Source organism: Paludifilum halophilum, from assembly GCF_002245355.1.
Classification (GTDB): domain Bacteria; phylum Bacillota; class Bacilli; order Thermoactinomycetales; family DSM-45169; genus Paludifilum; species Paludifilum halophilum.
Genome location: NZ_NOWF01000007.1, coordinates 57,672 through 270,619, shown reverse-complemented (window position 1 = coordinate 270,619; position 212,948 = coordinate 57,672). Strand labels below are relative to the sequence as shown.

Here is a 212,948-nt window from a genome sequence, read left to right as displayed (position 1 = left end):
GCGATAGTAGGGTGGATAGGGTGGATAGGGGGGATAGTATGGCGGGGAATAGTAGTAGGGAGCTTGCTGTGATGCACCAGCGTCCTCCATTCCTCCCGGAAATCCGGAGAAGGAAGTTTCGTAGAACGGGTCGTGGCCGAAGCCGTATGGATAGTCGTAAGGGTATCCCCATTCTCCGGAGGGGAAGGGAGTTTCCCATTCTTCTCGCTGTTTCGGATTTGCGGTATTGGATGTCCGAGATTGGTATGATTCCTCCCGGTTGAAGTTCTCCTTTTTTCCCATCGGATACCTCCTTTACAGAGAAAATCATATATCTTTTTTATTTTTATCATGATATGTGGAAGCTGTGTTTTTTTGTTTGTCCCCAGCAAACTCGGCTTGGACTGATTTTTCTCGAGGGGAGTTCGGTGGAAACGGAGCGGTGACTCTTGTATTCTATGGATGAATCCGTTTTCTTGGGATGGGAGGCGGGTGTACGGAAAGTGGGTAAACCGGGTTTCGTAAAGGGGGCATACGAAATGATCGTTCGGGAACGGGACTTCGGATATCTCTTAATCAAGCAACACGATCACGGTTGGGTCTCCGGGGAATTTGCCGCTCACTGGCGGGAAAAATTCCACCCCTGGTCCCGCACGGAGTTGGCGATCCGTTACCATGATGCAGGGTGGGACGTTCTGGACAAAAACATCCGGTGGAACCCGAACACCGGACGGCCGTTTTCCTTTGTCGACTATCCCTTGGAAGAAAAATTGCCCGCTTATCGACAGGGTATCGATCGGGTAGAGGCTAAGGACACTTTTGCCGCTTGTCTATGCAGTATGCATTATGCTTCTTTCTTCCGTGACGCCCGGGAAGAGGAATCAATCCGGTTTTTAAAGAGGGAAGAACGCCGCCGGAAGCGTTTGCGGTCCACCTTTTCCGAAAGGGATCGAGAGTGTTTGGCCGATGGCTTGCGGCTTCTCAAATTGTGCGATGACCTCTCCCTGTTCGTCTGCCTCAATGAACCGGGACGAAACGATCATCCCTGGTACCGCAATGGTTTCCGTTACGGGGAGCAGACGCTGTTTCCGGTTTGGCGGGAAAGAAACCGGCTGGGGATCCACCCCAATCCTTTTGACGGGGACTTTGAGGTGGAGATTCCTTATCTCCTGATCGATTCGGACGGTGAAGAAATGGAAAGGGATCGATACCGCATCCGCATCTCTGGAAGTGATTGAACAGGGCTAGGGAGTGCCCTGGAAGCATGGTGAAAAAGTCCCCTTTTCGGGAGGGTAGACGCCCACCCCGACCCACTAAGGACGTGTAAAATCACAAGGCTTCCGGGAGAAAAAGGGAGGAAGATGGATGAAAGTGACCGGATTTAATCATGTGACGATCCGTGTATCCTGTCTGAGCGAGTCTCTCCGCTTTTACCGGGATGTACTGGGGATGGAACTGGTTCACCGGGGACGAACGGATGCTTATCTGGAGTGGGGAACGGCGTGGGTCTGTCTAGTGGAGAAAAAAGAGTCCACTCCGGCTCAAGAAATGTCATTGGGGGTGGACCACGTCGCTTTTTCCATCGGCCGGGAGGATTTCGATGAAGCGGTCCGGCGACTTCAGGCTTTTAAAGTGCAGGTGATAAGGGGACCGGAGGAGCGAGGGGGCGGCCGGGTGTTGAATTTTCTCGATCCGGACCATACTCAGCTGGAGCTGTATACCGGATCGTTGCAGGAACGGATGAAGGTGTGGGTGTAAACCCTGCAAAGGGTGCTCCAAGTGAGATATGTTCCACTGGAAGGGGGAAGGATTAATGCGGATAGCCGTTACAGGGGGGAGCGGGTTGATTGGAACGGCGATCCGATCCGAACTGGAAAAACAGGGACATCAGGTGACGAACTTGACCCGGAAAGGCTCCGATCGGGGAGAAGAGGAAAAGGTCCTTCTATGGGAGCCGGAGCGGGGAGAGATTGATGCCGGCGGCCTGGAAGGGATGGATGCCGTGATCCATCTGGCCGGGGAAAACATTTCCGCTCGGCGTTGGACGTCGAAGCAGAAAGAAAGAATCCGGGAATCCCGGATCCGGGGCACGACTCTTCTTTGCGAGACCCTGGCCCGCTTGAGACAAAAGCCGAAGGTGCTTCTTTCCGCCTCTGCCTTCGGGTATTACGGAAACCGGGACTCTTCGGAAACTCTGGATGAATCCGCCGCTCCGGGGGAGGGGTTTCTGGCCCGAGTAACGGAGGAGTGGGAGCGTTCCACCCGAGCGGCGGAAGAAGCGGGCATTCGTACAGTCCATATGCGCTTCGGGATGGTTCTCAGTCGGGAGGGGGGAGCTCTTGCCAAAATGCTTCCCATGTTCAAGCTGGGCGGGGGAGGCCGGATTGGTGACGGAAATCAGATGATGAGCTGGATTTCTCTAGAGGAGATTCCCAGGATCGTCTCTTTTCTGTTGCAGCGGGAGGAGCTGTCCGGTCCGGTTAATATCGTGACCCCTCATCCGGTCAGCAATGCCGTATTTACCCGTACCTTGGGACAAGTACTGCGCCGACCGGCGGTGATTCCTCTGCCGGCTTTTGCCGCCCGTCTCTTTCTCGGTGAGATGGCGGAAGAGCTCCTATTAAGCGGGAGCCGTACCCTTCCCTGCCGGTTGATGGAGGCGGGATACACATTTTCATATCCCGAACTGCCATCCGCTTTAAGGGGAATTTTGGGTGAAACGGAGGAGAAGTAAAATTTTTAAGGGGGTATAGGGTGGATGCCCGAGACTTAAACAAGCGTCCGAACCGACGGGGACGCTTGTTTTTACGAATGATTCGATGGATAAGGAGATCCGGGTATGCCGGGGACCGGTCCTGCCGAGATCACCGCAGACGGAAAAAAAGAGAAAAACAGACTGAAAAAGTGGCTGTCAACTGGTAAAATATTATGTTAATCAGTGTTCTAATGAAAAACAAGAAATCTTTCCTCGGTTCACAGGCAGGGGCGACGGAAATGGACATGATTTTCCGACCAGGGAGGGAAACTTGATGATTCGACTGAAACCTTTAACCCCCCGGGATTTTCCCGTCTTGATCCGGTGGACCGAAACTCCTGAATGTTTGATGCAATGGGCGGGTCCCGGCTTCTCTTATCCCCTGACGGAGGCTCAATTGGCGGAACATCTGAAGGGGGCGGAGGGGGAAAACCCTCTGCGCCGCTGTTATAAAGCCATCGATTCTGATACCGGGGCGATGGTGGGCCATATCGAGTTGGACCGGATCGACCGGAGGCAGCGTTCCGCTGTCATTGCCCGGGTGTTGGTCGATCCTGAAAGGCGGGGAGAAGGGATCGGCACCGCCATGCTCCGGGCGGCGGTCCGGACCGGGTTTGCGGAATGGGGGATGCACCGGTTGGAGCTCCGTGTGTTTGATTTTAACCATTCCGCCATCACCTGTTACGAAAAAATCGGGTTCCGGGTGGAAGGAACGCTGCGTCATGCCCGCAGGGTGAAGGACGAGTACTGGAACCTCTGCATCATGGGATTGCTGGAGCACGAATGGAGGGAAGCAGGAGATGGTCTTTCAGAAAGGTCAGCTGTTGGTGCGGGAGGTTCGTACGGCGGATGCCGACCACCTGGTTCGATGGCTGTCCGATGAGCGCGTGCTGTTTTTTTACGAAGGAAGAGACCAACCCCATGATCTGGAACTAGTACAAGAGCGTTATCTGGCAGAACAGGACGATGGAATCACTCGATGCATTGTCGAATGGGAAGGAGAACCCATCGGATTGATCCGATTTTATCCTTTGGCAGAGGATGGGTTCCATATCCGCGGTTATCCGTCGGATCTTTCCGTATGGGAGACGGATCATTTTATCGGTGAGCCCGGGTACTGGAACCGGGGCATCGGTACCGAACTGATCCGGGGGATCGTGGAATACCTGACGGAATCCAAAGGAGCGGAAATAGTCGCTGCGGTTCCGCAGGTTCGAAACACCCGTGCCATCCGCTGTTATGAAAAATGCGGCTTTCGCCGGGTGAAGATGCTTCCTCGCCATCAAAAGCATGAGGGGGTGATGCAAAACTGTTGGTTGATGGAATACCGCCATTTGGATTAAGAAAATACATAATGGGGGAAATAGATTCCTGAAGTCGAAATGTGTAAAAATAAAAGAGGACTCGATCATCGGTAAACATGGAGCGTACATGTTTGATTCCACTTACAGGAGAGGGGAGTGATCCCTGTTGATTCAACCGGAAACGTTTAATGTCAAACGTGTGATTAAGGACAACCATTTTCAACGCTTTGACATCTCGGGATCCGAGCCGTTACAGACGGTGCTCCGCCGCAAGCGGATGAAGCCCAAAGACGAAGTTCTGGTGGTAGAACGGGGGGGCGAGAGGCTGGCTTTTTCTCTGTACCAGATGACTTATCACCACGTGGCCCAGGGGGAACTGGCTGGACAACCCTTTATTCTGGCCTTTTGCGCGATTTGTCACGGTGCGACCAGCATGGTTCCCGTTTTGGAGGACGGAGCCGTCCATCATTTTTCATGTATCGGGATTTATAATGGAATGGCCTTGTTGGCGGATGATGAGACCGGCTCCTACTGGGACCATATCTCCGGAGAGTGTCTTCACGGTCCGTTAAAAGGGGAGGTCATGCAGCTTTTTCCGGTGGAACACATGACGGTGGAACAGGCCTTGAAACAATGGCCGGATTTGCATGTCGCCCTGTCCCAGCAACCTCTCTACCGTCGCCTCTTTTTGGAACCGTTGATGAATTTCTTCGGCCGATTCGGCTTGTTTCCCCCTTACTTTTATCTCAGCATGGGGAAGAAAGATACCCGTCTTCCGGATATGACCAGCGGACTCGGGATTTATACGAAAAAGACCCAGCGGTTTTATCCGATCAATGTCCTGCAGGACGCAGGAGGAGAGATTCAGGATACGGTGGATGGACAGTCTGTCACGATTTCCATCGATATCGAGGGGTACCCGAAAGCGGTGTTTGACCAATCCGGAAATCCTCCGATGCAATTATATTGTCGTTGGTACGGTTTTGCCTACACCTTTCCAGGCTGTGAACTTTACGAAGGGCACGAAGGAAAGGAACGGAAAGCCAATTGATCCCTCCAATGGATCTACCGAAATAGGTTGAAGACCCGATGGATGCAAGAAAGGGTTGATCACTTTATGGTAACTGATTTCGACGCCTCACGGGCGCTGTTGCACCGGGAAAAACTATTTGAGCCCTTTACCGTTGAATCCACTCTTCCGCTGAGAGAGGCCCTTTCCCAAAATCTTATTGCGGAAAAGGATGAACTGTTGGTGGTGGAACGGGGCGGACAGCGATTGGCTTTCTCCGAGTTCCAGATGATCTATCATCATATCGCTCAGGGGGAATTGGCCAGAGAGCCGTATCTGGTTGTATACTGAGTGATCTGTCACAGCGGAACCAGTATGGTTCCGGTCGTGGACGCCCGTATGTACCATTTCGCAGCCCGAGGTTTGTACAACGGCCTGGTGTTGCTGGGGGACGATGAAACCGGTTCTTACTGGGATCACATCACTGGCGAATGCGTGTACGGTTCTTCCCGGGGAAAGAGGATGGAGGTTCGTCCTGTCCTGCATACGAATGTCAAGGAGGCGCTAAAGAAGTGGCCGGATCTGTCCATCGCCCTTTCCTCCTTCGATAATGAATGGCATCGGCAGGCAGAAGAGATGGCCGAAAGCAAGCGGACGGCTCAGTTGCCTCCAGAATTCCCGGGTACCATGGGCGAAGAGGATGACCGGCTTCCCCGTATGACCAGCGGTGTGGGTGTCGTCGGAAATGGGGCGTGTCGTTTTTACCCTGTCGAAACCCTCCGTCAATCCGGGGGAGTGATTCGGGACGAGCTGGAAGGAAAGATGATAACGATCCGTTTGACGGAGGAAGGGTTTCCAATGGTGGAATCGGAGCAGGTGGAAACACCTCTGCACCTGTTTACTCGTTGGTACGGCTTTTCCTACACCTATCCGCAGTGTGAGGTGTACAGGAAGATAGAGGATTAAAGAGGACGGATCGGATGATTACCGGCACAGCGGTGTTCAAAGGAGAGGAGTGTATCCGGAGGTGGATACACTCCTCTTACAATGAGACGGAAAAGAAAGGGGAAGCGGTGTGCACCCTCGAAAACCGAAGCATTCCTTATTGCTCTTTGCACCGGATGTGGATGTGAAGCTTTCCGAAGAAATTATTCATTGGATTTATCAAGGAGTAAAGGTCTATCTGTTTACGATGGATTCCCTAGAGACACAGGAGGAGAATGATCACTGGAAACAATTCCGGGATCAAGGTATTTTTCGTTGGCGGGAAGTTCCCTTTCATATCGACTTTGCAGATCGCTTCAAGCAGTTTGTGGACGGTAATGTGACACCCCCTGTACTATATCATATCTCTGTGAACAGACTGATTTTAACAGGGAGCAATACGAGGTGGAACACAGCGATCCCGACACCCATCTGTTGGTGACGGCAGGGGCAGGGACGGGCAAAACGACGGTCCTGATCGATTGTCTCCTCTATCTTTGTCACTGTGATCCCGATTTTACTTTTGATTCCACGGTGATGATCACTTTTACTAACATGGCGGCTTTGGAGATGCGCAAGCGCTTAGCAAAGCGGCTAATGACCTATTACGAAGTGACCCGGAATCCCCGTTATTTGACCTGGTTGGATGAGTCGCAGGATCTTTTTCTCTCTACCATCCATGCTTTTGCCAAAACTCTCTTGGAGAAAGCGGGAACGGCAGCTGGGATACCGGGGGAAATCCGATTGCACAGCTACCGCAAACAAAAAATGGTTGCAAAGGATCTTAAGCTAAAAACGGCCTCCCTGACTTGGCTGAAACACTCCATCCTTCTTCAGAAGGAAGAAGGCCATCTGACTCCGGCGGGGGCCTCCTATCTCCTCCATGCATTGTTGGTTCACCATTGTTCGGATCGAGCCTGGAAGCGGTTGATTCCCTTTCAGTTGTTCTACACCCTGGCCTATGGGCGGGGAGATATTACGGTCAGCTGGATCGAGGGATGGAATGAACATGACGGACCGTCTTCCGGCTGGAATTGTTCGCCCTGCTGTACGGAGATAAAGGAAAGGGACAGGACTGGAAGGTCGCGGAGTGGATTCCCGCCTGGGAGGAACCGGAGGATAGAGGTAGGAGGGAGACCGACCTCCGGTACGAGTCCTTTTGCGAGCAGATTCCGGTGTGTATTGGACCGATCTGGATGTATGTCCCCGCATTTTTCTGACCGCTTTTCTGGAGCATTTGCCGGTCTATGCCCGGGATTTTCACCAGCAGATCGTTTGCCACCCTCGGATCGCTGTTTACCCAGCAGGCGGACGGGGAGGAGGGGGTTTGGCAGTACTTCGTTCCGCTGTTTCCCCAATGGACTTCCACCCTCAAAGACAACCTGGTCCGTACCCACAGGGTCGGAGATTTGCGGGAGTACCGGTCTTATCAGAATCTGGTTTATCCTCAGGCGATGGAAACCCTTCAACGCCTCCGCAGCTTCACGCAGCGTCGCAAATTCCGGGATGCTCACCGGAAAGAGCGTTTGCGGGAGAAGGAGTGGTTGAAGGAATGGATTCTTCGTCTTTCGGAGGAGACCGTGGAGGCGAAACCCGGTTCCTACTGCATGATGTGCCCGTACCAAATGCATTGTACGGAAGGAGTGTTTCCCGTTGACGACTAGCGGCGTTCTTCCTGAAAATGCACGTTCCTTTTTCCTTCGTTCGGCCAAGGCTTGGCAAAATGACTTCCGACGCGGCAGGTCTACTGCCGAATATGGACCTTTCCACAGAACAGAGAGCGGTGATCCAACAGGAAGAAGATCAACTCTTGATCAACGGTTCCGCAGGTAGCGGTAAAAGCGTCACTCTGATTTACAAACTGCTTAAGGTGATGGAGCGGGAACGAAAGCGGTGCCGGATCTTGTACGTGACCTTTAATCAAACGTTCTTGGACGATACCTGTAAACGGATGGGAGAGTCGGACAAGTTTCTGGAACTCAAAGAGCATCACGATCTCCATCTATACCCCTTTCACCAGACAGCGGTGGCTTTGTTGAAGGAGATGGGGCTGAGGGGGATTCGTCCCTTTCATATGTCTCTTCAGGCGATTCAGAGGCACCAGGACAAAATCAAGTCCCGAATTCGGGTCGTGTGGGAAGAGTTTGTCGCCAGTGAGACATACCGGAGACTCCCTGAAAACGAGAAACTGTACAAGACTCATACCATTGCCTTTTTGTACGATGAATTCATGTGGATCAAGGCCAACGGGTACGGGGAGCGTGAGTGGTACCTGGAAGTGGAGCGGACGGGGCGCAGCCAGACGCCCCGTCTCACCAAAGCCCAGCGGAAAACGGTGTTCACTCTGTTTGAACGTTATAGTGAAATGATGCAGTCGCGCTATCAACAAGATGGCTACGACATGGAAGACTACGCCCCCCCTCTTCTATTGGGTTATATGGACCAGATTCCGGATTCCCTCTGCTATGACTACGTCTTTGTTGATGAAGCCCAAGACCTGCAACCGATGCAAATTGCGGTCCTGGCCCGCCTGCGGAAGAAGAGTATTGTCCTGACCGGGGACCCGAAACAGCGGATCTATCGCTCCACTCCCCATTCCTATACTTCCCTGGGACTGAATGTACAGGGTCGTAGGAACCGGACATTGCGGCGAAACTATCGTTCCACCAAGCAGATCATGGCCTTGGCCAACGCGATTCAGTTCGATGACACGGAAAACGACCGCGAAGACAACCAGCACTACATCAACGAAGGGCCGAAGCCGGAAATCCGTTACTTCCCCAAGGGAAAAGCCCTGGTAACCTGGCTTGTCGGCGAGATCCAGCGGATCCACCGAGAGGATCCGAATTCCACCGTCGCCGTCCCTTGCCCCTCAAATATCCGGTCGAGCGCTACTTTTCACTGGCGACTACCAGTGAATACTATAAAAAGTTTGATTATTCTGTCTCTCGCAAGCCCGTCTTCTTTACCGACCGTGGCCAGTATCAAGGGGTTGGAGTTCGATTACGATTGACTGGAAGCATTATCCCCTTCGCTCCCGGTTCAAAGACCTGGACGAACGCTCCAACAATCGCGATTCTGAAGCCTACCTCAAGGACGAGGAAAAGATCCGCAACGATGAAAAGAAGTGACTCTACGTCGCGATCACTCGCGCCAAAAAAGAGGTCCGCCTCCTCTACACCGCACCCAAACCCACTTTCATCTCTCCATTTATCCGGGAATTTGGGGTGGAGGATTATGAAGCAGTAGGGTTTGATAAGGGGAAGTATGCGAAGTAAACGGACCCTTGAAATCTCGAAACAAGGATGATTTACGAATAAAAAGAGTCCAGCCGTTTACTTTTTCAATATGAAAATCTATGATAAATATACAATCTGTCTGCTGTGAAGAGAGCGGATTCCTTTTTGTTTGGATCATCCTTTCTTACATATACACCGGGAGGAACGCACCATGACTAAACTGACCCAGGCGCAACTGGAGTCCCACTTGTGGGAGTCTGCCAATATCCTGCGGGGGAGCATTGATTCATCCGATTATAAGAACTATATCTTCGGTATGCTCTTTTTGAAACGGCTGAACGATGTATTCGTGGAAACGGCGAAGCAGATTGAAATCGAGGAAGGGGAGGACTACGGCTGGTACGACCGGGATGAACATCGTTTTTTCGTTCCGGATCGCGCTCGTTGGTCCCACATTCAATCCCAAAGCCAAGATCTCGGGGATTCAATCAATACAGCCTTTGAAGCTCTGGAAGAGGAGAACTCTTCTCTACAGGGAGTCCTTGCGTCAATCGATTTCAACGACAAGGAAAAACTTCCGGATCAATTGATTCTGCAATTGGTCAAGCACTTCTCAGATATCGATCTATCCAACGGCAACTTGTCCGAGCCTGATATGCTGGGCCGGGCTTACGAATACCTGATCAAACAGTTCGCTGACGACTCCGGGAAAAAGGGGGGCGAATTCTACACCCCTAGCAAGGTGGTCGAACTGATCGTCAAGCTGATTAAGCCGGAGGAGGGGATGCGCGTCTGCGACCCCACCGCCGGTTCCGGGGGCATGCTGATCCAATCCGTCGACTATATCAAAGCCCGGGGGGGCGACCCCCGAAACATAACCCTTCACGGCCAGGAGAAAAACCTGAACACCTGGGCCATCTGCAAAATGAACCTCCTCCTTCACGAACTGATCGACCACGACATCAAAAAGGGGGACACCATCCGGGATCCGAAGCTGTTACAGGACGGGGAGCTGATCCTCTACGACCGGGTCATCGCCAATCCCCCCTTCAGTCTGAAGAACTGGGGCCGGGAAGAGGCGGAGGCGGACGCCCACGGCCGGTTCCGTTTCGGTCTGCCGCCCAAGGACAAGGGAGACCTCGCCTTCGTTCAGCATATGGTATCCACCCTCAACCACGAAGGCAAAGCCGGTGTCGTCATGCCCCACGGGATTTTGTTCCGGGGCGGTGCAGAGGGGAAGATCCGCCGCGGATTGCTGGAAGAGGACCTGATCGAAGCCGTCATCGGGCTTCCCGCCAACCTTTTCTACGGTACCACCATACCCGCCAGCATCCTGATCCTGAACCAGAACAAACCCGCCGAACGCAAAGGCAAAGTCTTCTTCCTCCACGGAGCCGACGACTACCAAGAAGGTAAAAATCAGAACTTCCTGCGGGATCAGGATATCGAAAAGATTGTAAGCTCCTATGACAAGTGGGAGGACGTGGCGTGTGGTGGGTCTAGCCGAAATCGAGGAAAACGACTGGAACCTGAACATCCCCCGTTATGTGGACACAACGGAGGAAGAGGAACCCATTGACGTGGAAGCCGCCCTGGCCCAACTGCGCCAGCTGGAAAAAGAACGGATGGAAGCGGAAACGGTGATGAACGGGTATTTGAAGGAGTTGGGGTATGGTGAGTGAGTGGAAGGAAATTAAATTAAAAGACATTTGTCATATTATCGGGGGAGGGACACCATCTAAACGCAATCCCGAATATTGGGATGGTTATATTCCATGGGTTACACCTACTGACGTTACAAAGAATAAATTACGGGAATTAGAGTTTACTAGCAGCTATATAACACAAGTAGGTTTGGCTGAAAGCTCTGCTAAGTTAATTCCGCCAGGTTCAATCTTAATGACAACACGAGCTACCATTGGAGAATGTGTGATAAATAAGGTTACGATGGCAACAAATCAAGGTTTTACTAACTTCATTTGTAAAGAGAAGGTTTTTAACAAATACCTTTATTACACATTAATTGCTCATAAACCCCAATTTGATAAATTAGGTTCGGGTAGTACTTTCAAAGAGGTGAGCAAACAAATAATTAAGTCATATCCAGTTTTGCTTCCCCCTCTCCCTGAACAACGCAAAATCGCCGCCATTCTCTCCTCCGTTGACGAGGCGATCGAGAAGACGGAGGCGATTATCACCCAGACGGAAACGGTGAAAAAAGGGCTAATGCAAAAACTCCTCACTCGCGGTATCGGTCACACCCGCTTCAAGAAAACGGAGATCGGAGAGATTCCGGAGGAGTGGGAGATCAAAAACATCCAGCAGGTTAGTTCTTTTGTATCAAGAGGGAAAGGCCCCAAGTATGTTGAACACTCCAGTTTTAAAGTGATTAATCAAAAGTGTATTCAGTGGAATTCCATAGAATTAAACGAAGCTAAATATGTAGATGAACAAACAAAAGCTACTTGGAAAGAGGAGCTCTTTGTCAAAAAAAATGATGTCTTATTAAATTCTACTGGTACAGGAACCATAGGCCGAACAAACATTATGAACTCAACTTCAGGGGACTTGGTGGTGGACTCTCATGTAACCATTGTTAGAACAAGAGAAGAAATATTAAATCCCCACTTTCTGAAGTATTATTTGGAGACTCAGAGGACGCAACAGCGGCTTGAGGTTCTTTGTTACACTGGGTCAACCAATCAAATAGAGCTTTCAAAAACACAACTTTTGCAGTTTCCCATTCCGATTCCTTCCCTGTATGAACAAAGTAGAATAGCAGAAGTTCTTAGTTCAGTGGAAGCAAAAATCCAAGAGGAAGAACAGCATCTCACCCAACTTCAAACCCTCAAAAAAGGCCTAATGCAGGTCCTTCTTACCGGAAAAGTCCGGGTGAAGGTGGACGAACCGGAGGAGGTGGCAGTGCCGTGATGCAGACGCGGGATTGGACGGAGAAGACTGAGGTGGAGAATCGGTTGATTACCCAGCTGAAGGGGTTGGGATACCGGCATGTGAAGGGATCTGATTTGAACCGAGGGACACAGCGGGAAGTGGTCCTGGAAGACGGTCTGAGCGCCGCATTGCAAAGGCTCAACCCCTGGATCGATGACAATAGTTTGCGGAAGGTGTTGCGTCAAGTTACCCATATCGAGGCGGCCAGCCTGATGGAGGCTAACCTCCAGTTTCACGAAATGCTGGTAAGCTACCTTTCCGTCCAGCAGGATATCGGACGGGGGAAGAAGAGCCAGACAGTGAAACTGATCGATTTTGATCGGCCGGAGACAAACGAGTTCCTCGTCGTCGACCAGTTTCGGGTGGTGGATGAAGGGGGGACGGTGAAGCCGGACCTGACGATCTTCGTTAACGGGCTGCCCCTGGTGGTGATCGAGTGCAAGGCCTCCACCACCTCCACCCCTGTCAGGGAGGCGGTAAAGCAGCTGCGCCGCTACCAAAGGGAATCGGAGCGCCTCTTTCATTACAACCAAATCCTGATCGCCACCTGCGATCAGGCGGCTCGGGCGGGGACGGTGGGAGCACAGGGTCGGCATTACTCGGAGTGGAAGGACCCCTGGCCCCTTACCTTACCGGAGTTGGGGGTCGAACCCACTCCCCAGGAGGTTCTTACCGCCGGCATGCTGCGGAAGGAAAACCTCCTCGACCTGGTGCGCAACTTCATCGTGTTTGAGGCGGAAAGCGGCCGGAGGGTGAAGAAGCTGGCCCGCTACCAGCAGTTCCGGGCGGTGAACAAGGCATTGGAGCGGATCCGTACGGCTCGGGATCCCCGGGAGCGGGGCGGGGTGGTGTGGCACACCCAGGGTTCCGGCAAGTCTCTGACGATGGTTTATCTCTCTGTCAAGCTGCGGCGGGAGCCATCTTTGCACAATCCTTCCATCGTCGTTGTCACCGACCGGACCGACCTGGACGACCAGATCAGCCGAACCTTTCTCCGTTGTGGATTTCCCAACCCGGTTCAGGCGGATAGTGTCGCCGATCTGCGCCAGCGACTCACCGGTGCAACGGCGGGAGTGACGGTGATGACGACGGTCCAAAAGTTTCAGGAGCGGGAGAAGGAGGCTCTGACCGAAGCGGAGAACCTGTTCGTCCTGGTGGATGAATCTCACCGAACCCAGTACAAGGAGCTGGCTCTCAATATGCGAACAGCGCTTCCCAACGCCTGCTACCTGGGCTTCACCGGAACCCCGATCGATAAAGAAGACAAGAGCACCGTCCGCACCTTCGGCCCCTACCTTGACACCTATACGATCCAACAGGCGGTGGATGACGGGGCGACGGTGCCGATCTTCTACCAGGGGAGGATGCCCCAACTTCAGGTGATGGGAAATAACCTCGATAAACTATTCGACCGTTATTTCCGGGACTATCCCGAAGAAGAGCGGGAGCGGATCAGAAAGCAGTATGCCAAAGAAGAGGTGATCACGGCAGCGCCTCAGCGAGTGCGGGAAGTGGCGATGGATATCCTGGAACATTACGAGGAGCATATCCGCCCCAACGGGTTCAAAGCCCAGATCGTTGCCATCAGCCGGGAGGCCGCTGTCCGGTATAAACAGACATTGGATGAATTGAACGGACCCGAGTCCGCGGTCATCTTTTCCGCAGGTCATAACGATGATGAATTTTTGAAACCCTACCACCTTTCTAAAGAGGAAGAGAGGCGGGTGATCGAGCGGTTTAAAAAGCCGTTGGAGGAGGATTCCCTAGCCTTTCTGATCGTCTGTGACAAGCTCCTCACCGGCTTTGACGCTCCCATCGAGCAGGTGATGTATTTGGACAAACCGATCCGGGAGCATAATCTTCTACAAGCGATCGCTCGGGTGAATCGGCGGTATGAGTACAAGCACTATGGACTTATCATCGATTACTTTGGAGTGTCGGGTTTCCTTCACGAAGCTTTAAGCATCTTCCGGGAGGAGGATGTCAAGGGAGCGATGCACTCTGTCGACAGCGAGCTGCCGCGCCTGCAGACCCGCCATCGAGCGGCGATGCGTTTTTTTGATGGTGTCGATGCTTCGAATTTGAACGCCTGTGTCAAGGTACTGGAATCAGAGGACATACGCTTGGAGTTCGACCTCGCCTTCCAGCGGTTTTCTCGCAGTATGGACATGGTGATGCCGGATCCCAAGGCCCGCCCTTATGTGGAGGACCTGAAGTTTCTGGGTAAGGTACGCCAGGCGGCTAAGACCCGCTATCGCGATCCGGGTCTGGATCTCTCCGACTGTGGGGAGAAGGTGAAACGACTGATCACCGATCACCTTCAGACACTCAACATCGAGGTGCTCCATGATCCCGTCGATATACTGTCCAGCAAGTTCGAGGAACGGCTGGAGCGGGCCGGTTCCGACGAGGCAAAGGCTTCGGAGATGGAACATGCCATCCGCCATGAGATCCGGGTGAAGATGGACGAAAATCCTGTATACTACACCTCCCTCAAGGAAAAGCTGGAGAATCTTATCGCCGCCCGCCGGGAGCTGCGCATGGATGACAAAGAGCTGGTTCTCGAAATGCAGCGCGTGATCGACGGTATGCGAGGCCAAGCCCGGGAAGCGGAGCGAAAAGGATTCACCCGGCAACAGTATCCCTTCTATCAGTTGCTGGTAAAGGTCTTGGGGGAAGAGGGATGGGGGGAAGAGCGGATTCGGGAGATGACCGGCGATCTGACAGCAATCATCCAGGAACATGTCGTCCCCGAGTGGACCGAAAAAGTGGACGCCCAGCGGGAGATGCGCCGCGAGATCAAACATTATCTCCGGGATGCGGATTACCGGGACCACCTGGACGAACTGGCTCTAAAACTGATGGACTTGGCCCGAATTCACTATCGCCAATGATCAGGACGAAGATTACATAGCAAAGGTGGATCCAATGAACAGGCGACCGAAGACGATTCAGATTTTTCTTCCTGAGGGATCTCCTAGTAGTATCAAGATCGCCTCCATTACCAGCCGCATGATTCAAGCGATCTTTATTCCCCGTTCCCAGTTGCAGAAGGCGGGGAAACGGGAGGAAGTGAAGCAAGTCGGCATCTACTTCCTGTTCGGGAAATCGGAGGACCGTTCCAAACCCCAGGTTTATGTGGGAGAGGCGGAGAACTGTTACGACCGGTTGCTCCAGCACCACAAGAAGAAGGATTTCTGGAACGCGGCTGTCGCTGTAACCACTAAGGCGAAGCAGTTTACCAAAACAGACGTTAAGTTTCTGGAGTCTCATGCCTACCGGCAGTTGGAGGAGAAAAAGCGCTATGAAGTCATCAATCACACCGTACCGACCCAGCCTTATGTATCCGAGCCGGACATGGCGGATTTGTACGACCATTTCGACACAATTAAAGTGCTTCTCTCCACTCTCGGGTATCCTGTTTTTGAAGACTTGAAGAAACCGAAAGAACGAGAGATCTTCTATTGCGAGCGAGCGGGGTTTGTCGGGAAAGGGCAATACACCAGTGAAGGTTTTGTAGTCTTAAGTGGAACCCAGATGCCGAAGGACACGGTAAAGAGTGTGGAGGGAACCAGGATTCCCAAAGTCCGCCAACGATTGGTGGAAGGTGCTATCGTAAGGGATAAGGGGGATCACTACTTATTTACGGAGAACCATCTTTTCTCCTCGCCTAGTGCGGCGGCTTCCGTTGTCCTGGGCCGCTCAGCCAACGGCTGGATGGAGTGGAAGGACAAACAAGAACGTACCTTGCATGAATTAAAGCGGCAATAGATCGACCAGGCCATGATCTGACTCACGGCGGTGTATAAACCAAACACCGCCTTCTTTCTTTTTGGACGGACCATATCGATTTGTTTTTCTAGCATCTGAATCTAAAGGTTCAATTCAGGTCCATGCACCCTTAACCAGTCTTTTCGCTTTTCGTAGTCGGGTAAAATGGACCGAAGGGTTTCCCAAAACACCTTGGAGTGATTGGGATGCTTCAGGTGCGTTAACTCATGAACCAACACGTAGTCCACGATGTGAATCGGAGCCAGGATCAATTTCCAATTGATCAGAATGGTTCCGTTTTTAGTACAGCTCCCCCAGCGGGCCTGTTGCTCTTTAATGGTTAGACGGGAAGGAGTAACACCTAATTTAGTGGTGTAGAGGCGGAGGCGCTGCTTGATCTTTTTTTCTGCATGGGACCGATACCATTGCACAAAGAGTGCTCGTAAATGGGATCGCTGTTTTGCATAGGAGAAAGAACCCGGAACTTCAGCTGTAAACCGTCCTTGTCGGAAAACGAGGGACGGTTTTGTAATGTCATTTTTTCGGTGTACTTTTAGCCGATACTTCCGTCCGAGATAGGGAAACTTCTCACCGCTAACGAATTCCTTTTCACGGTGAGGGGTTTGAATTTCGTCAAGCTCGCATTGTTTATGTAAAATCCAAGCGGCTTTTTTTTGCAGGATCGCATCGATCTGTGACGGGGAAGTACCCTGTGGAGCGACCACCTGGACCCCTTTTTGCCACTCAACGATGATGGAGACATCCTTTTTACCGGGTTTGTGTTGGAGTGTATATCGGATCGTCGAAGTTCCGTATTGAAGGGTAGGCATGGGACGGCTCCTTTCACGCATGTTCTCCGTCCATTATAGCATTTGAGGAAGAGAGGTTCGCAGGAACTTTCGTTAAGTTGATCGTGCCCGGATTTAAGGCTCCTAAGGCTAGGGCGTGTCTGATAATTAACGATACTGGGTGCGGAAGCCGATTTCCGATTCCGTGCCGGGTTGCCCTCCCGCAGATGCAAAACGGTCCGCGACCTTTTCTACGGAACCGAACCAGCGGCCAAAGGAAAGGCATAGTGGCCGCTATACGGGAAAACTCCGCTAGGTTGTCGGGCAAAGGCCGCTACGCTGGAAATCGGCGTCCTAGTGCTCCATCTGGTAACCAAGTTGGGAGGGTGGTAGGCCGTATTTTGCAAGAGATCGGAGACGGCCTACCAGCCCGACCACCCCCAGCAAGGGATCAAACAGATCAAAGTTGCCTGAAGGGGTACTAGCTAATCCTATTTGTATATCTTTTGTAAAGGAATTTTCCGCTTCTACGATCCACGCACGCATGTAGTAACGGAGATGAGCGGACAGATGGGAGAAATGTTCTCATCTTGAAATACAATCTGCGGGATCCCATAAAAAAACATACTTAGGATTATCCAAAGGAAGTTCCCACACGCCGTCAAGATTTCTTCGGAAGGTCTCACCTACGTATCTTGCAAATTTGTCTAGTTTTGCCCTGTCCGATTTAATCTCAGGAATGGTTTTGTAGTTGGATATAATCCATTCTTCTATCATCTTTTCGATTTGTTTTATCCCTTCCATTCTGTCTCCTTGCTGGATTTCCGTGATCTATGGAATCTTCAACTTCATCCGGAATGCATCTTTCTTTGTTTGATTTGTTACGAAGCTTTCCTAATTTTCATCCAAATCAAGGTTAATCAACAGGCCTGGTATTTTATGTTTCACTCGAACGCTTTTCCTTGTTTTTTAGAATCTTCAACATGTAATCTCCTTTTTTCCTGTCTACAGCAGCCAGTACCACAGATAAAGGACAATCGGGGCTTACTTTTTCAAATTTTATTTGAGGGAGACCATAAAAAACGTATTCAGGGTGATCGAGCTCAATTTCCCATTTTCCACCTAGACGTTTCCTAAATGTCTCCCCAACATATCGGGAAAGAAAATCTAACATTTGTTTGTTTTTCTGTAAGCTTTCCACAGTTGAATAATGACGAAGTATCCATTCTTCCAAGCGCAATAGGGAATCAGCAGAGAAGTCCAAACGTAAATTTTGAGGTAACTTGTCCATAAAGTCTTCCAGAACATCATCCATCTCCATTAACCAGAACTGGAAATTGTCAAATTCCTTTTCCTTGTTTAGCTTTTCCATCATTCTATTTACCGCCTTTCTCAATGAACGTGTATTCAATACCTGCTTCTTCCAACGCATTAATAAGTGGTTTACTGGCGGTAGCGTCTTCGAAAACCCATGTTATTTCCCAGCCTTCTTCAACAAGTACTTGATCTCTTTCAATTTCCCATTTTAACTCATTAGTGTAGGAAAAATAACCAGATCGGGGAGAATCTGATGTTCGTGTTTTATGCTCTATTCCTCTTCTGGTTCTTACATCAGCAATATCAAGTACTCTTGTATGGCCGTTTACATCTATAGGGACTTCACGTTTACCCCAGCCTATTCTTTTATGATAAGTATCCATTGCTTCCTTTGATTTATTTGCCCGATGTACATTGTTGTCATAGTTCTTACTCCAATGTTCGTAGCTTTGCTTCCCACCTCTTTCTTTATATTCCTCCCACCTTTGTGCTTTATGTTCAGGTGTTCCTGGTTTAAATTTGGGCTTTGCTGTACTACCACCGCTCTTCCCAGAGGCCTTCCTATACCCATCCCCCGCCTCATCCGCACCCCTGATCCACGGCATCGCAAGGGTGCCATCACCGCCGACTTCAATGTTCCAACCCAATTGCTTCATCGCATGAGCCAGGGGTGGAACAGCCTTGTCAAGGAATAATCCTCCGCCGAAGGTTAGAGCCCCAATCACTCCGCCGCCGATCAAGGCTTTCTTCCAATTGAACGTTCCTTCCTTCATCCAATCGAAGGAAAACAGATCGGCGAAGGCTCCGCTTCCACCACCTAAGCTTCGCGGCAACCATTTGCTTAAAAACGGGCCGGCATATCTTCCGACCAAAGAGCCGAAACCTTTGTAGACGGCACCGCCGACACCCAAACTGATCATACCCGCCAGTCCGCCATAGAACATCGATGAGCCGACATCGTGGCCGGAAAGCCCTGAAAGGACTCCATTCACGCTGCTGCCGCCAAGGATGCTGAATCCCAAGGGTCTCGCTCCAGGAACAGGTACAAATAAGAGTCCAACTCCAAGCACATTTAACAGGGTCGCTCCCGGGTTGTCTACGATCCATTGATTGAGATCAAATCCGGTCAACTTTCTCAATTTCCCGGAAATCGACCCGAGAGGGGAGCCATCCAAAAACCACTTGATTTGGTCCTTCAAACTTCCTTCCTTGAAATCGTCCCATTCCGCTTGGAGTCCGTCGGACAGTTCATCTTTCACCCTTTGAAACCTGTCAGATAGAGTATCGTATCCGGCTTTGGCTCCCTCCATCGCCTTGTCCCAAGTATCAGACAGGTCGTCCCCAAGCTTCTCAAAAAAACCTTTCTCCTTTTTGGGATCACTCTGTGAATCCGGGTCCTTCGATGACGTTTCGGATTCGGAGTCTGCCCCGGTGGGTGAACCACAGCCTTTGAAGTCGTCGTTTCCAACTTTTTGGTTGATACAGTCGATATGAGCCTGGATGCCCGCGACAAAAAGCTTTTCCATCGCCGTGGTATACAACATCGCCGCCAGCAAAGCCCCTACAGCCATCATGATGACATACTCAACCGTAGGAGATCCGGAACGATCGCATAAAACCTTTTTCAACCGGGTGAATAGATTCAATGACTGCTCTATCTCCCTTTCGAAATAATTGGTAACCCGATTGTACCTAATTTGTAGGAAGATAGGGAATAATATAAAAGCATTATATTCCAATGAAACACCCAAGTGGGTACCTCACTCATCATCGGCGGTCTTTCAACCCTGAATATGATCCAAAAGGGTATCATTTGGACATCTTCACCGTTCTGAACTGATCCATTATCATAATGATGGATCTTCATCACGACCCGCAGTATTTTGTAGACAAGTACTTTTCCCGCGTATGTAATTATTACGGTTTGCGCTTCCTCCATCGAGCACCGGATCATGCGACTGATTTCCTGCAACTGATCATTGTACAGATCCGTCGGAGGACCGAACCGTTTAGCGGCCACTTTGCTTTTCCTCATGAATGCTGGTTCGGTCTGTAGAAAAGGTCGCGGACCGTTTCACATCTGCGGGAGGGCAACCCGGCGTGGAGTTGGAAATCGGCTCCCGCACCCAGTTATCCTTACTTATCAGACAGGCCCTAGTTGCCTTAAATGCTGGTGTAGACCTGGAGCGTTTTAGGAGTTAAGGTGTGATGGATGGCCGGATCATCGATGAAACGATGAATTCACTCTTTGGCTCGATCGAAAATGGTGGGAGATCGACTCAAACAGATGCCCTCCCCTTAGTTTGGCAGGAATTTTTTGATGATTGGTTTAAATAGGTTACAACCTTTTTACCAGGAGGTTGTATACGGATGAGAAATGGATGGGTCTCGATCCTGTGTGCTTTTCTATTCGGGTTTTCCGGATTCGGTTTTTTTCAACAGCGGATGTCGATGCCGCCGACGGTACCGAATCCGCCTATGCCGCTGGGGAAGTCGTGGTACAGTTTCAACCGGGAGTGAAAATGTCCCAAAAAGCGATGTTGCACCAAGAGCAAAACGCCCGGGTTCTCTCTCGGAACCCGCAACTCGGGTTTGAGGTGGTTCGAGTCACGGATCGATCCGTTTCCGAGGCGGTTCGTCAATATCGTCAACATCCCATGGTGGAAAATGTCGAACCCAACGATCGGTTCCACGCGGAGGGGACTCCGAATGACTCTCTCTTTTCCGATCAGTGGAATCTGGAACGGGTGAAGGCTCCCTCCGCCTGGAATGTGACCCGGGGACAGGGAACCCGGATCGCCATTGTGGATACCGGTGTGGAATTGAATCATCCGGATTTGGCGGGGAAAATCGCACCGGGATACGATTTTGTGGAGGATGACACGACTCCGGAGGACGGGAACGGACACGGAACTCATATGGCGGGCATCGCCGCCGCTGTCACCGATAATGGGATCGGGATCGCTTCCATGGCTCCCGACGCCGAGCTCATCCCCGTCCGGGTGTTGGATGACAACGGGAGCGGTACGCTGTCCGATGTGGCCAGCGGCATCACCTACGCCGCTGATCAAGGGGCTGATGTGATCAATCTGAGCCTCGGTTCCTCTCAATCCTCCTCCATACTGGAAGATGCCGTGAACTACGCCTGGAACCGGGAATCTGTGATTGTAGCCGCCGCCGGTGGGAGCGGATCGACCACTCCGCAGTACCCCGCTTCCTACACCAACGCGATTGCCGTTGCCGCCACGGACCGTAATGACCGTGTTCCCAACTTTTCCACCCGGGGGGATTGGGTGGATGCCGGCGCACCCGGAGTCGATATTCCATCCACCTACATCGGCGGAGGGTATCAGTCCCTCAGCGGCTCCTCCACCTCGGCGGCTCATGTGTCCGGGCTGGCCGCATTGCTGGCTTCCCAAGGGCGAAACCCTTCCAACATTCTCACCGCTGTCGAAGAGACGGGGGACCCCATCCCCGATCAAACCTTCAAGCGGATCAACGCGTACCGGGCGGTGATGCATGAGGGGGGACAGCTCGGAAGAAAGATGCTGAACGTCCACTCAAATCGGTAACAACGCGTCCACTGCTACGACATTCCATGCCGCCATAAAAAAACCCCGCCGGAATACATTCCGGCGGGGTTTTATCCGTTTCTGTCACTCGGCGCGGTTTACGCTGATGGCATGATCGTGGACATCGACGGTGATTGCTCCGATGCTTTCTTCTTCCAGCATCAAGTCGGCGATGCCGTCTTCCACCTGCTCTTCGATCACCCGGCGCAGAGGGCGGGCACCGAAAGCGGGGTCATAGCCGAGTTCAACCAGCTTGACTTTGGCGGCGTCGGTGACAGTGAGGGTCATCCCTTGTTCTTCGACAGCGTCATGAACGTCAGCCAGCATCAGGTCGACGATCTTGAGCAGGCTTTCTTGCGTCAGAGAACGGAAGGGGATGATCCCGTCGACGCGGTTCAGGAATTCAGGGCGGAAGTAGTCGGAGAGGGAGTCGACCACGTCCGGAGTCCGTTCTTCCGCTTGGTCGTTTCCGAAGCCGATCGCGGCTTTTTGGACACCGACACCCGCGTTACTGGTCATGATCAGGACGGTGTCCTTGAAGCTGACGGTCCGCCCTTGACTGTCGGTAAGACGTCCGTCCTCCATGATCTGCAGGAACAGGTGCTGCACATCGGGGTGCGCTTTCTCGATCTCGTCCAACAGGATGATACTGTAGGGTTTGCGGCGTACGCGTTCCGTCAGCTGACCGGCATCCTCATGGCCGACGTATCCCGGCGGGGAACCGATCAGTTTGGAAACGGTGTGTTTTTCCATGAATTCACTCATATCGAAGCGAATCATGGCTTCTTCATCTCCAAACATTTCTCGGGCCAGGGTTTTGGCCAGCTCCGTCTTCCCGACGCCGGTGGGGCCGACGAAGAGGAAGGAGCCGATCGGACGGGTACCCTTGCGCAAACCGGCACGGTTGCGGCGGATCGCCTTGGCTACTTTGCGGACGCCCTCGTCCTGTCCGATCACCTGGGCGTTCAAGCGGTCCGCCAGGTTCTTCATTTTCTCTTGTTCATCCTTTTGCAGCTTACGGACCGGAATCCCGGTCTTGTTCTCAACGAGTTGTTGGATCATTTCCACGTCGACGACAGCCTGGTTTTGTTCTTCGTCTTGCTCCAGCCGCTGTTCCAGTTTCTGCTCTTCATCCCGGAGACGGGCCGCGCGTTCGTAGTCTTCCTCGCGTGTCGCTTTCTCCTTCTCATCGGCGATCGCTTCCAGTCGGTTGCGGAGATTGGTTTCACCGCTCGTCTCACTGATCAGGTTGACTTTGGAACCGGCTTCGTCCATCAGGTCGATAGCTTTGTCCGGCAAGAAGCGGTCCTGGATATAACGATGGGAGAGAGTGACACAGGCGCGCAGTGCATCATCCGTGAAGGTTACCCGGTGGTAGTCTTCATAGTTTTTCTTCAATCCTTTCAGGATGCCAACCGCTTCCTCCACAGCGGGCTCATTCACCATAATCGGCTGGAAGCGGCGCTCCAGGGCGGCATCCTTTTCGATCCGGCGGTATTCCTTTAGGGTCGTTGCACCGATGACTTGGATTTCGCCGCGGGCCAGGGCCGGTTTCAGAATGTTGCCGGCGTCGGAGGATCCTTCCGCAGATCCGGCTCCCACCAATTGGTGAACTTCATCGATGAACAGGATCACATTTTTCCTTTCTTGCAATTCGGCGATCAGTTGCTTCATCCGTTCTTCAAACTGACCGCGGATTCCGGTATTGGCGACGAGAGAGGAGATATCCAGCAGGTAAACCTGCTTATTCTTCAGTTTGTGCGGAACCTCCCCTTCCGCGATCTTCAGCGCCAGCCCCTCCGCAATAGCCGTTTTCCCGACACCGGGTTCCCCGATCAGGACGGGATTGTTCTTATTGCGGCGGTTCAGGGTTTCAATCACCCGTTCCACTTCGCCGTCACGACCGATTACCGGGTCGACCAGGCCGGCATTGGCGGCGTGGGTGACGTTTTTCCCGAGTTGATCCAGAAGCCCCCCGCCGCGGGCACCGTCTTGATCCGTCTTTTGGAACCCTTGTTGCGGGTGGGATTGGCTTTGATCGAAGCCCATCTGCGGTCCCATCAAAGAATGGAACAGGTCATCCGAGGGGCCGCCGAAGCCTGCGGGAAACTTCATCTCATTTTGGATTCGGTGGTAACAATCCCGGCACAGGTGCAAGTGACGCTTCTGACCGTTCACTTGCAGGCGGAGTTGGATTTCAGCCGGGTTTTGTTTGCATTGGTCACAACGCATGAAACGTTCCCTCCTTATCTTTGTTGTTTTTTTATGACTGATCATTTTCGCAGGATCATGGTATTGATTGCGTTTGACTTTTGACTTTGACTTTCTTTGATCTTACATGTTCTATTATACTCTGACCTTATTTGACTTTCAAGGGGGGCAAAAAAGCAGGAGAATCGTCGATCTTCTTGGTAAACAACAGGAAGAAGGTGAACCTGGTCTTCCATCCCCATGGAGTGTCGAACCCGGCCCTTCCGAAAAGGCTTTTTTCTAGGAGGGAAAAACGTTGAATGAATACGTCGGTACATGCTCCCGTTGCGGTGTTTCCATCTACTGTTCAAACGGCTTTCTGGAAGGGGTGATTCAGGAGGACGGAACGCTTCTCTGTCTGGAGTGCCGGGAGGATGGCGGGGAATGAAAAATTCCCCCCCCTCCCCCTTGCGAACTCCGTCGTTTCCACTTACTATTAGGAATAAACCATCATTAATCAAACTTTTGGCCTATTTTTATCATTCGGATTGTAATCGTTTACAAGGGGGGATGGCCGTGAGTACGCCCGTGTGGTTGACCCTTGGGGCGCTGGGGCTGTTTTATTTGGGTTATCGTTTTTATTCAAAATTTTTGGCCGAAAAGGTGTTTCGACTGGATCCTGACTTCCAGACACCGGCTCATCAGTTTCGGGATGGAGTGGACTATCTGCCGACGAATAAGTTTGTATTGTGGGGACATCATTTTAGTTCCGTGGCTGGTGCCGCTCCGATCGTCGGACCGGCGATTGCGGTGATCTGGGGGTGGGGACCGGCTTTGTTGTGGGTGGTTCTGGGGACCCTCTTTTTTGCCGGGATACACGATTTCGGGACATTGTGGGCTTCAGTACGAAACAAAGGGAAATCAGTGGGTGTGATCACCAACCGTGTGATCGGCTCCCGGGCCAAAGGTCTCTTTCTGTTGATCATCTTTTTCCTGCTTCTGTTGGTGAATGCGGTGTTCGCTGTTGTCATCGCCAACTTGTTCACCCAGTTTCCGGCGAGTGTGCTGCCGTACTGGTTGCAGATTCCTTTGGCGATGACCATCGGGTACCTGGTTTACAAACGGGGATTCCCTCTCTTCTGGCCTTCAATCGTCGGTTTGCTGTTATTATTCGCTTTTATTTTTCTCGGTGCGTCGGCACCGGTGAACCTGCCGGAAACCATCGCCGGGATGCCGATGACAGGGTGGTGGGTGATCGTCATGCTATTATACGGGGCGATCGCCTCCCGCCTCCCGGTATGGCTGCTTCTGCAACCGCGGGATTATATTAATTCCCATATGCTCTTTTTGGGGCTGGGCGTGTTGTACCTCGGTTTATTCATCACCCAACCGGAATTTAACGCCCCCTTTTTGAATGATCAGGTGCCGGAGGGGACACCGCCTTTGGTACCGCTTCTGTTTGTCACCATCGCCTGTGGGGCGATCTCCGGGTTTCACGGGCTGGTCAGCTCGGGAACGTCCTCCAAGCAGTTGGATAAGGAGACAGATGCCCGCTTTGTCGGGTATTTCGGGGCGATGGGGGAAGGGCTGCTCGCTTTGATCGCCATTATGGCCACTGCGGCCGGTTTCGCCGGCATCAACCAATGGCAGGAACATTACGGCGCTTGGGAAACGGCGAGCTCCGGCGGAACGGCGGCCTTTGTCACCGGTGCCGGCCAGTTGATCAGCGGGTTGGGGATTTCCTCGGCGATCGGGACGACTTTCATCTCGATCATGATCGTCGCCTTTGCCGCTACTACATTGGATACCTCGATGCGCCTGCAACGGTTTATTCTGTCGGAGATCGGGGAGCAGTACCATCTCGCACCGCTTAAGAACCGCAACACCGGGACAGTGGTTGCCTTTCTTTCCTGTGTGGTCCTGGCTTTTCTGGCGGACCCATCCAACCCCGGGCAGGGTGGAATGGTTTTGTGGCCGCTCTTCGGGACGACCAACCAATTGACCGCCGGTCTTTCCCTGATTATATTAACCCTGCTTTTGTGGAAATGGGGACGTCAGTATCTGGTTGCCCTGGTGCCGCTGATCTTTGTCGTGGGTATGACCGCCTGGAGCATGGTGATCAGTATCATGGACTATATCGAGCAGGGAAAAACACTGCTGGTTGTCGTCGGGGTCATGATATTGGCCCTGAACGGGTGGCTGGTCCTGGAGGGATTGCTGGCAGCCAACCGACAGCGTTCCAAAACCCTGGGACAAAACCCTCCCGCGTAAGGAGAGGATTGGATTGGAATTGACGGCGGAAAAGATGAAGCACTTGTGGGAACAGATCCGGGAATTTTATGACGGGATGTATTTTGCTCCTTACCGACGGACGATGTTAAAAGAAATACAAAACGAAGAGGATGTATTCAAACTCCTCGCTTTCTCCGAAATGCTGGGAATTCCCAATCCGGTCTCCTATTACACCCTGGAGATGATGCCGTTGATGCTGGAGGAATTTCATGAATGGCATCAGCGCATGGGCATGGAGAAATCCCCTTTGGATGGATTTCGATGCTGTTGAAGCGATTGGTAAACGGGAAGAATCAATCGTCGAAACAAAGGGGTAAGGAGCGGGTCGCCTTTTTCGGGGGGAAAGGCGGGGTTGGAAAGACGACTTGTTCCGCCTCCTATGCCGCCGCTCTGGCACAAGAAGGATGGCGCACCCTTCTGGTTTCCACCGATCCGGCCCACTCCGTCGGGGATCTCCTGGAGGTACGGGCCGGTGCCCGGGCGGTCAAGGCGGCGGACGGTCTCTGGATACGGGAGATCGACCCGGAAGAATCTTCCCGACGCTATATGGAAGAGGTGAAGGGGAATCTGCAAGGGATGGCCGCCCCCGGGATGTGGAGGGAAGTGGAACGGCAGATGGATTTTGCCGCCGCTTCCCCGGGAGCGGACGAGGCGGCGCTTTTTGAGGAGATGGTCTCCATCCTGCTGTCGGCGGAATCCGAGTACGACCGGATCGTTTTCGATACAGCGCCGACGGGCCATACCCTTCGCCTGATGTCCCTTCCGGAACTGATGGGGGTTTGGGTGGATGGGATGCTGACCCGGAGAAAAAAGACCCGCGAGCTTCACCGGATGCTGCAAAATGTGTCTGAAGTGGAGGAAGAACCGCAAGACCGGGTTTATCAAATTCTGGAACGGAGGAAGAATCGGTTTGCTACCGCCAGGGAACGGTTATTGGATCCTGAAGTCACTTCCTTTTACTTTGTTCTCAACCCGGAGCGGCTTTCGATTTTGGAATCCGCCAAAGCGATGGATCTTCTGAACAAATACGGAGTTTCCGTCGGCGGTTTGATCATTAACCGGGTGTTGCCGAAAGAGGCGGACGGCTCTTTTCTCGCCCGTCGTCGGGAACAAGAACAGGGTTATCTGAAGGAGATTGAAGAGCGTTTCCGGGAGCTTCCCCAAACCCGAATCCCGATGAAGCCGGAGGATATCCGGGGACTAGAGGGGATCAGGGATCTTGCCGCCCGATTGCAAATGGAATCTTTCGGTTCTCTGTAACCGGACGCCCCCTCGGGGCGTATTTTTTTCATCCTGACACGGCCATTCTTTCCTGATACCATCGGAGCAAAACCGTAAAGGGGAGACTCGTCGAAATGATCATCCGGGATGCGCATATCACCGATCTGCGGGTGATGCGGCGGATTTATAACCATGTTGTTGTCACCTCTGCAGCTACCTTCGATCTGGAGCCGCAAACGGAGGCGCAGAGGAGAGAATGGTTTTCGCAATTTAATGAGCGCTTTCCCTTAATTGTCGCTGAAGAAAGAGGAGAAGTTGTCGGTTATTGCGGATTGACCCCCTATCGTTCGAAGCCCGCTTATACCCGAACGGCGGAATTAACCATCTATGTGGACGAAAATGCCCAAGGAAAGGGGGTCGGCCGGTCCTTGATGGAAGAAATCCTTCGTCGGGCCCGCCGACTCGACTATCATGTCATTGTTGCCGGGATCACCGGGGAGAATGATGGAAGTGTCCGCTTTCATCAAGCCTTTGGTTTCCGGTTGGTGGGGTGTTTCCGGGAGGTCGGTTGGAAGTTTGGCCGGTGGCAGGATGTCTGTTTTTATCAATTGATTTTGAATGAGCGTTCCCCGGACGGCTCCGATGGGGCATATTTCCATCCAGGAGAGGGAGACTAAGGAATATCTGGTCAATCACCAAAAGTAGCTGGGCGCCGATTTCCAGCGTAGCGACCTTTGCGCTCAGGGGAGCACAAGCCTCGCCTCGTTTGCTCCGGAGAAAAGGCCGCGGACACCGTTCTGCATCTGTGGGAGGGCAAACCGGCACGGAGTCGGAAATCGGCCCCGCACCTAGTTATCGTTAATGATCAGACACGGAGACCGCTGAACGGAGGGATCGGATTGGCTCGGATCGTGTCGGTAGGGACTGCTGTTCCGGACTATACACTGCCCCAGGAGGAGGCACGGGATTTCGCCCGAAATCTATTCAAGGATTCATGGACCGACATTGAGCGTTACTTGACCATCTTTGAAAATGCATCGATCCGGACACGTCGGTTGAGCCGCCCCAGGGCGTGGTTTGAGGATGAACGCACCTTTTCCGAACGAAACCGGGCCTACACGGAAGAGGCCTGCCGTCTTGGAGAGAAGGCGATTCGCCGTTGCCTGGATCCGGTGGGAATTTCACCGGAGGAGGTGGATCACCTCTTTTTCATCTCCACATCCGGCCTGGCCACACCCAGCATCGACGCCAGGATGGTCAATCGGCTGGGGATGAACCCCCATGTGAAGCGAACTCCCATCTGGGGGTTGGGTTGTGCCGGAGGGGCGGCGGGGCTGTCCCGAGCCTATGAATACGCCCGGGCTTTCCCGAAAAGCCGGGTGGTTTTATTGGCGGTGGAACTGTGCAGTCTCACTTTCCGCCGAAACGATCGGACCAAAAGTAATCTGGTGGCCACCTCCCTGTTCGCCGACGGCGCGGCATCGGTATTGGTGGTGGGGGAAAAAGCCTCCGTTCCCGCCGAAGTGAACCGATGTCCAAAAGTATTGGATGCGATGAGCACAACTTGGCCGGATTCTTTGGATGTGATGGGGTGGGAAGTGGCTGACGACGGATTGAAGGTGGTTTTTTCCCGGGATATTCCTCATATCGTGCGCGAAAAAGTGATGCCGGCGGTGGAGTGTTTCTTGAATCGTTCCTCCCTTACCTTGAATCAGGTGGAACGCTATATCGCCCACCCCGGAGGGAAAAAGGTGCTTACGGCTTATGAGAAGGCCATGGGTCTGCAGGCGAACGAACTGATTCATTCCCATTCTATTTTGGGGGAGTATGGAAACATGTCTTCAGTCACTGTACTGTTTGTTTTGGAACGGGAGTTGAAGGAAAAGCACAAACAAGGGACTTATGGTCTGTTGACAGCGTTGGGGCCGGGATTTAGTTCGGAATTGATGCTGATGCAGTGGTGAGTCGGAGAAGAAAGGGGGAGCTCTGTGAATCTCTGGTTTTTCATCGTGTTAGTGGGGGTTGGAATCCAGCGGATATGGGAAATGGCACGGGCCCGCCGACATGCCCGCTGGATTGTGGCCCAAGGGGGGTATGAAGCGGGACGGGAACATTACCCGCTGTTGGTAGGAGTGCATCTCTTCTTTTTTGTCAGCCTCATCCTGGAAGTCGCGGTGATGGGCAGTCGCTCCCCCGCCTGGTGGGGAATTCCTTTATTCCTGTTTTTGTCGGCTCAAGGATTGCGGATCGGATGCATCCATTCCCTCGGTCCATACTGGAATACGCGGATTATGATCGCTCCCGGTCACCCGACAGTGGTCAAGGGTCCCTACCGCTATTTGCGTCACCCCAACTATGTTGTGGTTGTGGCGGAGCTCTTCTCCCTCCCTCTCATCTTCGGGGCGTATATGACAGCGACGGTGGTCTCCGCTGTCAATCTGTGGGTTTTGCTCCGGATACGGATCCCTGCAGAGGAAAAGGCTTTGGCAGAAGCGACCGGTTACCGGAGAGCCATGGGATCGCGGAACCGGTGGTTTCCCCGGAGGGAACAGGAAACCGATCCGACATGAGTCGGTCCGGCTCTCCTTTCTTGAGGAGCGGGAGTTCATGATAGGGGGCACAACCCAACAACAGCCGGAGCTTTTAAAAGCTCCGGCTGTTTGCAAAGAGTCTCGCTTATTTTTCCTTGAACTCAGGGTTGCGGTGTTGATTTTGTTTGTTGAATTTCTGTTTCTTTGCTTTGTTCTTTTTCGGTGGAAGCTCTTTCGTATTGGCCAAGTCATGCGTGAGAGTGGTTACAATGGATCCCATCCGCCCGAGGTTGTCCTTGTTGATTTTGTCCAGGGTGTCCTGGTCGGTATGATAGTTCGGATCCGGCCCATAGTTCAGGAACGCGACCGGAATGCCGTCCTCGGCGAAGGGAGCGTGGTCGCTCCGGGTTGAGGTGCCGCGGTTGTACTCATACCCTTTGCTTTGGACGTAATCCTCCGCCATGTCTGTCACAAAGGATTCGGTGCTGGTTTCGCCGGTGAGGACACCGATGGTATCACCGACACCGACCATATCCATGTTGATCATGGCAGCGGTCTTCGCCCGTTCCTCGTCACTCAGGTTGTCCACATAGTGATGGGAACCGACCAAGCCCACTTCTTCGGCCCCGAAGAAGATGACTTTGACGTCGTGGCGCAACTTTTCTTGGGACAAGGCCTTGCTCACTTCCAGCAGGGTGGCGGTGCCGGAGGCGTTGTCGTTGGCGGCGGGGGTGTCCACCCCGTCATAATGGGCACCGACGACGATGGTTTTCGCTTTTTTGGAACTGCCTTTATTCGCTTCGATGGTGCCAATCACATTTTGCGAATAGCTGGGACTCATTTCCACGTCAGCTTTCATCGTCACTTCAACCGTCTGTCCCTTGTCCAACAGGGACTTGAGCTCTTCCCCCTGCTCTTGGTTCAGGGAGACTGCGGGGATGTCCGTGGGCTCTCCCAGCGTTCCGCTGAGTTCACCCTCCACGTTGTTAAAGATGATGACACCTTCGGCTCCCGCTTGGGCCGCATTTTGAGTCTTGTCGTAGAAGGTGTACTCTCCGCGTTGGATCAGAGCGATTTTGCCTTCAACATCCACGTCCCGGAAGTCGTCTTCCGCTCCGAGACCGGCGTAAACCACCTCGCCCGTCAAACCTTCATCCGGGGTGGCGGGGGTAAAGTTGAAGTTGGCGGATTTCAAGGTTTTCGCCTCGGGTTTGTTCACCGTGACCTCTGAGCCCTTGTCCATATAGGCGATAATGGGGAAGTATTGCCGTTCCACCTTCACTCCGTATTGCTTCAGTTTTTCCGCGATATAATCGGCGGCTTTGTGTTCCCCTTCAAAGCCGGTCACCCGGGCGTTGTCTTTATTGGCCAGCTTGGCGATATGCCCGTAAATACGCTCCTGGGAGATCCTGTCGACCGCGCTTTGATGTTTGTCCGGCGCGGCGGCGTAGGCGGAAGATGTAAAGATCAGAACAGCGGCAAGGGTGATCGCTGTGACCGCCCAACGAAGGTTTCGCTTCATGTCTCAGCCTCCTATTCTACAGATGAGTCTTTTCTCTTTCTATCAACTAGATTATTGGAAATTTCACACGTTTGTCAATAGGGGGAGGGTTCAGCGCAGTTCGGGGTGTTTAACTACCATAGGCAATACTTATACAGACGAAAATGTCCCTAAATCCGAAGTATATAAGTATACAGTAATTGGACATAAAAAACTTCCTGATAAAAAGGTGAAAGAAAACAAAACGCTTTTAAAAGAAGAAGGCATTAAAGTAACAGCCAGTAACCAAAAAGATCTTTTATATGAGAAAAAAGAACTTGGAATGATCATTCGGAAAAGCGAAGTAGAATACAGTAAAGAAACAATTGATAGGAGCGACTTTAGTTATCCAAATGGTTAGGGTTTTCTTCTAAGGTACACTACCTTCATCCCTTTGGATCGTGCCCCCAATCCTTGGTGTGAAGAAGTAGGTTACTGTAAGTACGATAAGTTTGAAGGTGATACTGATGAGAGGGGATTCGACATGTGGTCGAATAAGTTTAGAACTCGTGCCGATTCTTATGTAACGTGGGATTGGGACATCAATGCTCCCAACCCTGTTGTGCTTAATCCTCAAACTGGTATCACTATAGGTTATAAGGACGGTGTCGAGGTAGCTAGAGATCAAGCCCCCGCAGAGGAAGATATGGAGCTCCAGAACATCGAATATGGCTCTGATTGGGTCAGACATACCATGAAACTAGCCTCTCGAAATCCATTAGTTCCTTCACCGGATATTGATGCATGGTACAATGCGAAGATCTATAACTCCTCTTATAGCGCTGAATTTCATGGAGTTCATGATAAAGCTCCTTCGCATGAACTTTACATGATGGACTATCCGGGTGATTTCGGAGTCGACATTCATACACATGAGCATGAAGGGTTCGAATATTTGTGGCCTTGGCAACCGGACGAAGAGTTCCATATTTCTTTCTAAAACAAAAGAGACACTCACTAAATTTTTAGTGAGTGTCTCTTTTGTGTTGAACAATGGTATTTACAATCGAGTAAATAAGGGCCCAAGTTCCTCCGTAAATCATGAAGAAGTAATCAAAAGGCCCAATGGGATCAAACGTTTCTTCCGGAGTCATTACGAGTTTAAGTACAAAAGGAAATACAATCCCCCCAAGTACGTGTATGAGTAAAGACAACAGCCACTTGATTCTAAAGAAAACTTTTTTTGTCATGTAATCAGCAATTAGTGAGATCATCGTTCCATATGTACAAATAAAAATAACCGATAACTTCAAAAAGATATTAAGTGATGGTTCTTTATTATTCAAAGAATACATTATCAAATAAAATACAATAAAAATACCTGATACATATAAACTAATCTTTAATTTGTTATACAATTTATTCATCACAGTGTCTTCCTTCTCTTTTTGAACTCATAACTATAAAGATTTCTTTCATCATTTACTTCTCCCACAATCATGGGAACCCTGCCATCGGTGGGGTTTTTTTGAGTCAGCCACTTTATCTACTGCCTTATGTAATAAAAATTGGAGGTGCTTTTATGAATAGGAAGTGGATATTCTTTTCTTTTTTAGTATCCTTGATGGTAGTAATGGGGTATATTATATTTGACTGATGAAAATACAATGGTCAGGATGTTGCTTATTTTTCCGTTCCAAAAGGTGTTAGAGAGAATGCACGAATTCAAATCCCTGAAACTGAAAAGGATGTGAATTATCAAGTATTCGTTTTCCCTAGTCCTTATAAGATTTCGCAAAATGATTTTAAAAGTTATAATGTTGATGGAAGCATACGTACGGTTGTAGAACCAGAATAAAACGGTTTATTTTTTTATTGAAGACCCAATAATAAGAATAATGAATATAAAAACGATAAAAATGACCGCACCGAAAAAAATGGATGGTAAATCCATATAACATTCACCCCGAGTATTAGAGTCATCTGCATGAGATACATATTATACCAAGTGAAAACGGACGTCGCAAATGACGAAGGTCACCCTGCCATTGGCGGGGTTTTTTGGATCAGCCGCTTTCCCGGCTTCGTATTCCGTATTCATCTCAAATCCGGTTATCGTTACTGTTGAATTGGGATATCCGGGGATGATTCCTTCAAAAATTGCGGATAGGAAGTTGACACGAAGCCGATCAGGTCATAAGATAAGATGAAAGTTGCCCTTAGGCAAAAAAGATATCTAAGGTGAAAATTTGAGAGAGAGGGAAAGTAAAATGGTTAGGGGAAAAGTTGTCCCGTTTTCGGATATGCCGGAGGGGGTTTCTGCGCGGATTGTCCGGCTGGACGTCGAGGGAACGATGCGTCGTCGCCTGTTGGATCTGGGATTTATACCCGGTGCGGTGATCGAAGTGCTGCGGAAAAGCCCTCTCGGGGATCCCACCGCTTTTCGCGTGAGCCATACGACGATTGCTCTCAGGCGGGAAGAAAGCAGCAAGATTTTTGGAGAAGTGATCGGGGGGTGATGACGGTGGAATCTTATCGCATCGCATTAGCGGGAAATCCGAATACCGGAAAAAGCACATTATTCAATCTCTTGACCGGGCTTCGCCAGCATACCGGCAATTGGCCGGGTAAAACCGTGCTGCGCGCCGAGGGAAGCTTTACATATCGGAGCCGGAATTTCCAGGTAATCGATTTGCCGGGAACTTATTCTCTCTATTCCAATTCCGCCGACGAAGAGACGGCGAGGGACTATATTATTTTCGAAAAGCCGGATGTGACCGTCGTTGTTCTCGATGCCACCGCCTTGGAACGAAATTTGAATCTGGCCCTTCAGGTGATGGAAATGACGGATCGGGTGATCGTCTGTGTCAATCTGATCGACGAAGCGAAACGGAAGGGAATCGTTGTTGACGACCGTAAAATGGCGGCCAGGCTGGGCGTGCCGGTGGTAAAGATATCGGCGAGGAATCAAGAGGGAGTGGATGCTCTGCTGGATACGGTTTTCCGGATGGTCACCGGGGAAATGAAAGCCCGTCCGGTTCAAGTTCGATATTCGGCGGCGACGGAAAATAAAATCAGCCGATTGGTTCCCCGAATCCAATCGTTGATCGGACCGGATGTTCCGGCTCGCTGGATCGCTTTGCGGATGTTGGACGGGGACCGGAGCCTGTTGGATTCCTTGAAGGCGCATTGGATGAGCCGGGGAAAGGGGGATGGAGAGGTTGAGCACGACATCAGCCGGAGCGTTTGACCGATTGATGCAGGAGGCGGAAGCCCTCGCCTCCGAGGACAGCAGGGATGAAATCGTTGGTACGTTTTACCGGACGACTCGGTCGATCTGTGAGGAATCTGTCACTTATCAAACCCAAGCCGGGCGGTCGGAAAAACTGGACGCTGTTCTTACCTCACCGGTCTGGGGATTTCCGATGATGCTGGCCATGCTGGGAGTGGTCATCTACATGACCATCGCGGGGGCCAACATCCCATCCGACATGCTGGCCTCTCTGTTCGGGGCGGGGGAAGAGGTCCTGACCCTCGCGTTTCAAGCCGTTGGCGCTCCGGATTGGTTGTATGGAGTGTTGGTTCTCGGATTATACCGGGGAACTTCCTGGGTCGTCAGCGTCATGTTGCCGCCGATGTTGATCTTCTTTCCCGTCTTCGCCCTATTGGAGAATTTCGGCTACCTTCCAAGGGTCGCTTTTAACATGGACCGTTTGTTCAAGCGCTCCGGGGGACACGGGAAGCAGTCGCTGACGATGGCGATGGGCTTCGGCTGTAATGCCGCCGCCATTGTGTCCACGCGCATTATCGAATCCCCGCGGGAACGGATGTTGGCCATCCTGACCAATAATTTCGTTCCCTGTAACGGACGTTGGCCGATGTTGATCATGTTGTCTTCTCTGTTTATGGCGGCGGGGTTTGCCGGGGGATGGCAAACCCTGGCGACGGCCGCTGTCGTTATGGGGATGGTATTGATCGGGATCGCGGTGACACTGATCGTCTCTTGGACCTTGTCCAGGACGGCATTGCGGGGAGTGCCTACGCATTATACCCTGGAGCTTCCTCCTTACCGGCGGCCGAAGGTTTGGAATACCATCGTGAGGGCGACGATGGATAAATCCGTCTTCGTTTTGAAACGGGCGGTCAAAGTGGCGGCACCGGCGGGTGTGCTCACTTGGATCCTGGCCAATATCCATTGGGGCGGGTCGAGTGTGTTGGAGCATATCATCGGTTTTCTGGACCCTTTCGCTTATACTCTGGGGCTGGATGGAACCATCCTGATGGCATTTATCCTCGGCTTGCCCGCCAATGAAATTGTACTGCCCATTTTACTGATGGGCTATCTGTCCACCGGAGCGATGACCGAGGTGAATGATCTCGCTTCCTTAAAGCAGGTTTTCATCGATCACGGCTGGACGTGGTTGACAGCCTTGAATGTGATGTTGTTTTCATTGCTTCATTATCCTTGCGGGACGACACTGTACACGATCTATAAAGAGACCCGGAGTCCCAAATGGACGTTCTTCGCCGCCGTAATCCCCACATTGATCGCTGTCGGGGTTACCTTTACTGTCGCTCAGATGGTTCGCGGCTTCGGATGGGTATGATGGTTGATTCAGTCACGGGGGATCGACGGAACGCAAATGGGCGCCTGTTACAGACAGGCGCCCATTTCGTTCGGACGAAGGGATCAAGCCTTTTATCTTCGCTGTGCATACCGGGCCAGGGCGGGGTGGTGCCGTTTGAGTTCGTCCAGGAGTTGTCGGAAGGTTTCGCGGATATCCCATTGGGCCTCAGGGGAAGTGCGCAGGTTGATCAGGTGGTACAATTCCCACAGGCTGGCAGTGGCGGTCACCTGGCGGTGGTGTGCGTTAGTCACGCAGTAGGGAGCCGCGGAAGGGCAGGATGTCCGCATCCGGTCAAAGGCAGTGTCCGCCTGTTCCATCCACTCGGCGAAGATCTCCGACAGGCCCGCTTCCCGTATATGGGGAGGGATGGTATAGCCCCGTTCCACCGTCGGCTGACCATAGCTGAAATGGGTCCCCCGATTGTGGCGGAGCAGTTGGTGCCAGTTGGCTTCGGAAATACACATTTCCATATGGTATGTAAGATGGCGGAACAGATCCAGCGGATGATCGAAAAGCTGCAGGTGTTGCAGAGCGGCATCCATCCGCCGTTCCTTCTCCGCGATACTCAGGCGGCGGATGGCCGCAGTCGCTTGTTCATAGGCGGCCTGATATTCTTCGATGAAAAGATGGATACACAGCTGGTCCAGCGCTTCTTCGTAATCGGGCATATCGATGAAACGGGCAGAGGGACCGGCAGAGGCGGTTCCCCGCTGTCCGGCCTCCGGCTGCGGCAGGTCCGGTGCTTCCAACCCCGATCGTGTCTGTTGAATATATCGGCTGGGTTGAACGTGTCTGAGCAGGGTGGGGATCACGGTGCCGATTTCCCGTTCCATCTCTCGGGCGAGGTTTCGGGATTCCGCGTGGCGGCTGGACAAAAGGTGAACCAAGGTGTCCCGGAGCGCCCGTCCGTTTCCGGTGAGACCGAGGCTGGTGTGAGTCGCCAGGGTCAAGGCATAGCGGGCGTCCTCAAAGGCGATTTTCTCCACTCGGGTTGCAAAACGCCTGTCAGTCTCCCCTTCCTGAAGCGGAAGAGTTTCCGACAGGTAAGGGATCAAGCCTTTCAGCAGGGCTTCATAAGTATCGTAGGCCCGGTTCTGCAACCGGAGGTAGGCTTGCTTCGCCTCCGGATGATCTTGCAGCTGCGGCGGGATGTAGAAATCTCCCCGGGTCGGCCGCTGGTAGCGTTGACTGTATTCCGTAAAGGAGTTGAAAGGGTTGGCCAACTCCAGCTCCGCCGAGGCGAGGCGGCTGATTTTTTCCACCCCGAGGTGGGCAACGGCGTGTTCCGCCACACTGCTGTGTCCGTAACCGACCACCCATTTTTCGTGAAAGCGGGAGGCTTTCTCCGAATAAACCGTCGCCATTCCGCCGGCGGAATCCCCGACGGCCAATTCATCGTCCCGGAGAAGCTTGGCCAGGTTTTCCCGAAAACTGGCGGGACTGCGGCTAACATAAGCGAAAATGACAGCGATGACCTCTTCCGGCAAGTTGAAGATCGCATAGACGTTTTTGTCCAGATTGGATACATAGCGAGACAAGTCGATGCCCCGGTTTTTCGAATCGTTCATTTTGATTCCTCCAAGCCTACGGGTTCAAGGAAAACTTCGGTGGGGTTCTGCGGATCCATAGAAATCGTCCGGTTTCAGGAGTGCCCCCAGACCACGTTCTCTTTCATAAAATCCATTGTAACGACTGTGAACCATACAGACCACCCTGTATTGGCTGGAACTTTCCGGCCCGTCCGTTTTTTTGCTGTGTTAGGTCTTGTATCAGGAATCAGGACATATTTTAAAGTGTACTGGATATGGATGGGAATCATCTTCAATATCATTCATCGCTCCTTTTCTGTTTCCTTCTTTTTAGAAGCCTTGTGATTTATCACATCTTTGGTGGGTCGGGGTGGGGGTCCACACTCCGTTTCGTTGTTCTGACGAGCCAAAGGCACTCCGTGTGGAACCCCACCCTCCCGAACAGGGGACTTTTTCACCATGCTTTTCGTGCAAAGTCACAAAGCGACGAGGTGAAGGGAATGCTCAGAAGGAACCGACTTCGCGGTCCGCGGAAAAAAAGCTACTGGATCATCCTCCTCGTCACGGCCATTATATCGGGAATGGTTTATATGCTTGACTATCAAGCGGAAACCGTGCTGTTGAAACTGGCAAAGGCCAAGGTGAAAAATATTTCTCAAGAAGCAGTAAGCACGGCGATTGGTGAAACGAAAACGACGTTGGGGTCCGATTTGGATCAACTGATGACCCTTAAAAAAGTGCAGGATGGAACGACGGAATACGTTGATGTGGATCCGGGTGTCCAGGCAAAGCTTTATGAGACGGCGAGTCAAAAAATTGAGAGTGAACTGCGGAAATTGGAACAGCAGGATAACGGCATTCCACTGGGGGCCGTCTTTCAAAGCAGTTTGCTTTCCGATGTCGGACCGAATGTGCCTTTGCAAATTTGGCCGAAGGGTTCCACTAAGATTGAAATCGTACAATCCATGGAAGAAAAGGGTATTAACATGGTCGCAGTCACCCTTTATTTACATGTCACCAATGAGATGGAGATTTTAATTCCCGCCAATCACAGTGACGAAATTAAACTGGATTATAAGTACCCCATTGACTCCACAACCCTCAAAGGGGATGTTCCCGATAACTATTACTACTACAACAATCAAGGAAAAGGAAAAGACGGAACGATGGAGGGACCCATCCCGGTGGTTCCGGCACCCGAATCCAAGCAAAATCCGTAAACCGGCATCGGGAGGTGTAAAGGATAGAAAGGGAGGAACATAAAACATCCATTGGATTTAAAAGGAATTTAAAGGGAATGAACAAAGGTGAGTCCGACCGGCAAAGAATGCTTTTATAGCAAGGGTTCAAGACCGATGACGTTCACTCTCGGCGGACATCATACGGAAGATTTAATCGATTAACCCTATTCCCACTACAATAAAGGCAAAGGAATTCTAGGATTTTTGACGAATATAACAATTCATAGAGAATTCATTGTATTATTGAACCAGGAATTTATTCTTGAATGATTAAGTATCGAGGTGTCCTCATGGCTGAAACATTGCTTGAATTATCCCGATTCAAAATGCATTTTCATACGGACAAAGGAGTTGTAAAAGCGGTAGACGGCGTCGACATCACCGTCGACGAGGGAGAGATTGTCGGTTTGGTCGGCGAATCCGGGTGCGGTAAAAGCGTCACTTCCCTGTCTGTGATGGGGCTGGTTCCCCAGCCTCCGGGAAAGGTGGAGGGAGGCTCGATCAAGCTTTCCGGCAGAGATCTTACCCGGCTGAAGCGCAAAGAATGGCAACGGGTTCGGGGAAACGAGGTGGCGATGATCTTTCAGGAGCCCATGACTTCCCTCAACCCGGTCTTTACTCTCGGTAATCAGATGGTGGAGGCGATTCGGCAACATAAGGAGATCAACAAAAAGGAAGCCCGGCAGTTGGCCAGAGAGACGCTGCAGGAGGTAGGGATCTCCCGGGACGGTATTTTGGATGAGTACCCCCATCAATTGTCCGGGGGGATGCGGCAACGGGTGATGATTGCCATGGCCATGGTGTGCCGCCCTAAGCTGCTGATCGCTGATGAGCCGACGACTGCCCTGGATGTAACGATTCAGGCCCAGATCCTGGACCTGATGCGTCGGTTGAACCGGGAAACCAATACGGCGATCCTGATGATCACTCACGATCTGGGAGTCGTAGCGGAGATGTGTGATCGGATTATCGTGATGTATGCCGGCCAGGTGGTGGAGGAGACCGATGCCCGACGCCTGTTCAGGAATCCGCAGCATCCTTATACCATCGGTTTGCTGAAGTCGATTCCTCAATTGGATCGAAGGCTGGAACGCTTGTACTCCATTCCGGGCAATGTGCCCAATCCCCGACAGATGCCTTCGGGGTGCCGGTTTGTTCCGCGTTGCGAACATGCGCTTGATATCTGTCGGGAGAAAGAGCCTCCGCTTTTTTCCCTGGAGGACGGACATACCAGTCGGTGCTGGCTGAATGCGGAAGAGAAGGAGGAAGCGGATCGTGACACAACCGGAAACACTGCTCCAAGTTCGTAATTTGAAAAAATACTTCCCGATCCGCGGAGGCATTTTCGGTAAAAAGGTGGGTGATATCAAGGCGGTAGATAACGTCTCCTTTACAGTGAACAAAGGGGAGACTCTGGGTATCGTCGGGGAGAGTGGATGCGGGAAGTCGACGACCGGCCGGTCGATCCTCCGATTGGAGGAACCGACAGCGGGAGAGGTGGAATTTGAAGATTCTCTCCTGAACGAGCTCAACGGGGAAGAGATGCGCCGGATGCGACGGAAGTTGCAGATGGTGTTTCAGGACCCCTTCGCTTCCCTCAACCCTCGGAAGACTGCCGGGGCGATCATCGAGGAGCCTTTGACTGTCCACGGCATTGGGGAGGCGCGAGAGCGGAAGGAGAAGGTGAAGGAACTGTTGCAGGTGGTGGGGTTGGACGCTTACCATGCGGAACGTTATCCCCATCAGTTCAGTGGAGGACAGCGTCAGCGGATCGGAATCGCCCGGGCGCTTGCGGTTCGCCCCAAACTGGTGGTGGCGGATGAACCGGTGTCCGCCTTGGATGTTTCTGTTCAATCGCAAGTGCTTAATTTATTGGAAGATTTGCAAGAAAAGTTTGGATTGACTTATCTTTTTATCGCTCACGATTTGAGTGTGGTGCGTCATATCAGTGACCGGGTCGGGGTGATGTATTTAGGGCGGATGGTGGAGTTGGCCGAACGGGACACTCTCTACGACAACCCCCTTCACCCTTATACCCAGGCGCTTCTGTCCGCTGTTCCCGTTCCCAATCCCGATGCTGAACGGGAGCGGATCATCCTGACCGGAGATGTGCCCAGCCCCAGCGATCCGCCGGCGGGTTGCGCTTTTCACACCCGCTGTCCCTACGTGATGGATATCTGCCGCGAAAAACGGCCGGAATTTCAAGATCAGGGAGATGGGCACTTTGTCGCTTGTCATTTGATGGACGAATAATCCTTTCGAAAGGGGGTGTTATTCGGCGACAGTCGGCCATCTTTTTGCAAGGCGGAGAATGGGGGTCCGATTCACTCAAAGCTTAAGGGGGTCACACGCATGATCTGGAGGAAATCATCGATTCTCACACTGGCATTGCTATTTATCTTTTCAACCGTCCTGGCCGCCTGCGGTGGCGGTACAGGAGCCGACAGCGGCGGAAAAACCCTGATCTGGGGACGCGGTTCCGACTCCAAACTGTTGGACCCGGCCCAGGTGACCGACGGGGAGTCGATGAAGGTGACGAAAAATATTTTCGACACCTTGGTCGACTATAAAGAGGAAAATACCGAGGTGGAGCCGGCCCTGGCCGAGAGCTGGGAAACCTCCGAAGACGGGAAGACCTGGACGTTCCACCTGCGGAAAGGGGTTAAATTCCACGACGGCACCGACTTTAACGCCGATGCTGTGGTGTTCAACTTTGAGCGGTGGATGGATAAGGATCATCCGCAGCACAAGGGTGGTGACTTCCCCTACTATGGTTATATGTTCGGCGGCTATAAGGGGGATGAAGGTCACATCATCGAGAGCGTTGAAGCGGTGGACGAACACACCGTGGAATTCAAGCTGAAGGAGCCTCAGGGTCCCTTCCTGGCCAACCTGGGTATGTCCGCCTTTGCCATCGCTTCTCCCAAGGCGGTGAAGAAAGATCCGGAAGGGTTCGCCAAAAATCCGGTGGGTACCGGCCCCTTCAAGTTTGTCAGCTGGAAGAAGAACAATTCGATCACTCTGGAGAAGAACGAGGATTATTGGGAAAAAGGCAAACCCAAGCTGGATAAAGTGATCTTTAAATCGATGCCGGACAACACTGCCCGGTTTACGGCACTTCAATCCGGAGACATCGATGTGATGGACGGTATGAACCCCTCCGACGCGAAAACCGCTGAGAATGAGGACAAGTTGAAGCTGTACAAACGGGTAGGGATGAACGTCGGGTATTTGGCCTTCAATGTGGATAAAAAAGGGCCGTGGCAAAAGAAGAAAGTGCGTCAGGCCCTGAACCACGCGGTTAACAAGAAAGCCATCATTAAGAGTGTTTACGCCGGATTGGCGGAGCCGGCGGTCAACCCGATGCCTTCCTCGGTGTGGGGGTATAACGAGAAGGTAGAAGATTACGAGTACGATCTGGACAAAGCGAAGGAACTGCTGGAGGAAGCCGGTTACGAAGACGGTTTCAAAGTGGAGATGTACGCGATGTCCGATCCCCGCCCCTACATGCCGGACGGCCGGAAAGTGGCTGAATACCTGCAGGCGGATTGGAAAAAGATCGGTGTCCAGGTGGATATCGTGACCTACGACTGGCAGACCTACCTGGATAAGACCGGGAAAGGCGAGCACGAGATGGCGCTGTTTGGCTGGAACGGAGACAACGGCGATCCGGACAACTTCCTGTATGTGCTGTTGGATAAGGATAACACCCGGACGCCGGACGCCGGAAACATTTCCTTCTACAAGAGTGACGAACTGCACGATGTTCTGATCGAAGCCCAGCGCAGTACAGATAAAAAAGAGCGCACCGAACTCTACCAAGAGGCGCAGGAGATCATCAAAGAAGACGCACCCTGGATTCCCCTGGTGCACGCGACCCCGGGTCTCGCCACCCAGTCCTATGTCAAAGGGAACCTGTTTGAGCATCCGATTAACTGGTATGACTTGGATGACGTGGATATCCAGAAGTAACCGCGAAAACAGGAGGGGGAGCGTTGCTGTGCGGCAATGCTTCCCCTTTTTCAGATTGGATCAACCGGGCAGGGGAGCATAGGAGAAACTGCCGTTTTCCAGAGAAAGGTTGGTGAAATCGTGTTTGCTTATACCGTACGAAGGCTGCTCATGCTCATCCCGGTGTTGATCGGTATGTCGATCATCACGTTTTCCATTGTTCACGCGATTCCGGGGGATCCGGCGCGTGCGATTCTGGGGGATAAAGCGACACCGGAGGCTGTCGAAAAAATCCGGACCCATCTGGGCCTGGATCAGCCGCTTTATATCCAGTATTTCGAGTATGTAAAGGGACTGTTGCAGGGGGATTTGGGTGAATCTCTGATCACCCAGAGGCCTATCGCCGAGGAGATCGGCCCTTATTTGGCCGGAACGATGGAGCTGGCTTTGTTGGCGATGGGGATCGCCATCTTTTTCGGGATGAACCTGGGCATCTTATCCGCATGGCGGCACAATTCAGCCGTCGATTACACCGCGATGGTGATCGCCCTGATCGGGGTATCCATGCCGGTTTTTTGGCTGGGGTTGATGGAGCAGTGGGTGTTTGCTCAGGAGTTGGGTTGGCTTCCATCCAACGGACGGATCGATCCCCGGCTGGGATTTGAGCCGATCACTCATTTTTACTTACTCGATTCTCTGATCAAGGGCGATTTTTACGCCTTTAACGATGCTTTCAATCATATGATTTTGCCGGCTGTCGCTTTGGGTACGATTCCGATGGCGATCATCGCCCGGATGACCCGTTCCAGCATGTTGGAAGTGATGCGTTCCGACTATGTCCGCACCGCTCGGGCCAAGGGGGTCAGCGAGTTTTTGGTCATTTATAAGCACACGCTGAAAAATGCATTTATACCCATTTTGACGGTGTTCGGTCTTCAGATGGGCCTGCTTTTGGGCGGAGCGGTATTGACGGAGACGATTTTCAGTTGGCCGGGTGTGGGACAGTATTTGGTGGACGCTATTAACAATCGGGATTATCCGGTGATTCAGTCCGGTATTCTCATCATCGCCACCCTGTTTGTTCTGATCAATCTGATCGTGGATCTTCTCTACGCCGCCGTTGATCCGCGCATTCAATACGGGAAGGAGTGAATTCGATGTCAGCCCAACCGACACCTTCACCGGTGACGACGCAGGACCCGAAGACGGAGGGGGAAGAGCGGGAAGCTCTAAACAGTTCCCTGCGTGACGCTTGGCGCTCGCTGTTTCGTCATCGTTCCGCCGTGATCGGTGGAGGAATCGTCCTTTTCTTTATCCTGCTCGCCTTAATCGCTCCTCTGCTGGTTCCCTACGGTTTTAATCAAGTAGATGCCGACGCTCGTCTGCAGGCACCTTCGGCGGCGCACTGGTTCGGTACTGATGATCTGGGACGGGATATATTCACCCGAATTGTTTATGGAGCCCGTATCTCCCTGTGGGTCGGATTTTTTGCCATCCTGGGCTCCATCATCGTCGGATCCCTTCTCGGGCTGATCGCCGGATACTACGGCGGTTGGAAAGATATTATCATCTCTCGCGTGTTTGACACCCTTTTGGCTTTTCCCAGTTTGCTGTTGGGGATTGCGATTGTTTCCATGCTGGGACCCAGTTTGGAAAACGCGATGTATGCCATCGCCATTATCAATATTCCCAATTTCGGCCGCCTGATGCGGTCCCGGGTACTCAGTGTCAAGCAGGAGGATTTCGTGTTGGCCGCCCGGGCCGTCGGGATGAAAGATTGGCGGATCCTGCTCAAACATGTCATGCCGAACTCTTGGACGCCGATTATGGTTCAGGGAACACTGGGCTTTGCCACAGCCGTCTTGGAGGCCGCCGCTTTCGGTTTCCTCGGTTTGGGGGCTCAGCCTCCCGAACCGGAATGGGGAAAGATGCTTTCCGACTCCCGGCAGTTTATCCAGTCCGCGCCCTGGACCATGATCTTTCCGGGAATGGCCATTATGTTTACCGTCCTCGGCTTCAACCTTCTCGGCGACGGTCTTCGGGATATCTTGGATCCCCGTATGAAGCAATAATGAGAACTCCGCCGACCTTCGGTGGCAAAGATAGAACAACCAAGCCGTGCGCATAACCGCCGGCTTGGTTGTTCTTTTGGTGTCTCTATAGGATGTCAACGGCTTTATAGGATGCTGACGGTATCAATTCCATTCAAATCAAAGTTGACACCTGTAGCGTACAGGCGTCAACGGGTTGTTTGACCGGGTCCGCCCGGGTGCTTTCGCCGTTTTGCCGTTTTCAACGGGCCATCGGGTTTGTCAGATCGATTCCCCATACGGCGGGGAGCAGGAAGTAGACGGCGACGGTAATGATGAGGACAGCGAAGAGGTTGAGCCAGAAGCCGGTGGTAGCCATTTGACCGATTTGGATGGAGCCGGAACCGAAAACTACGGCATTGGGAGGTGTCGCCACGGGCAGCATGAAGGCGCAGGAAGCGGCGAGACCCGCGGCTACCATGAATCCGTAGGGATGGACGTTTAAAGCGGCGGCGAAGGAAGCCATAATCGGAAACATCATCGTGGCGGTCGCTGTGTTGGAGGTGATTTCGGTGAGGAAGATCACCAGTGCCGTGACGATCGCTACGATGAACAGGAAATTCATACCGGATAAGAGTGTCAGCTGTTCACCGATCCACTGGTCCAGCCCTGAGCTTGTAATCCCTTCGGCGATGGCCAGTCCGCCGCCGAACAGGAGAAGGATTCCCCAGGGAAGCTGCTTGGCCGTGTTCCAATCCAGGAGAAAGCGGTCGGGATGGTTTCGGGCCGGGATTAGAAACAGGGTGACGGCGGCGCTGAGGGCGATCACCGTGTCATCGATTCCGGGGATGAACTTCTTTAACACCCAATCCCGGGTGATCCATGCGGCGGCGGTGAGGGTGAACACCGCAAAAACAGCCCGTTCTTCGGGACGGGTGGCCCCTAAGGATTTTATTTCCTCCTGAATGATCTTCTTACCTCCAGGTAAGTTTTTAAAGGGCATCGGGTAAGCGACTTGAACCAGATAATACCAGGCCGCCCCCAGGAAGATGACCACCAAAGGAATACCGAAAAGCATCCAAGTGGCGAAGGAGATTTCCACGTCGAACAGTCTTTTCACCTGAGCGGCGAATATGGCATTGGGCGGAGTACCGATCAATGTTCCCAACCCGCCGATAGAAGCGGAGTAGGCGATTCCCAACATCATGGCTGTACCGAAGGGGAACTGTCCCGGGCGGGTGTCGACGGAAGGATTCTCCTTCAGAGATTCCGCCGCATGGCGGATGACGGCCATTCCGATGGGGACCATCATCATGGAGGTGGCTGTGTTGGAGATCCACATCGATAAAAACCCGGTGGCTGTCATCGATCCGAGGATCAGCCGCTGTGGCTGGGTACCGACGAAAGACATGATGGACAAGGCGATCCGTTTGTGAAGATTCCATTTTTCCATGGCCAGTGCGATCATAAATCCGCCCATGAAAAGGAAAATATTGGGGTCCCCATAGGCGGCGGTGGTTTCACCGCTTCCCAGTGCACCGGTTAGAGGAAAGAGGATCACAGGCAGTAACGATGTTGCAGGAATCGGGATCGCTTCTGTGATCCACCAGGTAGAAATCCACAATATGCAAGCGAGTACGGCTTGAGCCGATTCCGACAACCCTTCCGGAGAAATCCCGAAGAGGGTGATCACAAAAAGGAGAGGTCCCAAGATCAGTCCGACCGTTTGCCTTCGGGAAGCGGGGGGAGTCCCTCGTCCGGAAGCCGGGGCGGTGTTGGAGGAAGAATCTTGCCGGGATGGGGAAGCGTTCATACCCGCCGTGAAACGAAACAGGTTTTTGGTTTGTTCACTCCATGTCCACATCTGATTCCAAACCTGTTGCAGGTTATACATCTGTCAACCGCCCTCCTTATCCATTGTTAAGCGCTTTCATTATGATAGCTTTATGACAAAAACGTTGCAAGGGGGGAGAATCCGAACGGCCGATTCCTCTGTGAAAAACCAAAAATACGATCGACTTTCTCACAAGGGGCAGGAGGGCGGCTTGATCCGCATCGGCAGGTGATCCAAGCGGGACCCAGTTGCCCGAAAGGGAGACCGGATAGGATCGAGGCGGGGTTTCAGAGAATCGACCCTCTGGGGTAAAATAAGAGAAAAAGAAAGATTGGGAAAAAAGGGAGGATGAATTTTTTGCGAGAGAACCGTCTGGAGGATTTGGGTTACGGGATTCGGCTGATCGATGGTTATGATTTGAATGTACCGGATCGAACCGGAATCTATGTCCTGGAAGAGGAAGAGTTGACCCTGGTGGAGACTTCAACGAGCCAATCCGTATCCTATATACTCAAGGGATTGGAAGAGCTGGGCCGAAGTCCGGAGGAGATCCGGAACATTATCGTTACCCATATCCATCTGGATCATGCCGGAGGTGTGGGGCTGTTGTTAAAGCATTGTCCCCGGGCCCGTGTCATTGTGCATCCCAGAGGAGCGCGTCATCTGGCTGACCCGTCCCGGTTGATCCGGGGAGCGCGGGCGGTATACGGTTCATCCTTTGACGACTTATTCGATCCTGTTCTGCCCGTGCCGGAGGACCGCATTCTGGTCAAGGGAGAGGGCGAAACCCTGGCGATCGGTTCCGAACGAACCTTGACTTTCATGGACACTCCCGGCCATGCGGCCCATCATCTCAGCATTTTTGATCCTGTCAGCAACGGGGTGTTTACAGGGGATACCGTAGGCATTCGATACCCCCAGGTTGAAAAATGGGGGTTGAACCTCTATCTTCCTTCCACTTCTCCCAATCAATTCGATCCGGAGTTGATGCGCTCCTCGATCGAACGCTTGCGGTCCACAGGTGCGGAACGGATCTATTTCGGCCATTTCGGGATGGCTGTCGGGGCAAAGGAAGTGTACAATCGAGTCCTTCAAGAGCTTTCCCGTTTTCTCCGGGACGGTGAGGAGGCGATAGAAGGCGGAGAAGGAGCCAAGGGGATCGAATGGCGTCTGAAAGAGCGCTATCATCAATATCTTTCGGATCATGGCATACCCGGGGATCATCCGGTGTTTGAGACGCTCGATTTGGACTGTCGTGTCAGCGCGATGGGTATCGAGCATTACCTTACGAAACAACGAATGAATTCATGATTAGAAGCGTTGTGACAAAGCCCTGTTTGGGAGTTCCACACGGAGTGCCTTACAGGAAACGGAGTGTTGAACCCCACCCCGATCCCGAACGGGTCCATCGTTGCCCTTTTTGTGGCTATGAACAGGATCGGGATGTCAATGCGGCCATCAACATTCTGCAACTCGCAAGACAAAAAGCCTCTTCAAACTCAATCAGGCCAGGAACTGGCCTTCGTGGAGAGTGCGGCAGGAGTCGGCTCGATGAAACGAGAAGCTCGCCCTTTCAATGGCGAGAGGTTCACGGAAAAGGGGTTGCAGTCAGCTCTTCTCCCGATCTATGTTACCATGAAAACGGGAAAGGAGGTCATTCCGGTGGACGTGGTCGTTTATTCCAAGCTTCATTGCCTGGAATGCAACCTGGTTAAAAGATTCCTAAAGGATCATGAGATCCCTTTTGAGGTGAGGGATTGTTCCACCCATCCCGAATACTTGGAGCAAGTGCAGGAGATGGGTTTTTTGGGGGTTCCGGTGACGGTGGTTGGCGGTCAGCCGATTCAGGGGTTGCAACCGGCGAAGATCTTGCAGTTGCTGGGGAAGGAAGAAGGATAACTCGATATGGTGACATTCACCTGCAAGCGCGGCTGACGGCGTTGAAGGGCCGCGCTTGTTGGTATTTTCGTTCTCCTTTATCCATTTAATGGATTTATATCCTGTATCTTTTCTTAAAAAAATTGTTCGCAGAGCATGGACATTCGCTCTTCTTTGGGTTAGAATTTCATGAAAATAAGCTGTTTAGGAGCTGGTAAACCTTATTTACATTAAAAATTCAACCAATTCATACAAAAGAGGGGGGGTTATCATGAACACATCCGCCGTGGTGATGTTATTAATCGGGGCCGTTGGCCTGTGGGGCGGGTTTGCTTATTTTCTTTGGCATGCTTATAAATGCGGCCAACAGAAACAAAACGTCTGATTTTTTGTCGCTTCCGGCCTTGGAAGTGGGATCCAATCGTTATCACCCGCTTTTTTCAGAATAAAAAAAGAAATACGTTTGCCTTATTCATGCAATGGCCGTTCACAGTCAGGAGGTAGCAAATATCATGAAATCATCAAAGGAACAATGGGGATCGCGAGCGGGCTTTATTGTAGCCGCTGTCGGTTCCGCCGTCGGTCTGGGCAATATTTGGCGGTATCCCTATGTGGCTTATGAAAACGGAGGCGGGGCATTTCTGCTTCCCTATTTTATCGCCTTGTTAACGGCGGGGATTCCGATTTTGCTTTTGGAGTATGCCTTGGGGCATAAATATCGGGGGTCGGCCCCCTTATCTTACCGGCGCATGTCGAAAAAATGGGAATGGGTTGGCTGGTGGCAGGCGATTGTCTCTTTTGTGATCGTCAGCTACTACATGGTGATTATCGCCTGGTCTCTCAGTTATACCTACTTTTCCCTGGGAGCCCAATGGGGCGGGAATACCGAAGCTTTCTTCTATGAGTCCTACCTGGGAACCAGCGATCGCTTTTGGAATTTCGGGGGTCTACAATGGAAAGTTCTTCTCCCGTTGGCCTTGGTGTGGATTTTTGTCTACGCGATTTTGCGACGGGGGGCCAAAAAAGGGATTGAAGCGATCAGCAAAGTATTACTGCCGATTTTGGTCGTTATCATGATTCTGATTACCATTCGCGGGGTGACACTGCCTGGAGCCACAGAAGGGCTCAATGTCCTTTTGACACCGGATTTCGGTGCCCTCGCCGATCCCGAGGTATGGATCGCCGCTTACGGTCAAGTCTTCTTCTCCTTAAGTATCGGGTTTGCCATTATGATCACTTATTCCAGCTATTTGGCACCCCGGTCCGATTTGGCTAATGGCAGCCTGATCGCCGGTTTGGGCAATGCCGGGTTTGAGTTTATGGCTTCATTGGGTATCTTTGGTGCTCTGGGCTTCCTGGCGGTAAAGCAGGGAGTCGGGGTGGATGAAGTGGTGGCGAGCGGGATCGGTCTCGCTTTCATCGTCCTCCCCCAAATATTCAATGAATTTCCGGGGTTCAACTCTTTGTTCGGTGCTCTCTTCTTTGGCACGTTGATGTTTGCCGGAATCACATCAGCCATCTCTCTATTGGAGACGGGCATCGCCAGTCTTCGAGACAAACTGGGACTTTCCCGGGTCCGGTCCGTCAACTGGGTTTGTGGGGTTGCCGCCTCACTCAGCCTTCTTTACGCGACCAAGGGCGGGATTTACTATTTGGATACCATTGATCATTTTATCAATGCTTACGGTCTGCTGCTCGCCGGTTTGGCGGAAGTGTTGCTGGTCGGCTGGTTCGTCAAACGGCTGTCTGATTTGCAGTCCCATATTAACGGGGTATCGGATATCCGGATCGGCTCCTGGTGGAGCTTTTCTCTCCGGGTGATCACCCCCATCGCTCTGATTTCCATGACTGTGCTGAACGTTAGGGAAGAGCTGGCGGCTCCTTATGAGGATTATCCGCTGACCGGTCTCATTGTGATGGGATGGGGCCTCACATTGGTTCTTCTTACTGCCGGCTTCATTTTGCAAAACGTGTCGTGGCACAGCAGGGAGGAGAGTATGACAGTTAAGAAAACCGGTTAAAGACTTTTTCCCGCCGGGTTTGTGCCCGGCGGGGAACAGTTTTTACTATTTACGGATATTTTGCACTAAAGGGTTAATTCCGAAAACGTCGAATATACCTAAAGAACATGATTCATCCCATTTTTCTCAAGGGGGTAACTGAAAATCATGGCACAAGTGAGAGAGCAGTGGGCGACAAGAGCCGGTTTTGTTTTGGCCGCCGCCGGTTCCGCTGTCGGTCTGGGGAATATTTGGAGATATCCCTATGTGGCCTACGAAAACGGTGGCGGAGCTTTTCTCATCCCGTATTTTTTTGCTCTGCTGACAGCGGGTGTTCCCATTTTGTTGCTGGAGTATTCGATGGGGCATCGTTACCGGGGTTCCGGGCCTCTATCCTACCGTCGGATGTCTCAGAAGTGGGAATGGCTGGGATGGTGGCAAGCCATGTTGGCCTTTCTCATCTCCACCTACTACATCGTGATTTTGGCTTGGGCTTTCAGCTATACTTATTTTTCGATCGGAACACAGTGGGGAGAAAATACGGAAGGATTTTTCAATCATCAGTATCTGGGTGTGACCGATACATTCTGGAATTTCGGAGGTCTTCAATGGAAAGTGGTCCTCCCCCTAGCGATATTGTGGGGGTTCATCTACTTGGTGATGCGTCGCGGAGCGCACGGCGGCATCGAGCGGTTGAACCGGATTCTGATCCCTGTGTTGATCGTGATGATCATTCTGATTACGATTCGTGGTCTCACATTGGAGGGAGCGGTTGATGGACTCAATGTGTTGTTGACTCCGGATTTCAGCGCTCTTGCCGACTATCAGGTGTGGATCGCCGCTTACGGGCAGGTGTTCTTCTCCCTCAGTATCGGCTTTGCCACGATGATGACCTATGCCAGTTATCTGCCTAAAAATTCGGACCTGTCGAACAGCGGTCTGATCGCTGCCTTGGGGAATTCCGGTTTTGAGTTTATGGTCGCCTTGGGGATCTTCGGGGCTTTGGGTTATCTGGCCGCCCAGTCCGGGACAGGTGTCAACGAAGTGGTGGCCGGCGGCATCGGTTTGGCCTTCGTTGTTTTTCCCGAGATTATCAACCAGTTCCCCGGGTTGAACTCGTTGTTCGGTTTCCTCTTTTTCGGGTCACTCGTCTTTTCGGGTCTCACTTCGATCGTATCCCTGTTGGAACCCGGGATCGCCGCCATCCGGGATAAATTCGATATCAGCCGGAAGTTTGCCGTTAACGCTGTCATCGGAGGCTCCGCTTTGGTCAGTTTGCTTTACGCAACCAAGGGCGGGATCAACTATCTCGACCTGATCGACCATTTCGTCAATACCTATGGATTGTTGATCGGTGCTGTGGCCATGACCCTGTTTGTGGGTTGGTTTGCCAATCGGCTCAACACCCTGCAAAACCACATCAACCAAGTTTCCGATGTCCGGATTGGAGGATGGTGGGTAGCCTCCCTCAAAGTGATTACTCCCGTTGCACTGGCGGCGATGTTGGCTGCCAACATAATCACGGACTATCAAGTTCCCTACGGCGGTTTTCCGTACAGCGGTCTGATTCTCATGGGCTGGTGCGTCCTGTTGGCTCTCCTGATTTTCGCGATTATTTTACAGAACAAAAGGTGGAAAGCCAACGAAGAGTTGGTGGATCCTCATAAGGAGGGGGCATAAAACATGGGTACCAGTGCTTGGGTCATGTTCTTGGTCGGTGCTGTCGGCCTGTGGGGCGGTTTTGCGTATTTTCTCTGGCATGCCGGTAAGAGAAGCCGAAACAACTTATAATAAGGCTTTAGCTACGATAACCGTTAAAATGGCACCGAAGATGACAAAAAGAATGTGAAATCGAAAAAATGCCATTCCTGCCGCTGCGATTCCCCCGATCAATCCGATCGAGGGTTCTTCTTTTACAACGGACAAAATTCCCGGGAAAATCAAGGCCCCCAAAGCTGCATAGGGGATGTTATTCAGCCAATCATGAACCCATTCGGGCGGTCTGAATCGATCCACAATCCAGACAGGTAACCAGCGGGGAACCAGTGTCACCAACGACATACCCAGTATGATCCAAAGAAGAGGGCCGGTCATTTCTTTTTCCTCCTAACGATCGGGACTCCTATCCCCCCGCCCATTATAGTGGCTAAAACAATGGCCCAACCGCTGCTGAGAAACATGTCAAACCAAGTATTCAATCCCATGCTGATCAAGGCGATCAGACCCCACTTCCAGGATTCCCGGACAGCCGGGACGAGCAATCCGATAAACATCGCGTAAAGAGAGATGGACATGCTTGCACTGATACTCGGGGGAATCATGTTTGACAAAAGTCCACCTATTAGGGTTCCAGACACCCAAGCTGCATAAGAGGTCAGGATGAGCCCTGCGGCAAATAAAGGGTTGGCTTTTTCTTTCTGTAGGGAAGTGACGGCAAAAGTTTCATCGGTAATTCCGGAAGACAAGGCTATTTTCCAAGGGGTCGGAGCTTTTCTTAAGATGTTCATAAGAGACAAACCCATGACAAAATGTCGGGAGTTCAGGACGAATGTAGCAAGGATTATTTCCAACCCCCCCGCTCCTGCCCCTAACATATTAACCGCCATGAATTGACTGGCCCCTGCAAATACCAGACTGGACATTAACACGGAATGGATCAGGGGAATGCCGGTTTGCTGAGCAATGACTCCAAAAGTAATGGCAATCGGCAGATAGCCCGCCATAATAGGTACAGCTGCCGAAATTCCTTGTTGAAACGCTGTTTTTTTCGCTTGCGGGTTTTCGTGAGTTTTCAACTCCATGAGCGGTGCCTCACTTTCTGAAAAGCGAATCGATGAGTTTCCGCATCCACTTGATCATCAGGGCTTTCAGCCCGGTAATGGAATTTCGATTGAATGTTTATCATTGGTGTTCAAACGGGGTGGGGAAGTGAGGGTTTATGGTAGCGTTCAATACCTCTCGGGCTTGTTCTATGTTTGTTGTTCATTTTCCTGAATCAATCATATGACTGATCCATTCAGATGACAGGGAATTGATCAAACCCTGCGAATCCTCTCATGGTATAATAAAATTTATCTTTGATTAATTATAATACACTAACCAACTTAAAAACACCAGATCTTTTTGATTAAAGATGGGAGGAAAAGAAAAGGTGAACATGGAGAACCCTTGGGAAGAAAAAAATGTGGGAAAACGTGTGGGTGCAAAACTGCGCCAAATCCGTGTCAATAGAGGTTTAAGCATGGAGGCATTAGCCAAACAGATTGGGGTCAGCAAGTTAACTTTGGTGAAGATTGAACGGGGGGAGGCCAACCCTACACTATCTGTGATCTGGAAAATTGCAAATGGGTTATCCATTCCGGTAACGGCTTTATTATCCGTGGAAACCGATGTTTCCATCGTTCGGAGCAAGGAAGGGATTAATCTGACGAGTTCAGATGACAGGTTTGTCGTTGAGCCTTTATTTACCTTCGGCTCTTTTGAGCTCTATCGGGGATATATACAGCCTCAGGGGGAGTATTTCTCAGAGGCCCATCCTCCGGGCGTGGTGGAATTTGTGACCGTCATGGCTGGAAAGTTGGCGGTTGAAGTGGATGGAGATATTCACCATCTGGATGAGCATGATTCCATTCGTTTTAACGGGGATCGTCCTCATAAGTACATGAATCCATCCTCTTCATTAACCACTTTACACTTTGTCATTTCATACAGTAATCCGGGAACGAACCATTCATTATTCTTCCAATGATAAGAAATACGGTGCCGTTCGATGGGATCCAAAAATAACCCTCGGGCGGGTAGCTTGCCTGTCTCATGAATCATCCCCGGCCTCTCAGCAAACAGCCGGGGATTGATTATGTTGAATTCATCTCCTTTTTTTCTCTTTCTTCTTTGCATCCCGCTGTTTTTTGGCAGTGGCTCGTTCCCAGGCTTTTAAATAGGGGTAAGGATCGAAAGAGAAGGTGTTTTTTCCGTTAAACTTATACATCCCGTAATGGAGATGCGGGGGGAACTTGCCGGAGGTGCCGGGGGGACCGTATCCCGAGGACCCGACATATCCGATGATTTCTCCGGGTGCCACGACATCCCCCTTTTTCACATCTTTATTAAAGCGACTGAGATGAGCGAAATAATGATAGTTGTTTTTCAGGTCCCGAATCCCGATTCGCCAGCCGCCGAAACGGTTCCATCCCCGCAGTTCCACGTATCCGTAACAGGTGCTGAGCACCGGGGTGCCGTAATCGGCAAAAACATCCGTACCTTCGTGGATGCGTAGACCGCCGTAGCCTCTCCGATCACCCCATGTGTTATGGTAAGTGTAGTTGTAGCGGAGGGGCATCAGAAAATGATTTCCGTCCAATTGTGTTGTGCCGTAATGTTTGTAGACTTCGGCGATATGGGTAATGATGTCGATAGGAGTCGGGTGTTGGTAGTAATTCCATAAGCCTTCCCGGAGATCGTCCCAGGTATGGCCATAACGGGACAGAAAACGGGTAACGGTATAAAGCACATCCAGTTCATTATTCGGGTCCGCCTTTCCGTCGCGGTTGCCGTCCCGGCCGATCCCGCCGAAAAAGAGAATCGATTCCGGTATCGTGTCTTCCGGATCCGGATTGGTCACGCCTGTCCAGAGACGGGAAGGAACCGTGATTGCGATCAAACCTTTTTTTTCTTTCAAGTCCGGTCGGCTTCGTTGGACATTCCGTTCATATTGATCCATCGCCGCGAGAAGATACCAGGGAATTCCCGTCAATGTTTCCATTTTTTCCAGAAGGAACTGACGCCGGGCCTCCGGTGGACTTGTATCGGATGTTTTTCCGTGTGCCGCGGCCGGGCCGACCAGGGTGATCGACAGAAAAGTGAATATGAGGACCGTACTGATCGTTCGTTTACCCATCGTTTCAACCCACCATTATTCTTGATCGGTTTTAGTGTGGTTGAATCACTGGGGAATTAGATTAGAATTTTATGGAATTGGAGTGGGAGAGCTGACCTGTCGATTCCGAGATCCGGTATTCTTTGTTCGCGTTGACCAGAAGAAGTACAAAGGCAGAAGGAATAGGAGATAGGCGAAGGGCATGTACTGGACGACCGGGACCCCGATGGCGGCGGCGCAGAGAAGTGCATTCAGATTCCAGGGAATCCAGCCCGCCATTACCATGCCGGTGTCTGAGATGGAGCGAACCAGTTGGGATGAAGTCATCCCCATTTCAGTGTAAGAGCGGCGCATCAGCTTACCCGGCATCATCAGGCACAGAGTTTGGTTGCAGGTGAGCAAGGCAATCGCCACGCTGAACAGACCGGTCCGTCTCATGAGTTGTTCCGGCGTTGAGGCGCTATGGGTGATGGATTGACTCACCCGGTCCAGGATGCAGGCGGATTGCATGGTCCCGTAAAGAGCACCTGCCGACATGATCACCCCCAATGCCTGGATCATCGGCCAGATCCCCCCGACCGGGTGCCGGTACCGCTCGGCACCGGTCCATGCGGTTTGCAACAAAGTGGTCAGCGGGATGTCGTAGAGAAAGAGCCCGATCCCCGCGCCGAGGATGGCACCTTGTGCCAGATTGATCAGTACGGGGATGCGAAACAGGGCGCAAATCAATACGGAGAGCGGGGGCAACCAGAGCCATGGGCTGAAAAACGGGTAAGGAGCGAGGAGTTGTCTCCGCACCTGAGCTAAATCATCCGCTCGAAAGGGGACGTCGCCGTAAATAATCCCCAGCCCGGCATAAAGGAACAAACACAAGAGAAAAACGGGAAAAAGGCTTTTTATGATGACTTTCCAGCCCCGGTAAAACGGAGCACCGGCCATGGTTGCTGTCAAATGAGCGGAGCCGGACAAAGGGGAAGTGCGGTCTCCGACAAAGGCGCCGGAAACCAGCGCACCCGCGACGGGCCCTACCGGCATCTGAAAAGCGTGGGTCAGCCCGATTACAGCGATACCCATGGTACTCATGGCGCCGACGGATGTTCCCAGCAACATCGAGACTCCCAAGGAAAGTAAAAAAGCGAATAAGATCAAAAAAGGGGGTGTGATCAGAGAAACACCGTGATAAACCATGGCATCGATGACGCCGCTGACGGACCAAACCGGAATCAAGGTTCCGATCAGCAGAAAGATTCCGATTAAGTAGCGTGTTTCTCGGATCCCCGTTAAGGCGGACCGGAAGATTTCCTTCGGATCGGTTCCGTTGGAACGGGCGATCCAGCCGCTATAAACGGCACCCGCCAGTAAAGGAACATATAAAGGAAAAGCATGAAAAAAGATAGAGACAAAAAGCAGGGATAAAGTCAGAATGAATAACGAGATGACGGACCGAGGAAGTGAGATTTCATTATTTCCCTCTTTTCCCGGGATTTAAGACTTATTATATCCCTTGTCAAGCCGGATTTACAATCGGTGAATCGATCGGGAAGATCCGAGTTTTCCGATCGATGATTAGAAACAAAAGCGTATCCCCCAATGGTTTGTGGTAATATAGTCAGTAGCAGGACGGTTGCTTGTGAACGGTTTTCCCCCGAAACCTCGCCGATTGATGCGAAGCACACAGACTTCGCTTCTCTTGTTAAAATCAAATCATGGAGGAAACTCGGGGAATCCCTTCATCCATGAAGCGGAGACAGTATTAAGGAGGGTCCAATTTTGTCTACATATCAACGGAAACCGGAATGGTTGAAAATCGATTTGAAAGTGAACGAAAACTACCGCGAACTGAAAAAAATGATGCGGGGAAAAACCCTCCACACCGTGTGTGAAGAGGCGAAATGCCCCAATATATATGAGTGTTGGGCTACCCACCGCACCGCCACCTTTATGATTCTCGGGGATATCTGTACCCGTGCCTGCCGGTTTTGTGCGGTGAAAACCGGACTGCCGACAGAGTTGGATTGGCAAGAGCCGGAACGCGTGGCAGAAGCGGTGGAGCAGATGAAATTGAAACATGCGGTCATCACTTCCGTCGCCCGTGATGATCTGAAGGATGGAGGCGCCGCCGTTTTTGCGGAGACGATCAAAGCGGTGCGCAAGCGCAATCCCTTGACCAGTGTGGAAGTGTTGATTCCGGACTTTCAAGGAAACTGGGAGGCGCTGAAAACGGTGATGGATCAGCGTCCGGATATTCTGAACCACAATATGGAGACGGTTCGAAGAAGGTCGGATCGAGTCCGTTCCAAAGCGAAATACCCCCGGTCTCTGGAACTGTTGCAAAAGGCGAAGGAGATGCAACCGGATATTCCCACCAAATCCAGCATTATGATCGGCGTCGGCGAGGAGTGGGATGAAATTCTGGAGACCATGGATGACTTGCGCAGTATCGAGTGCAACATTATGACCATTGGGCAATACCTGCAACCGACGAAAAAACACTTAAAACTGGAGAAGTACTATACTCCGGACGAATTCGCCCAACTGAAGGAAGAAGGTTTGAAGCGCGGGTTTGACCACGTCGAATCGGGACCGCTGGTGCGCAGCTCTTACCACGCCCATGAACAGGTTCAAGCCGCCAACAAAAATGCCGCGGCCGCCCAGTAATCCCTCTTCTACAGATCTTGCAAAAAACAGCCTCGGCACTCGCCGGAGGCTGTTTTTTGAATCAGCGTCCTGTATCATTGGATTCTTGTCTCCTGCGTTCTTCATCGATAAAGGGTTGGTCAAATTTGGGGGAGTGACTGTCTCCCAGCTGCTGCAACAGCTGTTCCCTGTCGCGCTGATTGAGCCCTTCTCCCCGAACCCGATCACCGATGCGGGTTAATTTTTGACGGAGCTTAGGATCTTTGGTCACATGGATCTGATAATACCGCGGGGTTAAGCTGAGAGCCGTGCGCCGGGCTTCATAAACGGTTTTATCACTTACCTCTTTTTTATCCCCCTTGACGCCGACAAACACCTGATCATCGGTTACCACCACCGCCGCGTCATCCACTTGGGGCAGCTGGGTAGTCAGATGAGCGATTTGCCGGGCCAGGGCCTCCCGGTCGATATAGACATCGGGGCCCGGAACGCCTCCGCCGTCTGTTGCATTGTAATATTGGTTTCCTTTTTGTCTCTGCCGGCTATAGCCGATCGGTTGGTACTCTTTGCCCTGAAGGCGTCGATGGCCCCTCGGGTTTCCGAGAAACTCCCGCACGGCTCCCTGCTCTTTCCGGTAAAGAGATTCATCATAGCTGTCCTGCGGCCGGTCCAGCCTTCCCATGGAATTACAGGAGACGGTGGCGATCAGGAGAAAGGCGGCCAAACACAGTGCCACTCGCTTCATGGTCAGTCTCCACCTCCTTCGTGTTAGGATGCCCCTGGAAAGAGGGATTACGCATCATAAAAAACACTTCTTTCCCGCAAAAATGTAGGATTTTTTAACAGAGATCTCGAAGTGAAGCTCAAGGATCAGATGTGTTAACATAGATTTAACAAATGGATTGTCGGGGTTGAGTGCGAATGGATTTTGTCGAGATACAAGGCCAACGTTACGAATTGGTCAAAAACCATAAAAACGGCTGGAATCCGGAGGTCTTTGAAAAGCGGTACAGCGAGGTGCTGAAGAAATACGATTATATCGTCGGAGACTGGGGTTACGGCCAACTCCGTCTAAAAGGTTTTTTCTCCGATCGTCACCCTAAAGCTACCCGGGAGACGCGGATGACTCATTTCGAGGAATATCTTCACGAATACTGCAATTTCGGGTGTGCTTACTTTGTACTGAAACGGGTGAAATCCCCCGGGACTCCCTCCTCCAAAAAGAACCGTTCCCGGGAACGGCGCCAGCCTAAGCAAAAGGAAGAATGAAAAGAGCCGGGTCCCTCTGAAGGACCCGGCTCTTTTTCATAAAAAAAGGAGCCCTCGCCGAACATCCGGGTGGCTCCTTTCATCATGCCGGTTTAGTCTGTTTCTTCGCTCCGGTTGGGATCGTCATGGGTGGGATGGCTGCCAGGAATCCGCCGGGGGAGTCCTTGGTGAAACTCCCGCATTTCATAAGTAAACTGAGGAGCGGCGTGCTGGGAGGCTTTCCAAGGGGATTCCTTGCCCAATACATCTTCATTCGTCGCCGCTCCGTAGGGACCTTCCGGAAACTCCTCGGCAACCACTTCGTTCCGCAGTGATTCCACCGTTTTTACATCATTGTAACGGGTCTTGCGACGCTGAATCAAAATGAACCACCTCATCCGATAACCTGTGACGGATAGGTGTTCCCTATACAGCGGACGGTTTTTACAAAAGGGTTTCGAGAAATGTCTTCAGTTCTGCCGCCTCATCCTCGTTAATCTGGTAGATGTGTTCTAAATACCCGGGTTCCTCCAGGTCGTCCTCTCCGATGAGAGCGAATCGGTTGGATTGAATGTTAAAGACCAACAGCTTTCCGTAAAAGCGCTCTGTCGTAGTGATTCCCAGGTCGAAACGGTTGGTTTCCCCGACAAAACTGACAAAGCGGGTTTTTGTTTCTTCCACGTCATCGTAGAGGAACATAAGGTCTTCGTGAGACATACCGCAGATAACTCCTTTAATGGATTGTCCATCCCATTATACAGTGAACCTCCCGCCATTGAAATGGAAAGGTGGTTGATTGAAAAAGGGCGGATTCCCTAAAAGATCCCTAAAAATCGGGTCCGCTTCTGCCTTCGGGGGATATAGGGACTGGGCTCTTCTGCGGCCGAAGCCAAACGGTGAGAGAAAGTGGCATTCCGCAGCTCCACCTTGAGTTGGTCCTGCTTTTTTCCGATTTCATCCATCATCTTTTGCACAGAAGCGGCGGGCAGGGTATTTTGACTGGTGGCGGCCATTCTTTTCTCCATTTCCTCCATCATGTCAAACATCGTAAAGACATGGTCCTCCAGCTGATCCAGCCGTGTAAAGACCGTCTCCAGCATTTCCCCGATTTCATCCAGGCTTCCCACCACGCGGTGCATCGGATATTCCCTGCCGAAAGGAACAACCGGGGCCTCCTCTTCAACAGGAGGGCGCTCAGACAAACGTTCAATCTCCCATCTTCCCTCCTTCACCAGGTCCTGGCGGATTTGGCGCATTGATTTTCCCGTTTCTTGAAGCCGTTGTTGGATATCCTTCAACCGGAGGAAACCATCCTCCGTCAGCATATAATGTCCGCGGTCGTTCACTTCCGGAGAGATGTATTCTTCAAAAGAATCGATCCATTTTCGGACGGTTCGTGCGTGAACGTGAAGGCGTTGGGCGGCCTCCCGCGTGGAAATACGGGCTTGTTTAGACATGACAATACCTCCCCGAATTTGTTATTTATCACATTTTTCGGGAGGTCCGCGCGGAATCCTTCCCGAGCGACAAAGGATGTCACCCGATGACAAACAAAGTGCTCCCTTGACGGAAAATCTTTTTATACGATGTTATGTTTCAAAAAAAACGACCCCTTTCGGGGGTCGCTTATTCGGTCCTTCAATAAACCGCCCTATTCAGGTTTTTCTTTTGCGGCTCTTTTTTTTGAAAAAGCCACTGAACTTTGGGTTGGAGCAATGGATGGGTGATCCTTTGTACAAATCGGGATGAGAGGAAAATCGTCAACCCGATGGCTGCCAGCGTGGCAGAAATGTAGAGAAAAGGACCGGGCATCTTGTCATCCAGGTCGAGGGCATCATAGGTTTTGATGAAGAAACCGTGCAAAAGGTAAACATAGAGAGACCGGCTTCCCCATTCGCTGAAGAAGGTTTTGGATCTCGGAACAATGCTCAGGAAGAAGATGATCATCACAGCCGCAAGAGCGATCAGCGCGATTCGATAGATTCCCGCGTACCATTCCGGGTGACCCACATCCTCGTAGGGAAAGACGAAATACATCCATCGGCGCAGATCGAGGTTCAGGGAGGAGTGAAATTCCAGATAATACATCAGCCCGACTGATGAGAGGATTCCGATCCAGGAAAGGGTGCGGATTCCCTTGGTGAAAAGTTTTTCGATATGATGTTTTTGTAAGTAGAAGCCCGCCAGGAAAAAAGGAAAAAACGCGACGGTTCTCGAAAAGCTCAGGTATTTGTCGGCGTCGTCGATATACCCGATCAGAATGGCGAGAAGGAAGGCGGTCGCCAGCGGGTACTTCAGATTGATAAAATAAGGAAGAATCAAACGCCACAAGAACAGACTGAACAGGAACCACATAATCCAGTACGGTTCCAGAATGGAGATGTCTACCGCATCGGTTTGATAGGCGAAATGATCAAACAATGAATACAGAATTTCAAAGATGAAATAAGGAATCAGGATGGTGGCGATTACTTTTCGAGTTTGCCCTTCTTTCCAGTAATTTTTGGCGAAGTAACCGGAAATCAGGATGAACAGGGGCATGTGAAAGGAATAGATCGCCAGATAGACCGCTTTAATGACCGGACTCTCATCGATGAGCGGACGGTAGGCGTGTCCGAGAACGACGAGGGCGATTAAAAGGAATTTCACATTGTCAAAAAAATAGTCCCGTTGCTTTTCAACCTCTGTTTTCGGTGCCTTTTGTTCGGTACTCATAATCCGGTACCCCCTTCCGGCGGAATCCTTGAAGCGGAAAAAAGTGTTTTCTCCCCTCGGCGGGGAAAAAACCGCTTTTTATTCTGCAAATACTGTCCCAAAGAACCAACGTAATCAATCCCGTGATTGTTTCACGGCGTCTGGAAATGAGAGGGGGATTATTCTATATATATTTTTTATTTATTATAGATTTATATTTATATACTGAGAGAAGGATATGTTCCGCTTCGACCGCATATGGATGAATTTTTGATAGAAAACGTGTTTTATTCAAATGAATTTTAAAACTGTGTATTTAAAAAAAGAATTTATGGGATTTCCTCTGTGTTATGATTAACGAAATTATTTTAAAGGAGAAGTTGAAATAAACCTGAAGATCCGTCCAGCGAAATTGGAAGAAATGGAAGAGGTGAGAAGGGTTGTCCTTTTCCATAAAAAAGACCGGCCCCTTTCCCGGAGACCGGTTTCGTTTCCTTTTTAAGAGTAGGGAAACTGGGTGCGGTAGTTGCTGAATTTTTGGGCCGCTTGCGCTGTAAACTGCGGATTGGCGGGGTCCGTTTTATACCAGCCCTTTTGCTGCATCAGAGTGAAAAGATCCCGCTGGCATTGGTGCAGTTCGGTTAGAAAATTCATCTGAGTCTGGTACAGCTGTTGTGAGCTTGCTTCGTTCACCGCTACATTATAAGCGGTCGTTAAATATTTTTCCGTGGCCAACATGTCGTTGATGCGGTCCCGGTCGTTCATCTCCGGTCCTTTGACCTGAGGCAGGCCGGATTGGGTTTGCTGGTCTTGTTGGCCGGTTGGCTGTTGTTCCATGTCGCTGGTCCTCCTTTATTGGGTCATGGTGGTTCCGGTGCCGCCGGTGACTCCGGCAGCGGTGTTGAGTTGGTTCAGGAGTTGTTCATAATGGTTCTGGTGGATACGGCCGATTTCATCGATTTTCTGCTTGATTTGGGGATCCTGGCACTCTTGGGCATAATGGTGGCATTTCTTGAATGCTAAAAGCTCCCAGGAAAGCTCGTCTTTGATATAGTTCAGGTCCTTGGTCGTCAATTGCATTCGGCTTCTTCCTTTCTCGGTGGTCTGTCTTTTTCATTGTGTGGATTGCGTTGAAAAATATGCGAAAGGTACACAGTGAACAGGAACGGATATGGTAAGGTATAAGGAGGAGAGCGAAGGAGGTCGTCCGTATGATTTATGACGTGGATACAGAACGGATCGAGATTCAACTCGATTATTTGGAACAGTGTATTCGGGTGATGCAGGAGACATTGGAAGATCTGACACAAAAACCGGGTCTGGTTTCTTTCTTCGCGGCTTCCCGGGCGGTACATATCGCTGTGGAGTGTGTGATCGATGTGGGGAGTGTGATGATTGACGGGTTTATCATGCGGGATCCCGGGGGTTACCTCGATATCATCGATATATTGGAAGACGAACAAGTGGTTCCTTCCGACGGAACCGGGCGGCTCAAGGAGTGGGTCCGACTCAGAGACCGTTTGGTTCGCCGGTATCACGAGGTGGATCATGAGGAATTGGCGAGCCATCTGAAGGATATCGGTGTTTTCACCGCTTATACCGACTGGGTGAGGGATTACTTGACCCGGGAACTGGGTCCGGCTTACCCGAAACGGAAAGAGGGGTCGCGGTGAATTTCACTTCGCTGAGTGTGGAGGAATTCATCGACCGGATGGGACTGCGAAAGATACCCAGCCCCGCAGCGGGAAGTAGTCTGGCGGTCTCCTTCTCTATGGCTTGTTCTCTTCTGGAGATGACGCTGTCAGAGTTGGCCGATGAGCGACGTCGGGATTTGGACCGCGATCCTTTGCAGGATCTTCATCGGGTCCGGCAATGGCGGCAAGAAGGGATATCCTTGATTGATAAGGATATCCGAGCCGTAGAGGCGATGATCCATGGAAAGGGAGAAGGAGGGGACGAAGAGTGGTTGGTCCCGGTCCAGCGCCTCTACCAACTGGGGGAAGAGATGATGGACTTGATCCAGTCGTACCTCAGAATTCCCGGTCCGAAAATCAGCGATACATGGGTCGCTTTTCTCCAACTGCGGACGGTATTCGCCGGTTCCTATCACATTGTTTGTTTTAATGAATCCTTCTTCGGTTGGCCGCCTCGGCTGGGTCGGGATTGGGAAGAAAAGCTGCGCCGCTGGGACTGCCAGGTCGCGGAAGCCCTGAGGGAAGTGCAGTCCCGGGGGGAATGACCCGGACAGCGAACGGCACGCCCCGGTGTCGTTCTTTTTCTGTGATACAATGGAATTTGTGCGGCAACAAAGGATGTAGGAGGAAAAGGGCATGGCTTCCTGGTATGAAGAAAGCTTCGGAGAGGATTACTTATTGGTTTATCGGCACCGTGACCGTGTTCATGCGGATCGCGAGATGAATGCCGTCGCCCGTTGGCTCGATTTGCAACCGGGTGAAGAAGTGCTGGATTTGTGTTGCGGTACCGGACGCCATTCGATTCCTTTGCAAAAGATGGGGTTCCGGGTGACCGGGATCGACTTATCCGACGTTTTATTGAAGAGGGCCGAAGAAATGTCCCGCGGGATGGACATCCGTTATCTCCGGGGGGATATGCGGTCTCTTCCCTTCGATCCAAACGCCTTCGACGCCGTGGTGAATCTGTTCACTTCCTTCGGTTATTTTGCGGAAGACGAAGACAACCGGAAAGTCCTGTCGGAGCTGGCCCGGGTTCTAAAGCCGGGAGGCCGCTTTTTAGTGGACTTTTTGAATCGGGAGTCCGTCGAGCGAAGTCTGGTTCCGGAGAGTGAACGGGAGGTCGATGGAACACGGATTCGGGAGAAACGCTGGATTGACGGAGAATTCGTCCGTAAGACGATTCTCGTGACGGATGAACGGGGGGAACGCCGCTATCAGGAACGGGTGAAAATGTATGATCGCGAACGGATGGAGGCGATGATGGACTCGGTCGGACTGGCGGTGGATCAAGTCAAGGGGGATTTTGAAGGCCATCGTTATTCCAGAGCGGAGAGTCCCCGGATGATCTTTGTGGGGAGGATTCCCCAATGACTCGATATCGAGGATATTTAATCGATCTGGACGGAACTTTATACCGGGGACGGGAAGTCATTCCCTCCGGATTGGAGTTTGTTCGGCGTTTAGAGGAATTAGGGATTCCCTATCTTTTTTTCACCAATAATTCCTCTCGCCGTCCGGACCAGGTGGCGGAAAAATTAAGGACCTTCGGCTATGCCGCTGAGGGATCGCAGGTAGTTACCTCTGCCGTCGCGACAGCTCAACATCTGAAGCGGGACCCGGAAGTATCCTCGGTCTACGCGATCGGGGAAAACGGGCTGATCACTGCTTTACACGAAGCCGGCTTGGACTGGAGAGAAGATCGGCCTGATGCGGTTATTGTAGGGATCGACCGCGGTTTTCACTATGAGAAGATGAAGACGGCTTGTCTGGCGATTCGTGCCGGAGCCCGCTTTTTCGGTACCAATGGCGACCTCGTTCTGCCCACAGAAGAGGGGTTGACCCCGGGAAACGGTTCCCTGTGTACGGGAATCGCTTCCGCAACCGGTGTGGATCCCGTTTTTATCGGTAAACCGGAACCTCCCATTTTGGAATTTGCCCTGCAGCGGCTCGGTACGTCCCGATCGGAGACCCTGATCGTAGGGGACAACCTGTCGACGGATATCCTGGCCGGCGTCAAGGGCGGGGTGGATTCGTTGTTGGTGTTCAGCGGAGTTACCACCCCGGAAGAGAGTCGCCGTTCAAGCATACAGGCGACACATACGGTTGATGATCTGAAGGATTGGGATTTCATCTAGAGGAGGCTTTTGATGAACCGCTGGGACGATGTGATTGAAGTTTCTCTGCCACTTCCGTTTCCTTTAAAGATCATTAAAGCGTACTTAATCAAAGGTTCGAAGGGATATACAGTCGTGGACACCGGTCTCCATGTACAAGACGATCTGGATGAATGGGACCGTGTTTCGGTGGAAACCGGCTTTTCCTGGGACGAAGTGGAGAAAATCGTTCTTACCCATTATCACCCCGATCACTTCGGCTTAGGGGGAACGCTTCAGCGACGGACCGGGTCTCCGGTCTATATTTCCCGCACGGATTTTGAACAAGCCCGGCTGTTTTTCCGTTCAGACAGCGATCAACCCGATGTGATGGCCCGCTTTTATTCCGAACACGGTCTACCGGCGGAATGGGTAGAAAAGATTCCCGGGCATCTGCGAGGGTTTACGAAGTGGGTCGAACCTTTTCCTGATCCGACCTGGATTGCGGCGGGAGAGACGATCCGCCTGGGGAACCGGGAGTATCGGATTCTGCACACTCCCGGTCATGCCGACGGTCATCTCAGTTTTTACGATCCGGAACGGCAATGGCTGATCGGAGGAGATTTCCTTCTACCCCGAATCACCCCGAATATCAGTTTATGGCCGGGTTGTGACCCGGATCCCCTCAGCTCCTATCTGAATACATTGGAGCGAATGAAAGATCTGCCGGTGAAAAAAGTGTTCCCATCCCACGGTCCGGTTTTTCAAACCTACCGCGAGCGGATCGAACAGCTGCAGCATCATCACCAGGAGCGTCTTGACCGGATGCGCGACTGGGTGGAGGAGGAAAACGGGACCACCGCAGTGGATGTCTGTTTTCGTATCTTCGGCGAGAATCTGTCCGTTCACAATTTGCGGTTTGCTTTATCCGAGACCCTGGCCCACCTGGAATATATGTACCGGCGGGGGGAGATCGCCAAAGAAAAACGCGCCGGTAATTGGATTTATCTCGGAAGATGAGAATCGCCCAACGGCAAAAACCCGGGTTTCGATGACCCGGGTTTTTGCCCGAAGGATCTTTTTGAGAAGGTTGAATCAGGAACCCGTTTCCGTTGTTTGACCAGCTCCTCTTTCCTGTTCCATCTTTCGATTGTGGCTGAGGCGGGAGGCTGCAGAGGCGGCAACGGCCCCCACCAAATCATCGAGGAAGGTGTGGATCTTTCCGCTCGATTTGTTGTCCAACCGGCTGAGAATACCGGGTTTGACCCGATCGATGTATCCATAATTGGTCATGCCGATACTTCCGTAGACATTGAGGATGGAAGTGGCTAGAATTTCGTCAATCCCGTAAAGGCTTTCATCCCGTAGAATCATGTCCAGCAGCGGATCGTCCATTTTCTTTTCCTCTGCCAGACGATCCAACTGGATACCGGTCAGAATGGCGTTTTGCACTTCCCGTTTGGTTAGGACATGATCGACGTGGTTGCGGCATTCTTCCGGGGTGAGGTCGGGATAGAAGTCCCGTTGAAGGTAGAGAACCAGTGCGGCCACTTCGTCCAAGTCGACTCCCCGATCCTGCATCCAGGCCAGGGTGGTAGCGTGAATGGCATCTTCCGTAATCTGTGTCGTGTTTGATGACATGATGGATTCCTCCTGGACAAAACATGGGTTTATTGTTGGCCGATCAACGGGGGAATATGAGTATGGGGTCCGCAAAAACGATCAAGAGGAGGTTTGTGATGTATTCCGATCAAGGACGTGTTGCCCTGGTGACGGGAAGCTCCGGAGGTCTGGGACGGATGACGGCGATCTTGCTCGCTGAAGCGGGATGGAATTTGGCGATCCATTACCGGAATCATCAAAATAAAGCCTTGCAACTCAAGAATCAATTGGAAGGAAAGGGGCAGGGCGCCGAAGTATTTGGCGGAGAGTTGAAAGACCGGGAGCAGGTGGGCCGGTTGGTCAGAGAAGTTGTGGCCCGGTGGGGACGCCTGGATGCCTTGGTTCACGCTGTCGGTCCATTTTTTCGGGAGCGGCGGCGATTTGCGGATTACAACGTGGATCAGATCGAGGAAATGGTGGACGGGAACCTGAAAAGCGCTCTGTTTGCCGTACATGCGGCATTACCCGCGATGCGGAGACAGAAGAGCGGACGAATCGTTTTGTTCGGTTTTGGCCGTGCGATGGAGTCTCCCGCCTGGCCGGACCGGTCCGCCTATGCCTCAGCCAAAACAGGGCTGGTCTCTTTGACCAAGACTTTGGCGGTAGAGGAAGCCCCCTACGGGATCACCGCGAACATGGTTTGTCCCGGGGATATGGTGGGAGAAAACAAAGAAAAGCGGATTCACCAAGTCCAGAATCAAAGGGATGAAGAAACCCCCCGCGGCCGTCCGGGTTGCGGTGAAGATGTGGCCCGGGTTATCCGTTTCCTTTGTGAACCCGCCTCGGATTTTGTCACGGGGAATATCATCAATGTGACGGGGGGACTGGATGTGATCCATCCCTTTTCCAAGGCGGATCCCGGAGCACCTTGACCTTTTCATCCTTATACATAGAGAAACCGGGCGGATGTAGATCTGTCTGGTTTTTTCTTTTATAAAAAACGGAATATATTTTAATATCGTAAGTATTATTTTTGGATTTTTAATTACTATGATCCCATTCAAAAGCTTTTTGATGATTATTTTCTATAGTACGATTATGATATTCCGGGAAAAGAAAAGAAGATACATCGGAAATTGGCGAATTTTTATAAAGAAAAATATCATTTACAAAATATATATAAAATTTATGATAAGCATACAAAATGTATGGTATAATAGTTCAGAATTTTAGATTTGATTAAAAGGGGAGTCTCTATGGAGCTGTATCAGCTTGAATATTTTCAGGCGGTCGCTAAACAGAAACATTTCACCAAAGCCGCCGAGTTTCTCCATTTGTCTCAGCCCACCTTGAGTCGGCAGATCAAACTGTTGGAAGAGGAATTGGATACAGAGCTTTTTTACCGCAACGGAAAGCAATTAACTTTGACAAAATCCGGCGAGTACCTCCTTCAACGTACGGAGAAAGTACTGGGTGATGTCAACCGTTTGAAAATGGATTTGAAACATAAAGTTGATGGAAGGAAGATGCTCAGTATCGGAACGATTCCCACGGTGAGTCGTTTCTACTTGCCGAACATTATTCCTCAGGTACAGTCGCAGAATCAATCGGTGAAGTATCAGTTATCGGTGGACTGGACCTCGCAAGAGGTTCTGGAAAATTTGGATCAGGGAAAATTCGAGCTCTGCATCGCCCAACCGGTCAAGAAAAAGGGTTATGAAAGAGTCTCCCTGTTTTTCGATCCCTTTGTATTGCTTGTTCCCAATAATGATCAATGGAGATCCGTCAACAAAATCTCACTGACGGATTTACAAAAAGAGTCCTTCATTTTGACCACATACCCCTGCAGTATCCGTGACACGATCATTCATACCTGCTTGGAAAAAGGGTTTAAACCTTCAATCGTAACGGAAACGGATCATATTTGCGCAGTGAAGGGATTGGTCGCGGCAGAAGTGGGCATTAGTTTTATGCCGTTGCTGACACTGAAGGAAACGAGACTTCCGAAGAATATTAAGTATATCCTCATCGATGAGCCCATTGGCCGGGAGATCTCACTGATGTGGTTGAAGAACAAAAAAATGTCCGAATGGGCCAACCGATTTATCGGCCACTTTAAACTCCATTCCAACGATCAGGCTCAGTAGGGGTTGTTGCGTCGGCGGTTGACCCCCACTTCCTTGTACCCATATCGTTCTGGTTACTTAGTGATGGTTAGGCGTATTCAGCATATACATAGAATAAGTGGATGTTGACCGAAGTGAGGGATCAACCGATGGACGATTGGGAAATGGAAATGAAGCGATGGACAGGGGAGCCGCACCTATCCGGGGTTTTATACCATCATTACGGTATTCGGTTGCAAGAGGTCCAGCCGGTAGGTGGGCTTCTTTGTCTGAATACGGAAAAAGGAAGATACGGGCTGAAACGAGTTCGCCCCGGGGATACCCTTCGTTGGCAGCTGATTCAGGAATTGGCTCGACATATTTCAGAGGCGGGAGATCACCGGATTCCGATTCCTGTGCCCACCCGAAGGGGTCAGCTGACCTTTGCCGGGATGAAAAATCGCTATGTGCTCCTTCCCTGGATGGATGGCCGGATTCGTGACTGGAACCGGGAGAAGTGCTGGCCGGGCGTTGCCCGGGCCTTGGCACGTCTTCATACCGCATCCCGGGGGTTTTCTCCCTCTCGGGTAGTCGCCGGGGCTTATACGCATACGGGGAAATGGGAGAAAATCTGGAAGGGATTGGCGCGTCAAGTCCGTGTCTTGAAAGTGTCTGCGGATATGAGCGGGGAGATTACCCCGGTGGATCGTTACTGGCTGAAACACTGCTCATACACGGAGGGGATGCTGGAGACCGCCATTCGTTACTTGGAAAAGGTGGGGGGAGACCGGTCGGTCCAAGAGACTCGCATCGGGGGTGAAATCTGTCATTGTAACCTGCACCGCCGGAATGTGTTATGGGATGGCCGGGGAGGCATTCACTTTATCGATTGGAATCGAGCGGTTCTCGATGTCAGAAGCCGGGATCTGGCCCGTCTGATCTTGTATGCCTACGGACGGACAGGGAGTGGGGAGGCAGTGCATTCCATCCTCCATGCCTATCAGGAAGAAGTCCCTTTGAAAGAGGAAGATTACGGGCTGATTTACGCCCAGCTCCTGTTTCCCCAACGCCTGATCCGATCTTTGCAACGGATTTACCAGGAACGGACGATTCCTGCGGATCAGGCGTTGGGGCATTTGGTGGCGACGGTGGACCTTGAGGAAAAAAAGAGAGGACTTCTTCGGGAGTTTCCGGGTCAGATTCAGAGGGAATTCCAGGTGAAGATTCCGGGAGTGGATTGGTTGCAACGGGATCGATGACGCCCGAACACCCGCCGAGGGATTTATCGGGCAGGACTAGAAGCGTTGTGATTTAGTGCGCTCTTAGTGGGGGTCGGGGTTGGGTTCCACACTCCGTTTCGTTGTTCTGACGAGCCAAAGGCACTCCGTGTGGAACCCAACCCTCCCTGAACAGGACTTTTTCACCGGACTCCCAGGGCGTAATCCATACCGCTGCGTGGCGCTCCGGCTGATTGGGAAAGGGTCATCTGACGGAACCGACCCGCTGAGGGTCGGATTTTTGATGGGCAGAGAGAATTGCTAATCGATCGGTTTTAAGATAGGATCGAACCGAAACCGTTGGACCGGATCGGGGGAGAGGGTCATGACCGGAGATCTTCGGGAAAGGGAACGTTTTACTTTAAAAACCATTGCCGAAACGTTAAATCAATCCAGCGAGTTGAAACCGATGTTGCAGTCGGTGCTGGAGAAACTGTTAGAGGTGACCGGTCTCGCCACGGGATGGATATATCTGGTGAAGGAGAAGCCGCACTATTTCCCCGTCGCCCTCCACCACCTGCCCCCGGCCTTGTCCCGGGAGAATCAAAAGCCGATGTGCGAGGGCGGATGTTGGTGTTTGGAACGGTTTTGGGACGGTCGGTTGAAGCAGGCCGTTAATATCATCGAATGTAAGCGGTTGGAGGATGCCGTTCAATACAATTGGGGAGATACCCGGGGGATTACTCACCATGCGACAGTCCCCTTGACTGCAGGTGCGGAGCGGATCGGGCTTCTCAATGTGGCTTCGCCGGGCAAGGAGCTTTTTTCTGAAGATGAGCTGGCCTTACTCCAATCAGTGGCCTACCAGATCGGCACAGCCGTGAAAAAGACCTGGCTTTTTCAAGCCCAGCAGAAACGGGCGGAACATTATTCCAAACTGGATGAGGTTACCCGGATGATCTGGCAGGCCCGCGATGTGGAAAAGCTGCCGGAGGAAGTGATGGGCCGGATCGGATATTTTTTCGGTTGGCCGTATCTTTCCTGTTGGATCAAGTCAGGGGATCAACTGCAATTACGTTCCCTTTTTGCTGACGGTAAGCTTACCGCACCGGGCGTTTCGGCTCCCGCCGACCGGTTGGGGGAGATCAGTGCCGCTTTGTCGGATCATCGGGGAGCATTCGGTGGGCGGGTTGCGCGCCTTTTGAGACATTGGATGCCGGAATGTGCCGTTGTAGGAGCGGCCTCTCTCTATACGGAGAAAAAGAAAATCGGGGGTGTTTTGGCCTTTGGCCATACCCGGGCGGAGGATGTGGATGAAACGGATTTTCAAATCCTGAAAGCCGTCGCTTATCATCTGTCTCTGGCTGTCGAGAGCGCTCGCGTGGATGAGCGGCGACAGCAAATCCGGGTATCGGAGGAGCGGAACCGCCTCGCCCGGGATCTGCATGACTCTGTCAACCAGAAGCTTTTTTCCCTGTCGTTGACGGCCCGGGGCTTGGGGGAAGTGTTGCCGGAAGAGGAAGGGCTGATTCGGGATTCCCTTCTGGACATTCAGACGTTATCCCAGGACGCTCTGCGGGAAATGCATTCCCTGATCTGGCAGTTGCGCCCGTCGGGACTGGAGGAAGGATTGGTTACCGCTTTGAAAAACTACGGTAAAGATCTGGAACTGGACGTCTCGGAAGAGGTGAAGGGAGTCGGCAATTTGCCCCCGGGAGTGGAGGAGGCTCTGTGGCGGATCGGACAGGAGGCGTTGAACAATGTGAGCAAACATGCCCGTACAAGAAGGGTCACCATCTCCCTGGAACTGAAAGAACAAGTCGTCCGGATGGAGGTGATCGACGATGGATGCGGGTTTGCTGATCGAAAGACTAACCGACGCTCCCTCGGCATCACTGGAATGATGGAACGGGTGGAGCTCCTGGGCGGTTCACTGGAGTTGGCCAGCCGACCGGGGAAAGGGACCGCCGTTCGAGTGTTTTTTTCGATGGATGGGAGGAGGTCGGGGGATGCCGATTCGCGTTCTGTTAGTGGATGACCATCCGATGGTTGTAAAAGGATTGCGTCTGTTTTTACATACTCAGAAAGACATTGAAATCATCGGGGATGCCAGGAACGGGAAAGAAGCCTTGGCAAAAGTGGCGGAGGGGCCGCCGGACGTCGTCTTGATGGATCTGATGATGCCGGTGATGGACGGCATTGAAGCGACAAAAAAGATAAAAGCTTCTTTTCCCCAGGTTAAGGTGATTGTATTGACCAGCTTTTCCGACCGGGATCATGTATTGCCGGCGATCCGGGCCGGTGCCGAGGGGTATCAGTTGAAGGAAATCGAGGCGGATGAGTTAGTCGACACGATCCGTGCCGCTTATCGCGGAATGACCCAGTTGCACCCCCGCGCGGCCGGCCATCTTGTTTCTCATGTAACGACCACCGGAGACTCCGGAAAGGCTCCTGAACGGGATATTCAGACATTGACCCGCAGGGAGCGGGAAGTACTGGAGAAAATCACCGCCGGTAAGAGTAATAAAGAGATTGCCGCAGAGCTGTTTATTGCGGAAAAGACAGTGAAAACCCATGTGAGTGGAATCCTGAACAAACTGGATCTGCATGATCGGACGCAGGCGGCGGTCTATGCCATGAAAAAAGGTTGGTTTTCTTAGATAAAAATCTCAGATCAAATAGTGGAGTGCGGAGATGAAACGGGATGAAGAGAGAAACGGGGAATACGGCCTTCGGGTCGCTGCAATGGTTTGTATTCATGGTTTCCAATGTGGTGGCCATGCCCATTGTCATCGGTGAGATTTATCGACTTCCGGAACCGGAAGTGGCGGATTTGATGCAAAGGGCCTTTTTTATCATCGGGGTGACTTCTCTCTTGCAGGGCTGGTTTGGACACCGGCTGCCCATTGCTGACGGACCCGCCGGCATTTGGCTGGGGGTTTTCGTTATTATGGGGGATGCCGCTGTCCGACAGGGCTCCGACCTGGGAATGACCCTGCGTTCGCTGGAAAGCGGTATGCTGATGACCGGGATGCTTTTGGCTTTGCTGGGGCTCACTGGATTCCTGCGTCGGATGATAGCCTTATTTACACCCCTGGTGACGGGCGTGTATCTGCTGTTGTTGGTCTTTCAGCTGAGCGGTGTGTTCCTTCAGGGAATGCTGGGAATCCGGGGAGATCCGCCCCGCCTTGACGGGTGGACGACTCTCCTTTCCTTCGGAGTGATGTTGTTGGTGATCCTTTTGTCCGTCAAGGGGAAGGGGTGGATGAAGAATTACTCGATCCTGATCGGAATCGGTGTCGGTTGGTCGGCTTTCGGGATAATGGGGCTTTCTCCAACGCCTCCGCAGACGGACAGCTGGTTTCGTCTGCCGGAGGTGTTTGCTTGGGGTCCCCCCTTGTTGGATCCCGGCATGTTGCTGTCCGGTGTCTTGATAGCGGTGGTTTTGCTGTCCAACATCGTGGCGAGTGTAGCGGCGGTGGACCAGGTGGTGCACGGGAAAGACCGAGTGGATCGACGCTCTTTGGACCGGGGTGGACTGTTTAACGGAGTGGGAAATATGTTGGCGGCGGTTTTCTCTTCAGTGGGGATGGTCCCCCTGTCCAACTCAGCCGGGTTCATCCAGGTGATCCACCAGCGCCGGATGCGACCCTACCGGATCGCCGGCGTCATGCTGGTGGCCGTTTCCCTGGTACCGGTGTTGACCACCTTTTTAGCGGGATTGCCCAGTCCCGTCACCTACGCCGTTTTGTTGGCCTCTTTCACACAGATCGTCGGCATCGGAGTCAGGAATGTAGTGGATGGCCCTCTGGATCAGCGCCGAATGACGATCCTGGGTACTTCCCTTATGATCGGGGTGGGTCTTTTGTTTGTGCCGCCGGAAGTGTTCCGTACATTCCCTTCAGTGGTGCAATTGATCACGAGCAACGGTTTGTTGGTGGGGACGGTGGTCGCCATGCTGATGGAACGAGTCTGGGGAAAGAATCCCCACAGGTTGAACTCGGCGGGAATCGATGATGGAAGGGCTTGACTATGGGTTGTACTTTTCAATCACATCGGCAGGATGTAGATCAGCATCATCGCGAAGTGGATGGCGCTTCCCGCCATGACGAACAAATGGAAGATTTCATGAAACCCGAACCGGTTCGGCAAAAAGTCGAAGCATTTGGTGGCGTAAATGACAGCCCCGACCGTATAGGCGACTCCTCCGGCTACCATCAGGGTGATCGCTCCTGTCGGCAAGCGGTGCACCAGCTGGACGAAGGGAATGACAGCGATCCAGCCTAAGGTGACATAAAAGGCGGTGGATACATAACGGGGGGCGTGAACAAACCAGATCTTCAGAAAGGCGCCAATCCCTGCCAGCAGCCAGACAGCGGTAAGCATCGTCCATTTCCAGGAGCCGTTCAAACCGTAAAAGAAGACGGGGGTATAGGAGCCGGCGATGAACAAATAGATAGCGATGTGATCCAGCTTTTTCAGTATCAATTCCTTACGGGGTGTCGTTTTCACCCAGTGGTAAAGGGAGCTGGCTCCGTACAGCAAAATGACACTGATCCCGTAGATGGTCATCGTAATCAACTTCGACAAGTTTTCCTTCGATAACAGGATCAGAAAAACTAGTCCAACGATGGCGACAATAAACGTAACAAAATGGGTCCACGTGTTGACAGGCTCTTTGATCTTCAACATTCGGTTCACGAAAAATCTCCCCCTTATCGAGCGCATCGCGGGATGTAATGGATGGTTCCCAGTATATCAGATTCCAAGGCTGTTGGATGTGACGGATTTTAATAAGCAGCACTCCCATGGACGTTTCCGGGGAGTGTTTTTATTTTCGAAGGTTTTGGCTGTTGGCTTCCTGGGACGAAAAGCTTAGGACGGGTCCGTCTTTACGGACCGGACTATTGTAGCAGGGAAAATTCCATCCGGGAACCGAAGAGCGAACGGAATCAACCCGATAAACTGAAGGTGGACGCGGATCAAGAAAACGGATCAGCCGAACAGGAGGAAAAAGCGGATGTGGAACCAGGAGATGGAGTGGAATATTCAAGAGCACTGGAGAAGAGCGGATTGTGTGAATCGGAATGGTTGGAAATACGGAACGTGTTTTGATGGAAAACCGGGAGGATCGGATCGATCCGCCCGTACACTTGAAAAGAAGCTTTTTCGTCTCCGCGGCGGGTCCGGTGTCTGTGTGGAGAGCAGCTGTTGAGGACACATGGTCAATGACGAGGAGGTATCCACGATGAAAATAATGATCTTATGCGGCAGTCCCCGTCAATCCTCCCTTTCACGCCGCTTGTCTGCGGCGGCAGTGGAATTGGTTTCCCATAGAAAGATGGAGACGCTCGCTTTTGATGTGGGGATGGATCCTCTCCCCCTTTTTCAGGGAGGAGAAGAGAGTCTCCACCCCGGAGTGAAACGGTGGAAGAGGCTTGCTGATGAGTCGGAGGGCTTTTTCATTATCACCCCGGAATACCATAACGGGATCAGCGGGGCACTGAAAAATGCCCTGGACTTTTTGGACCGTTCTTCCTTCCGGAGAAAACCCGTCGCTATAGCCGCCGCTTCAGGAGGAGGAAAAGGCGGGGTGAATGCCTTGAACAACCTCCGTTTAATCCTGCGCGGGTTGTATGCCTGGGTGCTCCCGGAACAGATGATCGTGGACTTCGAAAGCTTCAGCGAGAATGGGGAACTGCTTCCCGCCGATTTCAGGCGGTTGCAGGAAGTCATGGAAGAGTTGGCGGTGTGGACGGAATGGAGTCAGCAGGGGACAGTCATTGGGAAAAGGTAAAAAAGGAGGGGAAATGGATGTCGGATCTTCTTTCGGCAGGCTCTCTCAAAGAGATTCGGGAGTCAGGGGTGAAAGTGGTTAAAGGGAAGAGTCACGGAATCGCAGTTTTTTATCATGAGGGAAAGGTTTATGCTGTGGATAACCGGTGCCCTCATATGGGATTCCCACTCCATCAAGGAAGAATCAGAGATTGTATTTTAACTTGTGAATGGCATCATGCCCGGTTTGATATCCAAAGTGGAGGGACTTTGGATCCGTGGGCCGATGATGTGACGACTTACCCGGTCGTAGTTGAGAACGGTCAAGTATGGGTAGACCCCGGGCACCGTGTGACACCCCGGAACCGTGTGAACGAAGGTGGCGTTGATCTCACTCCGTCACCCCGGTGCCGAGGAACAGTGGATCGCCATCGGAAGCGATTGCGGGAGGGGTTGGAACAAAACTTGAGCCTCGTCATCGCCAAAGCGGTGGTCGGTCTGATGGAGGCCGGCGAACCGGCGGAAGAGGTGGCCCGGATCGGCGTGGAGTTCGGGACGACCCATCGTCGCTCGGGATGGAGATCCGGGCTGACGATTCTGACCGCTATGCTTAATATTCTGCCGAAGTTGGATCAAAAGGGGAAGGTTTTGGCTTTGTTCCAAGGACTCGTCCATGTTGCGAGGGAAAGTGCCGGTGAGGGGACCCGTTTTATACTGGAGCCGCTCCCCGAGAAGAAAGCGGATATCCAACGCCTTTTTCGCTGGTACCGTCATGCGGTGGAAGTGCGGGATACCCAAGGAGCGGAGCGAATTTTGTTGACAGCGATCCGTTCCGGGGCAACGGAGAAACAGTTGACGGATATGATGATGGCGGCGGTGACCGGTCATTTTTATATGGATGCCGGCCATGTGCTGGATTTTCACAACAAAGCCTTTGAAATGCTGGAACGCATCGGACCAGAGCACCGGGAGCGGGTGTTGACTTCTCTGCTGCCGGATTTGGGCGATGCCGAGCGAAGTGAAGAGTTGCACAGCTGGCAGTCCCCCGTTGACTTGGTCCGGCCACTGAAACGGGCCTTCGAAGCAATGAAGGAGATTCCTGAAAAAGGGGATCCGGGAGCGGTCGATGAAGAGGAATTAATTCGCCTGTTGTTGGGGGATCGGCCGGAAGAGACGGTGCAGGGGATGTTGCGCTCGCTCCGGCGAGGGCTGTCTCCGGTCCGGTTGTCTCAACTGGTCACCCTGGCTGCGGGGGAACGGATCGCCCGGTTTCATGTGCAAAACGATTTCAGCGACTGGATCGCAGTCCTGCACACGTTTACTCATGCTCACGCGGTTCATCGCAGCCTCCGTCGATCTCCCAGTAAGGAACTGCTGCGGGGGGGTTTTCATACCGCGATGCGGATTTATCTCGATCGATTTCTCAATATTCCCGCCGCACGACGGCCCCGGGGGGAGGCGAACTCCCGACAGGCCCCGCAGGATGTCGGGCAACTGTTGGCACTGATGAACCAACAACAGCAGGTGGCGGAAGCGGCGGAGTGGGTGGTAACCTACCTGGACCGAGGCGGCGACAAGGGTGTTTTATTCAATACACTGGGTCACGCTCTCTTGCGTGAGGATGCTGAGTTTCACTCCTTTCAGATGATGGAGGCGGCATGGAAGGAGCATGATGAATGGGCAGAGGAGAACAGCGACTTGGCCGAAGAAGCCCAGCGGACGATGATCATCGCCTTGGCCCGTTACCTGGCGGCCCACGCCCCGACGGCCCGGGAACTGCCCCATGTTGCCCGCATTGCCCAGCGTCTGCATCGGGGAGAGAAGTTGTTCGAGGAAGTATGAGGAAAAAGATGTACGGATGGATATCAGCCGGGTTCAACCGCCCCCCGGCTGATTTTGGTGTCCAGGCTGGACACCGCCCTAGAGCTTTTGCATTCACCCGCTATCGGAACCGGGGTCGGAGGCCGCAGGGTGAGGCGGATTATATTCTACGATGGTGGCCGGATCCCCGGGGTGAATGAATCCGGGCTTTTCAACCATACAGACAATTCCTCTGAGTCCCATCGCCGCTTTGACAAAAGAAGAAACCATGCGTTTTTTCTCGGGGTATTGTTCCTGAATCACGTTTCCCGGCTGGGTACAGGGGAGGTTTTCCCCCTCACATACCAGACCGGCTCCAGTCGGAAAAATGATCCGGCTCCCGGAGGGAAGGCGGGTGAGGAAGGGGAACCCGCGGATAACGAGGTTCGCTCCCAGCCATTGCGGTAAAACGCGTTCAATCTGGAGGTTTGCGGCGATTTTCTCACATTCTTCGATGGAAACGACGGAAATTTGTCTTCGGTTGAAAATTTCCGTTCCGCGGGAATACATCGGTTCTCTCGCCCCGGCGGACTTCGTCAGCCCGAAATGCAAATCCCCTGGAATTCCGCCATATTTCAGCTCCGCCGAATCCATCCGGCTTGTCACAAAAGTTTTTTTCTGCTTAGCCGCATAAATACCCTCGACCACCGCTTGATGTTTCTTCCACATGATGCACCCTCCCTCTTTGTGCTGTCTCCCGAACTTTTTCACAAGGCTTCCAGGGAGCCTGCAGGCCATAGAGGAAGCCGGCATCATCAGATTGCCGGCTTCCTCTCAGCTATTGAAATGCAAACGCGCTTTTTGGGAACACACCTCCCTAAATAGGGTTTATCGACACGCCTGGCGGACGGTCTGCAAGATCATCTATTTCTCTACATATTCGTGGAGGAATGAACCATTTCCTTCGTAAAAGCGCGGATCAAAGATCCCCAAGCGTTCCTTGTCGTTGACGATCACAACGAATGGGGACCAGTCGTAAAGAGGCTTGGCCTGGGGGTTTTGTTCAAACAGAGGTGTTAAATCTGCTTTTTCGTCAGAATTTAAGGTGTATTCTGTTTGAGGTTCGGACCATACGGTGTCTCTTGAAATTTCCACACGTTCCCCCTCTTTCCCGATCACTTGAAAATGACCGGGGATATAGTCGGCGGCCAACTCCGTCTGGTCATATCGGTCTTGCGCCTGATATTCGATCCAAAAGCCCTGAGCGGATTGGAGGGCAATATAGATAAGAATGGCGGCTCCAACCCCTCGGTAGACCCGGAAGGAGGGAAGTGATGGTTTGGTTTTGGCCAGGATGAATCCGCCCAGGATGATTCCCCAGATCGTCAAATCGACAATGGGCAGGATGCCGAAAGTGATTCGTATGGATGAAAACGGTTCAAAATAGCCGGTTCCCCAAGCATTGAACAAATCGATGGTATCGTGGATAAAAACCGCAAGCATGGCGAGAAAAAAAATTCTTCGGTCCTTGACTCGGAACAGCCACCGACTGATCCAATAAAGCAGACCCGCCCACACCGGGATGAGGAATACGGAATGGGTCAATCCCCGATGCCACATCTGCTGCATGATTTGCCCCGTTTCCGTCAGGTTGGCTACCACATCGATATCCGGGATTTGGCTTCCCGCCAAAGCCGTGAAAAATAAGCTCCGTTTCATCGGTACGGAAGCATTGGTTTTGTTAACGGATCCGTACAAAGTGAGTCCGAAGAGTCCATGGGTAATGGTATCCAAACGTGTCCCCCCTCTTTCCCGATTTGCTAAACAAAAAAGGCCAACTTCAGTTTAGCATGAACATCCGGTGAAAACTGCTCTGAACGGATTGTTCGGCAAATGGACAAAATATTTTGTGGAGACGGGAGACCCGAAGGGTTCATTACGGGGGAGGGGGGATCTTCATAAAGGGAGAAAATTACGATGTTGGACAATTGACTACAACAAAGTCACCGAAAAACCGCAACCTTTGCGAGCCTACGAAAATACCGGGATTGAGGCAGAAAACATTGCGCGTGAATCCTCCAGCTGATAAGGTGACAAATTCACCGGCTCTCAAATTGAATGTGGCTCGCAGGTTGATGGGTGCACCGAGAAATACAACGGCCGGAGCGGCGATCGGCGGCAGGGGAGTGGAACGGTTTTGAACCTCAAGCCAATTGATGAATGTAAACAGCCGATTTCCGATTTTCACTTTCTTCAAGGCGCCATCAACTCCCAATCGGATATGGGATATTGAATGCGGTTTTTTTCCGGTTCGTCTCCACGGATATCATGAGGATTGTTAAAGAACGACCAAAATGGATGAAAGCTTGGGAATCGAAAAGCTCGCTCTCAAGAAATCAGGAAGGTATACTGGAGACCCTTTGATCAGGGATGAATGATGTTTTTAATGAATCAGGGAGGAGAATGAGGATGAAGATGGCCGGAAAAAAAGTGCAGGGGATTTTTATCGATCGGCCGAATCGCTTTGAGGCGATCGTGGAAATAGACGGGCAGTGGAATGGGGACTGTTCAAATCAGGTATTATAGTGCTTTTTATTAATGGATACAATGATTATTCAAAGTTTTAAAAGTAGCACCTTTTTAAAGGGTTGAACATGCTTATGTTATGTCGAAATATACAATTATATGTCTAAATTTTAAAATATACAAATTATTGGTACTATGTTGGGTTTATAAGTGGGATGGTAATTGAAATGAATTATTATCCACAAATATTGTAGAGGAGTTGTTTGCTCATGAGGAAATGGTATGTAGGAATGTTAGGGCTTGTTCTTACTTTGGGGATAATCTTCCCTTCTTACAGTTATGCTGCAGGAGTTCAGACCATGTCGGATAAAGAGATTGATAATCGCTACGAAGTAATCGATGGTGATGATTTGGTTAAAAATGAACCAAGAACCGGCAATGATTTAACACGTGAAGAGTTATTTGACAAGTACAATTTAAACAGTAACGTTGACGTCCCAAAAGGTACTGAAGTCATTAAGTTTGACAATGTTAAGAATGCAGACAAATTCTTCAACAAAATTGAGGAGGATGTCAAAAATCCTACTGTGGAAAAAAAGACCGATGACAAATTCCATGATTTGGGATATACTCGTCAAGTAAGATCTGTTTCATTTGGTTTCTCAGATATTAATCTTCACGCAGACATCTATTGGAATAGCGGGAAGACAATTACAAGCTGTAAAGCTTGGACGACACATACTGGTACAACGTTTTCTTTAGGATGGGATCAGAAATATGCGTATTGTTCACCTTCTAGCGGATCGCGTAGTACAATGGTTAAAGGTGGAGGGACTGGAAAATGGGTTGTCTTTGTTGAAGGTATAGGTACTGTGTATTCCAAAGATATAAACATTCATTACGGGTATACTGTGCCGTAAATGTAATAAGCTCCAATTAAGGAGTTGGATAAATAATGTTCAGTTTTTTTACTGGTCTGTACCAAATTTTTATGGTCGGATTTATGGCTTTACTGGTTTGGGCAATCTTCTACTGGATTAGAAGGGCTATTAACAAATAACCTTTGGGAGTAAAGTAACAAAAAAGTTCTTAACAGTAATCCAGCTAAGGGATGGCCCTAGAGTCAGTTCTATGCAATCTTCAAGTCAGTCTCGCCTTTTTGGTTGATGGTGGTGTTGGAGCTTTCATCATACCAAAATTGCGGGCTTATTTTTATTTCACTTCCGAAATATCAATAACCTCTATATCGATAGATCAAAAAAATTGGGCATACACCTACATATTTCAGTCTTTTGATTTATCTTAAATGCTAATAAAATGGGGCTTGTAAATGATAGGGAGGAGAATGGGGATGAAGATGGCCGGAAAAAAGGTGCAGGGGATTTTTATCGATCGGCCGAATCGCTTTGAGGCGATCGTGGAAATAGACGGGCAGCGGGAGGTTGTCCATGTTCCCAATACGGGACGGATGCACGAGATGCTTCTTCCCGGTACCGAGGTGGTGGTGGAACAATCGGACAATCCCCGGCGAAAGACCCAGTATAGCCTTAAGTTCGTCCGCAAGAAAGGGCACTGGATCTGTATCCACTCGGCCCTGGCCAACCGGGTGTTTGAAGAGGCCGTTCAGTCGGGTGTGTTGGATGGGGTGAAAGGGGAATTAAGCCGGGAAGTGGCCTACGGCGGCAGTCGGATGGACTTTCGGATCGAAGGGAATCCGCCGACGCTGGTGGAGGTGAAATGCGTCACCTATGAGAAAGAGGGACTCGCCATGTTTCCCGATGCACCGACTGTACGGGGACAACGTCACGTGGATGAGTTGATCCGGGCGGTGGAGGCCGGGTACCGGGGGATGATCGTTTTTGTGGCCTTTATGGATTTTGTTACCCGATTTACTCCCCACTGCGGAATCGATCCCATCCTGGGAGCGAAATTGAAAGAAGCGGCAGAAAAGGGGATTACTTTGCGGGCTTTTACTTGTTCCATCGATTTTGACGAGATTGCTCTGGATCGGGAAATCCCGGTTTGTTTGTAAGGTTGGAAGACACTCTTTGAGTAGGAAACAAAAGAAGACGTCCCGGGTCGCAGGCGTGACATATAGCCTGCGGCTTTTTTACGCGGCAAGAGTTGATCCATTTTTGAGAAAAGAGGTGATCTTTTTGGTCCTGGCTGATAAAATCTCGGATGGAGTCCAACGTTCATTTTCGATGAAAAAATCTGGAAACGGGGTGTTGAAATGAGACGACGGATCTGTGGATGGGTGTTGTGTTCACTGTTGAGTTTGTCGATGGTATTTGCGTCAACACCGGTATGGGCCTTTCAGCCGGAAGGGGATGAATCGGATAATGTCCGGCTGATGGCCTATAACGTGTATATGCTGTCGCAAAACCTGTATCCCAATTGGGGCCAGGTGAAGCGCGCGAAACTGATCCAAGATGCTGATTTCATAAAGGGAAACGATCTGATTATCTTTAATGAGGTTTTTGACAACGAAGCTTCCGACGTTCTGCTGAAAGGCGTTTCTGATCAATACCCCTATCAGACACCGGTATTGGGCCGCGGAAAGAGTGGATGGGACGAAACGAGGGGCAGTTACTCGGATGTCACGCCGGAGGACGGCGGAGTGGCCGTGGTCAGTCAATACCCGATCGAAGAAAAGATCCAGCATGTCTTTCAGGAAGGCTGCGGCTCTGACGGGTATGCCAACAAAGGTTTCGTCTATGTGAAAGTGAAGAAAAACGATCGCCCCCTCCACGTGGTTGGGACCCATATGCAGTCCCAGGATTCCGGCTGTGCCGACGGTGAAGCGGAGTCCATCCGCCGGTCGCAGATGGAGGAAATCCGGAATTTTATCGATCAAAAAGGGATTCCCGCCAACGAGACCGTTTTTATTGGAGGGGATCTCAATGTAATCAAGGGAACCGCGGAATACGATTCGATGCTGGAAAACCTGAACGTGAGTGAACCGCAGGATTATACCGGCCATCCTTATACATGGGATACGGAAGAGAACAGTATTGCCGGATATAACTATCTGGATTTGTCTCCGCAATACTTGGATTATATTTTTGTGGAAAAGGATCACGCCCAGCCGGAAGTTTGGAACAACCATGCCTGGAAGGTGGAATCTCCGGCGTGGATGGTGACATCCTGGGGTAAAACCTATCGGTATACGGATTACTCTGACCATTATCCGGTGACCGGCTCCGCCTCCTTCGCCGAATGAGAGACAGAAAAGGTGCCATTCCGTCCAATCAACGGATTGGCACCTTTCTTTTTTATGGAAACTTCGGCCGATTGTTGGTTTCACAGGCCACCCGGATCCCTGATTCGACCGCCCCTTGAATCCAGGTACGGGAAGTTGAAGCATGTTCTCCAGCGAAATGGACCCTTCCCTCAGGAGCAAGGATGTAGGGAAAAAGTTCTTTTTCGTGTTCCGGCTTGAACATCGCAAAAGCTCCGCCGGAATACGGATTTTGAACCCAGTTTTGGGCGGATCCAGTTACAAACTGACGCTTGATGTCTTCCCCGTGATACGTTGCCATGATGTTAAGGGCTTGGTGAACTTGATCTTCCTGAGATAGGCTGTTCCAGAGCAGAGCATCATCTTCCCACGTATAACTCGCCAAAACCACACCTTCCTGTTCGCCGAAACCATGGCTCGGGTAGTAGGTGAAGCGGGTGGGATTGTCTGTAATCGTTTTTCCCCCGTACATTCCTTCCTTTTCCCAGAACCTGTTTTTAAATTGGATACCGATCTTGGTTGCGGGTACGTAGTGAAGTTCCCGAATTGCTTTCCATTTGTTGTGGGAAAAAGAATAACGCGGTTCCACCTCCACCCATTGCAAGACGGAAAAGGGGATCGTGATAATGGCCAGGTCACCGGTGATCTTAAAGGGTTTAAGAGATTTTGTATGGACGGAATGGATTGTCACTCTATTGTCGTGTTGTACAATTTTTTTCATTTTTTGTCGAAACAGAATTTCATTTTTCAATTGCGGAAGAAAGGCTCGGGGTAAGCGGTCATTCCCTCCGGCGATTTCATAAAAGTGAACATCGGGGTTGGAGAGAATCAGATATTCCCTCAATATCTCCAGAAAAGACAGTTCCGATAATCCTTCGGTATCGGAGAGAACGTTGATCATTTCGATCGCACCGGGGGATAATCTGGCACCGACAGGGTTGTGTCTGAAAAATGTGTCCAGCGAATATTTGTCAAAGGCCTTGATCACTACCCCCCAGTTTTTCATGGGATTTTGATTGATAAATTGGACGAGCGGCTGTACCGCGGTTTGAATCAGTTGGTTCTCCGTTTTCCCTTTTTCACGAGGGGCAACGGGATAGTTCAGAATATCGGGGTTTTGTTCATAAGTCTTGCGGCGGGTTTGGATCCCATTTACATGGATGAGGTCGTTGGGAGTTCTATTGAAAAACGGGTGGATCGGCAATTGAAATTTGCGAATGTATTCCAGGACTAAATAATGGATATGGGGGATGCGCATAGCTCCAACATCGATATAATGGCCTTCGGTAAACGGAGAACGCAGGGTGTAGATACGTCCCCCCACTCGGTCCGACGCTTCCAGGATCGTGATGTGATGTCCGGCTTCCTTCAACAGGGAAGCAGCCACGAGTCCGGCCATACCCGCTCCTACAATGATCATTTTTTTGGGGATGGATGTTTTTTGAAGCCCATTTCGGATGATCGATATCATGTCATAGGGAGTTAACCGGAGAAGAGGATGAATAGACATGGATCTCTCCCTTTAAAAGGGCGGTTGATAATCCATAACATCTCGATCTTTTTGCAATATGGAAAGGTGCTTATCACACTATTCACCGGTATATGCACCTATGTACAGAACAAGCACTCCTTTTGGATTGGAGTGCTTGTTGGATCGATAAAGAATGCTCCAGAGGAAAGCGGATCACGGTTATCGCTTTTTCTCCGCTGTTTCCACGGATGCCGCTAACAGGTCGATGAGGTGGATCGCTTCGATCCGGTCTTCCAGACCGGCCCGGCGGATACCGAGTTGCATCTGCAGAAGGCAACCGGGGTTGGAGGTGACAAGAAGGTCCGCCTTTGTTTCTCCGACGTGGTTCATTTTTTGATCCAGGATGTTCATGGACATTTCCGGATGTGTGATATTGTAGATTCCGGCAGAGCCGCAACAGCGATCCGATTCAAACAGTTCGATGAAATCCAGGCCGGGAATGGAATTTAGAAGTTCCCGGGGTTCCCGGTGACAGCCCATGCCGTTGCCCAGGTGGCAGGAGTCTTGATAGGTGATCCGCCGGTTCACCTTACCGAGAGGAAGAGGGAGGCCCGAGGCGATCAATTCGCTGACATCCTTCACCCGTTCGGAGAACCAGCGGGCGTCGTCGATTTGATCGGTTTCTTCCCGCAACAAGTAGGGGTATTCCTTTAACTGGGCTCCGCATCCCCCGGCGTTGGAGGCGATCCAATCCACTTTGGCTTCCCGGAAGACGCGGATGTTGTGCCGGGCGGCCTTCTTCGACTCCCGCTCTTCTCCGGCGTGGGCCTGAAGCGCCCCGCAGCATTGCTGGGCCGGCGGGATCACCACTTCGTAACCGGCGGCGGAGAGGATCCGGGCGGTTTTTTCGTTGGTGTCGGCAAATATGACGTCCATGATACAACCCCGGAACAAACCGACCCGTCCTCTGGGTTTTCCCCGGGCGGGAAGGATGATCCCCAGTCGCTGGGTGATCCCTTTGGAGGTGGCCGGAGGAAGCACCCGGTCCATCTGGCGCAGGGGTTCCGGCAACCCTTTGGATAGTCTGGTTTGATGGAACAGCCATCGCAGGCCGGAACGCTGGTAAAAGGCCATGACAGCGCCGATGAAGCGGAGACGGCCTTGTTTCGGGAACAAGTGACGAAAGATCAAGGAGCGAAGAAAGCGAGCCCGGCGGGGCTTTGGCCCATGCTCCGCGATACCCGCTCGGGCCTGCTCCAGCAGGCGTCCAAATTTTACGTCAGCGGGACAGGCGGATTCACAGGCCCGGCATCCGAGGCACAGGTTCATCTGGTCGTCGAAGGTTTGGTCCGGCGTCATCAACCCGTCAGAGACCGCCTTCATAAGAGCGATCCGCCCCCGGGGCGAAGCAGCCTCCAGCCCCGTTTCCCGGTAGGTGGGGCAGGCCGGAAGGCAAAACCCGCACCGCATGCAGTGGGTCAGTTCGTCCTGGTCCAGGCTGAGCTTCAGTTGATTCCCTACCTTTTTCCAAGGAGAGTTTTCAGGTGACGGGTTCACGGAGCACGCCGGCTCCTGTCTCACCGCTTTCGTCATGTTTGATCCACCGCCCTTTTGCGGGGGTTTTCGGTGAAAATCTTACCGGGATTTAAAAGGCCCTGAGGGTCAAAGGCTTTCTTAATACCCCGGAGCACCTCCATCCCTGCTTTTCCCACCTGCCATTCCAGAAAGGGTGCCTTGGCCATTCCGACTCCATGCTCACCGGTGATGGTTCCTCCCAAACGGATCGCCGCTTCGAAAATCTCGTCGAAAGCTTGCTCGATCCGTTGAATCTCTTCTTTGTTCCGTGCATCCGTGAGAAAAGTGGGGTGTAGATTACCGTCTCCGGCATGGCCGAAAGTGCAAATCGTCACACGGAATTTCTCGGCAATCCGGTTGATCTCCCTGATCATCGGGGCAATGCGGGATCGGGGGACGGTGGCATCTTCCAGAATCAAGGTGGGGCGCAGCCGGGCCAGAGCCGACAGGGCATTGCGACGGGCGGCCATTAAGCGGGTCCCTTCTTCCTCTGTCCGGGCTACCTCCACATGGGCCGCCCCGGTTTTCCGACAGATATCCCGGATTCGCTCGATATCCCGGTTCACGGTAGAACGAGGGCCGTCCTGTTCCACCAAAAGGATGGCTTCCATGTCTGTCGGAAGCCCGATACGAGCGTTTTCCTCGACGACTTGGATCGTTTTCCGGTCCAAGAACTCCAGGGTACAGGGGATGATCCGGGCGGAGATGATTTCGGAGACGGTTTGGGCCGCTGTATCCAGATCGGTAAAGTGGGCCACCATCGCCTGCCGGTGTTCCGGCAGGGGGATCAGTTTAAGAATCGCTTCAGTCATGATCCCCAAGGTTCCCTCAGATCCTACCAGCAGTTTGGTCAGGTCGTAGCCGGCTACATCTTTGTACAGTTTTCCTCCGGTGCGGATGGTTTCGCCGTTGGCCAGAACGGCTTCCAAGCCGAGAACATAGTCTTTGGTTGTCCCGTATTTCAATCCCCTTAACCCACCGGAGCATTCAGCGATGTTTCCGCCCAGGGTGGAAACCTTCATACTGCTGGGATCCGGCGGGTAGAAGAGACCGGCGGATTCCACGGCATCGTGGAGTTCCTTGGTCAGAACTCCCGGTTGTACGGTGGCGGTCAGGTTTTCCTGGTCAATTTCCAGGATCTTGTTCATACGGGTCATGACCATGACCAACCCGCCCTGAACGGGGACCGTGTCGGCACTCAGATTGCTTCCTGCTCCCCGGCCGACAATGGGCAAGCGATGGCGGGAAGCAATGCGCAGAATTTTTTGTACCTCTTCCGTACTGCCGGGATAGATAATCCCGTCAGGCAGGGACTGATACATGGGAGTGGCGTCATAGGAATGGCTGATACGGGATTCCGGATCGTCGCGGAGATGGGCTTCACCGACGATTTCCGCCAGTTCCTGTTTGAGGTCGGTGGATAACACATCCGATTCCTCCTCGTGAATAATCGCGGTTCCATATTCAATTGTCCGATAAATCCCTCAAATCTTCAAATTTTGTTATCCCCACGATGACAACGGGGCTTTCTTCGCTATAACCGACCGGTTTCCTCCAAGTTCCCAGATGGGCAAGAGATTGATTTTTCAATAAAAAGCTTTTTTTCTTCTTTATACCATCTATAGTTCCTTTATATGTAATTGATAATTTTAAAAACCCTATTGATCTTACCCTATAAACCAATGTTATCCTACTAAAAGGGCCCAAATTCATTTATTGAAACTATTAACCATAATTTGTTTGAATTTTTTATAGACGGGCCTGTAGGGAGAGGGGTAAGAGATGAGCAAAGAGAGCTCGAAGCAATCCAAGTTTGTTCCTTATGTTTCCTCATCCAAATCATTGCCGGAATTGACCGTTGTCGCTCTCGTATTGGGTATTTTGTTGGCAGTGGTTTTCGGTGCCGCCAACGCTTATCTGGGATTAAAGATCGGACTGACTGTAAGCGCATCGATTCCGGCGGCCGTGATTTCGATGGGGATCCTGCGGGGCATCTTTCGCCGGGAGTCGATCCTGGAAAACAATATTGTACAGACGATGACCACGGCCGGGGAAGCGATTGGAGCCGGAGCGGTATTCACTCTTCCTGCGCTGTTTTTGTGGGATCTGGATCCGAGTCAGGCGATGATCGCTTTTATCGTACTGACCGGCGGTTTCCTGGGCGTGTTCATGATGGTGCCTCTGCGACGGCTTTTAATTGTGAACGAACACCAGAATTTGCCGTACCCGGAGGGAACGGCCTGCGCCGAGGTGCTGAAGTCCGGTGAAACCGGCGGGTCCAATGCGAAACTGGTGTTCAAAGGTTTTATCGTAGGCGGTTTAGTCAAGGCTTTGGGTGACGGTTTCATGTTGTTCAAGACAGAAATTGAAACCCAAATCGGACGCTTCAAAAATGCCGTCGTCGGTATGGATGCTTACCCGGCGCTGTTAGGGGTCGGATTTATTATCGGTCCGCGCATCGCCGGTCAGATGATCGCCGGGGGTCTTCTCGCCTGGATCGTGTTCATTCCGATGATCGGCTTCTTCGGTGCCGGTACGGAACAGGCCCTCTTTCCGGCGGACAAGCCGATCAGCCAATTGGATGCCTGGGGAATCTGGGAAGGGTATATTACCTATATCGGTGCCGGAGCTGTTGCGGTAGCGGGTCTGATCACCATGATGAAGACACTGCCTACTCTGTTTACATCCATGCGTGATACGGTCCGCAGTTTGCGGGAGAATCAAATGAGCGGGCAAACGCTGGAGCGGACGGACCGGGATCTTTCCATGAAATGGGTGGGTCTCGGTACGCTGGCCGTGATTTTGATTCTGGCCTTTACTCCGATGACCAATGTCGGAGTTGTAGGTGCTGTCGCCATCGCTGTCTTCGGGTTTCTCTTTGTGGCGGTTGCTTCCCGGATTGTCGGGATTGTGGGAAGTTCATCCTCCCCTGTGTCGGGGATGACGATTGCTACCGTGCTGATCGTTGCCTTTATCTTTAAGATGATGGGGATGTCCGGAGAGCACGGAATGATTGCCGCCCTTACGGTGGGCGCTGTCGTTTGTACCGCTCTTGCGGTGGCCGGAGATATTTCCCAGGACCTGAAGACGGGTTATCTGGTCGGAGGAACCCCGTGGAAGCAACAATTGGCCATGATGATCGGAGTCGTGGCATCCGGTCTGTTGGTCGGGTTTGTACTGGTGGTTCTTCATGAGGCCTACGGCATGGGTTCCAAAGAGTTGCCCGCCCCGAAAGCGATGCTGATGAAGATCATCATCGAAGGGATGATGGACGGGAACTTGCCCTGGGATTTGATCTTTTTGGGGGCGGCCACAGCAGTGGTCATTGAATTCCTCGGATTGAACTCCCTGGTGGTTGCCGTCGGACTGTACTTGCCGGTTCATATCAGTATGCCGATTATGATCGGCGGCCTGGTGCGCTGGTTGATTGATTTCTTCTCCAAGGAAGAAAAAATCCGCCAAGCTCGACGGGATACAGGCACGCTCTTCGCTTCGGGACTGATCGCCGGCGAATCCCTGATCGGAGTGATCATCGCGATCCTGATCGCCATGAACGTGCCGATTCCGGATTCCCCGGTGACGGAGAACGGTTTCATTTCGCTGGCGGTGTTCCTGGTCGTTACCGGGTTGCTCTGGTGGGTCGCCCAGAAAGCCAAGGTGAACCCGATCGACCAACAGAAATCCTAACCCCGTGTACGGCGGTGTTTCGATGCTAAAAAAGCGGAAGAACTCAAAGGAAAATCTGTTAACCATGAAACCGGTTCTGAAGGAAAAATACCGGTTACAACCCAGAAGTCCGAGGGATGAGTCATCCGGTTACGAATTGATTGTTCCCCGAACCGGCTGGTTGGAGCGTTTTTCGATCCGTTTTCTTCGGCAGCCGGCGTTGATCCGTGTTCGGCTGGATGACTTGGGCAGTTTTGTCCTGTCCCATTGTAACGGAGGGTTTACCGTAGAGGAAATCGCCGACCGACTGCAAGAGCGCTTCGGTGAAGAAGCGGAACCCGTCCTTCCCCGACTGGTCAAATATCTGCAAATCGTTGAAGCCAACGAATGGATTCGGATGGAGCGTCCACAAACATCCAGATAAAACGAAATCAAAGCCCTGTACGCGTCGGCGTACAGGGCTTTGATTATGAATCGATCAGCTGAAAATTACAATAATAACCATATTAACACATAAGACAGTGCCGTATCCGCCAGTCCGACGATCAGACAGACGAAGGCGACGGATTTCGCCTGACGCTTTCTTTGTCGATCCCTTTCCTCTTTTCCGGTGCCGTCCAGGGGCTCTTCAAAGCCGTATTCGCTTCGGGATCGGCCGGTGGGCTTCAACTGTTTCAATCCTCGGGCAAAAACGTTAAAAAAGCCGCCACGGATCACCGTATAGGAACCGGCGATCACCAGCAGGATGATTCCTGCTGTAAACAGGTGATTAATCCATTCTACCCATTGGCCTCGTGCCAGAGCATAGGTTGCTCCCAAACTGATCAGAATCAGGACGAAGCACCACAGGGTGCGGTTTTTTAACATCGGTAGTCGGCCTCCCTCTCAAAAAGGCAACGGATTCCCTGTCCGGCGGCGGCTGCCGCGGATCCTTGTTCAGTGTACCGAAACCGTCGCAGGGGTGCAATCTTTTGTTCGGCGGAATTTATGCCTGAGATTTTTCACGGTAAAGGAGTCCCGAAGCTCTTTTCTGCCCGCCTGAATTCATTTATAATGAACAAGGCTTCGTCGTTACCAACGAAGAGAGCCTTGCAATTGATGTCATTTTTTCACTATTCAGGTCGGGGGTGAAAAAAGAAAAATTCAAACATGATTAGGGGGCAAACGGATGAACAAGAGATTCCGTGTCGTTACGGCATTTCTGCTGTCGTTCAGTTTGGTTCTGTCAGCCTGCGGCGGCGTTCAGTCCGGCAGTGGGGAAGATTCGGGTGCCGATAAGGTCCAGAAGCTGAGTATGACGATTCCCGGAGAGCCGCCCACCATGGACTCCGCCAAAGCGACAGACGTGATGTCCTTCGATATTTTGAACAATGTGAAGGAAGGATTGTACCGGCTGGACAAGGATAACAAGCCGGAGCCCGCCATCGCCAGCGGCGTGGATATCAGCGAAGATAAGAAAACCTATATTTTTAACCTGCGTGAAGCGAAGTGGAGCGATGAGGAACCGGTCCGGGCCCAGGATTTCGAGTACGCCTGGAAACGGGCTCTCAACCCGAAGACAGCATCCGAGTATGCCAATATCCTGTTTCCGGTCAAAAACGCTGAGGCGTACAACAGCGGTGATGTTTCCGCCGACAAGGTGGGAGTTGAAGCCGTTGACGAAAAGACCCTCAAAGTGGAACTGGAGGAGCCGACTTCCTATTTTCTGAGTTTGACTTCTTTTGTCACTTATATGCCGCAGCGGAAGGACATCGTAGAGAAGCATGGGAAAAAATACGCTCAAGAAGTGGACAAAATGGTCTATAACGGTCCCTTCGACTTGTCCAAGTGGCAGCACGAGCAAGAGCTGAATCTCAAAAAGAGTGAGACCTACTGGGATCGCAACGCTGTCAAGCTGACGGATGTCACTATGAATATCGTCAAAGACTCCTCCACAGGGGTGAACCTGTACACGTCCGATCAGACTGACATTACCGAGCTCGACAGTGCCTTGGCGGATGCGTTCAAGAAAAGTGCGGAATACACGCCGGTCACTCAATCGAGAAATTACTTTCTCCAGTTCAATACGAAAAATGAATTCCTGTCCAATGAAAAAGTGCGTAAGGCGATCAGCTACGCGATCGACCGGGAAACCCTGATCAAAGAAGTGTTGAAAAACGGATCCAAGCCGGCCTATGCTCTTGTTCCGCCCACGATCTACAGCAGTGACAACAAGATTTTCCGCAAAGAAGGGACCAAAGGGCATCAATACAATCCGTCGGAAGCGAAGCGTCTGCTCAAGGAAGGGATGGACGAGCTGGAATTCACTGAAAAACCGACGCTCACCCTGCTGAGTTATGACGATCACCGGAAACAAGCCGCTGTCTACATCCAAGAGCAGTTGAAGATCAACCTGGGCATGGATGTCAAGATTGATCCTCAGCCGATGAAACAAAAGATCGATCGGGAGGACAATGGAGACTTTGTGGTCACGCTGGCGGGCTGGAAAGCGGATTACAACGACCCGATGTCGTTCCTGGAGATCTTCTCTTCCGATCACCCGATCAATGTCGGCTTCTGGGAAAACAAGAAATATGATCAGCTGATTGAGAAATCGAGGGGTAATTCGGACTATGACAAGCGGAGTGCGGACATGGTCGGGGCAGAAAAGATCGTATTGGAGGAAGCGGCATTGGCGCCGATTTATTATGCAGGGAAGGCTTACCTGCAGAAGCAGTACGTCAAAGATGTCGTCCGTCACCCGATCGGTGCTGAACTGAGCTTGAAATGGGCCTATCTGAAGGGGAAAGGGGAAAAATAAAAGAACTGTACGCTCTTCTGGAAAGGTATCCGCCCATCGGCGGATACCTTTCCATCCTTCTCCTCGCTTTTTTAAATCATTGGCGTGACGTCGTTTTATAAACCGAATGAATCATTTGAAATCAGGGATTCGGGAAGGATTTTGACGAAACAAGTCGAATGGTAGTCCATGAGGAACGGACATTTAGATTTCAACGTTTTCCTCAAGTGCACAGGTCCACACTGTCGAAGTGGGAAAGCAGGGGAGACAGTTTTGCCGCGATAGAAGCTGTCGAAGGTATATGCCCGGTTCGGGACATATACCTTCTGTGTGCTGTCTCTGTTAGTTTTGATTCTTTTGAGAAAGGGGAGTGAAATTTGTGGGGCGATATATTATCCAACGTCTAATTTACATGCTGATTACCATCTGGGTTATCATTACCGTAACCTTTTTCCTCATGCATAATCTTCCGGGATCTCCCCTGAAGAATGAGCACAAAATCCCACCCGAAATCAAGGAAGCGATTTTGAAACAGTACGGGCTGGATCAGCCAGTGCCCGTACAATATCTTCAGTACTTGGGGAACTTGATGACGGGAGATCTCGGAGCCTCTTTCCAGTATAACGGCCGCAGTGTGACGAGTTTGATCATGGAGGGATTCCCCGCCTCGTTGCAGTTGGGGATTCAAGCCATTGTGTTCGGGACGTTGTTCGGTCTTTTCCTGGGTTGTATTGCTGCGTTGAAGCAGGGAACCTGGATGGATAACGCTACGACGGTCATCGCGGTACTGGGTATTTCCGTGCCCAGCTTTGTGATGGCGGCTCTGTTATCTTATTTTGTCGGAGTAAAGTGGGGGATTTTACCTCCGGGCTTGTGGGGGTCATTCGCCCATTCCATTCTTCCTTCTTTGGCTTTGTCCTTTTTGGTGATCGCTACTATCTCCCGTTATATCCGTACGGAGCTCCTGGAAGTTCTGGGTCAGGATTATATGAAAACCGCCAAGGCGAAAGGGTTGAGCCGTTCCACAACAGTGACGCGCCATGCCCTTCGCAATGCGCTCATCCCCGCAGTCACGGTTTTGGGACCGCTCACGGTTCAGTTGATTACCGGTTCTTTGGTCGTGGAAAAAATCTTTTCGGTCCCGGGGATGGGATGGATGTTCGTCAATTCGATCAAGGTGAACGATTACACGGCTATCATGGGTGTCACCATCTTTTACGGCGCCCTGATCGTCCTCAGTATGTTTATCGTCGATCTGTTGTACGGCATGATTGATCCCCGCATTCGCCTGGCGGACGGGAAGGAGTGATCGGAAATGGCGTCATCATCAACGGAAAATCTCACCCCGGAGATGTTTGAACCCGTCGATTCCGACGTGAATGAACAAGAGGCGCTTCGGGGGACGAGGGTCAGTTTTTGGCAAGATGTCTGGTTTCGGTTCCGCAGCAACAAAGGGGCGTTAATCGGAATGCTCCTGATTTTGGCGATCGGTGTGATGGCGATCGTCGGGCCGCTCATGAACTCATATTCCTATTCCGAACAGGATTATAGCGCAACCAACCAGATATTTGCCGGCGATCATTGGTTGGGTACGGATAAGTTCGGGAGGGACTTGTGGACCCGAATTTGGTACGGTGCCGGCATCTCTCTGATCATCGCCTTTTTGGCGGCGGCGATCGATTTGATCATCGGCGTTCCGTACGGATGTATCTCCGGGTATTGCGGAGGAAAAGTGGACAACTGGATGCAGCGAATTATCGAGGTTTTATACGGCATACCCAATCTGATTATGATGATTCTCCTCCTTATATGGTTGGATCGAGGCATTTTCGCCATCGCATTGGCGATGTCGATTACAGGCTGGGTAGCGATGGCCCGTATAGTACGCGGGCAGATCCTGAAAGCGAAAAACCAGGAGTATGTTTTGGCCGCCCGCAGCCTGGGGGCCAGCCATGGCCGCCTGTTGTTGAAGCATATGTTCCCCAATGTGTTGAGTGCGGTGATTGTCACCATTATGTTTACCATTCCGACAGCGATCTTTTTTGAGGCATTTCTCGGCTTTATCGGTCTGGGGATTCGCCCTCCGCAAGCCAGCTTGGGCGTGTTGATCAACGACGGCTTTGAAATGCTCCGCCTTTTCCCTTACCAAATCTTTTACCCAGCGGCGGTTTTATCTTTGTTGATGTTCAGTTTTAACCTGGTTGGCGATGGATTGCGGGACGCGTTGGATCCGAAATTGCGCCGATGAGAGAGGAGGGATTGGTATGAGTGAAGAAAATTTGTTGGAAGTACGAGATTTACATGTTTCCTTTCACACTTACAACGGGGAGGTTCAATCGGTCCGAGGCGTTGATTTCCAGGTGAAAAAAGGGGAAACCCTGGCGATTGTGGGGGAATCAGGCTGCGGGAAAAGTGTTACCTCCCAAAGTATCATGGGTTTGATTCCTCAGCCGCCGGGAAAGATTCGATCCGGTGAAATCTTGTTTGAAGGACGGGATTTGACCCGTTTTTCTGAGAAACAGATGGAGAAGGTGCGGGGAAAAGAAATTGCCATGATCTTCCAAGATCCGATGACCTCGTTAAACCCGACGATGACGGTCGGCCGTCAGATTACGGAGGGGTTGGAGAAGCACCAGCGGCTGGGCAAGGCAGAGGCCCGACAAAAGGCTGTGGAGATGCTCCGTCTGGTGGGAATCCCCAGTCCCGAGTCGAGGATGAACCAGTACCCGCACCATTTTTCCGGGGGGATGCGTCAGCGGGCGATGATCGCCATTGCCTTGGCCTGCGCCCCCAAATTGTTGATCGCTGATGAACCGACGACGGCGTTGGATGTGACGATTCAGGCGCAAATCCTTAACCGGATGAACGATTTGAAAAAGCAGTTGGATACATCGATTATTCTCATCACGCACGATTTGGGTGTCGTTGCTGAAACAGCGGACCGGGTGGCGGTCATGTATGCCGGCAAGGTCGTGGAAACGGGGACGGTGGAAGAGATCTTCAACCGGCCCCGCCATCCCTATACCTGGGGGTTGATGGGATCGGTTCCTCGGCTGGACTTATCCAGCAGGGAAACTCTCCGTCCGATTCCGGGTACTCCGCCGGATCTGCTGCAACCGCCGCAAGGGTGTCCCTTTGCCGGACGGTGTCAATATGCGATGAAAATCTGTAAAACGCAAATGCCGGAAACCACAGAGATTTCCGGTTTCCACCGTACGGCTTGCTGGTTGGAGCATCCGATGTCGCCTGCGGTTACACCACCAAATGAATGGGTAGGAGGAGGTTCCCAATGAGTGTTGCAGAGCCGAAGGTTGAAAAAATTCTCGAATTGGATCAGGTGAAGAAGCATTTTACCATGGGTCGGGGTCAAGTGGTCCAAGCGGTGGATAACATCTCCTTTCACGTGTATCGGGGAGAGACCCTGGGATTGGTCGGAGAATCCGGTTGTGGAAAGTCCACTGTAGGGCGCACCATTATCCGTTTGTACGAGGCCACGGACGGTGAGATCAAGTTTAAAGGACAAAGCACTCGGGATCTTAAAGGGGAAAAACTGAAACAATTCAACCGGGAAATGCAAATGATTTTCCAGGATCCCTACGCCTCCCTGAATCCCCGAATGACGGTGGGGGATATCATTGCCGAAGGGCTGGATATCCACAAAATGGCCAAGGGTCAAGAGCGTCGGGAAAAGGTGATCGATCTGTTGAAAACCGTCGGCCTCAATGAGGAACACGCCGATCGTTTCCCGCATGAGTTTTCCGGCGGTCAGCGGCAGCGGATCGGAATTGCCCGCGCTCTCGCGGTCGATCCTGACTTTATTATTGCCGATGAACCGATTTCGGCCCTGGATGTGTCGATTCAGGCGCAAGTGGTCAATCTGATGAAGAAATTGCAACGCGAAAAGGGATTGACCTATCTCTTTATCGCCCATGATTTATCGATGGTGAAGTATATCAGCGATCGGATCGGTGTCATGTATTTGGGGAACCTGGTGGAGTTGGCGGAGAGTCAGGAACTTTACGACAATCCGTTGCATCCCTATACGGAAGCTCTCCTGTCCGCTGTGCCGATTCCCGATCCCGATTCGAAAGAGAGCGGGGAGCGGATTATCCTGAAGGGGGACGTACCCAGTCCGATTGATCCTCCGAGCGGGTGCCGCTTCCGTACCCGTTGTCCCAAGGCGATGGATGTTTGCGCCCAGGAGGCACCCAAGTGGCGGGAAGTTCGTCCCTTGCATTGGGTCTCCTGTCATCTGTACCAGGAGGAATCCTTAAAAAAAGAAGAGGAAAACAAGGCTGAATAATCTTACCCATTTTTTGGGTAAGCGTTATCATCCATGGGGTTCCGAGTGCCCCTTTCAGGCCACTTTGATCTTTACATGCTCACGCAAAGGATCTAAGACGGCCTACCACCCTGCCCAACTTGGGCCTTAGGATCAAAAAGCCCCCCGCTTACGGCGGGGGGCTTTTTGATGGGCCGTCCGCAGTGAAAAAGCGCAAACAAAAAAGCCGTCTGTTTCAAAAAGAAGACGGCTTTTTATGATCGAGACCGGCTTACGACTCGGTTTACATGACTTGCTCTACTTCGGTGATTCCGGGGACTTCTTCCATCAAAGCGCGCTCGATCCCGGCTTTCAGGGTGATGGTGGAGCTGGGGCAGCTTCCGCAGGCTCCGAGAAGCCGAACCCGAACAATGCCCTCTTCCACTTCGACCAGTTCCACATCTCCGCCGTCCCGTTGAATAAAGGGACGCAGTTTATCTAATACTTCCTGCACTTGCTCTTCCATGGAAAATGACTCCTTTCGTCCAAGGGTGCCCAATGACAACCTATGACTCTAAACACATTGTAGACACTTTCGATATTCAAATCAATCCGGTTATGAACCATCGCTTGGATCCAATATCGGAAAGGTTCTTATTCCCATTATATAAGATTTTCCCCGAATTGTCCCGGTACCTGCGGAAAAAGCGGTTCCGGAATTCCTCCCGCTGATTTTCCACGGGATCGCGTTCATGGTAAGATAAACATGTACAAGGAAGGGTATTATGATGGTGGAAGAGGGATAAACGGTCATGAAGCAGGTTTATGAGGATATAAAAGATTTAATCGGTACCACTCCCATCGTTCGGATCAAAGATTTTGATCTGCCGGAGGGAGTACGGATCTATGCCAAACTGGAATCCTTTAATCCCGGCGGTAGCGTGAAGGACCGGCTGGGGGTCGCTCTGATCCGAGATGCGGAAAAGAAAGGTCGTTTAAAACCCGGCGGGACGATTATCGAACCGACAGCGGGAAATACCGGGATCGGTCTGGCCTTGGCCGCTATTGGAACCGGTTACCGGGTGATCTTTGTGGTTCCGGAGCGCTTCTCGGAGGAGAAACAGGAGCTGATGCGGGCTCTGGGAGCCGAAGTGGTTCATACACCGACAGATAAGGGAATGAAAGGGGCCATTGCCGAGGCGCAAAGGCTGGAAAAGGAAATCGAGGGTTCCTTTTGTCCGCAGCAGTTTGGCAATCCGGCCAATCCGGAGGCCCACTATCAGTGGACGGGTCCGGAGATCTGGGAGCAGATGGACGGACAGGTGGACATTTTTGTGGCCGGAGCCGGTTCCGGAGGCACTTTTATGGGAGTATCCCGATATTTGAAAGAAAAGAATCCGGATGTGAAAACGGTCATCGTAGAGCCCCAGGGCTCCATTATCGGGGGCGGCGAACCGGGTCCTCATAAAGTGGAGGGAATCGGGATGGAGTTTTTGCCCGATTATATGGATTCATCTTATTTTGATGCCATTCACACGATTGGGGACGATGACGCCTTCCGGATGGTCAGGGAATTGTCCCGCCGGGAAGGATTGCTGGCGGCCAGCTCTTCGGGGGCGGCTTTTTGTGCCGCTCTGCGGGAAGCGCAGTCGGCCCGGCCCGGCACCCGAATTGTCGTAGTCTTTCCGGACAGCAGTGATCGCTATCTGAGTCAAAACATTTACCGAGAGGGGGAGTGACGCATGCGAATCGATACCAAACTGATTCACGGCGGCGTTTTCGGCGACGAGGAGACGGGAGCTGTCAGTGTACCGATTTACCAAGTTTCCACTTACCGACAAGAGGCCATCGGCAAACATAAGGGCTATGAATACTCCCGTACGGGCAATCCGACCCGGGCCGCGCTGGAGGCCTTGATTGCCGAGCTGGAAAACGGAACCGGCGGTCTGGCGTTTTCCTCCGGAATGGCCGCAATCTCCACGGTGCTCTCCTTGTACAGTCAAGGGGACCATTTGGTCGTGGGAGATGATATTTACGGAGGGACCTACCGCGTGTTGAGCCGTGTGTTTAACCGTTTGGGAATTGAGGCCACCTATGTGGACACCAGCCGGTTGGATCAAGTGAAAGAGGCGATTCGCCCTCATACGCGGGCGGTCTATATGGAAACCCCGAGCAATCCGCTTCTCAAAGTGACGGATATCGAGGGGTTGGCGGATATTTGCCGGGAAAAGAATCTGCATCTGATCGTGGACAATACGTTCCTCACCCCCTATTGGCAAAATCCGCTCGACTTGGGGGCGGACATCGTGGTGCACAGTGCGACGAAATATCTCGGAGGCCACAGCGATGTGGTTGCAGGGCTGATCGCTGTCAAAGATGAGGATCTGGGGGAGGAGTTGCATTTTCTGCAAAACTCCATCGGCGGGATTTTACCCCCTCATGATTCCTGGTTGTTGATGCGGGGGATGAAAACCCTGGGACTCCGGATGCGCCAGCATGAAGCTACGGCGGCTCGATTGGCGGAATGGCTGGCTCGCCGGGGCGACATCGCTTCCGTTTATTATCCGGGCCTGACGGATCATCCCGGCCATGAGACGGCTTCCCGGCAAGCCCGGGGATTCGGCGGCATGATCTCCTTTGATGTCGGCAGTGCCGAGCGGGCGGAGCAAGTGTTGGAACGTACCCGGTACTTTACTCTGGCGGAAAGCCTCGGAGCGGTAGAAAGCCTGATTTCGGTACCGGCCCGTATGACCCATGCCTCCATTCCCTACGAGCGCCGGGAGGAATTGGGGATTACTGAAGGATTGATCCGCGTATCCGTCGGTGTGGAAGATGTGGAAGATTTATTGGAAGACCTCGATCAAGCGCTTCGATAAAACAGAAACCAAAGGGGGAGGATGTCGGGATGAAGACTCCGGTGGAAGTCCGCGTATATGGTGCCGAAGAGCTTTGCGCCAGTTGTGTCAATCTGCCTTCCGCCCAGGAGACCGCTTCTTGGCTGGAGGCGGCTTTGTGCCGAAAATACGGCCGGCAGGTTTGCATCCGTTATATCGACATCCATCAACCCGAAGGGGAGGAGGAGGCCGCCTTTTCCCGCCGGGTGATCGATGAAGAGATGTGGTATCCCGTGGTTGAAATCGATGGGGATATTGTCGGGGAAGGAAACCCCCGGCTGAAAACGATCCAAAATAAGTTGGAGACAATGGGGCTGAAGCCAGTGACGACTGTGAATCGGTAGCCCGAAGATCAAACAGCCTCCGCACTCGGAATTCCAGTGCGGAGGCTGTTTGACGTTTATGAGTCCGAATTCTTTTTACTCTCGATTAAGTCCGCCCGAATGATATACCGTTCCGGTGCACTTCCGACCAGGTTAAACGGATAACAGGTGATCAAGGACATGTCCGGTTGGTCGTGGGCAACGATCACACTCCGATCATCCTTGTCGACAATGAACGTTTTGCGGATTTGATAGGTGTGTGTATAACCCTTCATTTTGACATAAATCTTATCGCCTTTTTTCAGTTCTCCGGCGCGGCGGAATGTGGTTTCCCGGTGACCGGCGAGGACGGAGTGTCCGCTTTCGCCCGGGAGAACGGTGCCGTAGCCGATGTATTGGCCCACCCCTTTGGACAGTTGAGGATCATCGGTTCCGTATATAATGGGGAGGGCGGCTCCGATTCGGGGAATGACCAGCTCTCCGATCTGATCCCCTTTCTCCGGTTTAAACGATAGATCGGTCCCTTTCTCCTTGGAAGGCTCCTTTTCCCGGTTATTCCAATCTTCCGCGATCGCCATCGCCAGTTCCGGGTCTTTAACGGCGATGTGGATTTGATCCCACCACTGATAAGCGTTATAAGCGACCATGGAACCGCCGATAAGGATGAGGGAAACGGCAAGGGTTCGGATCACGAAAGTTCGACCTCCTGATGGGGGTGTTCCAATTTTTTGAACATGCCTATCTTATCACGGGTTGAATCGGGTGACAACCAGTTTGATTGGGACAACCGGTTTGAATGATTCTTTCGCAGAGAAACAACCCCGCGCGGATCGTGCGCAGGGTTGTTTCGTCCTGACTTATGATTTCATGAATGTTTTGCGCAGAACGTAGAGGACGACCCCGAGTAAAGCGATACCACTGCCGATCAGTACTCCCCAGGGATAGTTGGTGGAAGTGTCCGGCATATTGGCTCCATTTTTGATTTCGTCGGAGGTTTCCCGATCCTTCTCTTTGCCGGGATCCGTATCTTTTCCGTCATCCGGTCGTTCGCCGTTGTCGGGGACGGTGATGCAGGGGGAGTCTTTGTCTAATCGGATATGATCGACGTCATAGAGATTGACGGTGCCGCCTTCTGCGGATCCTTTGTAATCGACGAGAATGTCATAGCTTCCGGGTTCGAGATCTTTTTTGGGGAAAGTGGTACTGTATTGGTCTCCGTCCACTTTTCCGGATTGATGCCGTTCCTCCGTGGAACCGACGAGGTCGATCACCCAGTTGCCGCTGGCTTCCTCTGTTCCAACCACCTCGGTGTTTACCTGAAGGCCTTTTTCGGAACAAGTGGTCTTGACATCTATATTGACGGCTTTGAGTACATAGTCGGTTTCCACACGGATTTTTTCTCCGTCAGATTTACCAAGGAATTCAACCGTGGCTACATAGCGCTGACCGGGTTTGACATTCGCTCCGATCACGGCTTCCTGGGAAGTTCCTTTCGTATCTTTCAGCACTTTTTCCTTTCCGTTCAGTTTAAATGTCCACCGACCGGACGCATTTTCGGAGTTTGGGAGGTCGGCTTTCAGCAAAACCCCCTGATGGACAAAGCCGTGACCGATATCCAGATTGTTCGTGCCGGGTTCTTCCGGTACAACAAACGTATCTGCCGTGGACAGGTGGACGGACTGACCCTTTATTTTGCCGTTGAAGGTGATATCGATCAAGTGTGCGGATCCGGGATAGTTGCGCTTCAGTTGAAACGATTCCTGTTGTTGGGGGCTCCATCCCTTGCGCGATTTTTTGACACCGTCCACCTCAAAAGTCCAGGACCCCTTGGCGTAACGTTCTTTCATGCCGGAGATAGAGGCTTTGACATAAAGGATATCGTTCTTTTGTTCGTATTCCATTTTTAATTCGTAATCGGCCGGGGCTTCTTCCTCGTTTTCTCCGTCTTCTTCATCACCGCGCTTGGGCTCCTGCTGGGGATTGTCAGGTTCCTTCTGTCCGTCTTCCGGAGGTTCCACAGGGGTTGTAACAGGTGGTTTTTTCTCAACCGGATCTTCCTTAGCAGGCTTTTCTTCGACCGGCTTTTCAGGTTCTGTAGGCCTAGCCGTTTCCTCTTCATCCGCAGGTTGTTGATCCTCCGGGATTTGGATTCCGTTGTCCGGTGTATCCGACGCCTGGACAATACCCGTGGGAATCCATGAAAACATCAGAACAAACACCAGTAGATAAGTAAACTTTTTCAAAGCTCCTTCTCCCCTCTTTCCCTATGTAGTACATTTCGCCCATGCAAGAATATTTTATCCTTTTGATTTCGTGGAATCAATAGGTATCATGGCTATTAATTTCCAATAAAGAAAAAGTGCTTCTATTGCCTTGCACCTTTTCCCGCGGGGTTTTTGGAAACGGGGATTACGAGGTATAATACAGAAAAACCGTTTTATGATTCATGGGAGAAAATCATTGAGTATGGAGTGACTTGGGATGCGACCCATGGTTGAATTTTGTATAAACCGTCTGACGCCGGACGTTGAAGAGATAAAAGAGGAATTGGAACTCGATCCGGAAGTGGATGTTCTGGAAAACAGCTGTTTGGGGAACTGTGAGGTTTGTGCGCAAATCCCCTATGCGATGGTGAATGGAGATATCGTGACCGGAGAAACGGCGGAGAAGCTGTCCGAAAACATCCGTCAAGCGATCAAGGATTATCAAAAAGAGATGGAAGACCTTTTCGATCTACTCTGAGAAGATGATTTGCGGGGCCGGTTACGGTCCTTTTTTTATGGAATCAACCCCCTTATCCATCCATACGCTTGCTCTATGGAGGTTCGATAAAAAAGAGTACAAATAAATGTTATATAAGTCCTTTGGAGTAATTTCGTAACATAATAAGATTAAGTTGATAAATTTGTGTTTCCCAGAAAGGCAAAATTGGGTATGATCAATTTAATCAAAAAAGAAAGTAGGGCGAACGAGTGTTGGGGGGAGACTCCATGATGGGACGAAAGCAACTGGAGCGCGAGATAGAGAAGGTACGTAAAAGGATGGAACAAAAGGCGGCGGAACTCGGATTGAGCCATCCTTCTGTAATCCGGATCAGCCAACGGTTGGACGAGCTGCATAACCAGTGGAATCGTTTCCACCGGATCGAGACAAAACATTTTAAAGAAGAACGCGGGGTTTATATCATTCGCCGTTATACCTCCAAAATTCGGGAAGTAGCGGTCGGACGAATCTGATCCTGTTCCCTTTTGAAAACGGGCTGGACCAAGGGATCGGTTGTATCGCTTTCGACTCCCCTGTATAATTTAAAGTAAGAAGGGCATTTCGTCCGTTCATGCCGCTTAAGGAGGGATACGCGTGATCCACTTGACTGAACAGGCTGGATACAAAGTTCAGGAAATGATGAAAGACGAGGAACAGCCCGAAAACCTGTACCTCCGTGTCGGTGTCAAAGGCGGGGGGTGCAGCGGATTCACCTATAGCATGGGTTTTGATGACAATAAGACGGAAAATGATCGCGAGCTGGCTTTTCACGGAATCCGGGTCCTTATCAATAAAGATGATGAGAAATTGATCAAGGGTCTGGAGATCGACTACAAGGAATCCTTGATGGGCGGAGGATTTACCATCCACAACCCCAATGCCATCGCCACCTGCGGCTGCGGTACTTCCTTCAAGACAGCCACAGATGCAGGTTCGCCGGAGAAGTGCTGACATTTCTCTAGACGTTGAAACACGATAAAATGTTGCAGTGATGTTTTCTGCGTCTCCCGAGGGTAACTCCCAAGGGAGGCGTTTTATGTTTTTACTTTGTAAAAAATGGGTCTTCCCCGCAGGTACTCCGTGTTGTATGATGTGGTGAGGAATTTTTACCATGAGGATCTAGCAGAGATTCTTGGCGGGGAGGAATCATGATGGGTGTACTGCTCTTTATATTTTTTATACAAATCGCCTATGTGACGGTATCGACGCTCCGCCTGATTATGATGATGAAGGGAAACGCCAAACTAGCTTCGATCATCAGCTTCGGTGAAGTGTTCATTTACATGTTGGGACTGGCGACTGTGCTGGAAAACATGGATAGCTGGTACAATCTGGTGATCTATTGTTTCGGTTTTGCCCTCGGGGTGTATACCGGATCCCTGATCGAAGAGCGGTTGGCGATGGGATATGTAACGGTACAGGTCATCACCCGGAAAGAGGACTCCGATATGCCGCAGCAGCTTCGAAACTTCGGATTCGGGGTCACTTCCTGGTTGGGTGAAGGTTTAAGCGGAGAACGCCTGGTTTTAATGGTTTTGACCAAGCGGAAAAGGCAAAAAGAACTGGTCAGCCGGGTGAAAGAGATCGACCCTCACGCTTTTGTCGTTTCCTCGGAACCGAAGACTTTTGTCGGAGGGTTTTGGCTTGGTCGCACGCAATAGGAATGAGATCAGCGCTGTCCATCGGATGGCGCTTTTTTTATATCTTTGCGAGCGAGAAAACCTCTAGCTTCAGCCTTTGTTCCTGCTGCGGGAATAGAAACAGAGACGTAAAAAATCTGAACCTGAGATATTGGATATGCCCAGAATGTGGTGTTCATTACGATCGGGACATCAACGCCGCCAAAAACATTCTGCAAGAAGGTTTAAGAGTCATCGCCGTGGGGCCCACGGTTTGAGTTTGGTTCATTTTTCCCGGTTGCGGGAGATTACCCAAGAATCCCCTGCCTTTAGGCATGGGGAGTGGTCAAAGAAGAATCTCCGCCACCATCATCAGTTGGTCATGACCGCAATTTCGACAGTACAGTGTGTGGGGACACTGGTGAGTGTCCAGATCCGGATAGCCGTCGGTCCGTTTGAGATCATCGATGGGACGGTAGGGACTGTAGTCGGCCAACAGGTCCAAAAACCGCCCTCTGTCCTCCATCATTTCCCCGCATTGTGGACAAAGCATATTCAGCCCCTCAAAACCGTTGCAAACCGGACATCCCTTTGAAGGATTTGCGGCGGTCATCGTCTGTTCTCCCATTCCGGAAGGATCAGATAAGTGACCAGCAGCAGAAAAGCCATGACGGCTCCCACTGCACCGTAATAGGCCTCATTTCCTTGTCCCCGGCTTCCGAAGTATATGAGAGAAGGGATACCGATGGTGGCCGCAGTCATTAAAATATGGTACATGGCTGTTGCATAGATACGGGATCGCATGAAGATCATCCCCCGATTGGAGAAGTTTGATCTTATTTTTTCACGTGAGGACGGAATCATGCGACGAAATAAAATCCCTCCCGAAAAGGGAGGGGTTGGTGTATTACAGGTTCATATTGGAACTGTGACCGGGTTGGAGGCGGGCTTTGGGATCGATGTACTGTTTGGCGTTGTTGACGGCGGTGGGGGCTTCCCCGAAACCGACGGCAATCAGCTTTACCTTGCCCGGGTAGGTGGCGATGTCCCCGGCGGCATAGATCCCGGGAATGTTGGTTTCCATCCGGGAATTGACGTTGATCGATCCTTTTTCGATATCCAGTCCCCACTCCTTGATCGGGCCGAGGGTGGAAACAAAACCAAAGCTGACGATCAAGGCATCCACATCCAACTCTTCTACGACTCCGGTCTTTCGGTCGCCGATGGTGACCTTCTCTATACGTTCCTCGCCGGAGAGGGACAGAATCTCCCGCGGTGTGATCACTTGTACGCTGGATTGCTTCATCTGATCGACACTGGTTTCGTGGGCGCGGAATTTGTCCCGGCGGTGGATCACCGTCACCTGCTTGGTGATGGGTTCCAACATATTGGCCCAGTCAACGGCGGAATCACCGCCGCCGGCGATCAGGACGTTTTTACCGGCAAATTGTTGCAGATCCTTTACGAAATAAAAAAGGTTTTTCCCTTCATATTTCTCCGAGCCGGGTATTTTCAGCTTGCGGGGTTCAAAAGCGCCGCAACCAGCGGTGATGATGATCGTTTTGCTGTAGTGATGTTGTTTATCGGTAATAATCTCAAAGAGACCTTCGTCATTTTTTTCGACACGGTGTACTTTCTCATCGACACAAAACTCGGGTTGAAAAAGATTGCTCTGCTCCACCAGGTTGTCAACCAGTTCCTGAGCCCGTACTTTCGGGAAACCGGCAACATCGTAAATATATTTTTCAGGGTAAAGGGCAGAGAGCTGGCCGCCGAGTTGGGGCAGGCTCTCGATCACCTTTACCGAGGACTTTCGCATCCCGGCGTAAAACGCGGCAAAAAGCCCGGTAGGTCCGCCGCCGATGATTGTGATGTCTTTAACCTCTCCATCGCGTAACGTGTCAACTGACATAAGCCGCACCTCCAAATTCAGTTCACAATCTTGTAGTCTGAGCAGGGGGCCGTGAAGATTCCCATTCTATGATTGAAAACGGACGATCGTGGAATCATGCGTTGCTGGCAAACGGTGACTCAATCATCGATGATGATACCCGAATGATAACACAGACTCGTTGATCGAGCACCGTTTTCCTTAGACAAAACTTCAACACTTATCTTCCAGGAAAACAATCGGATTTTGTGCACAAGTTCACCACCTTAAAATCCTTAAAAGTCTTTTTTATTCTGAATGAAGGATCGTTTATATATGATTTAGAAAAATTACGACAAAAATCGGTCCTTCATCCGGATGAGCAGAAAGTTTTTTGTCCTTTCCATTGTTCATTGTATAGTTAATTCTTGTCATCCCTCAAGGGGGTTTATTGGGAAAAATCCCTGTTTATAAACGGCTGAAGCATCGCTTGTGATATGCTTCACTGACAGGGTTTCGGATAAGGAAAGGGGTTGTGAGAGAGACTGTTCAACAAAGAGACCCCTTGTCAAATGATAAGGAAAATCATATCATGGTTTATAGTGTCCTATTCGGTCTTATATTGTGATTTCTTTAACATAAATAAATGGATGTGGTTTTAATGGGTCTTCCTAAAATTGTTGTTCTCGGTGCCGGTTACGGCGGCCTGATGACCGTGTCCGGCTTGCAAAAACAGTTGAATCATCAGGAAGCGGAGATTACCCTGGTCAATCAGAATCCGTATCATTATGTCACCACCAAATTGCATGAACCGGCGGCGGGGACCTTGTCTCCCGAATATGCCCGCGTCCCCATCAAGTCAGTGGTGGATACGAACAAAGTTCGTTTCGTCGAGGATCGGGTGACGGGCTTTGATCCGGACAAGAAAGAGGTTTACCTGGAAAACGCCTCCGATCCGCTCACTTACGATGATTTGGTGTTTGCACTGGGAGCCAATACGGAAACCTTCGGCGCCAAAGGGGTACTGGAAAATGCCCACCTGATCAACAACCTGAACAGTGTTCGCATGATCCGGGAGCATATGGAATACATGTTTTCCCAGTACCAAAACACCGAAGAGAAGCGGGATGATCTGATCACGATCGTGGTCGGGGGAGCCGGGTTTACCGGGATTGAATATATCGGCGAACTGGTGGATCGGATCCCCAAGCTGTGCCGTGAATTCGACATTCCCCGGGATCAAGTTCGTTTGATCAGTATTGAAGCGGCTCCGACAGCATTACCCGGTTTCGACAAGGAACTGGTGGATTACGCGGTTCAATATCTGGAAGAACGCGGCGTTGAATTCCGTCTCAGCACACCGATCGAAGAGGTTACCACCGACGGAGTGGTTTTGAAAGGCGGCGAAGAGATCAAGGCGGCAACTGTTGTCTGGACTTGTGGTGTGCGGGGGAACTCTCTGTTGGAGGAAGCCGGTCTCGAGACCATGCGAGGACGGATTAAAGTGGATGAGTACCTCCGGGCACCGGGATATGAAAATTTATATGTGATCGGGGACAACTCGCTGATTATCAATCCCGAGAACGAACGTCCCTATCCCCCGACGGCCCAGATGGCCACTCAACAGGGAGAGACTCTGGCTAAAAATCTGGTTGCCGCTCTTCGGGGCGGTTCACCGGCTCCCTTCGAGTTCAGCCTGAAAGGAACCCTGGCTTCCTTGGGACGAGGCTCCGCCATCGGGGTGGTCGGCAACAAAAAACTGTTTGGTTTTTCCGCGTCCGTCATGAAACGTCTGAACGATTGGCGTTGGTTCTACCTCCTCGGCGGACTGTCGCTGATGATGAAGAAAGCGAAGTTTTAAGTTGCAGATTTAGTATTGGTTTGGCAACTCCCGTTTTTGAGTGAACGGGGGTTGTTTTTTTACAGAAAAAAACCGCCAACCCCGTTGGCGGTTTATGCTCAAACATTAAAAATCATCCGGGTGGGGACCGGTACGGATGTTCTGGTTCAGTGCATCGATGCTTTCCATTTCTTCCGGGGTGAGAGAGAAATCGAAGACATCGGCGTTGGCTTTAATCCGTTCTTCGCGGACGGATTTGGGGATGGTTATGACACCCTGTTGCAAGTCCCAGCGGAGAACCACTTGAGCCGGTGTTTTCCCATACTTTTCACCGATCTTACGAAGGGTCTCGTGATCGAGAATTTTTCCCCGCATCAGAGGGCCCCATGCCTCCAGCTGAATATCGTTCTCTTTACAGAACCGAAGCAACTCTTTTTGAGTCAGACGGGGGTGGTATTCCACCTGGTTGACCGCCGGAGTGACTTCACTGTCCTCCATCAGGTCTTTTAGATGATGGATTTCAAAGTTACAGACCCCGATCGCCCGGACACGTCCTTCCCGGTAGAGTTGTTCCATCGCTCGCCAGGTTTCTTTATATTTTCCCGTTACCGGCCAATGGATCAGGTACAGATCGATCGTGTCCAGGCCCAGCTTGCGGCGGCTCTCTTCAAAGGCTTCCAGGGTGGAGTCAAAGCCTTGTTGATCATTCCACACCTTGGTGGTGACAAAGAGATCCTCCCGGGGAATTCCGGATTGACGGATCGCTTTTCCCACCCCTTCCTCGTTTCCATAGAACGAGGCGGTGTCGATACTCCGGTAACCGTATTTCAGCGCGGTTTGGACGGCTTCCATCACTTCGTTTCCTTCTTCGGCCTTGTAGACTCCAAGGCCGAACCAGGGCATCCGCACACCATTGTTCAATGTAGTACAGTCGGTCAGGCTGGTAACCATCCTATCATCCTCCTATTATGGATCCATACAAACTATACCCGGATTTGGAAAGAAAAAATCCGCTTCGAAAAAAAGGCGGATCAATCAGAAAACATGAAAATCAAAACCGTGCATGCGATTCATAGAGAATAAAAGCGTTGAAGCCGCTTACATGGAATGACATAAATTTCAATACCAATGATTCCCTCTTTTGTTTTTTAGAGATTTGATGTATGATGTTCTGAAAATTATCGAAATATAGAGGCATCCATGTTTGATAAAAGGAGGGCGAAAGAGATGGCCGGTTCTTCAGTATCGAAAGAGGAAACATGCAAGTATTGCGGGGGGGACGGTTATTATCAACTGCTCCTGGGTGGTTCCGAAACCTGCGGTTCTTGCAAAGGGACAGGGAAAAAGCCTCGCAAAAGATAAATAAGATCCGGCGAAAAGCCGGATCTTTGGCGTGGGTGGGCGATTACAAGGTGTTTAATGCATCGGATACTTGCTCATGACGGATACAGGTGAACATCGGAACATCCCGCTGAGTGTAGCGACTGGCTTCCGTCTCGCGAAGTTCCTGGACCAGTACGGAGAAGTCCGTGATTTCATCGGTTTCAAAGGCGACTACAAACTCCTGGTCATCGATACCGAAACTGTACGTGGTATTCAACTTGACCGAGGGATATTTGCTTCCCACTTGAATATGCTCGTCCATCATCCCTTGCCGGGCCGGGTAAGATAATTGATACCAATCCCGGGTCTTGATGAAGGGGTAGACGAACAAGTATTTTTTCATCCCCGGAATGATGTAAACCCGGGGGTTTTGGTGTTCCGGATCCATTTTATCCACATACATGCTCCGTTTGGTAAAGGAAAGATAAGAGTATGTGATCTCCATGTATTTTCCCAAACCGGTATGAAGCAGTTTATGACTCATCTCCTGAAAATCTTCCACGTTTTTGGCGATTCGCCACAACAACAAGTCGGCGTCGGACCGAATCCCCACCATGGAGTAGGAGTTGATCATCATGCCGTTTTTGCCCTGATATTCCTCGACTACGGAAGCGAACTCGCGCTTGCCTTCCTCCTGCTCTTCGCGACTTAAGCGACGCCAGGCCGGGTCGACTTTAAGGAATAAGAAATTGACAAATTGGGTCGGCAGTTTTTTACGCTGTTCACCGCCTTTATTTTCTGAGGCGGCTCCTGGACGTCCCATGGGGGATTTTCCCCCTGTTTGTGGACGCATACAGCATCCCCCTTTCTTCTCGCTCACCCTCTTCATTGTACCGAAAGGGGAAAAGCCTCGCAAACGAAGCATATCAACTTTCAGCGAAATGCCATCATTTGTGCACAGATTGTTCAATGGTTCACACCTTCTCAATTGACCGCATGACACTTTTTCTGTACACTGAATAAAGAATTCGACGGGACCACTCCTTGGAGGCGATGACGACCATGAGTCTCCCCCAGTTCATTATTTCCATCCCTTTGTTCGCTTTTTTGGCTTTTGGGATTTCATTCATCTTGAATATGATTCTGAAAACCACTTGGCTGCCGACGGTTTTGTATATCGGCTTACTGGTGTATTTCTTTATCACCAAAGGCGTGCTGAAGGGCGGCGACTATCTGATGCTCACCATCGGCCTGATCGGGATTCTCGTCGGTGGTTGGACGATCCGAACGCTGCGGGTAAAGGGATATCGAATGTTTTAAATAAACGGGACCCGGATGGACCGGGCCCCGGGAAGACGCCGTCAAACGGCGTTTTTTTGTTATCGGGGCGAGTTAGATGGCAACCGGAGCGTGGCAGAATACGATCCCCCTAGCCGAGAGAATGGGTTCATCAATACGGTTCAACCGGTTGAAACACATCCGGGTACAAAAGGTGGGCCAAATACTCGATGCCCGTCAAGATGCGTTGAGAGGGTCGGCAATACCACCCTTCCTCCAAAATATGGATCCGCTCTTCCCGAGCGAAGGGAAGCCCGTTCCAGTCCGGACGGTTGGTCAGGAGTTTCTTTTTGACCCGGTGAATCGGAACACCGGTCCATGCGACCAACGTGTAGTCCGGCTTTCGGGCGGCCACCCCGGCCCAATCCGTTTGTACGCTTTGGCCGCCCTCCTCTCCGAATACATTGATTCCTCCGACAATCCGGCTCACATCCGTCAGCCAATTTTCTTTTCCCGGGGTAAAGACCGGTTTGGGCCACCATTCCCAATACAGGCGGGGGACGGGCCGGTCCTGCGGGATCCGTTCCTGAATCGAGCGGAGGCGTTCTTCAAAATAACGGGCCCATTCTTTCCCCCGCTCTTCGACTCCCGCCATTTTTCCCACTTTGATAAAATCCGCAGGTATACCTTGAATGCGATCCGGGTATAGAACCAAATAAGGAATTCCGGCTTGTTCCAGTCCTTCGATATTTTTCTCCATACCGGGAACACTTAAAGACGCGAGGACCCAATCCGGTTGCAGGTCCCGAACCTTATCGATATCAATGTCAAGGTCGGGGCCCAGTCGGGGAAGTCGGTCAACATCCGGGGGCCAGTCCGAATAGTCATCTACACCGACGATGCAGGGGCCCAGGCCCAGAGCGAACAGGATTTCCGTGTTGCTTGGACAGATGGAGACGATACGTTGCATCGGGTTGAACCTCCTCTGTGCGGATCGGTGGAAACGTTCTCTACTATAAGAAGGGAGTTTATTTCTTTCATGGCTGTTGAATTGCAAAATGCGGTTGCAAGCTTTCACGAACGTCAAACCCACCATACCAAGGATGGACATACAGTCACGATTCGTCCGGCCGAAAGCGAACGGGACGCTTCCGAAATACGGCGGCGCCTGGCGCGTGTAGTCAAAGAGGGGGTTTACCTGGACGAAACCCCCGATTCGCTGGGGGACACCGGGAAAAAGAAGGACGAGATCAGGGAAATCCAAAAGGGCGGAGGGATGTATACCGTTGTGGAAGTGGACGGTACGATCGCCGGTGTCGCTTTGTTGCGAAGGGGATCCAAGGGAATCAGTTACCATACGGCCAAGTTCAGGACTTGGCTGATTCCCAGATATCGCGGTATGGGATTGGGAAAGAAACTGATGAATTACTCGATCGACTGGGCACGGGCGAACGGGATTGAGAAGGTCAATCTGGATGTATGGTCCAACAACGACCGCGCCATTCAATTATACAAAAAGTACGGGTTCCGTGTAGAAGGCCGTCTGCGACGACAAGCGATTTTAAAAGGAGAATATGTGGATGAGGTGTTTATGGGTCTCTTTTTAAAACCACAACCCGTAGAGAATGAGTGAGATGATGATCCCGAACAGGGCACCGGTAACAACTTCGATCGGTTGATGCCCCAGGATTTCTTTCAACTTCACCCCGGTTTCACGGGGTGATTTTTCTTTGATGTGGCGAATTTCCTCCACCATTTGAGTGAAATCCTCAGCCAACCGGTTGAGTACCTGTGCCTGCATTCCTGCCTGACGGCGTACTCCGGCGGCATCGTACATCACGATCAGAGCGAGAACGGTGGTGATTGCAAACAGGGGAGAACCCCAGCCTTCCCAGATCCCGATCGCGGTGGCCAGGGAGGTGACGGCGGCAGTGTGTCCGCTCGGCATGCCGCCGGTATTAAAGATCCAGTTCCAGTCCCATTCTTTGGTGATCGTGTAGTTCCACGGTACTTTTAGGAATTGGGCCAGAGTGATTGCGGCGAGGGAGGCCCAGAGAGGGTAGTTGTCCATGATGGAGTGTAACATGAGTCCGCTTTCGTCCTTTCGATATAAGCATCATGTAGAGACAGTTCTCTGGAAAAAATGACGGGTTTTGATCGGTAGAATTCTATTTTACAGTGTACCCATTTAAAAAGGAAGCTTTGAAATCCTCCCCTGAAAAAATGGAGGCGTCATCGAAAAACCCTCGATACCCGCCGTTGCGGGTCGAGGGTGGGTACGGTTTCGGCTTCAGCCGATGGCCGTTCAAAAAGACGAACCGGATGATGAAGGTGTTGAAGAGGGGTCCGCCAGTTTTCCGGGATTCAGGATTCCCGTTGGATCTAAGGTTTTTTTGATATGTTGCATGATACCGTAGGCCGGACCGTGTTCCATTTGTTGGTATTTCATTTTGCCCACGCCGACTCCGTGCTCACCGGTACAGGTTCCGCCGAGGTCGAGAGCGTGCTTCACGATGGCTTCATTGATGCGGTTCGCATCGCGACAGTCCTTTGGATTCTCGGGATCGATCATTAACAGGGTGTGGTAGTTTCCGTCTCCGATGTGGCCCAGAATCGCCCCGTTCAAATGGGAGGTGTCGATTTGCTCCCTGGCGAATATAACCGATTCCGTCAAGCGGGATAAGGGGACACAAACATCCGTTGACATCTTTTTCCGGACGGGGTGATTGTGGATAAAGGCATAGGCCAGGTTATGGCGGGTTTCCCACAGGCGGTTCTGGGCTTCGGTATCCGTCTCGAACCGAAGTTCTTCACACTTCTGTCCTGAGGCGATTTCCGCGGCAAAATCAGCGTCTTTTTGCAGGCCCGCCTTGTTACCGTGGAACTCCAGGAAGAGGGTGGGCTGTTCCGGATAATCGGTTTTACTAAATGCGTTGATTTGTTGGATCGAAGCGGCGTCCACCAGTTCCATCCGGGCGACCGGAATTCCTCCGAAAGAATGGCTATGGCGGTATTTACGGCGTTTTTAACGTCGGGAAAAGCCGCTCGGGCGGCCGCGATCGCTTCCGGGATTCCGTAGACGCGGAGAGTGATCTCCGTAAAAATACCTAGGGTCCCCTCCGAACCGACGAACAACCCTGTCAGGTGATAACCGGAGGAGGATTTAGCGGCGTCCCCTCCGGTGCGGATCACCGTACCGTCGGCGAGTACCACTTCGAGGCTTCGGATTTGGTCCCGTGTCACCCCGTAACGAACGGATGTCGTTCCGCTGGCATTGGTGGCCGCCATACCGCCGAAGGTGGCGTCGGCTCCTGGGTCGACGGGATAGAATAAACCGTATTTCTTCAGTTCGCGGTTTAACTGGGTTCGAGTTACTCCAGGCTGTACACGGACCAAAAAGTCGTCCGGTTGCACCGTTAACACCCGGTTCATCATTTGAAAATCCAGGGAAATCCCTCCGCGGTAGGCGATCACATGACCCTCCAGACTGGAGCCGAGACCGAAGGGAACGACGGGAATTCGATGTCGGTTGGCGAATCGGAGAACCTTGATGACATCTTCTTTGTTAACGGGAAACACGACGACGTCCGGAGGGTGGGGAGGTTGATAACCTTCGTCGCGACTGTGATTTTCCAACACGGCTTGATTGTCGGTTACTTGCTCCTCAGACAGGATGGATTGCAGTTCGGATACCAGGTTCAAATCGTATCCCTCCCGAATGGTTTCGAGCGTATTTGACCATGGATGATACGGGTGCTGGGGCCGATTCGGAATTCGCTTAATCACCATGATTCCAGGTCATGATGTATTTTCGAGAGTGTCTGACTCGCCTGTTTTCGATGCCTTCGGAAGAGGAATCGGTTTAGTGAAAAAATTTTTGACTGCGATCGGGTTTCTGGTTTTTCCACCCTCGAGTGACCCATAATCGGAACAGGGTGATCAGAAACAGGGCGATTCCCGCCAACAGCAACCACCCGCCGGTCGTTTGAAACAGAAGCGATCCGACTGTTCGGTCAGAGACCGGATGGTCTGGTTGCGAAGGGTTTAACAGGGTGAAGGTCAGACCGAATAAGACCAGAATCAAGCTTGCGGCATGGGCGACGAACAAGATAGAACCGTCTGAACGCTTAAACAGCCGTTTATCTATTTTCATCCGGCAATCACCCTTTCTCAAAGTGTTGTTCCTGACGAATAGATTCACAGGACGCAACTGATACTTCCGGGTCACACTCCGGGTTTTTATTGTCTTCTCGAAAGGTGAGACTCCTTTACTCCTTTACATATTCAGGATATGAATTCAAAAATCCTTTTTCCCATCAATGGATTGCTTTTAATAATCATATAAATAAAAATGTTTAAGAATCGGATGAGAGGGAAAAAGCCATAAGATCCGGTTCTCAGGTCGAAATTTTTATATTTTCTGATTTTAGGAGGAATGAGTTTGAACCTTTCAGATGCGGTTGCCGCAATTTCGGATTGGATATGGGGGCCGCCGATGGTGGCGCTTCTCTTGGGGGGAGGTCTTTTTTTAACCATAAGAATCCGTTTTTTTCAGTTAATGTTCTTTGGCCACGCTTTGAAACAGACAGTGGGGCGCATTTTCAAAAAAGGGAACGGAGACGGGACTCTTACTCCGTTTCAGGCGTTCACTTCCGCTTTGGCTTCAACTGCCGGGGCGACAAACGTGATCGGCGTTTCCCTGGCGATCTATCTCGGGGGTCCGGGTGCGCTTTTCTGGATGTGGATGGTGGCCGTAATCGGTATGGCCAGCAAATATGGAGAGATCTTGCTGGGGATTAAGTACCGGGAGAAAAATGAAGTCGGTGAATGGGTCGGCGGACCGATGTATTATATTCAAAAGGGCTTGGGATGGAAACCTCTGGCTCTCCTGTTTGCTTTCGGTTTGATGGTAGAGGTGATGCCCAGCTCGATGGTTCAGTCCAATTCGATTTCCAAAACCGTGGAATCGGCTTTTGGTTGGCCGACATGGCTGACGGGCCTCATGATCACACTCATGACGGCGGCGGTCGTTTTGGGCGGCGTCCGACGGATCGGGAAGGTGACGGAAAAGTTCGTCCCCTTTATGGTTCTGATTTATTTGGCGATGGCAGGCGCAATCATACTATACAATATCGAGGCGCTGCCCGGTGTCTTCGCTCTAATCTTTAAACACGCCTTTACGCCGATTTCAGCAGCGGGCGGCTTTTCCGGAGCCGGTGTAGCCGCCGCTCTTCGGTGGGGGATGGCTCGGGGCGCCTATTCCAATGAGGCGGGGATGGGGACGGCTTCTATCGCTCATGCCACGGCTCAGACCGATCATCCCGCTCGCCAGGGACTGTGGGGCATCTTCGCCGTTTTCATGGATACACTCGTGATTTGTACGGTTTCCGGGTTGGCGGTACTCACTTCGGGGACGTGGACCCGTTCGGAGAATCCGGCGGATATTGTTCCTGCCGCATTCGGTCAAATATACGGTGATTCCTTGGGGGGAGCGATGGTGGCCCTGTTTCTGCTGATCTTTGCTCTGTCCACCGTCGGCGTTTTGATCTACTATGGAGAGAAGCAGGCGGAGTATCTGTTCGGTTTGCGATTTTCCATTATCATGCGTTACATCTATATCGTATCCATCTTTATCGGGGCCATCGGGGGTCTCAAGTTTATCTGGCAATTCCTCGACATTCTATTGGCTTTAATCGTTGTTCCCAATATGATTGCCCTTTTGTTCCTGAACAAAGAGATCAAAAAAGAGACAGAAGATTATATCGAACACGTTTATAAGAAGGAAAAAAGGGCGGCCTCTTCGAAAAAAGCCGCCGGTTAACTGCGGCCCGCGTACGGGAGCACCCTCCGCGATTGAGGAGGGTGCTCTTTTTGGGAGCGGGATGTGAAACAACTTCGGAAGACTGGGATGCTGACAAGTGATTCGGGTTTGTTATGATGATCGGGTAAGGTTTTATCGATAGGTGGACGATTTTTCCGGGTACGGTTCCAAGGCGGAGATTTTCGCCTGTCCCCAAGGGGCCACTTTTACCCGGACGCGCATTGGACGTCGCTGTCCTTCCAGCGTTTTTCCGGTGTTTTCCGGTACATAGTATCGTTCCAATCCGTATTTCAGGTGGATTTGTTCTCCGAAGGACGAGGCTTTTGCCTGAAGAACGACCTCTTCTTCCGATGTTTCCGGACGGTCGGGGTAAACCCCTTTCACCCGGTATATCGTTTTTTGGGGGGAGAGCAAGACATGAACCGGCTCATTTTGGAGGGATTCTTCGTCTCCTCTCCACAGTTGCCGGGGGACGTCGCTGATTTCATAGTGCAGATGGGCATAGTCCCCGTACAGGAGATTTCGGGGATCGACCGGTTTGGTTCGGAGTTGGATTTCTTTTCCCATGGCATCGACCGCATAGTAACTGCCGGCGATTCCTCCCAACAGAAGGACTTGGGCCGTGATGAGCAAGGCAAGCCATCGGCGGCGGTTCATTTCGCTTCACCTCCTTGGGAGAGGCGATCTCTTTTTGTGCGTTGCAGATAATGGTTAAGCGCGAAAAGGAGGAGACCCCCAAGCAGGAAAAACAAAGATTTGGGCATGAAGTCCCAGGTCAGGTTTAAATAGGCGGTGAATGTGGCGATGAGAAAGAGAGTGATTCCTCCGTTGGTTCGACGGCGCGATCCGCGGGCGTATCCCGTGAGCAGGACGGCTAGGGAAAAGCCTAATAGAAGCAACAGATATAAAGAGGTATGTACCGCCTCGGGAAAGCCTTGGGTCAGGTAGAACAGCGGGAGAAACAACACCCACTCGTAAAGATCTTTCCATCTTTTGCTACGGATTCGGGCGATCAGGGAAAGAGCCCACAACAGAGCGGTCCCTCCGGTAAAGATGAGAGCCGGGGGCAACGATTCCCCTCGGATCGGCTCCAGGGAGAGAAACAGGCAAAGGGCGAAAGCGACCCCGAGAGAAACCGTTTTAATCGGCCTTTCCCACCGAGGGGATGCCCAGCTGTCTCCCAAGGCATACCAACCCAGCATGAGGGGGAAGATCCACAGAGAGGAAAGGTCTGAAGAAGATATCCACAGGATGGCCTGAAAGACGCCTCCGACCGTTGCCGTCCACGTATACCTGGAGGAGCCCTGTCTTTGGGCATATCCCCCGATCCCCAGCAAAAACAGGGCTGCCGTGACAAAACTGAATTCCCCATAGGAATGGGTACTGAATAGTTGGGATGCGGTCAGGATGACAAAGTTCAGAAAGAACAAGAAGGGGTGCCGGTAGAGAGCCAGACTGAACAAACCGGCGATTGCCCAAAGGATCCACAAGCGGGCATCATGGGCCGTCACATGATACATCTGTCCGATCAACACCATGGAACCACCGAAGGAGACGACCCCGAGAGCGGTCAAAGAGGCTCCGATATGGCGGCGGCCTCGACCGGCCTGGTATTCGCCGGCTGTGTAAAAGCCGATGAGCGTGGTGATCAGAAGGGTTAAACGTATCAAGGGGGATATTTCCTCCCAGTGGGATGCGACCCAGGAGAGAATTCCCAACCCAGTCAGAACCCCCGCAAGGATCGGCAGGGTTTGAGCGGCCCGGTTACCGGAAGGGTAACGATCCAGGATCCGTTGCAGTTGTTCCCGGGTCAGGATTCCGTCTTCCACCCAGGCTTCCCCCTCTTTTTCCAACCATCGTCGAGACATATCCGTCTTCCTCCTTTTCGGTGTACGATTGAGACGATGAAAAAGTGACAGAGATTGGAGGTGTTCCATATGACCTTTTGGACGGATCGGATCAAATTCACTCTGTATACCGCGTTTGTATCAACGTACTTGACTAATCTCTTTTTAGAATCTATCACCTTGAATCGATGGCTGGGTATTTTGGGAATCGGGTGTATCGCTGTCTCTTTTAAAGGAGCCAACCGAACGTTTCAGATCATTAGTGCAATATTCCTCGCCGCGGGGTTGTTCATGTTCCGCTTCACAGAGGTTTCATGGGAATCGGTCATAGCGGGTATCCGCTCATCGGCCCTGTTGCTCTCCCTGTTATATGTGTTGCCTTTTATCAATAACATGATTGTGATCGGACGCTATGATCAACAGTTGAACCGGTTATTGAGAGCTCGTGCCGAGCATCTGGGACAGCTTTATTATCGCAGTTCTCTCGTCAGTTATATTTTGTGCATTTTCTTGTTTTTTGCCTGTATTCCCCTGATCTACCGTGTGGTACAAAAAAATATGGCGAAGCTTTCGCCGACCCTTCGCCACAAGTTTTCCAGTCAGTCCATTTTGCGGGCTTTTGCTGTCGCTACCGTTTGGAGTCCCATCGAAGTTTTCATCGCCTTGGTTGCGGAAATGACAGACGTCGGTTACGTGTCCTTATTACCCTGGTTACTGTTGATCTCCATCGTACTGTTGCTGGCTGACTGGGCTTGGGGGTGGCAGTATAAGAGGATTCCGTTGAATACACGGTCCAATCTTTCGGTGGATCGCCGAATTATGCGGAAAATAGCCGCATTGATCCTTTCTCTGATCTTGTTTATCTTTGTTGTTTATCAGGTGCATCATCTGTTGAACCTTCGTTTTTTTACCGCTGTTACCTTGGTTGTTATTCCATATACCCTGGTTTGGTCGTTTGTGATTCAACGGTTTCGATCGTACGTAAAATATAGTTTTTTGTCCTGGAGAAAACAAGTCCCTTCTTTACAGAATTTTATGCTGTTGTTTTTATCTCTCGGCTTTTTTAATCATATACTCGGTGAAGCCCCCATTATGACCTGGGCTCAGGAGGTGTTTCTTCACTGGACCCAAACCCCGGTCTTTCTTTTCATCGGTATTCAGCTTTCTTCGCTGTTTTTAACTATGATCGGTATTCACCCTCTTGTGACAGTCAGTCTGCAAGGCATCCTGATCCAGCCGCTGTTGTCCGCGATGAATCCCGTCAGCCTGGCGATCGTGCTGATTACTTCCAACTTGGCCAATGATGCCGCTGGGACGTTTAACACCACAGTGACGATCATGAGTCAACTGACCAAGGTGAATCCGTATCGGATTACCTGGTGGAATCTGTTTTTTGCTGTCGCCTATGGAGGATTGGGAATCCTGGCAGCTCTTTTGTTGTTGTGAGGAACGGCAAATCCCTTGCCGTTCCCAAAATTTGCGTTTTGACAGAAGAAAAAAAATCGCTTAACATTTTAATGTAATCGGTTACAATATGCCTTCCATCCTTTTTTGTGTCGTAGGTTTTTTCATTACCGATCTGTAAACGATTACACACTAAAAAGTGGGGAAAGAGGAACGGATGGCGAATATCAAGGAAGTTTCCCAATTGGCAGGAGTTTCAGTGGCGACCGTCTCCCGCGTATTGAATCGAAGCGGATACGTTCATCGGGATACGGAACAAAAGGTACTGAAAGCGATTGAAACATTGAATTACAAGCCAAACCTTGTAGCCAGAAGTTTATCCAACAAGAAAACCCGTACGATCGGTCTGATGGTGCCGGATATCATGAACCCCTTTTTTCCGGAGTTGGCGCGGGCGGTGGAGGATGTGATGCAGCTCTACGGATATACGACGATCCTGTGCAATTCGGATGAGAAGGCCGAAAAAGAAAAGCAATATGTCCAAGTGTTGGAACAGAAGTATATCGAAGGTCTCATCCTGGTATCCAGTGCGCTCTCCCCGGAAGAGGTGAACCGGTTTGAGGTTCCGGTGGTGGCGATTGACCGAACCATCGCTTCGGAGAAGGTGCCGACGGTGACTGTGAACAACCGGGAAGGTGCACAGCAGGCTGTCCGATTTCTGCTTGACCGGGGATACCGTAAAATCGCGCATTTGCGGGGCCCTTCCCAACTGTTGAACGCAGAGGAGCGGTGCCGGGGTTATCTCGATATCGTGGAGAAGCTGGATTGGTTTCATCCCGGTCTGATCGTTTCCGGCGATTACGAAATGAAGCAAGGGGCGAAGGCGACTGAAGAACTGATTCAGAAGCATCCGGATGTAGACGCGATTTTTGCCGCCAACGATTTAATGGCGATCGGAGCGATACGGACCGTGCAAAAACTCGGTTTACCCATCCCGGAAAAGATGGCAGTCGTCGGTTATGACGGCATCGGAATTGGCGGGATGATTCTGCCCGAACTGACGACGATGGCTCAGCCGATTTATGATATGGGCGCTTTGGCCGCACGCATGTTGATCCGAATGATTGAAAAACACTCTCTTGATTCCATGCATCATGAAGTACAGGTTCAGCTGATCGAACGGGGGACGACGAGGCGTTAACGGGGCCGGCCGACACGGTCGGTGCCCGGCCCGGTATCGCAGGAAACGATAGCGGCAAATGGCCGGGTTCTCCCGACTTGCGGGAGAACGGTGTTTTGACGGGTGAATGTGGAACCGATTACACCCCCGATCCATCGGCCTGTCCCGATGATGGATCAACGAGTTTGATTGGAAAGGATTGAATGGGGATATCCCCAGTCCGTTCTATTTCGGGTTGAAAGGAGGAGAAGGGGACAATGAACGCTGTCTTTTTGCTTACGGGATTGTTGCTGGTATTCGGACTATCCTGGCCGGTCAGTTTTGACCGGAAACAAATTAAGTTTAAACCGATCCTGATCATGTTGCTCATTCAGATCGCCAGCGCCTTTGTATTGCTGAATACAAAAGCAGGCGTCGTTTTCATCGGTTTTGTATCCAAAGCGTTTGGCAAGCTGATGGAGTTGGGGATCAACGGAGTCGATTTTGTATTTGGGGGTATGGAAAATGAGGGAGCTTCCACCTTCTTTTTGGATGTCCTTCTCCCCATTATCTTCATTTCCATTTTAGTAGGTATCCTGAATCATTTCAAAATACTACCTTTCATTATTAAATACGTAGGATTGGGATTGAGCAAATTAAACGGCATGGGTCGGCTGGAGAATTATTTTGCGGTATCTTCCGCTTTTTTGGGACAGTCGGAAGTGTTTCTTACCACCAAAAAGCAATTAGCCACGGTTTCCCCCCAACGACTGTATACCTTGTCCACCTCCGCGATGAGTTCAGTCAGTCTGGCGATCGTCGGTTCTTATATGACGATGCTGGAACCGAAATACGTGGTGGCGGCGATCGTCCTGAACATGCTTTCAGCTCTGATCATTGCAAATATATTCAATCCTTATGACCTGAATCGAGAAGAGGATACCCTCATTGTCGAAGAAGAAAAGAAGAAACCCTCTTTCTTTCAAATGATCAGCGAAAGCATCATGGACGGCTTCAAGATTGCCGTGATCGTTGCAGCGATGTTAATCGGTTTTATCGCTTTGATGAATCTGATCAATTATCTCTTTACAGTGATTTTCCATCTTTCGTTTCAAGCGGTTTTAGGTTATATTTTTGCCCCTGTGGCTTTTTTGATGGGCATTCCCCTCGATGAGACAGTAAAAGCGGGAGGCATCATGGCCACCAAAATCGTGACCAATGAATTTGTGGCCATGCTCGATTTTAAGGAAGTCGCCGCGGAGCTGTCCTCTAAAACCGTCGGTATCGTATCTGTATTCCTGGTCAGCTTTGCTAATTTCGGTTCTATCGGTATTATTGCCGGTTCAGTGAAAGCGCTGAATGAAAAAAGAGGGGATGAGGTGGCCAAATTCGGGATGAGGTTGTTGTATGGTTCCACACTGGCGTCAGTGTTGTCGGCCACCATCATTGGATTCTTTTTGTAAAAAATCACAGAAGGAGGAGACCGGTCGATGGGAAACCTCGTTATTTTGGATGTAGACACAGGTATTGATGACGCTCTCGCCATCGCCTATGCGGTTCATTCTCCCGAATTGCATATATTGGGGATCACCACTTGCTTCGGAAATGCCACTGTCGCCGAGACCACGCGAAATACCCTGCAGGTATTGGATCAGTTGGATACGGAGGACATTCCGGTGATCGCCGGCGCTGACAAAACCTTTATCCAAGGGGAACCCCGGGAGAAAGCGGCATGGATTCACGGCGAAAACGGTCTGGGCGATCGGGATCTGCCCTTGCCGCAGCGGCAACCCCTCCCGATGAAGGCGCATGATTTCATCATTTCCAAGGTGCGAGAGTATCCGCATCAAGTGACGTTGATCACGGTGGGCAGTCAGACAAACCTGGCGACGGCGATCCAAAAAGACCCGGAAATCGTTAAGCTCCTGCGTCAAGTGGTGGTGATGGGCGGAGCTGTTACGGTTCCCGGAAATATGACCCCTTATGCGGAAGCCAATATCCATGGCGACCCGGAAGCCGCCGATTTCGTATTCCAATCCGGTGTTCCGATCACTCTCGTCGGACTGGATGTCACGATGAAGACGCTCTTGAAGAGGGAAAACTTGGACGATTGGCGGAAAAAGAATACCCCTGTATCCCGATTTCTGGCGGATATTTGTGATTTTTATATGGATGCATACCATCATGAAGTGGATCCCTCATTGGGAGGATGTGCCCTTCATGATCCGCTGGCGGTCGGGATCGTGATCGACCCGTCATTGGTCCGAACTGTCCCGATGTCGATACAGGTAAAAACAGAAGGGGAAGAGCGGGGACGAACAGCGGGGGTTGAAAAACAAACCTCCCATATCCGTGTATCCCTTGAAGTGGAGAGTGACCGTTTCACTTCCCACTTTTTGGATCGGGTGGTATAAGAAAAAGCGGACGATGCATGGGGCACTAGAAAAGCCACTCTCACAGAGTGGCTTGAGACTGCTGACAAAGGTCAGCAGTCTTTTTATGTCGAATACATAAAGAGAACTTATATGCAAAGGACGGATTTTCATGTTTCAAACGAATCCCAATCGACAAGGGAATATGGAGTTTGTATACATAGAAGAACTGGTGCCGGAAGATCATTTGTTGCGCAAGATTGGTGAAACGATCAATTTTTCGTTCATTGCCGAAAAAACACGCCCTCTTTATTCACCAGACAACGGACGTCCCTGTCTGGATCCCGTGATGCTGTTTAAGATGTTATTTATTGGATATCTATACGGCATTCGCTCGGAACGCAGACTGGTGGAAGAGATTCGAGTAAATGTGGCATACCGTTGGTTTGTGGGGCTGTCGTTAACGGACCCGGTTCCCCATTCCACAACGTTCAGTCAAAACCGACGCCGGCGCTTTGTAGGCACCTCAATCTACCAGGAGATCTTTGATGAAATCGTGTTGCAAGCCATGAACAAAGGGCTCATTGACGGGAAAGAACTGTTTACAGACTCCACATTCCTGAAAGCCAATGCTGCTCGAGGAAAGTTTGAAACCAAAAAGGTGAAGGCTTCCACTCAAGCCTACCTGGATGAGCTGGAAAAAGCGGTAGATGAAGACCGTCAGTCGCACGGCAAAGGTTCTCTCAAAAAAAAAACGAAATCGCTCCTGAAAAAGAAATCCGGGTAAGTACCACCGATTCGGAGAGCGGTTATATGGTTCGGGAAGGAAAACCGGAGGGCTTTTTCTATTTAGACCATCGCACCGTCGATGGGAAACACAACTTCATCACGGACATTCATGTCACAGCGGGCAATGTCCACGACTCTCGCCCTTATTTGGCTCGGCTTGACCGGCAACAACAACGGTTCGGCTTCTCCGTTGAAGCCGTTGCGTTAGATGCGGGTTATTTAACTGCGCCCATTTGTCATGCTTTGAAACAGCGAGATATCTTTGCTGTAATCGCCCACCGTCGTTTTCGCCCCAAAAAAGGACTTTTTCACAAATGGCAATACAAATACGATGAGCAAAAGGATGTGTACACCTGTCCCGCCAACCACGAATTAACTTACCGTACCACCAACCGCCAAGGATACCGGGAATACAAGTCGAACCCATCCGTCTGCCAAGACTGCCCGTTACGATCCAAGTGCACGACCAGCAAAAATAGTGTGAAGACCGTAACTCGTCATGTATGGGAAGAGGCAAAAGAATGGGTACGGAAGAACCGTTTAAGCCAACAGGGAAAAGCCCTGTACAAAAGGCGTAAGGAGACCATTGAGCGAAGTTTCGCCGATGCAAAAGAGCTTCATGGTCTCAGATACGCACGACTAAGGGGACTTGCCAAAGTGACCGAGCAATGTCTCCTGACTGCGTGTGCCCAAAACATCAAGAAAATGGCCTTGCTCCTCTCCAAGAGGAGCAAGGGACCCAAAAAACGGGTCTCGATCTACCTTCAAGACACCATCACTTCTCTTTTTTTGGAAAAAACAAAGCCCTGTCGCCTTTCGGCGCAGGGCTTTGTCACTAACCTCAAGCCACTCTCACAGAGTGGCTTTTTCCTTTACGGGTTCATAGAATTGTCCTGTCATGGCTGTTGAGAAAAACCCAACTGGACCGTTTTGTTGATGTTCGGATTGGGAACGAGATGACTGGGAACCGCATGGGAGCGGTTGTTAAGATTGACGTCAATCACCTGATAAAAAGCATTGCTGGTATCCGCGATTTCCCAAACGGCCAGAATCAGGTGATAGCCGCTGCGATCCGTCGGTACGTTACATTGATGAGTGACGGAGAAAGGGGGTCTTGCCCCGCCATCATTGTAATAGCAGAAGGGTTCCGCTTCAAGGTCGGCGCGGGTCAGCGGCTGATTCGGGTCCCAGTCTTTCTTGGTAATATAATATTTCCATTCTTTTGTACTGTGGGCCGCTGTCAGATTCCATGTAAAGGTATTCGAGCCGCCAGACATGTTAACTTTTTCCCAGCGATCGGATGATTGTGCGTCCAGCTCAGAAAAGCGTGTATTTCCGCCACTGGCGATCTGGCCGTCCGGGGGTCCGGATTCCGGGAATGATCCCGGTCCTTCCACACTATGAGGCTCCCATTGAATTTGCCCGCAGTTGGCATTAATTCCCTGTTGGCACAAATAGGCACGGCTGCCCGGTGACTCAATATAACCGTGAGCCGAGGCGCTCTCAGCAAACATGATCGTGCCGGCGACAACGATCGCAAAGGCGACAAATAGGGGCGATATTTTGGACATCGTTCTACTCCTGAAAGGACATGGTTTCATGGTTTACGACCTCCTTTTAAAAAGATCCGAATGAAATGTTGAGCAGACAATATAGATGGAATATTCACCTCTTTCTAAATATTGTCGTTTATTACTATAAAGGACCGACCTTGAAATGGGAAGGGGATATCGATCGAACAGAATAATTTATCCAGTAAAAAAAGAATAGACACCATGGGAGACAACCGAACTGGATCGGACCCCCGATGTGGAACCGAAAGAGCAGGCATCCCGTAAAATATAGTATAATACCTGGATGGGATACATGTATGACAGGCATCATAGGCACTGCTTATGGGGGGTCGATCATGATGAGGGATCGAGAAACGGATTTATCGATACAAGGAATCAAATTATATGAAAATAAGCATAAGGAAAAACACAGAATTAAGAGCCATTACCATCAAACCCATCAGATCCTCTATGTTTTGGAAGGCAGAGGCCGTTGTACCCTTGACCGGAAGCCATATAATTTCTCCCGGGATAATATGGCGGTGATTGCCCCGTATTCCAATCACTCCATCTTCGCTGATTCCAAGATGACCGTGTTGGTTTTGGAGTTTGATGAAAGCGTTTTAAGTCGATCAGTACGGGAAGAACTGGTTTCTATCGTTTTCCGATCTTCCCGGGTGATTCCGATCAGCTTGTTTGACAGCAGTGAACTGAGGCAATTGTTGAGAAAGATGCTATATCAACAGTCTCAAGGGGAATCCATCAACTTTTTGGCGATGAGGATTTTTCTGGCGGAAATGCTGTTTGTACTTGTACGCTCTCAACAAATGTCTCAAGTGATGGATACGAATGCTTTACGTGCAGAGTGGTTACGCAATTACATGCACACTCATTATTTTGAAATCGGCGGCTCTAACGATCTGGCAAACAAAATGGGAATGAGCGTTCGCTATGTTCATCGTATTTTTAAAGAACATTACCGGAAAACACCTATGCAATATTTAACGGAAGTGAGAATGGAACGGGCTAAAAAGATGCTCATTGAAACAGATAACGACGTCGTATCCATCTGTTTTGAGGTGGGATTTGAATCCGTTTCCACCTTTTATCGAGTATTTAAAAAACATGTCGGGATCCCGCCGAATCGGTACCGTACTTCCCACCGGGAACTGGATAAAAAATAAAAGTGTGCGGGGAGGGAGCGATTTCTTTCCCGCACACTTTTTATAAATCTGTATTGTGCGACTATTGGGGTTTGTGTTAATGTGAGAGTAACTTGTACGTTCAAGTTACTCTTTCTTGCTCTTTTTTTGGCCTGTTCGAGAAATACATCCGTACAACCTGGTTGGAGGAGGGAATCACTTGGGGAAGCAGTTTGCCATCGGGCTCGATTACGGGACAGAGTCTGCACGGTGCGTCGCTGTCGACTTAACCAGCGGGGATGTTGTCGCATCCGCCGTTCAAAATTACTCGGATGGTGTCATAACGGAGACACTGCCGGGGTCCGAGGTTCAGCTGGGTAAGGATTGGGCCCTGCAAAATCCCGATGATTATCTGGATGCTTTTGTTGAAACCGTTACCAATGTGCGAAAGAAGTTGGGAGATCGCATGTCCTCCCAAGACATTGTCGGTATCGGCATTGATTTTACTTCTTGCACCATGTTGCCGGTGAAACGGGACGGGACCCCCTTGTGCAAGGTTCCAACATGGCGTGAGCATCCCCACAGCTGGGTGAAATTGTGGAAACATCATGCGGCTCAAAAACAAGCAGATCGGTTGAATCAACGGGCCGGTAGCATGGAGAATTCTTTTTTGCCGCGGTACGGAGGGAAAATTTCTTCCGAATGGTTTTTCCCAAAGGTGATGCAAATCGCGGAAGAGGATCCGGAGGTGTATGAGGCCGCGGATCGTTTTATTGAAGCGGCTGATTGGATGGTCTGGCAACTGACCGGGAAGGAATCCCGGAATTCCTGTACAGCGGGATATAAAGCCATCTGGCATAAGCGCCGCTCCTTTCCTGAACCTTCGTTCTTCCGCAGCTTGCATCCTCGTATGGAAAACATTGTGGAAGAAAAGTTGTCTCGGGATATTCTGCCGATCGGATCCAAAGCGGGCGGATTAACCGAGGAATTGGCTCGGAAGACTGGTCTTCCGACGGGTGTACCGGTTGCTGTCGGCAATGTGGACGCTCATGTTTCAGCACCTGCCGCCGGTGTTACAAAAACCGGGGCGATGCTGATGATTATGGGAACATCCACCTGCAATATCTTGCTCGGCGAAGAAGAGAAATGGGTTCCGGGTATGTGCGGTGTCGTCGAAGATGGAGCCGTCCCGGGCTACTATGCATATGAAGCGGGACAATCGGCGGTGGGGGATATTTATGCATGGTTTGTCAAGCATTCCGTTCCCCGGAGCTATCATCGGGAAGCGGAGGAAAAAGGTCTTTCCATCCACGAACTCCTGGAACAAAAGGCGGCACAGTATCAACCGGGCCAAAGCGGTCTGTTGGTTTTGGATTGGCTGAACGGAAACCGCAGTGTGCTGGTGGATACGGATTTAACCGGTCTAATTTTGGGATTGACGCTGGATACCAAGCCGGAGGAGATTTATCGGGCCCTGTTGGAAGCGACGGCTTTTGGGCAGCGGTTGATCATTGAAACATTTGTCGAGCACGGGGTACCTGTCGACCGTTTGGTCGCCTGCGGGGGTCTTCCGCATAAAAATTGGCTTTTGATGCAGATTTACGCCGATGTGTTAAAGAAGGAGATCGAGGTGGCGGCCCATCTGCACACTCCCGCAGTCGGAGCTGCGATGTTTGGAGCGGTGGCCGCGGGCAAAACCGGCGGCGGATTTGACAGTATAGGCGATGCGGCGGACAGAGTGGCCAAACTTCGGAGTGAACCCGTCCGACCGGTCCCTGCCAACGCCCGGATTTATGATCGTTTATACGATGAGTACAAAAAGCTCCATGATTATTTCGGGAGAGGCGAAAACAACGTGATGAAGACACTGAAAAAACTGAAACAAGGGAGTGCTGATTCATGGGCATCAAGAAAAGAGAACACCGTCCGGTCACAATGGGTGTGATCGTAGGCAACCGCGGTTTTTTTCCGGGTCATCTGTGCGAGGAAGGGAGAAAAGAGATTCTACAGGTGTTGGATAAGGCAGGGATTCGGCCCGTTCTTTTGTCGCCTGAGGATACTAAATACGGTGCGGTCAGTACGCTGGACAACGCTAAAAAGTGCGCCAAATTGTTTCAAGCGTATCGGGATGAAATCGATGGGGTTTTGATTACACTCCCTAATTTCGGCGATGAAAAAGCGATTGCCAATACGCTGCGGTTGGCCGGTTTGGATGTACCGGTTCTGGTCCACGCATTTGCCGACGATCCGTCCAAAATGAGTGCTCAGCACCGACGGGACAGTTTTTGCGGGAAGATGTCCGTCTGCAACAACCTGACGCAATACCGGATTCCGTATTCCATTACCCAACTTCATACCGTGGATCCGAAAAGTGAATCCTTCCGAAACGACTTGCTGAACTTCGCCAGTGTCTGCCGGGTAGTGAAAAGTCTTCGTTCGGCGCGCATCGGGGCGATTGGAGCAAGGCCCGCCGATTTCAATACGGTTCGGTACAGTGAAAAATTGCTGGAGGCTAACGGCATCACCGTGGAAACGATTGATTTATCCGAAGTATTCGGAAAAGCCAATCGCCTGAAGGACGAGGATCCCGTTGTCAAAGAAAAACTGGAATCGATTCGGTCCTATGTGGAGACAAAGGGGATTCCGGAAGATCGATTGGTCCGAATGTCTAAATTCGGAGTGATTGTCGACCGTTGGATGGAGGAGAGCGATTTATCCGCCACAGCGGTCCAATGTTGGACGTCCATGGAAGAATTTTTCGGAGTGGTTCCCTGCACCATTATGAGCATGATGAGCAACAGCTTGTTGCCCAGCGCCTGTGAAGTGGACATTCCGGGATTAGTGGGCATGTATGCCTTGCAGGAAGCATCCGATCGGCCGAGTGCCATTGTCGATTGGAACAATAATTATGGAGAGGACCCGGATAAAGCGGTGATTTTTCACTGCAGCAATTTGCCGAAGGATGTCTTTTCGGAGACAACCATGGACTATCAACGAATTATTTCCAATGCTGTCGGTAAAGAGAATACCTTCGGCACCATTGCCGGACGTGTCAAACCCGGCGCCTTTACTTACGCGAGAGTTTCCACCGATGACTTGAATGGCTCCATGTCCGCCTATGTGGGAGAGGGGGAACTGACCAACGACCCATTGATGACTTTCGGCGGGTACGGTGTGGTCAAAATACCGAATCTCCAGGGACTGCTTCATACCATTTGCGAGAAGGGTTTTGAACATCATGTCGCTGTGAACCTTTCCCAGAAGGCTGATGCCTTGAATGAAGCGATGGGCAAGTATTTGAACTGGAATGTCTATCATCACCAAGGTTGACGGATAATGATTCCGCCCCTGGCGGGATAAAAAGATGGGATCCGGCTGGCATCCTTCTGGATCCATTTCAAGGGTTCTCTCGGTTCCCAAAAAACCGTCCAATCATCCGAAAAAAAAACCGTGGACCGTCAAGTGCAACGATGGAGGAGGGATTGTCTTGCTGGACGCACTGAAACAATCCGTATGGGAAGCCAATCTCCAACTGCCTGAATATGGCTTGGTCACTTTTACATGGGGCAATGTGAGCGGCATTGACAGGACTCGAGGACTCGTCGTGATCAAACCGAGCGGGGTTTCCTATGGTGAAATGAAAAAAGAGGATCTTGTCGTGGTCGACTTGGACGGTAATCAGGTGGAAGGCGATTTAAAGCCTTCTTCGGACACGCCGACCCATCTGTTTTTGTATCGGGAACTTCCGGCCATCGGGGGGATCGTCCATACGCACTCGCCTTGGGCGACAAGTTGGGCTCAGGCGGGGCGGGCCATCCCTGCTTTGGGTACGACTCACGCCGATTACTTTCTCGAAGAAATCCCCTGTACCCGGGAAATGACGCCGTCTGAAATTCAGGGGAATTATGAATGGGAAACGGGAAAGGTGATCGCGGAATCCTTGAAAGAGAAAGATCCGATGAATGTTCCGGGAGTCCTGGTTCATCAACATGCCCCGTTTTGCTGGGGAAAAGATGCACAGGATGCTGTTTATCACGCGGTCGTATTGGAAGAAGTGGCCAAAATGGCTTATCATACCGTTGCGCTGAATCCCGGAGCCTGCGGGATGAACCGGGACCTGCTCGACAAACATTTCTTCAGAAAACACGGTTCAAAGGCCTATTACGGTCAAACGTAACCATGGAGGCGGGTCCACACGAATACGATCGCTTTTTTAGGGTGATGGGATACATGATGAGCTTTTTTCTAAAACCGGATGGACATCTCGCATGTTCGTGTGAAAGTCATCAGCCAATCGAGATCGAACGAATCCGCATGGAACGCGGTGCTCTGGAGAATGTAGCCCCTTTTCTCGTTTCCCGCCAATGGTACCGGACGGCGGTTGTGGCGGATCCAAACACATACGAGGCGGCGGGTCGCAAACTGTGCGAGTATTTCAAGCAAATGGGGATCCAGTATCAACTCTGCCTTTTAGAGGGGAACGAACAGGGCGATGTGGTAGCGGATGAATCGACGCTGGTTCGGGCATTTGTGGAGATTCCGCGGGAAACGGATGTCTTATTGGCCGTGGGTGCCGGGACGGTGCATGATGTGGTGCGCTTTGTCGGCGATAAACTCAATAAGCGATTTATATCGATCCCGACAGCCGCTTCCGTCGATGGGTTTACTTCCGCGGGAGCGCCCCTGATTCTGAGAGGGGTCAAGAAAACGATTCAGGCTTGTTCCCCAGTCGCCGTCTTCGCCGATCTGGATGTTCTCAGCAAAGCCCCGGCAGCGCTAACGGCGGCAGGCTTCGGTGATATGCTGGCTAAATACACCTCACTGGTCGATTGGCAAGTTTCCCGTTGGATCGCCGATGAACCTTATTGCACCGAGGCCGCCGCAGTTACCCGAAAAGCGTTGGATGAGTGTATCATCCATATCGATCGGATCGGGGAAGGGACGGTTCGTGGAATGGAGATCTTGATGCGCTCGTTAATTCAGTCGGGATTGGCGATGCTTTGGGTGGGCCATTCCAGACCGGCATCCGGAGCGGAACATCACCTCTCGCATTTTTGGGAGATGGAGCTTTTGCGCAATCATCAACCCCAAGTATTACACGGATCAAAAGTGGGTGTTGCGACCATCCTGATTTCCCGGCTGTACCACCGGTTGGCCGATCTGGATTTTCAGCAACACCTCGGGAATTTGGGGGATTCATCCGCGATCGGAAACCGATTAAGGGATCATGGATCCGAAATACAGCAGTTGTTTAAAGAGATTCCCGGTCCGGATCGTCTGTCCCACTGGCTGAAAAAGGTGGGTGGATCCGCAACCGCGGAAGAGCTTGGGATCGATTCCGACTTGGTTCAACAATCCATGAAAAAGGCTTATCATTTACGTGATCGCTATACCGGCTTGAAACTGGCCAATGATTTAAACATCATATAAGAGCGGTACAGGCCAAAAGGTTTGACTCTGAAGGGAGTCAAACCTTTTTCTTTTATTACAATGGATGTTATGCTGTGCTACAATGTACGTACATGTATCAATTTAAAGGTGAATCAGAATATGCACAATACCAAACACAATCAAGTGAAAGAAGCGATCCAGTCATGGATTCTCGAGGGGAAAGTGGCCCCCCGCCAAAAAATAAAATCGGAAAATGAGATGGTCGAGATATTCGGTGTCAGCAGACATACGGTGCGCCAGGCGATCGGCGATCTAGTGCATGAAGGTTGGTTATATCGGGAGCAGGGGAGAGGAACCTTCTGCAGCGACCGTACCTTGTCGGATCAAAAACCGAACAAGCTGATCGGTATCATCACCACTTATATATCCGATTATATTTTCCCCTCCATTATCCGGGGTGCAGAATCGTATCTAAATAGTAAAGGGTATTCCATCTTGTTGGCGAGCACGAACAACAACGTCAAGGAAGAAAAAGCATGCCTGCAGACGATCCTCAACAAGAATATCGACGGCCTGATTATTGAGCCGACGAAGAGTGCGTTATACAATGAAAATCTAAATTATTATCTGGGTCTGGAAGCAAACAATACCCCGTATGTGATGATCAATGCTTACTATCCTCAGTTGCAATCCCCCAGCCTGACGGTCAATGATGAGCAGGGGGGGCATATGGCAGCCGAGCATTTGATCCATTTGGGTCATCGAAGAATCATCGGATTTTTTAAAACAGACGACCTGCAGGGTTTGCATCGCATGCAGGGCTTTTTAAGGGCTCATCGGGAGCATCGAGTGACGATTGATCCCGAGTTAATCGTTCCGTTTAACACAGAAGAAAAAGAAGAGAAACCGAAAGAGGCATTGCGCAGAATTCTGCGCATGAAAAGCGAAAAACCGACCGCAGTCTTTTGTTATAATGATGAAATTGCTCTGAATATCCTGGATGTTGTGCGGGAACAGCAACTGAAGGTCCCCGAAGACCTCTCCATCGTCGGATATGATGACTCCCACTTTGCACAGGCGTCGGAGGTGAAATTAACCTCGGTTAAACATCCCAAAATGGTCATGGGGGAGACAGCGGCCCAAGTATTAATCGAGGCCATCCAGGAAAAGGGCCGGGAGATCGAACCCGTTGTTTTTCAACCGGAGCTGATCGTCAGAAGTTCCACCCGAAAAATCGAATAAACCGAATCAAAACAAGGGCTCCTGCAGGATCAAGGAGTCTTTTTTTAACCCTATTATTCAGACTAATATCACTTTTTTGTTGACAACGCTTACATATGTACGTACAATCAATCATAAATAAAAGTTGTACGTACATATGAAGCCGGATTGATAAGCGGCTGTGGTTTGCAGCACAGAAGGGGTTGGTAACCTTGAAAAAACAATTCAGCTTGGTTCTGGTGATGGTGATCGTATGGGGATCATGCTAGCGGGGTGTTCCAGTTCCGAAGGATCTGGTTCCGATGGAAAGGTCACGTTGACACTGTGGACTTTTGTCGGTCAACATGCCGAATTCTATCAGAAAATGGCGAAGAGATGGAATCAGAAACATCCCAATCAAAAGATCGAATTAAAAGCGGAAACCTACCCTTATGACAATATGCATAATAAATTGATGCTGTCTTTGTATTCAAAGGTGGGAGCTCCTGATATCGCAGATATTGAGGTCAGCCGGTTTCCCAATTATTTGAGGGGAAAACCTCAGTTGGTTCCATTGAATGATATGGTGGAGCCGGTGAGAGATCGGTTTATCGAATCCCGGTTCGATATTTACAGCAAAGACGGTAAGTACTATGGACTTCCATTCCATGTAGGGGCCACGGTGATGTATTACAACAAGGACATCCTGGATCAGGCCGGAGACGATCCGGACCAAATCGAAACATGGGATGACTATGTCCGAGCGGGGAAAAAAGTGAAAGAAAAAACGGGTAAACCCATGACAACAGTGGAAATTACGGATGTTCACAACATATGGCCGACAATCATTCAGCAAAAATCCGATTTTCTGGATTCAAACGGTCGTGTTACGTTGGATAATCGAACGAATATTCGTACTCTTCCCTTCCTGCGGGACATGATGGATAAGCACAAGATCGCCATCCCCGCTCCGGGTGGATCACACCATATGGAAGAATACTATGGTTTTATGAACCAAGGAGGAGCGGCCTCCGTTCAAATGCCCATGTGGTATATGTCCCGGTTTACGGATTATATGCCGGATTTGAAAGGAAAAATGGTCATACGTCCGATGCCCGCTTGGGAAAAGGGCGGATTACGTTCCGCCGGTATGGGCGGGACCGGAACGGTGGTAACCAATCAATCCGAACACACCCGGCTTGCCAAGGAATTTATCCGTTTTTCCAAATTATCCAAAGAGGGGAATATCGAGATTTGGAAAAGTCTCGGTTTTGATCCGCCGCGGTGGGATGTTTGGTCGGACCCGGAATTAAAAGCTTCAAACGAATATACCGACTATTTCGGCAGGGGTATTTTTGATCAATTGCTCCGGTTAAAAGATGAAATCCGTTCGCCCCACATCGACGAACCGACTCCGAGGCTGAGCAATCGGGTGAAAAGCAATGTCCTGTACGAAGCTTTAAGAAGGAAAAATAAAAGCCCAGAGGAGGCTTTAAAGGATGCGGCAGAAGAAATCAGGGAGTAGATCAAGCATATAAGGGAGGAACGAAGGTTGAAAAACAATGTCTCTTTTACCCGGCCGATTCAGTTTCTTCTACAAAAAGGAAAGGGGGTGCGCAAAGGGAATCTCCTATTCTCCAAGAAGTACGCTCCCTATCTGATGGTTTCCCCTTTTATCATTTTCTTCGTATTATTTTTTCTGTATCCGATCATCAGTACCATCCATATGAGCTTTCTGGAGATCTACCCCGGAGAAAGAACATTTGTCGGTTTGGGCAATTACTATAAATTGTTAAATCCGCATTTTTATACTGCCCTCTATAACAGCACGATCTATACCCTTTGGACGTTAATCATCTTAATCCCAGTGCCGATGGTTTTGGCAGTCCTTCTAAATTCAAAGATCACCCCTTTGCGAAATGTTTTTCGATCCGCCCTGTTCATCCCCGCCCTCACATCCGTCATTGTGGCAGGGGTTATCTTCCGTCTCCTATTTGGAGAATCGGAGTCTTCGTTCGCAAACGCTGTGATCACTCAGTTGGGGTTTTCGCCGCAGCAATGGATGATGCATCACGGGACCGGCATGTTTCTCATGGTTTTACTCGCCTCCTGGCGGTGGATGGGGGTCAATATCCTTTACTTTCTGGCGGGTCTGCAAAATATACCCCAGACATTATACGAGTCAGCCGAGATGGATGGTGCCGGTACGGTTACGAAATTTTTCCGAATTACCTTGCCGTTGTTGAAGCCTGTCCTCGTCTATGTACTGACCATCAGTATTTACGCCGGGTTCCGGATGTTCGAAGAAAGCTATGTGTTTTGGCAAAACCATTCCCCCGGCAATATCGGATTGACAATCACCGGGTATCTTTATCGACAGGGGTTTGAAAATTTCGACCTGGGATTTGGCGCGGCCATCGGCCTGGTTTTATTGCTGATCGTTCTCCTTTTGAACCTGATTCAACTGAAATTTTTTGGTGTGTTTCGCAAGGGAGATGAGTGACCATGGAGTGGATTCATAAGAGAAGAAATCGGTTTTTATCTATCCTCTCTCTGTTGGTGGTCTTTTTCTTCAGTTTGTTCGCCTTATTTCCCCTCTTTGCATTGCTGTTGGCTTCTTTAAAACCTTCCAGTGAATTGATGCGTTTCGGACTCAATTTGAAGCTTCAGCCGGAGTTGCTCAGTCTGAAAAATTATTTCTATCTTTTTTCAGAGCAAGCGCGTCTGTATTTCGAATGGTACAAAAACAGTTTAATCGTAACGTTATTGTATACGGCTATTTCTCTGTTCTTGTCATCCATGGTGGGTTACGCCTTGGCCATATACGATTTTAAAGGAAAAAATTTGATCCTGACCTTGGTGTTGTTTGTGATGATGATCCCGCTGGAAATTATGATGCTGCCGCTGTTTGAAGAGATGATTTTATTTCGGTTGATCGATACTTACTGGGGGGTGGTTTTGCCCTTTGCCGTGGCCCCTTTTGCCGTCTTCTTTTTTAGACAATATGCGATCGGGCTCCCCAGAGAATTACTGGATGCCGCCCGGATCGACGGCTGTTCGGAATTCGGGATCTACTTGAGAATCATGAGTCCTTTGATGGTTCCGGCCTATGGAGCCATGGCCATCTTACAAGCGATGAACAGCTGGAATAATTTCTTATGGCCCTTGGTGGTATTGCGCTCCAATGAAATGTTCACCCTGCCGATCGGGTTGGCCGGATTGTTGACTCCTTACGGCAACAACTACGATATTCTGATATCCGGTTCCGTTTTGGCCATTTTACCGATTATCATCCTGTTTATCTTCTTTCAACGATACTTTATCTCGGGCCTGACTCTTGGCGGAGTCAAGGAATAGAAGCGAGCCCCCGGTTTTGTCCGACAAGACCGGCTCATAGATACACAAATCATCTGAAAAAGGAAGGGATCACGATGTCGGTTGAAAACAGAGCGAAGATGGTTGTGGACAAGAGTTATGAAATCGGACCAATCGATCGACGGATTTATGGGTCCTTCGTTGAACATCTGGGACGGGCCGTCTACGGGGGAATCTATGAACCGGACCATCCCAGGGCTGACGAAAGAGGCTTTAGAAGGGATGTCATGGACCTGGTCAAGCAATTGAATGTGCCGGTTATACGCTATCCAGGCGGTAATTTCGTTTCCGGCTATGACTGGGAAGACGGAGTGGGTCCTCGCGAGAAGAGACCGCGTCGGCTGGAACTGGCTTGGCGGTCCATCGAAACGAATCAGGTGGGGACGAATGAGTTTGCTGAATGGGCCAAGTCCGTGAACAGTGAAGTGATGATGGCTATCAATTTGGGAACGCGGGGAATTGACGAGGCTCGAAAATTCATCGAATACTGTAATCACCCGGGAGGCTCCTATGGGAGTGATCTGCGCATTTCCCACGGATATAAGGAGCCCCATCGAATCAAAACCTGGTGTTTGGGCAATGAGATGGACGGAGAATGGCAAATCGGCCATAAAACTGCGGAAGAATATGGGCGATTGGCGGTGGAAGCGGCCCGGGCGATGAAGCAGGTGGATCCGACGATTGAACTCGTTTCCTGCGGAAGTTCCAGCTCCTCGATGCCGACTTTTCCCCAGTGGGAAGTAACCACGCTGGAACACACGTATGAGGAAGTAGATTACATCTCTCTGCATCAATACTATGGCAACCGGAGCGACGACACTCCCAGCTATTTGGCAAAATCGCTGGATATGGACCAGTTCATCCGCAGTGTGATTGCCACCTGTGATTATGTCAAAGCGAAAAAACGCAGTAAGAAGACATTGAATCTCAGCTTTGACGAATGGAATGTCTGGTATCATTCCAATGAAGCGGACCGACAAATCGAGCCATGGTCCGTCGCTCCTCCGCTGCTTGAAGATGTATACAATTTTGAAGACGCTTTACTGGTAGGATGCATGCTGATTACGTTATTAAAGCATGCTGATCGGGTGAAGATGGCTTGTCTGGCGCAGTTGGTCAATGTGATCGCACCGATTATGACGGAAAACGGGGGGCGGTCCTGGAAACAAACGATCTTCTACCCGTTCCTGCACGCTTCGGTGTACGGAAGAGGTGTTGCCCTGAATCCGGTCATCTCCTCACCGAAATATGACTGTGCGGAATTCACGGATGTCCCTTATCTGGAGGCTACAGCGGTTCACAATGAGGAAAACGAAGAACTGACTCTGTTTGCTGTCAATCGCAACCTCGATGATTCACTGCTTTTGGAATGTGATGTCAGAAGCTTTGAAGGTTATCAGGTTGTCGAACATATCGTACTGGAGCATGATGACTTAAAGGCTGTCAACACCGCGGATGAAGAACGGGTAAAACCGCATCACCGGGGAAATGCCCGGTTGGAAGAAGGGATCGTAAACGCCGACTTGGCGAAGGCGTCCTGGAATGTCATCCGGTTAAGAAAAAAGTGACAGGCTGAAGGGAGCCGTCAGGCCATTCCATACCATGGACCTTTTCTTGGCCCGGGATGGCTCCCTTGATATAAAAAATGGGGAGAGGAAGGAAGAAAAGATGGAGAAAAATGTTCCCAATGCTCTTTCTGATCCAAAGAAGAGGAGCAAGCTGCGAACGGCCGTGACCGGATTGATATCCGGCATGCTCGTGATTGTCGGGGCTTTTCTGCCTTTGACGAAAACGGAGGCGGCTCCGGCTGATCCATCGGCTGACTACGACTTTGTGCATGATCCGGCGATGATCAAAGAGGGAGATCAATATTATGTTTTTTCTACCGGAGACCCTGACGGAGCAGTCGGTAACGGAAACATTCAAATCAGGACTTCTACCGACATGCGTAACTGGGAGTACATCGGTACCGTTTTCGACCAAATCCCCTCCTGGATTACGGATGAACTGGGATCGATTCCGAACCTGTGGGCGCCGGACATCCATTATATGAACGGGCGGTACCATTTGTATTATTCCGGTTCCACGTTTGGTTCCAATCATTCGGTGATCGGTTTGGCCACCAACCGAACGCTGGATCCTTCAAGTCCCGAATATCGTTGGGAGGATCAAGGGATCGTTTTTCGGTCGACGCAGGAGGACAATTATAATGCGATCGACCCGAATCTGGTTATGGATGATTCCGGACAGCCCTGGCTGGCATTCGGTTCCTTCTGGAGCGGAATTAAGATGATCGAGTTGGACTCGGAAACCGGGAAACCCACATCTCCGACGCCTTCCATCCACTCCATTGCACAAAGAGAGCCTCCCGGCGCCATCGAAGCACCTTCGATCATCCAAAGGGATGGATATTACTATCACTTCGTTTCCTTTGATTCCTGTTGCCAAGGGACGGACAGCACTTATCGCACAATGGTCGGTCGATCGAAAAACATAACAGGCCCTTATGTCGATCCGGATGGTACAAGCATGCTAAACGGCGGGGGTATGCAATTTCTGGGCAATGAAGGATACATGATCGGACAAGGCGGCGGCTCGGTTTACCGGGAGGGCGATCAATACTATTTTGTCCATCATTATTATGATGCTCGGGACAATGGAAACCCCAAACTTCAAATTCGGAGGATTGATTGGATGGAGGACGGGTGGCCCTATGCCGGTCCTGCAATCAGGCGAGGGCAACCTTAATATCCAGTAGCGCTTTCAAAGATCGATAACACAACAAAATCAAATCATTGATCCGGGGAAGGCCCTCCATCCATGGTATGGAATCGGAATTCGGGGTCTTCCTTTTGGTTTATGCACAAAACCAATTCCGATATTGAGAGAATGATTCCTCATTTAATAAGACGGGATTTTCATCCGTTATTAAACTATAAAAGACAGAAAATTCACGCCGATATAGAACCGATGAAAAAGGGTGATGGGATTTGAAAAAGATCGGGAATCTATGCCTCGTCTTTGCACTGGTTTTCAGTGTATTGCCGGCTTGCCAAAAGATCGACCATTCAAAAGGAGAAAAAATGCCGGAAAATCTTAAAGACATTTCCGGTGAAATAACCGTTTGGGCCTGGGCACTGGAGGCCGATTTTCTGCAATCCATTGTTCCAGAATTTGAAAAAGAATACCCCAACATTCAGGTAAACATTCATAAACAAGGACCGGATCAAGTTTATCAGCGCCTAATCACGGGTTTAGCAGCTAACCAGGGGGATCAACTGCCGGATCTGGTTCAGATTGAAGAGACGCGCCTTCCTTCCTACCAGGAACATTTTCCGAATCATTTTACCAATCTTTCTGATTTGGGTTATGACCGATACGACGGACATTTCGCACCGGCAAAGGAAGCGGCGGTTAAAGATGAAAACGGAAATTTTTTTGCGATGCCGAGGGATTTAGGTCCTGTCGGGGTTTTTTATCGGAAGGATTTATTTGCAAAGGCCGGTGTCGAACCTTCATCGATTCAAACCTGGGAAGACTATATGGAAGCCGGGAAGCAAGTTTTAGAAAAAACCGATGTGAAAATGCTGGGTTTAACCTTAAATGAAGTGGTCCCTCTTTATAAATACATGCTCCAACAACAGGGTGCTTTTTATTTTGATCAAGAAGGAAATATTGATGTTCGTTCTGAGGAATCGGTTCGGGCGATCTTAACGATCAATCAAATGAACGAAGAAGGGATTATTTCCAATGTAACCAATTGGGATGGCCGGGTTGCCGCTCTTAAAAATGGACAGGTTGCAACACTCCCCGGAGCGATCTGGTGGACCGGAACCATGAAAGACCAAATGCCGGAATTATCGGGTAAATGGGGGGCGATGCCGCTGCCTCAATTCAAAGACCAACAAGGAATTGGGGCCAATGGCGGCGGTTCCAATTTGGTGATTCCCAAAGCATCTGAAAATAAAGCGGCTGCCTATGCTTTTGGCGAATTTGCGACAACGAGGGTTGATTTATTAATCGATGGGTTAAAGAATCAAGGTTTATTTCCTTCCTTGTTAGCGGCTTATGAGGAACCTGAATTTCAGGATAAGCAGGAGTATTTCGATCATCAACCGGTTTATAAGGAGTTTGCCGCCATTGCGAAAGAAACGCCGTCTGTTCATTATACAAGCGATTACGCCCGAGCCAATGATATCGTCAATGATGAAATCATATCGATGCTATTGAATAGAAAGCCGTTGAGTCAAGTTCTTAAGGATATAACCCAGACACTGGGACCCAGCACCGGTCGGGAAGTCAATGAATCTTAAACGCAGGAAACTGCGTGGTTGACCGGGGCATGCAGATGAACCAATAGCCGGTGTGAACCGAGGTGTTGTGTAGTAGACACCGTCTTCTGAAAACGGTCATCGACCATCTATAAATACCATGAAGGGTGGATGTTGATGAATACGCCTTCTCCAGTGCCACATCCCGAAAATCCGGCGACCCAGGGGAAAACGAAAAAAAGAAATAATTTCGTTTCCATACAAAGGGCCCCCTACTTCTTTTTATTCCCGGCAGCCGTCCTATTTCTATTGTTCACGGCATATCCGATTGTCCATTCCTTCATTTTAAGCTTTCAGACCACGACGGAAGAAGGACGTGTGTTTGTCGGACTGGATAACTATATTCGGTTATTTCAAGACCGGTTATTTTATGAGTCGTTGGGCAATACCTTGATTATCTTGGTCTTTCAAGTTCCCATCATGCTATTTTTGGCTTTGATTCTCGCCAATATTTTAAACTCGGGATTCATTCGATTCAAAGGTTTTTTCAGAGTTTCCTTTTTTGCTCCAGCCGTTACCTCACTCGTGGCGGCTTCCATCATCTTTTTGTTGTTGCTCCATCAGGATTATGGGCTTGTCAATTATTTACTTTCTATAGCGGGTTTAAATTCCGTAGGCTGGCTCAATGATCCATTGGGGGCCAAGATCTCCTTGATTCTCGTTACCACTTGGCGATGGACCGGCTATAATATGGTGATTCTTTTAGCCGGATTGCAAAATATCCCCAAGCATTTGTATGAAGCGGCCAGCATTGATGGAGCCAGTAAGGTAAGACAATTCTTTTCCATTACGATCCCGCAACTCAAACCCGTGATCCTGTTTGCCGCCGTTATCTCAACGATCGGGACTTTGCAGCTTTTTGACGAACCTTATACATTGACGAACGGCGGACCCATCCATGCGACAACAACCATTACGATGTACCTTTATCGCAATGGGTTTGAATACTTTGATTTTGGTTATGGCTCAGCCATCGCCTATGTCGTCGTTTTGATCATTGCGGTTCTGTCTTTGATTCAATTCAAGTGGGCGGGTGTTGAAAGGTGATGCGAAATTCCGTCATTCAGAAGACGATTCTCTACATCATTCTGGCCATGGGTGTCATTTTAACCGTGGGTCCATTCTATTGGATGATCGTCGGAGCGACGAATCCTTCGGGAGAAACATTAAGGATTCCCCCCCGTTTAATCCCTGGAAGCTATTTGATGGAAAATTTGAATCACTTATTCGCTTCCGTTGATATTTGGCGATCTTTTTTGAACTCGGCTTTCATCACAATCACCTATACGTTTTTAGCTGTTTTGATAAGCGCCGCTGCCGGGTATGCTTTTGCGAAGTATCAATTCAGGGGGAAAGAGATTCTCTTTTCTGCCTTTCTGATTTCCATGATGATCCCTTATCAAGCCTTGGTGATTCCGCAATTTGAATTATTTTCGACTTTAGGGTTGCTGGATTCGTACAGTGCGATTATTTTGCCGCAATTGGCTTATCCCTTTGCGATTTTTTTGATGAGGCAAAATATGCAATCGATTCCTGATTCCCTGATTGAAGCGGCTAGAGTGGATGGGGCCGGCGAGTTCTTCATTTTTTTTCGGATCGGAATCCCGACGATGCTCCCTGCCATAACGGCGGTATCGATTTTCTTGTTTACCCATCAATGGAATAACTTCCTTTGGCCATTGGTGGCGTTGATTTCGGAGGAACAGTATACCTTGCCGGTCGCTTTGGCGACTCTTGCCGGGCAACGGTCCATCGATTACGGTCAATTAATGCTTGGAGCCTCAATCTCGATTTTACCCATTTTTATTCTGTTTCTCTTCTTACAGCGCTATTTTATTGCGGGAATCATTAGCGGAGCCGTAAAAGAGTGAACTTACGGTTCCGGGTTGTTGATTATCTAATAATAAAGGGAAGTCTGTTCTGCCAAAGCGACCTTTGCTATCCTACTCAGCGGAGAAGCTGGAGGGAGGGCGTTTCGTGACAAGGTTTTGCCCCTGCCCGACCGGATGGTTCGGAGCGGACAGATTTCACTTCCTTGCTGGATGGTAACTGGAGCGTGGTTGAACACGGACTCCCTGCCTAAAATAGAGTTCATATAAAGGAGTGTCGATGCATGATCAACGAAGCTCTCCCGAAAATCTGGTACGGCGGCGATTATAATCCCGAACAATGGGATGACCCGGCCGTGTGGGATGAAGATATCCGGATGTTTAAGCTCGCGGGAATCGATGTCGCTACCTTGAATGTTTTTTCGTGGGCGCTGAATCAACCGGATGAGGAAACTTATGATTTTACTTGGCTGGATGAAACGATGGACCGGCTCTATCGGAACGGCATTTACACGTGCCTGGCGACGAGTACAGCGGCCCATCCGCCCTGGATGGCGAGAAAGTATCCGGATGTTTTACGTGTCGACTTTTATGGGAGGAAACGATCCTATGGAGGTCGGCATAACTCTTGCCCCAATAGTCCGACCTACCGCAAATACTCCAGACGGATGGCAGATCGTCTGGCTGAACAATACAAAAATCATCCCGGTGTCTTGATCTGGCATGTATCCAATGAATATGGGGGTTATTGCTACTGCGACCGCTGTGCTCAGGCCTTTCGGGATTGGTTGAAGGAACGATATACGGATTTGGACCGTTTAAACAAGGTTTGGAATACACGATTCTGGGGGCATACGTTCTACGATTGGGAGGAGATTGTTCCGCCTTATGCATTGAGCGAGGAGGAAGAATATAACCGTACGAATTTTCAAGGGATCTCCCTTGATTACCGGCGTTTTATGTCCGACAGCCTTTTGGATTGTTACCGGGCGGAGTACAAAGCGATTAAAAGACATACTCCTCATATTCCGGTTACGACAAACCTGATGGGGACTTACCCGGAACTGGATTATTTTAAGTGGGCGAAGGATTTGGATGTGGTCTCGTGGGACAATTATCCATCCATCGATACACCGGTCAGTTATACCGCGATGGTTCACGACCTAATGCGCGGGCTGAAAAGCGGTCAACCGTTCATGCTCATGGAACAAACGCCGAGCCAGCAAAACTGGCAACCTTACAATTCACTCAAACGGCCGGGCGTCATGCGTCTGTGGAGCTATCAAGCGGTCGCTCACGGAGCTGATACCGTCATGTTCTTTCAACTCCGTCGTTCCATCGGTGCGTGTGAAAAGTTCCACGGGGCTGTCATTGAACATGCCGGTCACGAACATACGCGTGTCTTTCGGGAGTGCGCCGATCTGGGGCAGGAACTCCACCGGTTGTCCGATCAATTGTTGGACTCACGGATCGAAGCGAAGGTAGCGATTGTTTTTGACTGGGAAAACCGTTGGGCTGTCGATTTGTCCAGCGGGCCTTCGGTGGCGTTGAGGTATGAGCAGGAAGTGCATAAGTATTACGATGCTTTGTATCAATTCAATATCCCCGTTGACATGATCAGTGTGGAAGAAGACTTGGATTCGTATTCGATCGTGATTGCTCCCGTCCTTTATATGGTGAAGCCGGGCTATGCGGAAAAGGTGGAATCGTTTGTTAACAGCGGCGGAACCTTTGTGACGACGTTCTTTAGCGGCATTGTCGATGAGAATGATCGGGTGGTGACAGGGGGATATCCGGGAGAACTCCGCCGAGTCATGGGGATCTGGGCAGAAGAGATCGATGCATTATACCCGGAAGAGAAAAATCAGATCGTAATGAAACAAGCAAAAGGAAATCTGAGGGGCACATATGAATGCGGCTTGCTTTGTGATCTGATTCATGCTGAGGGTGCTGAAGTGGTAGCGGAATACGGGGATGATTTTTATCAAGGAATGCCGGTATTGACAAAAAATCGATGGGGTGGGGGAACGGCCTGGTATGTCGCTTCCAGCCCGGAAACCTCATTTTTAAAGGATTTTCTATCCACTCTGTGCGATGAGAAAGGCATCCAACCGCTTCTGAAAACCCCGTCCGGTGTCGAAGTATCGGAACGAAGGAAAAAAGAACAACCCATTCTGTTTGTACTGAACCACCGTCCAGAAATGGCAACGATACATCTGGGAGAAAGACCATGGATCGATTTGCTCTCCCGGCAAACGGTTACCGGTTCGGTATCGTTACCGGGCAAAGATGTGATGATCTTATCCGGTTTTTAAAACCAATTCCGATATTGAGACCATCATTCCCGATTTAATAAGACGGAGTGATGGTTTTTTTTTATGATGAACCTGCATTGGAGCACAGAAAGGAGATTATCAATGGCTGTACACCAAATAGGGATCATCATGAATGGAGTTACAGGACGGATGGGGACCAACCAACACTTGATTCGCTCCATTGTCGCGATCCGTGAGCAGGGCGGTGTCCCCCTCACCGACGGAGATGTACTGATGCCGGACCCTGTCCTGGTCGGCCGGAATGAACAGAAACTGAAAGATTTAGCAAACCGATACGATATTCCCCGCTGGAGCACCCGCCTGGATGAATGCTTGGCCGATTCCCACAATCAAATCTATTTTGATTCCCAGACAACGGTGCGGCGCGCCGACGGGGTACGAAAGGCGATTGAGGCTGGTAAACATATTTATTGCGAGAAACCGACGGCGACGACCCTCGAGGAGTCGTTGGAATTGGCCCGGTTAGCCAAAAAGGCGGGGGTTAAGAACGGAGTGGTTCAGGATAAGCTGTTTCTTCCCGGTCTTTTGAAGCTGAAGCGCCTGATCGATGCCGGTTTTTTCGGCAAGATTCTTTCCGTTCGTATGGAGTTCGGTTATTGGGTTTTTGAAGGGGACTGGCAAGAGGGACAGCGGCCTTCCTGGAATTATCGCAAAGAAGACGGGGGAGGCATTATCGTCGATATGTTCCCCCATTGGCGTTATGTACTCGATCATCTCTTCGGATCGGTGCGTTCCGTATCCTGCCTCGGGGTGACGCATATTCCGCAAAGGGTCGATGAAAAGGGAAAAACCTATGATTGTACAGCGGATGATGCCGCTTACGCCACCTTTGAATTGGAAGGCGGGGTGATCGTGCAGGCGAATTCCTCCTGGGCCGTGCGTGTGAACCGGGACGACTTACTCACGATTCAGGTAGACGGAGTGGAGGGAAGTGCTGTTGCCGGTCTCAGAGACTGCAAAGTACAGCACCGGGCCCATACGCCGAAGCCGGTTTGGAATCCGGATATAGAAAACCCCTTTGATTTTCAGGATCAATGGCAGTCCGTACCGAACAATGAAGTGTTTGATAACGCCTTTAAAATCCAGTGGGAAAAGTTTCTGAAACACGTCTTTCGGAATGATCCATTTCCTTGGGATTTCTTGGAGGGAGCCAAAGGAACGCAATTGTCGGATCTGGGATTGCAATCGTGGCGGGAAAAACGCTGGGTGGATGTACCGGAACTCAACATATAGGAAGGAGACGATCGATGATTACTACCTTGAAACTCCCGCGTGAAGGCGGATCCCTTTACACTTATCGGTTAAGCGGCTCAACTCCGGATCCGCTTCCGGAAAAGAAACATTTTGAGAAGCGTACAGCCTTTTCAGCGGCCCATGTCGTTTGTGACCCTTTCGCCGATTCGGATCCGGTAGCGAATGCCTTGATCGATTGGGAGGCCACGTTGAAATACCGTCATTATTTGTGGTCGCAGGGATTATCGGTTGCAGAAGCGATGGATACCGCACAGCGCGGGATGGGTCTAAATTGGAAAAATGCGAAAGAATTGATCGCCCGTTCCCTGGCGGAGGCTCGTTCCGTCGGCGGGAGAATCGCCTGTGGGGCCGGTACCGATCACCTGGATCCCTCCCCTGGTGTCACCCTGGAAGACGTGGAAGCGGCCTATGAAGAACAGTGTGAATGGGTAGAAGGGGAAGGCGGGCAGATCATCCTGATGGCGAGCCGGGCGTTGGCCGCTTGTGCTGAAGGTCCGGAGGATTATGAACGGGTGTACGGAAAGATCTTAAACAACGTTTCCCGGCCGGTGATTCTGCATTGGCTCGGAGATATGTTTGATCCCCAGCTTAAAGGATACTGGGGTTACGAACATGTGGATGATGCGATGGCCGTTTGTTTACGCATCATTCGTGAAAACAAGGAAAAAATCGATGGCATTAAGATTTCTTTGCTTGATGCACAGCGGGAGATCCAGATGCGCCGTCTGCTTCCGGAGGGTGTTCGCATGTATACGGGGGACGATTTTCATTATCCATCCTTAATTCGCGGAGATGAGCAAGGATACAGTCACGCTTTGCTGGGAATATTCGATGCGATTGCGCCGGCCGCGGCTTCGGCCCTGCATGCGCTGGATGAAGGGAATCTTCAACGTTATGATTCGGTCATGGAAAAAACCGTCCCTTTATCCCGTCACATCTTCCAAAAACCGACATTCGCCTATAAAACAGGGGTCGTTTTTGTGGCGTACCTCAATGGACATCAATCTCATTTTCGGATGATTGGAGGGGCGGAAGGGTTTCGTTCCGTGATTCATCTGGCCAAATTGTTTGAATTGGCGGATCAAGCGGGCCTTTTGCTTCATCCGGATCTCGCCGTGCAAAGGATGAGGCTTGTATTGGAACAAGCAGGGATTCAATAGGAGGTACATCGATTGATGAAAGAGGTCCCCTCGATACAAAGACTCAGTCTGAACCAGATTACGACGGAGAATTGGAATTTGAGCGAAGCCGTTGAGGGATGCCTGCGGGCAGAAGTTCCGTGGATTTCGGTTTGGCGCCATAAATTGCAGGAGTTCGGTCTGAACAAAAGCCGAAAAATGATTCGTGATGCGGGTTTGCGCGTATCCAGTCTGTGTCGCGGGGGCATGTTTCCGGCCGCTTCAAAGTCGGAACGTCAATCCAGGCTGGATGACAATCGGCGGGCCCTGGAGGAAGCGGCGGAATTAGGAACGGATGTTTTAGTGCTGGTGTGCGGCTCGGCACCCGACCGCGATCTGGACAGTGCCCGAAAATGGGTGGAGGAAGGTATCGAGCAACTGATTCCCTATGCCAAAGAGTGTGGGGTGAAACTAGGAATTGAACCGCTTCATCCCATGTATGCCGCCGATCGGTCGGTAATCGTGACATTGGGCCAGGCGAACGCCATCCGGGAAAGGTTACAATCAACACAAGTGGGCGTCGTTGTGGATGTTTTTCATGTTTGGTGGGATCCGGATCTCTATCAACAAATCGCCCGTGCCGGTGATCATATCCTGGGTTTTCACGTTTCCGACTGGATTGTTCCCGTGCCGGATCTGTTTAAAGGACGCGGGATGATGGGAGACGGAGTCATTGAAATCCGGCGCATCCGACAAGCGGTGGAAGAAGCCGGTTATAACGGGCCGATCGAGGTGGAGATTATCAATCAGGCGATTTGGGATCAACCCGGCGATCAAACCCTTCAAACGATGAAGGATCGTTACCTGGAGCATGTGTAAGCAGGATGATTCATGATGTATGAACGATTAAATGGAAAAAGAAGTCGTATAGAAAGGAGTGGTTTTCTTTGCACAAATCGGACTTTATCGAAGGTATCCCTTTAGAGAATCCGGGCCCTGTAGTGGGTCCCGGAGAATTTTCCTTTGCCGCCATCGGGTTGGACCACGGTCATATTTATGGAATGTGTCGGGGTTTGATAGAGGCGGGTGCAGAATTGAAATGGGTGTATGATTCCGATGAAAAAAAAGTGGATCGATTCGTTGAGACGTTTCCTCAAGCCCAAAGGGCTTCTTCCGAAGAGGTCATTCTGGAGGATGAAACGATCCATTTGGTAGCCGGGGCAACGATTCCCTATCTACGGTGTGACCTCGGGATCCGGGTGATGAATGCCGGCAAACATTACTTTTCAGCCAAGGCCCCCTTTACCACACTTCAACAGTTGGAAAAAGCCCGTCGCAAAACGGAGGAAACCGGATTAAAATGGGCGGTCTTCTATAGTGAAAGGGTTTATGTTGAGAGCGCGGTCTTCGCCGGTCGGTTGATTCAGGCGGGAGCGATCGGACGTGTCCTGCAGGTTCTGGGTCTCGGGCCGCATCGGCTTCAGGCGGAAACCCGGCCTTCCTGGTTTTTTGAACGGTCCTCCTATGGCGGAATCTTATGCGATATCGGAAGTCATCAAATCGAACAATTCCTGTATTATACCGATGCCCGGGATGCCCGTGTCGTTCACAGCAAAGTGGCCAATTATGCGCATCCGGAGTACCCGGAGTTGGACGATTTCGGAGATGCTTCCTTGATCGCCGACAATGGGGCGGCGAATTATTTTCGGGTGGATTGGTTTACGCCGGATGGTTTGCGAACATGGGGAGACGGAAGGACTTTCATCCTTGGAACGGACGGCTCGATCGAATTGAGAAAATATATCGATCTGACCCGGGATGGTAAGGGGGAACATCTCTATCTGGTGAACCATGAAGGAGAGAAGCATTTTTCTTTGAAAGGAAAAGTGGGGTTTCCCTATTTTGGTCAACTCATCTCCGACTGTTTGCATGGAACCGAAAAAGCGATGACTCAGGTCCATACCTTCAAAGCGGCCGAGCTTTCCCTGATCGCCCAGAAAAAAGCGGTTCATGTGACCGTTTCATAGAACGATACAGGACGGTTGATGATCCTCTTGTCCGAATCGATGGTTCATCCACATACCGGAGAGGAGAAAATCGAATGAACAAACACGTTTCCACGGTCTTAGTCGGTATAGGCGGATACGGCCGTTTATATCTGAAGGAATTGTTCGATCGATCGTTACAACACACCATTAAGGGTGTCGTCGATATTCATCCGACCCTGAGTGAATATTACGATCGGATTGTCCAAAACAATATTCCTGTCTTTTCTTCATTGGAAGCGTTTTATGAACAATGGGATGCCGATTTGGCTGTGATCTCCACACCGATTCATTTTCATGCGCAACAAACCTGTTATGCTTTATCCCACGGAAGTCACGTTCTATGCGAAAAACCCATGAGTACAACGGTTGAGGGTGCCCGACAAATCATGGAAACCCGAGATCGCACAGGGAAATTTGTAGCGATCGGTTTTAACTGGTCCTTCACTCCCTCCATCCAACGCTTGAAAGCGGATGTGCTGAGCGGCCGGTTTGGGAAAGCCAAACGGTTCAAAACCATCGTCCTCTGGCCCCGCAATGAAGACTACTATAAACGGGCTTCCTGGGCCGGGAGAAAATACAGTGCAAACGGCGATATCATTCTGGATAGTGTGGCGAATAATGCCACGTCCCATTTTCTGCATCATATGTTTTATCTATTGGGCCCGGAAAAAGAGAGAAGTGTTGAAATAGAACAACTGACGGCGGAACTTTATCGTGCCAATGAGATAGAGAATTTCGATACCTGTGCGGTCAGAGTCCAAACAAAAGAGGGTACGGAGCTTCTTTTTTTTGCCTCCCATGCGGCAGAAGAAGAAGCGGGGCCTCGCTTTGTATTCGAGTTTGAAAAAGCGGTGATTACCTATCACTCTCATCAGGGAAAGGGCCACATGATCGCTCATTTTCACGACGGTACCAAAAAGGTTTATCAAGATCCGGAAGAAGATCATTTGGCAAAGTTGAGGACCTGTCTTCAAGCGGCAGAAGCCGGAAATCGAGATATTCTTTGCGGTCCGGAAGCTGCTATGACTCATGTCCAATGTATCAGCGGCATGCATCAGTCCGTTCCTGAGGTGGTGTCTTTCCCGAAAACGTTCGTAAAACGGAACCCGGATACGAAATTCAGATGGGTGGAGGGCCTGAGTGATGCATTGATGGCGTGTTTTCATAAGTGGCGTTTGCCCGGTGAAGCCGGTGTTCCCTGGGGTAAAAAGGGAAGAACGGTCCACTTTTAAAAACGATTCCGATATTGAGATGATGATTCCTGATTTAATAAGACGGGATTTTAATCGATGATTACGATCAATATAGAGAACTGCTAAAAGTCCGAAGGGATTGTTCATTAAATAATTATGTAAGGGTTTTCACTCGATCATTGGTGAGGTGACAGGTATTGAAACGTGTCGGCTTATTGTTATGGGGGCTCGTCATTCTTTCCATCACGGCCTGTTCGGCTTCCAATGCCGATCCGAGCGGGGCTCAGAATGGGAATGAAGGGATCGGGGAAAGACATTTGACACTCGCCCACATACACGGCGAAGCCAGTCCTGTTTATGGAAGCCTTGAGGAATTTGGTGAAGACCTGGAACGCCGTTCAGAGGGAAAAATAAACGTGGATATTTATGGAGAGGCTGTGCTCGGCGATGAAAGAGTGATGCTGGAGCTGGTAAAGACCGGGGTCATTGATATGGCGAAAGTGAATGGCGGCGTTTTGGAGAGTTTTTCATCTGATTTTTCGGTATTCAGTTTGCCTTACGTTTTCAAAGATGATGAACATTACCGCCGCGTGATGCAGTCCGGCACGGTTCAGGACTTGTATAAAGATTTACAGAATGTCGGGTTGATGGGGATCACTCATTACAATGCCGGTACCCGGAGTTTTTACACTAAAAATACGCCGATCAACCATCCGGACGATTTACGCGGATTAAAAATCAGGGTGATGAATAATACCACTTCGATTGAAACGATGGAGCTTTTAGGGGCTTCACCGACCCCGCTACCTCCTTCGGAAGTCTATACCGGCTTACAACAAGGGATTATCGACGGAGCGGAGAGTAGTCCGATTGCTCTAACCGATGCCAATCACGGCGAAGTAGCGAAGACATTCTCCTTTGATGAACACACCCGAATCCCGGACTTTTTGGTCATGAACGCGGACACATGGAACCGTCTGTCGGAAGAAGAGAAACAAATGATTCAAAAATCGGCCCGAAAATCAACCAAGTATCACGCTGAAAAATGGGAGAAGTTGCTTCAGCGCAGTATGGAAGAATCCAAAAAGGAGTTGGGGGTCCGATTCTATCACCCGGAACAGGAGCCTTTTCGTAAAAAGGTGGAACCGCTCATTCAAGAAGCCCGACGTGAAGATCCCGATATAGCGAAAATATTGGACCGTTTCAAGGAACTTGAATAAAGAGGAGATTCAGGGGGGATGAGGATTGGATCAGGTAAGAAAAATACTGGATCGATTCTTATTGAGTGTTTCCAGTGTCCTGATTATTTTCTTGCTGTTGGGGGCTCTTTGGCAGGTATTCACCCGTTATGTTCTCCAGAATCCAAGCGTGGTCACCGAAGAGGTGTTGCGATTTTCCTTGATATGGATTGCGATGCTTGGAGCCAGCTATGCATTTGGAACCGACCAACATTTAGCACTCACTTTTTTGAGGGACCGATTCAAAGGAAGGTCGTATCGGCGGCTTCGGATCTTCAATGATCTGATCGTTCTAATTTTCTCCTTGTCGGTTTTGGTGATTGGCGGCAGTATGATGGTTCGGTCCACGATGACCGAAACGTCCCCCATTTTAGGTGTACCCATGGGGTGGATCTATCTCATTCTTCCTTTTTCAGGTGTTGTGATCATCCTTTATCAAATCATGAACATACGGAACTGGTTTCGATCCGATGTACAAGGAAGTGAATCGTGATGGAGACTGCGATGCTGGCAGGCCTTGTACTCTTTCTGGTATTTTTCGTATTCCTGTTTATCGGCGTACCGATTTCCGTCAGTATTGCCGTCTCTTCCTTTGTGGCGGCTTTGTTTATCATGCCGGCCGACTCTTCTCTGATTGTGACTTCTCAACAGATCATTACCGGTATCGACAGTTTTGTTTTACTGGCTCTCGTTTTCTTTATGCTTGCCGGCAGTATTATGAATAACGGGGGTATCGCGCAAAGACTGATTCATTTGGCGAAATTGATAGGCGGGAGGATGTCGGGATCGCTGGCGCACACGAATGTGATTGGAAATATGCTTTTCGGCGCTATTTCGGGATCGGCCATCGCTTCGGCGGCCACCATGGGCAAAATCATGAGTCCTTTGCAAAAGAAAGAAGGTTATGATCCGGCCTATTCCGCCGCCGTCAATATTGCTTCAGCCCCGACCGGTTTGGTGATTCCGCCTAGTGGAATCCCCATCCTTTATTCCTTGTTAAGCGGGGGGACTTCCATCGGAGCGTTGTTTCTGGCGGGATATTTACCCGGCTTCATGATGGCGTTATTGGTATTGATTGTGGCTTATGCCATCGCTAAAAAGGAAAAATACCCCGTGGCGGATCCTGTTCATTGGAAAGAAGGACTGAAAACGGTTTGGGAGGCGATCCCCAGTCTGCTTCTGGTTGTGGTCGTGATCGGCGGGATTGCGATGGGGATATTCACGGCAACAGAAGGAGCGGCTATCGCCGTTTTTTATGCGCTGGTTCTCAGTCTGATTTATCGCAGTTTAAATTGGTCCGATATCCCCAAGATCCTAAAGGATACGGTTGTTTTTTCAGGAATGATTTTATTGCTGGTCGGGGCCTCTACGGTGATGTCCTGGATCCTGGCCTATGCGCGCATTCCCCAAACCGTAACCCATGCATTGTTATCTGTATCGGATAACAACCATGTCATCTTGCTGATCATGGTCGGACTTTTGTTACTTGTTGGCACATTTATGGATATCGCGCCCGCTTTGTTGATTTTCACTCCGATTCTGTTCCCGATAGCGATGCAACTGGGCTTAGACCCGGTTCATTTCGGCATGATTATGACCATGAGTTTGGCGATCGGGGTTACAACACCCCCGATCGGTACCGTCCTGTTTATCGGAAGCAGTGTCAGTGGAGTCAGCATCGAGAGAATCATTCGGTCGTTGCTCATTTTCTATATTCCGCTGGTTGCGGGTCTGCTGTTGGTTGCGTTTATACCTGAGATCAGCCTGTCGATACCGAAAATGCTCGGTTTGCTGGACTGACCAAAGGGGGGATTCAAAATGACGAGTTAAACCCTTAATTTGAAAAATAGAAAAGTCCTTTAGAAGGAGAGTGAAAGCAATGGCGAAAAAAAGGTCTCCTTTACGAAGGAAATCGACTTTGATTGGACTGGGAGTTCTTTTGATCGCGTCCTTTTGCGTTCCCCAATGGGTTGGAGCGAAACCGGCTCCTGCTCGTCAGATGGAAGATTTGGATCGAAGCCCTGTGGCTGTGAAAGTGGATGAGGGTGTCTTTGTGAGTTGGCGGTTACTGGGTACCGATCACCCATCCACCTCTTTCAACCTTTATCGTGACGGAAAAAAGGTGAATGATTCACCGATCCGTTCCAGCACCAATTACTTGGATCGAAAGGGAACCGCCGATTCAACCTATGAAGTACGTGCGGTTGTGAAAGGGAAGGAACAGCCGAAATCCGAGACGGTCAGCGTGTGGAACAAAAATGTTCTTTCCCTTCCGCTTCAGAAACCGGCTGATGGTAAGAATCCGGACGGCTCCACCTATACCTACCGGGCTAATGATGCCAGTGTGGGGGATCTTGACGGCGACGGTCAGTATGAAATCATCCTGAAGTGGGATCCTTCCAATTCGAAGGATAATTCACAGTCCGGAATCACCGGAGAAGTTTTCTTGGACGCCTACGAGCTGGATGGTACCCATCTGTGGCGGATGGGATTGGGAAAGAATATCCGCGCAGGCGCCCACTATACACAGTTTATGGTCTATGATTTGAATGGTGACGGCAAGGCGGAAGTGGCCCTGAAAACAGCGGATGGCACCACGGACGGAACCGGGAAAGTCATCGGCGACCCGGATGCGGATTACCGCAATGAAGAGGGTCGGATCTTATCGGGCCCGGAATATCTTACGGTGTTTGACGGAGAGACGGGTAAGGAATTGGTGACAAAGCCGTTTTCGCCTGAAAGAGGGAATATTTGCGACTGGGGTGATTGTTACGGAAATCGAGGGGACCGCTTTCTGGCGGGGATCGCTTATCTGGACGGGAAAAGGCCGAGTCTGATCATGGCCCGCGGTTATTATGAGAAAACCATGCTGACAGCTTACAATTACAGAGACGGCCAATTGACCCGATTGTGGACCTTTGACAGTGATGATTCCGGTCATGAGGATTATGCGGGACAGGGAAATCACCAACTCAGTATCGCGGATGTGGACAGCGATGGGAAAGATGAAATCGTTTACGGGGCCATGGCTGTCGATCATAACGGAAAAGGTCTTTACACCACAGGTTTGGGGCATGGGGATGCTATGCATGTGAGCGATTTGGATCCCGGCAGACCCGGTATGGAGGTGTTTCAAGTCCATGAGGAAGCACCCAATGAGGCGGGTATTGAGTTCCGGGATGCGGAAACCGGAGAACTGATCTGGGGAGTTCCGACGGATTATGATGTGGGGAGAGGACTGTCCGCCGATATCGACCCGAGACATCCTGGGGCGGAGTCTTGGGCAGTCGATGGTGCCTGGAACAGTTCATCCGGAGGGTTGTATACAGCTAAAGGAGAGAAAATTTCCACGAAGATTCCGCCGGCCAATTTCGCCATTTGGTGGGATGGAGATTTGACCCGCGAGCTTCTCGATCATGACTGGGATGAAGAAAAGGGAGTCGGCAAAATCGCCAAATGGGATTATGAAAAAAACCAGACAGTGGATCTGTTCACCGCTGAGGGGACTTACTCCAATAATGGGACGAAAGGAAATCCGTCCTTACAGGCCGACATTTTGGGTGACTGGCGGGAAGAGGCCGTTTGGAGGTCGGAGGACAGCACGGAATTGCGAATTTATACCACCACATCCGTGACCGATCATCGGATCTATACCTTGATGCATGATCCGGTATACCGGTTGGGAGTGGCCTGGCAAAATGTGGCCTATAATCAGCCGCCGCATACCGGCTTTTATCTGGGCGAAGGAATGGCGAATCCCCCGAAACCCAAGATCAATACCGTGAGGCCTGACAACGGGCGATAGACTTTTTTATCACAAGATGCGGCGATCGATTCCCGTATACAACGGGGATCGATCGCCCGGTTTTTAAGACGGATAATGATTCAAAAGAGGTGATTCCCATACCGATGGAAGAAAGGAACAGGGATTTCGATCCCTCGGAGATCCGCGGAATCCCGGAAGAAGATCAACCCGTCGCCAAGCATCGGTTGCAGGGATTGAAGCACTTTCTCGGACTGTTTGCAGGTGAACATGTTGCCGGAACGGAGTTTGTCATCGGTGCCACTTTTGTTATGTGGGGGGTTACGACCACAGACGTTTTATGGGGGCTGCTTTTCGGAAACTTATTGGCTGTTCTCACATGGACCTTTGTTTGTGCCCCGATTGCTACAGACACTCGATTAACTCTGTATTCTTATTTGAAAAAAATAGCCGGTCCGTGGATGCAAAAAATTTATAACGCTGTTAACGGTATTTTGTACTGTATTTTAGGAGGAGCCATGATTACGGTTTCCGCCTCCTCGATCAGAATATTGTTTGATATTCCGGTACAAACGCATTGGTACCCCACTCACGGGTCTTTTGTGCTTCTCGTCTTGATCATTGGTTCCATCGTGGCGATTGTGTCCGCTCTGGGTTTTAAATCCGTGGCTCAGTTTTCTTCCATATGTGCTCCTTGGTTGTTGTTGATTTTTATCAGCGGAGCACTGGTGGCCTTGCCGGATCTGGTCCGATTCTCAGATACCGTTTCCGGATTCCATTCCTTTTCTGATTTCATCACCATCGCCGATGAAAAGATATGGACGGGACAAAAGGCCGTTCCAGGCGGCGAAGAGTTGGGAATGCTTCATGTCATGGCTTTCGCATGGATCGCAAACCTGGCGATGCATGGCGGATTGAGTGATATGGCGATTTTTCGGTTTGCCAAAACGTATAAATATGGGTTTTCTTCGGCGGTAGGCGTTTTTTTCGGACATTATGCGGCTTGGATCTGTGCCGGGATGATGGGTGCCGCTGCCGCGTCCATGCTGAATACAACCGTATCCCGCTTGGATTCCGGTGAGGTCGCCTATCAAGTCATGGGCAGTGTGGGAATTCTGGCGGTGATCATCGCGGGGTGGACAACCTCCAATCCGACTTTATACCGAGCCGGTTTAGCTTTTCAAACCATTTTTCATCGATATTCCGTGAAAAGTGTAACCATGCTTACTGGTATGGTTACGGCCGTGGTTGCTTGCTTTCCGTTTGTCTTTACTCAGCTCCTGGATTTTGTGGGATATATGGGGCTTATTTTGGTCCCTGTCGGCACGGTTGTTTTTACGGAACATTGGATTTTCCCTAAAATCGGATGGACGCGATATTGGGCGAAATATAAGAAATTAAACATCAATCTGCCGGCTTTGTTCAGTTGGATCATCGGAGTTGTGTTCGCTGTATGTATGGATCGCTTTCAGATCATCCATTTATACTTCTTGTTTGTGCCCACTTGGTTGGTGACCATGGCCAGTTATATCCTGTTGAGCGGATGTTTCGGAGCTAGAGAAACGTATCCGGAAGAGGAAGAAAAAGAAAAAATCATTCAAGAAAAAATCAAACAAAAACAAAAGGAAAAAGCAGAATTCCATCGCGGCCAAGTATCGGGTCATTTCGAAAAATCGATCAACACGGCGGGTGTGTTGGCTTTAGCCAGTCTGATCGGAATGCTTCTCCTGGCTGTCGGAGTTTTTATAGGGAAGATGGACTTGGATCTGTATAAACACATAACCATTTACCCGGCGCTGTTTTATTTTGTGACGGCTACGATTTGGATCAGAAGCCAAGATACCGAATAACTTTGATATTTCCCCTTCCGTTTTCTCGATTAAACAGATATAATCAAAAGTAAACAAAAATACATTTGGAGGGATGAGAATGCCGGTGAACCTTTGGGAGAAGCAGAAAGCCGATTCGCTGCAGGGGATCGAAGAACTCGTTTACCGTTCCAATCGACTTGGTCAAGATCGTACGGTCGCCAACTGGGGCGGCGGAAATACGTCCATGAAGACAACGGAAACCGATTTCCGCGGTCGAGAGGTTTCTGTGATGTGGGTCAAAGGAAGCGGGTCGGATCTTGCGACGATGAAAGCCAAACATTTTACGGCATTAAAGCTGGATGATGTCCTCCCGCTGATGGAACGGGAAGAGATGAGTGATGAAGAAATGGTCTCCGATCTCACCCATTGTATGATGGATCAGAACCACCCCCGCATGTCGATCGAAACGCTTCTCCATGCGTTTTTACCGTTTAAGCATGTGGATCACACGCACCCGGACGCGATCATCAGCATTTGCTGTTCCGATAACGGAAAGGAGATTGCTCAGAACATATACGGAGACCGTTTTGTTTGGGTTCCCTATATCCGCCCCGGATTCCAGTTGTCAAAAATGATTGCCGAGCGGGTGCGCAGTCATCCGAAGGCCGAGCTGGTGTTGATGGAAAAGCACGGTCTCGTCACCTGGGGCGACACCTCGGAAGAGTGCTATCATTCGACGATCCAGATCATCCAAGAGGCTGAAGATTATATCGCCCAACGGGTAGAAAACGCGGGTGAAAGGCTGTTTAACGGGGCCGAATATGATCCGTTGAAACCGGATGAACGCAAGCGGATCATCGCCGAGGTTCTTCCGTCGGTTCGCGGCTTGGTCGGGGCCGGAAAAAAGATGATTGTCCATTTCGATGATACGGACGACGTGATGCAGTTTGTCAACAGTGCAGACGCCCCGCGACTGTCCCAAGTCGGGGCCGCGTGTCCCGATCATCTGGTCCATACGAAACGCGTTCCGCTGTATGTGGATTGGAACCCCGCCACTCGGGATGTTACGGATCTCATTCGCCGGCTCAAAGAGGGTATCAGCCGTTATGAAGAGGCGTACCGGGCCTACTTTGATCGTTATAAAGGGGAAAGCGACACCATGTTTGAGCCGGTTCCCCGGGTGATCCTCATCCCCGGCCTCGGGATGGTGACCACCGGTAAGAGCAAAGTGATGGCTAGAGTGAGTGCGGCGCTGTATCATCGCGCGATCGCCGTGATGAAGGGGACTTCGGTGCTGGGGAATTTTGTGTCCCTCAACGAGGCAGAGTCCTTCGGTGTGGAATACTGGCCTCTGGAGCTGTATAAGCTGTCCCTCGCTCCTCCGGAAGCGGAGTTTTCCAGACAGGTTGCCTTGATTACCGGAGGAGCCGGCGGTATCGGCAGTGCGGCGGCCCGTCATCTGGTTCAGCAAGGGGCCCACGTCGTGTTGGCCGACTTGAATCGGGACGGCGCGGAACAGTTAGCTGATGAGTTGAACGAACAGGCCGGCGAAGGAAGGGCCCTGGCGGTGGAACTGGACGTCACGGATGAAGGGAAGGTGCAGTCAGCTTACCGGGAAGCGGTTCGCTTCTACGGCGGTGTCGATATCGTGGTGAACAATGCGGGCTTGGCGACGTCCAGCCCCCTGGATGAAACCTCCCTCGACGAGTGGAACTTAAACATGAATGTGCTGGCCACCGGTTATTTCCTCGTCGCCCGGGAAGCCTTCCATCTCATGAAACAGCAGGGAACCGGAGGTTCCATGGTGTTTGTCGGTTCCAAAAATTCCGTTTATGCCGGCAAAAACGCCGGAGCTTACAGCACCGCCAAAGCGGCGGAAGCACACTTGGCCCGTTGCATCGCCGCAGAGGGCGGATCCTATGGTATCCGTGTGAACACTGTCCTCCCCGATGCGGTACTGCAAGGGTCGGCGATCTGGAATTCCCGGTGGCGGAAAGAGCGGGCGGCCGCTTATGGGATTGAACCGGATCAATTGGAAGAGCATTACCGTCAACGAACCACCCTGAAGGAGAATGTGCTTCCGAAGGATGTCGCCGAGGCGATCGCCTTTTTGGCTTCATCCAAAGCGGCCAAAACCACTGGTTGCATGATCACAGTGGACGGAGGCGTGCCGGCGGCTTTCACACGATAAGAATCCCGATCAAAAAATTTGAAAAAGGGGGCTCCCATGATGAACGATGCGAGAATTCAGGTGTTTGAGGCTCATCAGCGCAGCCGTGGAATCGAGTTAGAGGCTGTGAAACAGACATTGAAGGGATTGAAAATCGAGACTCCTTCCTGGGGGTACGGGGACTCGGGGACCCGGTTCAAAGTCTTTAAGAAAGCGGGGGTTCCCCGAACCCCCTTTGAAAAATTGGAGGATGCGGCCCAAGTCCATCGGTTGACAGGGATGAGTCCCTCTGTCGCTGTACACATCCCCTGGGATCAGGTGGAGGATTACGGCCGATTGCGGGAACATGCGGAATCTCTCGGTCTTCGGATCGGCGCCGTCAATCCGAATCTTTTTCAAGAAGATGACTACATGTTTGGAAGCATTACCAACGCGGATCAATCCGTCCGCCGGAAAGCGATCGATCACCTCCTTCAATGTGTGGAGATTGCAAAAGCGGTTGGATCCGATATCGTAAGCCTGTGGCTCGCTGACGGGACGAATTATCCGGGTCAAGCCGATATTCGACAGCGAAAACATTGGATGGAAGAGGCCCTTCGTGAGACGTATCAGGCCCTGGATGACGATATGCGACTGTTGATCGAATATAAGTTTTTTGAACCGGCATTCTACCATACCGATTTGGCCGATTGGGGGATGGCTTACAATACGGCCTTAAAGCTGGGGCCGCAAGCGGAAGTGCTCGTTGACACCGGTCACCATCCCCAGGGGACTAATGTGGAACACATCGTTGCCATCCTCCTGGATGAAGAGCGGCTCGGCGGGTTTCACTTCAACTCGCGCAAATATGCGGATGATGATTTGATCGTCGGTACGACCAATCCGTACGAACTGTTTCTCATTTTTTATCAGATTCTGGCCGCCTTGCGGGATGATCGCCGCCCCAGTGTACAAAAAACGGCTCAGCGGATCGCTTATATGATCGACCAAAGTCATAATATCGAGCCGAAGATCCCGGCGATGATCCGTTCCGTGCTCAATGTGCAGACCTATTTCGCTAAAGCGCTGTTGATTCATTGGGAGGCTTTGTCCGAGGCGCAGGCCGATCAGGATGTCCTCCGGGCGGAGGCCCTCATACGCGAGGCATTTGAACAAGATGTCGAACCTTTGTTGCAGGTGGTACGGGAGGAAATGGGCCTCCCGCAAGATCCGATGCAGGCCTTTTTCGAAAGCGGTTACCTGGAAAAAATTCAGGAGCGAGGCATCGGCGGTGCCAGTTGGTAAGGAAACCGAAAAGGGGGAGAAAAAGTGAAACCGTACGGGGGAAAAGTGTGGTTGGTTCCGGATGCCTATTTTCCGGAGCACAGTTCCGGCCGTTTTCCCAGCCACGAAGCGGTCTGTCTTCTCAACACGGGGGAAAGGGATGCCCAAGTCGAGTTGACCTTGTTTTTTGAGGATCGGGAGCCGGTCACGGGGTTTCCAGTCGAATGTCCGGCTGTCCGCACCCGCCATGTCCGGTTGGATCAGCTGAAAAGCGAAGACGGTCAAAGGGTTCCGCCCGGTGTTCCCTATTCGATTCTGGTGGAGTCCGACGTTCCCATCATGGTCCAATATTCCCGGATGGATACGACACAGCCCGAGATGGCTTTGATGACAACCATGGCCTACCGGGGAAACAGCGGCGACAACTAGGGCGTGTCTGGTCGATTGCCGAAAGTAGCTGGATGCCGATTTCCAGCGTAGCGACGTTTGCACCCAAAGGGCACAAGTCTCGTCTCGATCGCTTTTCTCTCGGGTCTCCTATGCCCGACAACCTAGCGGAGTTTTCGGAGGACCGAACCGCTTAGCGGCCACTATGCTTTTCTTTTGGCCGCCGGGCCGTTTCACATCTGTGGGAGGGCAATCCGGCGCCGAGTCGGAAATCGGCTCCGACACCCTGTTAACAATCGTGATCGAGAATTATCAAACACGCCCTAATACGAAGAGGGGGAGAAGAATGGTCGGCACCACACGTACGGCATGGAAAGGGCTGGCGGTCGATCTCGGTGCATCGAGCGGACGGGTGTTGACCGGGGAATTTGACGGGGAGCGGTTGAACGTAGGGGAGGTTCACCGTTTTGAAAACAAACCCGTTTCCCTGCTCGGTACGTTGTACTGGGATCTTTTACATCTTTATCAGCAAGTATTGCTGGGGATTGGCAGGGTTCGAAAAGAGGATGGACCGATTGTTTCCTTGGGGGTGGACAGTTGGGCGGTTGACTACGGACTGTTGGACCGTTCCGGTCATTTACTGAGCAATCCGGTGCACTATCGGGACCGCCGCACCGAGGGAATCATGGAAAAAGTGGGTCGGCAGATCCCCCGCGAGGAAATTTTCCGGCAGACCGGGATTCAATTTTTGCCCTTTAATACCCTTTGCCAGCTGTCGGCGATGAGAGAAACCGGTCACCCCCATTTGGAACAGGCTCATACTTTGTTGATGATTCCGGATCTTTTCCATTATTTTTTAACCGGTGAGAAGGTGACTGAATTTACCAATGCCACAACCACTCAGTTGTACGATCCGACCCGGGGGACATGGTCCCGGCCTCTGCTCGATCGGATGGATATTCCCCGGCATTTGTTTACCGGGATTGTCCCCCCGGGAACAGAACTCGGCAGGTTGCTGCCCTTGGTCTCGGAAGAACTGGGCGGAATGGACTTTTCCGTTGTTTCGGTGGCTACTCACGATACCGGTTCAGCGGTGGCGGCTGTTCCGTCTTCGTCCGATTCCTACGCCTATCTCTCTTGCGGGACCTGGTCTCTGTTGGGGACGGAAGTGAATCAACCCGTTTTATCGGAGCGTGCGCTGTCCCTAAACTTTACCAATGAAGGCGGTGTCGAGGGATCTTTCCGGCTGTTGAAAAATATTATGGGCTTGTGGTTACTGCAAGAAATCAAGCGGGAATGGGAACGAGAAGGGGTTTTCTATACATGGGATGAGCTGATGGATGAGACCGGGGAGGCGGAGCCTTTTACAGCGTTTATCGACCCCGATGATCCGCAATTTTTAGCCCCGGGTGGCATGTCCGGGCGCATCCGGGAATCGTGTCGGCGAAGCGGACAACCGATCCCCGACTCGAATGGCGCCTTGATTCGAACGGTGACGGAAAGTCTGGTCATGAAATATCGGTGGGTGCTGAATCACCTCGAGGAACTGGTGGGTAAAAAGATGGACGTATTGCACATGGTGGGTGGAGGTATTCAAAATGAACGACTGTGCCAGTGGACGGCGGATGCATGCGGACGTCCGGTGATCGCGGGACCGATCGAATCCAGCGGGGCCGGAAATCTCATCGTCCAGTTGATGGCCGCCAAGGAAGTCGCATCCCTTTCTGAGGGGCGGGAGCTCGTCGCCCGTTCCTTTCCCCGGAGAACTTATGAACCTTCATCCACTACCGCATGGAATGAGGCCTATGATCGATTCCAAAAGGTGTTACAATCAGGGTGATATCGATGATGGTTGTAGTAAAGGCAGGAGGAAACGTTTATGCTGGCAGTGGAACGGCGACACGAGATTGTAGCGGTGGTCAATCGGGAGGGAAGCATTCGTGTGACCGAATTGGCCAAACGTTTTCAGGTGACAGAGGAGACGATTCGGTATGATTTGAAAAAGTTGGAGTCGAAGGGAAAATTGCTCCGCAGCCACGGCGGGGCTGTGACTGTGAAAAAAGACCCCGAGCAGGAGATGCCCTTTCAAGAGCGGGAAATTAAAAATGTAGCTGAAAAGAAGGCGATTGCCCGGGAAGCCGTGAAAAAGGTTGAGGAAGGGGATACGATTCTCCTGGACGCGAGCACAACGGCTTGGCAAATGGCACGGTTGCTTCCGGACATGCGGCTGACGGTATTGACTCATTCGATCAAAGTGGCCATGGAGCTGGCGGATCATCTGCATGTACGCGTGATTTCCACAGGCGGCGCTTTATCTCCGCAGTCCCTTTCTTTCATCGGCCCCCTGGCTGAGCGGTCGTTGGAAGGATATCATGTGAACAAGTTGTTTTTTTCCTGTGGAGGAGCGGATGTTCAGTATGGATTGAGCGATTCCAACGAGTGGCAAGCCACTCTTAAACATCGCATGATTTCCATTGCCGACTACAGCTACCTGTTGGTCGATCACAGTAAATTTGGTGTGAAGGCGTTTAAGGTGTTTTCCGATTTCAGAGATCTGGATGAAGTGATTACGGATGATCAAACAGCCCCTTCGGTTTTGAAAGAGCTTGAAAAGACCGGCCTACCGGTACAGACGGTGTCAATAGCCGAATAGATATTCGCTGTTACGAAGTCCCACCCTTTGGATGATGGTGGGGCTTCAACCATCGCGGAACATTCGGAGAGGGGTGTGGCAGTGAAGGTTTCACTTTTTATCACTTGCTTGGGGGATCTTTTTTATCCCGGAGTGGGAAAGGACACGGTAGAAATATTGGAACGGTTGGGCTGTGAGGTGGATTTCCCTTCCGCCCAGACCTGTTGCGGCCAACCGGCGTATAACAGCGGCTATCACAAGGAGACGAAAGAGATCGCAAAACATATGATTCGCACCTTTGAACCCGCTGAATATGTTGTGACCCCTTCGGGGTCCTGTGCAGCGATGATCCATGAATACGACCAATTGTTTCAAGGTGAAAGAGAAGAGGAGTGGCGGGAAAAAGCCCGTGCTCTCGCCGGCAAGACCCGCGAATTGACACAGTTCCTGGTGGAGGTATTGAAGGTGGAAGAGGTGGGGGCCTGCTTGAAAGCCAAAGCGACTTACCATCCTTCCTGCCATATGACACGACTGCTCGGGGTCCGGGATGCACCGATGAAACTGTTGCGCCGCGTGGAGGGTCTGGCGGTGACACCGTTGCCCAACGCCCAGGATTGTTGCGGTTTCGGTGGGACTTTTGCTGTCAAAATGGTGCCGATTTCGGAGCAGATGGTGGATGAGAAAGTCCAAAAGGTCGAGGAAACCGGTGCAGAAGTTTTGATTGGCTCTGACAGCGGCTGCCTGATGAATATCGCAGGGCGGGTTCACCGAAAAGGGAAACCGGTCCGGGTCATGCATATCGCACAGGTGCTAAACAGTCGGTGAAAAGGGGTGATGAAAACATGCCGGTGAAAATCGGAGAAAAGGAATTTTTCCAACGGGTGGATGAAGGGATCCAGGACTCATTGATGCGGGGGGCGGTTCGGTCGGCGCAGGAGCGTCTCGGAGAGCGTCGATTGTCGGCTGCTGAGGAATTGGGGGATTGGGAGGAGTGGCGCAACCTCGGAGAAGAGATCCGATCCCACACGATGGAGAATCTGGATTATTACTTGGAACAGCTTTCTGATAAGGTAGAAGAGTCAGGCGGACATGTCTTTTTTGCCCAGACGGCAGAAGAAGCCAACCGTTATATCCGGAATGTCGCGGAGAAAAAGAAAGGGAAAAAAGTAGTGAAAGCCAAGTCGATGGTGACGGAAGAGATCGGCATGAACGACGCGTTGGAGGAGATCGGTTGTGAGGTGGTTGAGACCGACTTGGCGGAGTACATCTTGCAACTGGATGACCGGGACCATCCCTCTCATATCGTGGTGCCCTCTCTCCATAAAAACAAGGAGCAGATCCGGGAGGTTTTACAGGAAAAACGCGGGTACGACCAAACTTCCCAACCGGAGGAGATGGCCGCTTTCGCCCGGGAACAACTGCGGAGGGAGTTTTTAGCGGCGGACATCGGGATCACCGGTTGTAACTTTGCCGTAGCCGAGTCCGGCACCGTCAGCCTGGTGACTAACGAAGGGAACGCCCGCCTCTGTACAGCGTTGCCCAAGACGCAGATTGCGGTGATGGGGATGGAACGCATCGTCCCTACCTGGGAGGAGCTGGACATCCTGGTCAGTCTTCTTTGTCGTTCCGCTGTCGGCCAAAAGTTGACCAGTTATGTGACCGGCTTGACAGGGATCAAGGGGGACCGTGACGCGGACGGACCGGAAGAGTTTCACCTCGTTATCGTGGACAACGGCCGTTCCAACCTCCTGGGGACGGAATTCCAAAGCGCTCTTCATTGTATCCGCTGTGCCGCCTGTATCAACGTCTGTCCCATTTACCGTCATATCGGAGGACACGCCTACGGCTCCATCTATCCGGGACCGATCGGAGCTGTTCTGTCACCGCTCTTGGGAGGTTACGACGATTATGGGGAACTTCCCTACGCTTCCAGTCTGTGCGCGGCGTGCACCGATGCCTGTCCGGTGAAGATCCCTCTTCACGAACTCCTCATCCTGCACCGCCGCCGTATGGTCGAAGAGGAGAAGCAATCCTCCTTCGGCGAGAGATTGGCGATGAAGGGATTCCGGATGGCGGCCACCTCTCCCCGCTTATATGAGACAGGGACCCGGGCCGCTCCTGGAGTGATGTCCTTCTTCACCGAAGGGGATTCCGTGAAGAGCGGTCCGGGGCCGGTTCGACCCTGGACTGAGATTCGCGACTTTCCTGCCCCGAGTAAGGAATCGTTCCGTCAGTGGTTTCAAAAGCGTCAGGGAAAAAAGGGTGAAGATGAATGAGTATTCACAATCGGGATTCCTTTCTCGATCAGGTCGCCGAAAAGCTGGGGCGAGAGCGTCGGCGGACGGGTGTCATGCGACCCCGCTGGCGCCACACTCCCCAGTGGAAGGTGTTTGAAGGAGATGACCGGGACGATTTGTCTGATCGGTTAAAGGAGCAGTGTGGACGGATCCACACACAGTTGAAGCGGTCAACCGCCGAGAGACTGCCCCGAGTAATGGATGAGACGATTCGTACTTTCGGTCGCTCCGTCGTGATCGGGGATGACCCCCGTTTCCAGGAATACGGATTGGATGAATATTTCCAACAATCGCGGGAGAAGGGAGAACTGGACGTCCACGTATGGGATCCTGCCCGCGACGAGGAAAACATCCGCTTCGCCGAGAAGGCCGATGTCGGTATTACCTTCAGTGATATCACATTGGCGGAATCGGGTACGGTCGTCCTGTTCAGCGATAACGGAAAAGGGAGATCCATCAGCCTATTGCCCCGCACCTACATCGCCATTCTTCCCAAGAGTACGATCGTTCCCCGGATGTCCCAGGCGACCCGGGAAATCCATCAGCGAGTGGAACGGGGTGAAGCGATTCCCTCCTGCATCAATTTTATCTCCGGCCCGAGTAACAGCGCCGATATCGAAATGAACCTGATCGTCGGTGTCCACGGCCCGGTCCAAGCGGCTTACATCCTGGTCGAGGACCGGTGATTGGGACGGTTGTAAGGACCGGGTGACGATGGGGCATATTCGGGAATTCCAAACAGGAACCTACTTCCGTAGTAACGGTGGTAGGGTTTCTTCTTTTATTCCACCTTCAGACGGAAGCTATAGATGATTTTTCCCGATTCTTTTTTCTTACTCCAGGAGGCGTGTAATTCAAAAAAGTAGGTCCCCGGTTCGACAGGGCCGGATAACTCCAGCACATTGACTCCTTCGGCGGTTCGGATACTGACATGATGGGGGATCCTTTGGATCAAAGTGATATCATCAGGTTCCCGGCCGGAAGGAAATGAGATGCGGATGTCGCTCCTCGGCTTGGCTCGGGTGAGTGGTGATTGTTTGGGATCCAGGATTCGATGGATTTCGGTGCATGGTTCGTTCCAACAATGAATCAAGGACTTCAACTGAACGGTTTTTGTTTGTTCCTTTACCACCTTGATGCTGGGAGGTGGCGGTGGATCTTGGGGTTCTTCTGAGTTCCCGCACGGTAGCGTTCCTTCACAACTGGTGATCAGGATGAAAGCCAAAAGAGGGAGGAGAATTTTTGACAAGGTTGGCACCTTCCTTTGCATTTCTTCCGGGTCCGTTTTCACCACAAGAACTCGACTCTATGGGGAAACTTGTATAAAATCATTCTATATCAAATAGGCGCAATGTTCACGAGGATTGATCTCATTGAAATGACTGTTAGTAAAATGAATCGAACGTCCAAGATTGACGGATCCTTTTTCCCAATGATCCTGTTGATATGGTATGGGGCGGGTATACTACAAAGGGTGATATCGATGTTGGTTCGATTTGGATTTGTGGCTATGAGCCTTCATGTCAAAAATGCCTCCCCGTCCAAAACCATGACAGTAAAAGCTTTCCGCCAAATTCCCGATCGCAAGGCGGCTTTAAAAAAATTGGCTCGGATCGCCCGGGAGAACCTGCGTCATACACAACGGATCCTTTATCACTGTATCGGCAACGATATTCGGTTTTACCGTTTTTCCTCCCGGTGGATTCCGCTGGCGGGACATGAATTGGTGCGAAATGTGAACTTTATCAAAGTCCTGAGGCCGGAATTACAATCATTGGGGAGCATTGTGCGGGAAAACGAAATGCGGGTCGGGTTTCATCCGGATCACTTTACGGTTTTGAACTCCCCTCATGAGAAAGTATGGAAGACCTCCGTTGAAGACTTGTGGCGTCATGTCCGATTGTTAAAGGCTATGGGATTGCCGGCATCCCATAAATGTAACATCCATATCGGGGGCGTATACGGAAATAAAGCGGCATCCGGAGACCGGTTCAAGGAGAACTTTGCCCGTTTGCATCCAGACATTCAATCACATCTTTGTCTGGAAAATGACGATAAATCCTTCACCGCTAAGGAGACATTGGACATAGCGGAGAGCTGTCAAGTTCCCATGGTGCTGGATATCCATCATCACCGATGCAATCATGACGGTGAAACCCTGGAAGAGCTGTGGCCCCGAGTCGTACATACGTGGAATCAGGAACCCTTTCCTCCCAAAATCCATGTATCCAGTCCAAGGAGCGAGTCCGATTTCCGTCGTCATGCCGACTACATCGATTTGAATGATCTATTGCCGTTTTTGTGTATGGCCAAAAAGTACACCGACCAGGTGGATGTAATGATTGAGGCGAAGAAAAAGGATGAATCCTTATTTCATTTAATGGAGCAGTTCAAGCAATGTCCCGAAGTGACGGTCCTTGATCAAGCATCCATCCGTGTGAACTGACCGGCCGACTTCGTGCGACTCACTGATCTGAAATAAAGCGGGTGTTGATATGTCGTTGACGGATGTGTTCCTGATTCTGATTACCGGTTTTATCGGAGGGATGGTGAATACCATGGCCGCAGGGGGGTCTCTTTTAATACTGCCTGTTTTGATTTTTTTGGGTTTACCCTCTGCAGTTGCAAATGGAACCAATCGGGTGGCGATCGTGGTACAAAGTATCACGGCGACTGCCAATTTTTACCGGAAAGGATACTTTGATAAAAAGCTCGCTTTTTTATTAAGCGTTCCCGCTGTGATTGGGTCCGTCGTAGGAGCCAACCTTGCCATTTCGATCTCCGATCAATTATTCAACCAAATCCTCGCTGTGATGATGGTGATTACGGTTATCTTTATCGTCTGGAAACCGGAAAAGAGGATCGCCTCAAAGGGTAACGGTGATTATTCTCTGGTTCGTAAGGGATTGGGGATCATCACATTCTTCTTTGTCGGAATTTACGGGGGATTTATTCAAGCCGGAGCGGGCTTCTTTATCATTGCCGGTTTAACGGCGATTTTCGGAATTTCTCTTGTAAAATCAAACAGTATGAAGGTTTTTGTCGTTGGTATTTATATTTTGGTTTCCCTTTTTGTATTTATGGTTCATGGGCAAATTAACTGGTATTTGGGTTTCTCCTTGGCTGTCGGCAATGCTCTGGGCGGCTGGGTCGGAAGTCATATCGCCATTCATAAAGGTGATAAATGGATTCGAGTTTTCCTAATGATCACGGTATTTTTTATGGCTGGAAAACTTCTGGGAATCTTTGATTTTCACTTGAACATCAAAGGAGAATGATGGGTCATGTTTAGCTTTTACGGGAAGCTGTCCACTGAAGTCTATGATATCGATAAACCCGTTGGTCATTCGTTGTTCGGGGACTTGGAATACTATAAAGAAAGATTGAAATCGTGTGAGGGAAACATTCTTGAACCCGCTGTGGGAACGGGACGTATACTGATCCCTTTGCTGAATGAAGGCAAACAGGTGCACGGAATGGATTGTTCCGCTGAGATGTTATCGTTGTGCCGGTCACATTGTGAGAAGAGAGGGCTGACGCCCCGACTGTATGAAAGAGATATGAAATCTTTTTCGTTGCCGCAACAGTATGAGGCGATTATTATCCCTACAGGATCCTTTTTGTTGATTAAAGAGCGCGGCGATTCAATCAAAGCTTTGACATGTTTTTATGAACACCTATGGCCCGGCGGCCGTTTGATCCTGGATCTATCCCTTCCAACCGAACAGCAACCGGGTGCTGTTTCCACACGAACCTGGACCAATGCTGAAGGGAATCTGATTACCCTGGAAGAAAAGCTGGTTGAAGTGGATCCTATTCAACAGTATACCGTTTCTCATATGAGGTATGAAAAGTGGAAAGACAAACAGCTGGTTCAGACAGAGTTGGAATCCTTCCTGCTGCGGTGGTTTGGAGTGGAAGAGTTCAAATTGATTCTTGAAAAGATCGGGTTTTCCGACATCGTTATTTCCGCGGATTACGAGTATGGACGGTATCCGACCCAACGGGATCAAATCATTACTTTTGAAGCACAATGCCCCGAGGAGTAGTTTGAAAAACGGCCCGTTTGTTCCCCAAAGGGGCCTTTTTACCATGCTTCTATGGGTTGGGCTACCCCACAGAAAAAGCAACCCGCCTCCGTTATACAGGAGGGGGTTGCTTTTTTGTTAACTCGGGGGGCTCATATCAACATGGAACCGACTTTTTGTCTCAATCAACCTTGTTACTTGACGCTTTCCGGGATTCGCAATCCCAACTGTTCCGCGACTCTTTCGGCCCATTCAGGATCCGCTTTATAAAAGTGGCCGATTTGACGGAGCTTGATCTCGTCGCTTTCAACCGGTCTCATATGGTCGGCGAAGTTTTTGATCAGACGTTCTCTCTCATCTTCGCTCATAAGACGGTAAAGATCCCTGGCTTGAGTATAGTGATCATCCGAATCGTAAGCGACACTGTCCGCTTCCCCGCTGACTTCAAAGGGCGCGATTTTTTTATGGGGATCCTCAACGGGGCCGTCTAAACTGTTGGGTTCATAATTGGGCTTGCCGCCGCCGTTTCCGTTTACGGTCATATAACCGTCCCGCTGCATATTGTTGACTTCAACCTTCGCACGGTTGACCGGAATTTGTTGATGATTAACTCCTAAACGGTAGCGGTGGGTATCCCCGTAACTGAAGATACGGCCCTGTAACATTTTGTCCGGTGACGGTTCAATTCCGGGAACCAGATTACCGGGTGTAAATGCCGACTGCTCCACTTCTGCAAAATGATTTTCCGGATTGCGGTTCAATACCAATTTACCGACTTCGATCCGGGGATAATCTTTTTTGGATACGGTCTTTGTCACATCGAACAGATCCCACTTATATGTTTGATAGTCTTCATAAGGGATGATTTGAACATACAGGGTCCAGGAAGGATGGTCCCCTTCTTCAATCGAGGTGAAGAGATCTTGCCGATGATAATCCGGATTTGTACCGGCGAGTTCTGCGGCTAAATCATTGTCCAAGGCTTTGACTCCCTGATCGCTGATGAAGTGATATTTCACCCAGAATGACTCGCCCTGATCATTGACCCATTTAAATGTGTGACTGCCGTAACCGTTCATGTGACGGTAGGTGGCGGGGATTCCGCGATCTCCATGCAAGTAAGTGATTTGGTGCAATGATTCGGGAGACAAGGACCAGAAATCCCATACCATGTTCGGGTCTTTCAGGCCGGTTTTCGGATTCCGTTTTTGTGTGTGAATGAAGTCAGGAAATTTGATCGTGTCCCGGATGAAAAAAATCGGAGTGTTGTTACCGACTAAATCATAGTTGCCTTCATCCGTATAGAATTTCACTGCAAAACCGCGGGGATCGCGTACGGTATCAGCGGAACCCAATTCGCCGGCAACGGTGGAAAAACGGAGGAATACTTCGGTTTGTTTCCCCTTCTTGCTCAGAAAATCAGCTTTTGTGTATTTGAAAATTTCATCATTGGTCACTTCAAAATAACCATAGGCACCCGCTCCTTTTGCGTGAACAACCCGCTCCGGAATGCGCTCCCGGTTGAAGTGCGCCAATTTCTCCAATAAATGAAAGTCTTGTATCAGTATAGGGCCGCGCGACCCCGCCGTGATGGAGTTTTGGTTGTCGCCGACCGGAATTCCGGCACCAGTGGTAAGGGTCTTTTTCTTCGCCATCGTGTCCTCCCCCTTCTTTCTTTGGTAATAATGGCTTCACATTGATTATATTAAATGCAAAATAAAAGTCAACATCAAATTATAATCATTATAAATAGAGATTGACTCACTCTCTATCATTCAGTCGACAATCGATGGATCGTTTGTGAATGAGCAACGGCTCAACACTGCAAAAAAGCCGCTTCCTTTTTAATCAAAGAAAGCGGCAGGGTCACACGATTACGAGAGGAAATGAGCAAGGTTTTCAAAGGACCATGGATGAAGAAGGATCGAGAAAGCATCCGGGCCTCTATGGGCGTTTGATCCTGGATCTTCCACTTTATTTACTGGTAAGGTGAAAGGATGTTTTGGGCCGATATTTTCTTCCGTTCCCGTTTGTTACGAATCATTTGCACCCCTTTTGCGGCGATGAATGCGGTTACGATGCCCGCCAACACATCTCCCGGATAATGATGCCCTACATAGAGACGGGAGATCCCGATCAACATCGCAAAACCCAGCATCGTCCCACCCAACAATCGATTATGATACCATAAGGCGAAAGCTATGGCGAAGGCTGCTGTGGTGTGATCACTGGGAAATGAGGAGTCCGCCGCGTGAGGAATAAGCACAGTGATATCCTCATGGACAACAAACGGACGTTCCCGTGACCAGATTTGTCCGATCACAAAACTCATCGCCAAAGCGGTCGATAAGGTGAGTCCCGTATAAAGACCGCTGATTCGCCAGGATTTCGAACGCCAGTAGAAAAGCATCAGGAACAAAATCAAGGCAAATCCATAAGGGGCGTAATCCGTCATAAATATCATGAATCCATCCAAAAAATCATTTTTTCCAGCTAAATCGTTCATCCACTGAAAAATCGTGAAGTCCATCTTTTTCCCCCTTTTAAGAGTTCATTCTCAGGAAGCATGGTTACAGGATAAGTCGAAAAACTTAACTTGCTTTTATCGATTCCTTAATTGTTTCTTAAATGAGTAGGAAATCCGAGAAAATCCTTTATAGTTATGAGATGAGATCAATTGCTTGAACCTCGATCTTCTAAAAAGCAGGTGGAAATATGGAAGAGATTCGGATACTGATCGCCGATGATGAAAAAGAAATCAGAGACTTATTGAAAAAGTATCTGGAGAGAGAATGGTATAAGGTGGACGTGGCGGTCAATGGTGAGGAGACCCTCCATTTATGTACTCAAAACAAATATAACTTGATTCTATTGGATTTAATGATGCCTGAGATTGGTGGGATCGAGGTATGTAGGAGGCTCAGGGAGAGGACAAATGTTCCGATCCTGATGCTCACAGCTAAGGATGATGAGGTGGATAAGGTTTTAGGTCTGGGCATGGGAGCGGATGATTATATCACCAAGCCTTTCAGTATTCAAGAAGTGGTGGCCCGGGTCAAGGCTTTGTTAAGGAGATATTTGATTTTGGGCGGTCATGACATCGATTCTCACGAAGAAACACTGATCAAGTTTAAAGGCTTGACAGTCGACCTGAAAAAATATACCACCTACGCGGCCGGAGAAGAAATCTCCTTAACCGCAAAAGAATTTGAGTTACTGAGGTTTTTCGTCACCCATCCCAAACAAGTGTTTACGAAGACGCAATTATTTCGTCAAGTTTGGAACCATTCCTTTATCGAAGACGATAATACCGTTATGGTCCACATCAGAAAGCTCAGAAAAAAAATAGAAACCGATCCCTCCAATCCGCAGTTGATTCAAACGGTATGGGGAATCGGATATAAGTTTGTGGGTGAACCCGATGAAACATGACAAACCTGTCTGGCTGCTTATCCTCCAATGGATGATCATCACGGGGCTTTTCATGATGGAAATGAATGATCATCAATCACTGAGAACCGTTCAATGGGGTTTATTTTCCGCACTTTTTGTTATAACGGCCATTCTTTTATTCATGAGATTACGATTTATTATACGTCTCCAACGGGTTGCTGTGGAATTGAAGGGTATCATCCACGGAAATTTAAAAACGAGATTGTTTGGCTATCATGATCGCTTATTAGATTCAATCATTTTGTTAATCAATGAACTGATCGAACGGATAGAAAAAGTAAACATACAGACCATCCAATCCCAGTCGGCCCGAAGGAGTCTTCTATCCAGTATTTCTCATGATATCCGGACACCTCTTACCTCGATCATCGGATATGTGGATGCCCTGAAAGATGATATAGCCACTTCGGAAGAAGAACAGAGGGAGCATCTCGAGATTGTATCAAGGAAATCCCATAACTTAAAGAAACTGATTGATGACATATTTAATATGGCAAAGATCGATGCGGATGAAATCCAACTGAAGACAGAAGCCCTTGATTTTGCAGAAATGACCAGGGAACTGTTAATTGAGTTTATTCCCGAGATTAAAAAATGGGAAATCGAGTTGAAAGTAGAGATACCGGAAAAGCATTGCACAATCATTGCAGACCGTCAGAGTCTGGTACGCGTGATCAGAAATATAATGAAGAACGCCTTGCTTTATGGAAAAGAGGGGAAAGTGTTGGGGATTGAGCTTGTAGAAGCCGCCCGCGAATACCGACTACCTGTTTTGGATCGAGGGCCCGGGATTTCAAAAAAGGATATTGGAAATGTATTTGAACGGATGTATCGAAGCGATTCATCTCGACCTTTAAATGGCGGCAGTGGTTTGGGTCTTGCTATTGCTAAAGCACTGGTAGAGAAACACGGTGGCAGAATATGGGCGGAAAGCATTCCGTGGGAAAAAACGACATTCGGTTTTTCCATTCCCAAATCCAATAAGGCTCACCATTTAAGAAATAATTAAGGAATGGGTAAGCAGTAGTTAAAATCGACCTCTTATCATGCCATTATGCACAAAGAGGAGGTCAAAAAATGAGTGCTGTCATCAAAACAACGAATTTAACCAAAATCTATGGCAACCAAACATCCGTCGATCATCTCAACATCACGGTAAACCAGGGAGACATTTATGGATTCTTGGGCCGAAACGGTGCAGGAAAAACGACGACGATCCGAATGTTGGTAGGGTTAATCCAACCGACTCACGGCCAAATTGAAATTTTTGGGAAAAACTTATTCAAAAATAAAAAAGAGATTTTACGGAGAATCGGGTCCATTGTTGAAGTTCTAGGATTTTATGAAAACCTGACCGCCAGAGAAAATCTGCTGATTAATGCAAAACTCCTCGGGATCCCCAAGACAAGTGCGATTGAAGAATCACTGGAGATTGTGGGACTGCAACATGAAACAAAGAAGCTGGTCGGGAACTATTCTTTGGGGATGAAACAACGATTGGGGATCGCCAGGGCGCTGCTTCATGATCCGGAATTGTTGATATTGGATGAACCCACCAACGGATTGGATCCGATCGGAATTAAAGAAATGCGAAGGCTCCTTCAATCCCTGACGAAAGAGAGAAACATCACCCTATTGATATCCAGCCATATTTTATCGGAAATGGAGCAGTTGGCGGATCATATGGGGATCATTCATGAAGGAAAACTCCTTGAAGAAATTGCATTTGATCGTCTACGGAAAAGAAATCGCAAATACTTGGAGTTCCGAGTATCCAACGAGAACAAAGCAGTGATGTTAATGGAGAAGTATTTTAAGGTTCATGATTACGAAGTCCATGAAGAAGGAACCATCCGTGTATATTCTCACTTGGGTCAACAAGGAAAGCTAAACAAAATGTTTGTCGAAAATGACATTGAAGTATCAAAGATGACCATGAAAGAGGATGGTCTGGAAGACTATTTTGCCAGGTTGGTAGGAGGTGGTACGATTGGTTAACCTGCTATATATGGAACTCTTAAAGCTTAAACGGTCACATATGTTTTTAATCAGTATCTTTGGAGCGTCGGCAGCTCCCTTCATAAGCTTTATCGCGTCTTTAACGAAAAAAGCCAAATTGCCCTATTCACCTCTCCAAATAGATGAATTCTTCTCCGAAACCCATTTGTATTGTGTTTTATTGATCGGAGTTCCTCTATATGGGGTGATTGCGGCCTATCTATTTCATCGGGAATATGCAGAGGGTACATTAAAAAACCTCTTAACCATTCCTGTATCGAGAATGGGTCTTATTTTAAGCAAGTGGGCATTGTTAGCCCTTTGGATCATGGCATTGACTTTGATTTCTTGCGGATGGACCTATATATTTGGACTCGTAGGCCCGTTTGAAGGTTGGAGTACGAACTTATTGGTGGAATCATTCAACCAATTTGTTACGAGCGGGATCCTTCTATGGCTCCTTACTCCCCCCATGATTCTGGTCACTTATTTGTTTAAAAGTTACGTGACTACGATCGTATTTACCATTATCATTACGATGGTCAACTTGATGATTTTTGGAACGGAATACAGTGCTTTATTTCCCTGGTCCGCAGTACAAGTGATTGCAACCAGTAGCTTTTTTCCGGAGTATCCCCCCACTTATTCTTATCTCACGATTATGGCTACTTCTTTCATTGGATTTTTTACGACCCTCGTTTACTTCAATAAAGCCGATATTCATTAACTTTTGAGAAAGTTGACGTCTGGCAGCATGCAGACGTCAACTTGTTGATTAACCCGGGTTTTTTCTCCGATACAGGCTGCCGAAGTCTGCTCCACCTATCCCCTTTAATAAAACCGTTCATTTATCTCCCATGATTCCACCAACCGATAGGCCCTTTTGGGATCTTATCCCCGGCCAATCAGATAAGCAATGGCCGCCACTTCCCGCATGGCATGGGAAAATGATGTATACTTCGCTTCCCGTAGGCCGTATTGCACCCAAGGTTCCACTGTAAACAAGACGTGATTCTTCATCATGTCGGGTGCGTAAGGGTGACCATAATACGGTATCTGCGAAATATTGAACATTTCGCTGAACGGTTCATGTGGTGGTGTGAAAGGATGGAGAGTTAGTCACCCTTCCTACTCGACGGGAGGGCGATCCGTATCCTCCCTTATTTTTTCGCCGGTATTTTGCACTTGTTGTTTCAAGCGCTCAATCCATTCCAATTCGTGTTCGACCTGATCTTTTTGAAATCGAATGATCTCTTTTACAAAGGGTTTATCGGGATGGGTGTCTCCGATATGGTGATAATGTTCCAACCTGTCTTCCAACACTTCCCGTCTCTTTTGCAGGATTTCTTGTTGCGTGGCCGGTTCCAACCGGTCAAACAGCGCCACCCGCATCAGGAATTCCATTTGGTTGCCAGCCAGTTTGCTTGAGAAATCGCGGATGATGTCACTGAAAATCTTTTCTCCTGCTTCCGTCAAAAGGTAGACGTGGCGGTTGGGTTTCCCTTCAGACTCAACGACTTCTTTGGATATGGCACCCATCTCCAAAAAACGGCGCAATGCGGGATACAACATATTATTATTGATTTTAACCGTCTCTCCGAGAGCCTCTTGGATATTTTTCTTGATCTCATAACCGTGTTTGGGACCTGACAGCAATTGTCCCAATATGATGATCTCGATGTACATTGGCATCACCTTGATTGCAATTTTGTGAAAGGCGTTTCGATTCTTTTTACATATGTTAAAATAACATATGTAAGTTTATCCTGTGGGAAGGGGTTGTCATAAGCCCATGGAAAAAACGATCCTCCAGCATGAAATATCGAAGCTTCGGTCCAGACAGGCGCAATGGGAACCATTTGCCTGGTATAAAGAAATGAGAGAGAACAGTCCGGTCTATTATGATACCGAACAAGGGGTCTGGAATGTCTTTTTGTATGAACACGCAAAGCGTGTGTTGTTCGACCATCAGTTATTTTCCAATAAAAAAGAGCGAAGTTTGATTCCCGTTCCCCGAAACGATAACCGTAGCAACGTCAACAGTTCCGATCCGCCGGAACATCGAAAGCGACGCGCCCTTCTCGCCAAAGCGTTCACTCCCCGCAACCTGAAGGAATGGGAGCCTCGCATTCAAGCCATCGTTGACGAATTACTCACGGATATGGAAGGTCGGGAGACTGTGGATATCGTAAAGGAGTTGGCAATCCCCCTGCCGGTGACCGTCATCGCGGAATTGTTGGGCGTTCCTTCCAAAGACCGGAGCCAAATCAAATTCTGGTCGGACATTCTCTTTCTTCCCTACGCCAAGGACGCGTACCATGACATCGCTGAGAGGAAAGCGCAGACCATGGAGGATTTTTGTGAATATTTGTATCCCATCGTGCAGGAAAAGCGGAAGCATCCCGCCGATGACATCCTCTCCGATTTGATCCAAGCGGAGCTTGAGGGTGAACGGTTGAACGATAAAGAAGTGGTCCTGAACGGCATCGGACTGCTCGGTGCGGGAAATGAGACCACGACGATGCTCCTTTCCAATATGTTTTACTCCATGTTGGTGGATCAACCGGGTGTTTATCGGGAGTTGCGGGCCGACATGTCATTGGTTCCCCAGCTGACCGAGGAAGTTTTACGGTATCGTTTCCCGGCGGCCATTGATCGTAAAGTGGCCCAAGATACGGATATCTTTGGTCACACGATGAAGAAAGGGCAAATGGTCGTGGCGTGGATCGGTGCCGCGAATCGGGATGAATCCCAGTTTCATGATGCGGAGGAGTTTGACATTCATCGTCCGGGCAATCATAAGCATCTTGCATTTGGAGCCGGACCGCATTTCTGTTTGGGTGCTCCGCTCGCCCGAAAGGAAGCGAACATTGCGCTGACCACTTTTGTGAAACGGTTTGCCGATATCGGTTTAGTGGAGGGGTTTGAAGTGACCGAACATTTGGTTGATTCGGCAGTGGGCCAATCCCTCAAAAGCTTCCCCGTTCGGGTGGAAAGGGCATGAAACACAATAACCGGGAGGAAATGGTTCGACGGAATGAATGAACAAGCTGAGAGCGGCTTAACATATGCAGCAGTGAAAGACCCAGTAAAGCACCTGTGAGAAAGGGAGGTCTTCATGAATTCTTCGGAGCAGATAGGGAAAGCAGCATTCGGCCTATTCAGCGGTGACAACGGCGAAAACCCATTTCCGTTATTCGCACAGATGCGGGCGACGGGATCTGTTATTCCGATCCCGTTTCCGATGGGTGAAACGGATCGTCAAGCCTGGATGGTCACGCGTATGGAAGAGGCGATGCAGGTACTCAAAGACCATACCCGTTTTACTGTAGATCTGAACGCCGTCGATGGCAACAGCGACATCCGGCAAACCTTCTCCGTCGATGCTGATCCATCGGCTCCCCCTGTCTTCTTCAACGGAAAATCCATGCTTTCTGTCGATGATCCCGATCATCGGCGGTTGCGCAGGCTGGTGTCTAAAGCCTTCACGCCCCGATATATGGAAAGCTTACGACCCCGTGTGCAGGAGATTGCGGACGAATTGCTCGACCGGGTGCAAGATCAAGGCGAGATGGACCTCGTTAAGGACTATGCCTATCCTTTACCGATCAACGTCATTTGTGACATGCTCGGGGTGCCTCGAGCAGACCGGGCACAGATTCAGGTCTGGTCTGATGCGATCGCGCGTGGTCTGGGCCTGGGAAGACGGGAGCCGGGGGTCGCCGAGCACATGCGAGCCTTCGGTGAATACACCGCACAGCTTGTAGCCGATAAACGCCAACATCCTGCTGATGACTTGATCAGCCAGTTAATCGCCATCGAAGAGGAGGGGGATCGGCTCAGTGAAGACGAGCTGCTCTCGATGATCACGTTGTTGATCTTTGCCGGCCATGAGACCACCTCCAACCTGATCGCCACCGGCACCTTGATGTTGCTGGATCATCCCGAGCAATTGGAGAAGCTTAAAGCCGATCTCAGTCTGGTTCCTTCGGCTGTCGAAGAACTGTTGCGCTTCAACGGTCCCGCCACCATCGCGGGACCGCGTATGGACACGGAAGATATCGAGCTCGCCGGGCAGCCGATCAAGAAGGGGGATGTGGTCATTCCCGTGCTGAAATCAGCCAATCGGGACGAACGCCACTTTACGCAGCCGGAGGAGCTGGATATTACGCGTACAATGCATCGTCATCTCGCTTTCGGCCATGGAATCCATATGTGTTTGGGGGCTCCGCTGGCCCGTGTGGAAGGAGACATCGCGTTCACCACCCTGCTGAGGCGCATGCCCAACCTTCGGCTTCGCATCCCCTGTGAGAGCGTCACCTGGCATTTCACTCTGTCCTCACAAGGGTTAGCCGCACTTCCCGTCGCTTTTTAACAACAATGAAACGGGCGATCCCTGCTACGGGGCTCGCCTATTTGGTTTCTTTTTCCTTTCCATTCATTTATGGCGACTCGTTCCCTCGAAATAAAGGGGGGAATGATTGCGGCATCCGGGATTGAAATCCACCCGGCAAGCCGGGCATTGCGATCCGCTGTTCAGATACTGCGCGATGGTTAATTCCGTGCCGCATTGACCGCATAAAACCGCTTTTTCATGAAAAGCACTTTTGGGCCAGACTTCAACCGAGTGGTCGGCGCACGCTTGATGACATTTATAACAGGGATAATAGATGCCGCAACACTTGAATTTCAGCGCGATCACATCATGAGCCCCATGATAGTGGTAACAGCGGGTTTTACGATCCATCCCCACTCCCCGTACTTCCGTTCCATGAATCTTCATGACGCTCCACCTTCTCCTTTGCTTTTTTCGTCATGTCCATCAATTATATCCCAACGTCATCAACGATCTCCATTGGTCAATGGAGACCCTTGTGATCCAGCAGGTGTCGGTGGTGATGTCATCGTGAAGTAATTGTTTTCGTTCCAGCATCTCATCGATTTTTTCTTCAATGGTCCCTTCGTGATGATTTTGTGAACATGGCCCACAATACGCTCAGGCGGTTTTTCAGCGGGGTGCCGGTCAAGGTAATTTTGTGATTGCCTTGATAAGAACGAACCGCTTTGGAACGCTTCACACCTGCGCACAGAGGGCGTGAGCGAAAGTCACGGGTGGGGGGCATCGGATCCTCTTGACTTGGAGTTAACTCCAAGTGTGATAATGTCGGATATCGGGAGGTGAAACTGCATGATGATTGCAGAGGTCAGCGAAAAATTGGATATTTCCCAGGATACCCTCCGCTATTATGAACGCATCGGTCTGCTTCCCCGAGTGAACCGCAATCAAAGCGGAATCAGGGATTATTCGGAAGAAGACTGCAGGTGGATCGAATTTATCAAATGCATGCGAAGTGCAGGTCTTCCGATTGACGTATTGATTGAGTATGTCAGGCTGTTTCAACAGGGTGATGAAACCATGGAGGCAAGAAAAGAAATCTTGATCGAGCAGCGCAAGCAACTTCTGAAAAGAATGGAAGACATGCAGGAAACGTTGGAGCGCCTGGAGTATAAAATTGCAAGTTATGAAGAGAAAGTGGTGAAAGCAGAACAAACACTGAAAAAACCGGAGGAGGTTTAAAGTGCAACATCTTTCACCTGAGGAGAAGTGAAGCGCAGTACGCCTATGGACGAAGTTTGATTCTCATGACCGTAGGCTTCTTTTTTGTATCACTGCTTTTGTATCTGACATTGCCGCTGTTTGGGTTCCCGTGAAGCATAGGTCGGTCTGGCAATGGGTGTGTATAAAATCTCGTGTTGACTTGGAGTTGACTCCAGGTTATACACTTTTCCATATCATCGTTGTAAAACATCGAGGAGGTTTTGTCATTGATTACTGCTAACGCACGTGCCGTCTATGGTCCGAGCGATCCGTTCAAAGCGACCACGATCGACCGTCGTGACCTCGAACCTCATGACGTTCTGATCGAGATCAAGTACGCCGGTATCTGTCATTCGGACATTCACACTGCTCGCAGCGAATGGCGTCAGGAACAATATCCCATCGTTCCCGGCCACGAGATCGCCGGAATTGTTACCGAGGTCGGCTCCAAGGTCACGAAGTTCACCGTCGGTGACCGGGTCGGTGTCGGCTGCATGGTCGACTCCTGCGGTGAATGCGAAAACTGCCGCAAAGGCGAGGAGCAGTACTGTCTCAAGGGAAGCACTATGACTTACGCCGACATCGATAAATACGGCCAGCGCACCCAGGGCGGCTACTCCACCCACATTGTCGTGGAAGAGGACTTCGTCCTCCGGATCCCTGAGGGAATCAGTCTCGACGTCGCCGCACCGCTGTTGTGTGCCGGTATCACGACATACTCGCCGCTGAACCGCTGGAAAGCCGGTCCCGGCAAGAAGGTGGCGGTCGTCGGTCTCGGCGGACTCGGTCACATGGCCGTTAAGATCGCGCATGCTATGGGTGCCGAGGTTACCGTCCTGTCCCAAACACTGCGGAAGAAAGAGGACGGTCTGCGTCTCGGTGCCGATCACTACTATGCCACAAGCGATCCGGAAACATTTGAGAAGCTTGCCGGTACCTTTGACCTGATCATTAACACGGTGAGCGCAAAGCTCGACGTCAATGCCTACCTCTCGTTGCTGGCTCTGGACGGCACGTTGGTTAACGTCGGGGCTCCTGCGGAGCCGATGTCCCTCAACGTGTTCTCTCTCATAGGCGGGCGCCGGTCGTACGCCGGTTCGTTGATCGGCGGCATCCGTGAGACCCAGGAAATGCTGGACTTCTGCGCCGAACACAACATCGGCTCCGAGATCGAGGTCATCTCGGCCGACCAGATCGACGAGGCCTACGAGCGGGTATTGGCTTCCGACGTAAGGTATCGATTCGTGATCGACATTAGCACGATGACCGCTTAAATCAAGCACCCGTGGTGTCACATAGGAAGAAACCGCGCCCCGAAAGGCGCGGTTTCTTACCTTAGGGAAGATGGGTCGGAAGCGCTTTTTGGTTAGACTGTACTGTGATACGATGTATCGACAGTACAGGAGGTGGGATGATGAGCGAACCTAATCGTTTGATCAAGGAAAAATCCCCCTATTTGCTTCAGCATGCCTATAACCCAGTGGACTGGTATTCCTGGAGCGAAGAGGCTTTTGAAAAGGCCAGGAATGAGGACAAGCCCATTTTTCTCTCCATCGGTTATTCCACCTGCCATTGGTGTCATGTGATGGAGCGGGAATCCTTCGAGGATGAAGAAGTGGCCCATCTGTTGAACCGGTGGTTTGTCTCGATCAAGGTGGATCGGGAGGAGCGGCCGGATGTGGACCATATTTACATGAGTGTTTGTCAGGCGTTGACGGGGCATGGGGGATGGCCGTTGACGATCATCATGACCCCGGAGAAAAAACCTTTTTTCGCCGGGACGTATTTTCCCAAAACGTCGATGTACGGGCATAACGGATTGATGGAAGTCCTGGAACGAATCGCCCAGGCGTGGAAGGATGATCGGTGGAAGGTGCTGGATGTCGGGGAAAAGATCACCCACGCGGTCCAGACGCAGTTAAAGGTAACACAGGCCGGGGAGTTGAATCACGAGGTCCTGGAACAGGCTTACCGGCATTTCGCCTCTTCCTTTGATTCCGAGTACGGCGGGTTCGGCGGGGCACCTAAGTTTCCCCGCCCCCACGACTTTCTGTTCCTGTTGCGGTATTGGAAGCAGGAAAAGGAAACCAAGGCGTTGGAGATGGTGGAGAAAACCCTGGATGCCATGCACCGGGGAGGGATCTATGATCATATCGGGTACGGATTTGCCCGGTATTCCGTGGATGAGAAGTGGCTGGTCCCTCATTTCGAGAAGATGCTTTACGATAATGCCCTGTTGGCTTATGTCTACCTGGAGGCTTACCAGGTGACAAATCAAGAGGTATATGCCCGGGTGGCTCGGGAGATTTTCAGCTATGTGCTGCGGGATATGACTTCGCCGGAAGGGGGATTTTACTCCGCTGAAGATGCGGATTCCGAAGGGGTGGAAGGGAAGTTTTATGTATGGACCCCGGAGGAAGTCAAAAAAGTCTTGGGAGATGAAGAGGGTTCCCTTTTTTGCGACAGCTACGACATCACACCGAAAGGGAATTTCGAAGGAAAGAGTATTCCCAACCGAATCCAGGGTTCCCTGACTTCAATCGCTTCCCGGCACCGATTGTCGGAAGAGGAGCTACGGGACAAGCTGGAGGAGTCCCGACAAAAGCTGTTCGAGGCGAGGGAAGAGCGTATCCATCCCCATAAGGACGACAAGGTTCTCACTTCCTGGAACGGACTGATGATCGCCGCTCTGGCCAAAGGAGCCCGGGTGTTGGGGGAGGAAATCTACGCTGAGGCGGCGGAAAAGGCGGTTGAATGGATTCTCCGGGAACTGCGCCGTTCCGACGGTCGTCTATTGGCCCGCTACCGGGACGGGGAGGCGGCCATCCTCGGGTATGTGGACGATTACGCCTTTCTTACCTGGGGGCTGATCGAACTTTATGAAGCCACCTTTCAACCGGAGAACCTGAAGGAAGCGATCCGGCTGAGTGAAGAGATGCTGGAACTCTTCGGCGACAAAGAAGAGGGCGGGCTTTACTTCTATGGAAAGGATGCGGAAGAGCTTCTGACCCGGACCAAGGAAGTGTACGACGGAGCCACTCCTTCCGGTAACTCCGTCGCCGCCCTCAACCTGATGCGCTTGGCCCGGATCACTGGAGATCCGGAGTGGGGAAAGAAAGCGGATCGGCAACTGAAGGCCTTTGCCGGTTCGGTCCAACAGGCGCCGATGGCGTTTTCCTTCTTTTTAACGGCGTTTCAGTTTGCCGCCGGCCCTTCCAAGGAGATCGTGATCGCCGGCCCTGAGGGGGATGAGGCAACCCAAAGTATGCTGAGAAGGGTTCAGTCGGACTTTCTGCCGGAGGCGGTAATATTGTTCCGGCCGGAGGGGAAAGCGGATGAAATCACTCGGCTGGTTCCGTTCACGGCGGAGCAACGACCCATTGACGGACGGGCGACTGCCTATATCTGCCGGAACTATGCTTGTCGGAGCCCGGTCACATCCTTGGTCGAGTTGCAGGAGGCCATCAACGGGGAGTAAAATCTGTTTTCATCGGGTGGACAGAATAAAGCCTGGCTCCTTATGGGGGGCTGGGTTCACTTATGTCGGGGCGGACTAACCGACGGGTGGAAATCACGGCGTTTGCCCTGTTTATCCGGTGATCGGTTTTTCTTCTCGTATGGGATGATTCATTGCTAAATTCTAGGAAATATCGTTATGATGAATTTAAGGAGAGAGTCGTCGTACTCTCATTTTTTGTCAATGGAAATCGATTGGTAAACTGGTTGAGAAAAGGGGTATCAAGATGAAGGTTCTTATTATTGGTGCAAGTGGTACGATCGGGAAAGCAGTTACGAAAGAATTGGAACCATATCATTCGATTATTGGTGCTGGACGTAACGGTTCTGACGTATCTGTCGATATCACTTCTGTGGATAGTATTAAGAACATGTACGCACAGATAGGGAATATTGATGCTGTCGTTAGCGCAACAGGTGGTGCTCATTTTGCCCCTCTTCCCGATTTAACGCCAGAGTTAAATGAAGTAGCCATCGAGAGTAAACTGAAAGGTCAAATTCATTTAGTTCTTTTAGGTTTGGACTATATGAATGATAACGGTAGCTTCACCTTGACAACTGGCATTATGATGGATGATCCCATTCCACAAGGTGCCTCAGCGGCCATGGCAAATGGTGGTGTTAAGTCATTTGTCAAATCGGCAGCTATTGAAATGCCTAGAGGCATTCGTATAAACAGTGTCAGTCCTAATGTGTTACAGGAATCATTAGATCAATACGGTGACTTCTTCCCTGGTTTTGAAGCAGTTCCTGCTAGTCGTGTGGCTACCGCTTTTAAAAAAAGCATCGAAGGAGCCCAAACCGGAAAAAATTATGAGGTTTATTAAATAAAAAATTTACAGGTATAAACTCCGTCCATTTATCTTAGGGTCGGGTCTCGTCCTCCCTTTTTCAAAACCCGCTTGACGGAATGGACCCGTTGCCAATTCCCGGGGAACAGGGTTATGATGGATTTGAGTTACATATGTTAATTGTCTGTTGTTTCAACATTTTTAGGAGGTTTGAGGATTGAAAGAAAAGCTGGATGAATTAAAGGGGTTATTGACGGAAGTTTATGATTTGGAACATGTGGGTGCCCTGCTGCATTGGGATCAATCGACCTATATGCCTGGTGGAGGAGCGGCGGCGAGGGGGCGGCAGTCCTCGATTGTGGAGCGGCTGGCTCACGAGAAAATGACGGATTCCCGGATCGGTCGGCTGTTGGAACAGTTGCAGCCCTATGAGGAAAGCCTTCCTTACGATTCCGACGATGCGGGATTGATCCGGGCGGCCCGTCGGAAATTCGAAAAGGCGACGAAAGTTCCCTCATCCTTTATGTCAAAGCTGATCAGCCACCAGGCGGAGACGTATCAGGTATGGATGGAAGCCCGGCCTGCCGACGATTTCTCCAAGGTTCGTCCTTATCTGGAGAAGACATTGGAGTATAGTCGGGAGTTGGCGGCGTATTTTCCGGGGTACGAACATATCGCCGATCCTCTGATCGACTATGATAACGAAGGGGTGACGGCTTCGACACTTCGCCAACTGTTCGGCGAGCTGCGGGAGCAGTTGATGCCCTTGGTTCAAGCGGTGGCGGAAAAGGAGCCTGTGGATGATTCCTGTCTGAAGCAATGGTATCCCGAGACGGCCCAGTGGGATTTCGGTTTGGATGTGATCCGGCAACTCGGTTACGATTTCCACCGGGGGCGTCAGGATAAGACCCACCATCCCTTTATGACCAAGTTTTCCCTGGGTGATGTACGGATTACCACCCGGGTGAGAGAAAATGACCTGGGAGAAGCGCTGTTCAGTACGATTCACGAATCCGGACACGCCATGTACGAACAGGGGATTTCGATGGATTTTGAAGGGACTCCGTTGGCTGAGGGCGTTTCTCCGGGAGTTCACGAAAGCCAGTCCCGTCTTTGGGAAAATATCGTCGGTCGCAGCCGCGGGTTTTGGGAGCATTTTTATCCCAAGCTGCAAAAGGTGTTTCCGGAACAGCTCGGTTCCGTCTCCCTGGATACCTTCCACCGGGCAGTGAATAAGGTACAACCGTCCCTGATCCGTACGGCGGCGGATGAGTTGACCTACAATCTCCATGTGATGATCCGCTTTGATTTGGAATTGGCGCTGTTGGAAGGAAAATTGGACATTAAAGATCTGCCGGAGGTTTGGCGGGAACGGTACCGCTCCGATCTGGGGATCGCCCCGAAGGACGATGCGGATGGCGTCCTGCAGGATGTGCACTGGCATATGGGCATCATCGGCGGTATGTTTCAGGGATATACCTTGGGCAACATCTTGAGTGCCCAGTATTATGAAGCGGGATTGAAGGCCCATCCGGAAATCCCCGACCAGATCCGAGAAGGAAAGTTCGACACCTTGCATGGGTGGCTCAAGGAAAACATCTATCGGCACGGCAGCAAGTTTACCGCTCAGGAATTGACGGAGCGGGCGACGGGTTCTCCGTTGACGATCGATCCTTATATCCGGTATTTGAAAAACAAGTTCGGTGAGATGTATTCGCTCTAAGTGAGAAAGCCCGGTATTCCGCCGGGCTTTTTCTATCGGTCTTCCGTAAGACACTGTGATCGAGGTGATTCTCGATGAGAGCTTTATCCGTCAAATGACTTTGTGCCACCCGAAAAAAATGGAGGATTTTATTCCTTTACTGCGAAATCAGATTGAAGATGAAATCCTGACCGTGAGGAGGTTGGTCCCGGTGGAAGAGACGTATACGGTGATGAAGGAAGCTGAACCTTTTTATTTTCCGGGAAATGAGATCGGGGTGTTGGTTCAGCACGGCTTTACGGGAACGACTCACAGTGTGCGGGAATTGGGTCAATATTTGGCGGCATGCGGATTTACAGTGTATGGACCGCGTCTGAAAGGGCACGGAACCCATTACAAGGAGATGGAGACAACTTCGTATCAGGATTGGGTTGCATCGGCTGAAGCCGGTTATATGATGCTTCAGGAGAAATGTTCGCAGATCTTTGTCGTCGGTTTATCCATGGGGGGAACCTTGGCCTTGCATCTGGCTCACCGTTATCCGGAAACGAAGGGCATGGTGCTGATTAATGCAGCGCTTGAAATTCCGGACATGGAACAAGTGACTGACTGGGAGGAGCCGCGATTTCTGGAAGCGATCGGATCGGATATCAAAGCGGACGGTGTACAGGAACTCTCCTATGAAAAGGTGCCGCTCCAGTCTTTCAAGGAAATTGTCAAATTGATGGCTCTTACCAAAGAGAAAGTACCTGCCGTCTCTTGCCCGGCAAAGATTCTGGTTTCCAAGGAAGATCATGTGGTGCCGCCGTCCAATTCTCAGTTTATATACGACGATCTCTCATCCTCCGACAAAAAGTTGATTGAACTGGAAGATTCTTATCACGTGGCAACTTTGGATAACGACAAAGATCGAATTCAGCGGGAGACGGAGGAATTCATCCGCCGTCTGACCTGAGGGGAGAAGTCGGACTTTTGCGGTCCCCTCTGGGAGGCCGATTACGCTCCATCTGGTAAAATGGGAAAGGAGTCGGATGTTGGATACAGAAAGGTGGAGGAATCATTGCCCAGACATGAGTTTCATCTGACAGCCGAGTGGAATGGAGGCCGTAACGGAGAAGGAAAAATATCCGCCGGCCATCTGAATACCCAAATTTCCATTCCCGAGGAGATGGACGGTCCGGGGATCGGGACCAACCCCGATGAGATGTTGATCGGTGCCGCCGCCACCTGTTATATCATCACCCTGGCGGCCATGATCGAACGGAAAGGAATTCCCTTGTCTTCATTAAGCTTGAAAACCGTGGGCGGTGTTCGCGAGGATCGGGGTTTGAAATTTGAAAGTATCACCCATAAACCTGTTGTGGTTTTGGATGCAGCTGCCACAGAGGAACAGGTGAAATATGTGGAAGGAGCCGCTGAACGGGCGGAACAGACTTGCATGATTTCCAATGCCCTTCGAGGTAATGTCCGTTTGGAGGTGGAGGCGACGGTTACCGTTGCCCGATGATTCGGTGATGGCCGCTCCCCATACCGAGAGGTGACGGGGGCGGCCATTCGCATATCGCCCTCTTTCCTGTTTGCCGTAATCCAATAGAGAAGGAAGCGGCGGAAGAACAACACCTCCGCCGCTTCCCTGTTTAGGCCTTTTCCTTCGCTTTCTTTCCTTTGTGGCTTTGAAACTCCACCAATCTTCCGGTGACGTGGAAGAGACGGAAGGGATAAGAGGTCGCCTCCTTCTCTCCGAGAAAGGCGTGCCCTTTTTCTTTGGCTTCATTGTCGGTATCGGCTTGGATTCCCTCGTCGTACAGTTTGTTTCCCTCATGGTTGTACACGGTCAAATGGTACATGTTCATCCCCCTTGTCGTCGGTTTTCTCTATTATATCATCTGTTTTGCCATCAGCGGGAAGGGAAGGGGTCCGGCGGCGGAAATCGGTTTTTCTCGCACCGCGGATGGGAGGGACGGTCAGCAGGTAGCGGGAGCCGGGAAGGCGACGGATTCCCTGGACCAACAGGATCGAACCGAAGAGGACTAAGATCCAGACTGCGGGATAGAATGCGGGGTTCCACCCGATCTCCGGCAGTGTTTGATGAACGCCGAAGATGACCAGGGGGTGTACCAGATAAATACCGAAGCCGAGAGAACCCACTCGGAGAATCGGCTGAACCCATCGCCTGCGTACCGACCATGCGCCGTAAACGGCCAACCCTGTCAAGCTGAGCAAAGGAATGTGGATCAGATTGGACAGGCGTTTGGAACTATACGGGCCGAAGGTCTGATACTCCCAAACTGCCAGGAGGATCACCAGCAGACTGAGGAGGACAAGAAGGCTCCGTCCTTGGACCAGCCAAGAGGATATTCGATTCCAGTAGAAAGCCAGACACCCGCCAAAGATAAAATAAAAAATCCAGGAGGGCAAAAAGGCTTGTTCCAGCAGAAGGGCTTCCATCCATTTTGACAGTCCCTCTGCGTTCAGGGACAGAAACCAGGCGTTTATTCCCCCGGATACAACCAGTGCCGTGATCCAGGCCCTTCCGCTGTTCAAACGGCGCAGAAGGAAGGGAAACAGGAGATAAAACTGGATTACGATCGACATGAAATAAAGATGGTGAAAGGAATGGCCCAATACAAAGACATGGATCAATCGAAGGGGAGTGATCGCAGGAGCCGAAGGGTTGGTCCAAAGAGTGAGGGTAAAATATAGGATTCCCCAAATCAAAAAGGGAGAGACGATTTTGACTAGTTTGGACTTCGCAAACCGTGCGGGAGAGAAGGCTTTTCCGCGAAAGGGGTAGAACAGCAGGAAACCGCTGAGAACGGCGAAGATCGGGGTGCCAAACCGACCGAGCTGGTTCAGCAGGAGCAGCCAATCATTCCATACTTGTCCGTTTTCGTAGAAGTAAGAAGCAGTGACGTGGACGGTCAGCACTGCCAGGCAGGCAAGCCCCCGCAGGAAATGGATTTCCGGAAGGAATTCACGGGACGAAGAGCCGGACATTGAAGATCCCTCCCACAGCGAGTCCGGATAGACCCTCAGAAACTGCGATGGTGACAGCGGATGGAGTCGGTCACACTCTTAGTTAGGGTAGCAATCCTTTTCCTGGATTTCAATCATCTCGATACAAAAAATGGACCCATCCACTGAGGGATGGGTTCATGCTGGATACGGTAAAGGGGGTTACCGCTGATTTCAATGTAACGCATCCGTGCTAAGAGAAAATGAAGGGTTTGTAAAGATTTTGTAGACGGGCGATGATTCAGCCGTTGGAGGCCGATCCCGGAGGCGGTTTGTTTGTGCGAGAGCCTGGAGCATCCCATCCGTGAACAAGAAATCCCCCTGAGTCGGCAGGGGGATTTTGATGCATCCGTTAATCGCTTTTTTCGTTTTTGTGAACGAGGGTTTGCGTGGGGAAAGGAATTTCGACCCCCGCCGTATCCAGGGCTTCTTTCAGCTCCTTGCGCAGGGTTCGTTCCACAGCCCACTGTTCGCCGTTTTCCGTCTTGGCCAGAATACGGATAACCACGTCGGAAGAACCCAGGTGCTGAACGCCCAGAACGTTGGGACCCTCGACGATGGAGGGGAGTTGTTCCTTGACCTGATCGCACTTTTCCTGGAGTACGCGAACCGCTTGATCCACGTTTTCATTGTAGGCGATGCCGATGTCCACCAGAGCCTGCATGTTGCCCCGGGAGTGGTTGGTCAGAGACCCGATTTCCCGGTTGGGGATGTAGTGAAGATCGCCGTTAAACCCGCGCACTTTTATCACCCGCAGGCCGGTTTCTTCCACGACACCGGAGTAGCCGTTGATGGTCACGTACTCTCCGACATTCACCTGGTTTTCCACCAGAACGAAAAATCCGGTGACCACGTCGCTGACCAATCCTTGTGCTCCGAAACCGATCGCCAAACCGAGGATTCCAGCGCTGGCGATGATTCCGGTAGGATTGACACCGAACTGGTCCAGGATGGCGACGAGGGTGATAAAGAAGATCGCATAGCCGATGACACTGGTGAGAAGCGACTTCATCGTATCGATGCGCGGAGCCGGGGTGTCCGTCTGCTTTTTCATGCGCTGTTCCACAATACGGGAGACAATCCCTTTCAATACGCCATAAACGATAAAAGCGATGACAATAATAATTCCGGAGGTAATCAGCGGTGCCAACCAGTTCACTGACAAATCTCCCTTCACCTTAAGATCATGAAAGCTTTTTGCACTGGACTTTTCAGTGTATAAGAATAGATTAACATCTCCGATCAGGGTGGGGGAAGGGAAAATAGGGTTGTATGATTGTTAAAAAACGATTAATATTTAACATGTAGGTTGTATTGTTCGTTTTTAGCTGTTTAGGAGGGTCCATATGGAACGATTTTTTCGTTTTCGAGAAAAAGAAACGAACCTTCGGACCGAAATTTTGGCCGGTATTACTACGTTTCTGACCATGGTTTATATCGTTGTGGTCAATCCGGCTATCCTGAAGGATGCCGGGATGGATTTCGGTGCGGTGTTTGTGGCTACGGTGTTGGCTTCCGTCCTCAGTACATTGATTATGGGACTGTTTGCTAACTACCCGATCGCGATTGCTCCGGGAATGGGATTAAATGCTTATTTCGCTTATAGTGTTGTCGGTCAAGGCCAGATCGGGTGGGAAGCGGCATTGGGAGCGGTTTTTGTCGCCGGCTTGATCTTTTTGGCTTTGTCTGTGACTTCCTTTCGGGAAAAGCTGATCCAGGCGATACCATCCAGTCTGAAGTTCGGAATCACGGCGGGGATCGGGTTGTTTATCGCCTTTATCGGACTGAAATCCGCCGGGATTATCGTGGGTAATGAAGAGAATCTGGTCGGGTTGGGCGATTTCCACGATCCGGTGACGATTCTCAGCCTGTCCGGGCTTTTCATCACCCTGATCCTGATGACCCTGGGAGTGCCGGGAGCTTTGTTTGTCGGGATGGTGTTGACGGCGATTTTAGCCGGGGTTTTTGGCTTGTTGGAAATGCCGGATCAATGGGTGACCCTGCCCCCGAGCATGGCTCCTACTTTTGGAACGGCTGTTGTTTCTATTCCCCAGATGTTTGAGCACGGGTTGTACGCAGTTGTTTTCGCCTTTCTGTTGGTAACCTTGTTTGATACGACGGGAACCATGATCGGGGTGGCGGAACAGGCGGGACTGATGAAAAATGGCACGTTTCCCCGGATGAAGCCCGCTTTGTTGGCGGATGCGGTGGGAATGAGCGCCGGAGCGGTGATGGGTACCAGTCCGACCAGCGCTTACGTGGAGTCCTCCACTGGAGTGGCGACAGGAGGGCGGACCGGTATGACGGCGGTGGTGGTGAGCCTGTTGATGCTGGGAACCCTGTTCTTTGAGCCGGTCGTCAGCCTAATTGCCAACCTCCCGGCGATCACAGCCCCTGTTTTAATCATCGTCGGCTCTCTGATGATGGGTGGACTGGCCGAGGTTCGTTGGGGAGACTTCGATGAAGCTTTCCCGGCTTTCATCGTCATGTTGAGCATGCCCTTGACCTCCAGCATCGCCACTGGGATCGCCTTCGGCTTTATCACCTACCCGTTAATGAAAGTGATGCGGGGCCGTTTTCGCGAAGTCCACCCCCTCTTGTACCTGTTCATGGTGTTATTCATCCTCCAATTGGTCTTCCTCCCGGAATCCTGACACGAGTACAGAATTGTGGATCCGACAGAACCGACCGAACCGCTGCATCCACAGCGGTTCGGTCGGTTTTTCGTCCTCACGTTACCGACCTACCTATGAGGAATTGAAACCAATCACCCGGGCACGAACCTCGATAGATGGATTGAAACGTTACCGATCTACCTATGAGGAATTGAAACTCTGACACGCCACCTGCGTAAATGTTTCCGTCATCATCGTTACCGATCTACCTATGAAGGAATTTATACGAAGCATCGCCCAAGATCCGGTATGCCTCTACCGTTGAGTTACCTTTTCGGGTCTTTTACCGCCTTCATCCCCAGAATATTTTAAAGTGGAGGAACCCATAACAAGGCCGTCCGGGTTTCGTGAACCCCGAACAATATACACATTTCAGAAAAGGGGTGGCCAACATCGCCACCCCTTTTCTGCCCATTACTTTATTTTGTTGAAATAATCTTCTGTCACCTGTAGCTGTTTCTTTAAGATCATTCGCCACATACCTGGGCTATATTCCTTATTGCCGTGTGATATCTGGGTTTCTTTCACCGATCCATCCGGCATGACCTTTCGGTAATACTTGTGATGTTTCCCTTTTCCCCTGACACGTTCCCAACCGTCACGCCTGCAAAAGCGTTCATGCTCACGCGGGGTCGGCATATTCGATTAACCCGGTCACTTCGTCTTTGTTCTCTGCCAGTTGGACACGCAATACATACGGAAAATGGGTGCGACGGTTAGGGGCGTTGAAGTAAAGGTTGAATTCCTCGAGGTATCGTTCTGCGTATTCTATTAACTGATCGGCCAATGATTCCCGTAACGCTTCCACCGTTGGTGCATGATCCACTAGGTCGAAGCCTTCTAATGATCCGCTAACCGATCCGTCGGGTTCCTGCTCGTATTCTAATCGGAATCGGATGTCTTTTAGCAGCTCCTGTGCGTGTGCCATAGACAAAGCTAAAATACGGTCACGGTTGCGTTGTATGGCTTTCGGCCGCTCTCTGACTACATCATCGATAAACCGTCCCCATTCCCGCCTTACATCTGTTGCGTTTACGATTTGCATAATCATTCCACCTCCACCTCCTTCATACTATCATCACTATGTACATTATGTACATAGTGTGCCCCGCCGCTCGAAAAATATATACAGGGAGAAGAAACGAATAGAAACTTTGAAGGTAATCGATCATCACAGCAAGCAGCGGAATACTGGGGTTCTATTGTGGATGAACTTTTTTCGCAACCCAAAATAGTCGTCGATGTCCAGTAAAGGTAAAAACCTCGGGGGATCGACGACGTTCATAATATCGGCGGAATCCTTGTCCTTAAAGGGAAAACGGGAAAAAAGAGTTGAGAAGAGGCGGATTTTTTTGTACTTTATGGATAGAGGGAAACAGCTTAGTTATGGGCTTTTCTGGAGTTACCGAACTACCTATGAGGAATTGAAACCCTTTTGCTTTGACCAAGACGACGCCGGCGACGCAGTTACCGAACTACCTATGAGGAATTGAAACATCTCTCTCATATGGTGCCAGCTGATCGGTCCCGCCGTGTTACACATCTATCTCCAAGGAATGAAAACAGGAACGGGCAGTCTCGGGATGGATGGAACCTGCCGAGCAGTCCTTGTTTTCATGGATGTTACAGAAAGTGGGTGGCTCAAAATGAAGGTTGTTATTGTCGGGGCGGGGATTGTCGGTGCCAGTGCGGCTTATGTTTTAGCGAAACAGGGGACGGAGGTTGTGTTGGTTGATCGGGAGGATCAGGGCCAGGCGACAGCGGCGGGGGCGGGGATTGTCTCCCCGTGGATCTCCCACCGTTCCGAGGATGCAGATTGGTACCGGCTGGCCAGTGCCGGTGCCCGATACTACCATCGGCTCGTTTCTCAGCTGAGTGAAGATGGGGAAGTCGATTTTGGTTTCAGCCGAGTCGGGGCTCTCGCAGTCAGCCGGGACACCGAGGAGCTGGACAGGATCGAGGCACAGGCTTATACGCGCAAAACCGAGGCGCCTGAAATCGGCGACATCACCCGGATGAAACCTGGAGAAGCCAATCGGCATTTTCCGCCTCTAGATCGAGATTTGGGGGCCGTTCATATCACAGGGGCCGCTCGAGTGGACGGTCACTTGCTGCGAGAGTCACTGAAACGGGCCGCTCGGAAACACGGTGTCCAGGTGCGAAAGGGTGACGCTCAACCGGAAATGGCCGATTCGCGCATGTTCGGGGTTCGTGTACATGATGAGAAGATCGAAGCGGATGCGGTCGTGGCGGCATCGGGGGCATGGGCGTCGCAAATGTTAGAGCCGCTCGGTGTGAAGGTTCCCGTCGCTCCTCAGCGCGGACAAATCATGCATTTGCAACTGCTGGGAGATATCGATACCTCTCGCTGGCCGGTCGTGTTGCCGACGGGCAGTCACTATATGTTGGCGTTTGACGATTCCCGGGTGGTGGTTGGAGCGACCAGAGAAGATGATACCGGATTCGATTACCGAATCACGGCGGGAGGGATGGCGGAAGTCCTGAATGAAGCTCTGGCGGTGGCACCGGGACTGGCGGACAGCACCGTTTACGAGACGCGTATCGGTTTTCGCCCGGTCACTCGGGACCTTTTGCCCCTGCTTGGTACGGCCCCGCAACTCTCCGGCTTGGTGATGGCTACCGGCCTCGGCCCCTCCGGTTTAACGATGGGGCCGTATGTCGGAAGCCTGGCCGCCTCCCTTGCTTTGGGAGAATCGCCTGCCTTGGACTTGGCCCCTTACGATCCGTTACGCAACCCCGAATGAAACGAAGATCCCCTTAAAAAAGGCCGCTGAGAAGCGGCTCTTATAGTTTGACCGCTAAAGAGGTGGCCGTTCAAGCGGCGCAGGAAGCCCCCTGCGGGGCATCCCGGTCAGCTTCGATTTCAATTACCGGGAACAGTTATGGACTCTAGCGGAGGCGAGAGAGACGATGGAGGGTTTCCTTACCCGGCCTCCTGTCCGGATAGGGAGCCGGGTTTTTTCTCAGACAGCAGGGAAATACCGAGATGTATATGTGAGGTATAGGTTCGGTGCCAGTCATTGACTGACGATATTGATGCAGTTGGTGGACCCTCCTTTTTAAAAAACGGAAAAAATGTTTGTCGGCGACATCAATGTGTAAGAATCAGAGACTTTCTTGAGGTTGGGGTTTGTTTACGGTCTTAAACTCTAACTTTCGATAATTTAAGCGTATCGGAAGTTAGGGTTTATACAAAACTTCGTCCGTGTTTCGCCAGGATTGAAGGAATCGATATAGTTGAATGTTTGCACTCTTTTTATTGCAGGAGGGCTACAAACAAGAGACGCCGGATACGGGGCGACTCTTTTTTATACTTCTTGTTTTTCTGTGATCGCTAGCCATATACTTTTCTCATTCAATTCGGATGCATAACTTATTAGTTCCCCATTAATAAAAACCGCTGGAGTAGCCACTTTCAAAACGGAGTCCGAAGTAGCCAAAGCAGAAAATGGACTCTGTTTTAAGTGGTTTTGCATTTTTTTCTGGGCCAATAGTCGATCCATGGGGACATTATAGTTATAGATATGAACAGTGGTCCATTCCGGAAGTTGTTCTTTCAAACTCTTTTTTTAGGTGGGGAGTTGTGTACCGCCACGGCTCCCGTTGCAATGTTGCCCCTAAACGTCCTCCCTCCAGATTCTCCGCTGGGTAGAATGGCAAAAGTCGCTTAGGCGGTACACAACTCCCTTTTATATGCCCAAAAATACATATACCTGTTTGTCCATATTGTCAATCATAGTGCCGCTATTCATGAAGACCTTTTTGAAAAAGTTTGAGCCACGGTTTAAGGGCTGTTCGTGGTTATTCCGACTTATGGATGATCTTTGTCCAGAAATAAAGGAACCAAACGGCATGGTTTTGCTCGTCTTGAGCGGCGCGGATGAAGGCGCTTTTAACGGCGGGATTTCTGGCTTTATCAGCGATATCGAGATAGAAGTCAACGGTTTGCTGTTCGTCTTTCAGAGCGAATTCCAATCCTTTTTTATAATCGTCCGGGCATTCTTCTTTTTTGATCCGTGGTGACTGTCCGGTCAGACGGACGTAAATCCGGGTGAATTCGTGATAATGATTGATTTCGTCTTGACGGATTTCCATGATCTGCTTCCGTTCATCTTCCTTGGGGGACAAACGGATTAACTTCTCGTAACAGGTAATCGCATTGTATTGACCGCTGATTGCCCTGGCAATATCACGGATCACATCGGTACCTTCACTGAATCTTCCCCTTACTCCCGGTGCATGAGTCTGTAGAGGGTCATAATACGGATTGAGTGGATGATGAGTATAGGGATTCAATGATCCTCACTCTCCTCTTCCTTGGATGACGGGATATCGTATGATCGAATGGTTCAAGGCGTGTGTCGGTTATAAGCGAGGTAAAATTTATGCATGAAGAGAATCGATTGACATACATATACCCCTATATGTATTATGGAATTGTTCAAGTACGGGAACCGATGCCATACGCTTCGCTCAAGATAAGCGCATTCCCCCCCTCCCTGAAGAGTTAGAGGAGCGACGGTCAGATCGGGATTCGAAAACGGTAAAGGAGGAATAAAGAGTGGCGTTCAAAACCATAACCGCAGAAGAATTGCGGGATAAAACGGACAACAGGGACGACATTTTGATCCTGGATGTGCGAAACCCGGAAGACTATGCCTATTGGAAAATCGAAGGGAAAACGGTTCGTACGCTAAACATTCCCTATTTCGATTTCCTCGATAATAAAAAGGCGGGGGAACCCTACCTGCCCAAGGAGTCGGAAGTGATTATCGTTTGCGCCAAGGGTGTCTCTTCCCAAATGGTGACGGAAATATTGGCCGACCAGGGATATCACGTCGCCTCCTTGGAAGGGGGAATGCGAGCTTGGAGTCAGGTCTATCACCGTACCCCTGTGATTGAAGCGGAAAATTTGAAGCTATATCAGGTGCGGCGGCCGGCTAAAGGTTGTCTTTCTTATCTCATGATTTCGGGGGATGAAGCACTTGTACTGGACCCCAATCGACATGTGGATCAATACATGAAATGGGCGGAGGAAGACGGGGCCCGCATTACTACAATCGTGGATACCCATATGCACGCCGATCACATTTCCGGTGCTCAGGAACTGGCGCAAAAAACGGGGGCCGATTATTATATCTCCTCAGCGGACGCGAAGGATTTGTTCCATAACTATAAACGGCTGGAGAAACAGGATGGGGTTTTGTTCGGGGAAGCCGACGTTAAGGTCATCGCTTTAGAGACTCCGGGACACACGCCGGGAAGTGTCTCCCTGTTGGTGAAGGACCGTTATCTTCTGTCCGGAGATACCCTTTTTGTAGGAGGACCCGGTCGGCCTGATCTGGGTGGAAATCCCGAAGTCCGAGGGAAAATGCTCTTCGAAACCATTTTCGGCCGGTTGGGGGAAATGCCGGAGGATATCGTGGTTTTTCCCGGCCATTATGCCGGTATTGAGGAAATCGATGAGAATGGTGCGGTTTGGGACACCTTGGGCCGGATTCGCGAGCGGAGCGACGTGATGCAGATCCGGGACCAAGGTCAATTCCTTCAAGCCGTCATCAAAAACTTACCGGAGACTCCGCCTAATTATGAAAACATCCTGCAAGTGAACGGCGGGCGTAAACAGGTGGGTGACGAAGAAGCTATCGATATGGAAACCGGCCCTAACAACTGTGCCATCGGATGATACAGGCATAAGAATATTCAAAGGAGAGGAATGTCATGAAAGCGGATTGTGTCATCGACGCTAAAGGTTTATCTTGTCCGATGCCGATCGTATGGGCGAAAAAAGGAATCGAATTGGAAACCGGTCAGGTTATGGAGTTGCAATCCACGGACAAAGGGTCTTTTAACGATTTTCAAAACTGGGTGAAACAAACGAACCGTTACAAGAAAACAAGCGGGTTCTCCTTCGAAGGGGAATCCGCTTGTTTTTCTTATCTGCTTTTTACCAGAAGGTTCATTGCCTCCTGGACCATTTGCTCTGTATTTCCGTCCTTTCCTTTTTCCACTTCTTCCCGGATACAACGTTCCAGGTTGTAACTGACGATATAAGCTGTCGCACGGTCGACAGCGGAACGAATAGCGGAAAGTTGCGAGACCACATCCTTGCAGGATTTTTCCTCTTCCATCATCCGTAAAACTCCGCCAATCTGTCCTTCGATTCGTCGCAAGCGTCGTTTCATATCATCCGAATATTGCATGGTTGATAGCTCCCTATTAAAATGAAATACAAGTACACCTATGGGTATTATAAGGAATTGGGGGATCAGGTGTCAATTGATTCATCTCCATCGTTTCCATATCCATGATTGATATAATAAAGGGAGCGAATCAAATACCGAATAATCATTCTTAATCAAGGAAGCGTGGAGTCAAGGGTAAAAATGATAACGAAAGCGGCACCGGCTATGATAAAAACTCCCTCTACACCGATCTCATGGGCCAGGAAAGCTCCAGCTCCAACCATGGGGGATACCAGCATGGCTGAATTCTGGAGAGCATGGGCGACTGCGGTGAACCGTGCCACCATATTGGACGGGGATTCAGCTTGTAGTAGCGTTATATAGGGAATCGCCAACAAGGGTCCGATCAAACCCACTCCAAACCATAGGAACCACCAAACAGACAGTGGAGCTATCAACCATCTCCATCCTCCCATTCCCAGCGTCAGACACAACGTCCCCCCAAACAGTCCGGCAACAGCCATCATGTGCAAAGGATTTGGAATCCGATGGCTTAAAGGTGTAGAAAAAAGTGTTGAGAAGAGGCGGATTTTTGTGTAACTTATGGAGAGAGGAAGTGGTTTCCTCTCCAGAAACACTGCCAACCATTACACCCCGTCGCTCAGCCGTTAAGGGCTTTGACGGGGTGTTTCCTGTCACACAGGGTTCAGGGTATATCTCATCGCATGGTTCTGTTCCAACCGCATCCATGCTCCTGACAGAAAGGTGGAAGAGGATCTGAGTAACCGTAACTTTGTCGTTCTGTTGGCTGTGGTGGCGGTGGCGGCTCTGAATCAGGGAATGCTGTTGCCGCTTTTGGCTACGTTATTAGAAGATGAGGGCATCTCCTCCAGTTTAAACGGGCTCAATGCCGCATCTTTATATTTGGGCATTTTGGCTGTGACTCCCCTGTGCGGACCGATGGTGCGCCGTTTCGGTTACCGGCGGGTGATGGTCGCGGGGCTGATGGTAACGATTTTCAGCCTCTTCTCATTTCCAGTTTGGAAGGGCTTTTCTTCCTGGTTCCTGTTGCGCTTTTTAGTGGGAGTGGGAGATTGCGCTCTGCAATATGCCGCCCAGCTTTGGATCACCAGTGACAGCCCCCGGCATCTGCGGGGGCGGCGGATTTCCCTGTACGGCTTGGCTTTTGGGATCGGTTTCGGGATCGGTCCTCTGGGGATCAATTTACTCGCTTGGGGAGATGCAGTCCCCTTTTGGGTGATGGGCTTCCTGCTGTGCGGGGTCTTTTTCGGGGTAAACCGGTTGAAAGAAGCCAAGCCGGTGATTTTACCCGGTAAGGAGCGGGGACGGCGAAAAGTGCCCCGGATTTACCGGTGGGCTTTTGTGGCTCTGTGTCCGGCGTTTGTATACGGTTTCCTGGAGGCTTCGTTATCCGGGAGTTTTCCCATCTACGGTTTGAGGGAAGGGCTGGATACCGCTTGGGTATCGGTTCTGATCAGTGCCTTTTTGTATGGAAGCCTGTTATTTCAGGTACCGCTGGGTGTGTTGAGCGACCGATGGGGCCGTCGTTTGGTTCTGGGGGGCACGTGCCTGTTCGGAGCTGTCGGAATGGCCTCGATCCCGGCAGTCATGGGGAATGCGGTGCTTCTGCTGGTTTTATTCACTCTGATCGGCGGGTTGTTGGGTTCTCTGTACTCCCTGGGGTTGGCTTATATGGCGGACTTGTTGCCCCAGGAATACTTGCCGGAGGCTAACGCCCTGGCTAATGTCCATTTCGCAGTCGGGTGCATGACCGGTCCTTATGCCGGCGGTTTGCTGATTCAAAGCGTCGGGGGCGGGGGGTTGTTCTACCTGATCTCCGCTACGCTGTTTACCTTTGTTCTGTTGACGGTTTTCCAGCGGAAACCGGCGGTGCGGGAGACTTCTTCCCATACGGAGTCGGTATAATCCCTTCCGACAGACTTCGGGTCGGGTTTATCCCCGCCCTTATTCGCGTGAATGAAATAATGGGATGTCTTTCGGGTTATGACTATGCATCCATTGTTAGGATTCTTTATATGGGAAATATGTATTTTGATTTTCAGCATGATTCCGAGTTTAAATCGAACAAGTTCCGGGTGTAGTTCGGTGCTAAATTCTTTTTATTGTAATTTAATCCTTTTTTACTATTAATTCGTCTATTGAAAATAGGTACAATAGGATTACTAATTATTTCCTGAAAAGGAGATAGACGAGTCATTGAATTTACTACCTATGCGATCGTTCTGGATCTCCTACGGTCGAGTATGTGATCATGATGGCCGTAGGGGCTTTACTGGCGGCGATGTTGTATACCACGGCGATGGAAAAGCTTTTTATCGCGGGTATCCAGGCTCATATCGACTGTATCAACCAAATCATTAAGAGGGGGGAAAAGTAATGAAAAAAGAAACCGAGGAGGAGAGGTTTCAGCATTGGCTTTTTGACATGGATGATGTTCTTGAGGACTTTATAGAAAAGTTCCCGGGGAATCTCGATTACTCCCCTTCTTCATTGAACATTCTTGAAAATTGGTTATTAAAGCAATACAGTTCAGCGGAAGAATTAAAGTCAAAAGATCAATTCCCTAACTTGGATGCTATCGGTCGATATATCGGGGAGGTATATCGAAAGAACTTGAAAGGAGTTCGGTGGGGAATTGAATTAGATGACGAAAGCAATGTATTTTACGGACTACCGATAATCAAGTTTGATCAGGACCTCCCTTCTATAAGTCCGTATTATCAAGCAACAGCAAGTGTCAGCAGAAGAACCGGACAATTCCTCTATACTGTATTCAAAAATATGGAAGATGAAGTAAGTAAATAAGAATGATTGTTGGTGAAATGGACGTTAAAAAACTTTAGTGGAGAAAAAGCTAAAGGGAATGTTACTCTGTTTTTCGATAAAGGAGAATACGGTCGTTTTGATCGTTTCATGCACATCAATGAAATAAAAGAAATGCGTGAGATATTAATAGATAGCGACTCTGGGTATAAAGGGCTAATCCCGTTTGCTTTTGATGGCAGTGACAGTGTTTATTGCTTTGATTACAGAAATAGTCAGGAAAACTAAATCCCTATTGTATTTAATGCTGTTAAATTTGTAGCTCATCATTTTACTGAATTTATGAATATGATTGATTCAGATTATGAATGAGATTTCTAACCAGCATTTTAAAAGCACCTGAAGTAGGTGCTTTTTTCTATGGAGAAAAAACGTCAGGGAACTTGATGGTGACTTGATCCGTTGAACAGGAAAATTCATCTACACTGTATTCAGCAATAAAAAGAAACAGATAAGAGCAGAAAGAAAGTAAAAATATTTCTTAAGCCCCTTTTTCGACTTTGTACATCCAGGACAATTTGCTTCATTCACTGGAGTTTCTGGACCAAGGCGGCGGTCACGGCGCCTGTTGAATCTCACAGATCCAGCCCAAACGCTTCACGCAATCCCTCTTTTCCCTTCTCGGTAACTTGAACGGCTCGCGTTGACGGGAGGCGCCGAATCCAGTCGGTTTCCAGGAGGCGGTTGAGTACGGCATGACCCAGAGCTCCCGCCAGATGGTGTTTCCTTTCACTCCAGTCGAGGCAACACCGGGCAAAGGAACGCCGTTTTTTCCGGATTACGGTGAGATCCAGTTCCCATCGGTACATAAAATGTTCCCCTGCGGGAGTGATCCGGTAATCGGTGCCCTCCTCTTCCAAAATCCCGCGGTTGACCATTCCTTCCGTCAGCTCGACCCCCACCTTCCCGGCCAGGTGGTCGTAGCAGGTCCGTGCCTCCCGGAGAGCCCGCTGTTGGGAAGATTGTCTGAGCGAACGGACGGGAGTCAGAGGAGCAACCCGGAGCAAGGACTCCATCCAATGGGCGACGTCAGTGTCAGACAACCGATAATACCGATGGCGTCCGTGCTTTTCCACCTGAAGGATACGGGTATTTTCCAGTTTTCGCAGATGGAAACTGGCTGTCTGAGGGGTGATCCCTGCCGCCCAAGCCAGCTCTTTAGCGGTGTGAAACCGACCATCCATCAAAGCGATCAACATCGCCGACCGGGAGGGGTCGCCGACCAGCCGGGCGATTTTCGCTGTGTCAGGGTGCATTCATCAACCCTCCTTTGCTTTGCAATTCATATTTCGATCTATATCGAAACTTGGGTCCATTATAATCGATGGGAGCCTCAGGATCCATCAATAAAGGAGAGAGCGAATGATGACCCTGCAACACCGTACCGTTCAGCCGAAGATTTTATATTATGGAACCCCGGTGGTTTTGCTGAGTACCTGCAACGAAGATGGGACGACGAACATCAGCCCGATTTCTTCTTCTTGGGCTTTGGGTTCCTGTCTGGTACTGGGACTCGGCTGTGGTGGAAAAGGGCTGGAAAACCTGAAGCGATATCCCGAGTGTGTGATCAATTTGCCCGACCCGTCTCTGTGGAGGCATGTGGAACGGTTAGCGCTTCTCACGGGCAAAACTCCGGTGCCTTCTTCTAAAAAAGAGCTCGGATTCCGCTATGAGAAGGACAAGTTTTCGGCGGCGAAGCTGACCCCCTGCGAATCCGAGAAAGTCCGTCCCGCTCGGATCGCCGAATGTCCCTTACAGATCGAAGCATCGGTTCAAGATATCCGTATTCCGGAAAACCATCCGTGGTTTGCCGTCGTGGAAACGGAAACTCGGCGGGTTCATGCCCGGGAAGCGTATATCCTCGGGGATCACTATATCGATCCCAACCAGTGGCGGCCTCTGATCTACAACTTCCGCCACTATTTCAGCCTGGGGGAGGAGCTGGGAAAAACGGCCCGGGCGGAGACGTAAGGTAAACGAACATAGCTGGGGACGTGATTTCCGGCACCCCGCCCTTTGCCCGCGATACCCAGCAGATCAAGGCTTGAAGGGACACTAGAAGTCTTGTGAATGTTGGTTAAGGAGAGGAGAAGTGTTTACGCGAAATAGCGACTTTGCACCCACGGGCACCACAGAATTGAAGGGCTAGCGCCCGAAGTAAAGGACGCTGTTCTGCCCAGCGGAGAACCAGCCTGCAAGGGCGGTTACGCAAAAGCATCTTTGTGTTGCATCCGCAGGCGTTTGCCCCTGCCCACAGCAGGAAGATTGGGAGCGGCTTCGGGTAAATGCTGCCGCTCTCGATTTCACAATGCTACTAGGTCTTCCCCGGGTATGTTATGCTTTTGGGAAACAGAGGGGGCGATGGAGACGATTCGAGAAGAATTCCGAGAGTTGTTCGGCGATCGGGCAAAAGGGATATTTGCCTGGTTCCTGGTGAAATACACGGTTTGGCTACTGGTCGCCGGGTTGGGTTTCCTCTCTTTCTTTTTCCACATCGAATGGGTCAAGTCCGTCATTATCCCTGTGGTTCCGCTCCTGGTGATCCTGACCGTCATCGTGGAGGGAAAAGGGAAAGTGGGGGAGAAAATCAAAGGCACCCGGTTTGAACAAAAAGTGGAACGTCCGATCCGCCATGTTTTAAATGCGTTGCTAGTGGTGTTTTTTGTGTTGGTGATTACAGGAGTGATATAGTATAATAAACGAAAGAAACCGAAACGGAGGAATCAAAAGGATCGACATGCGTTTCGACCGATAGTGCCTCATGAACCTTATACGGTGCACGGACTCTGCTTCGCGCGGAGCGGTCGGGACAAGTATGTCCTTTTTCAGAGACTCCACCAGAATGGACGATCCGCGAAGCCCCCGGTTTCAGAGGGGCTTCGATTTCGATGCATAATCCCCACGCGATGATGCGCAGGCAGTAGCCTGTGCTTTTTTTGTCGGAAAAAGGACGCGTGGAGGGATGCGACATGTTTGTGGTCAAAGCGGAAGGGTTGGCCAAGGAATATCACGGCCAACAGCTTTTTCACCAAGTGGATCTGGAGATTCGGGAAGGGGAGATAGTCGCTCTGATCGGTGCCAACGGAGCGGGTAAGACGACTCTGCTTCGGGGATTGACCGGTCGGATTCCGATGGACAGGGGGCGGATTCATCGCCGTTTGCCTGTCGATGCCTGGGGTTTGTTGGAGCAACAGCCGGATGTGCCGGGTGAGATGACGGTATTGGATTTTATCCGTGCCGGTTTTCCGGATTTGGCCCGGGCCCGGGCGGAACTTTTCCGTTGGGAGCAGGAGATGATGAAATCCGCTGATGCCGATCCGGAGGCGGTTCAACGGTACGGAGCGGCACTGGATCGCTACCAGTCCCTGGGCGGGTACGAATGGGAGGCCATGGTAGAACGGACGGCGGTTCAGCTGGGATTGGGGGCGGAACAGTGGAGCATCCCATTTGACCGGCTGAGCGGAGGCCAGAAAACACGGGCTCAACTGGCCCGGTTGATGGTCGGAAATCCTTCCTTTCTGTTGTTGGACGAACCGACCAACCATCTGGATGATGAGACACTGACTTGGTTGGAACAGTGGCTTCTCACCTATAAAGGGGCCGTGCTTCTGGTCTCCCATGATCGCTGGTTGATCGACCGGGTGGCTCACGCCACCGTCGAATTAACTGCCGAGGGGACCAAGCGGTACCCGGGGGGATACTCCGCTTTTGCCTGGGAACGGGACCGGGAAAGACGTACCCAAGAGGCGCTTTATAAAAAACAGGAACAAGAGCGGAAAAGGCTGGAGGAAGCGATCCGCCGCTATCGGCAGTGGTTTGATCGAGCTCACTCCGCCGCCGGTGAGAGAAATCCGTTTCTGAAAAAGAAAGCCAATAAAAATCGCAGTCGGTTCAAAGCCAAGGAAGAAGCACTGGAACGCCTGGAAAAACAGAAAGTGGAGCGTCCCCGGGAGGAAAAAAAGATCCGGGTCCGCTTCGAAGAAGGGACCTTTGAAGCCCGAAACCTGATCCAAACGGAGAACCTCGGTTTCGGATATGGGGAGTCACCGCTGTTTGAAGAGGTGAATTTGACCCTTTCCCGGGGCGATCGGCTGGCGGTGATCGGTCCCAACGGCAGCGGCAAAACCACCCTGATCCGCCTGTTGACGGGTCAGCTGTCACCCGATGAAGGGAAGGTACGCCGGCATCCGGCTCTCTCTATCGGCTACTTCGCCCAGGAGCTGAACGAGCTCCATGCGGGAGATACCGTGTTGGACACCCTGCTTCGATTGCCGGGGATGGACCGGGCCGAGGCCCGCAACATTCTGGCTTCCTTTTTGTTCCCCGGAAATGAGGTGTTCCGAAAAATTTCGGAGCTGAGTATGGGGGAGCGGTGTCGGGTCGCCTTCGTCACGCTCTATTTCTCCCGGGCCCATCTGATGGTGTTGGATGAACCGACCAACTATTTGGATATTCCCGCCCGGGAGCGGATTGAGGAGGCCTTAGCGGGGTACCCCGGGAGTCTGGTTCTCGTTTCCCACGACCGGTATCTGCTTCGTAAAATCGCCAACCGGGTCGCCGTAATTGAAGAAGGGCGCGTTCACCTGTATCCGGGAAGCTACGCGGAGTACCTGGAACGGCGGGAATCTTCCGAGACCATCCCGGAGAATCCGGATATCGCCAACCGCATCCGTGCCCTGGAATTACAGCTGGCCCGACTGATGGGAGAAGAAGAACCGGAGGAAGAGGAAGAAAAAGAGCGGATGCAGGCGGAGATCCGCCGTCTGCAAAGCGAATTGGATCGGTTGAAGGAAGAAGGTTAATCGAGTGGAATCCCCCTTTCTTTCCGGACAGGGGGATCTTTTGTTAATCAATTTTCTATTTTCCTTTTTTGGAATTTTAGATACAATGGGTTTGAATCACGCAGGGAAAGGGGATCCGTGTGGATAGTACAGGGGTACAAGGAATCGGAGAGATGATTCGAAAGGTCAGGAAGGAAAAAGGATGGCGGCTGGAAGACTTGGCCGATGAACAGATCTCCATCGCGACCATCAGCAACATCGAGCGGGGGTTTGCCCATGTTAAGCCGGAGAAAACCCATTATTTGATCCAAAAGTTAAAAATCGATCCGGCCCGGTTGCCTCGGTTAATGATGAAAGAACAACAGGATTTGAAGGAACTGGAGTTTGAATTAAAATCCCTTCAGCTCTTGCGAGATACCGGAGATGCGGCACTGGCATTGGAACACCTGAACCGGCTAAAGCTAGAGGCTTCTCACCCCTATGCTGCGATGTTCCATTATTTAAAGGGGAAATGTTATTTAAGTTTAAGAAAATGGAAGGAAGCTGAAAAATTTTTTCATCAGGCGATTCGCTTCTCCCATCATCACGAGCATGCCTACAGTAAAAAAAGCAATATCAAGGCTGTAAGCTTCATTGAATTGGGGTTATGCGCCTTCTTCCAAAATGATTTGGTTCAGGCGATTCGATATACCGATCGAGGATGGGACGTTTATGAGCACGACGGTGAGCGATCATATGCTTGGTGGCTTCTTCATATCAACAAAGCGGTTTACTATGAAAGGTTGGGTCAGTTAGCGGAAAGCATGCAAGTGATCCAAAAAGCATGGGAGGGGGTGCATCAGACGGAAAAAAAGGATATCGTGATTACGTTTTACTATCTTCGTTCCGAAATATTGCGTCGATCCGGCGTCTATGATGAAGCGGTCACTTTCGCCATCAAGGGATTGGAATTGGCTCGGCTTAACGGACACACTCCTCTTCTTTTCGATTTGTGGACAGTGTTGGGGAGCACCTACATGGCCAAAGAGGACTGGTTTAAAGCGGAACGGTGTTTTAATCACGCTCTCCGTTTAAAGGACAGGCTGTTTGACGATCCGATGGTCGAATGTAAAATTATTACTGCATTCGCTCGTCTCGGAAAATTGTACACCCAGCAAAAAAAGTGGGAGCAGGCTGGTCGGGTTATCCGTGAGGCGATCGCTACCGGAGAGAAGTATGAGGATGCTCCTCGGTTAACCTATGCTCTGCAGGTGATGGGAGATTATTATCAGGTTCAGGGGAGGATGGAGGAGGGGATCCCTTATTACGAAAGGGCTCTAGCCTTGGCTCGGAAGTATAATTACAAAAAGAGGGCTTGTTCAACCTTGATTCGTCTCCCGGATTATTGGAGGGATACCAATCGGGAAGAATTGCTGGCGTATCTGGAGACGATTTCATAGTCTCTTATCGATATCGGAATCTTAGGCTGAAATAAGCCGAGCGATATGAATCGCTCGGCTAAAAATTAACTTTCAATCGGTTCATCGAAGTGGACGGCGGTATTTTTTTCTTGAATATTCGGTGTATGATCAAGAGTGGTCAGGAAAGACAGTGAAATGATAACTGCAAATGACAAAAATACGGTTGTTTTTTTACTCCACTTCCTCAAAGGAATCTCCCTCCTCTCTTTGGAGCTCTTGCTGTACTAAATACATATTATGCGTATGCTTCTGAAATTCCTCCTCGTCCAACCCATCCCAACATTGCGCCAGTCGGAAGAGGGCTTTGTACTTTTTCTTTTTGTAGTTGTGTTTTTGGGCCAGTTCAAGAGCTCTTTGATAATAAGGGATGGCTTTCTCTTTTTTCTCTCGGGTGCGATAATAATCTCCCATTACTTGAAGGGCATAGGTCAGCTTGGGTGCGTCATCGTATTTTTCTCCGACTAAAATGGCTTGGCTGATCACGTCATACGCCTCGTCCCACTTTTCTTGAAGCATATACAATTGACCTAACCGAGCATATGTGGTCACAAATCTTTGTTCTTGGGTGAATTTCCCTTTTAGATGAAGAGCCCGATTAAAACAGGTTTTGGCGGCATTCCAATTCTCTTTGGCCATATAAGTACTTCCCAGGACTGTCCACAGTTCAAAGATGAGGTTGTAGCTTAGGTTTTGCCTCGCTTTTTCCAACCCCTGCATGGCGTAATCGATTGCTTCGTCGTGTAGACCGTTACGACGCAACAGTTCGGAACGCAACCAGTAAAAGGAGATGACGGTTTCGATTTTATCCGTATGAACGAGGGAATCCCAGATTTCATGAATCACTTTCATACTTTCGGCCAAACGACCCAACCGTTCCAAGAAGAGTGCTTCGTTAAAATTGGCAACATACCAGATATAAGGTCGCTCTCCGCCTTGAACAAAGGCATCCTTCGAACTATGTGTATATTGTAAGGCTTGATTTAAGTCGTTTTGAGTATAGCTGCAAAGACCAAGTTCTAAAAAACTGACAGCCTCGATGTTTGTAGTTTTATCATAGGAGTTTTGGTTGGCCAGCCGGATGGCGTTGTAGTAGGAGCGTTCCGCTTTTTTCCATTTTTTTCGGCTGTAGAAGCATTTTCCCTTCAGATAATGATAAGTGGCCGCCAGGGGATGCGAATCATCGAGTTCCAGCCGGTTCAACTCCTCCAGCGCTTGGTCCGCGTCTCCCGTATCCCGCAGGCTTTGAATAGAAAAGAGTTCAAACCTCAGATTTTCCAGTTGTTCCTGCTCGCTCATCATCAATTCGGGAAGACGGTCCATGTCAATATTCAGTTTTTTCATGAGATACTTTGTTTTATCCTGGTTCACATGGGGAACGCCTCGTTCGATATTGCTGATGGTGGCGGGGGAGATGTTTTCATCCGCCAAGTCTTCCAGGCGAAGTCCCTGTTCCTTCCTTACTTTTCGGATAATTTCGCCGATCTCGTGTACGGCGATGGTGCTCATAATCCAACCACCTTTCATGGACCTATGTGTTATTTTTATCATAAATAGGGGTTGATAGAAAGCTTTCTTTGGCATGATAGCATATTTTCTGATGATTTGCACGTATTAATTAATTTTTTAAATGAATGTATGGTTTTATTGTCCTTTTGATACAAACAGGGATGATAGGATTGGACCTTGTTTGATGCCGGTTACCCGGATCCGGATTCACGGTTTTGTTGATAAAGGATTTCTTCCATCCATTATAGAAATCAATAGGGCAGAAAAAAATGAATATCCGATGCAGTCGGGTGCCCCTGTTGAAGCAGGGGGTAACAGGGAATCGGGTGAAAATCCCGAGCGGTCCCGCCACTGTAACCGGATAGCCTTCTTTCCTCGATGCCACTCGGTTGGATGACCGGGGAAGGCGAAGGAAGGTGATGACCCGGAAGCCAGGAGACCTACCCGGCATGCCGCACCGGAAACCTTCGCGGAGAGGAGAGGTGTCAAACAGAGAATGGCGATGAATCCCTGATGATCGTCTGACTTTTTGTGTACACAGAAGCTCCAACTTTTCCGGTTGGAGCTTTGTTTATGGTGTGGATGCTTCTATCAACGATGGGAGGGTGAATCTTGCGATTGATACGGTTGATGATCGGTGCTGTTGTATCGTTATTTTGCGGAGGCCACCGGAGGCGGTTGAGTCGACGAATGGCTGATCGACCTTTCGCCATCGGAAAAAGATCTTTGCTTCTCTGTTCCGCCGCCGTGATGGCCGCGGCTTCTCTGTCGGCGGGGTGTAGCGCCGTATCCTCAAAACCTGATTCCGATGATTCACAACTGAAATCGTCAAAGCGGCCGGTCACTCTGGAAAATTATAATCGAACACTGCAATTCGAGAAAATCCCGCAACGGGCCGTCAGTTTAAACCAGCACACCACAGAAATCATGCTGGCACTGGGCCTGGAGGAGCGGATGGCGGGCACCGCTTATCTGGATGATGAGATTCTGCCCCGGTTTCAAAAGCCATACGATCAAATCCCGGTTTTGGCGGAGCGATACCCCTCCTTCGAAGTGTTGCTGGGAGCGGAACCGGATTTTGTCATCGGAAGGCTGAGTGCCTTCACCGACGAGAAGGCGGGATCACTTGAGCGATTGGCGGACAGCGGCATCCCGGCGTATGTGGTTCAAGGGACTTATGCTGAACATCCGGGGATGGAGGATGTCTACGAAGACATTCGCAATCTCGGACGGATTTTTGATGTGGAGTCTCGAGCGGAGAAACTGATCCGTCAGATGAAAGCGGATATCCAAAAGGTACAGAACCGAGTAGGGGACCGGGAAAAGCCGGTTCGCGTTCTGGTTTATGACAGCGGAGAGAAGGGGCTTTATACGACGGGGAACAGTCTGGAAACGGAACTTATCTCCCTGGCCGGCGGCAAAAATGTTTTCAGCGACTTGAATAAAAGCTGGACGGAGGTTGGCTGGGAAGAGGCGGTCAAGCGAAATCCGGAAGTGATCGTGATTAATGACTACGGTCATCATTCGGCAGAGGATAAGATTCGTTCGATCAAGGAAAACCCGGCTCTGAAACATGTGACAGCGGTGCGTGAAGAGCGCTTTGTTGTCCTTCCCCTTTCCGACGTTTTTGAAGGAGTTCGCAATGTGCGGGCCGTAAAAACCCTGGCCAAGGGATTTTATCCGGAGCAATTCCGGTAATGAAAGGGGATGAGACGGCTTGCTTCCGATGGAAAAAAAGAAACGATCCCTGTTGGTGAAACCCTGCCGATCCCCCCTCCTTTTTCCGACGGTTACGGCCGGGATGTTTCTCTTGCTCCTGATTTCCGTCACCTTAGCGGTCATGATCGGTCCCGTACGGATTCATCCGGTGACCGTCTGGGATATCGCTATTTCGCAAATATTGGGAGGCTCCGCAGACGGGACGACAGCTCAGCAGACGATTGTCTGGGAGGTTCGCTTCCCCCGGGCCCTGCTCGGGGTGATAG

202 protein-coding genes, 7 pseudogenes and 1 riboswitch (1 of these 210 only partly in view) are annotated in these 212,948 nt (G+C 50.7%); of the genes and pseudogenes, 151 read left to right on the top strand and 58 right to left on the bottom strand.

The features are described from left to right. Window positions 1-282: hypothetical protein (locus CHM34_RS19590; protein ID WP_094265032.1), on the bottom strand; the 282-nt coding region annotated here is incomplete at its 3' end. A 236-nt stretch (window positions 283-518) separates the two neighbouring features. Here CHM34_RS19590 and CHM34_RS12990 point away from each other — a divergent pair. The 16 genes and pseudogenes from CHM34_RS12990 (at window position 519) to CHM34_RS12920 (ending at window position 15,993) form a co-directional block, all read left to right on the top strand. Beyond that, the gene (locus CHM34_RS12990; protein WP_169713721.1) at window positions 519-1,217 is read left to right on the top strand and encodes a DUF3891 family protein; all 699 of its coding nucleotides are present in this window, start codon (window positions 519-521) and stop codon (window positions 1,215-1,217) included. Window positions 1,218-1,344: 127 nt separating this feature from the next. Further along, on the top strand, window positions 1,345-1,737 hold the full coding sequence (locus CHM34_RS12985; RefSeq protein ID WP_094265030.1) for a VOC family protein: 393 nt from the start codon (window positions 1,345-1,347) through the stop codon (window positions 1,735-1,737). Between the two features lie 55 nt (window positions 1,738-1,792). Further along, complete coding sequence (locus CHM34_RS12980) at window positions 1,793-2,713, top strand: TIGR01777 family oxidoreductase (RefSeq protein WP_094265029.1); 921 nt, start codon at window positions 1,793-1,795, stop codon at window positions 2,711-2,713. A gap of 295 nt (window positions 2,714-3,008) precedes the next feature. Continuing rightward, window positions 3,009-3,617, top strand: coding sequence for a GNAT family N-acetyltransferase (locus tag CHM34_RS12975; protein ID WP_094265028.1), 609 nt, complete (start codon window positions 3,009-3,011; stop codon window positions 3,615-3,617). Further along, window positions 3,535-4,077 (top strand): GNAT family N-acetyltransferase, encoded by a 543-nt coding sequence (locus CHM34_RS12970; protein WP_094265027.1) that lies wholly within the window; start codon window positions 3,535-3,537, stop codon window positions 4,075-4,077. The genes CHM34_RS12975 and CHM34_RS12970 overlap by 83 nt, the downstream gene beginning before the upstream one ends. A gap of 127 nt (window positions 4,078-4,204) precedes the next feature. Continuing rightward, the gene (locus tag CHM34_RS12965; protein WP_094265026.1) at window positions 4,205-5,089 is read left to right on the top strand and encodes a DUF3179 domain-containing (seleno)protein; all 885 of its coding nucleotides are present in this window, start codon (window positions 4,205-4,207) and stop codon (window positions 5,087-5,089) included. 66 nt (window positions 5,090-5,155) lie between these two features. Further along, complete coding sequence (locus CHM34_RS12960) at window positions 5,156-5,398, top strand: DUF3179 domain-containing (seleno)protein (protein WP_094265025.1); 243 nt, start codon at window positions 5,156-5,158, stop codon at window positions 5,396-5,398. Beyond that, entirely contained in the window at window positions 5,399-6,013 is a 615-nt protein-coding gene (locus CHM34_RS12955) for a DUF3179 domain-containing (seleno)protein (RefSeq protein ID WP_141201709.1), read from the top strand. It abuts the gene before it with no gap. A 109-nt stretch (window positions 6,014-6,122) separates the two neighbouring features. Continuing rightward, window positions 6,123-6,473 carry a hypothetical protein gene (locus CHM34_RS12950; protein WP_094265023.1) on the top strand — a complete coding sequence of 117 codons (351 nt, stop codon included), beginning with the start codon at window positions 6,123-6,125 and terminating at the stop codon, window positions 6,471-6,473. Then, window positions 6,437-6,766: pseudogene (locus tag CHM34_RS20200) on the top strand (UvrD-helicase domain-containing protein); the annotation flags it as partial. The gene CHM34_RS12950 and the pseudogene CHM34_RS20200, both read left to right, overlap by 37 nt. 512 nt (window positions 6,767-7,278) lie before the next feature. Continuing rightward, window positions 7,279-7,695, top strand: a complete 417-nt coding sequence (locus CHM34_RS19855) for a hypothetical protein (RefSeq protein WP_240512011.1) — start codon at window positions 7,279-7,281, stop codon at window positions 7,693-7,695. Between the two features lie 59 nt (window positions 7,696-7,754). Beyond that, the gene (locus CHM34_RS12940) at window positions 7,755-9,044 is read left to right on the top strand and encodes a UvrD-helicase domain-containing protein (RefSeq protein ID WP_240512010.1); all 1,290 of its coding nucleotides are present in this window, start codon (window positions 7,755-7,757) and stop codon (window positions 9,042-9,044) included. Window positions 9,045-9,481: 437 nt separating this feature from the next. Beyond that, window positions 9,482-10,952 (top strand): annotated as a pseudogene (locus CHM34_RS12935) (type I restriction-modification system subunit M). Then, window positions 10,945-12,201: a restriction endonuclease subunit S gene (locus CHM34_RS12930; protein ID WP_169713719.1), complete on the top strand. Its 1,257-nt coding sequence runs from the start codon at window positions 10,945-10,947 to the stop codon at window positions 12,199-12,201. Before CHM34_RS12935 ends, CHM34_RS12930 begins: the two are co-directional and overlap by 8 nt. Then, window positions 12,198-15,116 carry a type I restriction endonuclease subunit R gene (locus CHM34_RS12925; protein WP_439116331.1) on the top strand — a complete coding sequence of 973 codons (2,919 nt, stop codon included), beginning with the start codon at window positions 12,198-12,200 and terminating at the stop codon, window positions 15,114-15,116. Before CHM34_RS12930 ends, CHM34_RS12925 begins: the two co-directional genes overlap by 4 nt. Before the next feature lie 34 nt (window positions 15,117-15,150). Next, window positions 15,151-15,993 carry a GIY-YIG nuclease family protein gene (locus CHM34_RS12920; protein ID WP_094265019.1) on the top strand — a complete coding sequence of 281 codons (843 nt, stop codon included), beginning with the start codon at window positions 15,151-15,153 and terminating at the stop codon, window positions 15,991-15,993. Between the two features lie 101 nt (window positions 15,994-16,094). On the opposite strand, the gene CHM34_RS12915 is transcribed toward CHM34_RS12920, so the two are convergent. The 3 genes from CHM34_RS12915 to CHM34_RS12900 all read right to left on the bottom strand — a co-directional run bounded on the left by CHM34_RS12915 (window position 16,095) and on the right by CHM34_RS12900 (window position 19,744). After that, window positions 16,095-16,823, bottom strand: a complete 729-nt coding sequence (locus CHM34_RS12915) for a M48 family metallopeptidase (RefSeq protein ID WP_094265018.1) — start codon at window positions 16,821-16,823, stop codon at window positions 16,095-16,097. A gap of 895 nt (window positions 16,824-17,718) precedes the next feature. Next, on the bottom strand, window positions 17,719-18,156 hold the full coding sequence (locus CHM34_RS12905) for a hypothetical protein (RefSeq protein ID WP_094265017.1): 438 nt from the start codon (window positions 18,154-18,156) through the stop codon (window positions 17,719-17,721). 1 nt (window position 18,157) lies between these two features. After that, window positions 18,158-19,744: a hypothetical protein gene (locus CHM34_RS12900; protein ID WP_094265016.1), complete on the bottom strand. Its 1,587-nt coding sequence runs from the start codon at window positions 19,742-19,744 to the stop codon at window positions 18,158-18,160. Between the two features lie 562 nt (window positions 19,745-20,306). On the opposite strand from CHM34_RS12900, the gene CHM34_RS19995 reads away from it, so the two are divergent. After that, a complete protein-coding gene (locus CHM34_RS19995) occupies window positions 20,307-20,435 on the top strand; it encodes a hypothetical protein (RefSeq protein WP_276207704.1) in 129 nt (42 codons plus the stop codon). A 23-nt stretch (window positions 20,436-20,458) separates the two neighbouring features. Then, complete coding sequence (locus tag CHM34_RS12890; RefSeq protein ID WP_094265014.1) at window positions 20,459-21,670, top strand: S8 family peptidase; 1,212 nt, start codon at window positions 20,459-20,461, stop codon at window positions 21,668-21,670. Between the two features lie 84 nt (window positions 21,671-21,754). Here CHM34_RS12890 and CHM34_RS12885 read toward each other — a convergent pair whose 3' ends face one another. Further along, window positions 21,755-23,902 carry an ATP-dependent Clp protease ATP-binding subunit gene (locus tag CHM34_RS12885; protein ID WP_094265013.1) on the bottom strand — a complete coding sequence of 716 codons (2,148 nt, stop codon included), beginning with the start codon at window positions 23,900-23,902 and terminating at the stop codon, window positions 21,755-21,757. A gap of 274 nt (window positions 23,903-24,176) precedes the next feature. On the opposite strand from CHM34_RS12885, the gene CHM34_RS19990 reads away from it, so the two are divergent. The 7 genes from CHM34_RS19990 (at window position 24,177) to CHM34_RS12855 (ending at window position 29,943) form a co-directional block, all read left to right on the top strand. Then, window positions 24,177-24,308: a hypothetical protein gene (locus CHM34_RS19990; RefSeq protein ID WP_276207703.1), complete on the top strand. Its 132-nt coding sequence runs from the start codon at window positions 24,177-24,179 to the stop codon at window positions 24,306-24,308. A gap of 128 nt (window positions 24,309-24,436) precedes the next feature. Beyond that, the gene (locus CHM34_RS12880) at window positions 24,437-26,131 is read left to right on the top strand and encodes a carbon starvation CstA family protein (RefSeq protein WP_240512009.1); all 1,695 of its coding nucleotides are present in this window, start codon (window positions 24,437-24,439) and stop codon (window positions 26,129-26,131) included. A 76-nt stretch (window positions 26,132-26,207) separates the two neighbouring features. Beyond that, window positions 26,208-26,423 (top strand): cory-CC-star protein, encoded by a 216-nt coding sequence (locus CHM34_RS12875; protein ID WP_439116332.1) that lies wholly within the window; start codon window positions 26,208-26,210, stop codon window positions 26,421-26,423. Next, window positions 26,366-27,412, top strand: a complete 1,047-nt coding sequence (locus CHM34_RS12870) for an ArsA family ATPase (RefSeq protein ID WP_240512008.1) — start codon at window positions 26,366-26,368, stop codon at window positions 27,410-27,412. Before CHM34_RS12875 ends, CHM34_RS12870 begins: the two co-directional genes overlap by 58 nt. A 95-nt stretch (window positions 27,413-27,507) precedes the next feature. Then, complete coding sequence (locus CHM34_RS12865) at window positions 27,508-28,050, top strand: GNAT family N-acetyltransferase (protein ID WP_094265010.1); 543 nt, start codon at window positions 27,508-27,510, stop codon at window positions 28,048-28,050. A 222-nt stretch (window positions 28,051-28,272) separates the two neighbouring features. After that, on the top strand, window positions 28,273-29,337 hold the full coding sequence (locus CHM34_RS12860; protein ID WP_094265009.1) for a type III polyketide synthase: 1,065 nt from the start codon (window positions 28,273-28,275) through the stop codon (window positions 29,335-29,337). Window positions 29,338-29,361: 24 nt separating this feature from the next. After that, window positions 29,362-29,943, top strand: a complete 582-nt coding sequence (locus CHM34_RS12855; protein ID WP_094265008.1) for an isoprenylcysteine carboxyl methyltransferase family protein — start codon at window positions 29,362-29,364, stop codon at window positions 29,941-29,943. A gap of 106 nt (window positions 29,944-30,049) precedes the next feature. On the opposite strand, the gene CHM34_RS12850 is transcribed toward CHM34_RS12855, so the two are convergent. After that, window positions 30,050-31,426, bottom strand: coding sequence for a M20/M25/M40 family metallo-hydrolase (locus CHM34_RS12850; protein ID WP_094265007.1), 1,377 nt, complete (start codon window positions 31,424-31,426; stop codon window positions 30,050-30,052). Here CHM34_RS12850 and CHM34_RS12845 point away from each other — a divergent pair. The 5 genes from CHM34_RS12845 to CHM34_RS12820 all read left to right on the top strand — a co-directional run bounded on the left by CHM34_RS12845 (window position 31,425) and on the right by CHM34_RS12820 (window position 35,991). Beyond that, on the top strand, window positions 31,425-31,805 hold the full coding sequence (locus tag CHM34_RS12845; RefSeq protein ID WP_094265006.1) for a hypothetical protein: 381 nt from the start codon (window positions 31,425-31,427) through the stop codon (window positions 31,803-31,805). The two genes, CHM34_RS12850 and CHM34_RS12845, sit on opposite strands and share 2 nt — an antisense overlap. A gap of 33 nt (window positions 31,806-31,838) precedes the next feature. After that, window positions 31,839-32,384, top strand: coding sequence for a DUF3238 domain-containing protein (locus tag CHM34_RS12840; protein ID WP_169713718.1), 546 nt, complete (start codon window positions 31,839-31,841; stop codon window positions 32,382-32,384). 1,303 nt (window positions 32,385-33,687) lie between these two features. Then, the gene (locus CHM34_RS12830) at window positions 33,688-33,903 is read left to right on the top strand and encodes a FeoA family protein (RefSeq protein ID WP_141201713.1); all 216 of its coding nucleotides are present in this window, start codon (window positions 33,688-33,690) and stop codon (window positions 33,901-33,903) included. Then, window positions 33,903-34,634 carry a FeoB small GTPase domain-containing protein gene (locus CHM34_RS12825; protein WP_094265002.1) on the top strand — a complete coding sequence of 244 codons (732 nt, stop codon included), beginning with the start codon at window positions 33,903-33,905 and terminating at the stop codon, window positions 34,632-34,634. Before CHM34_RS12830 ends, CHM34_RS12825 begins: the two co-directional genes overlap by 1 nt. Next, complete coding sequence (locus tag CHM34_RS12820) at window positions 34,597-35,991, top strand: nucleoside recognition domain-containing protein (protein WP_094265001.1); 1,395 nt, start codon at window positions 34,597-34,599, stop codon at window positions 35,989-35,991. The genes CHM34_RS12825 and CHM34_RS12820 overlap by 38 nt, the downstream gene beginning before the upstream one ends. Before the next feature lie 92 nt (window positions 35,992-36,083). Here CHM34_RS12820 and CHM34_RS12815 read toward each other — a convergent pair whose 3' ends face one another. Continuing rightward, window positions 36,084-37,580 (bottom strand): FAD-dependent thymidylate synthase, encoded by a 1,497-nt coding sequence (locus CHM34_RS12815; RefSeq protein ID WP_094265000.1) that lies wholly within the window; start codon window positions 37,578-37,580, stop codon window positions 36,084-36,086. 461 nt (window positions 37,581-38,041) lie between these two features. Between CHM34_RS12815 and yunB the strand changes: the two genes are divergently transcribed. From yunB to CHM34_RS12780, 6 genes are all read left to right on the top strand, one after another. Then, window positions 38,042-38,761 (top strand): sporulation protein YunB, encoded by a 720-nt coding sequence (yunB, locus tag CHM34_RS12805; protein WP_141201707.1) that lies wholly within the window; start codon window positions 38,042-38,044, stop codon window positions 38,759-38,761. 311 nt (window positions 38,762-39,072) lie between these two features. Then, entirely contained in the window at window positions 39,073-40,092 is a 1,020-nt protein-coding gene (locus CHM34_RS12800; RefSeq protein WP_094264997.1) for an ABC transporter ATP-binding protein, read from the top strand. After that, complete coding sequence (locus CHM34_RS12795) at window positions 40,031-41,035, top strand: ABC transporter ATP-binding protein (protein WP_094264996.1); 1,005 nt, start codon at window positions 40,031-40,033, stop codon at window positions 41,033-41,035. The genes CHM34_RS12800 and CHM34_RS12795 overlap by 62 nt, the downstream gene beginning before the upstream one ends. A gap of 99 nt (window positions 41,036-41,134) precedes the next feature. Next, window positions 41,135-42,754 carry an ABC transporter substrate-binding protein gene (locus CHM34_RS12790; RefSeq protein WP_094264995.1) on the top strand — a complete coding sequence of 540 codons (1,620 nt, stop codon included), beginning with the start codon at window positions 41,135-41,137 and terminating at the stop codon, window positions 42,752-42,754. A gap of 120 nt (window positions 42,755-42,874) precedes the next feature. Further along, window positions 42,875-43,885: an ABC transporter permease gene (locus CHM34_RS12785; RefSeq protein ID WP_206093805.1), complete on the top strand. Its 1,011-nt coding sequence runs from the start codon at window positions 42,875-42,877 to the stop codon at window positions 43,883-43,885. Window positions 43,886-43,890: 5 nt separating this feature from the next. Beyond that, window positions 43,891-44,805 carry an ABC transporter permease gene (locus CHM34_RS12780; protein ID WP_094264994.1) on the top strand — a complete coding sequence of 305 codons (915 nt, stop codon included), beginning with the start codon at window positions 43,891-43,893 and terminating at the stop codon, window positions 44,803-44,805. Between the two features lie 220 nt (window positions 44,806-45,025). Here CHM34_RS12780 and CHM34_RS12775 read toward each other — a convergent pair whose 3' ends face one another. Then, the gene (locus CHM34_RS12775) at window positions 45,026-46,657 is read right to left on the bottom strand and encodes an SLC13 family permease (protein WP_094264993.1); all 1,632 of its coding nucleotides are present in this window, start codon (window positions 46,655-46,657) and stop codon (window positions 45,026-45,028) included. A gap of 297 nt (window positions 46,658-46,954) precedes the next feature. Between CHM34_RS12775 and CHM34_RS12770 the strand changes: the two genes are divergently transcribed. The 7 genes and pseudogenes from CHM34_RS12770 to CHM34_RS19010 all read left to right on the top strand — a co-directional run bounded on the left by CHM34_RS12770 (window position 46,955) and on the right by CHM34_RS19010 (window position 52,266). Further along, window positions 46,955-47,908 carry an MBL fold metallo-hydrolase gene (locus CHM34_RS12770; protein WP_240512007.1) on the top strand — a complete coding sequence of 318 codons (954 nt, stop codon included), beginning with the start codon at window positions 46,955-46,957 and terminating at the stop codon, window positions 47,906-47,908. Next, window positions 47,905-48,057, top strand: a pseudogene (locus tag CHM34_RS20195) (zinc ribbon domain-containing protein); the annotation flags it as partial. The gene CHM34_RS12770 and the pseudogene CHM34_RS20195, both read left to right, overlap by 4 nt. A 91-nt stretch (window positions 48,058-48,148) precedes the next feature. Next, window positions 48,149-48,496, top strand: a complete 348-nt coding sequence (locus CHM34_RS12760; RefSeq protein ID WP_240512006.1) for a glutaredoxin family protein — start codon at window positions 48,149-48,151, stop codon at window positions 48,494-48,496. Between the two features lie 250 nt (window positions 48,497-48,746). Then, window positions 48,747-48,860 (top strand): MetS family NSS transporter small subunit, encoded by a 114-nt coding sequence (locus CHM34_RS19015; protein WP_141201706.1) that lies wholly within the window; start codon window positions 48,747-48,749, stop codon window positions 48,858-48,860. A gap of 127 nt (window positions 48,861-48,987) precedes the next feature. Next, window positions 48,988-50,496 carry a sodium-dependent transporter gene (locus CHM34_RS12755; RefSeq protein ID WP_094264989.1) on the top strand — a complete coding sequence of 503 codons (1,509 nt, stop codon included), beginning with the start codon at window positions 48,988-48,990 and terminating at the stop codon, window positions 50,494-50,496. A gap of 147 nt (window positions 50,497-50,643) precedes the next feature. Continuing rightward, window positions 50,644-52,155 carry a sodium-dependent transporter gene (locus CHM34_RS12750; protein WP_094264988.1) on the top strand — a complete coding sequence of 504 codons (1,512 nt, stop codon included), beginning with the start codon at window positions 50,644-50,646 and terminating at the stop codon, window positions 52,153-52,155. 3 nt (window positions 52,156-52,158) lie between these two features. Beyond that, a complete protein-coding gene (locus CHM34_RS19010; RefSeq protein ID WP_141201705.1) occupies window positions 52,159-52,266 on the top strand; it encodes a MetS family NSS transporter small subunit in 108 nt (35 codons plus the stop codon). On the opposite strand, the gene CHM34_RS12745 is transcribed toward CHM34_RS19010, so the two are convergent. After that, window positions 52,261-52,569 (bottom strand): AzlD domain-containing protein, encoded by a 309-nt coding sequence (locus CHM34_RS12745; RefSeq protein ID WP_094264987.1) that lies wholly within the window; start codon window positions 52,567-52,569, stop codon window positions 52,261-52,263. The two genes, CHM34_RS19010 and CHM34_RS12745, sit on opposite strands and share 6 nt — an antisense overlap. Further along, window positions 52,566-53,276 carry an AzlC family ABC transporter permease gene (locus CHM34_RS12740; protein ID WP_094264986.1) on the bottom strand — a complete coding sequence of 237 codons (711 nt, stop codon included), beginning with the start codon at window positions 53,274-53,276 and terminating at the stop codon, window positions 52,566-52,568. Before CHM34_RS12740 ends, CHM34_RS12745 begins: the two co-directional genes overlap by 4 nt. 356 nt (window positions 53,277-53,632) lie before the next feature. Here CHM34_RS12740 and CHM34_RS12735 point away from each other — a divergent pair, with 356 nt between their 5' ends. Then, window positions 53,633-54,223 carry a helix-turn-helix domain-containing protein gene (locus CHM34_RS12735; RefSeq protein ID WP_094265055.1) on the top strand — a complete coding sequence of 197 codons (591 nt, stop codon included), beginning with the start codon at window positions 53,633-53,635 and terminating at the stop codon, window positions 54,221-54,223. A gap of 117 nt (window positions 54,224-54,340) precedes the next feature. On the opposite strand, the gene CHM34_RS12730 is transcribed toward CHM34_RS12735, so the two are convergent. Together CHM34_RS12730 and CHM34_RS12725 are read right to left on the bottom strand one after the other, a co-directional pair. Next, window positions 54,341-55,372 carry a M23 family metallopeptidase gene (locus CHM34_RS12730; RefSeq protein WP_094264985.1) on the bottom strand — a complete coding sequence of 344 codons (1,032 nt, stop codon included), beginning with the start codon at window positions 55,370-55,372 and terminating at the stop codon, window positions 54,341-54,343. Between the two features lie 69 nt (window positions 55,373-55,441). Continuing rightward, window positions 55,442-56,578: a Na+/H+ antiporter NhaC family protein gene (locus CHM34_RS12725; RefSeq protein ID WP_141201704.1), complete on the bottom strand. Its 1,137-nt coding sequence runs from the start codon at window positions 56,576-56,578 to the stop codon at window positions 55,442-55,444. Between the two features lie 543 nt (window positions 56,579-57,121). On the opposite strand from CHM34_RS12725, the gene lipA reads away from it, so the two are divergent. Next, window positions 57,122-58,009 (top strand): lipoyl synthase, encoded by an 888-nt coding sequence (gene lipA, locus CHM34_RS12720; protein WP_439116330.1) that lies wholly within the window; start codon window positions 57,122-57,124, stop codon window positions 58,007-58,009. Window positions 58,010-58,070: 61 nt separating this feature from the next. Here the strand turns inward: lipA and CHM34_RS12715 are convergent, their stop codons facing one another. Beyond that, window positions 58,071-58,733: a YhcN/YlaJ family sporulation lipoprotein gene (locus CHM34_RS12715; protein WP_094264982.1), complete on the bottom strand. Its 663-nt coding sequence runs from the start codon at window positions 58,731-58,733 to the stop codon at window positions 58,071-58,073. Between the two features lie 176 nt (window positions 58,734-58,909). Between CHM34_RS12715 and CHM34_RS12710 the strand changes: the two genes are divergently transcribed. Next, on the top strand, window positions 58,910-59,257 hold the full coding sequence (locus CHM34_RS12710) for a YutD family protein (protein WP_094264981.1): 348 nt from the start codon (window positions 58,910-58,912) through the stop codon (window positions 59,255-59,257). Between the two features lie 92 nt (window positions 59,258-59,349). On the opposite strand, the gene CHM34_RS12705 is transcribed toward CHM34_RS12710, so the two are convergent. The 6 genes from CHM34_RS12705 to CHM34_RS12680 form a co-directional block, all read right to left on the bottom strand. Next, on the bottom strand, window positions 59,350-59,619 hold the full coding sequence (locus CHM34_RS12705; RefSeq protein ID WP_240512005.1) for a hypothetical protein: 270 nt from the start codon (window positions 59,617-59,619) through the stop codon (window positions 59,350-59,352). Window positions 59,620-59,680: 61 nt separating this feature from the next. Continuing rightward, complete coding sequence (locus CHM34_RS12700) at window positions 59,681-59,953, bottom strand: DUF3055 domain-containing protein (RefSeq protein ID WP_094264979.1); 273 nt, start codon at window positions 59,951-59,953, stop codon at window positions 59,681-59,683. A 98-nt stretch (window positions 59,954-60,051) separates the two neighbouring features. Beyond that, window positions 60,052-60,693, bottom strand: coding sequence for a MerR family transcriptional regulator (locus tag CHM34_RS12695; RefSeq protein ID WP_094264978.1), 642 nt, complete (start codon window positions 60,691-60,693; stop codon window positions 60,052-60,054). Between the two features lie 181 nt (window positions 60,694-60,874). After that, on the bottom strand, window positions 60,875-61,951 hold the full coding sequence (locus CHM34_RS12690) for an acyltransferase family protein (RefSeq protein ID WP_094264977.1): 1,077 nt from the start codon (window positions 61,949-61,951) through the stop codon (window positions 60,875-60,877). Window positions 61,952-62,428: 477 nt separating this feature from the next. After that, entirely contained in the window at window positions 62,429-62,767 is a 339-nt protein-coding gene (locus CHM34_RS12685; protein ID WP_094264976.1) for a spore coat protein, read from the bottom strand. Window positions 62,768-62,782: 15 nt separating this feature from the next. Further along, window positions 62,783-63,010: a hypothetical protein gene (locus CHM34_RS12680; protein WP_094264975.1), complete on the bottom strand. Its 228-nt coding sequence runs from the start codon at window positions 63,008-63,010 to the stop codon at window positions 62,783-62,785. Window positions 63,011-63,141: 131 nt separating this feature from the next. Between CHM34_RS12680 and CHM34_RS12675 the strand changes: the two genes are divergently transcribed. The 5 genes from CHM34_RS12675 (at window position 63,142) to CHM34_RS12655 (ending at window position 66,737) form a co-directional block, all read left to right on the top strand. Then, the gene (locus CHM34_RS12675; RefSeq protein ID WP_094264974.1) at window positions 63,142-63,603 is read left to right on the top strand and encodes a DUF86 domain-containing protein; all 462 of its coding nucleotides are present in this window, start codon (window positions 63,142-63,144) and stop codon (window positions 63,601-63,603) included. Beyond that, the gene (locus tag CHM34_RS12670; RefSeq protein ID WP_094264973.1) at window positions 63,600-64,169 is read left to right on the top strand and encodes a cyclodeaminase/cyclohydrolase family protein; all 570 of its coding nucleotides are present in this window, start codon (window positions 63,600-63,602) and stop codon (window positions 64,167-64,169) included. The genes CHM34_RS12675 and CHM34_RS12670 overlap by 4 nt, the downstream gene beginning before the upstream one ends. Window positions 64,170-64,260: 91 nt before the next feature. After that, the gene (locus tag CHM34_RS12665) at window positions 64,261-64,995 is read left to right on the top strand and encodes a class I SAM-dependent methyltransferase (protein ID WP_169713717.1); all 735 of its coding nucleotides are present in this window, start codon (window positions 64,261-64,263) and stop codon (window positions 64,993-64,995) included. Beyond that, window positions 64,992-65,759 (top strand): 5' nucleotidase NucF, encoded by a 768-nt coding sequence (nucF, locus tag CHM34_RS12660; RefSeq protein WP_094264972.1) that lies wholly within the window; start codon window positions 64,992-64,994, stop codon window positions 65,757-65,759. The genes CHM34_RS12665 and nucF overlap by 4 nt, the downstream gene beginning before the upstream one ends. Before the next feature lie 12 nt (window positions 65,760-65,771). Further along, window positions 65,772-66,737: an MBL fold metallo-hydrolase gene (locus CHM34_RS12655; RefSeq protein ID WP_094264971.1), complete on the top strand. Its 966-nt coding sequence runs from the start codon at window positions 65,772-65,774 to the stop codon at window positions 66,735-66,737. A gap of 75 nt (window positions 66,738-66,812) precedes the next feature. Here CHM34_RS12655 and CHM34_RS12650 read toward each other — a convergent pair whose 3' ends face one another. Further along, window positions 66,813-67,358: a phosphatidylglycerophosphatase A family protein gene (locus tag CHM34_RS12650; protein WP_094264970.1), complete on the bottom strand. Its 546-nt coding sequence runs from the start codon at window positions 67,356-67,358 to the stop codon at window positions 66,813-66,815. Window positions 67,359-67,456: 98 nt separating this feature from the next. Between CHM34_RS12650 and CHM34_RS12645 the strand changes: the two genes are divergently transcribed. From CHM34_RS12645 to CHM34_RS12620, 6 genes are all read left to right on the top strand, one after another. Then, complete coding sequence (locus CHM34_RS12645; RefSeq protein WP_094264969.1) at window positions 67,457-68,251, top strand: SDR family oxidoreductase; 795 nt, start codon at window positions 67,457-67,459, stop codon at window positions 68,249-68,251. A gap of 324 nt (window positions 68,252-68,575) precedes the next feature. Beyond that, window positions 68,576-69,466, top strand: coding sequence for a LysR family transcriptional regulator (locus CHM34_RS12640; RefSeq protein WP_094264968.1), 891 nt, complete (start codon window positions 68,576-68,578; stop codon window positions 69,464-69,466). A gap of 128 nt (window positions 69,467-69,594) precedes the next feature. Continuing rightward, window positions 69,595-70,683 carry a YutH/CotS family kinase-like spore coat protein gene (locus CHM34_RS12635; protein WP_169713716.1) on the top strand — a complete coding sequence of 363 codons (1,089 nt, stop codon included), beginning with the start codon at window positions 69,595-69,597 and terminating at the stop codon, window positions 70,681-70,683. Between the two features lie 343 nt (window positions 70,684-71,026). After that, window positions 71,027-72,679, top strand: a complete 1,653-nt coding sequence (locus CHM34_RS12630; RefSeq protein ID WP_094264966.1) for a GAF domain-containing sensor histidine kinase — start codon at window positions 71,027-71,029, stop codon at window positions 72,677-72,679. Further along, complete coding sequence (locus tag CHM34_RS12625) at window positions 72,651-73,301, top strand: response regulator (RefSeq protein ID WP_094264965.1); 651 nt, start codon at window positions 72,651-72,653, stop codon at window positions 73,299-73,301. The genes CHM34_RS12630 and CHM34_RS12625 overlap by 29 nt, the downstream gene beginning before the upstream one ends. 44 nt (window positions 73,302-73,345) lie before the next feature. After that, window positions 73,346-74,671, top strand: a complete 1,326-nt coding sequence (locus tag CHM34_RS12620) for a purine/pyrimidine permease (RefSeq protein ID WP_094264964.1) — start codon at window positions 73,346-73,348, stop codon at window positions 74,669-74,671. Window positions 74,672-74,691: 20 nt separating this feature from the next. On the opposite strand, the gene trhA is transcribed toward CHM34_RS12620, so the two are convergent. Continuing rightward, the gene (gene trhA, locus CHM34_RS12615; protein ID WP_240512020.1) at window positions 74,692-75,333 is read right to left on the bottom strand and encodes a PAQR family membrane homeostasis protein TrhA; all 642 of its coding nucleotides are present in this window, start codon (window positions 75,331-75,333) and stop codon (window positions 74,692-74,694) included. A gap of 328 nt (window positions 75,334-75,661) precedes the next feature. Between trhA and CHM34_RS12610 the strand changes: the two genes are divergently transcribed. Genes CHM34_RS12610 through CHM34_RS12600 form a run of 3 tightly spaced genes read left to right on the top strand, consistent with a single transcriptional unit; the run spans window position 75,662 to window position 78,258 of the window. Continuing rightward, window positions 75,662-75,856: a hypothetical protein gene (locus tag CHM34_RS12610; RefSeq protein ID WP_094264962.1), complete on the top strand. Its 195-nt coding sequence runs from the start codon at window positions 75,662-75,664 to the stop codon at window positions 75,854-75,856. Between the two features lie 33 nt (window positions 75,857-75,889). Next, window positions 75,890-76,438: an NADPH-dependent FMN reductase gene (locus tag CHM34_RS12605; RefSeq protein WP_094264961.1), complete on the top strand. Its 549-nt coding sequence runs from the start codon at window positions 75,890-75,892 to the stop codon at window positions 76,436-76,438. 17 nt (window positions 76,439-76,455) lie between these two features. Next, window positions 76,456-78,258, top strand: coding sequence for a Rieske (2Fe-2S) protein (locus CHM34_RS12600; protein ID WP_094264960.1), 1,803 nt, complete (start codon window positions 76,456-76,458; stop codon window positions 78,256-78,258). A 93-nt stretch (window positions 78,259-78,351) separates the two neighbouring features. On the opposite strand, the gene CHM34_RS12595 is transcribed toward CHM34_RS12600, so the two are convergent. From CHM34_RS12595 to CHM34_RS19005, 3 genes are all read right to left on the bottom strand, one after another. Continuing rightward, the gene (locus CHM34_RS12595) at window positions 78,352-78,945 is read right to left on the bottom strand and encodes an MOSC domain-containing protein (RefSeq protein WP_094264959.1); all 594 of its coding nucleotides are present in this window, start codon (window positions 78,943-78,945) and stop codon (window positions 78,352-78,354) included. Between the two features lie 195 nt (window positions 78,946-79,140). After that, the gene (locus CHM34_RS12590) at window positions 79,141-80,010 is read right to left on the bottom strand and encodes a metal-dependent hydrolase (RefSeq protein ID WP_094264958.1); all 870 of its coding nucleotides are present in this window, start codon (window positions 80,008-80,010) and stop codon (window positions 79,141-79,143) included. Between the two features lie 178 nt (window positions 80,011-80,188). After that, window positions 80,189-80,473, bottom strand: a complete 285-nt coding sequence (locus CHM34_RS19005) for a hypothetical protein (RefSeq protein WP_141201703.1) — start codon at window positions 80,471-80,473, stop codon at window positions 80,189-80,191. Window positions 80,474-81,011: 538 nt separating this feature from the next. Between CHM34_RS19005 and CHM34_RS12580 the strand changes: the two genes are divergently transcribed. The 3 genes from CHM34_RS12580 (at window position 81,012) to sph (ending at window position 83,965) form a co-directional block, all read left to right on the top strand. After that, window positions 81,012-81,662 carry a hypothetical protein gene (locus tag CHM34_RS12580; protein ID WP_094264956.1) on the top strand — a complete coding sequence of 217 codons (651 nt, stop codon included), beginning with the start codon at window positions 81,012-81,014 and terminating at the stop codon, window positions 81,660-81,662. Window positions 81,663-82,093: 431 nt separating this feature from the next. Next, on the top strand, window positions 82,094-82,774 hold the full coding sequence (gene sfsA / locus CHM34_RS12575; RefSeq protein WP_169713715.1) for a DNA/RNA nuclease SfsA: 681 nt from the start codon (window positions 82,094-82,096) through the stop codon (window positions 82,772-82,774). A gap of 201 nt (window positions 82,775-82,975) precedes the next feature. Continuing rightward, window positions 82,976-83,965: a sphingomyelin phosphodiesterase gene (gene sph, locus CHM34_RS12570; RefSeq protein ID WP_094264954.1), complete on the top strand. Its 990-nt coding sequence runs from the start codon at window positions 82,976-82,978 to the stop codon at window positions 83,963-83,965. A 52-nt stretch (window positions 83,966-84,017) separates the two neighbouring features. On the opposite strand, the gene CHM34_RS12565 is transcribed toward sph, so the two are convergent. The 3 genes from CHM34_RS12565 to CHM34_RS12555 form a co-directional block, all read right to left on the bottom strand. Beyond that, a complete protein-coding gene (locus CHM34_RS12565) occupies window positions 84,018-85,493 on the bottom strand; it encodes a flavin monoamine oxidase family protein (protein ID WP_094264953.1) in 1,476 nt (491 codons plus the stop codon). 180 nt (window positions 85,494-85,673) lie between these two features. Beyond that, on the bottom strand, window positions 85,674-87,047 hold the full coding sequence (locus tag CHM34_RS12560) for a (Fe-S)-binding protein (RefSeq protein WP_094264952.1): 1,374 nt from the start codon (window positions 87,045-87,047) through the stop codon (window positions 85,674-85,676). Beyond that, on the bottom strand, window positions 87,044-88,456 hold the full coding sequence (locus CHM34_RS12555; RefSeq protein ID WP_094264951.1) for an FAD-binding oxidoreductase: 1,413 nt from the start codon (window positions 88,454-88,456) through the stop codon (window positions 87,044-87,046). The genes CHM34_RS12560 and CHM34_RS12555 overlap by 4 nt, the downstream gene beginning before the upstream one ends. A gap of 355 nt (window positions 88,457-88,811) precedes the next feature. Here CHM34_RS12555 and CHM34_RS12550 point away from each other — a divergent pair, with 355 nt between their 5' ends. Both CHM34_RS12550 and CHM34_RS12545 read left to right on the top strand, forming a co-directional pair. After that, window positions 88,812-90,716 (top strand): OPT family oligopeptide transporter, encoded by a 1,905-nt coding sequence (locus CHM34_RS12550; protein WP_094264950.1) that lies wholly within the window; start codon window positions 88,812-88,814, stop codon window positions 90,714-90,716. Between the two features lie 22 nt (window positions 90,717-90,738). Beyond that, on the top strand, window positions 90,739-91,119 hold the full coding sequence (locus CHM34_RS12545; RefSeq protein WP_094264949.1) for a PqqD family protein: 381 nt from the start codon (window positions 90,739-90,741) through the stop codon (window positions 91,117-91,119). Window positions 91,120-91,184: 65 nt separating this feature from the next. Here CHM34_RS12545 and CHM34_RS12540 read toward each other — a convergent pair whose 3' ends face one another. Continuing rightward, window positions 91,185-91,562, bottom strand: a complete 378-nt coding sequence (locus CHM34_RS12540; protein WP_094264948.1) for a DUF3899 domain-containing protein — start codon at window positions 91,560-91,562, stop codon at window positions 91,185-91,187. Between the two features lie 301 nt (window positions 91,563-91,863). On the opposite strand from CHM34_RS12540, the gene CHM34_RS12535 reads away from it, so the two are divergent. The 5 genes from CHM34_RS12535 to CHM34_RS12515 all read left to right on the top strand — a co-directional run bounded on the left by CHM34_RS12535 (window position 91,864) and on the right by CHM34_RS12515 (window position 97,777). Next, complete coding sequence (locus tag CHM34_RS12535; protein ID WP_094264947.1) at window positions 91,864-93,495, top strand: peptide ABC transporter substrate-binding protein; 1,632 nt, start codon at window positions 91,864-91,866, stop codon at window positions 93,493-93,495. A 358-nt stretch (window positions 93,496-93,853) separates the two neighbouring features. Then, entirely contained in the window at window positions 93,854-94,783 is a 930-nt protein-coding gene (locus CHM34_RS12530; RefSeq protein WP_141201702.1) for an ABC transporter permease, read from the top strand. 6 nt (window positions 94,784-94,789) lie between these two features. Next, window positions 94,790-95,722, top strand: coding sequence for an ABC transporter permease (locus CHM34_RS12525; RefSeq protein ID WP_094264946.1), 933 nt, complete (start codon window positions 94,790-94,792; stop codon window positions 95,720-95,722). A 16-nt stretch (window positions 95,723-95,738) separates the two neighbouring features. After that, window positions 95,739-96,767, top strand: coding sequence for an ABC transporter ATP-binding protein (locus CHM34_RS12520; protein WP_094264945.1), 1,029 nt, complete (start codon window positions 95,739-95,741; stop codon window positions 96,765-96,767). Then, a complete protein-coding gene (locus CHM34_RS12515) occupies window positions 96,764-97,777 on the top strand; it encodes an ABC transporter ATP-binding protein (RefSeq protein ID WP_094264944.1) in 1,014 nt (337 codons plus the stop codon). Before CHM34_RS12520 ends, CHM34_RS12515 begins: the two co-directional genes overlap by 4 nt. Before the next feature lie 262 nt (window positions 97,778-98,039). On the opposite strand, the gene CHM34_RS12510 is transcribed toward CHM34_RS12515, so the two are convergent. Continuing rightward, on the bottom strand, window positions 98,040-98,261 hold the full coding sequence (locus CHM34_RS12510) for a NifU family protein (protein WP_094264943.1): 222 nt from the start codon (window positions 98,259-98,261) through the stop codon (window positions 98,040-98,042). A gap of 286 nt (window positions 98,262-98,547) precedes the next feature. Between CHM34_RS12510 and cysK the strand changes: the two genes are divergently transcribed. The 3 genes from cysK to CHM34_RS12495 are packed head-to-tail and all read left to right on the top strand — an operon-like array spanning window position 98,548 to window position 100,973. Next, complete coding sequence (gene cysK, locus CHM34_RS12505) at window positions 98,548-99,474, top strand: cysteine synthase A (protein ID WP_094264942.1); 927 nt, start codon at window positions 98,548-98,550, stop codon at window positions 99,472-99,474. Between the two features lie 3 nt (window positions 99,475-99,477). Further along, the gene (locus tag CHM34_RS12500) at window positions 99,478-100,611 is read left to right on the top strand and encodes a bifunctional cystathionine gamma-lyase/homocysteine desulfhydrase (RefSeq protein WP_094264941.1); all 1,134 of its coding nucleotides are present in this window, start codon (window positions 99,478-99,480) and stop codon (window positions 100,609-100,611) included. Window positions 100,612-100,640: 29 nt separating this feature from the next. Beyond that, window positions 100,641-100,973, top strand: coding sequence for a DUF1462 family protein (locus CHM34_RS12495; RefSeq protein ID WP_094264940.1), 333 nt, complete (start codon window positions 100,641-100,643; stop codon window positions 100,971-100,973). Between the two features lie 56 nt (window positions 100,974-101,029). Here the strand turns inward: CHM34_RS12495 and srtD are convergent, their stop codons facing one another. Together srtD and CHM34_RS12485 are read right to left on the bottom strand one after the other, a co-directional pair. Next, entirely contained in the window at window positions 101,030-101,644 is a 615-nt protein-coding gene (srtD, locus tag CHM34_RS12490; RefSeq protein ID WP_094264939.1) for a class D sortase, LPxTATN-specific, read from the bottom strand. Window positions 101,645-101,809: 165 nt separating this feature from the next. After that, on the bottom strand, window positions 101,810-103,195 hold the full coding sequence (locus CHM34_RS12485; protein WP_094264938.1) for a hypothetical protein: 1,386 nt from the start codon (window positions 103,193-103,195) through the stop codon (window positions 101,810-101,812). A gap of 238 nt (window positions 103,196-103,433) precedes the next feature. Here CHM34_RS12485 and CHM34_RS12480 point away from each other — a divergent pair, with 238 nt between their 5' ends. The 5 genes from CHM34_RS12480 to CHM34_RS19580 all read left to right on the top strand — a co-directional run bounded on the left by CHM34_RS12480 (window position 103,434) and on the right by CHM34_RS19580 (window position 105,612). Then, window positions 103,434-103,694, top strand: a complete 261-nt coding sequence (locus CHM34_RS12480; protein ID WP_094264937.1) for a YuzB family protein — start codon at window positions 103,434-103,436, stop codon at window positions 103,692-103,694. 248 nt (window positions 103,695-103,942) lie between these two features. Beyond that, complete coding sequence (locus tag CHM34_RS12475; protein ID WP_094264936.1) at window positions 103,943-104,188, top strand: aspartyl-phosphate phosphatase Spo0E family protein; 246 nt, start codon at window positions 103,943-103,945, stop codon at window positions 104,186-104,188. A gap of 121 nt (window positions 104,189-104,309) precedes the next feature. After that, window positions 104,310-104,666: a HesB/IscA family protein gene (locus CHM34_RS12470; protein WP_094264935.1), complete on the top strand. Its 357-nt coding sequence runs from the start codon at window positions 104,310-104,312 to the stop codon at window positions 104,664-104,666. A gap of 200 nt (window positions 104,667-104,866) precedes the next feature. Further along, window positions 104,867-105,376 carry a DUF2179 domain-containing protein gene (locus tag CHM34_RS12465; protein WP_206093802.1) on the top strand — a complete coding sequence of 170 codons (510 nt, stop codon included), beginning with the start codon at window positions 104,867-104,869 and terminating at the stop codon, window positions 105,374-105,376. Between the two features lie 2 nt (window positions 105,377-105,378). Then, window positions 105,379-105,612 carry a zinc ribbon domain-containing protein gene (locus tag CHM34_RS19580; RefSeq protein ID WP_240512019.1) on the top strand — a complete coding sequence of 78 codons (234 nt, stop codon included), beginning with the start codon at window positions 105,379-105,381 and terminating at the stop codon, window positions 105,610-105,612. Between the two features lie 68 nt (window positions 105,613-105,680). Here CHM34_RS19580 and CHM34_RS12455 read toward each other — a convergent pair whose 3' ends face one another. From CHM34_RS12455 to CHM34_RS12445, 3 genes are all read right to left on the bottom strand, one after another. Continuing rightward, on the bottom strand, window positions 105,681-105,947 hold the full coding sequence (locus tag CHM34_RS12455) for a hypothetical protein (RefSeq protein WP_094264933.1): 267 nt from the start codon (window positions 105,945-105,947) through the stop codon (window positions 105,681-105,683). After that, on the bottom strand, window positions 105,944-106,138 hold the full coding sequence (locus CHM34_RS12450; protein ID WP_141201701.1) for a hypothetical protein: 195 nt from the start codon (window positions 106,136-106,138) through the stop codon (window positions 105,944-105,946). The genes CHM34_RS12455 and CHM34_RS12450 overlap by 4 nt, the downstream gene beginning before the upstream one ends. Window positions 106,139-106,241: 103 nt before the next feature. Beyond that, window positions 106,242-107,246: an NAD(P)/FAD-dependent oxidoreductase gene (locus CHM34_RS12445; RefSeq protein WP_094264931.1), complete on the bottom strand. Its 1,005-nt coding sequence runs from the start codon at window positions 107,244-107,246 to the stop codon at window positions 106,242-106,244. 619 nt (window positions 107,247-107,865) lie between these two features. Here CHM34_RS12445 and CHM34_RS12440 point away from each other — a divergent pair. After that, complete coding sequence (locus tag CHM34_RS12440) at window positions 107,866-109,065, top strand: NAD(P)/FAD-dependent oxidoreductase (RefSeq protein ID WP_094264930.1); 1,200 nt, start codon at window positions 107,866-107,868, stop codon at window positions 109,063-109,065. 105 nt (window positions 109,066-109,170) lie between these two features. Here CHM34_RS12440 and CHM34_RS12435 read toward each other — a convergent pair whose 3' ends face one another. Continuing rightward, window positions 109,171-109,995, bottom strand: a complete 825-nt coding sequence (locus CHM34_RS12435) for an aldo/keto reductase (protein WP_094264929.1) — start codon at window positions 109,993-109,995, stop codon at window positions 109,171-109,173. Between the two features lie 276 nt (window positions 109,996-110,271). On the opposite strand from CHM34_RS12435, the gene CHM34_RS19355 reads away from it, so the two are divergent. Beyond that, complete coding sequence (locus CHM34_RS19355; protein WP_169713714.1) at window positions 110,272-110,406, top strand: YuiA family protein; 135 nt, start codon at window positions 110,272-110,274, stop codon at window positions 110,404-110,406. Window positions 110,407-110,449: 43 nt separating this feature from the next. Here CHM34_RS19355 and CHM34_RS12430 read toward each other — a convergent pair whose 3' ends face one another. Then, window positions 110,450-111,220 (bottom strand): chlorite dismutase family protein, encoded by a 771-nt coding sequence (locus CHM34_RS12430; protein ID WP_240512004.1) that lies wholly within the window; start codon window positions 111,218-111,220, stop codon window positions 110,450-110,452. 209 nt (window positions 111,221-111,429) lie between these two features. On the opposite strand from CHM34_RS12430, the gene CHM34_RS12425 reads away from it, so the two are divergent. Next, window positions 111,430-111,687 carry a YuiB family protein gene (locus CHM34_RS12425; protein ID WP_094264928.1) on the top strand — a complete coding sequence of 86 codons (258 nt, stop codon included), beginning with the start codon at window positions 111,430-111,432 and terminating at the stop codon, window positions 111,685-111,687. 130 nt (window positions 111,688-111,817) lie between these two features. Here CHM34_RS12425 and CHM34_RS12420 read toward each other — a convergent pair whose 3' ends face one another. Then, window positions 111,818-112,615, bottom strand: coding sequence for a cobalamin-binding protein (locus tag CHM34_RS12420; protein WP_094264927.1), 798 nt, complete (start codon window positions 112,613-112,615; stop codon window positions 111,818-111,820). Window positions 112,616-112,684: 69 nt separating this feature from the next. On the opposite strand from CHM34_RS12420, the gene CHM34_RS12415 reads away from it, so the two are divergent. Beyond that, window positions 112,685-113,278, top strand: coding sequence for a GNAT family N-acetyltransferase (locus CHM34_RS12415; protein ID WP_094264926.1), 594 nt, complete (start codon window positions 112,685-112,687; stop codon window positions 113,276-113,278). Here the strand turns inward: CHM34_RS12415 and CHM34_RS12410 are convergent. The 3 genes and pseudogenes from CHM34_RS12410 to CHM34_RS12400 all read right to left on the bottom strand — a co-directional run bounded on the left by CHM34_RS12410 (window position 113,249) and on the right by CHM34_RS12400 (window position 115,798). Then, window positions 113,249-113,731 (bottom strand): divergent PAP2 family protein, encoded by a 483-nt coding sequence (locus CHM34_RS12410; protein ID WP_094264925.1) that lies wholly within the window; start codon window positions 113,729-113,731, stop codon window positions 113,249-113,251. The genes CHM34_RS12415 and CHM34_RS12410 overlap by 30 nt on opposite strands. Before the next feature lie 219 nt (window positions 113,732-113,950). Then, window positions 113,951-115,347, bottom strand: a pseudogene (locus tag CHM34_RS12405) (FAD-binding oxidoreductase). A 160-nt stretch (window positions 115,348-115,507) separates the two neighbouring features. Beyond that, window positions 115,508-115,798, bottom strand: coding sequence for a hypothetical protein (locus CHM34_RS12400; protein WP_094264924.1), 291 nt, complete (start codon window positions 115,796-115,798; stop codon window positions 115,508-115,510). Window positions 115,799-116,080: 282 nt separating this feature from the next. Between CHM34_RS12400 and CHM34_RS12395 the strand changes: the two genes are divergently transcribed. Continuing rightward, window positions 116,081-117,466 (top strand): alanine/glycine:cation symporter family protein, encoded by a 1,386-nt coding sequence (locus CHM34_RS12395; RefSeq protein ID WP_094264923.1) that lies wholly within the window; start codon window positions 116,081-116,083, stop codon window positions 117,464-117,466. Between the two features lie 132 nt (window positions 117,467-117,598). On the opposite strand, the gene CHM34_RS12390 is transcribed toward CHM34_RS12395, so the two are convergent. Together CHM34_RS12390 and CHM34_RS12385 are read right to left on the bottom strand one after the other, a co-directional pair. After that, on the bottom strand, window positions 117,599-118,123 hold the full coding sequence (locus CHM34_RS12390) for a GDYXXLXY domain-containing protein (RefSeq protein WP_094264922.1): 525 nt from the start codon (window positions 118,121-118,123) through the stop codon (window positions 117,599-117,601). Then, window positions 118,120-119,334 carry a DUF2157 domain-containing protein gene (locus tag CHM34_RS12385; RefSeq protein ID WP_169713713.1) on the bottom strand — a complete coding sequence of 405 codons (1,215 nt, stop codon included), beginning with the start codon at window positions 119,332-119,334 and terminating at the stop codon, window positions 118,120-118,122. Before CHM34_RS12385 ends, CHM34_RS12390 begins: the two co-directional genes overlap by 4 nt. Window positions 119,335-119,403: 69 nt before the next feature. On the opposite strand from CHM34_RS12385, the gene CHM34_RS12380 reads away from it, so the two are divergent. From CHM34_RS12380 to CHM34_RS12360, 5 genes and pseudogenes are all read left to right on the top strand, one after another. Continuing rightward, the gene (locus CHM34_RS12380) at window positions 119,404-120,759 is read left to right on the top strand and encodes a hypothetical protein (RefSeq protein ID WP_094264920.1); all 1,356 of its coding nucleotides are present in this window, start codon (window positions 119,404-119,406) and stop codon (window positions 120,757-120,759) included. Between the two features lie 175 nt (window positions 120,760-120,934). Next, on the top strand, window positions 120,935-121,918 hold the full coding sequence (locus CHM34_RS12375) for a LacI family DNA-binding transcriptional regulator (RefSeq protein WP_094264919.1): 984 nt from the start codon (window positions 120,935-120,937) through the stop codon (window positions 121,916-121,918). Between the two features lie 236 nt (window positions 121,919-122,154). Then, window positions 122,155-123,339: a NupC/NupG family nucleoside CNT transporter gene (locus CHM34_RS12370; protein WP_094264918.1), complete on the top strand. Its 1,185-nt coding sequence runs from the start codon at window positions 122,155-122,157 to the stop codon at window positions 123,337-123,339. A 27-nt stretch (window positions 123,340-123,366) separates the two neighbouring features. Then, window positions 123,367-124,290, top strand: a complete 924-nt coding sequence (locus tag CHM34_RS12365) for a nucleoside hydrolase (RefSeq protein ID WP_094264917.1) — start codon at window positions 123,367-123,369, stop codon at window positions 124,288-124,290. A 130-nt stretch (window positions 124,291-124,420) separates the two neighbouring features. Next, window positions 124,421-125,769, top strand: a pseudogene (locus CHM34_RS12360) (IS1182 family transposase); the annotation flags it as partial. A 164-nt stretch (window positions 125,770-125,933) separates the two neighbouring features. Here CHM34_RS12360 and CHM34_RS12355 read toward each other — a convergent pair. Further along, a complete protein-coding gene (locus CHM34_RS12355; RefSeq protein WP_240512002.1) occupies window positions 125,934-126,608 on the bottom strand; it encodes a lytic polysaccharide monooxygenase in 675 nt (224 codons plus the stop codon). A 341-nt stretch (window positions 126,609-126,949) separates the two neighbouring features. On the opposite strand from CHM34_RS12355, the gene CHM34_RS12350 reads away from it, so the two are divergent. The 33 genes and pseudogenes from CHM34_RS12350 to CHM34_RS12190 all read left to right on the top strand — a co-directional run bounded on the left by CHM34_RS12350 (window position 126,950) and on the right by CHM34_RS12190 (window position 168,054). After that, window positions 126,950-127,774 (top strand): AraC family transcriptional regulator, encoded by an 825-nt coding sequence (locus CHM34_RS12350; RefSeq protein ID WP_094264915.1) that lies wholly within the window; start codon window positions 126,950-126,952, stop codon window positions 127,772-127,774. A gap of 178 nt (window positions 127,775-127,952) precedes the next feature. Further along, window positions 127,953-129,677, top strand: coding sequence for a ribulokinase (locus CHM34_RS12345; protein ID WP_094264914.1), 1,725 nt, complete (start codon window positions 127,953-127,955; stop codon window positions 129,675-129,677). Continuing rightward, window positions 129,632-131,062, top strand: coding sequence for an L-fucose/L-arabinose isomerase family protein (locus CHM34_RS12340; protein ID WP_094264913.1), 1,431 nt, complete (start codon window positions 129,632-129,634; stop codon window positions 131,060-131,062). Before CHM34_RS12345 ends, CHM34_RS12340 begins: the two co-directional genes overlap by 46 nt. Before the next feature lie 157 nt (window positions 131,063-131,219). Beyond that, window positions 131,220-131,909 carry an L-ribulose-5-phosphate 4-epimerase gene (gene araD, locus CHM34_RS12335; RefSeq protein ID WP_094265052.1) on the top strand — a complete coding sequence of 230 codons (690 nt, stop codon included), beginning with the start codon at window positions 131,220-131,222 and terminating at the stop codon, window positions 131,907-131,909. Window positions 131,910-131,962: 53 nt separating this feature from the next. Next, window positions 131,963-133,162: a sn-glycerol-1-phosphate dehydrogenase gene (locus CHM34_RS12330; RefSeq protein ID WP_240512001.1), complete on the top strand. Its 1,200-nt coding sequence runs from the start codon at window positions 131,963-131,965 to the stop codon at window positions 133,160-133,162. A 120-nt stretch (window positions 133,163-133,282) separates the two neighbouring features. Beyond that, a complete protein-coding gene (locus CHM34_RS12325; RefSeq protein WP_094265050.1) occupies window positions 133,283-134,365 on the top strand; it encodes a GntR family transcriptional regulator in 1,083 nt (360 codons plus the stop codon). 182 nt (window positions 134,366-134,547) lie between these two features. After that, window positions 134,548-135,848: pseudogene (locus CHM34_RS12320) on the top strand (ABC transporter substrate-binding protein). A 57-nt stretch (window positions 135,849-135,905) separates the two neighbouring features. Continuing rightward, on the top strand, window positions 135,906-136,826 hold the full coding sequence (locus CHM34_RS12315; RefSeq protein ID WP_240512018.1) for a carbohydrate ABC transporter permease: 921 nt from the start codon (window positions 135,906-135,908) through the stop codon (window positions 136,824-136,826). Between the two features lie 2 nt (window positions 136,827-136,828). Continuing rightward, complete coding sequence (locus tag CHM34_RS12310; RefSeq protein WP_094264912.1) at window positions 136,829-137,680, top strand: carbohydrate ABC transporter permease; 852 nt, start codon at window positions 136,829-136,831, stop codon at window positions 137,678-137,680. Between the two features lie 74 nt (window positions 137,681-137,754). Beyond that, complete coding sequence (gene arfA / locus CHM34_RS12305; RefSeq protein ID WP_094264911.1) at window positions 137,755-139,266, top strand: arabinosylfuranosidase ArfA; 1,512 nt, start codon at window positions 137,755-137,757, stop codon at window positions 139,264-139,266. A gap of 100 nt (window positions 139,267-139,366) precedes the next feature. Continuing rightward, complete coding sequence (locus CHM34_RS12300) at window positions 139,367-140,446, top strand: arabinan endo-1,5-alpha-L-arabinosidase (protein ID WP_206093800.1); 1,080 nt, start codon at window positions 139,367-139,369, stop codon at window positions 140,444-140,446. Window positions 140,447-140,688: 242 nt separating this feature from the next. Beyond that, the gene (locus tag CHM34_RS12295; RefSeq protein WP_094264910.1) at window positions 140,689-142,011 is read left to right on the top strand and encodes an ABC transporter substrate-binding protein; all 1,323 of its coding nucleotides are present in this window, start codon (window positions 140,689-140,691) and stop codon (window positions 142,009-142,011) included. Between the two features lie 336 nt (window positions 142,012-142,347). Continuing rightward, window positions 142,348-143,076: a carbohydrate ABC transporter permease gene (locus tag CHM34_RS12290; protein WP_338048665.1), complete on the top strand. Its 729-nt coding sequence runs from the start codon at window positions 142,348-142,350 to the stop codon at window positions 143,074-143,076. Further along, entirely contained in the window at window positions 143,076-143,900 is an 825-nt protein-coding gene (locus tag CHM34_RS12285; RefSeq protein ID WP_206093799.1) for a carbohydrate ABC transporter permease, read from the top strand. Before CHM34_RS12290 ends, CHM34_RS12285 begins: the two co-directional genes overlap by 1 nt. A gap of 242 nt (window positions 143,901-144,142) precedes the next feature. Continuing rightward, window positions 144,143-146,173 carry a beta-galactosidase gene (locus tag CHM34_RS12280; protein ID WP_094264908.1) on the top strand — a complete coding sequence of 677 codons (2,031 nt, stop codon included), beginning with the start codon at window positions 144,143-144,145 and terminating at the stop codon, window positions 146,171-146,173. Between the two features lie 102 nt (window positions 146,174-146,275). Further along, a complete protein-coding gene (locus CHM34_RS12275) occupies window positions 146,276-147,427 on the top strand; it encodes a Gfo/Idh/MocA family protein (protein ID WP_094264907.1) in 1,152 nt (383 codons plus the stop codon). Between the two features lie 14 nt (window positions 147,428-147,441). Beyond that, complete coding sequence (locus CHM34_RS12270; protein WP_094264906.1) at window positions 147,442-148,608, top strand: dihydrodipicolinate synthase family protein; 1,167 nt, start codon at window positions 147,442-147,444, stop codon at window positions 148,606-148,608. Window positions 148,609-148,623: 15 nt separating this feature from the next. After that, window positions 148,624-149,445 (top strand): sugar phosphate isomerase/epimerase family protein, encoded by an 822-nt coding sequence (locus tag CHM34_RS12265; RefSeq protein WP_094264905.1) that lies wholly within the window; start codon window positions 148,624-148,626, stop codon window positions 149,443-149,445. A 68-nt stretch (window positions 149,446-149,513) separates the two neighbouring features. Then, on the top strand, window positions 149,514-150,593 hold the full coding sequence (locus CHM34_RS12260) for a Gfo/Idh/MocA family protein (RefSeq protein ID WP_094264904.1): 1,080 nt from the start codon (window positions 149,514-149,516) through the stop codon (window positions 150,591-150,593). A 74-nt stretch (window positions 150,594-150,667) separates the two neighbouring features. Further along, a complete protein-coding gene (locus CHM34_RS12255; protein WP_094264903.1) occupies window positions 150,668-151,846 on the top strand; it encodes a Gfo/Idh/MocA family protein in 1,179 nt (392 codons plus the stop codon). Between the two features lie 158 nt (window positions 151,847-152,004). After that, entirely contained in the window at window positions 152,005-153,027 is a 1,023-nt protein-coding gene (locus tag CHM34_RS12250; protein WP_240511999.1) for a TRAP transporter substrate-binding protein, read from the top strand. Window positions 153,028-153,052: 25 nt separating this feature from the next. After that, window positions 153,053-153,538, top strand: coding sequence for a TRAP transporter small permease (locus CHM34_RS12245; RefSeq protein ID WP_094264902.1), 486 nt, complete (start codon window positions 153,053-153,055; stop codon window positions 153,536-153,538). Continuing rightward, window positions 153,538-154,845 carry a TRAP transporter large permease gene (locus CHM34_RS12240; RefSeq protein WP_094264901.1) on the top strand — a complete coding sequence of 436 codons (1,308 nt, stop codon included), beginning with the start codon at window positions 153,538-153,540 and terminating at the stop codon, window positions 154,843-154,845. Before CHM34_RS12245 ends, CHM34_RS12240 begins: the two co-directional genes overlap by 1 nt. Window positions 154,846-154,924: 79 nt before the next feature. After that, on the top strand, window positions 154,925-156,850 hold the full coding sequence (locus CHM34_RS12235) for a rhamnogalacturonan lyase (protein WP_094264900.1): 1,926 nt from the start codon (window positions 154,925-154,927) through the stop codon (window positions 156,848-156,850). 104 nt (window positions 156,851-156,954) lie between these two features. After that, on the top strand, window positions 156,955-158,658 hold the full coding sequence (locus CHM34_RS12230; RefSeq protein ID WP_094264899.1) for a purine-cytosine permease family protein: 1,704 nt from the start codon (window positions 156,955-156,957) through the stop codon (window positions 158,656-158,658). Window positions 158,659-158,737: 79 nt separating this feature from the next. Further along, the gene (locus CHM34_RS12225) at window positions 158,738-160,810 is read left to right on the top strand and encodes a bifunctional aldolase/short-chain dehydrogenase (protein ID WP_094264898.1); all 2,073 of its coding nucleotides are present in this window, start codon (window positions 158,738-158,740) and stop codon (window positions 160,808-160,810) included. Between the two features lie 36 nt (window positions 160,811-160,846). Next, window positions 160,847-162,073, top strand: coding sequence for an L-rhamnose isomerase (gene rhaI, locus CHM34_RS12220; protein ID WP_439116329.1), 1,227 nt, complete (start codon window positions 160,847-160,849; stop codon window positions 162,071-162,073). A gap of 24 nt (window positions 162,074-162,097) precedes the next feature. Further along, window positions 162,098-162,481 (top strand): sensory rhodopsin transducer, encoded by a 384-nt coding sequence (locus CHM34_RS12215; RefSeq protein WP_094264897.1) that lies wholly within the window; start codon window positions 162,098-162,100, stop codon window positions 162,479-162,481. A 304-nt stretch (window positions 162,482-162,785) separates the two neighbouring features. Then, window positions 162,786-164,279 (top strand): rhamnulokinase, encoded by a 1,494-nt coding sequence (locus CHM34_RS12210; RefSeq protein ID WP_094264896.1) that lies wholly within the window; start codon window positions 162,786-162,788, stop codon window positions 164,277-164,279. Window positions 164,280-164,318: 39 nt separating this feature from the next. Then, the gene (locus tag CHM34_RS12205) at window positions 164,319-165,092 is read left to right on the top strand and encodes a DeoR/GlpR family DNA-binding transcription regulator (protein WP_094264895.1); all 774 of its coding nucleotides are present in this window, start codon (window positions 164,319-164,321) and stop codon (window positions 165,090-165,092) included. Between the two features lie 81 nt (window positions 165,093-165,173). After that, window positions 165,174-165,896 carry a (Fe-S)-binding protein gene (locus tag CHM34_RS12200; RefSeq protein WP_094264894.1) on the top strand — a complete coding sequence of 241 codons (723 nt, stop codon included), beginning with the start codon at window positions 165,174-165,176 and terminating at the stop codon, window positions 165,894-165,896. A 17-nt stretch (window positions 165,897-165,913) separates the two neighbouring features. Further along, entirely contained in the window at window positions 165,914-167,347 is a 1,434-nt protein-coding gene (locus CHM34_RS12195) for a LutB/LldF family L-lactate oxidation iron-sulfur protein (protein ID WP_094264893.1), read from the top strand. Further along, window positions 167,344-168,054 (top strand): LutC/YkgG family protein, encoded by a 711-nt coding sequence (locus CHM34_RS12190; RefSeq protein WP_094264892.1) that lies wholly within the window; start codon window positions 167,344-167,346, stop codon window positions 168,052-168,054. The genes CHM34_RS12195 and CHM34_RS12190 overlap by 4 nt, the downstream gene beginning before the upstream one ends. A gap of 95 nt (window positions 168,055-168,149) precedes the next feature. On the opposite strand, the gene CHM34_RS12185 is transcribed toward CHM34_RS12190, so the two are convergent. Further along, window positions 168,150-168,617, bottom strand: coding sequence for a hypothetical protein (locus CHM34_RS12185; RefSeq protein ID WP_094264891.1), 468 nt, complete (start codon window positions 168,615-168,617; stop codon window positions 168,150-168,152). A 234-nt stretch (window positions 168,618-168,851) separates the two neighbouring features. Between CHM34_RS12185 and uvsE the strand changes: the two genes are divergently transcribed. The 3 genes from uvsE to CHM34_RS12170 are packed head-to-tail and all read left to right on the top strand — an operon-like array spanning window position 168,852 to window position 171,417. Then, a complete protein-coding gene (uvsE, locus tag CHM34_RS12180) occupies window positions 168,852-169,814 on the top strand; it encodes a UV DNA damage repair endonuclease UvsE (RefSeq protein ID WP_094264890.1) in 963 nt (320 codons plus the stop codon). A 49-nt stretch (window positions 169,815-169,863) separates the two neighbouring features. Continuing rightward, window positions 169,864-170,646, top strand: a complete 783-nt coding sequence (locus CHM34_RS12175) for a sulfite exporter TauE/SafE family protein (protein ID WP_094264889.1) — start codon at window positions 169,864-169,866, stop codon at window positions 170,644-170,646. A gap of 6 nt (window positions 170,647-170,652) precedes the next feature. Further along, on the top strand, window positions 170,653-171,417 hold the full coding sequence (locus CHM34_RS12170) for a methyltransferase domain-containing protein (RefSeq protein ID WP_094264888.1): 765 nt from the start codon (window positions 170,653-170,655) through the stop codon (window positions 171,415-171,417). 173 nt (window positions 171,418-171,590) lie between these two features. Here the strand turns inward: CHM34_RS12170 and CHM34_RS12165 are convergent, their stop codons facing one another. Beyond that, window positions 171,591-173,051 carry a catalase gene (locus CHM34_RS12165; RefSeq protein WP_094264887.1) on the bottom strand — a complete coding sequence of 487 codons (1,461 nt, stop codon included), beginning with the start codon at window positions 173,049-173,051 and terminating at the stop codon, window positions 171,591-171,593. A gap of 323 nt (window positions 173,052-173,374) precedes the next feature. Next, on the bottom strand, window positions 173,375-173,926 hold the full coding sequence (locus CHM34_RS12160) for an undecaprenyl-diphosphatase (RefSeq protein WP_094264886.1): 552 nt from the start codon (window positions 173,924-173,926) through the stop codon (window positions 173,375-173,377). A gap of 185 nt (window positions 173,927-174,111) precedes the next feature. On the opposite strand from CHM34_RS12160, the gene CHM34_RS12155 reads away from it, so the two are divergent. The 4 genes from CHM34_RS12155 to CHM34_RS12140 all read left to right on the top strand — a co-directional run bounded on the left by CHM34_RS12155 (window position 174,112) and on the right by CHM34_RS12140 (window position 177,574). Beyond that, window positions 174,112-174,828: a response regulator transcription factor gene (locus CHM34_RS12155; RefSeq protein ID WP_094264885.1), complete on the top strand. Its 717-nt coding sequence runs from the start codon at window positions 174,112-174,114 to the stop codon at window positions 174,826-174,828. Next, window positions 174,818-175,858, top strand: a complete 1,041-nt coding sequence (locus CHM34_RS12150; RefSeq protein WP_094264884.1) for a sensor histidine kinase — start codon at window positions 174,818-174,820, stop codon at window positions 175,856-175,858. The genes CHM34_RS12155 and CHM34_RS12150 overlap by 11 nt, the downstream gene beginning before the upstream one ends. Before the next feature lie 68 nt (window positions 175,859-175,926). Next, on the top strand, window positions 175,927-176,847 hold the full coding sequence (locus tag CHM34_RS12145) for an ABC transporter ATP-binding protein (RefSeq protein ID WP_094264883.1): 921 nt from the start codon (window positions 175,927-175,929) through the stop codon (window positions 176,845-176,847). Continuing rightward, complete coding sequence (locus CHM34_RS12140; protein WP_094264882.1) at window positions 176,840-177,574, top strand: ABC transporter permease; 735 nt, start codon at window positions 176,840-176,842, stop codon at window positions 177,572-177,574. Before CHM34_RS12145 ends, CHM34_RS12140 begins: the two co-directional genes overlap by 8 nt. 401 nt (window positions 177,575-177,975) lie before the next feature. Here the strand turns inward: CHM34_RS12140 and CHM34_RS12135 are convergent, their stop codons facing one another. After that, window positions 177,976-178,533: a PadR family transcriptional regulator gene (locus CHM34_RS12135; protein WP_094264881.1), complete on the bottom strand. Its 558-nt coding sequence runs from the start codon at window positions 178,531-178,533 to the stop codon at window positions 177,976-177,978. Between the two features lie 106 nt (window positions 178,534-178,639). Between CHM34_RS12135 and CHM34_RS12130 the strand changes: the two genes are divergently transcribed. Then, a complete protein-coding gene (locus CHM34_RS12130; protein ID WP_094264880.1) occupies window positions 178,640-179,851 on the top strand; it encodes a cytochrome P450 in 1,212 nt (403 codons plus the stop codon). A gap of 114 nt (window positions 179,852-179,965) precedes the next feature. Then, a complete protein-coding gene (locus CHM34_RS12125; protein WP_094264879.1) occupies window positions 179,966-181,222 on the top strand; it encodes a cytochrome P450 family protein in 1,257 nt (418 codons plus the stop codon). Between the two features lie 63 nt (window positions 181,223-181,285). Here the strand turns inward: CHM34_RS12125 and CHM34_RS12120 are convergent, their stop codons facing one another. Beyond that, complete coding sequence (locus CHM34_RS12120) at window positions 181,286-181,630, bottom strand: CHY zinc finger protein (protein WP_094264878.1); 345 nt, start codon at window positions 181,628-181,630, stop codon at window positions 181,286-181,288. Between the two features lie 405 nt (window positions 181,631-182,035). On the opposite strand from CHM34_RS12120, the gene CHM34_RS12115 reads away from it, so the two are divergent. From CHM34_RS12115 to CHM34_RS12085, 7 genes are all read left to right on the top strand, one after another. Next, entirely contained in the window at window positions 182,036-182,425 is a 390-nt protein-coding gene (locus CHM34_RS12115) for a MerR family transcriptional regulator (protein WP_094264877.1), read from the top strand. Between the two features lie 248 nt (window positions 182,426-182,673). Beyond that, window positions 182,674-183,720 carry an NAD(P)-dependent alcohol dehydrogenase gene (locus CHM34_RS12110; RefSeq protein ID WP_094264876.1) on the top strand — a complete coding sequence of 349 codons (1,047 nt, stop codon included), beginning with the start codon at window positions 182,674-182,676 and terminating at the stop codon, window positions 183,718-183,720. 140 nt (window positions 183,721-183,860) lie between these two features. Next, a complete protein-coding gene (locus CHM34_RS12105) occupies window positions 183,861-185,924 on the top strand; it encodes a thioredoxin domain-containing protein (protein ID WP_094264875.1) in 2,064 nt (687 codons plus the stop codon). A 265-nt stretch (window positions 185,925-186,189) separates the two neighbouring features. Then, the gene (locus CHM34_RS12100) at window positions 186,190-186,789 is read left to right on the top strand and encodes a short chain dehydrogenase (RefSeq protein WP_094264874.1); all 600 of its coding nucleotides are present in this window, start codon (window positions 186,190-186,192) and stop codon (window positions 186,787-186,789) included. Between the two features lie 181 nt (window positions 186,790-186,970). Then, the gene (locus CHM34_RS12095; RefSeq protein WP_094264873.1) at window positions 186,971-188,476 is read left to right on the top strand and encodes a carboxypeptidase M32; all 1,506 of its coding nucleotides are present in this window, start codon (window positions 186,971-186,973) and stop codon (window positions 188,474-188,476) included. Between the two features lie 190 nt (window positions 188,477-188,666). Further along, the gene (locus CHM34_RS12090) at window positions 188,667-189,410 is read left to right on the top strand and encodes an alpha/beta hydrolase (protein WP_206093797.1); all 744 of its coding nucleotides are present in this window, start codon (window positions 188,667-188,669) and stop codon (window positions 189,408-189,410) included. Between the two features lie 105 nt (window positions 189,411-189,515). Beyond that, a complete protein-coding gene (locus tag CHM34_RS12085; RefSeq protein ID WP_094265043.1) occupies window positions 189,516-189,962 on the top strand; it encodes an SACOL1771 family peroxiredoxin in 447 nt (148 codons plus the stop codon). Between the two features lie 130 nt (window positions 189,963-190,092). On the opposite strand, the gene CHM34_RS12080 is transcribed toward CHM34_RS12085, so the two are convergent. The 3 genes from CHM34_RS12080 to CHM34_RS12070 all read right to left on the bottom strand — a co-directional run bounded on the left by CHM34_RS12080 (window position 190,093) and on the right by CHM34_RS12070 (window position 192,629). Then, a complete protein-coding gene (locus CHM34_RS12080) occupies window positions 190,093-190,302 on the bottom strand; it encodes a YhzD family protein (protein WP_240511998.1) in 210 nt (69 codons plus the stop codon). Next, the gene (locus tag CHM34_RS12075; RefSeq protein ID WP_094264871.1) at window positions 190,274-191,452 is read right to left on the bottom strand and encodes an acyltransferase; all 1,179 of its coding nucleotides are present in this window, start codon (window positions 191,450-191,452) and stop codon (window positions 190,274-190,276) included. The genes CHM34_RS12080 and CHM34_RS12075 overlap by 29 nt, the downstream gene beginning before the upstream one ends. Window positions 191,453-191,822: 370 nt before the next feature. Next, a complete protein-coding gene (locus tag CHM34_RS12070) occupies window positions 191,823-192,629 on the bottom strand; it encodes a mechanosensitive ion channel family protein (protein ID WP_094264870.1) in 807 nt (268 codons plus the stop codon). A gap of 187 nt (window positions 192,630-192,816) precedes the next feature. On the opposite strand from CHM34_RS12070, the gene CHM34_RS12065 reads away from it, so the two are divergent. Next, window positions 192,817-194,124 carry an NCS2 family permease gene (locus CHM34_RS12065; protein WP_094264869.1) on the top strand — a complete coding sequence of 436 codons (1,308 nt, stop codon included), beginning with the start codon at window positions 192,817-192,819 and terminating at the stop codon, window positions 194,122-194,124. A 435-nt stretch (window positions 194,125-194,559) separates the two neighbouring features. Here the strand turns inward: CHM34_RS12065 and CHM34_RS12060 are convergent, their stop codons facing one another. Together CHM34_RS12060 and CHM34_RS12055 are read right to left on the bottom strand one after the other, a co-directional pair. Further along, window positions 194,560-194,784: a type II toxin-antitoxin system HicA family toxin gene (locus CHM34_RS12060; RefSeq protein WP_094264868.1), complete on the bottom strand. Its 225-nt coding sequence runs from the start codon at window positions 194,782-194,784 to the stop codon at window positions 194,560-194,562. After that, entirely contained in the window at window positions 194,768-195,196 is a 429-nt protein-coding gene (locus CHM34_RS12055; RefSeq protein WP_094264867.1) for a RelB antitoxin-like protein, read from the bottom strand. Before CHM34_RS12055 ends, CHM34_RS12060 begins: the two co-directional genes overlap by 17 nt. A 595-nt stretch (window positions 195,197-195,791) precedes the next feature. On the opposite strand from CHM34_RS12055, the gene CHM34_RS12050 reads away from it, so the two are divergent. Then, window positions 195,792-196,910: an NAD(P)/FAD-dependent oxidoreductase gene (locus CHM34_RS12050; RefSeq protein WP_094264866.1), complete on the top strand. Its 1,119-nt coding sequence runs from the start codon at window positions 195,792-195,794 to the stop codon at window positions 196,908-196,910. Between the two features lie 1,057 nt (window positions 196,911-197,967). Here CHM34_RS12050 and CHM34_RS12045 read toward each other — a convergent pair. Then, entirely contained in the window at window positions 197,968-198,366 is a 399-nt protein-coding gene (locus tag CHM34_RS12045) for a ferritin-like domain-containing protein (protein WP_240512016.1), read from the bottom strand. Window positions 198,367-198,727: 361 nt separating this feature from the next. Here CHM34_RS12045 and CHM34_RS12040 point away from each other — a divergent pair, with 361 nt between their 5' ends. Both CHM34_RS12040 and CHM34_RS19850 read left to right on the top strand, forming a co-directional pair. After that, a complete protein-coding gene (locus CHM34_RS12040; RefSeq protein ID WP_094264865.1) occupies window positions 198,728-199,852 on the top strand; it encodes an MBL fold metallo-hydrolase in 1,125 nt (374 codons plus the stop codon). A gap of 35 nt (window positions 199,853-199,887) precedes the next feature. After that, a pseudogene (locus CHM34_RS19850) lies at window positions 199,888-200,049 on the top strand (sulfurtransferase TusA family protein); the annotation flags it as partial. 53 nt (window positions 200,050-200,102) lie between these two features. Here CHM34_RS19850 and CHM34_RS12030 read toward each other — a convergent pair. Then, the gene (locus CHM34_RS12030; protein ID WP_094264863.1) at window positions 200,103-200,369 is read right to left on the bottom strand and encodes a metal-sensitive transcriptional regulator; all 267 of its coding nucleotides are present in this window, start codon (window positions 200,367-200,369) and stop codon (window positions 200,103-200,105) included. A 155-nt stretch (window positions 200,370-200,524) separates the two neighbouring features. Beyond that, window positions 200,525-200,809: a hypothetical protein gene (locus CHM34_RS12025; protein ID WP_094264862.1), complete on the bottom strand. Its 285-nt coding sequence runs from the start codon at window positions 200,807-200,809 to the stop codon at window positions 200,525-200,527. A gap of 262 nt (window positions 200,810-201,071) precedes the next feature. Between CHM34_RS12025 and CHM34_RS12020 the strand changes: the two genes are divergently transcribed. From CHM34_RS12020 to CHM34_RS12010, 4 genes are all read left to right on the top strand, one after another. Continuing rightward, a complete protein-coding gene (locus CHM34_RS12020; protein WP_500690234.1) occupies window positions 201,072-202,298 on the top strand; it encodes an MFS transporter in 1,227 nt (408 codons plus the stop codon). Window positions 202,299-202,644: 346 nt separating this feature from the next. Continuing rightward, the gene (locus CHM34_RS19985) at window positions 202,645-202,770 is read left to right on the top strand and encodes a hypothetical protein (RefSeq protein ID WP_276207702.1); all 126 of its coding nucleotides are present in this window, start codon (window positions 202,645-202,647) and stop codon (window positions 202,768-202,770) included. Beyond that, entirely contained in the window at window positions 202,770-203,198 is a 429-nt protein-coding gene (locus CHM34_RS12015; RefSeq protein WP_094264860.1) for a hypothetical protein, read from the top strand. Before CHM34_RS19985 ends, CHM34_RS12015 begins: the two co-directional genes overlap by 1 nt. A gap of 12 nt (window positions 203,199-203,210) precedes the next feature. Next, the gene (locus CHM34_RS12010; RefSeq protein WP_094264859.1) at window positions 203,211-203,444 is read left to right on the top strand and encodes an SMI1/KNR4 family protein; all 234 of its coding nucleotides are present in this window, start codon (window positions 203,211-203,213) and stop codon (window positions 203,442-203,444) included. Between the two features lie 347 nt (window positions 203,445-203,791). On the opposite strand, the gene CHM34_RS12005 is transcribed toward CHM34_RS12010, so the two are convergent. Then, entirely contained in the window at window positions 203,792-204,472 is a 681-nt protein-coding gene (locus CHM34_RS12005; protein ID WP_094264858.1) for an ArsR/SmtB family transcription factor, read from the bottom strand. A gap of 106 nt (window positions 204,473-204,578) precedes the next feature. On the opposite strand from CHM34_RS12005, the gene CHM34_RS12000 reads away from it, so the two are divergent. From CHM34_RS12000 to CHM34_RS11985, 4 genes are all read left to right on the top strand, one after another. Beyond that, the gene (locus CHM34_RS12000; protein ID WP_240511997.1) at window positions 204,579-205,187 is read left to right on the top strand and encodes a flavin reductase family protein; all 609 of its coding nucleotides are present in this window, start codon (window positions 204,579-204,581) and stop codon (window positions 205,185-205,187) included. Between the two features lie 390 nt (window positions 205,188-205,577). Continuing rightward, a complete protein-coding gene (locus tag CHM34_RS11995; protein WP_094264857.1) occupies window positions 205,578-205,907 on the top strand; it encodes a hypothetical protein in 330 nt (109 codons plus the stop codon). 278 nt (window positions 205,908-206,185) lie between these two features. Beyond that, window positions 206,186-208,018 carry a ribosomal protection-like ABC-F family protein gene (gene abc-f, locus CHM34_RS11990; RefSeq protein WP_094264856.1) on the top strand — a complete coding sequence of 611 codons (1,833 nt, stop codon included), beginning with the start codon at window positions 206,186-206,188 and terminating at the stop codon, window positions 208,016-208,018. 152 nt (window positions 208,019-208,170) lie between these two features. After that, window positions 208,171-209,436, top strand: coding sequence for a helix-turn-helix domain-containing protein (locus tag CHM34_RS11985; RefSeq protein ID WP_141201699.1), 1,266 nt, complete (start codon window positions 208,171-208,173; stop codon window positions 209,434-209,436). A gap of 192 nt (window positions 209,437-209,628) precedes the next feature. Here the strand turns inward: CHM34_RS11985 and CHM34_RS11980 are convergent, their stop codons facing one another. Next, window positions 209,629-210,963: a helix-turn-helix domain-containing protein gene (locus CHM34_RS11980; RefSeq protein ID WP_094264854.1), complete on the bottom strand. Its 1,335-nt coding sequence runs from the start codon at window positions 210,961-210,963 to the stop codon at window positions 209,629-209,631. Window positions 210,964-211,235: 272 nt separating this feature from the next. After that, a riboswitch (cobalamin riboswitch) is annotated at window positions 211,236-211,425 on the top strand. Between the two features lie 150 nt (window positions 211,426-211,575). On the opposite strand from CHM34_RS11980, the gene CHM34_RS11975 reads away from it, so the two are divergent. Continuing rightward, window positions 211,576-212,661: an ABC transporter substrate-binding protein gene (locus CHM34_RS11975; RefSeq protein WP_240511996.1), complete on the top strand. Its 1,086-nt coding sequence runs from the start codon at window positions 211,576-211,578 to the stop codon at window positions 212,659-212,661. Window positions 212,662-212,689: 28 nt separating this feature from the next. Then, window positions 212,690-212,948, top strand: the 5' end (the start) of a protein-coding gene (locus CHM34_RS11970; RefSeq protein ID WP_094265039.1) for a FecCD family ABC transporter permease. The gene runs 821 nt beyond the window's last position; only the first 259 of its 1,080 coding nucleotides appear in the window; it begins with the start codon at window positions 212,690-212,692; its stop codon lies beyond the right edge, outside the window.

Excerpts from the sequence above, each read along its gene's own strand:
- CHM34_RS12990 (WP_169713721.1), top strand. The coding sequence starts at position 519 with ATGATCGTTCGGGAACGGGACTTCGGATATCTCTTAATCAAGCAACAC.
- CHM34_RS12985 (WP_094265030.1), top strand. The coding sequence starts at position 1,345 with ATGAAAGTGACCGGATTTAATCATGTGACGATCCGTGTATCCTGTCTG.
- CHM34_RS12980 (WP_094265029.1), top strand. The coding sequence starts at position 1,793 with ATGCGGATAGCCGTTACAGGGGGGAGCGGGTTGATTGGAACGGCGATC.
- CHM34_RS12975 (WP_094265028.1), top strand. The coding sequence starts at position 3,009 with ATGATTCGACTGAAACCTTTAACCCCCCGGGATTTTCCCGTCTTGATC.
- CHM34_RS12970 (WP_094265027.1), top strand. The coding sequence starts at position 3,535 with ATGGTCTTTCAGAAAGGTCAGCTGTTGGTGCGGGAGGTTCGTACGGCG.
- CHM34_RS12960 (WP_094265025.1), top strand. The coding sequence starts at position 5,156 with ATGGTAACTGATTTCGACGCCTCACGGGCGCTGTTGCACCGGGAAAAA.
- CHM34_RS19855 (WP_240512011.1), top strand. The coding sequence starts at position 7,279 with ATGCCCGGGATTTTCACCAGCAGATCGTTTGCCACCCTCGGATCGCTG.
- CHM34_RS12940 (WP_240512010.1), top strand. The coding sequence starts at position 7,755 with ATGACTTCCGACGCGGCAGGTCTACTGCCGAATATGGACCTTTCCACA.
- CHM34_RS12920 (WP_094265019.1), top strand. The coding sequence starts at position 15,151 with ATGAACAGGCGACCGAAGACGATTCAGATTTTTCTTCCTGAGGGATCT.
- CHM34_RS12915 (WP_094265018.1), bottom strand. The coding sequence starts at position 16,823 with ATGCCTACCCTTCAATACGGAACTTCGACGATCCGATATACACTCCAA.
- CHM34_RS12905 (WP_094265017.1), bottom strand. The coding sequence starts at position 18,156 with ATGATGGAAAAGCTAAACAAGGAAAAGGAATTTGACAATTTCCAGTTC.
- CHM34_RS19995 (WP_276207704.1), top strand. The coding sequence starts at position 20,307 with ATGGATGGCCGGATCATCGATGAAACGATGAATTCACTCTTTGGCTCG.
- CHM34_RS12885 (WP_094265013.1), bottom strand. The coding sequence starts at position 23,902 with ATGCGTTGTGACCAATGCAAACAAAACCCGGCTGAAATCCAACTCCGC.
- CHM34_RS12875 (WP_439116332.1), top strand. The coding sequence starts at position 26,208 with ATGTATTTTGCTCCTTACCGACGGACGATGTTAAAAGAAATACAAAAC.
- CHM34_RS12870 (WP_240512008.1), top strand. The coding sequence starts at position 26,366 with ATGGCATCAGCGCATGGGCATGGAGAAATCCCCTTTGGATGGATTTCG.
- CHM34_RS12865 (WP_094265010.1), top strand. The coding sequence starts at position 27,508 with ATGATCATCCGGGATGCGCATATCACCGATCTGCGGGTGATGCGGCGG.
- CHM34_RS12845 (WP_094265006.1), top strand. The coding sequence starts at position 31,425 with ATGTCTCAGCCTCCTATTCTACAGATGAGTCTTTTCTCTTTCTATCAA.
- CHM34_RS12850 (WP_094265007.1), bottom strand. The coding sequence starts at position 31,426 with ATGAAGCGAAACCTTCGTTGGGCGGTCACAGCGATCACCCTTGCCGCT.
- CHM34_RS12830 (WP_141201713.1), top strand. The coding sequence starts at position 33,688 with ATGCCGGAGGGGGTTTCTGCGCGGATTGTCCGGCTGGACGTCGAGGGA.
- CHM34_RS12825 (WP_094265002.1), top strand. The coding sequence starts at position 33,903 with ATGACGGTGGAATCTTATCGCATCGCATTAGCGGGAAATCCGAATACC.
- CHM34_RS12820 (WP_094265001.1), top strand. The coding sequence starts at position 34,597 with ATGGAGAGGTTGAGCACGACATCAGCCGGAGCGTTTGACCGATTGATG.
- CHM34_RS12815 (WP_094265000.1), bottom strand. The coding sequence starts at position 37,580 with ATGAACGATTCGAAAAACCGGGGCATCGACTTGTCTCGCTATGTATCC.
- yunB (WP_141201707.1), top strand. The coding sequence starts at position 38,042 with ATGCTCAGAAGGAACCGACTTCGCGGTCCGCGGAAAAAAAGCTACTGG.
- CHM34_RS12800 (WP_094264997.1), top strand. The coding sequence starts at position 39,073 with ATGGCTGAAACATTGCTTGAATTATCCCGATTCAAAATGCATTTTCAT.
- CHM34_RS12795 (WP_094264996.1), top strand. The coding sequence starts at position 40,031 with ATGCGGAAGAGAAGGAGGAAGCGGATCGTGACACAACCGGAAACACTG.
- CHM34_RS12790 (WP_094264995.1), top strand. The coding sequence starts at position 41,135 with ATGATCTGGAGGAAATCATCGATTCTCACACTGGCATTGCTATTTATC.
- CHM34_RS12780 (WP_094264994.1), top strand. The coding sequence starts at position 43,891 with ATGTCAGCCCAACCGACACCTTCACCGGTGACGACGCAGGACCCGAAG.
- CHM34_RS12775 (WP_094264993.1), bottom strand. The coding sequence starts at position 46,657 with ATGTATAACCTGCAACAGGTTTGGAATCAGATGTGGACATGGAGTGAA.
- CHM34_RS12760 (WP_240512006.1), top strand. The coding sequence starts at position 48,149 with ATGAAACGAGAAGCTCGCCCTTTCAATGGCGAGAGGTTCACGGAAAAG.
- CHM34_RS19015 (WP_141201706.1), top strand. The coding sequence starts at position 48,747 with ATGAACACATCCGCCGTGGTGATGTTATTAATCGGGGCCGTTGGCCTG.
- CHM34_RS12755 (WP_094264989.1), top strand. The coding sequence starts at position 48,988 with ATGAAATCATCAAAGGAACAATGGGGATCGCGAGCGGGCTTTATTGTA.
- CHM34_RS12750 (WP_094264988.1), top strand. The coding sequence starts at position 50,644 with ATGGCACAAGTGAGAGAGCAGTGGGCGACAAGAGCCGGTTTTGTTTTG.
- CHM34_RS19010 (WP_141201705.1), top strand. The coding sequence starts at position 52,159 with ATGGGTACCAGTGCTTGGGTCATGTTCTTGGTCGGTGCTGTCGGCCTG.
- CHM34_RS12745 (WP_094264987.1), bottom strand. The coding sequence starts at position 52,569 with ATGACCGGCCCTCTTCTTTGGATCATACTGGGTATGTCGTTGGTGACA.
- CHM34_RS12740 (WP_094264986.1), bottom strand. The coding sequence starts at position 53,276 with ATGGAGTTGAAAACTCACGAAAACCCGCAAGCGAAAAAAACAGCGTTT.
- CHM34_RS12735 (WP_094265055.1), top strand. The coding sequence starts at position 53,633 with ATGGAGAACCCTTGGGAAGAAAAAAATGTGGGAAAACGTGTGGGTGCA.
- CHM34_RS12730 (WP_094264985.1), bottom strand. The coding sequence starts at position 55,372 with ATGGGTAAACGAACGATCAGTACGGTCCTCATATTCACTTTTCTGTCG.
- CHM34_RS12715 (WP_094264982.1), bottom strand. The coding sequence starts at position 58,733 with ATGAAGCGAGTGGCACTGTGTTTGGCCGCCTTTCTCCTGATCGCCACC.
- CHM34_RS12710 (WP_094264981.1), top strand. The coding sequence starts at position 58,910 with ATGGATTTTGTCGAGATACAAGGCCAACGTTACGAATTGGTCAAAAAC.
- CHM34_RS12700 (WP_094264979.1), bottom strand. The coding sequence starts at position 59,953 with ATGTCTCACGAAGACCTTATGTTCCTCTACGATGACGTGGAAGAAACA.
- CHM34_RS12695 (WP_094264978.1), bottom strand. The coding sequence starts at position 60,693 with ATGTCTAAACAAGCCCGTATTTCCACGCGGGAGGCCGCCCAACGCCTT.
- CHM34_RS12690 (WP_094264977.1), bottom strand. The coding sequence starts at position 61,951 with ATGAGTACCGAACAAAAGGCACCGAAAACAGAGGTTGAAAAGCAACGG.
- CHM34_RS12685 (WP_094264976.1), bottom strand. The coding sequence starts at position 62,767 with ATGGAACAACAGCCAACCGGCCAACAAGACCAGCAAACCCAATCCGGC.
- CHM34_RS12680 (WP_094264975.1), bottom strand. The coding sequence starts at position 63,010 with ATGCAATTGACGACCAAGGACCTGAACTATATCAAAGACGAGCTTTCC.
- CHM34_RS12675 (WP_094264974.1), top strand. The coding sequence starts at position 63,142 with ATGATTTATGACGTGGATACAGAACGGATCGAGATTCAACTCGATTAT.
- CHM34_RS12665 (WP_169713717.1), top strand. The coding sequence starts at position 64,261 with ATGGCTTCCTGGTATGAAGAAAGCTTCGGAGAGGATTACTTATTGGTT.
- nucF (WP_094264972.1), top strand. The coding sequence starts at position 64,992 with ATGACTCGATATCGAGGATATTTAATCGATCTGGACGGAACTTTATAC.
- CHM34_RS12655 (WP_094264971.1), top strand. The coding sequence starts at position 65,772 with ATGAACCGCTGGGACGATGTGATTGAAGTTTCTCTGCCACTTCCGTTT.
- CHM34_RS12650 (WP_094264970.1), bottom strand. The coding sequence starts at position 67,358 with ATGTCATCAAACACGACACAGATTACGGAAGATGCCATTCACGCTACC.
- CHM34_RS12645 (WP_094264969.1), top strand. The coding sequence starts at position 67,457 with ATGTATTCCGATCAAGGACGTGTTGCCCTGGTGACGGGAAGCTCCGGA.
- CHM34_RS12640 (WP_094264968.1), top strand. The coding sequence starts at position 68,576 with ATGGAGCTGTATCAGCTTGAATATTTTCAGGCGGTCGCTAAACAGAAA.
- CHM34_RS12635 (WP_169713716.1), top strand. The coding sequence starts at position 69,595 with ATGGACGATTGGGAAATGGAAATGAAGCGATGGACAGGGGAGCCGCAC.
- CHM34_RS12630 (WP_094264966.1), top strand. The coding sequence starts at position 71,027 with ATGACCGGAGATCTTCGGGAAAGGGAACGTTTTACTTTAAAAACCATT.
- CHM34_RS12625 (WP_094264965.1), top strand. The coding sequence starts at position 72,651 with ATGCCGATTCGCGTTCTGTTAGTGGATGACCATCCGATGGTTGTAAAA.
- CHM34_RS12620 (WP_094264964.1), top strand. The coding sequence starts at position 73,346 with ATGAAGAGAGAAACGGGGAATACGGCCTTCGGGTCGCTGCAATGGTTT.
- trhA (WP_240512020.1), bottom strand. The coding sequence starts at position 75,333 with ATGTTGAAGATCAAAGAGCCTGTCAACACGTGGACCCATTTTGTTACG.
- CHM34_RS12610 (WP_094264962.1), top strand. The coding sequence starts at position 75,662 with ATGTGGAACCAGGAGATGGAGTGGAATATTCAAGAGCACTGGAGAAGA.
- CHM34_RS12605 (WP_094264961.1), top strand. The coding sequence starts at position 75,890 with ATGAAAATAATGATCTTATGCGGCAGTCCCCGTCAATCCTCCCTTTCA.
- CHM34_RS12600 (WP_094264960.1), top strand. The coding sequence starts at position 76,456 with ATGTCGGATCTTCTTTCGGCAGGCTCTCTCAAAGAGATTCGGGAGTCA.
- CHM34_RS12595 (WP_094264959.1), bottom strand. The coding sequence starts at position 78,945 with ATGTGGAAGAAACATCAAGCGGTGGTCGAGGGTATTTATGCGGCTAAG.
- CHM34_RS12580 (WP_094264956.1), top strand. The coding sequence starts at position 81,012 with ATGAGGAAATGGTATGTAGGAATGTTAGGGCTTGTTCTTACTTTGGGG.
- sfsA (WP_169713715.1), top strand. The coding sequence starts at position 82,094 with ATGAAGATGGCCGGAAAAAAGGTGCAGGGGATTTTTATCGATCGGCCG.
- sph (WP_094264954.1), top strand. The coding sequence starts at position 82,976 with ATGAGACGACGGATCTGTGGATGGGTGTTGTGTTCACTGTTGAGTTTG.
- CHM34_RS12565 (WP_094264953.1), bottom strand. The coding sequence starts at position 85,493 with ATGTCTATTCATCCTCTTCTCCGGTTAACTCCCTATGACATGATATCG.
- CHM34_RS12560 (WP_094264952.1), bottom strand. The coding sequence starts at position 87,047 with ATGACGAAAGCGGTGAGACAGGAGCCGGCGTGCTCCGTGAACCCGTCA.
- CHM34_RS12550 (WP_094264950.1), top strand. The coding sequence starts at position 88,812 with ATGAGCAAAGAGAGCTCGAAGCAATCCAAGTTTGTTCCTTATGTTTCC.
- CHM34_RS12545 (WP_094264949.1), top strand. The coding sequence starts at position 90,739 with ATGCTAAAAAAGCGGAAGAACTCAAAGGAAAATCTGTTAACCATGAAA.
- CHM34_RS12540 (WP_094264948.1), bottom strand. The coding sequence starts at position 91,562 with ATGTTAAAAAACCGCACCCTGTGGTGCTTCGTCCTGATTCTGATCAGT.
- CHM34_RS12535 (WP_094264947.1), top strand. The coding sequence starts at position 91,864 with ATGAACAAGAGATTCCGTGTCGTTACGGCATTTCTGCTGTCGTTCAGT.
- CHM34_RS12525 (WP_094264946.1), top strand. The coding sequence starts at position 94,790 with ATGGCGTCATCATCAACGGAAAATCTCACCCCGGAGATGTTTGAACCC.
- CHM34_RS12520 (WP_094264945.1), top strand. The coding sequence starts at position 95,739 with ATGAGTGAAGAAAATTTGTTGGAAGTACGAGATTTACATGTTTCCTTT.
- CHM34_RS12515 (WP_094264944.1), top strand. The coding sequence starts at position 96,764 with ATGAGTGTTGCAGAGCCGAAGGTTGAAAAAATTCTCGAATTGGATCAG.
- CHM34_RS12510 (WP_094264943.1), bottom strand. The coding sequence starts at position 98,261 with ATGGAAGAGCAAGTGCAGGAAGTATTAGATAAACTGCGTCCCTTTATT.
- cysK (WP_094264942.1), top strand. The coding sequence starts at position 98,548 with ATGAAGCAGGTTTATGAGGATATAAAAGATTTAATCGGTACCACTCCC.
- CHM34_RS12500 (WP_094264941.1), top strand. The coding sequence starts at position 99,478 with ATGCGAATCGATACCAAACTGATTCACGGCGGCGTTTTCGGCGACGAG.
- CHM34_RS12495 (WP_094264940.1), top strand. The coding sequence starts at position 100,641 with ATGAAGACTCCGGTGGAAGTCCGCGTATATGGTGCCGAAGAGCTTTGC.
- CHM34_RS12480 (WP_094264937.1), top strand. The coding sequence starts at position 103,434 with ATGCGACCCATGGTTGAATTTTGTATAAACCGTCTGACGCCGGACGTT.
- CHM34_RS12475 (WP_094264936.1), top strand. The coding sequence starts at position 103,943 with ATGATGGGACGAAAGCAACTGGAGCGCGAGATAGAGAAGGTACGTAAA.
- CHM34_RS12465 (WP_206093802.1), top strand. The coding sequence starts at position 104,867 with ATGGGTGTACTGCTCTTTATATTTTTTATACAAATCGCCTATGTGACG.
- CHM34_RS19580 (WP_240512019.1), top strand. The coding sequence starts at position 105,379 with ATGAGATCAGCGCTGTCCATCGGATGGCGCTTTTTTTATATCTTTGCG.
- CHM34_RS12455 (WP_094264933.1), bottom strand. The coding sequence starts at position 105,947 with ATGACCGCCGCAAATCCTTCAAAGGGATGTCCGGTTTGCAACGGTTTT.
- CHM34_RS12450 (WP_141201701.1), bottom strand. The coding sequence starts at position 106,138 with ATGCGATCCCGTATCTATGCAACAGCCATGTACCATATTTTAATGACT.
- CHM34_RS12445 (WP_094264931.1), bottom strand. The coding sequence starts at position 107,246 with ATGTCAGTTGACACGTTACGCGATGGAGAGGTTAAAGACATCACAATC.
- CHM34_RS12440 (WP_094264930.1), top strand. The coding sequence starts at position 107,866 with ATGGGTCTTCCTAAAATTGTTGTTCTCGGTGCCGGTTACGGCGGCCTG.
- CHM34_RS12435 (WP_094264929.1), bottom strand. The coding sequence starts at position 109,995 with ATGGTTACCAGCCTGACCGACTGTACTACATTGAACAATGGTGTGCGG.
- CHM34_RS19355 (WP_169713714.1), top strand. The coding sequence starts at position 110,272 with ATGGCCGGTTCTTCAGTATCGAAAGAGGAAACATGCAAGTATTGCGGG.
- CHM34_RS12430 (WP_240512004.1), bottom strand. The coding sequence starts at position 111,220 with ATGCGTCCACAAACAGGGGGAAAATCCCCCATGGGACGTCCAGGAGCC.
- CHM34_RS12425 (WP_094264928.1), top strand. The coding sequence starts at position 111,430 with ATGAGTCTCCCCCAGTTCATTATTTCCATCCCTTTGTTCGCTTTTTTG.
- CHM34_RS12420 (WP_094264927.1), bottom strand. The coding sequence starts at position 112,615 with ATGCAACGTATCGTCTCCATCTGTCCAAGCAACACGGAAATCCTGTTC.
- CHM34_RS12415 (WP_094264926.1), top strand. The coding sequence starts at position 112,685 with ATGGCTGTTGAATTGCAAAATGCGGTTGCAAGCTTTCACGAACGTCAA.
- CHM34_RS12410 (WP_094264925.1), bottom strand. The coding sequence starts at position 113,731 with ATGTTACACTCCATCATGGACAACTACCCTCTCTGGGCCTCCCTCGCC.
- CHM34_RS12400 (WP_094264924.1), bottom strand. The coding sequence starts at position 115,798 with ATGAAAATAGATAAACGGCTGTTTAAGCGTTCAGACGGTTCTATCTTG.
- CHM34_RS12395 (WP_094264923.1), top strand. The coding sequence starts at position 116,081 with ATGAGTTTGAACCTTTCAGATGCGGTTGCCGCAATTTCGGATTGGATA.
- CHM34_RS12390 (WP_094264922.1), bottom strand. The coding sequence starts at position 118,123 with ATGAACCGCCGCCGATGGCTTGCCTTGCTCATCACGGCCCAAGTCCTT.
- CHM34_RS12385 (WP_169713713.1), bottom strand. The coding sequence starts at position 119,334 with ATGTCTCGACGATGGTTGGAAAAAGAGGGGGAAGCCTGGGTGGAAGAC.
- CHM34_RS12380 (WP_094264920.1), top strand. The coding sequence starts at position 119,404 with ATGACCTTTTGGACGGATCGGATCAAATTCACTCTGTATACCGCGTTT.
- CHM34_RS12375 (WP_094264919.1), top strand. The coding sequence starts at position 120,935 with ATGGCGAATATCAAGGAAGTTTCCCAATTGGCAGGAGTTTCAGTGGCG.
- CHM34_RS12370 (WP_094264918.1), top strand. The coding sequence starts at position 122,155 with ATGAACGCTGTCTTTTTGCTTACGGGATTGTTGCTGGTATTCGGACTA.
- CHM34_RS12365 (WP_094264917.1), top strand. The coding sequence starts at position 123,367 with ATGGGAAACCTCGTTATTTTGGATGTAGACACAGGTATTGATGACGCT.
- CHM34_RS12355 (WP_240512002.1), bottom strand. The coding sequence starts at position 126,608 with ATGTCCAAAATATCGCCCCTATTTGTCGCCTTTGCGATCGTTGTCGCC.
- CHM34_RS12350 (WP_094264915.1), top strand. The coding sequence starts at position 126,950 with ATGAGGGATCGAGAAACGGATTTATCGATACAAGGAATCAAATTATAT.
- CHM34_RS12340 (WP_094264913.1), top strand. The coding sequence starts at position 129,632 with ATGGGCATCAAGAAAAGAGAACACCGTCCGGTCACAATGGGTGTGATC.
- CHM34_RS12330 (WP_240512001.1), top strand. The coding sequence starts at position 131,963 with ATGATGAGCTTTTTTCTAAAACCGGATGGACATCTCGCATGTTCGTGT.
- CHM34_RS12325 (WP_094265050.1), top strand. The coding sequence starts at position 133,283 with ATGCACAATACCAAACACAATCAAGTGAAAGAAGCGATCCAGTCATGG.
- CHM34_RS12310 (WP_094264912.1), top strand. The coding sequence starts at position 136,829 with ATGGAGTGGATTCATAAGAGAAGAAATCGGTTTTTATCTATCCTCTCT.
- arfA (WP_094264911.1), top strand. The coding sequence starts at position 137,755 with ATGTCGGTTGAAAACAGAGCGAAGATGGTTGTGGACAAGAGTTATGAA.
- CHM34_RS12300 (WP_206093800.1), top strand. The coding sequence starts at position 139,367 with ATGGAGAAAAATGTTCCCAATGCTCTTTCTGATCCAAAGAAGAGGAGC.
- CHM34_RS12285 (WP_206093799.1), top strand. The coding sequence starts at position 143,076 with ATGCGAAATTCCGTCATTCAGAAGACGATTCTCTACATCATTCTGGCC.
- CHM34_RS12280 (WP_094264908.1), top strand. The coding sequence starts at position 144,143 with ATGATCAACGAAGCTCTCCCGAAAATCTGGTACGGCGGCGATTATAAT.
- CHM34_RS12275 (WP_094264907.1), top strand. The coding sequence starts at position 146,276 with ATGGCTGTACACCAAATAGGGATCATCATGAATGGAGTTACAGGACGG.
- CHM34_RS12270 (WP_094264906.1), top strand. The coding sequence starts at position 147,442 with ATGATTACTACCTTGAAACTCCCGCGTGAAGGCGGATCCCTTTACACT.
- CHM34_RS12265 (WP_094264905.1), top strand. The coding sequence starts at position 148,624 with ATGAAAGAGGTCCCCTCGATACAAAGACTCAGTCTGAACCAGATTACG.
- CHM34_RS12255 (WP_094264903.1), top strand. The coding sequence starts at position 150,668 with ATGAACAAACACGTTTCCACGGTCTTAGTCGGTATAGGCGGATACGGC.
- CHM34_RS12240 (WP_094264901.1), top strand. The coding sequence starts at position 153,538 with ATGGAGACTGCGATGCTGGCAGGCCTTGTACTCTTTCTGGTATTTTTC.
- CHM34_RS12235 (WP_094264900.1), top strand. The coding sequence starts at position 154,925 with ATGGCGAAAAAAAGGTCTCCTTTACGAAGGAAATCGACTTTGATTGGA.
- CHM34_RS12230 (WP_094264899.1), top strand. The coding sequence starts at position 156,955 with ATGGAAGAAAGGAACAGGGATTTCGATCCCTCGGAGATCCGCGGAATC.
- CHM34_RS12225 (WP_094264898.1), top strand. The coding sequence starts at position 158,738 with ATGCCGGTGAACCTTTGGGAGAAGCAGAAAGCCGATTCGCTGCAGGGG.
- rhaI (WP_439116329.1), top strand. The coding sequence starts at position 160,847 with ATGATGAACGATGCGAGAATTCAGGTGTTTGAGGCTCATCAGCGCAGC.
- CHM34_RS12210 (WP_094264896.1), top strand. The coding sequence starts at position 162,786 with ATGGTCGGCACCACACGTACGGCATGGAAAGGGCTGGCGGTCGATCTC.
- CHM34_RS12205 (WP_094264895.1), top strand. The coding sequence starts at position 164,319 with ATGCTGGCAGTGGAACGGCGACACGAGATTGTAGCGGTGGTCAATCGG.
- CHM34_RS12195 (WP_094264893.1), top strand. The coding sequence starts at position 165,914 with ATGCCGGTGAAAATCGGAGAAAAGGAATTTTTCCAACGGGTGGATGAA.
- CHM34_RS12190 (WP_094264892.1), top strand. The coding sequence starts at position 167,344 with ATGAGTATTCACAATCGGGATTCCTTTCTCGATCAGGTCGCCGAAAAG.
- uvsE (WP_094264890.1), top strand. The coding sequence starts at position 168,852 with ATGTTGGTTCGATTTGGATTTGTGGCTATGAGCCTTCATGTCAAAAAT.
- CHM34_RS12175 (WP_094264889.1), top strand. The coding sequence starts at position 169,864 with ATGTCGTTGACGGATGTGTTCCTGATTCTGATTACCGGTTTTATCGGA.
- CHM34_RS12170 (WP_094264888.1), top strand. The coding sequence starts at position 170,653 with ATGTTTAGCTTTTACGGGAAGCTGTCCACTGAAGTCTATGATATCGAT.
- CHM34_RS12165 (WP_094264887.1), bottom strand. The coding sequence starts at position 173,051 with ATGGCGAAGAAAAAGACCCTTACCACTGGTGCCGGAATTCCGGTCGGC.
- CHM34_RS12160 (WP_094264886.1), bottom strand. The coding sequence starts at position 173,926 with ATGGACTTCACGATTTTTCAGTGGATGAACGATTTAGCTGGAAAAAAT.
- CHM34_RS12155 (WP_094264885.1), top strand. The coding sequence starts at position 174,112 with ATGGAAGAGATTCGGATACTGATCGCCGATGATGAAAAAGAAATCAGA.
- CHM34_RS12150 (WP_094264884.1), top strand. The coding sequence starts at position 174,818 with ATGAAACATGACAAACCTGTCTGGCTGCTTATCCTCCAATGGATGATC.
- CHM34_RS12145 (WP_094264883.1), top strand. The coding sequence starts at position 175,927 with ATGAGTGCTGTCATCAAAACAACGAATTTAACCAAAATCTATGGCAAC.
- CHM34_RS12135 (WP_094264881.1), bottom strand. The coding sequence starts at position 178,533 with ATGTACATCGAGATCATCATATTGGGACAATTGCTGTCAGGTCCCAAA.
- CHM34_RS12130 (WP_094264880.1), top strand. The coding sequence starts at position 178,640 with ATGGAAAAAACGATCCTCCAGCATGAAATATCGAAGCTTCGGTCCAGA.
- CHM34_RS12125 (WP_094264879.1), top strand. The coding sequence starts at position 179,966 with ATGAATTCTTCGGAGCAGATAGGGAAAGCAGCATTCGGCCTATTCAGC.
- CHM34_RS12120 (WP_094264878.1), bottom strand. The coding sequence starts at position 181,630 with ATGAAGATTCATGGAACGGAAGTACGGGGAGTGGGGATGGATCGTAAA.
- CHM34_RS12115 (WP_094264877.1), top strand. The coding sequence starts at position 182,036 with ATGATGATTGCAGAGGTCAGCGAAAAATTGGATATTTCCCAGGATACC.
- CHM34_RS12105 (WP_094264875.1), top strand. The coding sequence starts at position 183,861 with ATGAGCGAACCTAATCGTTTGATCAAGGAAAAATCCCCCTATTTGCTT.
- CHM34_RS12100 (WP_094264874.1), top strand. The coding sequence starts at position 186,190 with ATGAAGGTTCTTATTATTGGTGCAAGTGGTACGATCGGGAAAGCAGTT.
- CHM34_RS12080 (WP_240511998.1), bottom strand. The coding sequence starts at position 190,302 with ATGTACCATTTGACCGTGTACAACCATGAGGGAAACAAACTGTACGAC.
- CHM34_RS12075 (WP_094264871.1), bottom strand. The coding sequence starts at position 191,452 with ATGTCCGGCTCTTCGTCCCGTGAATTCCTTCCGGAAATCCATTTCCTG.
- CHM34_RS12065 (WP_094264869.1), top strand. The coding sequence starts at position 192,817 with ATGGAACGATTTTTTCGTTTTCGAGAAAAAGAAACGAACCTTCGGACC.
- CHM34_RS12060 (WP_094264868.1), bottom strand. The coding sequence starts at position 194,784 with ATGCCGACCCCGCGTGAGCATGAACGCTTTTGCAGGCGTGACGGTTGG.
- CHM34_RS12055 (WP_094264867.1), bottom strand. The coding sequence starts at position 195,196 with ATGATTATGCAAATCGTAAACGCAACAGATGTAAGGCGGGAATGGGGA.
- CHM34_RS12050 (WP_094264866.1), top strand. The coding sequence starts at position 195,792 with ATGAAGGTTGTTATTGTCGGGGCGGGGATTGTCGGTGCCAGTGCGGCT.
- CHM34_RS12030 (WP_094264863.1), bottom strand. The coding sequence starts at position 200,369 with ATGCAATATTCGGATGATATGAAACGACGCTTGCGACGAATCGAAGGA.
- CHM34_RS19985 (WP_276207702.1), top strand. The coding sequence starts at position 202,645 with ATGATGGCCGTAGGGGCTTTACTGGCGGCGATGTTGTATACCACGGCG.
- CHM34_RS12015 (WP_094264860.1), top strand. The coding sequence starts at position 202,770 with ATGAAAAAAGAAACCGAGGAGGAGAGGTTTCAGCATTGGCTTTTTGAC.
- CHM34_RS12005 (WP_094264858.1), bottom strand. The coding sequence starts at position 204,472 with ATGCACCCTGACACAGCGAAAATCGCCCGGCTGGTCGGCGACCCCTCC.
- CHM34_RS12000 (WP_240511997.1), top strand. The coding sequence starts at position 204,579 with ATGATGACCCTGCAACACCGTACCGTTCAGCCGAAGATTTTATATTAT.
- CHM34_RS11995 (WP_094264857.1), top strand. The coding sequence starts at position 205,578 with ATGGAGACGATTCGAGAAGAATTCCGAGAGTTGTTCGGCGATCGGGCA.
- abc-f (WP_094264856.1), top strand. The coding sequence starts at position 206,186 with ATGTTTGTGGTCAAAGCGGAAGGGTTGGCCAAGGAATATCACGGCCAA.
- CHM34_RS11985 (WP_141201699.1), top strand. The coding sequence starts at position 208,171 with ATGATTCGAAAGGTCAGGAAGGAAAAAGGATGGCGGCTGGAAGACTTG.
- CHM34_RS11980 (WP_094264854.1), bottom strand. The coding sequence starts at position 210,963 with ATGAGCACCATCGCCGTACACGAGATCGGCGAAATTATCCGAAAAGTA.